Source organism: Pseudomonas sp. R4-34-07, from assembly GCF_003852375.1.
In the GTDB taxonomy this organism is placed as follows: Bacteria; Pseudomonadota; Gammaproteobacteria; order Pseudomonadales; family Pseudomonadaceae; genus Aquipseudomonas.
Genome location: NZ_CP027760.1, coordinates 3718625 through 3949310, shown reverse-complemented (window position 1 = coordinate 3949310; position 230686 = coordinate 3718625). Strand labels below are relative to the sequence as shown.

The window sequence follows — 230686 nt, the reverse complement described above, 5'->3', positions numbered from 1 at the left end:
GGCGCTCGGCTTCCTGGCGGCCATCGTGGTCTTCCTCGATCAGCACGCTGACCAGGTCGACATAGGTGGTCAGGCCGTCCATGTTCTTCGCCACTTCGCTGGGCCCGGCGGCGACGACATGGCTATTGCGCAGGGTCAGCCAGGCCGCGTTGCTGGCGCGGGGGCCGTCTTCGAGCCACAGCGGGCCGCTCTGGTAGTGCGTGCTGTCCAGGCGCAGGCGCAACTGGTCGCCGTCACGCTGGAGGGCTTGCGCCGGCAGCCCCTTGCCCGCCAGTTTCACCTGCGGCGTTGCTTCACCCAGCCCGCGCGCACTCAGGCACCAATCCTGCTCCCGGCTTTGCAGCAGGTCGCCGCAGCGTTTCAGGTTTTCCAGTCGCAGCGGCTCCTGGGCCATGGCCGCCGTGCTGGCGACCAGGGTGAGCAGCATCGCGAGGGCAGCATTATTCAGAGGCATCAGTGGGTTCCTTGCCGGGGCCTGATACTGCGACTCCACCCATCCGCCGTTCGTTCAGCGCGACCACGTTGAACTCCCTCGCCACAGCCTCACTCCTAACTGGACGAGGCAGTGCACATGGACGGATGTGACAATGACCCAGCCACACTCAAACACCCCTGGCACGCTGTTCGAGACCGACCTGCCCGCGCGCCTGGACCGCTTGCCCTGGGGCCGTTTCCACACCTTGCTGGTGTTCGCCCTCGGGATCACCTGGTTGCTCGACGGCCTGGAAGTGACCTTGGCCGGCTCGGTGTCCGGCGCGCTGAAAAGCAGCACCGGCCTGAACTTCAGCAACCTCGACATTGGCCTTGCCGGTGGCGTCTACATCGCCGGTGCCGTGCTGGGTGCGCTGCTGTTCGGCTGGCTCACCGACCGTCTGGGGCGACGCAAACTGTTCTTCATCACCCTGTGGCTCTACGTGGGCGCCACCGCAGCCACGGCGTTCTCCTTCAACCTGGAAACCTTCCTGCTGTTCCGCTTCCTGACCGGCATGGGCATCGGCGGCGAATACACCGCAATCAACTCGACCATCCAGGAATTCACCCCGGCGCGCTATCGCGGCTGGGTCGACCTGACCATCAACGGCACCTTCTGGCTGGGCGCAGCCCTGGGGGCCGGTGGCGCCATCGTGTTGCTCGACCCGCAGGTCGTAGGTGGCGACCTCGGCTGGCGCCTGTGCTTCGGCATCGGTGCCGCGCTGGGCCTGATCATCCTGGTGATGCGCCTGTGGCTGCCGGAAAGCCCGCGCTGGTTGTTGATCCATGGCCAACACGACGAAGCGCGGCGCATCGTCGACGGCATCGAAGCGCGCCTGCGCGAACAAGGCCACGCACTGGCGCCGGTGAGCGGCCCAGCGTTGCGGCTGCACGCGCGCGACCACACACCGCTGGCGGAGATTTTCCACACCCTGTTCGTCAGCTTTCGCCGTCGCGCCCTGGTCGGCATGACGCTGCTCACCGCCCAGGCCTTCTTCTACAACGCGATCTTCTTCACCTACGCGCTGGTGCTCACCGACTTCTACGACGTGCCCGCCGAGCGCGTCGGCTGGTACGTCTTGCCGCTCGCCCTCGGCAACTTCTGCGGGCCGTTGCTGCTGGGGCGGTTGTTTGACGTGGTCGGCCGGCGCGTGATGATCAGCTTCACCTACGCCACCTCCGGCGTGTTGCTGGCGCTCAGTGGCTATGCGTTCCAGCAAGGCTGGTTCGACGTGACCCAGCAAGCCGTGGCCTGGATGGTGATCTTCTTCTTCGCCTCGGCAGCGGCGAGTTCGGCGTACCTGACCGTGGCCGAGACCTTTCCGTTGGAAATACGCGCGCTGGCGATTGCGGTGTTCTATGCGTTCGGCACCGGGCTGGGCGGGATCATCGGGCCGACCTTGTTTGGGCAGTTGATACAGACGCAACAGCGCGGGAGTTTGTTTGTGGGGTATTTGATCGGGGCAGCGTTGATGTGTGCGGCTGCCCTGGTGCAGGCAGTTTGGGGTGTGGCGGCCGAGCGCAAGGCGTTGGAGCAGGTGGCGCGACCGTTGTCGCAGGCGGCTGATTGAAGGCAGGCAGGTGGGCGCGCCCAGGCCGTTGGTGCTCGAGGTTCAACGACGGTTGTTTACGTCCCCAGCGGGCCTAAAGATCGAGCCGTTCACGTCGATAACCTCCATGAACCCGCCGATCATGGACCGATTGAAATGACACTCTCCGTCAGCGCTGCCCCTATAGCCCCTGCCAATATCCGACTTGCGCCTTCCGAGCAGAAACTGACGCCCCAGGCACTGCCGGAGGCGGCCAAGCAACCTTTGGCAGATGCCGGGCCGGCTGCGGTCTATCATCCCAGCGAAGCCGCCCAAACCGCGAGCGAGCCACCGCAGGTGACCGACGTGTGGGTCGGGCGCTCCGAATCGCCGGAGTTTCCTCGCTTCGTCGACCGCTTCCATAGTGCCCAGGCGGTGCTCAAAGGCGCCTTCACCGCGTTCGCATCCAACCTAAAGAGCACCGCCCCCGACCTGGCCAGAACCGATTATGGTTTTACCGTCGAAGCCGATGGCCGCCTGAAAGTCATCGACAAGGCCGGTCAACTGAGCGACGCGAATATCAAGCGGCTCACCGAACTGCTCAATGGCTCCGTTGATTTGAAAGCGGCCGCCGTGACCTTCCGCAACGCCGCCATCGACATGACAGACGCCGGCTCGCCCTGGTCCGGCAGCGGCATGGGCTACTACAGCCTGACCAACGAAAATTTCGCCAAGACCATTGATCTGGCGCCGTTGTTCAGAACCTATGACCCCTCGGATGTGAAGGGTGGCAGGGAACGGTTTTTTATCATTCAACTGACCTACAAAGGTGAGCGGGCCACGGCGGAGACGGAACGGGCGATGTATGCGCGGCGCGCGGCGCAGGCGTAGTAACGGCGCAATGGGTTGTGTGAGGCTGAGCGAGAGGGGCAGGTATTTAGCCACTTTCGGCGCAAAGTAGCCCCTTTCCTTGCCAGCTGGTCTACCATGCCCATCCCGGCAGTGATCTATGCGCTACCGTTCATTTTTTAAAGGTACCGCCATGTCCATCGACCAAATCTCCCTGCCCAAAGGCGTCGGCCCCGTTGCTGCCAAACTCCTCGACGCCATCACCGGCGCTTCCACCCACGAAGAACTCAACCGCGCCGGCGGCAAAGCCGAGGGTTTTGTGTTGGGCCTGGAATCCAGCAAGGCTATCAAGAGCCAAATCGCCGAGTCGTTATATGTGGCTTACGATGATGCGGCGAGCAATCGGGCCAGTGAGTTGAAGGGCTGAAGGTAAGTCGGTCCTGATGAACCCGGCCCGATTGGACCCATGCTCATGCCCGCCTCCCAAACCCGCCCCTCACCCGCGCCATTCCTCAAACCAGGCGAGACCGTGGTGCTCTTCGACGGCGTGTGCAAACTGTGCAATGGCTGGGCTCGGTTCCTGATTCGCCATGATCGTCAACGGCGCGTGCGATTGGCGGCTGTACAGTCGCCAGAGGGCCAGGCGCTGCTCGCCTGGGCAGGGCTGCCGTTGGATCAGTTCGATACCATGGCGGTAATTCGTGACCGGCATTACTGGGTGCGCTCAGATGCGGTTTTCGAAATCATTGCCCAACTGCCTGCCGGCTGGCGCCCACTGGGGCTGTTGCGTGGCATCCCACGTCCAATTCGGGATTGGGCCTACGATCGCATTGCTTTAAACCGCTATCGACTCTTCGGAAAATATGACACCTGCCTGTTGCCCGACCCCGATCATGAACAACGTTTTTTGAAGGAGGGCGCCTGCTAAACCTACGATTTTGGTTGCCGCCGCAGGTTCTGCGGCGGACTTTTCAAGCTGAACCCAAGGTGCGTTAGTTAACGACTTCGCAGGGTCTGGTGGACGAAATGTAAGCCGCGCAGGTTTGAGGCACGCGGGCGCGCAATGCCTGTCTCGCATTATTCTTGGCGGCTGTGCAGGCAGCATGATCGGTGCCAGGCGCGGTTCCCGTCGCGCTGGCCCCTCGGTTTGCAGGTGGGCATGGCATTGGAGCATTCGCTGCAACTGTTGCGGTGCCGATACTCTGACCGCGCGCCGCCGCTTCAGCTTTTGGTGTGTCGGCTGCGTAAGTACTGGTGGAGATTATTCCGGCCAACACCAATCCAGTTGCCATGATATTGAGTGACTTCAACATGTTCGATCCCTCGATTAGTTAAGCGATGGGTACTGTTTACTGTCCCTATGAGCTGCTGTTTTGCCTGATAGAGACTAGATCGCATAAAGCCACTCTGTGATATTTATTATTGGTTCATCTTTCGCTTTCCCACCGGAGCCCGCAATGCCCTCCACCAAACGCGACAGCGCAGGTATCGGACGTCGTCTGGTTGCCGCCCTGACCGAAGCCTGTGAAACCGCCAAGGCTGAAATCTCTGGCTTTGAATGGCTGACCCACGAAGTGAACTACGCCGCTTTCCCCCAAAGCCTGCGAGTGATCTGGGTTTTTGATACCCGATCAAACAAGGAGCAAGCCCTGGCCAAGGGAGAAGACCAGCGAATGCGTGAACTGACAGGCACCGCGCTGAGCGATGCCGGTGTGGATCTGCCGTTACTGCACCGCTGCGTAGGATTCGATTCCGAGGAGGAATGCCGTCTCGAACATGGTGGGAATTGGCGTCTGAGGCTGGCCAAGCGGGGCAACTATTGATGAGTGTCCACATCCTCAGCCGGATAGAACTCGCCGTTCTTCCCCATTTTTTCCAGCCGTTGGCGCGCGATCGACTCAACGCTGGCGACTTCACCTTGATCGTCAGCGTTGACCAACTGCAAGCACAGGCGCCGGACATTTTGATCGTGGGTGCCTTCGCTGAGCATTTCATGGGTGAAGACTTGCTCACCACGCCATAGACATAGCGGTCTATGCGCCCCGCCGAGCCATATTTCATTGATCGATCGAAGGTCAGTGGTAGCCAGTTGATCCAGGGTGATTGTCTTGTCCATTGCGCTGTACCTTAACGATGGGTAGAGACGGGTAGACTTACTGTCGTAGTGGGTCGTTCCCAGTTTCGGGAGTGCAACTGCACCAGTGGTGGTGAGCCATGCGCCGGAGCAAGGGTGGGGCGATCAGCGGTTGCGGCATAGTTCGTGGGGGTGTGCGGACTATGGAGTGACTGACAGCTAACGGCCAACACCGGCCCTTCAGCAGTCATCATGATTTCGGAGTGAGCGGGCCCATTGCGCACACCCAGCGCATCAAGCGCTTGTTTCATATAGCTGACTAAAGCCTCCTGCACCTCGCCCTCATAGGCCAGAAGTTCTTCGCAATCATAAATATTTGAGGCGCCGGCAATCACTTTGCGGCGATCGATCCACATATCAGAAATATAATGCTGCGCGTCGATTGAAACACTATTAATGACGTACTGCGTACCCTTCAAAAGGGTCTGTGCCAGCACATGGTTATTGTGCCCACCAAAGCGGTTGGCTTTGTTATAGATGGAGTGAAAAGCACTTTCCAGTTCGGTTCGGTCATTGCAGAAAAATACACTGTCATTACCTGCACTGGCTAAGGGCTTCAGAACAATTGGCCAGCAGTGGCCTGAGGCCCATTCAGTCAACGTGTGTAAATTGTCTGTGCGCAGAAAATAAGGTGTGGCTAACCCCGCCTCTTTAAGCGCGCAGGCCATTGCGTATTTATCTCGCCGAACACGCGACGTCTCCGTGGAGTTTCCCTCCACGCCGAGTTCGGCGGCTAGCAGATCCGCAAGTTCAATACCCGTTTCGGCGCCGGCCAAAACACAAATAGGCTTGATGCCGTTCAACCATCGATTCATTTCGACTAGGCATTCGGCCAAACCGTTAAATACCACGTTGGCGATAAAGTCGCCGGGCCTGAAATCGTTGATATAAAAATCAATGATGGGCGAGGCACTTTGGACGTGCAGGACCGCTACACCCTCTGAATGAAACTTAGCGGCCAGTTTCGCGCCAGTGGAATACGCATCGACGATTACTGCGATGTTGTGAGTCATGGTCACATTCCAATCTATTTAGAGAGCCGCCGCAGTGCGTCAGCGTCAAGCGTTGTCCAAGCCACATAATTCGTGAGCCACTAAATCTTCGTGAGTCTCACGAGCCCGTATTAACTTGGCATCGATTCCCTCAACCAGGACTTCGGGTGGGCGCCCACGGGAGTTGTATTGACTGGCCATACTCATGCCATACGCACCACATGAAAAAATCGCCAATACACTGCCATTGTCAAACGCCGGTAATGCTCGACCTAATGCAAAGTGATCGCCGGTCTCACAAATAGGCCCAACAATATCGGTCTCCTCCAGGTGAGTGACGTCGGACTGCTGAGCGCTCTGGGTTAACGCAGTCCAATGGCCAGAAAAATTGTCAAAATGGGTTGGCCAAATAACATGGTTGGCACCATACAGGGTGGGCCGCAGCAGTACGTTCATGCCCGCATCGACAATAGCGATCTTTCGATCCCAGCCTTGTTTAATGTATTCGACGGTGGTCAGCAAAATACCGGCATTTGCGCTGATCGAACGACCCGGTTCAATGATGAAGCGGATACCGCGCTGTTTCAGCCCTTGCAGACGCTGACAAATAAGTGCTCCCGTTTCAGTTAATGAGCCAACGGGATTGCTTTCGGTCCCATACTGCGCTGGAAAACCTCCGCCAATGTTGACAAATTCGATCGCGCAATCAGCCGCCTTAAGTCGGTTAATCATGTCCTCGATCTTATCGATGGCAGACAAATAGGTCTGAGCCGATGGAATCGGCGATCCAAGGTGAATATGGATCCCAACGACATCGACGCTTGAGTAACGCTTCGGCTCGAAAAGTTCATAGGCGTGTTCCATCGGTATGCCAAATTTTGTCTGGCGGCCGCCTGTTGAGGTTTTCTCAGGGGTGCCAGCATCCGCCACATCCGGATTGATACGAATGGCCACTTTTATACGCTTACCGGCCGTCGTGGCGACCTCATCCAAACGCAGCAGCTCGCCTTCAGACTCCACATTAAAAAGGAAGACGCCAGCTTCAACCGCGTAGCGAATTTCTTCACGCGACTTGCCGACCCCGGCAAACACAATCTTGTCCGCAGTCACTCCCGCCATCAGTGCCCGGTAGAGCTCACCGCCACTGACCACATCCAGCCCTGATCCTTGATCGACCAAGAGCTTAAGGATGCTGAGATTACTGCAGCTTTTAACTGAGAAACAAATCAACGGCGAGAGGGCGGAAAAAGCATCTTTCAGCACGGTGTAGTGATTTTTCAGGGTGTGTGCTGAATAGACATACACGGGGCTTCCATGCTGTTCGACTATCTGACGAACATCGAGGTGCTCCACATGTAAATGACCGTCGACAAAATTAAAATGGTCCATCTTGCTTCCTCCAATTGATGAGCTTAACTGCGTGCACTGACACGCTCGCGGGATAAGCAGTCATCCGTTGATTCCAATAACAACCGACCCGTGCTGTACAAATAGTTGACAATCTTTTCAGCGCAAGCAATTGCGGTTTGAGTGTCAGTATTGATGATGAGCTCGGGATGTACCGGTGGTTCATACGGAGAATCAATGCCGGTAAACTCGGCGACCTGTTTCTCCCTGGCCTTTTTATAGAGCCCTTTTGGATCGCGTGCCTCGCACACATCAAAAGAGGCATTGATAAAGATTTCCACGTAATCACTGTCGCCAATCAGCGCTCTTACCAGGGCACGATCATGTCGAAAAGGAGAAATAAACGCGGTCAATACAATTAAGCCCGCGTCAGCCAGCAACTTGCTGACTTCACTCACCCGTCGAATGTTTTCACTTCGCCCTTGGTGGGTGAAATCCAGGTCACGGCATAGCCCATGACGTACGTTATCCCCGTCCAACACGTAAGTCAGGTAACCTTTCTGAAATAACAGCGATTCTACAAGACCGGCCACGGTGCTCTTTCCAGCCCCACTCAAGCCCGTAAACCAAAGCACACAAGGTTTTTGTTTCAATCTAGCGCTGCGCATAGATTGTTCCACGGGAAATAATTGCCAGGTCAGGTCACAGGACACATCAGTTATATGCATTTCGTTCGTTACCTTAGGTCGCCAAGGTGCTTGTTTAGTACAGCCTCCCTTTCACGCTTCAAATACTCATAATGCGGCATATTTTCTAAGTAGAATTCATGCAGTACCGGGTGGTTGTCGACACGCGTGCTGTATTGCTTTTTGATCGGCGCAATGCCTGTGCTGTTTGCTGCATCCAAGTGCCAATGCTGGGTTCGCTCCCACACATCCAAGTGTCCGCTCTGCCACTGGAGAGCAGAGGGCAGGTGCTGCAAGTCAGCATCCCTGCAAAAGTTCGAAATTGCACACTCAGGGCTCAGGATCATGTCGTCCGCATCAACGAACAAGGGCGAATGTATCGACTCCGCCTTCACGGCATCATAGAGTTCAGCCAAGTGTTGGTAGCCCACCTCGCTGCAGGTAAGGTCTGGGTTAATATAGTAGTGTGAGTTAATAACCTTTTCCGGATTGCGCAACATGAACACATGTAGCGCTTCGCGCATATAAGACGTTCCCGTCAGTCGATGACGATAGTCAAACTCACAGGTGTCCTTGATGAACACAGCACGTTGCGCGCGCAATGCCTGTACATAATTGAAAAGCTCCGTTGAGTTTTTCAACGTCTGAGTTGAATGATCCGTCTGCGGATGGCTGTATATACCACGCGCCGACAGATCGCACAGAGGCTCATGCAAGATAGTGAAGTCACCACGCGCGGCGATCACACGTACAAATGCGGTGGAAAGCGAGCGTGGAGGGGCCCACAAAACAATTAGTCTGTGCTGCATAGTTAACCTTTATTTCAACAATACGTGCAGGATGCCAGGACAGTCAGCCCCTCATGGCTTAAACGGATTCAGTGATCCACTTTTGCCCGCCATGAGCGAAACGGAATTGCTGTGCGGTGAAGCGCGACTTGGAGTATTCGCGTACGCGGTCAACCATGTAGTTGCCTTTATAAGCGATCACATCGACGGTGCCATTCGCCTGTTCAGTCAATACGGCTACGTTGGCCAATGCGGCCTGCGTGGCGGGGTCATACAAACGACCTGCATACGATTGACGTGCGATAAAGGGTGACAAAAACCGCAGGACCTCCCATGAGTCCTTGTCGACCGTTGCTTGCAGTAGATGTTTCGCTGCGATGCCGAGCATGTCCAGCCCCGGAGATTCGTATAAGCCACGGCCTTTAGTGCCGTTCATTCGGTTTTCCAACACGTTCTTCAAGACCACCCCATTGCGGCCCGCGATCCTGTTGGCTTCAGCGAGTGCTTGGTAGTAACTCACTGACTGACCATTAATCTCAACAGGAATACCTTGCTTAAAGGTGATACTGCAAGTCTCTGGCACGTCGGGCGCATCCATGACCCTGACGCCCATGATCGGGCTGATCATGTCGGGTGAATTTGAGAGCACCTCAACTTCGCGATTCTCATGCGACACACCGCCGACGTTGGCATCAACGGAATGATGGGCTTTCGTACGCATCATGGCTTCGTCGGCGTCGGCAACAAAGTCGCCCATGTCTACGCGGGTTCGAAAACGATCTGACGTGGTTGGGTCTTCCCAGGGAGAAAATGGCGTGATCTCTGGCGCAAACATTTTCAGATAGTAATTGAAGCGGAATTCATCGTTGCCGCCATGAACAGCGCCATGGGCCAATATACTGCACTGACGGTCGCGCAATGCATTAACCAGGCCTTTAACAGTTACGGCTCTGGCTATGCCAGTCGTGTTCCAGTAGCCACCGTCGTACTGCGCCTGGGCACGTACAGCGTGGAGAAAGCTGAGCGCAATGTCTTCCTTCAAATCAATGACATTAACGGCCTGCATCAGTTCGATGTTGTCTGCACAAAACTCGTGTGCTTCATCGCCCGGTTGACCAATGTCGACAATGAACTGTTCGACGTCAACGTGCTCCTCTTTCAAACGCTGCGCGATGAATAAGCTAACCAGGCCACCGGAGGCACAGATGCCAACTTTCTTACCTTTCAAATCCGAGAATTTCACGCGGTAGTCCTTTAGAGAGTTGTTGTTATTAACAGTTTCGCTTCGCGCCTGTTACTGCGACCACGCGGTCGGTTCACGGTCCCATCGGTGCTGTCGTAGTAGCGTCATTAACGCAGGCTCTATCTTGCCCTTGTCAGAACACGCCAAGTTCGCTTCGACATGTGGAATAGAGCGCATGCCAGGAATAGTCGTTGCGACGTTATCGTTGGAAAGAATGAACCTCAGCGCGACGTCCGATAGCTGAGTATCGGGGGGAAGAGCCCGTCTCAAAGACTCGACCCGCGCCACCGTCGCTGCCAGGTTTTCTGGCACGAAATAGCTGCTTCTCCAATCACCGGCAGGCCACGTGGAATCGATCGTTAAATTCCCCGTCAGAGAGCCTTCGTCGAAGGGCACCCTGGAGATGACGGCAATGTCCAGTTCGCGGCATAACGGAAGTAATTCATCGTCAGGCGCTTGATCAAAGACGTTATAAATCACCTGTACCGCGTCGATCATTCCTGTTTTCAGTGTGTCGAGTACGTTGGTGGGTTCCCAGCGATTGACACTGATGCCTATGCCGCGAATCAGGCGTTGCCGTTTGAGGTCATCCACCACGCGTAGCCAGGATTCATCATGAGCCCACGCATCTTCCCAGACATGAAATTGCAGTAAATCCAGGGACGCCAAGCCTAGTGACTGCAAGCTTTTCTCGACATATTCTTCAATATGGTCGGGCGGGAAAATTTGGTCTAAACGGTCACCCCGGTGAGAGGGCCACTCGCGGTTCTTGGGGGGAACTTTAGTGGCTACATATAAGGTTTTGCCTGGGTGGTTTCGTAATGCTTCCCCAAGCATTTTTTCGCTGTGGCCACGACCATAAATCCACGCCGTATCGAAAAAGTTGCAGCCTAGTTGAATCGAATGTTCCAACGCCGCCATGCCGCTGACATCGGATGAGCCGGTCCAACCCCCTTCACCTCCCGCGACCCCCCACATTCCATATCCAACTTCAGAAACATTCCATTCCAGTCGTCCAAATCGCCGGTATTTCATCGCCCGCTCGCTATAGAGTTATTTTATTCAGGACGCGATAAGCGCACTCATGTAGCGATCACCCTGATCACTAAAGTCTCGAGTACCTGGAAAGTATGCTCAGCAAAAAAACAAAGTAAAAATATCAATTTAGTGGCTGGCTATTCATTTCTGATATGGTATGGCTTGTTCGATTCATCGCAGGGTTGGCTCATGAATTTCAGTTTTCGCCATGTGGAAGTATTTTGGGCGGTAATGACGACAGGCAGCGCGACGGCTGCCGCTGAACTTCTGCATACCTCGCAGCCTACCATCAGCCGAGAGCTCAGCCGGTTCGAAGCGCTGACTCAGTTGACGTTGTTCAAGCGCGCGGGTGCAAAGTTGATTCCGACTGAGCATGGGCTGATGTTGTTCGATGAAGTTCAACGCAGCTATGTGGGGTTAGCCCGTGTGAAAAATGCCGTCGAGGCCATCAGGCATTTTCGGCAAGGGCAAATTTCGTTGACGTGCATACCGGCTTTCTCGAATGCCTTGTTGCCGCAGGTCTGCCAGGATTTCTGCAGTAAATTTCCTGGCGTCAGCATCAATATCACGCCCCAGGAATCGCCCGCCCTCGAGGAGTCGCTGACTGCTCAGCGTTATCACCTGGGGTTGACTGAAACCCTGGAAACGCCCCCGGGCACCTACATCGAAACACTCTTGAACCTCGACGTGGTGTGCGTTTTACCGTCTGATCACGAATTAAATGCGAAAACGGTCCTCACGCCACAAGACTTCGAGGGGCAAAATTTTGTTTACCTTGCGGCGGATGATCCCTACAGAAGAAAAACGGACGCTATCTTCCACCAGTCAGGCATTGAAAGACGGCTGGTGGTAGAGACACATAACGCGAGCGCCGTGTGTGCGACTGTTAACCTGGGGGTGGGCGTTGCCATTGTGAATCCGATCACAGCCCTCGACTATGTCGGGCGAGGTTTGCAGATTCGTCGCTTTTCACATTCAATTTCTTACTGTGTAAGTGTCGTACGGCCGTTGCACCGACCCGAATCGTCTACCGTGGAACATTTTGTTGATTCCCTTCGGAATAATTGTCAGCAGATAAGTGCTCGGTTAGAGGGGTTAGACAAAATCAAGTTGTAAGCCGGCGAGCAAACATGTGAGCCTCGGCCAGCCACACCCACGCCTCAATCACATCGAGTAGCCGATTATGGTGCATGATCAACCGTCTGGCTCGCTCATTCCAGGCATGGGGCCCCCCGGTGTCAGGATAGTTGTCGCCTCTCCGATTTTTCCTGAAAAACATATCGGGTGCGGGAAGAGGCTGTTCGTGCCGTAATATTCACTTGAACGCAAAGCCGCATTACTCAAGATGATGCTTCCCCCCGACAACGAGGACAACTGACCGCCTTGCCGGAGCGGCTGTGAACTGGATCTACGGAGTTTCTCACCAAGTCTACGCAGAGCCGCCAACCCCCCCTGCATCGTCGATGTCCATGCCGCACCGCAGTGAGAAAAACATTGAGGAAAGAAAACTGCTGATTCCAGCGTCACAGGGCGTTTTCAACCAGTGGCTGGAAGACGCTTTGTTCCGTATCGGGCGCAAGCTTTCCTAAAGAATTGAGCTTGGCCAGCAGGCGGGAGGGGGATAAGCAACAATGAACCCTTCGACCCCTTCGTGTCTCAGCTTGGCAGTTCTTCTAGCTTGAAGATTCGGTTGTCAGCCTTGAGCGCTGCAAAGGCTTCGCAATATGCATAGGGCTCGCTAAATGAAGTGCTGGGCGCATGAATGTTGAAGACCTCAACCTGGGGAGGGTGGTCGCTTCGCCGTACCACTTACCGATCATCAGGGCAACTCTAGCAGTTCCGCCGCCGTTCACGGATTCAGGAACTTGCTGACAGCGTCGGCGAACAGTTCTGGCTGATCCAGCATGATGAAGTGAAAACTACCGTCGATACGCCTGAAGCTGATATTTGGGGTCGAGACGTAGGCGTTACGGAACATGGCATCAACGTGGGACGCCTCTATGCCGTAAAGCGGGTCATAGGCATAGACGACCTCGACAGGCACCTTGATGCGTCCAAGCTCAGGGCGCAGGTCAGTGACCATCAGTTCATACATGGCATTGGCCATAGTCTCTCGGTCCGAGTTTATCCCCGCTGCGACCAAGGCTGGCCTGACCGCTTCAGTTTTGGCGAGACGGGCGATGGAGGCATGCTGCAGGGCTTGCGCCTGTTCAGGGGTTGCGGTCAACATTGCGTCGCGCATCGCAGCCGCCTGCGGGGTCGCCGTTTCACGGGTCGCGAAGGGATCGAACAGCAATGTATAAAAGGGCATCGCATCGACAATCATCAGGCGTCCCACTTGATCGGGATGACGAGCACCCAGCATCAGTGCCACCTCACCACCCAACGAATGACCGATGATGATCGGCGCTTCGAGGCGCTGGCTGCGTATGTATTCAGCGATTGCCTCGACCGTCGGCGCGACTACTTTCCCTTCTGGGTCGGACACGGCAGGCGAGCCGGCAAAGCCAGCTACTTGTACAAGGTGGAGCCGATGGCTCTGTCGTAGTCTGGAGGCCAAATCAGCCCATACGTCGCGAGACGAGGCAAATCCTGGAATCAGGATGATATCTGTCCCCGAGCCTTGTACCCGCACCGAGATAACACCCTGGTTGACAGTTTCCAGCGGCAGGGGCGCAGGCTGGGCTGGCGATGCAGACAACAGCGCCAACGTGGCGCCGATCCCGGCAAGAATCATTTCTGCACGCATGGCGTTCTCCTTTTCGCGCAATGCGAGATGACTTTTACAGTTTCACGGGTGCCAATTACACCAGCGTCCCCCCAGAAAAAACAAGATGGCTGCGTTAGACGGCCGGAAAAGGACTGAGCCGAGTTCATTGGGACAGTTTGGCAATCACCTTGATCTCGAAATCAAAACCGGACAACCAGGTCACGCCAATAGCGGTCGCCGTCGGATAGGGCGCTTCGCCCCAGTACTCGGCCACCACTTCCCAGATAGTTTCGAATGTCGACTCGGGGTCGACCATGAAGATGGTCGTGTCGACCACATCCTCGAAACTACTGCCGGCCTCGGTCAGGATTGCGTTGAGGTTGGCGAAGGCCAGGCGAACCTGTGTCGCGAGGTCCGGCTCGGCCGAGCCATCCTTGCGGCTGCCGACTTGACCGGATACGAACAGAAAACCGTTGGAGCGAATCGCCGGTGAGTAGCGGTGGAGCTCGTACAGTGCATGGCGGTCAGGCGGGAAAACCACATCACGTTTGCTGGTCATTGCATCTCTCCTTCGGGGCCGACGTGGCCCGCTGTTTACGATGGAATCAGTGTAGAAAGACGGGCGACCTGAATAAACGCGCAACGCTGGTCATGACTGTTTGTAGAATCCAAACTATCCAGACCCCAGTGAGGCATGAAATGGACCGTTTCGATGCAATGCAGGCCTTTGCCCGAGTGGTGGAAACCGGCAGCTTCACCAAGGCGGCAGCCACCCTGCACATGAGCAAGACCACCGTGACGCAGCTCGTTCAGCAACTGGAAGCGAGGCTGCGTGTGCGCTTGCTCAACCGCACCACACGCAAGGTCAACGTCACCGCCGATGGCGCGGTCTACTACGAGCGCGTCATCCGGCTACTGGTCGATATGGACGACGCCGAGACCAGCCTGTCCAGCGCATCGATGACACCACGTGGGCGCCTGCGGGTGGATGTGCCCAGCCCGTTTGCGCGAATGCTGCTGATACCCGCGTTGCCGGGGTTCTTTGCACGCTATCCGGAAATCCAGCTGACCCTGGGCGTGAGCGATCGGATTGTCGACATCATTGGCGAAAACGTCGACTGCGTGGTGCGCGGCGGCGAAATCATCGATCAGTCGCTGATGGCAAGGCATGTGGGCGATCTGCACATCGGCATTTATGCCGCGCCCGCCTATCTGCAACGCTTCGGTACGCCAGCGCACCCCCGTGAGCTGGAGGAGGGCAGGCACAGTACCGTTGGCTTCCTCTGGTTTCGGACAGGCAAATCCTTGCCCTACGCGATGCAACGTGGTGAGGAACGCATCGAGATCCAGGGGCGCCCGCAACTGACGGTCGACGACGGCAATGCGTACCTGGCCGCCGGCCTGGCGGGTCTGGGCATGCTTTGGCTACCGCAGTACATGGCCAAACCGCACCTGGCCAGCGGCGAATTGCTGCCGCTGTTCGAGGACTGGCACATGGCGCCGATGCCGATGTACCTGGCATTCCCGCCGAATCGCCATGTCAGCACCAAGGTGCGGGTGTTTATCGACTGGGTGATAGAGTTGATGGCCGAGCATGCGCCGGTGGTTAGGTGAAAACAGGTGGGCTAGGCACCCACGGCTTCGACAGGCGTTTGCCCACGCGCAAAGCGCGTCGCCGAGGTCTGCAGCAACAGCACGACCGACAGGGTCACCAGCAGGAACGGCAGCAGCCAGGCGTTCTCGATGATCGCCAACTGCAGACTGAGGATCAGCAGCAGCATCGGCGTGGCCAGGGCATTTGCCTTGCTCACGTACAAACCGACGGCCGCTTCGCTGTAGCGGCAGGCAATCGCGACACGAATATGCACACGAGCACCGCCAAAGGCCATGCCCAGAATTAGCAGGCTCAGCGCTTTGAGAAACAGCGAGTCCGGCATCAGCCACCACATCGTGGTGGAAATCACCGCCAGTGCAGTCAGCGCCGACAGGTAAACCAGCAGGTTACGGCCGGTGTTGGCGATGATGACCAACACACCGATCAGCGCCATGCCCAAACCGAACACGGCATCCAGGATACCCAGTTCAAACAGCGTCCATCCGTGATTCGATACGTACACGGGCAGCATGAAATTGAACGCGCCTAGAATCGGCCAGATCAGTACCATCGGCACAAACAAGGTCATCGGCAGCCTGGCGGGAGCCGCTACTTCGAGCTTCTCGCGTACATCCATAGGCAGGCCATTGCGTGTGTAGCAAATACCCGCAACCAGCAAAAAACCGCTGCTCAGTACCAGGGAAAAACCGATGCCGGTCAGAATCGGCATCAAACCCGCTGCCAACAACGGGCCGATCATCAGGGCCGCCTGGCTGGTGGCCGTGGTGGCGCCACTGATCCGCCGTACTTTGGTTTCATCCATGCCTCGTTGCAGCTGGGTAAACCACATGTCCAGGCTGGCCTCGAGGGACATGATCATCAGCCATACGAACAGGTTGGTGATCAGCAAGCCGAGGGTAAAGTTTCGCGAGAGCCCGGAGATCAGCGCCAGGCCCGTCAGGCACAGTATGAACAGGCTGCTCATCTGGCGTCCGGTCATGTGGTGCGACAGGCGCTTGATCATCATCGGGGTAATGAACGCCGGTATGAACGAGCAGAAAATCGCCAGGGCCAACGGCAGGTAGTCGCCATCGTTCTGTTTCAGAATGGTCCAGGTCAACGAGACCAGCAGTGCGCCGGAAAACAGGCGGTAGACCGTCGAGCAGAACAGGAAAATGGTCAGCTCTTTTGCGGTGCTTGGGTGTTCACTCATGTCATCGATCCTTGCCCTTGAGTACGCGCGATTCATTGAATTTGAACGGCCGACGTCAGCCCCGCAGCCGCGTTGAGCGGTGCAGAAGGCTGGCGTGGATCCGGGCTGGCTGGGTGTCAGGCGAACGTGCGCATGACCTTGAGGGTTTTCTCGATATCTTCAGGGGTGTTGATGATCCCGGCAGAGAAACGCACCGTCGAATGGCGATACGGTGTGGCGCTGGCGATGATCTTCTGCGCTTTCAACTTCGCCACGACATCCTTGGGCGTCCAGCCTTTGACATCGCAGCATACGATGCCAGCGGAAAACTCGGCGGAGCGGGGCGTGTGCAGGTGCACATTGGGCAGCTTCGCCAGGCCTTCTTTGAGTTGACCGTTGAGTTCGGCGACGCGGTCGGCGATGCGCTTGCGCCCGATTTTCTTGACGAACTCGAACGCCTCGATCACGCCCCACTGGTTTTCAAACGCCAGGAATCCGCCAGGGCTGACCCAGGCGGCCTGCGTTTCACCTTGCGGATCGCGTTGCTGGCGCCAGGCATTGCCCGGCTCGGCGGCCATGATGGTAGGGATGGTGGGAGTGATCTGCGCCCATTGACCTTCACGTGCCCAGACCAGCCCCGTGCCGTGCGGGCCAAGAATCCACTTGTGCGTGCCGGCGCTGAAAAAGTCGCAGCCCAGGCTGGCCACCTGCGCTTCGGAACAACCGAAACCGTGCACACCGTCGATCACATAGATGATCTTATCGGCTTCAGCGCGATCACGATTGAGTCGGGTTACAAGGGCACCAATGTCCTTGAGCGGCAAGCGCACGCCAGTGCCCGAGTGCACCCAAGTCATGGCCAGAATGCGCGTCGAGGGTTTGATGGCCGCTTCTATGCGCGCGACGATCGCGTCGACACTGACATCCTCTGGCCCTTCGTACAGGTCGATGCGACGGATGCTCCCACCCCATTTGACCACCGCCAGGCGCATGGCCTCGTCGTGGGTATACCACTCGTGATGGGTGGTCAGGATTTCCTGATCGGGACGCAACTTCAGACCGTTATAAATCATTGCCAGGCCCTGCGTGGTGCTGGTGGTCAGCGCGATGTCCTCGGCCCGGCCACCGGTGTACTCCGCCGCTGCAGCGCAAACCTTGCGCCACACCATGTCTTCGGGTTTGGCGAACATGTTGTCTTCAAGGTAGGTGTAAGGGTTTTCGTCGAAGGCATGGCGGTGGCGCGCCATCGCATCGCGTACCGGCTTTGGGTTGGAAGCCAGAAAGAAATTGGAAATGTGCACAAATTCCGGCGCCAGCTTGAACTGCGCCCGCACCGACGCCCAATCGGCGGGGTCAAGTGGTGTTACGGTTTCATCCTTGGCGGGCGCTTGGCCCACCTGTGCCTTTACTACACCTGCAAACATGCTGCCTCCAATCAGGGTCGCTCCTACACTGGCGCCCATGAAATCACGTCTTCCCAGACTCATACGGTTCTCTTTCAATTCAAATTGAAGTACGCGCAGGACGCGCGAAAATAGCACTGAAAATACGCTGACCATAGAGGCCCACGGCCAGCCCGAGTACGATCAGCACCACCGCCAATACTTTGCTCACCGACACACTTTCGTTGAACACCACTACCGAGCCGAGCATGCCGAAGATCGGCACCAGCAGAGACAGTGGCGCCACGGTGGAGACCGGATAGGTCTTGAGCAGCGAGTTCCAAATCCAGTAAGCGAACAGCGTGTTGGGGTAGACCTGGAACAAGATCGACAACAGGGTAGTCGTGTTCACCTGACTGACAAACGCCGTGTAGCCGGCGCTGCCGTTCACCGCGTAATCGAGGGCGAACAGCGGAATCGGCGCAAACGCGCTGGACCACACCAGAAAGCCGAAGACATCCTTGGTCCTGGCCTTCTTGTTGATGATGTTCGCAACGCTCCAGGACGCCGCGCCCACCAGCACCAGCAACACGCCGGTCAGGCTCACCGAACCGTCACTGATCTTGATGATGCACAACAGCCCCGCGAGTGCGATCAACATGCCCAGCACCTGGAAGCGGGTCAGTGCTTCCTTGAACACCCAACTGCCGAGCAGGATGGTGAAGAACGCGCTGAACTGCAGCACCAGCGACGCGATGCCCGCCGACAGCCCAGCCTTGATACCCAGATTGACCACGCCCCACAGACCAATGCCGAACACCAGGCCATAGCCGATGATGTAGCGCCACGGCACGTCGGGTTTACGGATAAAGAATATCGCCGGTAACGCACAGAGACTGAAGCGGATACCCGCCAGGATGAACGGATCGACAGTGGCCAGTCCCAGTTTGATCACCGAGAAATTCACGCCCCAGATTGCCGTTATCAATACAGCCAACACTACGTGCAGTGGTTTCATGGATTATTTGCCTTGAGGAAGAGGGTCGGTGTCACGCTACAGAGGTCAGGTTGTGCGCCAGGCGCACACGTGAAAACAACGATTGCATCCATGCCCGGGTCTGCTCGGGTTCAGCGCTTTTGACGATGCCGGCCAATGGCGCTTCGAACGCCGAATAGGTCACGTGCTCGGGCAACAGTGCGCCCACTGAAAGTTCGTTCCATTGCACCACCTGCGCACTCGCGCGCAGCTCTTCGGCGCCGTCCAGGCCCTGGTAGATCCGCTCCGGATGGGTGTGCCCCGGGAACACAAACCAGCCGAAACCCAGGTCGTCCTGCTGGCGACTGAAGGCCGAAAGGTCCAGTTCGCCGTCTACGTGAATGCGTAACTCCAGCGACGGCAAGTGGATGCCCGTGGCAAGCTCATAGGTCGCGACCACATCCGCGCCACCGACCCGGTTGCCGACTTCGAGAAACACCGGCTCGTCGTCCGCCATGATCGCTTCGAGATGAAACGCGCCATTGTGAATCTGCACCGCTTGCAGCGCCGCGCTGACCCACTCATGCATCGACGCCGTGGTTTCGATGTGCCACGAACCGAGCGGTTGGCCGCGCTCCATGTAATCCAGGCAGGTGCCCACGTATTCGCTGGACAGCAGGGTGATGACCCGACCGTTCAATACCAGGCCGTCGAAATGGCGGATCGCGCCGCTGATGTACTCTTCGACCTGAAACTCATCAACGCGCAGCGCAAGACTACTGATCTTGTGCCTGATCTCATCGAAGGCGTGAGCCGGTTTCTGATGAATGCTGACGTCCATGCTCGACGCGCCGCTGTGCGGTTTCAGCACGGTTGCGCCAGTCCACGGCACATGGCCTTGCAGCAACAGATAGCGCTCCAGCGACATGAAGCGCGGTACACGCAGATGCCGGGCCTGAACCGCGGCTTTCATCTCCAGCTTGTTGCGCGCCAGGGTCACCGACTGCAACGACGCACCTTCGATATTCAGCACTTCGCGCAGACGCGCTGCGTCGAGTAATTCGTACTCGGACATCGAAATGACGCGATCAAAGGTTTGTGGGCTTTCGGCCAGCCACGCCAGCGTTTCATCGAAGGCGCTGTTTAGACCGGCTCGCACCACGCTTTGGCAGCGTAGGTCGGCGGGGAGCGTATCGATTGCCGATTGTTTGCCAATGTACGTGACATCGTGCAAGTCATGGTCAATCCCGCGGTGGTACTCGATACGCGGATACGGGACACGGTGAAGAATGAGGATTTTCATGCCGGGGATCTCAAAGCGTATTAGAGAGAAGTCAGGACGCGACCTTGAACAATTGCGCAGCGTCCAGGTGACGGTTCAGTACCGTAAGCCACTGTTCACGCAGCACCGTCACCAGATCGCAGATGTCGATGCGCGCGTCATGCAACGCGACGCATGCATGGGCCACGAAGTCGCTGTTGTCTCTGGGGGTTGCATGGATCAGCCGTGACTGGCCGATGATCCAGGCGCATTCGAGCAGCGCGATATCGTCCTTGGCCACGTCGAGGGTCTGCGCGGCCAACGTCAGCGTGTCATCAACCAGGATGCGGATGTCGCCCAATTCGACGACGTCGAGCGTCATGTCCTCGGGTACACCGAACATCACCGTGGAGGCGCTGCAGGTTGCCGGTGGCAGCTCCTGCGGCACCGACGCGCAAAACACCGAATCGACCCATGCCGCATACAGATCGACGCCGTGTACGGCGTGCGCCAGCGTCCAGATTTTCATGCCGCCGGGACGACGGTTAGGCTCGATCACGGCCGTTTGGTAACCGGTATCGCTAAGTTTGATCTCGTTGTGAAACGGACCGATTCGCTGGCCGACCAGACGATTCACCTGCTCGCCGGTTTGACGAATCGCCTGACGCTCTGGCTCGCTGAGGCGGGCGGGCAGGATCTGCGCTACTTCCACGGGATAACGTCCGGTGGCGCTGACTTTTTCCGTGATAAACCACAGATCGCCCAAGCCGTCATAAGAGTATTCGCGGGTGAAGGTGATGAACGCTTCTGCCAACACACCGCCCTCCAGGTAGGGCGCCACTTCGTCGAAGGCCTGCTCGCAGTCGCCCCCTGGTGCGATCACCACCACCCCGCGATTGTTGCCCTCGCACGCCGGTTTGATGACGAAGCCGCGTTCCTGGCGCAGGGCGAAATTGCGCACATCGTTGATGCATCCGATCTGTTGGAAGTCCGGCAGCGTGACCCCCAGCGGCTCAAGCAACGGACGGTCGCGTTGCTCGGCGATGCGGTAGGCCAGTTTGTCAAAGGCGCCCAGCGCCAGCTCGGCGTCGTCCACCGGCAGGCCGAGTTGTTCGAGCAGGGCCGCACCGCTGGCGACTGCGTTGTCGGAAAACACCATTGCGGCACTGATTCTGCCCGCGTCCTCGCCCAGCTGACGCAGCGCCTGGCGGACGAAATCCGGGTCCAGCGGGTCGGCATCGATGACCCGGTCACTGATCTGCAGGTCATGATTCTGAGGATTGTCCCGAACCAGCCAGGTTTCGGCGCCCCATTGCTGGCGCGCATAGTTGCGCATGTGCAGAACATCGCCGATTCGACTCAGGTTGTAGTCCACTATTAACAATACAGGCGCACGCAGCGGCATGTTCGTCATCCTCAAATGCATGGAATTGTTCATGGACAGCAGTGCTGTTCCAGGCGCTTGCTCAGCGGGATTTCAAGGGGTTTCAACGTTGTACTGGATGTCCAGCGCCGTGGCGGAAAGACGCGCCAGACGCTCAAGTTCCGTTGCCTGACGGTCTCGGTCGAACGTCCACAGCAACTGGCCCAAAAACACTTCACGGGCATGCGCGGGAATCACATCGCCTGCTTTGAGCAGGATGTGTTTCACCACTGGCGCCAGGGGCAGGTCATTGAGGGTGACCGAACTCAGCGTTCCCGGTTTGGCGAAATAAACCCGGAAAAAAGTCGCTGTGGTCTGTGCGCTGCTGCCGTCCGCCTGCCAGCCAAATTGGGTCAGGCGTTGCACGAGCGCTTCGCGGGGCAGGGCGTCGTCCTGACTGGCCAGAAGCAGATCCAGCCACAGTGAGAGCATGCTGTGGCCGCCGGTGACTGCCTCGACGCTGTGGGAAATCAAGCTGCCGCCAACGCGCGGATTGATCTCGATCAGGTCCCAGCGTTGACCGGTGAAACGCGCTTCAACGTGGTAGCAACCCCACTTGAGATCCATGCAGCCCAACACGTTCTTCAGCCACTGCAAGCCCGCCGCAATCTGCGCCTGGTCAACGCTTGCCGGCGGCGTGGTGCAGCTGTCTTCCAGCACCGTGTCAGCGGTCTCGGTCACTTCGTATTTTTCATGGACGGCCACGACATGCGCCTGACCATTGACCAACAGCATCTCGAAACTGAATTCCTGGCCGGCAATGTAATCCTCGGCCATGAACTGCAAACCGTCGTTGAAGGCCGAGGCATACACCGTGTCCTCGACCGAAGCCTTGCGCAGTTCCTCAAGCGCTTCCCAGGTGGTGTCCTTGCGCATCGGAAACGCCGCATACGAAGCGATTCCGTGGATCGGTTTGATGAAGTAGCGCTGGTTCCGCGCTTGCAGGGTCTCCAGCACCGGTGCAGTCAATGCATAGGCATTGGCTTGCGATAATCCTGCCTCGGCCAGTTGGTTGCGCACCTCAAGCTTGTTGCGCAATGCCAGTGCCTGTCGGGCATCGATGTCATACGTTCCGAGCGCGGCGTTGGCTGCGGCCATCAGGTGTCGATAACCTTCCCACACACTGATGCAGCAGGTGACGTGCTCGCCGGACTTGCGCAGCGCATGGAGTGCGCTGTCCACATCTTCCAGTCTCAACTGGTGGGCGTCTGCGGTGTAGAGCCGGTCCGCCCAGCCCTGGATCTGTTCCAGGCGGGCCGGCACGTGTTCCGGAAGCGGCAATGAACTCAGTACGAAACACCGGAGCTGGCGGCGATGCAGCTCCTCCTTCAAGTCCTCCAGGAAAGAAAAGCCGCAGTGGCTCAGGATCAGAACGCCGGGTCGATTTGAATTCATTGCCTGCTCCATGGCTTAAGCTGCCTTGTGTTGCGGCTTGGCCAGGGTGTCGAGGTACAGCTCGCTGAAGTACATGGCGAGAATTTTCTGATGCTCGGCCAGGTAGCGTTTCAGGGCTTCGATGTCCTGCTCACCTTTGATCAGGAAGCGCAGTGCGGCCCAGACTTCACCCGGGTGGTCGTCGTTGATATCGGTGTGAGAGTGGGAAACCTGACCGATGATGTTTTTCTCGCCAACCGACGCCTTGAGGGCCTCGAGCTTGCGGGGTTCGAGCTTCACGTTCACGTACTCGACCAAGTAGGAATAGGCAACGACGCCCAGTGGGCCTTCGTGGTCCAGCAGGTAGGAGAAGAAGCCCGCCAGCAACTTGGTGGACAGGTACGGTTCGGTGGCCAGGAACTCTTCGCGACTTACGCCGACACGTTCCAGATCCTGAATGAACAGGTCGTCATGGAGCATTTCTTCCTGTTCATAGTGGGCCCAGATCTGTGCAGCTTCCGGACTGACCTTGGCCACATCGACCAGAGCTTTTGCTTCAGCCACGCGCAGCAGACGGATGCGCCATGCGGTTTCGACCAAGTGACGTTTGTAATACGCGCTGTTGACGTCTTTACCTTCCAGGTGAGCGGCTTGAGGCACGGTTGCGTACCATTGCTCGACTTGTGTATCGATAATCCGGTCAATTTCCCCACGCAGATTCAATGACGCGGCAGCATTGAGAAAAGGAGTGCGATCACCATAGCCAACATTCTTTACACGGTTAAGCATAATCAAGCCTCTGTATTGGGTTTGTTTTTAACGCGTTAATTAATGAACCGACTTCAACTGCAACTATCAGCCAATGACTTCAATGGCTAATTCACCTCTTATCAAGCATTGGCACGCCAGACGGTATTCTTCGCCGGTGTAGCCCAATACTTCGATAAACGCTTCTTCATCGCCGTCCCGAGGGTTTAACGCCTCAAGACCCGATTTGACTTTGATCAGGCAGGCGCCGCAGGCCCCGACGCGGCAGCCCAGCGGGATCACATTCTTGCCGCCGGCTTCCCACTCGATATCGGTAATAGGCGAGTTGACCGGTAATTGAAACTCAAGTTGATGCGACGCAATAGTGAGTGTGTGCAACGCCATACTGACCTCGGTTGATATTAAAGTGTGTGTGGCAGGCCCACCGTTTCACGCCATCCGTTAACTGGCGAACGCGAAAAGTTTGTTGATGTAGGAACGTTATTTGGAAGTCAGTTCCAGGTAGATCCAGTACAGCAGGGCAACTGCGCTGATAGCGGCACCCAATAGACAAACGGCGACCCAGCCAAAGTGTGCATATGTATAAGTAGCGGCTATTGCACCCAGACCACTGCCCACCGAGTAGAAACACATGTAGGCGCCCACCAGTCGGCTTTGTGCATCGGGACGTGCGGCAAAGATCAGGCTCTGATTGGTGACATGGACGGCTTGCACGGCGAAATCCAGTAACACCACGCCCACCACCATGGCGAACAATGAGTGTTCAACGAACGCGGTAGGCAGCCAGGACACGGTCAACAGCGCCAATGCGACGCCCGTGGTGCGATTGCCGAGCCCTTGGTCGGCGAGCCGTCCGGCCCGGGCCGCTGCCAGCGCACCGGCCACGCCGGCAAGTCCGAACAAACCAATCTGGGTGTGTGACAGCGACAATGGTGGCGCGCTGAGCGGCAGTACCATCGACGTCCACAACACGCTGAATGCGGCGAAGATCAGCAGGGCGAAGGTGCCCCGGACACGCAATGTACGTTCGGTCAGGTACAACTGGAACACCGATCGCAGCAATTGCCAGTAGCCGCCTTTCGCCGGTGGCGCGGTGGAGGCGGGCATGGTGCGCATCAGCACCAGTGCCATGCCGATCATCAGGGCGGCCGAGACAAAATAAACGCCGCGCCAGCCGGCCAGGTCAGCCACTGCACCGGAGACGAAGCGGGCCAGCAGAATGCCCAGCACCACGCCACTGGTCACAGTGCCGACCGCTTCGCCACGCTGCTCGGGACTCGCCAGCGAAGCGGCGTAGGCGACCACTACTTGCACCACGACCGCCATCAGGCCCACCAGCACCATCGCGCCGAGCAACATGCCCCGATCCTGCGACAGACCCACTGCGCACAGGGCCAGAGCCGACAGCAGCATTTGTGTAAGGATAAGTTTCTTGCGATTGAGCAAATCACCCAGCGGAACGATGAACAACAATCCGACGGCATAACCGGCTTGTGTCGCGGTGACTACGACACCAATCGTGCCCGGCGAAACCGACAGGCTGGCGGCCATCGATTCCAGCAAAGGCTGGGCGAAGTAGACGTTTGCGACAGCCATGGCGCAGGTGATTGCAAAAAGAAAAGTCTGAGAGCGACTGAGCCTGGAGGTGTCCCGGGTTTGGGGGGCTTGCATGTGCCCACCGCTGGTTTTTTCGGCTTCGATGTCCATCTTTACCGGGGCATGAGACTTGAAAGGCATCACTCCATCCTTGGAATATGTGGTTTTGAAAGGAAACTGGTTCGTTGATTTTTATCTGATGAGGTTGTTAAATGCAACCAAATTTGTAAAACATTTTCGTCTGAGGTTAGAACCTTTCTCACTTCCTACTGACTCGCCTCCAGGAGACCCATGGCCAGACAGCAATTACTGGCGCAGAGCGAATGCCCGGTCGCCCGCACGCTCGAAGCAATCGGAGATCGCTGGGTATTAATGATCATCCGCGACGCGTTTGACGACGTTCGGCGCTTCAGTGAATTTCAGAAACGTCTTGGGCTCGCCAAGAACATCCTCACGGTCAAGCTTAAAATGCTCGTCGAGTTGGGCGTATTCACCATCCAGCCGGCATCCGACGGCAGTGCCTACAAAGAATATGTACTGACTGAGATGGGGCGCGCCGTGTTTCCCATCGTCATCAGCATGCGCCAGTGGGGGGAGCGCTACTTGTTCAAAAAAGGGGAGAGCTACTCGGTGCTGCTCGACAATGAATTGTCGGAGCCGGTAGAAACCATCGCCGTACGTTCCAGGGCGGGCAAGGTGTTGACCCCGGCCGATTGTCATCGGCGGGTCGTCAAGCACTGGGGTTGAGGCGAGTCGGAACGACTGGTCGACAAGGCATCGCGATGCTCTGCATCTATGGCGACCGCGACGGCAGCCCTCAGGCCGAGGGTGCAAACGCCTTGATGCTCAGCTCGTGCAGACGCAGGCCCGCGCACGGTCTATGGGGGGTAGGCGCTGCAGTCAACGGATATTTTGTGGTGGTCTGATCCCACTTCACAGGGTCTGCAACGACTCGGCGAATAATCGGGTTTTTGCGTTGCGTCTGATCAGCCAGCGCGTTTGGTCAGCGGCTTAGGGGGCTCCGGTGTTTGTGAGTGTACGGCGCCCATCATACGGGGAGTCATCGCTGGTGCGGCTGATCTGCGGTAGAGTCGAGGCGCTTGGAGCTGATCACCCAGGAATTCCCATGACCTTGACCGTCGACACCTTGCTCAAACTCGCCATGGCCAACCCCGTCAACGCTGAAATCACCGCGCGTTTGCCGTCGCTCGGGGTGGAGCAGTGCATGCTCACGGCGGGCTGTCTGTTCCAGGCGGTGTGGAATCATCAGGCGAATCGGCCGGTTGATGCGGGGGTGAAGGACTATGACGTTTTCTACTTCGACCCGGACGTGTCCTACGAGGCTGAGGATGCGGTGATCCGCAGGGCCGAGTCGTTGTTCCGGGACCTGGGGGTTAATGTGGAGGTGAAGAACCAGGCGCGGGTTCATCTCTGGTATGGGCAGCGCTTTGGCCGGCCGTACCCTCAGTTGCACTCGGCCAGGCAAGGGGTGGACCGTTACCTGGTGGCGGGAACGTGCATTGCCTTGGACATTGCCACGGGCGAGGTGCATGCGCCGTATGGCTTGGCGGATGTGGAACAGGGCGTGCTGCGCATTAATCCGGTGCATGCCGAGCCCGAGCTGTTTTTGCGCAAGGCCAGGAGTTATCAGGAACGCTGGCCTTGGCTCAGGATTGTGCCGCCGGGGTCAGCCGAATAAAGCGCCGAGCAGACTGCACCCGATCACTACCAGCCACGGCGGCAATTTCATCAGCATCAGTGCCGCCAAGGCGAGCACTGCCAGGGCCAGGTCGTAAACGCTGAAAATCGCGCTGGTCCATACGGGCCGGTACAACGCCGCCAGTAACAAACCCACCACCGCTGCGTTCACACCGGCCAGCGCGGCCTGGGTGCGCGGGCTGTGGCGCAGGCTGGCCCAGAAGGGCAGCGCGCCGAAGATCAGCAAAAATGACGGCGCGAAGATCGCCAGCAGGCCGATCAGGCCGCCCAGCCAGCCGGTAGGGGCGTGGGTCATCGAGGCGCCCAGAAAGGCCGCGAAGGTGAACAACGGGCCGGGCACGGCTTGGGCGGCGCCGTAGCCGGCGAGGAAAACGTCGTTGCTCACCCATTGGCTGGGAACTACCTGGGCTTGCAGCAACGGCAGTACCACGTGGCCGCCGCCAAACACCAGTGAGCCGGTGCGGTAGAAGGCATCCACCAGGGCCAGCGTGGGATCGCTCGCCCAGTCGGCAAGCAGCGGCAGGCCCACCAGCAACAGCAGGAACAGCGCCAGCCACAGCGTTGCGGCACAGCGGCTGATGGCAATGGGCAATGCGTCGGGCTCGGCACGGGGCGCGGGCTTGAACAGCAGCAGGCCGACCACCCCAGCCACGATGATCACTGCCACCGGGCTCCAGGCAGACGGTTGCAGCAGTACCCAACCGGCGGCGCCCAGCATCAATATTATCCGCGCCCAGCCCCGGCACAGGGTGCGCGCCATGCCCCACACGGCTTGGGCCACCACCGCCACGGCGACGACCTTGAGGCCATGCAGTGCGCCGGCGGGCAGGGCGCTGCCATAGTGAGAAAGGCTCAGGGCAAACAGAATCAGCGCGATGGCCGACGGCAAGGTGAACCCGGCCCAGGCCGCCGCGGCACCCGCGTAACCTGCGCGTGACAGGCCCAACGCGATGCCGACCTGACTGCTGGCCGGGCCGGGCAGGAACTGGCACAGGGCGACCAGTTCGGCATAGCTGTGTTCACTGAGCCAGCGTCTGCGGGTGACGAATTCCTCGCGGAAATAGCCCAGATGCGCAATCGGCCCGCCGAAGGAGGTCAGGCCCAGGCGCAGGAAGATCAGGAACACTGACCCAAGGCTGCTGCGGTGATCGGCAAGGGGTGCGGGCAAGGTGAGGCTCTCGGGTGGCGTGTGAAGAACCCGGCAAATCGACGTGGGCTGGTGGGGCACTTTACCGATTTTTCATGACGCGCAGAAGAGACGGCCTGCCTGTCATTTTTGCCGTGCACATTGAATTTATCGGCGCGGATTTGAGTCATTTAAAGCTGAGTCACTTAAAGCATAGCCTTGCCTTCCACTCCTTTAACCTCAAGGACCGACCATGACCTTCTTCATCTTCCTGCTCGCTTGCGCTGCCGCCGCCAGTACCGGTGTGATTTTCAAACCCGGCGCCTGGTACGAGTCCCTGGTCAAGCCCAGCTTCACTCCGCCCAACTGGTTGTTCCCGGTGGCGTGGACGATTATCTACCTGCTGCTGGCCTGGGCCGGTTACCGCTTGAGCCTGATCCCGGGCAGCGAGATGGTGTTGGCGCTGTGGGCCGCGCAGATTGCGTTGAATACGCTGTGGACGCCAGTGTTCTTCGGCGCGCATCGCTTGCTCGCCGGGATGGTGATCATTGTGCTGCTGTGGCTGACCGTGGCGGCGATGGTGGTGCTGGCAGTGCGTCTGGACCTGATTACCGGCCTGATCCTGTTTCCGTACCTGGCCTGGCTGTGCGTAGCGGCGGCGTTGAACTTCTCGATCCTGCGGAATAACCGTTGATGGCTTACCAACACTGGCCCGCCAGCGAGACCGAACTGGCCCAGATGCGCCGCTTCAATCGCACGCTTGCGTGGTTGCCGCGCTTCAAGATCCGCAACCGCGTCACGCCGCGTGTGATCCAGGCACTGCTGCGCACCCGGCAAAGGTTCCAGAAACCGCCTGTGGTGGAAATCCGGCTCATCGGCGCCGTGCCCGTGCGTATCCTGCGGCCCGCCGGTGCGCCCAAAGGCGTGGTGCTGGATATCCACGGCGGCGGCTGGGTGATCGGCAATGCGCAGATGAATGACGACCTCAACCTCGGCATGGTGCGCGCGTGCGACGTGGCGGTGGTGTCGGTGGACTATCGGCTGGCGGTTAACACGCCGGTGGAAGGGTTGCTGGAGGACTGCCTGGCCGCTGCGCGCTGGCTGTTGGCGGACTGCGCGGAGTTTGCCGGCCTGCCGGTGTTTTTTGTCGGCGAATCGGCCGGCGGGCATCTGGCGGCGGCGACGTTGCTGGCGTTGAAGCAATGGCCGCTGCTGCTGCAACGTGTCCATGGCGCGGTGTTGTACTACGGGGTGTATGACTTGACCGGCACGCCGAGTGTGCGCAACGCCGGGCCGCAAACGCTGTTGCTCGATGGGCCGGGAATGGTCACGGCGCTGCGCTTGCTCACGCCGGGGATCAGCGACGACGAGCGTCGACAGCCGCCCTTGTCACCCTTGTACGGCGACTTCGCCGGCATGCCGCCAGCGTTGATGTTCGTGGGCGAACTGGACCCGCTCAAGGACGACACGCTGCTGATCGCCGAGCGCTGGAGCCAGGTGGAGGCGCATCTGTTGCCGGAGTCGGCCCATGGGTTCATTCATTTTCCCGTGGCGATGGCGGACAGGGTGTTGGTGTACAGCCGTGGCTGGATAACGGCGCGTCTGCACACCCCGCAACTCTCGACGCCATGCGACGCCGTCGACCCTGGTACTGAATGAGTTCAATGGGAGGTTTTTATTCGGCGGTGGTCACAGTGACAGATACATGCCTTTGCAATCGCCTAAATCTGTTGGTGGTCCAAACCCGTGATTATGCATTCCTTCTTGTCGGGCGGTGGCGAACTGGCCTCCCTGATCCAGTCAAAAGATTGGTCGGCAACCCCGCTGGGGCCGATCGAATCCTGGCCCCAGAGCCTGCGCACCACCGTCAGCCTGTGCCTGGCGTCCAATTTCCCGATCAATATCATCTGGGGCCCCGAGAACACCCAGATCTATAACGACGGCTACAAGGTGCTGTGCGGCGAGTCGCATCCACGCGCTTTGGGCGAGGGTTACCACGTGACCTGGGCCAGTGCGTGGCCGGCCATTGGCGGGCCCTTCACCGAGGCGCTGGAGGGGCAAACCAGTTTTCTGGAAAACCAGCGCATGTTCCTCACGCGCAATGGTTACCTGGAAGAGACTTTCTTCACCTTTTCCATTTCGCCCATTCGTGATGAAACCGGCGGCATCGGCGGGCTGTTTCACCCGGTGACGGAAACCACGGTGACCATCCTCGCCGAGCGGCGCACCCGTGCGTTGCGCGATCTGACCGGGCAGTTGGCGGTTGCCGATGACTTGCCCAAACTGATCGCGTTGACGGTGCAGACGCTGGCGGGGTTCAACTTCGATATTCCGTTCCTGCTGTTTTATGAGTGGGACGCCCAAGGCAAGGGTTTCCGCCTGGCACAACACAGCGGTATCGCCGCCAACACCGCCGCATCACCGGCCTGGATCGACGCGGCCGACACCACGCCCTGGCCGTTGGGCGCCGCGTGCGAGCAAAAGCGCACGCTGCAGGTGGACAACATCGAGGCGCTGTTTGCCGGCGTGGCCTGCGGGCCCTACCCGGAGCCGTCCCAGACCGCCTTTGTGTTGCCGCTGGTGGTACCGGACGACGCACAGACCCCGTTGATTCTGGTGGCCGGCGCGTCACCCCGCTTGCCGATGAACGACATTTACCGAGGGCTCTACGAACTGCTGGGAGCAGCGCTCTCGGCGGCACTGGCCACCGTGCGTGCGCGCGAGTATGAGCGCCAGCGTGCCGACGCCCTGGCGGCTATCGACCAGGCCAAGACCACCTTTTTCACCAACATCAGCCATGAATTTCGCACGCCCCTGACCTTGATGCTCGGGCCGCTGGAAGAGTCGCTGGCCCTGGGCGATACGCTGCCCGAGGATGAGCGTGAGCGGGTCAGGCTGGCTTACCGTAACGGCCAGCGCTTGCTCAAACTGGTCAACTCGCTGCTGGAGTTTTCCCGCATCGAGGCCGGCCGCGCCCAGGCGACCTATGCGCCGGTGGACTTGCCGGCACTCACCGCTGACCTGGCCTCCAACTTCCGATCGGCCTGCGAGCGCGCCGGCCTGGCGTTGCTCATCGACACCACGCCCTTGCCCGAGGCGGCCTACGTCGACCGCGACATGTGGGAAAAGGTGGTGCTGAACCTGATCTCCAACGCCTTCAAATTCACCCTGGCCGGGCACATCCGCGTCAGCGTTGCGCCCACCGCCGATGGCAGCGCTGCGCAGGTGTGCGTGAGTGACACCGGCACCGGCATCGCGGCCCATGAACTGCCGCGTTTGTTCGAGCGCTTCCACCAGATCGAAAACCCTGCGGGGCGCTCGTTTGAAGGCTCGGGTATCGGCCTTGCGCTGGTGGATGAACTGGTCAGGCTGCAAGGCGGCACGCTGGACGTGACCAGTGAGGTGGGGGTCGGCACGACGTTCAGCATCAGGCTGCCCCTGGGCAATCGGCATGTCCCCAAGCCGCTGCACACCGAGGCGTTGCAGTACGGTTCTACCACCAATGTGAGTGCCTACGTGGAGGAGGCGCTTGGCTGGTTGCCGGATGCATCAGCGCTGGTTGACGTGGCCCAGACAAACCCTGAGCCTGAGGCCGAGTCTTTCCAGGGCCACGTGTTGCTGGCGGACGATAACGCCGATATGCGCGCTTACGTCGCGCGCCTGCTGTACGCCGCCGGCCTGGACGTAGAGACCGTGACCGATGGGCAGGCCGCGCTGCAGGCGGCCCGCGAAAACCCGCCGCAACTGATCTTGACCGACGTGATGATGCCGGTGCTCGATGGCTTTGGCCTGTTGCGCGCCGTGCGTGAAGACCCGCGCTTGCAGGCGACGCCGGTGATTCTGCTGTCGGCCCGTGCGGGTGAAGAAGCCCGCGCCGAGGGCCTGGCCGCCGGTGCCGATGATTACCTGATCAAACCGTTTTCGGCGCGTGAGCTGGTCTCCCGCGTCACCTCCCATCTGGAGCGCGCCCGCAACCGCCGCGTGGCGACATTACGCGAAAGCGAAGCGCGGCTGCGCCTGGCGATCGACGCCGGGCAGATCGGTGAGTGGGAACTGGATATCGTCACCGACAGCACGGTGCGCGCCGAGCGGCATGACCAGATTTTCGGTTACCACGAGCGGGTGCCGCACTGGGGCATGCAGACCTTCCTGGAACATGTGCTGCCCGCAGACCGCGACGCGGTCGAGGCGACGTTCACGCGCGCGGTGGCCCAGGGCAGCAGCTGGGATTTCCAGTGCCGCATCCGCCGCGTAGATGACCAGCAGGTGCGCTGGATCATGGTGCGCAGCATGCCGCAACTCGATGCCCACGGGCGCACCCTGAAAATGTTCGGTTTGGTGCAGGACATCACCGACCAGAAACGGGTCGAGCTGGGCATGCAGGCGCTCAATGAAACCCTCGAACAACGCATCACCGAGGCCATGGAAGAGCGCAGCAAGGCCGAAGAGCAACTGCGCCAGGCGCAAAAACTCGAAGCCCTGGGCCAACTCACCGGCGGCGTGGCCCATGACTTCAATAACCTGTTGACGGTGATTCGCTCTTCGCTCGACCTGCTGGAGCGTCCGGAACTGCCCGAAGCGCGGCGCAGCCGTTACCTGGCGGCGATTTCCGACACGGTCAACCGAGCGGCGCGTCTCACCGGGCAGTTACTCGCGTTCGCCCGTCGCCAGGCCTTGAAGCCGCAGGCGTTCGACGTCAGCCACAGCGTGACCTCGCTGGTGGAAATGATCGAATCGCTGTGTGGTGCCCATATCCGCGTCATCACTGAGCTTGCGCCCTACGATTGTTTCGTCTATGCCGACTCCAGCCAGTTCGATTCGGCGCTGGTCAACGTGGTGGTCAATGCCCGTGATGCGATGAAGGGCGTGGGTACCCTGACCGTCGCGGTAGCTTCGGTCGACACTCTCCCGGCCCTGCGCGGCCAGCCTGCGGTGCCGGGGGCGTTTGTGGCGATAACGGTGAGCGACACCGGCGGCGGCATACGCCCTGAGCATCTGGAGCGCATATTCGAGCCGTTTTTCACCACCAAGAACGTCGGGCAGGGCACCGGGCTTGGCCTTAGCCAAGTGTTCGGCTTTGCCAAACAGTCGGGCGGCGAAGTGCGGGTCAGCACCGAATTCGGTCGAGGTTCCACGTTTACGTTGTACCTGCCCAAAGTCATTGCGCGGCCGCGGGAACCCGAGGTGGAGCTTGAGGCGGCGCCGATGACCGAGGGCCGTGGCACCCACGTGCTGGTAGTGGAAGACAACGTCGAAGTGGGCACCTTTGCCACCCAGGCCCTGGAGGAACTGGGCTTTCAGGCGACCTGGGCGATGAATGCCGAGCAGGCCCTCAAATTGTTGTCCGATGAGGCCGACGCGTTCGACGTGGTGTTTTCCGATGTGATGATGCCCGGCATGAACGGGCTTGAGCTGGCCAAGGAAATCCAACGGCTGTGGCCCGCCTTGCCCATCGTGCTCACCAGTGGCTACAGCCATGTGCTGGCGCAACAAGGCACCCACGGTTTCGACCTGCTGCACAAGCCGTATTCCATTCATCAACTGTTGCTGATCCTGCGCAGGGCCTGTTCGACACCAGCGGGCTCAGGCTGAGCGCAAGCGTAGAATCTGCGCGCCGTCGAACGGGTCGGTCAGGTAATGCGCCTGCACACCGAAGGTGGCCCGCAGCCGTTGGGGAGTCAGTACCTCCAGCGGTTTACCCAGCGCCACCAGCCGGCCCCGATCGAGCACGGCCAAGCGATCACAGGTCAGCGCCTGGTTGAGGTCGTGCAGTGCAATCAAGGTCGTGACCGGAAGCGCCTGCACGCCTTTGAGAATCGTCAGTTGGTGCTGGATGTCCAAGTGGTTGGTCGGCTCGTCCAGCAGCAGAATCTGCGGGCGCTGCGCCAGTGCGCGGGCGATATGCACGCGTTGGCGTTCGCCGCCGGAGAGGCTGCGCCAGGCGCGATGGCTCAGGTGTATGGCGTCCACGTCGTGCAAGGCCTGGCGCACGATGGCGGCATCCTCGCCCGACCACGGGCTCAGCGCCGACAGCCACGGCGTGCGGCCCAGGGCGACCGCATCGAACACGCGGATGGCGTCGTCGGTATCGGCCTGTTGTTCCACCACGGCCACGTGCTGCGCGATGGCGCGGCGCGACAAATCGCCTAAACGCTTGTCGCCCAGGCGCACCTCACCGCTGGCCGGCGTACGCAACCCCGCGAGCAACTTGAGCAAGGTCGATTTGCCCGACCCGTTCGGCCCGACGATACCCAGGGTTTCACCCGCCGCAACCTCAAGGTGGACGTCGCACAGCAACTCGGCCTCGCGCACCTTGAAGCCGAGCCCACTGCAGCTCAACACACTCATCGCGCATTCCTCCGACCGATCAGGATCAGCGCAAACACCGGCGCGCCGACCAGTGCGGTGACCACCCCCACCGGAATCACCTGGCCTTTGATCAGGGTGCGCGACAGCACATCGGCGGCGATCAGGAACAACGCGCCGCCCAGGGCGCTGGCGGGCAGCAGACGGGAGTGCCCGGTGCCGAGTATCAAGCGCGCTGCATGGGGGATCACCAGCCCGACAAAACCGATGGAGCCGACAATTGACACCATCACCGCCGTCACCACCGCCGCGCAGCCCACCAGCACGAATTGCACGCGCCGCACCGGAATGCCGAGGGCGGCCGCCGAATCCGTGCCGAAGGTAAACGCATCCAGTGCGCGACGGTGCCACAGGCACACCACCAACCCCACGACCGCCACCGGCACCGCCAGCCACACCGACGGCCAACGCACGCCGCTGAGGTTGCCGAGCAGCCAGAACATGATGCCCCGCGCCTGTTCGGAGCTGGCGGATTTGGTGATCAGGAACGCGGTGAGCGCATTGAATAGCTGGGAGCCTGCGATACCGGCGAGGATGATCTGCCCGGTGCCGCTGGACGAGCCACTGGCCCGCGCCAGCAGAATCACCAGGGCGAACGCGGCCATGGCGCCGACGAATGCGCCCGCCGACAGCGAAATCAAACCGCCGCCCACCCCGATCAACGCGATCAGCACCGCACCGGTCGAAGCGCCGGCGCTGATGCCCAACAGGTACGGATCGGCCAACGGGTTGCGCAGCAACGATTGCAGGATCACCCCGCACGTCGCCAGGCCCGCACCGCAGGCGCCGGCCACCAGGGCACGGGTCAGGCGGTAGTTCCACACCACGCCTTCATCGATGGGGTCGAGTGCGTAGCCGGCCGCCCAGAGTTTGTTGGCGAGCACCTGGAGCACTACCTGCGGCGAGATGGCGGTTTCGCCGATGGCCACGCCGGCGAGCAGGGCGATCAGCAGCAGCGTGAGGGCGAGCAGGGTCCGTATCATTGCGCCAGGTCGTAGCCGTCGATGGCCGCAGCCAGTTGGTCGAGGCCGTCGAATGTGCGCATGCTGGCCTGCAGCGCCAGGGCGTCGAGGATGATGATGCGGTTGTGTTTCACCGCGTCCATGTTACGGGTCACGGGGTCGCTGCGCAGGAAGGCCAGCTTCTTTTCATGGTCGTCGGCGGGATAGCGGCGTCGGTCCATGCGTGCGATCACCAGGAAGGTGGGGTTGGCCTTGGCGAGGGTTTCCCAGCCGACGGCGGGCCATTCTTCATCGGACTGCACCACGTTGCGCAGGCCGAGGGTGTGCAGCATGAATTCGGGTACACCTTTATGGCCGGCCACGTAGGGGTCGCTGGCCATTTCGGCGCTGGAGAACCACACCAGCGCGCTGGCTTGCTTCAAGCCTTTGCGCTGCACAGTGGCAATGGACGTGGCCAGGCGCGCCTTGAGTTCATCGGTCAGTTGCTGGCCGCGCGGCTGTACGTCGAAGATCTCGGCCAATTGGCTGAGGCTCTTGTAGATCGTCTCGATGCGAAACGGCTGCAGTCGCGTGCCATCGGCGCCCACCCGGTTGTCTTTGTCTTCGCAGTCGGAGGGCAGCAAGTAGGTCGGGATGTTCAGTTCCTGAAACTGCTCGCGGGTGCCCACCACGCCTTGGGGCCCGACCACCCATTCCAGCTCGGCGGCCACCAGTTGCGGGCGCTTGGCGACCACTGCTTCGAAGCTCGGTTCGTTATTGGCCAGGCGCTCGATGCGCGCGTCCTGCGCCTGGTACTGCGCCAATACGGTGTTGAACCACAGCGAGGTGCCGACCACTTTATCGGCCACGCCCAACGCATACAGCATCTCGGTGGCGGCCTGGCCGATGGTCACGCTGCGCGCTGGCGCCTGCTGGAACGTGACGGGGCTGCCGCAGTTTTCCAGGGTCAGCGGGTAGTGGGTAGGCGCGGCGTGGGCCAGGGCACAGCAACCCAGGCCGATGATCAGGGCCGTAACGCGTGGCAGCATGGGGCAATCTCCGTTTGAACCGTTGGTGAAGCAGGGCAGGTACGGTACGGAAATACACCCACGAGCGCTGCCGGCCGGGCAGGGCAAGGATGGCCTTCCCGGACACCCCGCCGGTTAGTGAGTCACTGGGCCGGCAGGTCTCCTGACTGATGCGTCATCGCCCGGCTCCGGCCTTCCCGGACAACGTCCAGTGGCAGTGGGGAGCAGGCTCGGCACCTACAGTTGCGGGGGCAGTTTCGATTGACGTCGCGGGCGGCGTTTCGAATTCCCTATTAGTCCCGTGGGGGAACCGGCGGCGCTATGGTAGTTGATTCGGCCCACGAGAGGGAGGTGGAAGTGACGCCGGTTACAGGCGAATGTCCCCAGGCCCCCGGATCAGCGCTTCGATCCGCGTTCCCGTGGCGCGCTCTTCGTTGCTGAAACCGTCGTAGTCGGCCAGGTTGCCGAAGCGGATGCCGGTCAATTGCTCGATCTGGATCACACTGCGCTGGTAGGTTTTGAGCGGGCCGAATACCAGGTCCAGTTGGCCCAGCTCGCGGCTCTGGTCGATCATATAGGCGCTGGCGGAAGGCTTGCCGTCGTCACTAAGGTAGGCCACGACTTTCCAGAACGCCTTGGGGATTTTCACGCCCCGGTACAGACGGTCGTCATCGGCGAACACCGGGCCGGTAAATACGCTGGCGCGGGCTTTCCAGCGCTGGGTGTTGTCGAGAATGTAGTCCTCCAGTTCCAGCCAGGTCTTCTGGTTGAAGCCGCTCATCTGCGGCGAGCAGTTGGTGAAATGGAAGGTATCGCCGTTGGCGGTGTTTGCGTCGTCGCCCCAGTTGGGGTCCTGGCGCCGCACCAGGTGGCCACGGTCAAGGCCGTTGCCGGCGTAGAGGTCTTCGCCCACCTGGGCGTCGATGGGCAGGCGGCCGTCGTAGGCCCAGGTGTCGTTGCTGCGCACGATATCGACGTGCTTGGCGCCGTCGATGTTGACGCCGACATACAGCGCCAACCGTCGGGAACGCGACATGCTGATGGAAAAGTGCATGTAGTCCAGGCGCCCGGGCTGGGCGTCGCTTGCCTGGGCCGGGTCCAGCGTGGGCCAGGGCACCGCGAAGCTGCCGAGAAAATCCTCGGCGTAGCCGCGCCGGTCTTGCAGGTCCTTGGCTGCGCTGACGCGTGGCGCGGCGGCCCTGGCTTCCAGCAGGGAGGGTGTGGGTGTGATCAAGGGGCGAAGGTCTGCAAGCCTTGGGCGGTAGGCCAGGTCGATTTTGACGTTACGTGCGGGCATGGAAGGCTTCCTGATGAGGATCGGATAAACACGACTGCAACATGATTTCATGACAATTTGGCCCAGGCGGCAGACTCCGGTCTATCCTGAAGTCGTTAACCGGCCGTTCACCACACGCCAAAAAGGAGCCAGCTTATGTGTGTTCGCCAATCGCGTAACCCGATTTTCTGCCTGATCCCGCCGTACATGCTCGACCAGATTGCACGCCACGGCGATAAAGCCCAACGCGAGGTGGCGCTGCGCACGCGCGCCAAGGACAACACGTTCCGCTCGTTGCGCATGGTCGCCGTACCCGCCAGAGGCCCCGCCCGCATGGCGCTGGTGGCGGGTGCCGAGAAACAGCGCTCGATCTACAGCGCCGACAACACCGACAGCCTGCCGGGCAAGTTGATCCGCAGCGAAGGGCAACCCGCCAGCGGTGATGCGGCGGTGGACGAGGCCTACGATGGCCTGGGCGCGACCTTCGACTTTTTCGAGCAGGTCTTCGACCGCAATTCCATCGACGATGCCGGCATGGCGCTGGATGCCACCGTGCACTTCGGCCAGGACTACAACAATGCGTTCTGGAATTCGACCCAGATGGTCTTTGGCGATGGCGACCAGCAGCTGTTCAACCGCTTCACCGTGGCACTCGACGTGATCGGCCATGAATTGGCCCACGGGGTCACCGAAGATGAAGCCAAACTGATGTACTTCAACCAGTCCGGTGCGTTGAACGAGTCGCTGTCGGACGTGTTCGGTTCATTGATCAAGCAATACGCGCTGCAACAGACGGCCGAAGACGCCGATTGGCTGATCGGCAAGGGGCTGTTCACCAAAAAAATCAAAGGCACCGCCCTGCGCTCGATGAAGGCGCCCGGCACCGCGTTTGACGACAAATTGCTGGGCAAGGACCCGCAGCCGGGGCACATGGATGATTTTGTGCACACCTACGACGACAACGGCGGCGTGCATATCAACTCCGGCATCCCCAACCACGCGTTTTATCAGGTTGCCACCCGCATCGGCGGCTTTGCCTGGGAGCGTGCCGGGCGCATCTGGTACGACGCGTTGCGCGACGCGCGGTTGCGACCCAACTCGGGGTTTCTGCGTTTTGCACGTATCACTTACGATGTGGCCGGGCGCCTCTATGGCGCGAACAAGGATGAGCAGAAGGCCGTCAAGGAAGGTTGGAAAGCAGTGGGCATTAACGTCTGACAATCCGCCAGGGCGGAGAGGAACAGCCATGCGCATCTCGATCAAGGAAAACGGCGGCCCGGCGTTTTTTCCGGGCCTGGCCCAGCCGCGCAGTGTCGAGCTGGACAAGTTACCCGAGCAGGACCAGCGGGAGTTGCGGCAATTGATCGAGAAATCGGAGTTTTTCCAGTTGCCGCAAAGCACCCAACCCTCCTCCGACGACCCGGGGCAGGTGCATTACACGCTCACCGTAAGTGAAGGTGAGCGTGAACACACGGTGTGCGTATTGGCGCCGGTGAAGTCGCAGGCGCTGGACGGGTTGGTGCAGTGCGTGCGACGGCATATTCGCTGTTGAAGCTGGCGCCCTGTAGGAGCGAGCTTGCTCGCGAAAAACGTCAACGATAACGCGCAAAACCTGGGGCTACGCGTGTTCTGAGGTTCTTCGCGAGCAAGCTCGCTCCTACAGTAAGCGGTACGCTTTGTCTGGCTTATTTACGGTCGAACCACACCGTCTGCGCATTACAGAATTCGCGCACGCCAAAGTGCGACAGTTCGCGCCCGAACCCGCTTTTCTTCACGCCACCAAAGGCCACCCGAGGGTCGGAGACGCTGAACGCGTTGATGAAGATCCCACCGGTTTCCAGTTGGTTGGCGATGTCCCGTGCCTTCGCCGGGTCGCGGGTGAAGATACTCGCGGTCAGGCCGAATTCGCTGTCGTTGGCCAGTGCCACTGCATGGTCGGCGTCGCGTGCGGTGATGATCGACGCGACGGGGCCGAACAGTTCCTGTTTGAACGAGGTCATCTGGTCGGTGACGTCAGCCAGTACGGTGGGCTCGTAATAGTTGCCGGCGCCGGCCACTTTGTTGCCGCCCAGCAACAGGGTCGCGCCTTCTTCCACGGTGGCCTGGACCTGGCCGTGCAGTTCATCGCGCAAATCGAAGCGCGCCATGGGGCCGATGTAGGTGGCCGGCGAGGTCGGGTCGCCCATCACCAGGTTGCGGCTGGCTTCGAGGAACTTGGCGGTAAAGGCGTCGACTACGCCGTCTTCGATGATCAGGCGCTTGGCGGCGGCGCAGACTTGGCCGCTGTTCTGGAAACGGCCGATCAGCGCGGCCTGTACGGCAGCGTCGAGGTCGGCGTCGTTGAGCACGATGAACGGGTCGGAGCCGCCCAGTTCCAGCACGCATTTCTTCAATGCCGCACCGGCCTGGGAGCCGATGGCGATACCGGCGCGTACGCTGCCGGTGAGGGTCACGGCGGCAATGCGTGGGTCGGCGATGGCGCTGGACACCCCCTCGGTCGTGACGTTGATGACCTCGAACAGGCCTTCAGCGAAGCCGGCCTTTTGGAACGCCTGCTGGATCAGGTAGGCGCTGCCCATCACGTTCGGCGCATGCTTGAGCACGTAGGTGTTTCCGGCCAGCATGGTCGGGATGGCGCCGCGCAGCACTTGCCACACCGGGAAGTTCCACGGCATCACGGCAAGGATCGGGCCCAGCGGGCGGTATTCGATGTGGGCGGTACCGTTGTCGACCAGGGTTGGCTCCGGGGCGAGCATGGCGGGGCCGTGCTGCGCATACCACTCGCTGAGCTGGGCGCACTTCTCGATTTCGGCTCGGGCCTGGGCGATGGGTTTGCCCATTTCCAGGGTGATCATCTGCGCCATGGCTTCGGCCTGGTCACGCAGGGCGCTGGCCAGGGCCAGCAGCAATTCAGCGCGCTGGCCGACGGATTGGCGGCGCCAGGTGCGGAACGCAGCGGTGGAACGGTTAAGCGCGGCGTCCAACTGCAATTGGCTTTCGTACGCGTAGCTGGCAACGGTTTCGCCGTTGGCCGGGTTGATCGACAAGGCGTGGGTCTGGTGAGAAATAGCGTTCATGGCACCGTCCTGCTGGGATGATTGGAATGGAGCCCAGCGTACGGGGCTGTATCTTTTCTGGAAACTGAATAATATTAAGCAATACGTTCACGATTGGAGAATGATTTGGATCTGGTGCAGTTGGAAATCTTCAAGGCCGTTGCCGAGCAAGGCAGCATCAGCGCCGCCGCGCAGTTGATCCATCGGGTACCGTCAAACCTGACCACCCGCATCAAGCAACTGGAGCAGGATCTGGGCGTCGAGTTGTTCATCCGCGAGAAAAGCCGCCTGCGCCTGTCACCGGCCGGGTGGAATTTCCTCGGCTATGCGCGACGTATTCTCGACCTGGTACAAGAAGCCCGCGCAACGGTGGCGGGGGAGGAACCCCAGGGCGCGTTTGCCCTTGGCTCGCTGGAAAGTACGGCGGCGGTGCGTATTCCCGCGTTGCTGGCGGCGTATAACCAGAAACACACCAAGGTCGAGCTGGACCTGAGCACAGGACCTTCGGGCACGATGATCGAAGGCGTGCTGTCCGGGCGGCTGACGGCGGCTTTTGTCGATGGCCCGGTGCTGCACTCCACCCTGGAGGGCGTTGCGGTATTCGAGGAAGAAATGGTGGTGATCGCACCGCTGCACCATGCACCCATCACCCGGGGGCGCGAGGTGAATGGCGAGAATATCTACACCTTCCGCTCGAACTGCTCCTACCGGCATCACTTCGAGCGTTGGTTCTCACAGGATGGCGCGATGCCGGGCAAGATCTTCGAGATCGAGTCTTACCACGGCATGCTGGCGTGCGTCAGTGCCGGGGCAGGGCTGGCGTTGATGCCGCGCAGCATGCTGGAAAGCATGCCGGGGTTTGCGGCGGTGAGCGTGTGGCCACTGGCCGACAGCTACCGCGTGCTGAACACCTGGTTGATCTGGCGCAGGGGTACGGTGTCGCAGAGTTTGAACAGCTTCGTAAAACTGCTGGAGGAACGCGGGTTAGTAGCAGCCTGAATCCAATGTGGGAGGGGGGCAGGCCCTAATCTTGTAGGAGCGAGCTTGCTCGCGAAAAACGTCAACGATAACGTGTAATTCCTGGATAAACGCGGTGGCTGTGAGTTTTTCGCGAGCAAGCTCGCTCCTACAACATCGGGAGCAAGTCGAGTCGTCGCACCGCCCCTCCCACAGTTTGACCTTCATCAGCCGCCGAACTGAAAGGTGCCCATGGCCAGCTTGGCCATGATCGCAGTGGCGCCCAATTGCACCAGCCACAACGCCAGGCCACCGAGGAATACGCCCAGCGCCACTTGCAGCACCAGGCTTTTCTGGCGCTTGGCTTGGGGCGCGCGTGGGGTGAAGTGGTCCAGTTCGTCGCGGTCGGCGCGCAGGTCCAGGTCGTCGTTTCTCATAGGGTTCTCGCAGCAAAAGGGCAGTTGGTGTCCAGTCTAGTGGGTTCGCCAGCAAAAAGGGGGAAGCCATTGGCTTCCCCCTTCGTATAACGCTGGCAGGTTTACAGCACCTGAACGATCGCGTTGGTCACAGCACCAATGTTGGACTGGTTCAACGCCGCCACACAGATACGCCCGGTATCCAGGGCATAGATGCCGAACTCGCTGCGCAAGCGGGTGACTTGCTCGACGCTCAGGCCGGAGTAGGAAAACATCCCGCGTTGGCGGCCAACGAAGCTGAAGTCGTGGCCGGGAGCCGCCTTGGCCAGTTCGGCCACCATCTGCTCGCGCATGCCGCGGATGCGCAGGCGCATTTCGGCAAGTTCGGCTTCCCACTGGGCGCGCAGCTCAGGGTTGTTCAGTACCGCTGCAACGATCGCCGCGCCGTGGGTCGGCGGGTTGGAATAGTTGGTACGGATCACACGCTTGACCTGGGACAGGATGCGCGCGCTTTCTTCCTTGGATTCGCTGACGATGGACAAGGCGCCCACGCGTTCGCCGTACAGGGAGAACGACTTGGAAAACGAGCTGGACACAAAGAAGGTCAGGCCCGATTCGGCGAACAGGCGCACGGCGGCGGCGTCTTCGTGGATGCCGTCGCCAAAGCCCTGGTAGGCCATGTCGAGGAACGGCACCAGGTTCCGCGCCTTGATCACGTCCAGCACGTTCTGCCAGTCGGCCGGGCTCAGGTCGACGCCGGTCGGGTTGTGGCAGCAGGCATGCAGCACCACGATGGACTGCGGCGGCAGAGCGTTGAGGTCGTCGAGCAGGCCGGCACGGTTGACGTCGTGGGTGGCGGCGTCGTAATAGCGGTAGTTCTGCACCGGGAAACCGGCGGTTTCGAACAGCGCGCGGTGGTTTTCCCAGCTCGGGTCGCTGATGGCGACGACGGCGTCGGGCAGCAGCTGCTTGAGGAAGTCAGCGCCGATTTTCAGCGCGCCGGTCCCGCCGACGGCCTGCACGGTAACCACGCGGCCAGCGTTGAGCAGGGGCGACTCAGCGCCGAACAGCAGGGTTTGCACGGCCTTGTCGTAGGCGGCGATCCCGTCGATCGGCAAGTAGCCACGGGCAGCGTGTTGCGCCACACGAATGGCTTCCGCTTCGGCAACGGCACGCAAGAGTGGAATCTTCCCCTCCTCGTCGCAGTAAACGCCCACGCCAAGGTTGACCTTGGTGGTTCGTGTATCAGCGTTGAATGCTTCGTTGAGGCCCAGGATTGGATCGCGTGGTGCCATTTCGACAGCGGAGAACAGGCTCATTTTTGCGGCAGCTCTATGGGGGAAGGGAGGGACGTGTCGCGCTCCAGCCGGATGCACTAGAGCGGTGCACAAACGGGGAGCTAGTATAGAGGCCATCACTGCTGAGGGCGACAGCCGAAATGGCTTTTCGGCCAAGTTTTTCGGTTTATTTGCCGACCGTTAGTCTTATTGCAATATGGATCCCGGACGAAGGTAGGGCGATTGCCTTGAAACCCGTCACATTCGTCACCACTACTACGGCTATCATGGTTTTTTCCTGCAGCCTGCGATGACTATTCGCGGGTTGCTGAGCTATTTCGTCCCTGGCGGTGTTGAGTCTGGGGTGACCACACGAGGTACGTTATGTCGGATTTCCAGCTCGTCACCCGTTTTGAACCCGCCGGCGATCAGCCGGAAGCCATTCGCCAGATGGTCGAAGGTATCGAGGCCGGCCTGGCGCATCAGACGTTGCTCGGGGTGACCGGTTCAGGCAAGACCTTCAGCATCGCCAATGTGATCGCGCAGGTGCAGCGCCCGACCCTGGTGCTGGCACCGAACAAGACCCTCGCCGCACAGTTGTATGGTGAGTTCAAGGCGTTCTTCCCGAACAACGCGGTCGAATATTTCGTTTCCTACTACGACTACTATCAGCCGGAAGCATATGTGCCGTCCTCCGATACGTTTATCGAGAAGGATGCGTCGATCAACGACCATATCGAGCAGATGCGGCTGTCGGCGACCAAGGCCCTGCTGGAACGCAAGGACGCGATCATCGTCACCACGGTGTCGTGCATTTACGGCCTGGGCAGCCCGGAAACCTATTTGAAAATGGTGCTGCACGTCGACCGCGGCGACAAACTCGACCAGCGCGAACTGCTACGGCGCCTGACGAGCCTGCAGTACACCCGCAACGACATGGACTTTGCCCGCGCCACATTCCGTGTGCGCGGCGATGTGATCGATATCTACCCGGCAGAATCCGACCTGGAAGCGATCCGTATCGAGCTGTTCGACGATGAAGTTGAAAGCCTGTCGGCCTTCGACCCGTTGACCGGCGAGGTGATCCGCAAACTGCCGCGCTTCACCTTCTACCCGAAAAGCCACTACGTGACCCCGCGCGAAACCCTGATGGGCGCCATCGAGGGCATCAAGGTCGAGTTGGCCGAGCGCCTGGAATACCTGCGCGCCAACAACAAGCTGGTGGAGGCCCAGCGCCTGGAGCAGCGCACCCGCTTCGACCTGGAGATGATCCTGGAGCTGGGCTACTGCAACGGCATCGAAAACTACTCGCGCTACCTGTCGGGCCGCGAGTCCGGTGCGCCGCCGCCGACCCTCTATGATTACCTGCCGCCGGACGCCTTGCTGGTGATCGACGAGTCCCACGTCAGCGTGCCGCAAGTGGGCGCGATGTATAAGGGCGACCGTTCGCGCAAGGAAACCCTGGTGGAATACGGCTTCCGTCTGCCGTCGGCGCTGGACAACCGGCCGATGCGCTTTGATGAATGGGAGGCCATCAGCCCGCAGACCATCTTTGTGTCCGCCACGCCCGGCAACTATGAGGCTGAACACGCCGGCCGGGTGATCGAGCAGTTGGTGCGCCCGACTGGCCTGGTGGACCCGCAAATCGAAATCCGCCCGGCGCTGACCCAGGTTGACGACCTGCTGTCGGAAATCAACAAGCGCGTGGCCCTGGAAGAGCGCGTGCTGGTCACCACGTTGACCAAACGCATGTCCGAAGACTTGACCGATTACCTGGCCGACCACGGCGTGCGCGTGCGCTACCTGCACTCGGACATCGACACCGTGGAGCGTGTGGAAATCATTCGGGACCTGCGCCTGGGTACCTTTGATGTGCTGGTGGGCATCAACCTGCTGCGCGAAGGCCTGGACATGCCGGAGGTGTCGCTGGTGGCGATCCTGGACGCGGACAAGGAAGGCTTCCTGCGCTCCGAGCGCTCGCTGATCCAGACCATCGGCCGTGCGGCGCGTAACCTCAATGGCCGGGCGATCCTGTATGCGGACCGCATCACCGGGTCGATGGAGCGGGCGATTGGCGAGACCGATCGCCGTCGCGAGAAGCAGATCGCGTTCAACCTGGAGCATGGCATCACGCCCAAAGGCGTGTTCAAGGATGTCGCCGACATCATGGAAGGCGCCACCGTGCCCGGCTCGCGCAGCAAGAAGCGCAAGGGCATGGCCAAGGCCGCCGAAGAGAGCGCCAAGTACGAGAACGAACTGCGCTCGCCGAGTGAGATCACCAAGCGGATTCGCCAGTTGGAAGAGAAGATGTACCAGTTGGCGCGGGATCTTGAGTTCGAGGCAGCGGCGCAGACCCGGGATGAGATTGGCAAGTTGCGCGAGCGCTTGCTCACCGTATAAAACCACCCACTGTAGGAGCGAGCTTGCTCGCGAAAATCGTCAACGATAACGCGGGGTCTTCTGGCTAAACGTGGTGTCCTTGCGTTCTTCGCGAGCAAGCTCGCTCCTACAATAAGGCGCTTTGGGCTGTTACCATTCGCCCCTTGTTTCAATTTTCAGTTATATCGCCCATTCGAGACCTGCCATGACCACCGTCCGCACGCGCATTGCGCCATCGCCTACTGGGGATCCCCACGTCGGCACTGCTTACATCGCCTTGTTCAACTACTGCTTTGCCAAGCAGCACGGCGGTGAATTCATCCTGCGGATCGAAGACACCGATCAACTGCGCTCCACCCGCGAGTCGGAGCAGCAGATTTTCGATGCGCTGCGCTGGCTGGGTATCACTTGGGCCGAAGGCCCGGACGTCGGCGGCCCTCACGGCCCGTATCGCCAGAGCGAGCGCAGCGACATCTATAAAAAGTACACCCAGCAGCTGGTGGACATGGGCCATGCGTTCCCCTGCTTCTGCACCGCCGAAGAACTCGACCAGATGCGCGCCGAGCAACAGGCCCGTGGCGAGACGCCGCGCTACGACGGCCGTGCATTGCTGCTATCGAAAGAAGAAGTGGCCGCGCGCCTGGCCGCCGGCGAGCCCCATGTGATCCGCATGAAAGTGCCGAGCGAAGGCGTATGCGTGGTGCCGGACATGCTGCGCGGTGACGTCGAAATCCCATGGGACCGCATGGACATGCAGGTGCTGATGAAGACCGACGGCCTGCCGACGTACTTCCTCGCCAACGTGGTAGACGATCACCTGATGGGCATCACCCATGTGCTGCGCGGCGAAGAATGGCTGCCGTCGGCGCCGAAGCTGATCCTGCTTTACGAATACTTCGGCTGGGAACAGCCGCAGTTGTGCTACATGCCGCTGCTGCGTAACCCCGACAAGAGCAAGCTGTCCAAGCGCAAGAACCCGACGTCGGTGACCTTCTACGAGCGCATGGGCTTCATGCCCGAGGCGATGCTCAACTATCTGGGGCGCATGGGCTGGTCCATGCCGGATGAGCGCGAGAAGTTCTCGCTGCAGGAAATGGTCGATAATTTCGACCTGTCCCGCGTCTCCCTGGGCGGGCCGATTTTCGATATCGAGAAGCTGTCGTGGCTCAACGGCCAGTGGCTGCGTGACCTGCCGGTGGAAGAGTTTGCCAGCCGCTTGCAGCAATGGGCGCTCAACCCCGAGTACATGATGAAGATCGCGCCGCTGGTGCAGGGCAGGGTGGAGACGTTCAGCCAGGTTGCGCCGTTGGCCAGCTTCTTCTTCGCCGGTGGCGTGAACCCGGACGTCAAGCTGTTCGAATCGAAAAAGCTTTCGGGTGACCAGGTACGCCAGCTGATGCAGTTGATCCTGTGGAAGCTCGAAAGCCTGCGCCAATGGGAGAAGGATGCGATCACGGCGACGATCCAGGCGGTGGTCGAGTCCCTGGAACTGAAATTGCGCGATGCCATGCCGCTGATGTTTGCCGCGATTACCGGGCAGGCCAGTTCGGTGTCGGTGCTCGACGCGATGGAAATCCTCGGTCCGGACCTCACGCGTTTCCGTCTGCGCCAAGCCCTTGATTTGCTTGGTGGTGTTTCAAAGAAAGAAAACAAAGAGTGGGAAAAACTGCTGGGCGCTATCGCTTAAGCAGGTGGCTGTAAGCACGAAACCCCGGTTTTCCGGGGTTTCGTCGGTAAGTGATTGTTATCCCGGCAAAAAATTTTGAAAATTGTTGAAAATAAATTTGACACGTTTCGAAACCGCCATTAAGATTCGCCCCGTCCTCACCGATGAGGGGCTATAGCTCAGCTGGGAGAGCGCTTGCATGGCATGCAAGAGGTCAACGGTTCGATCCCGTTTAGCTCCACCAATTTACAGGTTCAAGGTCTGGCCACACCGTCCTTGAATCGATCGGCACTCAGCGCCGATCAGTTGTACAGAAGGTTTTGTCCCCTTCGTCTAGTGGCCTAGGACACCGCCCTTTCACGGCGGTAACAGGGGTTCGAGTCCCCTAGGGGACGCCAGTTTCAACAAGCAGTTCGAAAGGTCTGCTGCGCCGCCAGGCGAAAAATCGGGGCTATAGCTCAGCTGGGAGAGCGCTTGCATGGCATGCAAGAGGTCAACGGTTCGATCCCGTTTAGCTCCACCAATTTACAGGTTCAAGGTTGCGGCCACACCGTCCTTGAATCGATCGGTCCAAGCACCGATCACTGTACAGAAGGTTTGTGTCCCCTTCGTCTAGTGGCCTAGGACACCGCCCTTTCACGGCGGTAACAGGGGTTCGAGTCCCCTAGGGGACGCCACGATTACCCGCTTTGCGGGATTTTTAAGGGTCATTCAATTATTGAATGGCCCTTTTGTTTGTCTGGCGTTTGGCCAACTCTCTCCTTACTTCCTTTTTGCGTTCTGACCAGTGGTCACGCTTCTCGCTTGCGCAATATTATTATGGTAATAATATTCAACCCATGACAGACGGAGGCTTTGATGAGCGACAAGAAAGCGCAAACTCGCGAACGCATATTGCAGGCTGCCAGCGCGGCATTGGTCCAGCGTGGCCCGGCTGAGCCGAGCGTCGGCGAAGTCATGGGGGCGGCGGGGCTGACGGTCGGTGGTTTTTATGCGCACTTTGAAAGCAAGGACGCGCTGATGCTGGAGGCGTTCACTCAGCTATTGGCCAAGCGTCGCGCGGCGATCGAAGACATCGACTCAACACTCACCGGCGAAGAGCGCCGAAGCCTGGTGGCGGCGTTTTACTTGTCGCGCAAACACCGCGACTCCACCGCCCAGGCGTGCCCGCTGCCGGCGACAGTCGGCGAGATGGGCCGTTTGCCGGACGAATTCCGCCAGGCCTTGAGCGAACACTGCGAGCTGATGGCAGCTCAACTGGCGGCCAGCCCGGAAGACACCGACAAGGCGCTGGCCGACATGGCGTTGATGATCGGCGGCCTGACACTGGCGCGGGCCCTCGGCCCCGGCGAGCTGTCCGATCGTGTGTTGCGCGCCGCCAAGTCGGCGGTACGCTGAAGAGGGTTCACCGCATGGGCGACTTGACCTGGGTTCGTGGCTTCAACGGCACTGTCGGCCGACTTGCTCCGCAAATGGCGGCCAACAGGATGCGTCGCACCTTCATGACGCCCCGTGAGCTGCCGCCGCGCGCGTGGGAGCTGCCGCTGCTGGCGCAATCTGAGCGCATCACCTTGCGTTTCGGCCTGTCGGCGCTACGTTGGGGGCAGGGGCCGGCGGTGTTGCTGATGCACGGTTGGGAAGGGCGGCCTACCCAGTTCGCCAGCCTGATTACGGCATTGGTAGAGAACGGCTATTCGGTGATTGCGCTGGACGGCCCGGCCCATGGACATTCGCCGGGGCGCGAAGCAAACGTGCTGTTGTTCGCCCGGGCCATGCTCGAGGCGGCGGCTGAGCTGCCTGCGCTGCATGCGGTGGTCGGCCACTCGATGGGCGGCGCCAGCGCGATGCTGGCGGTGCAACTGGGGCTGCGCACGCAGGCGTTGGTGAGTATCGCTGCACCATCGCGGTTCCTCGATGCGCTGCGCGGTTTCACGCGAATGGTGGGTTTGCCGCCGCGCGCGCGTTCGGCGTTTATCCACGCGGTGGAGCTGTCTTTCGGTATGCCGCTCAAGCACCTGGATGTCGCCCATTACCACATGAACCTTCCTGGCCTGATCGTGCATGCCGAAGACGATACGTTCGTCCCGGTCAAAGCCTCTCAAGCCATTCACGAGGCCTGGTTCGACAGCCGCCTGCTGCGCCTGGAGCAGGGCGGGCATCAGAAGGTCCTGGCCGACCCGCGCGTGATCGAAGGCGTACTTGCCCTATTGGCAAGCTGCCATTTACAGGCGCGCCAAACCGCCTGATACACTGCGCCCGCCGACATCAATCGACTGGAGCAAGGCATGGGCTGGGATTTGGCAACGCCGTTTATCATCGATCTGCAGGTCGCCCCTGAGGACATCGACGGCCTGGGGCACGCCAATAACGCGGTGTACGTGTCCTGGCTGGAGCGTTGCGCCTGGCGCCATTCCCAGCGCCTGGGGCTGGACCTTACCGAGTATCGGCGCCTTGACCGTGCCATGGCCGTGGTGCGTCATGAGATCGACTACCTGGCGGCCGGCTACGAAGGCGATGAACTGCAACTGGCCACGTGGATCGTCGATTGGGACCAGCGTCTGAAGATGACGCGGCGTTTCCAGCTGATACGCCCGCGTGACGGCGCCACCTTGCTGCGCGCGCAAACCACCTTTGTGTGCATCGAGCTGTCCAGCGGCAGGCCCAAGCGCATGCCCGTCGAGTTTATCGAGGGCTATGGGTCTGCGCTGACAGGGGGTTAACGGTTGTTGCGGGAAACCCAGTAAACTGCGCCACGATTTTTGTTGAGTGTTTTCCATGCAAATTGCTTTGGCGCCCATGGAGGGGTTGGTCGACAACATCCTGCGGGACGTGCTGACCCGCGTGGGCGGTATAGACTGGTGCGTGACCGAATTCATCCGCGTCAACGACCGCTTGCTCACCTCTGCCTATTTCCACAAGCTCGCCCCGGAACTGCTGCACGGCGCCCAGACTGCGGCGGGCGTGCCGCTGCGCGTGCAGTTGCTGGGGTCTGACCCGGTATGCCTGGCGGAAAACGCCGCACTGGCCTGCGAGTTGGGGTCGCAGGTGATCGACCTCAATTTCGGCTGCCCGGCCAAGACCGTCAACAAGTCCCGAGGCGGTGCAGTGCTGCTCAAGGAGCCGGAGCTGCTCAACCGGATCGTCGAGCATGTGCGCCGTGCGGTGCCGGCCCATATCCCAGTCACTGCTAAAATGCGCCTGGGCTTCGACAGCCCGGATGGCGCGCTGGTCTGCGCCACGGCGCTGGCCGAAGGCGGCGCCGCGCATATCGTGGTGCATGCACGTACCAAGACCGATGGCTACAAGCCGCCGGCCCATTGGGAGTGGATCCCGCGGGTGCAGGAAGTGGTCAAGGTGCCGGTGTTTGCCAATGGTGACATCTGGAGCGTCGAAGATTGGCAGCGTTGCCGCGAAGTCAGCGGCGCCGAAGACATCATGTTGGGCCGTGGCCTGGTGGCGCGCCCTGACCTGGCGCGGCAGATCGCGGCGGCGCGCACAGGGCAGGAGGTGGTGGAAATGACCTGGGCCGAAATGCAGCCCATGCTCCAGGAGTTCTGGACCCAATCGGTGGCGCAATTGACTGAGCGCCAGGCGCCCGGCCGCTTGAAGCAATGGCTGGCGATGCTGACGCGCAATTACCCCGAGGCGGTGCAGCTGTTTACGGCGATGCGCCGCGAGACCGACCTGGAGCAGGTCAGTCGCCTGTTGGGGATGCCTCATCCACTGGCTGCCTGACGCCAGTCAACGACCACTGCTTATATCCATCTAAAGAAGGCGCCACTGCAGGCGCCTTTTTTTGTCGGCGAATTAACACAAACCACCGACGGGTAGATGCGCGAAATGTTATCGATGAGTGACTTGCCTACCGAGTATTAGCGCGTGTGACCACACTTGAACCTCAAATAAGCCATGAATCAAGGCTTGGCTGAAATTGTCCATGAGGCAAAGTCTGATAATGCGCTTTGGTTTCCTTATATGAACTGCGAATTTCGGAACTCGATAGCCTAACTCCCCACGAATGGGGGGACTGCGAAACAGCGCTGTGGTTATTCAGTCTTAAAACTATCACTCCCTCTGGCCATTAACCGGTCAGGTTGTATGGAATAAAGGAACTCGCGAATGTCTATGTCGATTCACACTCCGCCTTTGGTAAGGGGCGATACATCTGGCCTTGATCAGCCAGCAGTTTCGAACAATAAGCTTATTGTAAAGCCGAGCGCTCAGACCCCTGGGGCAACGGTGCTTCAGACGTCATTGCGTCTTGACGATACTCAAGGTTTGCGCAATACGGCGCTGACCCCCGAGACTGCTTTGCGGCAACTGTTCGATATGCTGGAAGGCATCTTCAGGACCATGCGCGACATATTTTCAGGCAAGACCACGATTAAGCCCGATCCGGACAAACAACCGGTTGCGCCGGACACCCGCAAGGAACTCGTCAAGCCAGACGCAGGCAAGTTGCCGGTGCTGCCGGATGCCTCCAAGGAGTTGGTCAAGCCGGACGCAGGCAAGTTGCCGGTGCTGCCGGATGCCTCCAAGGAGTTGGTCAAGCCGGACGCAGGCAAGTTGCCGGTGCTGCCGGATGCCCCCAAGGAGTTGATCAAGCCGGACGCAGGCAAGTTGCCGGTGCTGCCGGATGCCAGCAAGGAGTTGATCAAGCCGGACGCAGGCAAGTTGCCGGTGTTGCCGGATGCCCGCAAGGAGCTGGTCAAGCCGGACGCAGGCACGCTGCCGGTGGTGCCGGATGGCCGCAAGGAGCTGGTAAAACCGGACGCCGCCACGGTGCGAGTGCTGCCGCAACCTGCTGATGTTTCGGTCATCGTGCCCGACGGAAATAAGCCGCGCCCCTCGCCATTTCCGCCAACGGTGCCCAAGCCCGAGATAAGCGTGAACAATGACCCCAAGACAAACGTTCAGGTGAATGTGGTCCTTAATCATTGCCACTGCCCGGATGGAAAGGTGTCGCCGGACCGACTGCCGACACCGAGGGTTTCCACGGATACGCGGCCTCAGCCACCCATACTGCCAGACGCCCAGCCCCAGCCAGCGGTGCTTCCGGGCAATATCCCGAGGCCGAACGTGCCGATGGATATCAGGCCTCAACCCCAGGTGTTGCCGGATACAAAACCGACGCCTTTGCCCGACACTCCCGCCCCGGATCTGACCAGTCCAGGTCCTGTCGACGCTGGCAGGCATGGACGCTTTAATCATCGGCTAAGTTCCAGGTTCTAACGATAGCTGTCGCGTTTCAATCTTTTATAAGTGCAGGCATCTTTTCGAAAGTTCGTTTCGAGGAGATGCCTGTGTGGAGAACTCTATGTCAATTTTTCCAATTAATAATATTGCGCGGGTCATTGATGTAAGGCCGTCCCTGTCAATCGATGCACTCACTGCAAGTAATGAAACTGCGATCAGGCCCAATGTCGGTCGCGAGTCGGTCGGGACAATGCCTGTCATGGCCTATGTTGATAAATCGCAAAGTTTGCCAGGTGCCGGGAACGACTCGCCATCGATCAGTGCAATCGTGGCTATATTTGCTTCACTCTTTTCTCAGCTGCTCGCTCTCGTAGTTGATAAAAAAGACAAGCATGTTCCTGACACTAATCCTTTACCCCCGCCTATTGTTCCGCAAGTAACGCCCCAACCGGTATTACCCAGGCCTGATGCCGCAGTGAACATTCCGGGTTTGTCGACCAAGCGCGGCGGTGCGAAGCCGGACAATATCTGGAGTGGCTTTCGCCAGGGCCCGGATGGCAATTGCGTGACGGTGTCGGCGATCAAGGCTGCAATGTATCGATTCGGTCAAAGCCCCACGGATATTTTCAAGGAGGTGGCCAAGACGAGCGACGGTTATCAGGTGTTCATGCGTGATGGCTTTCGGCTCACGTTGACCGACGGCGAGCTGGCGGAGGGCGCCCGGGGCGCCAAGTTCAGCGGGCCCGACACCGGCATGCTGAAGGATGCGCAGTTCCTGTTCGCCGTCAGCGCCAAGCGTGCGCAGATGGAAAACAACGACCGTACGGCCGGTCGCAGTTTTCAGGCCGCGATCCGCAGTCTGAACGATGGAGAGGATGAGAGCGGTCCGGGAGAAGGCTTTCTACGCCTTGGGTTGAAAGGCCACATGAAAAGAGTGTCGGTACGTGAGCTCGCCCAAGGGCAGATAGGCATGTGCAACCGGACCGGGCATTCGGTGGCCGTCATCAATGGCCGCGAGGAGTTATGGGGGAAACAGGGACGAGTCCCGACGCATGGTCATGCCGTCGCACTGATGTGACCGTGATGCACCTGGGCAGGGATAACCCAGGCTGCATTTGTTTCAATGCTGCGTTTCAAACAACATCTATTTCAGCAACTGCCTGAACCCCTCTATTGGCAATGGCCGACTATGCAAATACCCCTGGTACAAATGGCAGCCGAGCTTTTGCAGGAACGCCAGTTGCTCCGTAGTTTCCACGCCTTCGGCAATCACCTCCAGATTCAAGCTGCGGGCCATGGCGACAATGGCGCGGATGATTTCAGCGTCATTGGGATCGTGCGTTGCGTCGCGCACGAACGACTGGTCGATTTTCAACGCATCCACCGGCAGGCGCTTGAGGTAGGTCAGGGATGAGTAGCCCGTACCAAAGTCATCCATCGCAAAGCTTACGCCGAGTTTTTTCAGGCGGCGCATTTTCAACACCGTATCGTCCAGGTTCTGGATCACGATGCCTTCAGTGATTTCAAGCTTCAGCAAGCTGTAGGGCAGGTGGTGCTGCGTGAGGCTGCGTTCGACCCGTTCCACAAAGTCGTTCTGGCGAAACTGCCGGGGGCTGATATTCACGCACAGGCTGAAATTCAGCGGGTCCACCAGGCCGTCGGCAATCAACTGCGCAAATGCGCTGCACGCTTCGTCGAGGATCCAGGTGCCCACTTCCAGGATCAAGCCGCTGTCCTCCAGCACCTTGATAAATTCGGCCGGCGACTGCGCACCCAGTTGGGGATGCTGCCAGCGCACCAGGGCCTCGGCGCCGACAATCTTGTTGCCACGCGCATCCACCTGGGGCTGGTAATGCACACTGAACTCCCCGCGGGACAAGGCCAGGCGCAGGTCGGTTTCCATGCGCAGGCGCTCGCTGGCGGTTTTCTGCATGCTGTTGTGGAACATCTGAATGGTGTTGCGCCCGGAATCCTTGGCGCGGTAAAGGGCGATGTCGGCGCGCTTGAGCAAATCGGCGGGCGTGGTGCCATGGTCGGGGATCAACGCCACGCCGATGCTTGGCGTTACTTGCAGGCGGTGGCCGTCGAGGAACATCGGCTCGGAGAGCAATTCGCGCAGGGTATCGGCCAGTTCCTGCACCTGGCCGCTGACTTGCGTGCGTGAACCCTCCAAGCCGCTGAGCAGCACCACGAACTCATCACCGCCTAGGCGCGCCACGGTATCTTCCATGCGCACACTGGCTTCCAGGCGTGCGGTGACGATTTTCAGTACGGTGTCGCCCACCGGGTGACCGAGGGAGTCATTGATATGCTTGAAGTGGTCGAGGTCGAGAAACAGCAAGGCGCCACGCAGGTTGTGGCGCTTGAGCAGGGCGATCTGCTGGCTCAGGCGGTCCATCAGCAGCGCGCGGTTGGGCAGGTTGGTCAGTGGGTCGTGATAGGCCAGGTGGCGGATCTGGGCCTGGGCGTTTTTCAGCAGGCTCACGTCACGCGCGGTCAGTAGCAGGCACGGCGTTTCATTCAAGGTAATCGGTTCGACCGACACCTCCACCGCCAGCACGTCGCCCAGTTTGTTGTGCCATAGCATTTCCAGATGATGGATGCGTCCCTTGATCTGCAGCTCGGCCAACAGCGCGGTACGCTGGTTTTCATCGGCCCAGATGCCAATCTGGTACAGGGTGAGGCCGATGGCTTCTTCGGCGCGATAGCCGGTCAGGCGGCAAAACCCGTCATTGACCTCCACATATCGACCGGTGTCGCGCTCGGTGATCGATATGGCGTCGGGGCTGGAATGGAAGGCCTTGGCGAACTTCTCCTCACTGGCCTTGAGCGCCGCCTCCGAGCGTTGCTGCTGGGTGATGTCGCGCAGGGTGGTGACGATACACGGCTGCTCATTGACCTTGACCAGGCGGCTGGAAATCACACAGGTCAGGCTCTGGCCGTTCTTGGCATGCACCACGATGGCCACATTGCTCAATGACTGTTCGCGAATCACCCGCTCGATGCGTTGCAGGCGCTTGCTCGACTCATCCCACAAGCCGATCTGCTCGGCGCTTTTGTCGAACACTTCGGCGGCGGTCCAGCCAAAGGTCTGGGTGAACGCCGGGTTGATCTCGATAAACGCGCCGCTATCCAGGCAGGTTACGCAGATTGGATCGGGGCTGGCCTGGAACAGGCTGGCGAATTTCTCCTCGGAAGCGCTCAGGCGTTGTTCGCGCTCCACCTGATCGGTGATATCGAGCAAGGTCCCGGCCATGCGCAGGGGCTTGCCGGATTCATCGCGATACAGGCGTGCGCGGCTTTCCAGATAGCGCGAGCTGCCGTCCTCGACCGGCACGCGATAGGTCAGCTGGTAATTGTCGCCCGGACCTTCACGCAGGTTGCGGTAGGCATGGCGCATGCCCTCGCGGTCCTCATCGGACATGCCTTCAAAAAATGCATCGAAGGATTCGTGGAAGGGTTCGCACGGCAGGCCGTGGAGTTGGGCGGCGCGGGCCGAGCCGTAGAGCATACCGGTGGGAATGTGCCAGTCCCAGGTGCCCAGCTGTGCCGAGTCCAGCGCCAGATCCAGGCGTTCCTGGCTGTCTTTCAGCGCTTGCTCGGCGTTTTTGCGCTCGGTGGTGTCGAGGAAGGTGCTGATCAGATAGGCCTCGCCCTCCAGTTCGACCTTTTGCGCGCTGAGCGTGCCATCGTGGATCTGCCCGTTGCTGGCGCAGAACTGCACTTCCATGGTGATGGATTCACCTTTGCGCTGGGTGGCCTTGACCAGGTGCGCGCGCTGCTCCGGATGACGCCACAGGCCCAACTCCAGGGTGGTGCGGCCGATGGCGTGAGCCACCGGCCAGCCGAACAGCATTTCGAAATGCTGGTTGGCTTCGCTGATCAGGCCGTCGGCCTGACGCGTCAGCAGCACCATGTTCGGGCACAGGTGGAAGAGCGTGGCGAAGCGCTTTTCAGAGTGGCTGAGCGCCTGTTCCCGCTCGCGCTGGTGAGTGATCTCGCGGATCACCCCGATCATCCGGCGCCTGCCGTTTTTGTCCGGCACCAGGCTGCCATTGATTTCCAGCCAGTGCAGGCTGCCATCGGGCCACTGGATGCGGTGATGCATGGCCTGTTCGACCGGTTCGCCGGCCAGCACCGCGTGAAACGCCCGTACCACGCGGGCACGGTCTTCCGGTGCCAGCAGGTCGAGGTAATTGAGGTCGTTGGGCAGCGGCTGGCGCGGATCGTAGCCAAACAATGCCTGAGTGCCTCGAGACCAGCTGATGTTCCCCGTTTCGATTTCCCAGCACCATGCGCCCAGCCGCGCGGCATTGAGCGCCGACAGCAGTTGCGGGGCGCTGTCCCAGCGTTGTTCCGCCTCTTGAGGGTCCAGGGCGTAGATGCGGGGCAGCGGTGGCACGGAATCAACGGGGTTAGGCATTATTCAAAGGGCCTTGGCTCGATGGAAGACAGCGCGGTTTACCTGAAACCCGAGGCTGCACAATGTCATGCCGGTATCCCTGGCAGATCGACCTGTGCATCCAATAGGCTCATGAAAGCCCGCGCAGCGTTCGACAGCGTCCTTTCGGTGTGCACGATATAGCCTAGCTGGCGACTGAGCTGTATGCCCGGCAAAGCGATACTTGCCACCTGGGCGTCGAGCATGGTGCGTGGCAACACGCTCCAGGCCAGGCCGATGGACACCATCATTTTGATCGTCTCCAGGTAGTTGGTGCTCATGGCGATGTTCGGCGTCAGCCCCTGGGCCTCGAATAGACGGCTGACAATATGGTGGGTAAAGGTGTTCCCTCCGGGAAACACCGCAGGGTGCCCGGCGATATCGGCCAGGCTGACGGAGCCGTTGCTGATCAGGCTGTGTTCGGGGGCCACTACGAAATCCAGCGGGTCGTCCCACACCGGCATTGCGCGTACCAGATTGTGCGGCTCGGGCGCCAGGGTGATCACCGCCACTTCGGCGCGACCGTGGAGGATTTCTTCGTAGGCCACTTCCGAATCGAGGAATTGAATATCCAGCGCCACGTTCGGGTACTGCCGAGTGAAGGTACGCAGGACCGGCGGCAGGCGATGCAGGCCGATATGGTGGCTGGTCGCCAGGGTGAGGCGCCCGCTGACTTCTCCGGTGAGGTTGGTCAGGGCGCGGCGGGTGTCATCCAGCACATTCAGGATTTGATAGGCACGCGGCAGCAAGGCCCGCCCGGCTTCGGTCAAGCCCACTTCGCGGCCCAGGCGATCGAACAGGCGCACCTTCAATTGTTGCTCCAGGCCGGCGATGCGTTTGCTGATGGCCGGTTGGGTCAGGTGCAGGCGCTCACCGGCGCCGGAGAAGCTGCCGGTCTCGGCAATAGCGATAAAGGCGTTGAGGTTGGCCAGGTCCATGGTGGTATTCCAGTTGGTAATCCAAAGCATGAAAAATATGAATTTGAGTTATTTAATGTAGCGCCCTACCATCAGCCTCACAAGCCAAAGGGTTATAGAAAAGCCCGGCGCAAAGAAACACCGCTGATGAGGACCGACTGATGGCCGGCAAAACGCTTTACGACAAGCTTTGGGATTCCCATGAAGTGAAACGGCGCGATGATGGGTCGTCGCTGATCTACATCGACCGTCACATCATCCATGAGGTGACCTCGCCCCAAGCGTTCGAAGGCCTGCGGCTGGCCGGGCGCAAGCCATGGCGCGTCGACTCCATCATCGCCACGCCGGACCACAACGTGCCGACCACCCCGGAGCGCAAGGGCGGGATCGACGCCATTGTCGATACTGTGTCGCGCTTGCAGGTGCAGACCCTCGACGACTATTGCGACGAATATGGCATCACCGAATTCAAGATGAATGACGTGCGTCAAGGTATCGTCCACGTGATCGGCCCGGAGCAGGGCGCGACCTTGCCGGGCATGACGGTGGTGTGTGGTGACTCGCACACGTCGACCCACGGTGCCTTTGGTGCCCTGGCCCACGGCATCGGCACCTCCGAGGTGGAGCATGTGTTCGCCACCCAGTGCCTGGTCGCCAAGAAAATGAAGAACATGCTGGTGCGCGTCGAAGGCCAGTTGCCATTCGGCGTGACCGCCAAGGACATCGTGCTGGCGGTGATCGGCAAGATCGGCACCGCCGGCGGTAACGGGCATGCCATCGAGTTCGCCGGCAGCGCCATTCGTGACCTGTCCATCGAAGGCCGCATGACCATTTGCAACATGTCCATCGAAGCCGGTGCCCGCGTGGGCATGGTAGCGGCGGACGAAAAGACCATTGAATACGTCAAGGGTCGCCCATTCGCACCGAAAGGCGCCGATTGGGACGCAGCGGTGCACGCCTGGAAAGACCTGATGTCCGACGCCGATGCGGTGTTCGACACCGTGGTCGAGCTCGACGCGACCCAGATCAAACCGCAAGTCAGCTGGGGCACATCGCCGGAAATGGTGCTGGCCGTCGACCAGAACGTGCCGGACCCGGCCCAGGAAACCGACCTGGTCAAGCGCGGCTCCATCGAGCGCGCCCTCAAGTACATGGGCCTGAAGGCCAACCAGGCGATTACCGATATCCAGCTGGATCGCGTGTTCATCGGCTCCTGCACCAACTCACGGATCGAAGACCTGCGCGCCGCCGCCGTGATCGCCAAGGGCCGCAAAGTGGCCTCGACCATCAAGCAAGCCATCGTGGTTCCCGGCTCGGGGCTGGTCAAAGCCCAGGCTGAAGCCGAGGGCCTGGACAAGATCTTCCTCGAAGCCGGCTTCGAATGGCGTGAGCCGGGCTGCTCCATGTGCCTGGCGATGAACCCGGACCGGTTGGAATCCGGCGAGCATTGCGCATCGACCTCCAACCGTAACTTCGAAGGGCGTCAGGGCGCCGGTGGCCGTACTCACCTGGTCAGCCCGGCCATGGCTGCCGCCGCTGCCGTCAACGGTCGTTTCATCGACGTTCGCGAATTGATCTAAAGGAAAACCCGATGAGAGCTTTTACCCAGCATACCGGTCTGGTAGCGCCGTTGGACCGTGCCAATGTGGACACCGACCAGATCATCCCCAAGCAGTTCTTGAAGTCGATCAAGCGCACCGGGTTTGGCCCCAACCTGTTCGACGAATGGCGCTACCTGGACGTGGGCTACGCGTACCAGGACAACTCCAAGCGCCCGCTGAACAAGGATTTCGTGCTCAACGCCGAGCGTTACCAGGGCGCCAGCGTGTTGCTGGCCCGGGAAAACTTCGGTTGCGGCTCCAGCCGTGAACACGCGCCGTGGGCCCTGGAAGAATATGGTTTTCGCAGCATCATCGCGCCGAGCTACGCCGACATCTTCTTCAACAACAGCTTCAAGAACGGCTTGCTGCCGATCATCTTGAGCGACGCCGAAGTGGATGAGTTGTTCCAGCAAGTGGAAGCCAATGTGGGCTACCAGTTGACCGTGGACCTGGCCGCGCAGACCGTGAGCCGTCCGGACGGCAAGGTGTACCACTTCGAGGTGGATGCCTTTCGCAAGCACTGCCTGATCAATGGCCTGGACGATATCGGCCTGACTTTGCAGGACGGCGACGCGATTGCAGCGTTTGAGACCAGGCACCGGGCGAGCCAGCCCTGGTTGTTTCGCGATTGATGCAGGCAGGACCGCCGCCATCGGGAGCAAGCCCCCTCCCACACTTTGAATTGTGAATACCTTCAAATGTGGGAGGGGGCTTGCCCCCGATGAGGCCAGTGTCAACACCACAAAACCCAAGGAAAGCCCCCATGACCAGCACCGCCCACACCCAAGTTGTGCAAAAACAATTCGGCGAGCAAGCCTCGGCCTACCTGAGCAGTGCCGTGCACGCCCAAGGCACCGAATTCGCGCTGCTCCAGGCCGAACTGGCCGGGCAGGGCGCGGCGCGACTGCTGGACTTGGGCTGCGGTGCCGGGCATGTGAGTTTCCAGGTTGCCCCGCTGGTCAAGGAAGTGGTGGCCTACGACCTGTCCCAGCAGATGCTTGATGTGGTCGCCGCCGCTGCGCAAGATCGCGGTTTGACCAATATCAGCACGGTTAACGGCGCGGCTGAATGCCTGCCGTTTGCCGATGGCGAATTCGACTTCGTGTTCAGCCGCTACTCCGCCCACCATTGGAGCGACCTCGGCCTGGCCCTGCGCGAAGTGCGTCGGGTGCTCAAACCCGGTGGCGTGGCGGCGTTCGTGGATGTGTTGTCACCGGGTAGCCCGTTGCTGGACACTTACCTGCAAACCGTCGAAGTGCTGCGCGACACCAGCCATGTGCGCGATTATTCTGCCGCCGAGTGGATGCGCCAGCTCAGCGAAGCCGGTTTGCATGTACGCAACAGCAGCCGCCAACGCCTGCGCCTGGAATACACCTCGTGGGTCGAGCGCATGCGCACCCCGCCGGCCTTGCGCGCGGCGATCCTGGAGTTGCAACAGGCGATGGGCCAGGAAGTGCGCGATTATTACGAAATTCAAGCCGACGGCACCTTCAGCACCGACGTGCTGGTGGTGTGGGCCGAACGCTGATTGATTTTTCCCGACCTGCCCATGGGCAGGTCGCTCGATGAAATGAGGAACCCATGAGCAAGCAGATTCTGATTCTCCCTGGCGACGGTATCGGTCCGGAAATCATGGCCGAAGCGGTCAAGGTCCTGGAACTCGCCAACAGCAAGTACAGCCTGGGCTTCGAGCTGAGCCACGACGTGATCGGCGGCGCGGCCATCGATAAGCACGGCGTGCCCCTGGCCGACGAGACCCTGGAGCGCGCCCGCGCCGCCGACGCCGTGCTGCTGGGCGCCGTGGGTGGGCCGAAGTGGGACAAGATCGAGCGTGATATCCGCCCTGAGCGCGGCCTGTTGAAAATCCGCGCGCAACTGGGCCTGTTCGGCAACCTGCGTCCGGCGATTCTTTACCCGCAGTTGGCCGAGGCGTCGAGCCTCAAGCCGGAAGTGGTTGCCGGCCTGGACATCCTGATCGTGCGTGAGCTGACCGGTGGTATCTATTTCGGCTCGCCACGGGGGGTGCGCGAGCTTGCGAACGGCGAGCGCCAGGCCTACGACACCCTGCCGTACAGCGAGAGCGAAATTCGCCGTATCGCCCGCGTCGGTTTCGACATGGCCCGCGTGCGCGGCAAGAAGGTCTGCTCGGTGGACAAGGCCAACGTATTGGCCTCCAGCCAACTGTGGCGCGAAATCGTCGAAGAAGTCGCCATGGACTACCCGGACGTCGAACTGAGCCACATGTACGTCGACAACGCCGCCATGCAACTGGTGCGTGCGCCGAAGCAGTTCGACGTGATCGTCACCGACAACCTGTTCGGCGACATCCTCTCCGACCAGGCCTCGATGCTCACCGGTTCCATCGGCATGCTGCCGTCGGCGTCCCTGGATACCAACAACAAGGGCATGTACGAGCCTTGCCACGGCTCGGCGCCGGACATTGCCGGCCAAGGTATCGCCAACCCGCTGGCGACCATTTTGTCGGTGTCGATGATGCTGCGTTACAGCTTCAACCTGGTTGACGCGGCCGACGCGATCGAGAAGGCCGTGAGCCTGGTGCTCGACCAGGGTTTGCGCACCGGCGACATCTGGTCGCAGGGTTGCACCAAGGTCGGCACGCAAGAAATGGGCGACGCTGTAGTCGCCGCGCTGCGGAATCTGTAATCTCTCGGGCCCGCTTGCAGTTATCGCTGCAAGGCGGCCCACTTTTTAACAAGGTGTAGTTGCGATGAAACGTGTAGGTCTGATCGGTTGGCGCGGTATGGTCGGTTCCGTGCTCATGCAGCGGATGCTGGAAGAGCAGGATTTCGATCTTATCGAGCCGGTGTTTTTCACCACTTCGAACGTAGGTGGCCAAGGGCCGTCCGTGGGCAAGGACATTGCCCCGCTCAAAGACGCCTATAGCATTGAAGAGCTGAAGACCCTCGATGTGATCCTGACGTGCCAGGGCGGCGACTACACCAGCGAAGTCTTCCCCAAGCTGCGCGAAGCCGGCTGGCAGGGCTACTGGATCGACGCCGCGTCGAGCCTGCGCATGCAGGACGATGCAGTGATCATCCTCGACCCGGTCAACCGCAAGGTCATCGACCAGCAACTGGATGCCGGCACTCGGAACTACGTCGGCGGCAATTGCACCGTCAGCCTGATGCTGATGGGCCTGGGTGGCTTGTTCGAAGCCGGCCTGGTCGAGTGGATGAGCGCCATGACCTACCAGGCGGCCTCCGGCGCCGGTGCACAGAACATGCGTGAGCTGATCAAGCAGATGGGCGCAACCCACGCAGCGGTGGCTGATCAATTGGGCGACCCCGCCAGTGCGATCCTCGATATCGACCGCCGCGTGGCCGAAGCCATGCGCAGCGACGCCTATCCGACCGAAAACTTCGGCGTGCCGTTGGCCGGTAGCCTGATCCCGTGGATCGACAAGGAACTGCCAAACGGCCAGAGCCGCGAAGAGTGGAAGGCCCAGGCCGAGACCAACAAGATCCTCGGGCGCTTCAAGAACCCGATCCCGGTGGACGGCATCTGCGTACGCATTGGCGCCATGCGCTGCCATAGCCAGGCGTTGACCATCAAACTGAACAAAGACGTGCCGATTGCCGATATCGAAGGGCTGATCAGCCAGCACAACCCTTGGGTCAAGCTGGTGCCGAACAACCGTGAGATCAGCATGCAGGAGCTGAGCCCAACCAAGGTCACCGGCACCCTGAATGTGCCGGTAGGCCGCCTGCGCAAGCTGAACATGGGCAGCCAGTTCCTCGGCGCGTTCACCGTGGGCGACCAGCTGTTGTGGGGCGCGGCTGAGCCGCTGCGTCGCATGCTGCGGATTCTGCTGGAGCGTTGATCGCTTGATGCAATAAGAGAAACCCGCAGCCTGGTGACAGGCGCGGGTTTTTTGTTGGGCTTTCGGACTTGCCCTAATGCCAGTCAGTTAAGCGTACACCACCGTCTGTAGGAGCGAGCTTGCTCGCGAAAAACTCACAGGCACCGCGTTTATTCAGGAAGCACGCGTTATCGTTGACGTTTTTCGCGAGCAAGCTCGCTCCTACAAAAGCCTTAACTGACTTGCATTAGGGCTTGCCCCCGATAGGGCCCTCAGCCACACCCCAAACCCCCAGGCTAATTGCCTCACCCCCAACCACCCGGTAAAGTGCCGCTCCCCCCGCAATGCCCGAGGCAGCCCCATGACCCAGACCTTTGAAATCGCCGTGATCGGCGCCACCGGTACCGTTGGCGAAACCCTGGTGCAGATTCTCGAAGAGCTGGACTTCCCGGTAGGCACCCTGTATTTGCTGGCCGGCAACAACTCCGCCGGTGCATCGGTACCGTTCCGGGGCAAGAACGTGCGGGTCAAGGAAGTCGATGAATTCGACTTCAGCAAGGCGCAGTTGGCCTTTTTCGCGGCCGGCCCGGCGGTGACCCTGAGCTTCGCCCCACGTGCCATCGCTGCCGGTTGCTCGGTGATCGACCTGTCTGGCGCATTGCCAGCCGAACAGGCGCCGTCCGTGGTGCCGGAAGCCAACGCCCATGTGCTCAAGGGCTTGAAAAAACCCTTTCAAATCGCCAGCCCGAGCCCGTCCGCCACCAACCTGGCGGTGCTGCTGGCGCCGTTGCGCGGTTTGTTGGATATCCAGCGCGTGAGCGTCACCGCTAACCTGGCCGTGTCGGCCCTGGGCCGCGAGGCCGTCAGCGAGTTGGCCCGCCAGACGGCCGAGCTGTTGAATGTACGCCCGTTGGAGCCGACCTTCTTTGATCGGCAAGTAGCCTTCAACCTGTTGGCACAAGTCGGCACGCCAGACGCCCAAGGTCATACAGCCCTGGAGAAACGTCTCGTACATGAACTGCGGGCCGTGCTGGAAACTCCGTTGCTGAAGATTTCCGCAACCTGCGTTCAAGCCCCGGTGTTTTTTGGCGATAGCCTGACTGTGTCGCTGCAGTTGGGGGCGCCGGCCGATTTGGTTGAGGTGAACCGTGTACTCGATGCGGCGCCGGGTATCGAGCTGGTCGAGGCGGGCGACTACCCAACGGCAGTAGGCGATGCGGTGGGTCAGGACGTTGTTTATGTAGGGCGAGTGCGCGCAGGTGTGGACGACCCGGCGGAACTAAATGTGTGGCTGACGTCAGATAACGTACGCAAAGGCGCTGCGCTCAATGCCGTGCAGCTGGCGCGGTTGTTGATAAAAGACCTTGCGTAAAAGATACTTGGCGCCAATTTGTAGATTGATTCTCACCAAGCGCTATGCTTGGCCAAAAGCGGAACACAAGCGCGTCGGTGACCTATCGGCTCGCCATGCCTTATGGCAGCGGTTACCAACCTTCTCGAAAGCCGGGGAGTGTTCAGACAAAGGATGAGGCTATGGTTCAAGTTCGCAAACTGGTGTTAGCAATAGCGGCCGCCTCGGCGCTGTCCTCCGGTATGGCGCAGGCGCTGCAACTCGGGGAGATGACCCTCAAGTCGAAGTTGAACCAGCCGCTGTCGGTGGAAATCGAGTTGCTCGACGTCGGCGGCCTTACGGCGTCCGAGATCACCCCGAGCCTGGCCTCGTCCCAGGCGTTCGTCGATGCCGGTGTCGATCGCCAGGCCTTTCTCGACGACCTCACCTTTACCCCGGTGGTCAATCCCAACGGCCGCAGCGTGGTGCGTGTCACCTCCAGCAAACCGTTGCCTGATTCCTATGTGCGCTTCCTGTTGCAGGTGCAGTGGCCGAACGGCCGACTCATGCGTGACTACAGCGTGCTGCTCGATCCCGCCAAATTCGACCAATCCACACCGGCTGCCAGTGCGCCAGCGCCGCGCTTGAGTGCGCCGGCCGGTACCGCAACCGCTGTCAGCAAGCCAGCGCAACATACCACCACTGCTCGCGATACTTTGTGGGAAATTGCCGAGAAAAACCGCAATGGTGGCTCTGTGCAGCAGACGATGCTGGCCATTCAGGCGCTCAACCCGGATGCGTTTATTAACGGCAACATCAACCGCCTGAAAACCGGCCAGGTCCTGCGCCTGCCGGACACCGTGCAAAGCACCGCGCTGGGGCAACCGCAAGCGATCGCCGAAGTGACGGCGCAGAACGCTGCCTGGCGTCAGGGCCGCCGCACCGCCGCCCAGCAAGTGGCGGGTAAGGCCCAGCTGGATGCTACCAAGCGCACCGAGACTGGCAATGCACCGTCGAGCACCAGCGCCAAGGACAACTTGAGCCTGGTGTCGGCCGAGTCCGCCAAAAAAGGTGCAGCAGGCAAGGCCGGTGATAGCCGCGCGTTGAGCGACAAGCTGGCGATGACCCAAGAGCAACTGGACACCACCCGTCGCGACAATGAAGAGCTCAAAAGCCGCGCGGCAGATCTGCAAAGCCAGTTGGACAAGCTGCAAAAGCTGATTCAACTGAAGAATGATCAGTTGGCCCGTCTGCAGGCCGAGAAGGGTGATGCGGCTGTGCCCGCAGCGGCGGCAGCGCCTGCGCAGTTGGCCGGTGAACCGGCGCCAGCCCCGGCAGCCCCGGCAGCCCCGGTAGCGACCCCTGCTCCCGAGCCGACCAAACCGGTTGCCGCGCCTGCAACCACCGAAGGCAAATTCAATGAGCTGCTGACCAACCCTGTGGTGCTCGGTGTGCTCGGTGGCGCGGCCGTGATTCTGGCGTTGTTGCTTCTGCTGTTGTGGGTGCGTCATCGCAACGCCCGTCTTGAAGAAGAAAAGCACCTGCGCATGGCGCGCGCGCTGGCTGAAGAGCCGGAGTTCACGTCGAACATCGATCGCGACCTGCCACCCGACAGTTTCGGAGGCCTTGAAGTGCCGCCGCCGAGCGTCACGCGGGCACCCGCGCCTGCACCCGTTCCGGTGGTTGAGCCTGCTGTACCCTCCGTCGCCTCCGTGCTGGCACCGCTGGCGGCTGCCGTCGCCCCAACTTCCAGCGACGCGCTCTCCCAAGCCCAGTCCCATATCGACCGGGGCCACCTGAACCAGGCGGCGGATGTGCTTGAGCAAGCGATCAAGCAGGAGCCCAAGCGCAGTGACCTGCGTTTGAAGTTGATGGAGGTCTACGGCCTGCAGAATGACAAGAACGGTTTTGTCAGCCAGGAGCGTCAGTTGGTGGCCACGGGTGAAAACCACGCCCAAGTCGAGCAGCTCAAAGGCCGCTTCCCGGCCATGGCGGTGTTGGCGGCAGGCGTGAGTGCCGCGGTGGCCGCTGCCGCCCTGGACGCCCAGTACGTCAAGGACCTGCTGGAAGACAAGCCGGCTGCGCCGCAGCCAGAGCCTCTGGATACCGATTTCGACCTGAGCCTGGACGACCTGGAGGCGGCATCGCCGGCAGAGGTCAAGGGCGATCAGTCATTCGAGGCGCTTCTTGAGCAGCAGACGGCCGCCAGCGCAGATGACCTGTCGGACTTCGACCTGGATCTGCAATTGGATGCACCGGCGTCCGCGCAGTCCGATGACGACTTCCTGTCCGGTCTCGAAGAACAGATGAAGGACGTACCGGCCGCCGAGCCGCCGACCTTGACCCCGGCAGCGCTGGATGACTTCGATTTGCCGGAAGATTTCGACCTCTCCTTGGCGGACGAGCCCGAATCGACGGTCAAGCCCGATGCCTTCGCTTCGGAGCTGGACGACGTCAATGCTGAATTGGACCGTCTGTCCCAGAGCCTGGAGCATCCCTCCATCGAGCCGTCCTTCACGGCTGAAGATGCGGCGCTCGGTGACGACGAGCCCGAGTTCGACTTCCTGTCGGGCTCCGATGAAGTCGCCACCAAGCTGGACCTGGCCCAGGCTTATATCGACATGGGCGACGCCGATGGCGCCAAGGACATCCTTTCCGAAGTGCTGACCGAGGGCAACGAGACCCAGCGCGGCGAGGCCAAGGAAATGCTCGGCCGAATCTGAAGGCTGATACGCGCCCAACGGGGAGAGGGCTTACTCCCTGCCACCGTTGGCGCCGCGCCCCCCCCCAACAAAAGCGCCCGTCGCGCAGCCGGCGCCTTTATAATCCCCGTCTTCGCGCAACTCATCAGGCTCTCAGTTCTTGGCAAATATAGATAACGCGGCCGCCGAAATGGCGGCCGCAGGCTTTCACCGCATCGCCCTCGGCGTAGAATACAAAGGCTCGCGCTATCGCGGCTGGCAGCGCCAGGCCTCCGGTGTGCTGACGGTGCAGGAAACCCTGGAAAACGCTCTGTCGAAAGTCGCTGACTCGCCGGTATCGCTGATGTGTGCCGGGCGTACCGACGCCGGCGTGCACGCCTGTGGCCAGGTGGTGCATTTCGACACCCAGGCCGAACGCTCGATGAAGGCGTGGGTGATGGGCGCCAATATCAATCTGCCCCATGACGTCAGCGTCACCTGGGCCAAGGTGATGCCGGCGCATTTTCATGCGCGCTTCAAGGCCATCGCCCGACGCTACCGCTACGTGATCTACAACGATCAGATCCGCCCGGCGCACCTGAACCAGGAAATCACCTGGAACCACCGCCCGCTGGATGCCGAACGCATGGCCGAGGCTGCGCAGCATCTGGTGGGTGTGCATGATTTCAGCGCGTTCCGTGCCGGCCAATGCCAGGCCAAGTCGCCGATCAAGGAAGTCCACCATCTGCGCGTGACCCGGCATGGCAAGATGATTGTGCTGGATATCCGTGCCGGGGCGTTCCTGCACCATATGGTGCGCAACATTGCGGGCGTATTGATGACCATCGGCACCGGCGAGCGCCCGGTGGAATGGGCCAGGGAAGTGCTGCAAAGCCGCATCCGTCGTACCGGTGGGGTTACGGCGCATCCGTTCGGCCTGTATCTGGTGGAGGTGGAGTACCGCGACGAGTTCGAGCTGCCGCAGCGTTTTATCGGGCCACACTTCCTCACAGGTTTCAGTGAACTTGGCGGCTGACGCCTGGAAAAGCTTTTGTTACCATCCGGGACTTTCTCGGTTCAATCCCTGAGGTTTCTACGATATGTCAGCCGTTCGCAGCAAGATTTGCGGGATTACCCGCATCGAAGACGCGTTGGCGGCGGTCGAGGCGGGGGCGGATGCCATTGGCCTGGTGTTTTATGCCAAGAGCCCGCGGGCGGTGAATGTGTTGCAGGCGCGGGCCATCATCGCCGCGCTGCCACCGTTCGTGACCACCGTGGGTTTGTTCGTTAACGTCAGCCGTTGTGAACTCAATGAAACCCTGGATGCCGTGCCGCTGGACATGCTGCAGTTTCATGGCGATGAAAACCCGGACGAGTGCGAAAGTTATCAGCGCCCCTATATCAAGGCGTTGCGCGTCAAGGCCGGCGATGACATCGCCGCCGCCTGTGCCGCCTATGCGGGCGCGCGCGGGATTCTGCTGGATACCTACGTCGAAGGTGTTCCCGGCGGTACGGGAGAAGCCTTCGACTGGTCGCTGATCCCGGAGGGCTTGAGCAAGCCGGTCATCCTCGCAGGTGGGCTCAACCCGATGAATGTCGGCGCGGCCATCGAGCAGGTCCGGCCGTATGCGGTGGATGTCAGCGGCGGGGTGGAGCAGGGCAAGGGCATCAAGGATCACCACAAGATTCGCGCATTCCTGCGGGCCGTGCGCAACAGCAGCGGTGCGATGTGACGGCTGGCAGTCTGCCGCCGTCCATAACTACCACTGTGTAAAACAGCACCGGCGCCGCCTGCGGGAGGCCCGGAAACGAAGTGGCAACCCTGCGCTGGCAGGTTGTCTGGAAGGCTGAGGATGCAGGCGGGAAATGGCTGGTCGAACCTCTGACCCCGTCCCGCCGGCCTCATCGCCACATATGAATTTAGCTCAAGGGCATACGCGGGGCTGTGTTCAAGCCACCGGTACTGGAGAAAGAAAGCATGAGCAACTGGTTAGTAGACAAACTGATCCCTTCGATCATGCGTTCCGAGGTGAAGAAAAGCTCGGTTCCTGAAGGTCTGTGGCACAAGTGCCCATCCTGCGACGCGGTGCTGTACCGCCCGGAGCTGGAAAAGACCTTGGACGTTTGCCCCAAGTGCAACCACCACATGCGTATTGGCGCACGCGCCCGTATCGACATCTTCCTCGACGCCGACGGCCGCAACGAGCTGGGCGCTGACCTGGAGCCGGTCGACCGCCTCAAGTTCCGCGACAGCAAGAAGTACAAGGACCGTCTGGTCGGTGCGCAGAAGCAGACCGGCGAGAAAGACGCGCTGATCTCCGTCAGCGGCAAGCTGCTGGGGATGCCGGTGGTGGTTTCGGCGTTCGAGTTCTCCTTCATGGGCGGCTCCATGGGTGCCATCGTCGGCGAGCGTTTCGTGCGCGCCGCCAACTATGCCCTGGAAAACCGCTGCCCGATGATCTGCTTCGCCGCCTCCGGTGGCGCGCGTATGCAGGAAGCGCTGATTTCCCTGATGCAAATGGCCAAGACCTCGGCGGTATTGGCGCGTCTGCGCGAAGAAGGCATTCCGTTCATCTCGGTACTGACCGACCCGGTCTACGGCGGTGTTTCCGCCAGCCTGGCGATGCTTGGCGATGTGATCGTCGGTGAGCCAAAAGCCCTGATCGGCTTTGCCGGCCCACGCGTCATCGAGCAGACCGTGCGTGAAAAACTGCCGGAAGGTTTCCAGCGCAGCGAGTTCCTGCTGGAACACGGTGCCATCGACCTGATCATCCCGCGCGGTGAGCTGCGCCCACGCCTGGGTAACCTGCTGGCGCAAATGATGGGCCTGCCGACGCCTGTCTACGTCGCGCCCAAGGTCGAGCCGATCGTCGTGCCACCGGTGCCAGCAAACCTATGACCCAACGTACCCTCGGCGAATGGCTCGCCTACCTTGAGCAGTTGCATCCGTCCGCCATCGACATGGGCCTGGAGCGCTCGCAACAGGTAGCGGCCCGCCTTGGGTTGGGGCGGCCGGCACCGCGTGTGATCACGGTCACCGGCACCAACGGCAAAGGCTCCACCTGTGCCTTTGTCGCGGCGCTGCTGCAGGCCCAAGGGCTGAACGTCGGCGTGTACAGTTCGCCGCACCTGCTGCGCTACAACGAGCGCGTGCAGCTCAATGGCGTCGAAGCCACTGACGAGCAGCTCTGCGAAGCCTTCGCCGCCCTCGATGCAGGGCGTGGCGAGATTTCCCTGACCTATTTCGAAATGGGCACCCTGGCGGCGTTGTGGCTGTTCGAGCGTGCGCAACTCGATGTCGTCGTCTTGGAAGTGGGGCTTGGCGGGCGTCTGGACACGGTCAACGTGGTGGATGCGGACATGGCGCTGGTCACCAGCATCGGCGTCGACCATGTCGATTACCTGGGTGACACCCGCGAATCCGTGGCATACGAAAAGGCCGGGATCTTTCGCCAGGGCAAGCCTGCATTGTGCGGCGATCTTGACCCTCCGCAACCCTTGCTGGACAAGGTGCGTGAGCTCGACTGCCCGTTCTTCCTGCGCGGGCGCGACTTCAATCTGGAGATCGGCGATCAGCATTGGCAATGGTCCGGGCGCGATGCGCGGGGCCAGCCGGTAGCGTTGCGCGGTTTGCCGCTGCTGAACCTGCCGATGGAGAATGCCGCGCTGGCGCTGCAAGCCTATCTGTTACTGGATCTGCCGTGGAATGCCGGGCAAATAGCCGCAACCCTGCTGGCAACGCGCATAGTCGGGCGCCTGGATCGACGTGCCGTGGAGTGGCAGGGCAAGCGCCTGAACCTGCTGCTGGATGTGGGCCATAACCCTCACGCCGCTGAGTATCTGGCGCAGCGCTTGGCGCGCACGCCGCTGTCCGGCCGCCGCCTGGCGGTGTTTGGCCTGCTGGCCGACAAGGATCTCGACGGCGTGCTTGCGCCGTTGCTGAGCGGGGTTCAGTCCTGGGCCGTTGCGCCGCTGGATACGCCACGTAGCCGTCCGGCAGTTGAGCTGGAAACGGCCTTGCAGAACCTTGGTGCGTCGGTGACGTCGTATGCAAGCATCACCGCGGCCCTCGAGGCGCAGTGTGCGGTAGCGACGGCCGAGGACGAGATTCTGTTGTTCGGATCATTTTATTGTGTTGCCGAGGCGCTCGAATGGCTGGCCCGGCGCTCCACGGAGGAAGCTGCACATGGCATTACTGGATAGCGCATACAAGCAGCGAATGGTCGGAGCCCTGGTGTTGGTGGCATTGGCGGTGATTTTCTTGCCGATGCTGTTTTCCCGTCAGGACGAACAGCGCCAGGTGGTCGTCGAGGCTCCGGCTGCGCCCCAGGCACCGGTGGTGCCTCAGGTCCAGGTCGAGCCGGTGGTGGTGCCTGAGCCGCAGGCGCTGCCTGAAGAAGAGCCGGTGCCGAGCGATGAAGAGGTCGCCGCGCAACAGGCGCCGTCCATGCCGGTGCAGCCAAGCGTGCCGGTGGTCAAGCCGGCACCCGCTCCGGCTGTTGCCGCCAAGCCCGCGACGCCAGCGCCTGCGCCCAAACCGGTAGCGCCACAGCCTGCCGCGCCGGGCAAGCCTGACGTGGGGCAGAGCCGTATCGACCCGAATGGTCTGCCGATCAGCTGGTCGATTCAAGTGGCCAGCCTGGGCAACCGCGAAGGCGCCGACGCCTTGCAGAAAAAGCTGCGCGCCCAGGGTTACAACGCCTACATCCGTAGCGCCGACGGCAAGAACCGCGTGTTTATCGGGCCGCTGATCGAGCGCGCCGAAGCCGACCGCCTGCGGGATCTACTGGACCGTCAGCAGAACCTCAAGGGTTTCGTCACTCGCTTTCAGCCTGAGCGCGGCTGATTTCGAGACTTGAATGCAGTCAAGTGTGGGAGGGGGCTTGCTCCCGATAGCGGTGGGTCAGTCAGTACATCTGGCACTGAACCACCGCCATCGGGGGCAAGCCCCCTCCCACATTGGTTTTCAGCGGTCTTGAAATACTGTTCGCGCCGCCCAATCTATTGATTTGCAAGGCACCCGCAATCACCGCTTACCGATAGCCCGGCGCTCTGCTAAAATGCGCCGCCTTATCCGTACGTAGGCTGCACTGTGCCATTTACCTGGGTTGATTGGGCGATCGTTGCAATCGTCGCCATCTCCGCTTTGATCAGTCTGAGCCGCGGCTTCGTAAAAGAAGCACTGTCGTTGCTGACCTGGATCATCGCAGGAGTCGTAGCCTGGATGTTCGGTGGTTCACTGTCGGTCTACCTGGCCGGGTACATAGAGACACCCTCGGCTCGCGTCATCGCGGGCTGCGCCATCATGTTCATCGCCACGCTGCTGGTGGGGGCAATGGTCAATTATCTTATTGGCGAGTTGATACGTGTCACCGGCCTGTCCGGGACCGATCGATTTCTCGGCATGGCCTTCGGCGCCGCGCGTGGCGCGTTGCTGGTGGTCGTGGCGGTCGGGCTGTTGAGCCTGGGGCCGGTACAGCAGGATTCGTGGTGGCAGGAGTCGGTGCTCGTGCCAAAATTTCTATTGGTTGCAGACTGGTCCAAGAACCTCATATTGGGGTGGAGCAGTCAGTGGCTGGCCAGCGGAATCAGCGTACCCGCTGATCTTCCGTTCAAGGAACATCTCTTGCCGGCCAAAACGCCTCAGTAAGAGTGTTCAGTCAAGATCCATTAAGTAGGGGTTGCGTCGCATGTGTGGCATCGTCGGTATCGTCGGTAAGTCGAACGTCAATCAGGCGCTGTATGACGCGCTAACCGTCCTCCAGCACCGCGGCCAGGACGCTGCCGGTATTGTGACCAGCCACGACGGCCGGTTATTCCTGCGCAAGGACAATGGCCTGGTGCGCGACGTGTTCCATCAGCGTCACATGCAGCGCCTGGTCGGTCACATGGGCATTGGCCATGTGCGTTACCCAACCGCTGGTAGCTCGACGTCGGCCGAAGCTCAGCCGTTCTACGTCAACTCGCCTTACGGCATTACCCTGGCGCACAACGGTAACCTGACCAACGTTGAACAGCTGGCCAAGGAGATTTACGAATCTGACCTGCGCCACGTCAACACCAGCTCCGACTCGGAAGTGCTGCTCAACGTGTTCGCTCACGAGCTGGCCCAGCGCGGCAAGCTGCAGCCGACCGAAGAAGACGTGTTTGCCGCCGTGATCGACGTGCATAACCGTTGCGTGGGCGGCTATGCCGTGGTGGCGATGATCACCGGTTATGGCATCGTCGGTTTCCGCGATCCGCACGGCATCCGCCCGATCGTGTTCGGCCAGCGTCATACCGACGAAGGCGTCGAGTACATGATCGCCTCCGAAAGCGTGTCCCTGGATGTGCTGGGCTTCACTCTGATTCGCGACCTGGCACCGGGCGAAGCGGTGTACATCACCGAAGACGGCAAGCTGCACACCCGCCAGTGCGCCGTCGCGCCGAAACTCACCCCCTGCATCTTCGAACACGTCTACCTGGCGCGTCCGGATTCGATCATCGACGGCGTTTCGGTGTACAAGGCGCGCCTGCGCATGGGTGAGAAGCTGGCCGAGAAGATCCTGCGCGAGCGCCCCGAGCACGACATCGACGTGGTCATCCCGATCCCGGACACCAGCCGTACCGCCGCGCTGGAGCTGGCCAACCACCTGGGCGTCAAGTTCCGCGAAGGCTTCGTCAAGAACCGCTACATTGGCCGTACCTTCATCATGCCCGGCCAGGCAGCGCGCAAGAAGTCGGTGCGCCAGAAGCTCAACGCCATCGAGCTGGAGTTTCGTGGCAAGAACGTGATGCTGGTGGATGACTCCATCGTGCGCGGCACCACGTGCAAGCAGATCATCCAGATGGCCCGTGAAGCCGGTGCGAAGAACGTGTACTTCTGTTCCGCCGCGCCTGCCGTGCGCTACCCGAACGTGTACGGTATCGACATGCCGAGCGCCCATGAACTGATCGCCCACAATCGTTCGACCCAGGACGTGGCCGACCTGATCGGCGCCGACTGGTTGATCTACCAGGACCTGCCTGACCTGATCGAAGCGGTCGGCGGCGGCAAGATCAAGATCGACCAGTTCGACTGCGCCGTGTTCGACGGCAAGTACGTGACCGGCGACGTCGATGAGGCCTACCTGAACAAGATCGAGCAGGCGCGCAACGACTCGTCGAAGATCAAGACCCAGGCGGTCAGCGCGATCATCGATCTGTACAACAACTGAGTGAACACCGGCCCTGAGGGGCCGGTTTTGTATCTTAAATAAAGAATTCGAGTAAGGAGTCGCAGCATGAGTCAGGAATGGGATGCCGGTCGTTTGGACAGCGACCTCGATGGCGTAGCTTTCGATACCCTGGCTGTGCGCGCCGGCCAGCACCGTACCCCGGAAGGGGAGCACGGTGATCCGATGTTCTTCACCTCCAGTTATGTGTTCCGCACGGCGGCCGACGCTGCTGCGCGTTTTGCCGGTGAAGTGCCGGGCAACGTCTACTCGCGCTATACCAACCCGACCGTGCGTGCGTTCGAAGAGCGTATCGCCGCCCTGGAGGGTGCTGAGCAAGCGGTGGCCACGGCGACCGGCATGGCGGCGATCCTGGCGGTGGTGATGAGCCTGTGCAGCGCTGGCGACCACGTGCTGGTATCGCGCAGCGTGTTCGGTTCGACCATCAGCCTGTTCGAGAAGTATTTCAAGCGCTTCGGTATCGAAGTGGACTACGTGCCCCTGGCGGATCTGTCTGGCTGGGAGGCGGCGATCAAGGCCAATACCAAGCTGCTGTTCGTTGAGTCACCGTCCAACCCGCTGGCTGAACTGGTGGATATCGCCGCGCTGGCCGAAGTAGCGCACGCCAAGGGCGCGATGCTGGTTGTCGACAACTGCTTCTGCACCCCGGCGCTGCAACAGCCGTTGAAGTTGGGCGCGGACATCGTGGTGCATTCGGCCACCAAGTTCATCGACGGCCAGGGCCGTTGCATGGGCGGTGTGGTGGCCGGTCGCAGCGAGCAGATGAAGGAAGTGGTGGGCTTCCTGCGCACCGCCGGGCCGACCCTGAGCCCGTTCAACGCGTGGATTTTCCTCAAAGGCCTGGAAACCCTCAGCCTGCGCATGAAGGCCCATTGCGCCAACGCTCAGGCGCTGGCCGAGTGGCTGGAGCAGCAGGACGGAATCGAGAAAGTGCATTACGCCGGCCTCAAGAGCCACCCGCAGCACGCATTGGCGCAGCGCCAGCAGCGCGGGTTCGGCGCGGTAGTGAGTTTCGAAGTGAAGGGTGGCAAAGAGGGCGCCTGGCGCTTTATCGATGCCACGCGCCTGATCTCGATCACCGCCAACCTGGGTGACAGCAAAACCACCATCACGCACCCGAGCACCACCTCCCATGGGCGCCTGGCGCCGCAGGAGCGCGAAGCTGCAGGCATCCGTGACAGTCTGATTCGCATCGCAGTCGGGCTGGAAGACGTGGCTGACTTGCAGGCCGACCTGGCTCGCGGGTTGGCGGCCTTGTGATCGAGTGGTCCATGGAGGCCGCAGCGGCCAGTAACGGACGCGTGGCGCTAGTGACCGGCGCAGCGCGGGGCATTGGCCTGGGGATCGCGGCGTGGCTGATCAGCGAAGGCTGGCAGGTGGTGTTGACCGACCTGGATCGCGAGCGCGGTTCCAAGGTGTCCAAGGTGCTGGGCGAGAATGCCTGGTTTATCAGCATGGACGTGGCCGACGAGAAGCAGGTGGCTCAAGGTGTGGCTGAGGTATTGGGGCAGTTTGGGCGCCTGGATGCGTTGGTGTGCAATGCGGCGGTGGCCGATCCGCGCAATATCACCCTGGAAAGCCTCGACCTGGCGTACTGGAACCGCGTACTGGCGGTGAACCTCAGTGGGCCGATGCTGCTGGCCAAGCACTGCGCGCCGTACCTGCGGGCCCACGGTGGCGCTATCGTCAACCTGGCCTCGACACGGGCCCGCCAGTCGGAGCCGGACACCGAAGCGTACGCGGCAAGCAAGGGTGGCCTGCTGGCGCTGACTCACGCGCTGGCGATGAGCCTGGGCCCGGAAGTGCGGGTCAATGCGGTCAGCCCTGGCTGGATCGATGCGCGTGATCCTGCTGCGCGGCGTGCCGAGCCGCTCACCGATGCCGATCACGCTCAGCATCCGGCGGGCCGGGTAGGCACGGTGGAGGACGTAGCAGCCATGGTGGCATGGTTACTGTCGCGCCAGGCCGGGTTTGTCACCGGGCAAGAGTTCGTGGTGGACGGTGGCATGAGCAAGAAGATGATTTACAGCGAGTAGGGCGGTCTTGAAGCATTTTTGTCTTTTTCAGAAAAACTTCAAGCGGGCTATTGACTTAGGTCCGCTACCTGCGTAAATTTCGCGGCCTCAACGAAGCAAAGGGTGATTAGCTCAGCTGGGAGAGCATCTGCCTTACAAGCAGAGGGTCGGCGGTTCGATCCCGTCATCACCCACCACTTCTTGAGAGTTTTGCCCTTGTGGCAAGACGCAACGTTAAAGGTTGCACCGACGCGCAGCGGTAGTTCAGTCGGTTAGAATACCGGCCTGTCACGCCGGGGGTCGCGGGTTCGAGTCCCGTCCGCTGCGCCATATTTTCCAGGTCCGATGTGTCGGGCTTGAGATTGAACAGCCAAGGCTGACCAATCAGATGTTTAAAGGTGATTGAGGGGTTTAGCCTCAGTTAGCCAAGCGATACGCAGCGGTAGTTCAGTCGGTTAGAATACCGGCCTGTCACGCCGGGGGTCGCGGGTTCGAGTCCCGTCCGCTGCGCCATATCTGCCTCAAGGCCCACTGAACGCCTTGAAGCACAAGGAAAGCCATTGGCTGACTTTGATCCGATAGCAAAGACCCTGGTCGAAAGACCGGGGTTTTTTGTGCCTGCGATTTGGCTTTCCAGGCAAGGAGCCGGCGAACCGGCTCCCCGTTATGCGTCAAAAGCCCAGCTTGTCCCGCAGCCCGTAATACCACGCGCCCATTGCGGCAAATGGCGTGCGCAGGAGCTGGCCGCCCGGGAACGGGTAGTGGGGCAGGTCGGCAAACGCGTCAAAGCGTTCAGCCTGGCCTCTCAGGGCTTCGGCCAGTACCTTGCCCGCCAGGTGTGTGTAGGTCACGCCGTGGCCGCTACAGCCCTGAGAGTAATAGATGTTGTCGCCGAGGCGGCCAACCTGAGGCAAGCGCGACAGGGTCAGCAGGAAATTGCCGGTCCAGGCGTAGTCGATCTTTACGTCTTTGAGCTGTGGGAACGCCTTGAGCATTTTTGGCCGGATGATCGCTTCGATATTTGCCGGGTCCCGCGCGCCATACACCACGCCACCGCCGAAGATCAGGCGCTTGTCGCTGGTGAGGCGGTAATAATCGAGCAGGTAGTTACAGTCTTCGACACAGTAGTCCTGCGGCAGCAACGTCCTGGCCAATTCATCGCCCAAGGGTGCGGTGGTGATGACCTGGGTGCCGCACGGCATTGATTTCGCCGCCAGCTCCGGCACCAGATTGCCCAGGTAGGCATTCCCCGCGACGATGATGAACTTGGCCCTGACTTTACCTTCGGCGGTATGCACCGCCGGATTGGCGCCGCGTTCGATGCGCACCGCTGCCGATTGCTCATAGATCGTGCCGCCCAGGGATTCAACGGCTGCCGCCTCGCCCAAGGCCAGGTTGAGCGGGTGGATATGCCCGCCGCTCATGTCCAGCAGGCCGCCTACATAGTTGTCACAAGCCACTACTTCGCGGATACGGCGCTCGTCCAGCAGCTCCAGCTGCGTATGGCCGTAGCGCTCCCACAGGCGCTTCTGCGATTCCAGGTGGCCCATGTGCTTGTTGTTGAGGGCGGCGAACACACCGCCGTCCTTCAAGTCGCACTGGATCTGATACTTGGCCACGCGTTCACGAATGACCCTGCCGCCCTCGAATGCCATCTCGCCGAGCAACTGCGCCTGCTTGGGCCCGACGCTGCGTTCGATGACATCGATGTCGCGGCTGTAGCTATTGACGATTTGCCCGCCATTACGGCCGGACGCACCAAAACCTACCTTGGCGGCTTCCAGCACCGTCACGCGAAAGCCGTTCTCGAGCAGAAACAGCGCGCTGGACAGGCCGGTATAACCGGCACCGATCACACAGACATCAGTTTCGATCTCACCTTGCAGCACCGGGCGCGGCGGAACCGCGTTCGCGGAGGCGGCGTAATAGGACTGGGGGTAGGGGGTGTTCGCCATCCTGGAACCTCTGTTTTATATTTTTTACGAGTGCGGCGATCCTACCTGAGTTGAAAATTGCCTGCCAGCCACCCGTAAATCGCGGGCGCGTCGCCCGCGAATAAAAAATTCGCATATTCATAGGCTTAGCTGCAAAAAAGATGTTGACACCCCTACGGAATTCCGTAGAATGCCGCCTCACAGCAGGCACGTAGCTCAGTTGGTTAGAGCACCACCTTGACATGGTGGGGGTCGTTGGTTCGAGTCCAATCGCGCCTACCAAACAAAATCCGCTCTGCTGGGCGGTCTAGAAGGGCTCACCGAAAGGTGAGCCCTTTTTTGTTGCCCAGAATTCGGGCAATGCCTTGTCGAAGTGACACCTCGTGGCGCACTTGAGGCCTACGCGTCTCGATCAACAGAAAAGCGTAGCCACCGACAGCAGGCAAATGATCTGGACCGCCATCTGGCAGCGTATCTCGCCAATCGTTGTCGCCATACTGCTCATTTGACCGGCATACATAGCTGGAGCCCTCATTGTCGGCAATCGCACCGTGGATGATCCGCAGGACCATCATGGCTGAGTATAGGGCCAATCCCGAATCCCTCCAGTTGCCGGGGCCTGCGCTGCCAATGTCCACAAAATTTATTGGTCTGCAGCAACAGTTTTTCTTGTTGGACACCTCCCACCTCAAGGCAGCAAAGTTGCCGCCACTGCTCGACCTTCCGGGTCAACAATAAAAAAACCGAGCCGACTGCACGCCACTTTCATGCTGTGAGCCCTTTGCTCACATCCTGCTGTAATGGCGCCGCAGCGCGCACTAAAGGACCTCTCCGCCATGCAAACTGTTGTGAACTTATGGCCGTTGATCGGCGTACTTGTCATCGTGGTCGGCTTTGTATTGCGCTTCAATCCGTTGCTGGTGGTGACCGCCGCCGCTATCGCTACCGGGTTCGCCGCCCATTTCCCGCTGGAAAAAATTCTCGCAACCATGGGTGATGGCTTCCTTCAAACCCGTGCGTTGCAATTGATCCTGTTATTACCGTTGGCGGTGATCGGCCTGTTGGAGCGTCATGGCCTGCGCCTGCATGCGCAGAACTGGATCGCCCGCTTCGAGCGCGCGACGGTTGGGCGTTTGCTGATCATCTATCTGTTCGTGCGTGAATCTACCGCAGCCATGGGGCTGACCAGCCTGGGCGGGCATCCGCAGATGGTACGGCCATTGCTGGCGCCGATGGCCGAAGGTGCGGCGGAGAAACGCTATGGCAAGCTGCCGGACAAGCTGCGTCACAAGGTTTTGGCCATGTGCGCCGCCACCGACAACGTGGGGCTGTTTTTTGGTGAGGACATCTTCGTCGCCTTTGGTGCGATCGCCTTGATGCACACCTTCCTGCTCGGCTCGGGGATTGATGTAGATCCGCTGCATATCGCGGTGTGGGGCATCCCCACGGCGATCTGTGCCTTTATCATCCACGCCATTCGCCTGCATCGGTTCGATCGCAGGTTGACTCGTGAGATGACCGCCGCCGCCCCGTCGGTGGAGGCCGCGCAATGATTATTTCCATTCAATACCTGTACTGGCTGGCGGGGGTGCTGTTGCTGATCACTGCCGGCATGATCTTGTTGGATCGCACCCACCCCAAGCGTTGGTCCAGCGCGCTGTTCTGGCTGCTGTTTGCCATTCCGTTCCTGGTGGGGGAGCGCCTGCCCTCGGTGGTCATCGGTGTCGGCGTTGTGGTGATGGCGTTGATTGCTGGCCTGGGCGGCGTTGGCCGTGGCCAGCACGCCGAATTGCACGTCAAGGCTTCCCGTGCCAGTGCCGGTCGCTTGGGTCACAAGCTGTTTATCCCCGCGCTGGCGATTCCGCTGACCACGGTGATTGGCTCGGTATTGCTCAAACACTCCGAAATTGGGGGCGTGCCGCTGCTTGATCCGAAGAACACCACCTTCGTCTCGCTCGGCATCGGCTGCCTGATCGCCCTGGGACTGGCCTGCTGGTTGACCCGCGATACGCCGGTGCAAGCCTTGCGCGAATCGCGTCGCCTGACCGAAGCCCTTGGCTGGGCCATGGTGCTGCCACAGATGCTGGCAATGCTCGGGCTGTTGTTCAATGAAGCCGGGGTGGGCACGGCGGTCGCCCACGTCACCACCACGTACATCAACCTGGACTTCAAGTTGGTGGCGGTCATGGTGTATGTGCTGGGCATGGCCTTGTTTACCGTGATCATGGGCAACGGCTTTGCAGCCTTTCCGGTGATGACCGGTGGCGTCGGCGTGCCGGTGCTGGTGGGGATCTACGGCGGCAACCCGGCGGTAATGGCGGCGATCGGCATGTTCTCCGGCTACTGCGGTACGCTGATGACGCCGATGGCGGCCAACTTCAATATCGTGCCGGCCGCGCTGCTTGAGCTGCCGGACAAGAACGCGGTGATCAAGGCCCAATTGCCCACCGCCTTGATGATGCTGGTGGTCAATATTGTGCTGCTTTATCTGTTGATGTGAGGCCAGGATGAACACCTTATTGCTGACAGGCTTCGAGCCTTTCGATCATGACGACGTCAATCCATCCTGGGAAGCGGTGCGCCAGCTGGAGGGCGTGCAACTGAGCGATGACGTGCGGATCGTCGCGCGCCAATTGCCCTGTGCCTTTGCCACTGCTGCCGACACCTTGATGGCGTTGATCGACGAATTACATCCGGTGATGGTCATCGCCACAGGCTTGGGCCCTGGGCGCCTTGACATTTCGATCGAGCGGGTCGCGATCAACGTCAATGATGCACGCATCCCGGATAACCTGGGCGCCCAGCCGATTGATACGGCGGTGGTAGAGGGTGGCCCGGCCGCTTACTTCTCGACATTGCCGATCAAGGGCATGGTCAGGGCGGTGCGAGAAGCGGGTATTGCTGCCTCGGTTTCGCAGACGGCGGGCACGTTCGTGTGTAATCAGGTGTTTTATCGATTGCAGCATGCGCTGGCGGGTTCAGCGGTGCGCAGTGGGTTTATCCATGTGCCGGGCTTGCCTGAGTCGGGTGAGCCGTCGATGGCGCTGCCGATGTTGGTGGAAGGCTTGCGCCTGGCGGTCGCGGCGGCCTGGCAGACTCAGGTGGATATTGTGGAAACAGGTGGGCGGGTAAGCTGATTCAGTACGCGGTGGGCTAAACCTCGACTACAGTTGATCAGGTATCCCCCTGGAAAAACTACATCATGATCAAGTGCCCGAAGTGTGTGTCCGTAGTGTTGTCGCTCGCATTGTTTGCAGGCAGCAGTATCGCCTTGGCTGATCCCGGCAATGGCAAAGGCCAGGGCAATAACAAAGGGAATAACCAGGCGGGGCAGGGCCACGGCAAGCCTGGTGGCAAAGGTTCGGTGGGTAATCACGGCCCCAGCGTTGATCGGGGCAGTGTGCTGAGCCTGGTGGGCGGTAACCGCGATTACTGGAGCCCTGGGCCTGCGTTGCCTCCGGGTATTCAGAAAAATCTGGCGCGCGGCAAACCGCTGCCTCCCGGTATCGCCAAGAAACTCGATGGTCGCCTGGCGGGGCGCCTGCCTCACTACGACGGGTATGAATGGCAGCAAGCCGGCACTGACTTGATTCTGGTAGCCATCGCCACCGGTATCATCTACGAAGTGCTCAACGGGGCTTTTGACTGACCCGGCGGCGCCTCACGCTTCCCGGGCGGGGAAAAACAACTCGAAACGCGTGACGCCGTCTTCACTGCTGACGCCATACCGCCCGTTGTGCAATTGCATGATGGTTGCCACAATCGACAGCCCCAGTCCATTGGACTGGGAGGATCGCTCGCGGGATTCATCCACCCGGTAAAACCGTTCGAACAACCGCGGTAGATGCTCGGCGGGAATGGTTTCACCGTGGTTACTGACCCTCAGGTTGACGCCCTCGTCATGTGCAATGGCCTGGATGCTCAGCGCCGAGCCCGGCGAACCATACTTGATGGCGTTGGCGCACAGGTTGGCCAGGGCACGCCGCAGGAGCATCGGCTCCGCCCAGATCACACCTTCGCCCTCGACCACGATGTGCATGCCTGCGTCAGCGGCCAACCCTTCGAAATAATCCGCGATGCGTTCCACTTCATCTGCAGCGTCCAGTGCCTGGCGTTGGCGCAACGCGCTGGCGGGGTCGGTGCGCGCCAGAAACAGCATGTTGTCGAGCATCCGCGCTAGGCGCTCGAGTTCTTCGACATTGGAGGCCAACAGCTGCTGGTAGCTTTCGATACTGCGCTGCTGTTGCAGGGCAACCTGGGTTTCGCCGAGCAGATTATTGATCGGCGTGCGCAGTTCATGCGCCATATCGGTGGACACCTGGCCCAATTGCACAAAGCCTTTGGACAAGCGCTCAAGCATGGTGTTGAACGACTCGATCATCGGCAGCAATTCTTTGGGTGCGCCCTGGCCGTCGAGGCGCTCGGCCAGGTTGCCGACGCCGATCCCTCGCGCGTGCCGGGCGAGGCGGCGCAAGGGCAGCAAGCCGCGATGCACCAGCAGGTAACCGGCCAACGCCAGGACGATCGCAGCGATGCTCGCCAGGATATAAACGCTCAACCGATAGCTGGCGAGTACGGCGGTGCGCTCGGTCATCAGGCGGCCGCTGGTGACTTGCAGGCTGCCCAGGTCACCCGAGTCGATGGTCGCGGCCACGGTTGAAAAAGGAATGCCGTTAAGCCCCGGCAAATGCTGCACATCGCTCAGCGCCAGTACGTGATCCTTGGGCACCGGTTTGACCGAAGGCAACTCGATATTCGCCGGGTTCACCAACAGCAACGGTTGTTGGCCGGGGGCGCCGATGCTCAATACGGATTCGCGGTTGCCCAGCATGTTCTGGAACAACTCGGGCTTTGTCTGGATCAGGCCCAGGGTATTGCTGTCGTTGAGCAGGTTGCGCAGTTGATCCACCCGGGATATCAGCGCGGTGTCGTCGCGGCGCACCAACTCGCGCTCCAGCTCACGGTAAAGTGCTACGCCCAAGGTGGCCAGCAAGGCAAAAGCGAGCAAGGCGAAGATCAGCGCCAGGCGCAGGGTCAGCGAGTAGTGGCGAGCGCGGCTCATGGCTGGGTATCGAAGCGGTAGCCGATGCCCCGCACGCTGTGGATCAACTTGAGCTGGAACGGGTCATCGATTTTCAAGCGCAGGCGCCGCACGGCCACGTCGACCACATTGGTGTCACTGTCAAAATTCATGTCCCATACCCGCGAGGCAATCAGCGAGCGTGACAGCACCTGGTCCTGATGAGTGGCGAACAGATGCAGCAGGGCGAACTCTTTATTGGTCAGGGTAATGCGCGTGCCGGCGCGGGTGACGCGGCGCTTGAGCACGTCGATTTGCAGGTCGGCGATGTGCAGGTGTTCTTCTTCTCGCGTCGGGCCGCGTCGGGTCAGGGTGCGCAGGCGTGCGACCAGCTCGGCGAAGGAGAAGGGCTTGATCAGGTAGTCGTCGGCGCCCAGCTCCAGGCCTTTGATGCGGTCGGCGATGTCATCGCGGGCGGTGAGAAACAGTACCGGCGTGTCGGCTTCCTTGCGCAAGCGGCGCAGTACTTCCCAGCCATCCATCTTCGGCATCATCACGTCGAGCACTATCACGTCGAACGGGGTTTCCAGGGCCTGGTGCAATCCGTCCACGCCATCGCGGGCCAGGCTCACGCTGTAGCCCAGCTCCTGCAGGCCATTGAGCAGGTAATTGCCGGCCTTGGGTTCGTCTTCGACTACGAGGATGTTCATGGGAAAAGCCCTGGTTCGATGGGTTGCGCAAGTTTAGCCTGATCAATTGTCACTGGCGCAACCGGTGCCCTGCACGCGGTAGTCCAGCACATGCTCACGATCCTGGTGGTCCAGGTAGCGCAGTTGTGCCGGGACGATACCGCATTGGCCGTAGGAGTCGGTACTGGACAAAACCTTGGCGACATCCAGGTGGACGAAGAAGCCGGTCTGATCATGGATCACGGGCGCGGTTGAAGCGGTGTCGGCAGCGAATACCGAGCCGGTGGCGAGCAAGGCAGCAAAGGCGAGGGCAAAGCGTTTCATGGCGAGATCTCTGTTTAAAGTGGCTGCCGGGGTTGGCAGTGAATTCACAGTAACCAGGCGACCCGAACAGCTAACCAACAGGATGATGACAAGTTCGTCATTCAAGGTTTAACGCTGGCGCCTCGCAGCGTTTACAAGTGCCGAGGTGAACCGTAGATTGCGTGGGGTCGATCATTGCTTGAACCCATGGAGAAGCCGCGTAGTGTCCAGTCGAAATCCAGCCGTATTCAGTCAGCGTTACCGTGCCTTCCTGTTCGATATGGACGGCACCCTGCTCAATTCCATCGCCGCTGCCGAGCGTGTATGGAGCCGCTGGGCTGAACGCCATGGGCTAGATGTGCAGGCTTTCCTGACGACCATCCATGGCGCCCGCGCGATTGATACGATCATGCGCCAGGCGTTGCCGGGTGTGGACCCCGAGGCGGAGGCGGCGTGGATTACCGAAGCTGAATTGAACGACGTCGAGGGTGTCGTGGCGCTTGCCGGCGCGGTCGCGTTCCTGAACCGCTTGCCGGCTGATCAGTGGGCACTGGTCACGTCTGCGCCCAAGGCACTGGCGTTGCGCCGAATGCAAGCGGCGGGTATTTCCATGCCGGCGGTAATGGTGACGGCCGAAGATGTCGCCAGCGGCAAGCCGGATCCTGCGTGTTACGTGCTTGGCGCCCAGCGCCTGGGCGTGCCGGTGCAAGAGTGCCTAGTGTTCGAGGATGCGACAGTAGGCATTCGAGCAGCAGAAGCGGCGGGAGCGGACGTGATGGTCGTGACCTCGACGCACCTGGCGCCCATGGCGACTGAACATGCCTGTATCGAGGGATATGAGGGGTTGCAAGTCGTGCGAGAAGCGGATGGCCTGCTGACGCTGCGAGAAAAGATAGACAGTCAGCGTGCGGTTTTTTGATGGGCGCGATGCGCCTCGCGCTGGCATAGCTTACGCAAAATAGTCTTCTGAATCGGCTTGAGACAGAACGCAAACAGGTAGGCACACAAGAGTAAGGCGAGGTCCAGCCAGGAATGATCTGCGGCGTCGACGGCCGCCTCGGCTTCCAATCGCAGGCCATACCCGAGCGCCAGAAAGACCAGCCCTATCAGCAAGGTGATCGTCCAGGACAGGGTAACCATGGGCTGTGTAACGGTTGGCCTCATCGACGTGCTCCTGAAATGCACTCGGACCGCAGGATGACGTGGGATTTGGCTGCAAATGATGCAACAAGTTCCGGGGAGCATGGCAGTTTCATCTTGCAGCGCAGGCCGATGTACGAGGCGCACAGCTCGGGTAGAAAAAGAACGGGTCAATCAGGGTTTTCGCCAGCCGTTACGGTGAAGCAAAAGGCTGGCTACTGGAGGTGCTTCAAGGCGTCTGGTTTTTGTCCGGCGCAGTGAGGCCGGCCTGGATGCGCTGATAAATTTCCTCGCGGTGCACGGCGACATCCTTGGGGGCGTTGATGCCGATTCGTACTTGCTGGCCGCTAACGCCCAGGATGGTGATCGTAATGTCATCACCGATGTTTATGCTTTCACCAACTTTGCGGGTGAGTATAAGCATGGACTTCTCCTTGATTACTTTTAAGGACACATGTTCAGACAGGGCAGGTGTCGGATGTGCGTAGCTTACTGCGAAGCGCTTCCCTGTGACTGCCTCTTTTAGGACGCATAGAGGCGACATTAATTCCCATGGCGGCATCATACAGGTCGCGATACATCATTCGCATTGTTTAAGCCAATGTTTATGACGGCCAGAATAGACAGTGAATGGTAAAGTCGCCTCTTTATCTTCAAAGGAGCAGGGCAGTGCGTAAAGTAGCGATGGCAATTGCGGTGTTGGCGTTGGCCGGATGCGGCGAAGGTAAACCTGTCGATGCGCCCAAGGCCAAGCCTGTCGTGACCCAAAGCCAGCCACAAACCGGTGCGATTGCCGCTCAAGAATGGGATGTATGGGTGGGCCCGCCGGATCACAAGCTGCAGGCGATCACGGACCTGACCGCCTGGTTGCTGGAGCATGGTTTCAATTTTTATATCGTCAAGGTCGACGGCAAGGATCAGGTCCTGCTGGGCCCGTTTGCGAGCAAGGCCGAGGCTGAGGCCAAGCAGACCCTGCTCAACGAAAAGATGGCGCGGGCCAAGAAAAACGACACCGTGTCAGAGGTCATCGAACACAAGGTCACCCAGTAACAAGCCGGGTGGGCGGGTTTTGCGCCCACTTTCAGCCACAGGCCTTCAGGTTCACCGGGCCGACGAACTCATTGCCACGGCCCATCACACAGCCCACCGTCTGGTTGCGCTGGCGCTCCCAGGCTTGCACCGGGTAGGTCTTGTTCCAGGCTTCATACAGCTGGCGATCCTGTTTCGACAGGCGCAGGCCGTATTGCTTGCTCATATAAAAATAGGTGCGCGCGATCATTCCGCGGATGGACGGACGCGGCATGACCTTCTTGGCCTTGAAGTCCACTTGCGTCAGGCATGAGCCGTATTGCCCGCTTTGCACCGGCAGCCAGCCGAAGCTGAAGTTGTTGCGGTCGCCATTCACCTCGCCGATGCTCGGCACCAGGTTATGCAGGTCCGCTTCGGCGCGCTTGAACACGTCGTCATGGCGCGTGCAGTTTTTACGCCCGCCATTTTGCCAGCACTGACGTTGATGGCCGATCTGCCAGGCGGGCACGATGTGTTCCCACTCGATGCGTGCGGCGCGGTTGGCGTTCTTGCGCGGGATGTAGCCACAGGCTTTCAGGTCTATACGGTTACCGGTGTATTTGCAGCCGCAGTAGAACTCGGTGGACTGCGGAGCGTAGAGTTTCCAGGCGATTTTTTTGGCTTCACTGAAAGTGCGGGGGGCTTGGGCGTTGGCGGTGACAGCAAACAACAGGCAGCACACAGCAAAAAAACGGACACTCATTCAATCAATCTTCCTTCGGCACAACCCAGAAAATCTGCACGCCGCCGTCATCCCTGTAGGCGAGGGTGACGTTGTCGTTTTCCGCAATCTCTTCAAGCAAGCGCGCCCATTCGTCTTCGGGCTCATCCGGCAGGCGGAAGATCAGCGCCGCCTTGGCCTTCTGCGCGTTGGTCGAATTGATGATTTTTTGGACGCGAATAGCCAGGCGCTGGTAGGCATCTGGCGGTGCGGGTGCTGCGGAGGAGGGCTTTGCCACGGAGTATTCCTTAGTAAGCTGTACGCACATACAGTATTTAACTGTAGGTAATTTCGCAACTGCTTAAATTCAAAGAACTCCGTCTGACAGCGAATTTGGAAATTTGCTGTGATTTTTTGCGAGGAACTGTAGGAGCGAACTCGCTCCTACAGATAAAGCCTGGAATCAATACTCCCAGAACATCCGTTGCAGCTCTTTGCTGTCCTGGGTCTTGGTCAGGGCGACCATCGCGAGAATGCGTGCTTTCTGCGGGTTCAGGTCAAGGGCGGCGACCCAGTCGTATTTGTCGTCTGGTTGCTCGGCGTTACGCAGCACCATGCCGCCGGCGTTGACGTGGGAAGAGCGAATGATCTGCACGCCTTGCTTGCGCAATTCCACCAGCGCGGGAACGACCTTGGACGAGACCGAACCATTGCCGGTGCCGGCATGGATGATCGCCTTGGCGCCCGCTTGGGCCAGAGCCTTGTAGGCAGTGTCGCTCACGTTGCCGTAGCCGTAGGCAATTTCGACGTCGGGCAGGCTCTTGATGGTCTTGATGTCGAATTCCGAATCCATGGTGTGACGCTTGGCCGGCAGGCGGAACCAGTAGGATTTGCCTTCAACGACCATGCCCAGCGGGCCCCATGGGCTCTTGAAAGCCTCGGTCTTGATATTGATCATCTTGCTCACGTCGCGACCCGACTGGATCTCGTCGTTCATGGTCACCAGCACGCCTTTGCCCCGTGCGTCCTTGCTGCCCGCGACGGCAACGGCGTTGTACAGGTTGAGCATGCCGTCTGCCGACATGGCGGTACCAGGGCGCATGGAGCCGACCACCACGATAGGCTTGTCGGTTTTTTCAACCAGGTTGAGGAAGTAGGCAGTTTCTTCAAGGGTGTCGGTACCGTGGGTGATCACGATGCCATCCACATCCTTGTCGTCAGCCAATTCGGCGACGCGGCGACCCAGTTGCAGCAGGTTGTCGTTGTTGATGCTTTCCGAAGCAATTTGCATCACTTGTTCGCCGCGTACATTGGCGATCTGGCTAAGCTCAGGAACACCCGCGATCAATTGTTCGATGCCGACTTTGGCGGCCTGGTAAGTGGCGCTGTTGGCCGCACTGGCGCCAGCCCCGGCGATGGTGCCGCCAGTGGCGAGGATCACCACGTTGGAAAGCTTGGTCTTGGTGTCGACTTCTTTTGCCTGAGCGGCAACCGGGAACAGCAGCAGGAGGGCCAGCGCCCCAGGAACAAAGGTCTTCAATGCAGATTTCATTATTTTTCTCTCTGGTTTTTGATGAGTGCGGTAGCAGGTTCATCCAGAACACCCGGGCGACTCTGAACGCCTCGAGGTGCTGAGAAAGAGCAGGATTTGTACCAAGCCAATCATGCTCGGAGCGATAAAATAAGCTATTGATTTAAAACGATTTAAATGGGATTTTCAGTCTGGGCTGACGCGACGCCGTCCGGCTTTCCGAACGGAAGGCGCTTCGCTGTTCGGTTGTCCGAAAGCCAGCTCGGGTTGGCGCAGGTTATGTATGAGATCGTCGTTGCGCCTGTCGTTTCAACCAACGGGAAAAGGGCAGGGTGGGTTCAGGATGAAAGGTGAACGACTGCCGTTGACAAATCTCGACAAGGTTCTCATAGTTCTGCCAACGCAAACGTTTGCGAGATGTTTCTTCGGCGCGAGCGTTGCTCACAATAATCATAAGATCGGAGTACACCCATGAAGCTGCCATTTGCAGGACGTCTTCTCGCTGTCGCTGTGCTTGCCGCCGCATCCGCTGCCCTGCCTCTCTCTTCTGCTTTCGCTGATGACGCCGCCGCCAAACCCAAGGTTGGCCTGGTGATGAAGTCCCTTGCCAACGAATTTTTCGTGACCATGCAGGAGGGCGCCAAGGATTACCAGAAATCCCACGCCGCCGACTTCGACATGATCACCAACGGCATCAAGAACGAAACCGACACCAGCGCGCAGATCGATATCGTCAACCAGATGATTCTGGCCAAGGTCAACGCCATTGTCATTGCACCCGCCGACTCCAAAGCGCTGGTCACCGTGCTGAAGAAAGCCTCGGATGCCGGCATCAAGGTGGTCAACATCGACAACCGTCTGGACCCGGACGTGCTGAAAAGCAAAAAACTCGATATTCCCTTCGTCGGCCCGGACAACCGCAAAGGCTCCAAGCTGGTGGGTGACTACCTGGCCAAGCAACTGGCCGCAGGCGACAAGGTCGGTATCATCGAAGGCGTACCGACCACCACCAACGCCCAGCAGCGCACCGCAGGCTTCAAGGATGCGATGGATGCTGCAGGCATGAAGATCGTCTCCACCCAATCCGGTAACTGGGAAATCGACCAAGGCCAGAAAGTCGCATCGGCGATGCTGAGCGAATACCCGGACCTCAAGGCACTGCTGGCCGGTAACGACAACATGGCCCTGGGCGCAGTCTCCGCCGTACGTGCGGCAGGCAAGGCCGGTAAAGTGCTGGTAGTGGGCTATGACAACATCGAAGCCATCAAGCCGATGCTGCAGGACGGTCGCGTACTGGCGACCGCCGACCAGGCCGCTGCCCAGCAAGCTGTGTTCGGCATCCAGAACGCGCTCAAGCTGGTCAAGGGCGAGAAGGTCGACGCCACCGACGGCGTGATCGAAACCCCGGTCGAACTCGTCCTCAAGAAGTAATCCCGGCAGTAGCCAACAGCGCCCGCTCGTCCTGAGCGGGCGCCTGGAGATTTTCCTATGTCATCTTCCGCCCCGAACGCTGTCCTCTCGGTCAGCGGTATCGGTAAGACCTATGCCCAACCGGTTCTGTCCGACATCACGCTCACGCTCAATCGCGGTGAAGTGCTGGCGCTGACCGGTGAAAACGGCGCTGGCAAAAGCACCTTGTCGAAGATCATCGGCGGGTTGGTCACGCCAACCACCGGGAACATGCAGTTCAATGGCCAGGCCTATCAACCCGGCAGCCGCACCCAGGCCGAAGCGCTGGGTGTGCGCATGGTCATGCAGGAACTCAACCTGCTGCCAACGCTGACGGTGGCTGAAAACCTGTTCCTGCATAACCTGCCCAGCCGTGGTGGCTGGATCAGCCGCAAACAGCTGCGCAAAGCCGCGACCGAAGCCATGGCCCAGGTCGGCCTGGACGCCATCGACCCGGACACGCTGGTCGGCAGCCTGGGCATTGGCCATCAACAAATGGTCGAGATTGCCCGCAACCTGATCGGCGACTGCCACGTACTGATTCTCGACGAACCTACGGCGATGCTCACTGCCCGTGAAGTCGAGATGCTGTTCGAACAAATCACCCGCCTGCAGGCCCGAGGCGTGGCGATTATTTATATTTCGCACCGGCTGGAAGAGTTGGCCCGTGTGGCCCAGCGAATTGCGGTATTGCGCGATGGCAAGCTGGTGTGTATCGAGCCAATGGCCAATTACAACAGCGAACAATTGGTGACGCTGATGGTGGGGCGCGAGTTGGGCGAGCATATCGACCTGGGCCCGCGCACCATCGGCGGACCGGCCCTGACGGTCACAGGCCTGACGCGCTCGGACAAGGTCCGTGACGTGTCGTTCCAGGTGCGCGCGGGTGAAATCTACGGTATTTCCGGCCTGATCGGCGCCGGTCGTACCGAGTTGCTGCGCCTGATTTTCGGCGCCGACCCGGCCGACAGCGGCACCGTGGCGCTGGGGCCGCAGGCCAATGTAGTGAGCATTCGCTCCCCAGTCGATGCGGTCGGTCATGGCATTGCCCTGATCACCGAAGACCGCAAGGGTGAAGGCCTGCTGCTGACCCAGTCGATCAGCGCCAACATCGCCCTGGGCAACATGCCGGAAATCTCCGCTGGGGGGCTGGTGAACAGCCGCGATGAAACCGCCCTGGCCAAGCGCCAGATCGACGCCATGCGTATCCGCAGTTCCAGCCCGGCGCAGTTGGTTTCCGAACTGTCGGGCGGTAACCAGCAGAAGGTGGTGATTGGCCGCTGGCTGGAGCGTGATTGTTCGGTGATGCTGTTCGATGAGCCCACCCGAGGTATCGACGTGGGTGCCAAGTTCGACATTTACGCCTTGCTCGGCGAGTTGACGCGCCAGGGCAAAGCGCTGGTCGTGGTCTCCAGTGACCTGCGCGAGCTGATGCTGATCTGTGACCGCATCGGCGTATTGTCCGCCGGGCGCCTGATCGAGACTTTCGAACGCGACAGCTGGACCCAGGACGAATTGCTCGCCGCCGCCTTTGCCGGCTATCAGAAACGTGATGCGCTGCTCAACGATGCAGCGCCTAGGAATACCCCATGAAAACAACCACTTCCCCCGGTAAGACTGGCGGCAACTTCTACGGCCTGGGCACCTACCTGGGGCTGGCAGGTGCGTTGCTGGCAATGATTGCGCTGTTCTCGGTGCTCAGCGATCACTTCCTGTCCTACGACACATTCAGCACCCTGGCCAACCAGATTCCAGACCTGATGGTACTGGCGGTGGGCATGACCTTCATCCTGATCATCGGTGGCATCGACCTGTCGGTGGGCTCGGTACTGGCGTTGGCGGCGTCGGCGGTCAGCGTGGCGATTCTGAGCTGGGGCTGGAGCGTATTGCCGGCCGCCGTGCTGGGCATGGGCTGCGCCGCATTGGCCGGCACACTCACCGGTTCCATCACCGTGGCCTGGCGGATCCCTTCCTTTATCGTGTCCCTCGGCGTGCTGGAGATGGCCCGGGGCGTGGCGTACCAGATGACCGGCTCGCGCACCGCTTATATCGGTGACTCGTTTGCCTGGCTGTCCAACCCGATTGCGTTCGGGATCTCGCCGTCGTTCATCATTGCGTTGCTGGTGATCATCGCCGCCCAGTTGGTGCTGACCCGCACCGTGTTTGGTCGCTACCTGATCGGTATCGGCACCAACGAAGAGGCGGTGCGCCTGGCCGGCATCAACCCCAAACCCTACAAGATCCTGGTGTTCAGCCTGATGGGCCTGCTGGCCGGTGTGGCCGCGCTGTTCCAGATCTCGCGCCTGGAAGCGGCGGATCCGAATGCCGGCTCGGGCCTGGAACTGCAAGTGATCGCTGCTGTGGTGATCGGCGGTACCAGCCTGATGGGCGGGCGCGGTTCGGTCATCAGCACCTTTTTTGGTGTGCTGATTATTTCGGTATTGGCTGCGGGCCTGGCACAGATCGGCGCGACAGAACCGACCAAACGCATCATTACCGGTGCGGTGATCGTGATCGCCGTGGTCCTTGATACTTACCGCAGCCAGCGCGCCAGTCGGCGGGGCTGAACCATGGCAACGATCAAGGATGTGGCAGCGCTGGCGGGGATTTCCTACACCACGGTGTCCCATGTGGTGAACAAGACGCGCCCGGTCAGCGAGCCGGTGCGCATCAAGGTCGAGGCGGCGATCAAGCAGTTGGACTACGTGCCGAGTGCGGTCGCGCGCTCACTCAAGGCCAAGACCACTGCGACAATCGGGCTGCTGGTGCCCAACAGCCTCAACCCGTATTTCGCCGAACTGGCCCGGGGCATTGAGGACTACTGCGAGCGCAACGGCTACTGCGTGATCCTCTGCAACTCCGACGACAACGCCGAAAAGCAGCGCAGCTATTTGCGCGTGCTGCTGGAGAAGCGCGTCGACGGCTTGATCGTGACCTCGGTGGGCGGCGATGACAGTGGCCTCGCCGCTGGCTTGAGTGCGGTGCGCACGCCCATGGTGATAGTCGACCGGGCACTGGACGGTATCGACGTCGACCTGGTGCGCATCGATCATGAAGAAGGGGCTTATCTGGCGACCCGGCACTTGCTTGAATTGGGCCATCGCGACATCGCCTGCATCGCCGGCCCGGCCCATACTCGCGTGGCGCAAATGCGTCTGGCAGGGTATCGGCGTGCGCTGCGCGAAGCTGGGGTTGAAATAGCGGCTGAGCGCATCCGGGAAAGTGATTTTACCAGCACCGGTGGTTATGCCGCCGCTGTGCAATTGCTTGCGCAGCAACCCCCCAGTGCGATATTTGCCTGTAACGACATGATCGGTTTCGGCGTGCTGCGCGCTGCGGCAGAGCAGAATATCCGCGTGCCGGGCGAGCTGTCGGTGATTGGTTTCGATGACATTCAAATGGGCCGGTATGTTTATCCGGCGCTGACCACGGTCGGGCAGTCGATCCTGCAACTGGGCGAGACAGCGGCTGAATTATTATTGCGACGTATAGCGACACCCCAACGCCCGATCGATCAACGCATCGTGACGCCGAGTATTGTCTTGCGTGAGTCGACGGCGCCGTTGGCCGGTGTGTTCGCCCAATACCGCTGAACTGAATTGATGAGTACTGATGTATGCCAGCAAAAGTAGTGGTAGTAGGCAGCTTGAACATGGACCTGGTCACCCGCGCCAGTCGCTTGCCGCGTGCCGGTGAAACACTGATCGGCCAGACATTTTCTACCGTACCCGGTGGCAAGGGCGCCAACCAGGCCGTAGCCTTGGCGCGCCTGGGGGCGGATGTGGCAATGATCGGTTGCGTCGGTACCGATGCCTACGGCGGCCAACTGCGTGATGCGCTGGTGATCGAAGGCATCGATTGTCAGGCCGTCAGCACCGTGGAAGGCTCCAGTGGTGTCGCGCTGATCGTGGTGGATGACAGCAGCCAGAACGCGATTGTGATTGTGGCGGGCAGTAACGGTCAGTTGACGCCGGACTCGATGACGGCCTGCGATGCGGTGTTGCAGGCCGCCGACGTGATCATCTGCCAGCTTGAAGTACCGATGGAAACCGTCGGGCATACGCTCAAGCGCGGCCGCGAGCTGGGCAAGACGGTGATCCTCAATCCGGCGCCCGCCAGTGGGCCCTTGCCGGCTGCGTGGTATGCCTCGATTGACTACCTGATCCCCAACGAAAGTGAAGCCAGCGCCTTGAGCGGCGTGACGGTCGATTCGCTCGACAGCGCCAAGCTTGCCGCTACCGCGTTGATCAAGGCTGGCGCCGCCAAAGTCATCATCACCCTGGGCGCCCAGGGTGCACTGTTTGCCGATGGCAACAGCTTCGAACACTTGGTCGCGCCCAAGGTCACGGCGGTGGACACCACGGCTGCCGGCGATACCTTTGTAGGTGGCTTTGCTGCGGCATTGGCCGCAGGCAAGAGCGAAGCCGAGGCAATCCGGTTTGGCCAGGTTGCGGCAGCGTTGTCGGTGACCCGTGCCGGCGCCCAACCTTCTATTCCTACCCTGCACGACGTACAAGGTTTTGTGCCCTCATGAAAAAGACCCCTCTGCTCAATATCGCCCTGTCGCGCGTGATCGCGTCACTGGGGCACGGCGACATCCTGGTCATCGGTGATGCCGGCCTGCCGGTGCCACCTGGCGTCGAGGTGATCGACCTGGCGCTGACCCAGGGCATCCCGGATTTCATCAGCACCCTGCGCGTTGTGCTCAGCGAAATGCAGGTGGAAAGCCACGTGCTGGCTGAAGAAATCCTGCTCAAGCAGCCGCCGGCGCTGACCGAGCTCAATGCGCTGACCGAACAGGCTGCGCTGGGCGAACGACGCCTGCTCAGCCATGACGCGTTCAAGCAACTGAGTGGCAAGGCGCGCGCCGTGGTGCGCACCGGCGAATGTCAACCGTACTGCAATATCGCGCTGGTCTCCGGCGTAACCTTCTAGAGTCCCCCTACGACAAGGAGTGTTTTATGCAACGTGGTCTTCCATCCCTGAAAAACCTGTTTCGGAGTGTTCTGCTTTTGTCCGCACTCACAGCTGCAAGCGCCCAGGCGGCAGAAAAAATCGACCTGATCATCGATACCGACCCAGGTGCCGATGACGTGGTTGCCTTGCTGTTCGCCATGGCGTCGCCGGAAGAGCTGAGCATCCGCGCGCTGACGACCGTGGCCGGCAATGTGCGCCTGGACAAAACCTCGCGCAATGCGCGCCTGGCGCGCGAGTGGGCAGGGCGCGAGGACATCCCGGTATACGCGGGGGCTCCGGCACCGCTGCTGCGCAAGCCGATCTATGCCGAGAATATCCATGGCAAGGAAGGGATTTCCGGTGTCACCGTGCACGAGCCGAAACAAGGCCTGGCTGACGGCAACGCCGTGGATTACCTGATCAAGACCCTGACGGCCGCCAAGCCCCACAGCATCACTATTGCCATGCTCGGCCCGCAGACCAACCTGGCCCTGGCATTGACCCAGGCACCAGAAATCACCCAGGGCATCAAGGAAGTGGTAGTGATGGGCGGTGCGCACTTCAATGGCGGCAATATCACGCCGGTGGCCGAGTTCAACCTGTTCGCCGACCCGGTGGCCGCCGAGATCGTGCTTAAAAGCGGCGTGAAGTTGACCTATCTGCCGTTGGACGTGACCCATAAGGTGCTGACCAGCGAGGCTCGCCTGAAGAAAATTGCCGACCTGAACAACAACGCAAGCAAGGTTGTGAGCAATATTCTTAACGAGTACGTCAAAGGCGATATGGAACACTACGGCATTCCTGGCGGGCCGGTGCATGACGCCACGGTGGTCGCCTACCTGCTCAAGCCGTCGCTGTTCAGCGGTCGCCAGGTCAATGTGGTTGTCGACAGCCGGGAAGGCCCGACCTTCGGCCAGACCATTGTCGATTGGTACGATGGGCTGAAGCAGGACAAGAATGCGTTCTGGGTCGAAAACGGCGACGCCCAGGGCTTCTTCGATCTGTTGACCGAGCGCCTGGCGCGTTTGAAGTAAACCCCTTACCGGTCGGCGTTCGCCGGCCGGTTCTTATGCGCGCTCGGGTGCGCCCATGTGGTCGGCCGGGTATTTCTCGAATACCTGGCTGATGAATGCTTGCGCGCCCTTGGTGCCGAGTTCCTTGACCAGCAGGTCGATACCGATGATCGCCAATTCCTCCGGACTCCCGGGGCTGTAGGAGCTTTGCCCTTGGGGCCATTTGGCTTTGATATCGGCTTGGAGCGTTACGGTGGTCATGGGAAATCTCGCGGGCTGTAGGTACTGGGCAATGCGCTGGCGTGTGGCTGCAGCGGGCGCAGTTAACCATTTTGCGCGCAAGTTGGCACTGCTACTTAGGCATGAGGAAGGGGGTGTGCGACACTGTCCGCCTGTTTATTGGCCGGGAAACACTGCGTGCAGATCGATTTGAATAACCCCGAGAGTCTTACGCTGGTCGCTGTGCGCCAACTGCTGGCCAGCGCCAGTGACGATGAGCACACCCAGCTGCGGGTCAGCAAGGCGGGTATTGCCTACATTTCTTCAGGCGTGGTCGGGGGCGCTGATATAGGTGGTTTGCTGTTTCGCCTGGAGACCTGGGCAAAGGGTTCCGGTTATGTGGGTAACGTGGCCGCGAACGACGAAGTCTGGGTGATGCAGATTTTCAACGCGCTCAAGCAGAATTGGCCAACGCCGTCATCTGACTACATCGATATCTACTGAACATATTCATATCTAGTCACGATTGACGGGGCGCTTGCCGGGCGTGACTCAGGCAGACTTGCGCGTCAGACGTTAACGTCTTGAAACCAATCTGCTCACTCGCTGTCGCACGATCTCTGTCCATTTTTAATCATAGGAGGCTTCATGCCTTGGAAGCTCGCATCATTCGGTACTTTGTTGGCAGCGCTCGCGTTGGCGGGTTGCAGCACCCCGGGTGCCTCTGAGCCAGGCAAAGATGCCACCGTGACCGATGCTGGTCATAGCCGCTGTGAGTCGAAGGCTGCCGAGTTCACGATCGGCCAGAAAGCCTCGCCTCAACTGCTGGAGCAGGCGCGTACGCGTGCCGGTGCGCAGAACGCACGCATCCTCAAACCCAACGACATGATCACGCTGGAGTATCGCTCCGACCGCCTGAACCTGAACACCGACGATAACCTGGTGATCACGCGGGTCAATTGCGGCTGATAGCCTCTGGCTTTTGCAGCATCCATAAAAAACCCCGTCACATGGACGGGGTTTTTTTAGCTCAGCGGAGAATTACTCGCCGCGAACTTGTGCAGCTTGCATACCCTTTTGGCCTTTCTCAGCCACGAAGGAAACGGTTTGGCCTTCTTTCAGGCTTTTGAAACCGTCGCTTTCGATAGCTTTGAAGTGTACGAACAGGTCGTCACCGCCACCTTGAGGAGTGATGAAGCCGAAGCCTTTTTCATCGTTGAACCATTTAACGGTGCCGGTTTGGCGATTAGACATGGTGTATCTCCAAGAAACATATATTTTCAGTAGTGCTGTGCTGCTCAGGCCAACTGGGCACACAGGGCTATCATAGTCGAAATGTTCGGCTTGGGAGCCCCCCCAAGGCATTGTTTGCTAATCAATCGCGTTGCGTTGAGTGCCTTTTTTGGCTGAAAGCCCCGTTCTACGGGGCTTTGGAGCGAAATATCAGCTGTTAAAAAAAGCCGTAAAAGCTGCGTAATTTGTGAGAAACAGCCGTTTTCAGGCTGTTTTTCCGGCAAAAAAGGCGCTCGCTCAGTGAGCGTTCTTACTTTTTCTTGACCACTTTGCAGGACGAAATAGCCGCGACCGCTTTGTTTTTAAGCTCTGGGCTGGCGTTCTGGTTGGTCATCAATTCTTTGATTTCTGCAGTGCTCAATTCGGCGTTGATCTTGTCGGCGCCACATTCACAATGATCTTTGGCAGTTTTGACGTCCACGTTCTGGCTGGCCGCAGCGCTGCAGTCTTTGACGAAGGCGTCACGGGCGCCTTCCGGCCAGTTCGATGGTGCTGCGGCTTGCGCGCCAAGCGAAAGGAATGCCAGGGAAGCGGCGAGGGCGAGTGTCGAGGTAAAACGCATCATGGGATGCTCCTTTGGGTCGAGGACGAACGGCGATTCTCGGGGTGTTTGAGGCGTGGCGTACAGCTCAAGTTCACTTTTGCGGCCATAAGGCATGGAATTTACTTCTACCGCAGGTCGTGTCGGCGCGATGACCGTTCATCTGTGCTAGCATCCTGGGCTTGGCTTTTTCCAGGTGCGCTCTGTGCCGCCTTGCCAGCTCTTTTTTGTTCACTCCAGTCACTCTGGTTCGATTATCGGTTGGCCGAAAGGCTCCTGCCGCTGTAAGGCAGGCGTTCAGTATTGAGCGGCCTGGTGTTGGATCTTGTACTGGCTCATCCCAACCCACGTGACCTTTGGTAGGGGTCACCACTAGGAGAGGAGGCGCCATGCCAACTATTACTCTACCCGACGGCAGTCAACGTTCGTTCGATCATCCGGTTTCCGTAGCCGAAGTCGCCGCATCCATTGGTGCCGGCCTGGCCAAGGCCACCGTGGCCGGCAAGGTCGATGGCAAGCTGGTTGACGCCAGCGACCTGATCACCGCCGATGCCAGCCTGCAGATCATCACGCCCAAGGATCAAGAGGGGCTGGAGATCATTCGCCACTCTTGCGCGCACCTGATTGGCCACGCGGTCAAGCAGCTGTACCCCACCGCGAAAATGGTGATCGGCCCGGTCATCGACGAAGGCTTCTATTACGACATCGCTTATGAGCGTCCTTTTACACCGGACGACCTGGCGGCGATCGAGCAGCGCATGCACGCGCTGATCGAAAAAGATTACGACGTCATCAAGAAAGTCACCCCGCGTGCCGAAGTGATTGATGTGTTCACTGCCCGTGGCGAAGACTACAAGCTGCGCCTGGTGGAAGACATGCCGGACGAGCAGGCCATGGGCCTGTACTACCACGAAGAATACGTCGACATGTGCCGTGGCCCGCACGTGCCGAACACGCGCTTTCTCAAGTCGTTCAAGCTGACCAAATTGTCCGGCGCCTACTGGCGCGGCGACGCGAAGAACGAGCAGTTGCAGCGGATCTACGGTACCGCCTGGGCTGACAAGAAGCAGCTGGCTGCCTATATCCAGCGTATCGAAGAGGCCGAGAAGCGCGACCATCGCAAGATCGGCAAGCGCCTGAACCTGTTCCATCTCCAGGAAGAAGCGCCGGGCATGGTGTTCTGGCACCCGAACGGCTGGACCCTGTACCAGGTGCTCGAGCAGTACATGCGCAAGGTTCAGCGTGAAAACGGTTACCTCGAGATCAAGACCCCGCAGGTGGTTGATCGCAGCTTGTGGGAGAAATCCGGGCACTGGGCCAACTACGCCGACAATATGTTCACCACCCAGTCGGAAAACCGCGACTACGCCATCAAGCCGATGAACTGCCCGTGCCACGTGCAGGTGTTCAATCAGGGCCTGAAGAGCTACCGCGAGTTGCCGATGCGCCTGGCCGAATTCGGTGCCTGCCACCGTAACGAGCCATCGGGTGCGTTGCACGGCATCATGCGTGTGCGCGGCTTCACCCAGGATGACGCCCATATCTTCTGCACCGAAGAGCAGATGCAGGCTGAATCCGCCGCGTTCATCAAGTTGACCATGGACGTTTACCGCGATTTCGGTTTCACCGAGGTCGAGATGAAGCTGTCCACTCGTCCGGAAAAGCGCGTCGGCTCCGACGAGCTCTGGGATCGCGCCGAAGCTGCACTGGCCGCCGCACTCGACAGCGCGGGCCTTGCGTACGACCTGCAGCCGGGGGAGGGCGCGTTCTACGGTCCGAAGATCGAGTTCTCGCTGAAAGATTGCCTTGGCCGTGTCTGGCAGTGTGGTACCCTGCAGCTCGATTTTAACCTGCCGATCCGTCTGGGAGCCGAATACGTCTCCGAAGACAACAGCCGTAAACACCCGGTTATGCTGCACCGGGCGATCCTCGGCTCCTTCGAACGGTTCGTCGGGATCCTGATCGAGCACTACGAGGGTGCATTCCCAGCGTGGCTGGCTCCGACTCAGGCAGTGATCATGAATATCACTGATAAACAGGCAGATTTTGCCGCTGAGGTTGAAAAAACACTCAACGAAAGCGGATTTCGTGCCAAGTCCGACTTGAGAAATGAAAAGATCGGCTTTAAAATCCGCGAGCATACTTTGCTCAAGGTTCCCTATCTTTTGGTTATCGGAGATCGGGAAGTCGAGATGCAGACTGTCGCTGTGCGTACTCGTGAAGGTGCTGACCTGGGCTCGATGCCCGTCGCCCAGTTCGCTGAGTTCCTCGCGCAAGCGGTTTCCCGGCGTGGTCGCCCAGATTCGGAGTAATTATTATTAAGCGTGAAATGAGACAAGATAAACGAGCTGCACCGAAAGCCCCGATCAACGAGAATATCTCGGCACGCGAGGTTCGGTTAATTGGCGCTGATGGCGAGCAGATTGGCATCGTCTCGATTGATGAAGCGCTTCGTATTGCAGAAGAGTCCAAGCTGGACCTGGTGGAAATTTCCGCCGATGCAATCCCACCCGTTTGCCGGGTGATGGACTACGGCAAGTCGATCTTCGAGAAGAAGAAACAGGTTGCCGCAGCGAAGAAGAACCAGAAGCAGATTCAAGTAAAAGAAATCAAGTTTCGTCCAGGGACGGAGGAAGGGGATTACCAGGTAAAACTGCGCAACCTGGTACGTTTCCTGAGTGATGGGGACAGGGCCAAGGTATCCTTGCGATTCCGCGGCCGTGAGATGGCCCACCAGGAGCTGGGGATGGAACTCCTCAAGCGGGTTGAAGCTGACCTGCTCGAGTACGGTTCGGTCGAACAGCATCCTAAGATGGAAGGACGCCAGCTGATCATGGTCATCGCCCCGAAAAAGAAGAAGTAATCAACAGGGCACGGCAGGCCTTCTGATTATGTTTATCAACTGAATGCGGAGTATCCGAACATGCCAAAGATGAAGACTAAAAGTGGTGCTGCTAAGCGGTTTCTGAAAACTGCTAACGGTATCAAGCACAAGCACGCTTTCAAGAGCCACATTCTGACCAAAATGTCGACCAAGCGTAAGCGTCAACTGCGCGGTAGCAGCTTGCTGCATCCGTCTGACGTGGCAAAAGTCGAGCGCATGCTGCGCCTTCGTTAATTTTGGATCAAGAATAGAGGAAGTAACTCATGGCTCGTGTAAAGCGTGGCGTCATTGCCCGTAAACGTCACAAAAAAATTCTGAAACTTGCTAAAGGCTACTACGGCGCGCGTTCACGCGTATTCCGTGTTGCCAAACAAGCGGTAATCAAGGCAGGCCAATACGCCTACCGTGACCGTCGTCAGAAAAAACGTCAGTTCCGCGCCCTGTGGATCGCTCGTATCAATGCTGGTGCACGTGTTAACGGTCTGTCCTACAGCCGTTTCATCGCTGGCCTGAAAAAAGCGTCCATCGAAATCGACCGTAAGGTTCTGGCTGAACTGGCCGTGAACGAAAAAGCGGTGTTTGCTGCGATTGTCGAGAAAGCTAAAGCCTCCTTGGCTTAAGTACCCCCGACAGTCACCCTGGGTTACTCCTGTAGCCCAAGGTGGTAAACGTCATAAATAGGGGAAGAGCCTTCAAGCTCTTCCCCTATTTTGTATCTGGAGTCTGTACATGGAAAACCTGGACGCGCTCGTCGCTCAAGCTCTTGAGGCTGTGCAAAGCGCTGAAGATATCAATGCCCTGGAGCAAATCCGGGTTCACTACCTTGGTAAAAAGGGTGAATTGACTCAGGTGATGAAGACCCTGGGGAATTTGCCGGCTGAAGAGCGCCCGCAGGTCGGTGCGCTGATCAACGTTGCCAAGGAGCGCGTCACCGAGGTTCTCAATGCGCGCAAGGCGTCGCTCGAGGAGGCCGATCTTGCGGCCAAGCTCGCCGCCGAATCCATTGACGTGACCTTGCCTGGCCGTGGCCAGGCCTCGGGCGGTTTGCACCCGATCACCCGGACTCTGGAACGTATCGAACAGTTCTTCACCCACATTGGCTACGGCATTGCCGAAGGCCCTGAGGTCGAAGACGATTATCACAACTTCGAGGCGCTCAACATCCCAGGCCATCACCCGGCCCGGTCGATGCACGACACCTTTTATTTCAACGCGAACATGTTGTTGCGCACCCATACCTCGCCGGTACAGGTCCGCACCATGGAAGCGAACAAGCCGCCGATCCGCATCGTCTGCCCAGGCCGTGTGTACCGGAGCGACTCTGATATTACCCATTCGCCGATGTTCCACCAGGTCGAAGGCCTGCTGGTTGATCGCGATATCAATTTCGCCGACCTCAAAGGCACCATCGAAGAGTTCCTTCGGGTGTTCTTCGAGAAAGAGCTGGCGGTGCGTTTCCGTCCGTCCTTCTTCCCGTTCACCGAGCCGTCCGCTGAAGTCGATATGGAATGCGTGATGTGCAGCGGTAAAGGCTGTCGCGTGTGCAAGCAGACCGGCTGGCTGGAAGTGATGGGCTGCGGCATGGTCCACCCTAACGTGCTGCGCATGTCCGGGATCGACCCGGAAAAGTTTTCGGGCTTTGCCTTCGGCATGGGCGTTGAGCGTCTGGCCATGCTGCGTTACGGCGTGAACGACTTGCGTCTGTTCTTCGACAACGACTTGCGGTTCCTCGCGCAATTTCGCTAGTCGTAACGAATCTTTAGGAGAGCAGGATGAAATTCAGTGAACAATGGCTGCGTGGCTGGGTAAGCCCGCAGGTAGATCGCGACGCGCTGGTTGCGCGTCTGTCGATGGCCGGTCTTGAGGTCGATAGCGTTACCCCGGCCGCCGGTGTATTCAGCGGCGTGGTGGTGGGCGAGGTGCTGAGCACCGAGCAGCACCCGGATGCCGACAAATTGCGGGTGTGCCAGGTCAGCAATGGCGCCGAAACCTTCCAGGTCGTGTGCGGAGCGCCCAATGTGCGCCCGGGCCTGAAGATTCCGTTCGCCATGATCGGTGCCGAACTGCCGGGCGACTTCAAGATCAAGAAGGCCAAGCTGCGCGGCGTCGAGTCCAACGGCATGCTGTGCTCCCAGGCCGAGCTGCAGGTAGGCGAGGGTAACGACGGCTTGATGGAACTGCCGGGCGACGCGCCAGTGGGCCAGGACATCCGTGTTTACCTGGAGCTGGAAGACGCCAGCATCGAGGTCGACCTGACCCCGAACCGTGGCGATTGCCTGTCCCTGGCCGGTCTGGCCCGTGAAGTGGGCGCGCTTTACAACGTGCCTGTTACCCGCCCGGTGGTTGCCAGCGTGCCTGCCGTGCACGACGACGTGCGCTCGATTGAAGTGCTGGCGCCAAACGCCTGCCCACGTTACCTGGGCCGTGTGGTCCGTAACGTCGACCTGTCCAGGCCGACTCCGCTGTGGATGGTCGAGCGCCTGCGCCGCGCTGACGTGCGCAGCATCGATGCGGCCGTCGATATCACCAATTATGTGATGCTGGAGCTGGGCCAGCCGCTGCACGCGTTTGACCTCGCCGAAATCAATGGCGGCATCCGCGTGCGCATGGCAGAGGAAGGCGAGAAGCTGGTACTGCTCGACGGCCAGGAAGTCAGCCTGCGCGCCGACACATTGGTCATCGCCGACCACTCCCGTGCCTTGGCGATTGCCGGCGTAATGGGTGGCGAGCACAGCGGCGTATCGGCGACCACTCGCGACGTTTTCCTTGAAAGCGCGTTCTTCGACCAGATCGCCATCGCCGGCAAGGCCCGCTCATACGGCCTGCACACCGATGCGTCGCACCGCTATGAGCGTGGCGTGGACTGGAAACTGGCCCGTGAAGCCATGGAGCGCGCCACTGGCCTGCTGCTGGAAATCACCGGTGGCGAAGCCGGCCCGATCACCGAGACTGTCAGCGAACAGTACCTGCCGTCCGTTGCGCCAATCACGCTGCGCGCCAAAAGCGTTGAGCAAATGCTCGGCCTGGTGATCGAGCCAGCCGAAATTGAGCAACTGCTATCGGCCCTCGGCCTCGCCATTTCTGCGGGTGGGGAAGGGCAGTGGCACGTTGAAGTGCCAAGCCATCGCTTCGATATCAGCCTGGAAGTCGACCTGATCGAGGAACTGGCCCGCCTGTACGGCTACAACCGCCTGCCGGTTCGTTACCCGCAAGCGCGTCTGGCCCCGCAGCCGAAAGCTGAAGCCCGTGCACATCTGCCGGAACTGCGTCGCCTGCTGGTTGCCCGTGGTTATCAGGAAGCGGTGACTTACAGCTTCATCGATCCAAAGCAGTTCGAGCTGTTCAATCCAGGTGTCGAGCCGCTGTTGCTGGCCAACCCCATTTCCAACGATATGGCGGCCATGCGTTCGTCACTGTGGCCAGGGTTGATCAAGGCGTTGTCCCACAACCTGAACCGTCAGCAAGATCGCGTGCGCATGTTCGAAAGCGGCCTGCGCTTTGTCGGTCAGCTCGATGGCTTGAAGCAAGAGCCGATGCTGGCGGGTGTGGTCTGCGGTAGCCGCCTGCCGGAAGGTTGGGCACAAGGCCGCGATGCCGTGGACTTCTTTGACGTCAAGGCTGACGTGGAAGCGGTACTGGGCTTTGCCGGTGCGCTGGACGCCTTCACGTTCCTGCCAGGCAAACACCCTGCACTGCACCCAGGCCAGACGGCGCGTATCGAGCGCGAAGGTCGTTTGGTCGGCTTCGTCGGTGCCATTCACCCGGAACTGTCGAAAACCCTAGGGCTGGACCGACCAGTCTTCGTTTTCGAGCTGGTGCTGGCTGAAGTGGCTTCGGGCAAAATGCCTAAATTCAGCGAGCTTTCACGCTTCCCTGAAGTGCGCCGCGACCTGGCCCTGATTGCCGATCGTGAAGTCGCCGCCACTGCCGTTCTGGATGTAATCCGTGAAAATGCAGGGGAATGGCTGACAGACCTCAGGCTATTTGACGTCTATCAGGGTAAAGGCATTGATCCGCATAGAAAAAGCCTTGCGGTTGGCTTGACCTGGCAGCATCCATCGCGCACTCTTAATGACGATGAGGTGAATACCACGACACAAAATATCCTCACCTCGCTCGAACAAAGGTTGAACGCCACGTTAAGGAAGTGACGTATGGGGGCTTTGACGAAAGCTGAGATGGCGGAACGTCTGTACGAAGAGTTGGGTCTGAACAAGCGCGAGGCCAAGGAATTGGTCGAGCTGTTTTTTGAAGAGATCAGGCACGCTCTGGAAGACAACGAACAGGTCAAATTGTCCGGTTTCGGCAATTTTGACCTGCGGGACAAACGCCAGCGGCCTGGCCGCAATCCAAAAACGGGAGAAGAAATCCCGATCACGGCTCGCCGTGTGGTCACCTTTCGTCCAGGGCAGAAGTTGAAGGCCCGAGTTGAGGCTTATGCTGGAACCAAGTCATAACGACGAACTACCCGTCATCCCGGGCAAACGCTACTTCACCATCGGTGAAGTCAGCGAGCTGTGTGCGGTAAAACCGCACGTGCTGCGCTACTGGGAGCAGGAGTTTCCTCAACTCAACCCCGTCAAACGCACTGGGAACCGTCGGTATTATCAGCGCCAGGATGTGCTGATGATCCGACAGATCCGCGCGTTGTTGTACGACCAGGGGTTCACCATCAGCGGCGCACGCCAGCGCATGTCCGGTGATGAAGCCAAAGACGACACCACCCAATACAAGCAAATGATCCGCCAGATGATCTCCGAACTCGAAGATGTGCTGGTGGTGCTGAAGAAGTGATTCAAGCTTTAAAAATACTTCCACATTTCAAAAGCTTGCGGTATATTCCGGTTCGCTTCGTTAAGAAGCAAACCCAGTAACACGCCTAGTCGGGGCGTAGCGCAGTCCGGTAGCGCACTAGCATGGGGTGCTAGGGGTCGAGTGTTCGAATCACTCCGTCCCGACCATATATTTCAAAGGGTCGCGAGATTTTATCTCGCGACCCTTTTTTATTTTTATTGGTTTTCACCCCTGCAAAACCGCTAGCTCTAGGTGGAATCTTAGCTGGCGCATAGATTCTGGGAAGGCATGAGACAGGGGGCAGGAAGTACCACTCGATGTTTACCCAAGGCCCTACCGTTATCTGTAAATCGATCAGCCGCGCAAAGGACAGGTGGCCGACGCACTGAATAGCACCTCGGATACCTTGCACCTGGACTAGGTCTGGGTTCAATTTGGCGATAATCTGATGAATCAGGTTACTGACTTCAAACAATGGCCATTCAGTGATCAGATACTTCACGAATACGTGACGTATCTGGTTTTGTTAGCCACTAGAATGCCATTGATGAATGAGAACTATAGGTAGCTAAATGGATCTAGCCGCCCATCCTCGCCCAGAATTCTTCGGCAGATTGACTGAGTGGCGCTATTGGACGGGTCAGATGAATGTCCAAGGGGATATCCCAGCTTTCGTCGAGTGCTCTGACTAAGCGGCCATCCAGTATTTCTTGCTCGGTGAGGCTTTTGGGCAGCCATGCAACTCCTTTGCTTTCCAGTGCCATGGACATCAGAACTGCCGCGAGGTGGCTGCTGAAAAGTGGTTTGAGGTGAAGGTAATCTTCCTTGCCACGCAGTCGGTGAGCGACTATGCGCCCCAATCCTGACTCCTGGCTGTAAGCCAGATATGGCAATGCCGCTGGGGAGGTGCCGAAGTTGGCAGAAGCACTCGCCAAAGGAACGAGAACATCCTCTCCAACTTTCTTACCCATGAACTGGTCAGGAGCCAGTAAGGGGGGAACGTCGGGATGGCGGTGGCAGAGCAGAAACTGAACCTGTCCATGTATTAGCATTTGCTCACAGACAGCCATACTATCCGAGTGCAATTGCACAGCCTCGATTGGGGCGCCGTTTTCTGCACTTCGAAGCCACCTTGGAAAAAATGTAAACGACAAGGAGTGGGTTGCAGCGAATTGCAGCGATTTAGCGGCCATTCCCGCCACTTCTTGAGCTTCGTTGCGCATCCTGTACAAGCGCCTGGCGGCCTCCTGAGCACTTGGCAGAATTTGCCTCCCTGCTTCGGTCAAGGTCGCACCTTGAGGCGTGCGAACGAACAGCTGTACCCCCATCCAATTCTCTAATGAGCGCACTCTGCGACTGAATGCTGGCTGCGTAACATGCCGTGCTTCAGCCGCCCTAACAAAGCTGCCGTATTCCGCAAGCGCTGAAAAATCCTCAAGCCAAACGAGTTCCAAGGGCAATGCCTCCTGTGCATAGGGCGCGGCATTAATAGCATTGGGCGGGTGTCATCGCAAAGCATAACGTGTGGCCACAAACAACAAGAGGAACCCGTTATGCGTATCGTAGACATCCGCGAAAAAACTGTTTCTATTGCCTCCCCAATTGCCAACGCCTATATCGATTTCTCCAAAATGACCTGCTCGGTCGTCGCTGTTGTCACGGATGTAATTCGCGATGGTAAACCTGTCATCGGCTACGGTTTCAACTCCAACGGTCGCTATGGTCAAGGCGCTTTGATGCGTGATCGCTTCCTGGCGCGTATCACCGAAGCTGATCCAGACACACTCGTCGATCATGAAAACAACAACCTGGATCCGTTTGCCATCTGGAAAGCCCTGATGACCAACGAAAAGCCTGGAGGTCACGGTGAGCGCTCAGTAGCAGTTGGCACTATCGACATGGCTGTATGGGATGCCGTCGCCAAGATCGAAGGCAAACCTCTCTATCGCCTGCTGGCTGATCGTTACCGTAACGGCGTGGCCGATGACAAGGTCTGGGTCTATGCAGCAGGTGGCTATTATTACCCTGGCAAAGACCAGACCAAGCTCAAAGCAGAAATGCAGAGCTACCTGGATCGTGGCTACGACGTTGTTAAAATGAAGATCGGTGCAGTGCCACTGGACGAAGATATCCGCCGCATCGAAGCGGTACTCGAAGTGGTAGGGGACGGTCGTCGACTGGCGGTCGATGCCAACGGGCGTTTCGATCTTCAGACCGGTATTGCTTACGCGCAAGCCATCAAGAAGTACAACCTCTTCTGGTACGAGGAAATCGGCGACCCGCTCGATTACGCACTTCAGGCTGAGCTTGCCAATCACTATGAGCTGCCTATGGCGACCGGGGAAAACCTGTTCTCCCACCAGGATGCTCGTAACCTTCTGCGCCACGGCGGCATGCGCCCTGATCGCGACTTTCTTCAGTTCGACTGCGCGCTGTCCTATGGGCTCGTGGAGTACATGCGCACCCTGAAAGTGATGGAAGAAATGGGCTGGTCTTCCCGCCGCGTAGTTCCGCACGGTGGCCACCAGATGTCCCTGAACATCGCAGCCGGTCTGCACCTGGGTGGCAACGAATCTTACCCCGACGTGTTCCAGCCTTTCGGCGGCTTTGCCGACGGAATCAAGGTGGAAAATGGTTATGTCGGCCTGCCGGATATTCCAGGTGTTGGTTTCGAAGCCAAGTCCGCCTTGTACGCAGTCATGCGCGAGTTAGGCGAAGGCTGATCAACCCCGATCTGCGGTTCCTTTTAAAGGGGCCGCAGACTCAGGCGTCATCTACTGACGCCAAACCACATGCCCATCACAAAAATAAAATGAGGTGCTACCGTGGAAATGTCCAAGTCCCGCTGGTACAGCCAGCTGTATGTGCAGGTGCTGATCGGTATCGTCATCGGCGCTGCAATTGGTCACTTTGAACCGCAATTCGGAGCCAGGCTTCAACCTTTTGCGGATGGCTTTATCAAACTCATCAAAATGCTGTTGGCGCCGATTATTTTCGGTACTGTCGTGGTGGGTATCGCCAAGATGGGCAGCATCAAGGAGGTCGGGCGGATCGGCGTCAAGGCGCTGCTCTACTTTGAAATCCTTTCAACCATTGCGCTGGTCATCGGCCTTATTGTGGTCAATGTCGTAAAGCCAGGCGCCGGGATGAATATCAACGCTACCACGCTTGATGCCAGCGCTATCGCCAAGTACAGCCAAGCCGCCAGTGAACAGGGCGGCACTATCGATTTCTTTCTCAACATCATCCCGAGCACCTTCATTGGCGCATTCTCCAATGGCGTCATGCTTCAGGTCATTCTGATTTCGGTATTGATGGGCGTTGCCCTCGTTCAAATGGGCGAAACCAGCAAACCGCTGATCAATACCATCGACTTGTTTCTGCAAGGGCTGTTCAAGATCGTGGCAATGGTGATGCGCCTGGCTCCCCTTGGTGCCGGCGCCGGGATGGCTTTCACTATAGGCAAGTACGGCATTGGTACCTTGCTGTCACTCGGCCAGTTGCTGGTCGCGCTCTACATCACCACCTTGATTTTTATCGTGGTCGTACTGGGAGCGGTTGCCAGATGGTCGGGCATGCCGCTGATGCAATTTCTGCGTTATTTCAAAGATGAAATTCTCATCACGCTTGGCACCTGCTCAACCGAGGCTGTGCTTCCGCGAATGATGGTGAAACTTGAAAAGCTCGGCTGCAAGAAGTCAGTGGTGGGCATGGTGCTACCCACTGGATATGCCTTCAATGCAGATGGCACCTGCATTTACCTCACCATGGCGGCGATTTTTATCGCACAGGCAACCAATACGCCCCTGACGTTTATGGATCAGATGATTCTGCTGGGTGTCTTCCTGCTGACCTCAAAAGGCTCCGCTGGCGTAGCGGGTGCCGGGTTCATAACCCTTGCGGCAACGCTAACAACCATCCACTCCATTCCGTTGGTAGGCCTTGTCCTGCTTTTGGGCATCGACCGATTCCTCAACGAAGCGCGAGCCGTGACTAACCTGATCGGCAACGGTATCGGCACCCTCGCCATTGCCAAATGGGACAACTCCTTTGACGTCGAAGCCTGCGAGCGGGAGATTGCCGCTATGAAACACGAAAAGACGGCCAGGAAGGCATTGCTGGCGCAGAAATAGCCTGCAAAGAGAGCCGGTCAGCTCGCCTTAGAAACGGATATGACCGGTAGTGCCTTGCAGGTTTCGTTCAACTCGAATGAGAAAAATAAATTACTTGTAAGAACTTGATGGAGCCAAAAATGATTGAGCGATCACATCATGAACTGCGCGAGGCGTTTGGTGATTTACTCCAGGGAACCATCTGCAAATTTGCTGCTTCCGTGTTCGATCCTATCTCGGTTCGTATGGCATACGACCTTGGCTTTGAAGTTGCCATTCAAGGTGGCTCCGTCGCCTCGCTTCAAGTGCTCGGAGCTCCGGACATTTCTCTGATCACGCTTGATGAATATGTCGAGCAGGTTTCCAGAGTCGGTCGGGCCAGCCAGATCCCAATCATTGGGGATGCTGATCATGGGTTTGGTAACGCACTCAATGTAATGCGAACAGTGACCGAGCTGCAGAAAGCCGGTGTTGCTGCCCTGACGCTGGAAGACACCCACCTACCGGCCAGATACGACGAGCAGTCGCACGTACTTATCGAAATGGAAGAAGCCGCAAGCAAGATTTACGCTGCGCGGTTTGCCCGTTCAGATGATGCCCTCAGCATCATCGCCCGTACGAATGCGGCCGTTACCACTTTGGAAAACTGCATTGCACGCACCACGGCCTATCAAAAGGCTGGGGCTGACGCGATTTGCCTTGTCGGAGTAAAGGACTTCCAACATTTGGAGGCACTCACCTCGCATCTTTGCGTGCCGATCATGCTGATCAATTATGGAAACCCGGCACTGAGCGATGTTGAGAAACTGAGCGCAGCCAATGTGAGGATCGTGGTCAATGGGCATGCTCCATTTTTGGCCGCAATCAAAGCGAGTTACGAGGCGCTGCGCGAACAAAGCGGCACAGAGGGAAGCGAGCTTTCGCTTCCTGATCTGCTTTCTAAATACACACTCTCGGACAATTACCGTGAGTGGGCGAAAACCTATTTGAAGTCAGGACACGACTTCGGCTAAAAACCTCTTGATGCATTGATACAACTGGACTCGACCGCATCCGTTCAACGGAGGGCTGGCGCGAGCTCGGGCCGAAGAAAAGCTGAACGTCGTGTCCGGGATTAGTTGACCACTACAAGTGGATTGATTTGAACTGCTGATTCCACTAGGTGCCGAAACAGCTACCACCCAGAGGATATAGCGATGACTGAAGAAAAGAAGAAAGAGCCCGAGCAGGAAACCCCAGCGCACTCCACTGAGCAAGAGCGTGAGCGCTTGAAGGACTTCAACAGAGACGGCATTCCGCCTGCGCTTGCTGATCTGTTCGCCACTTGACGCAATAGGCAGGACGTTCTAGCTGGATGGCCTCGACGCCAGGTTCATGACCATCTCGTTGCTCCGCTGAAAGTGACCTGCCTGGTCAGCAGCGTTTTTGCCTCATAGACCTCCTTGTTCCGGGGGAACCTTGTTGGCCGATAACCAAAGATTTTCGATGCTCAGCAACGGCGGCTGGTTGTCTGAGGGCAATGCTCCCTGTGCCAGTTGGGTCGGATCGTCGGCGCTGAACGCGCGCAGGGTCAGCTCGACCCGGGCGTTGCCCTGGACAGTGACTTTTTCGGCCAGGCGCCAGCGATCGATGGCCTGGCTGAACGTGCTGATGAAGGCGGGCGGGGTGTTCAGCGAAGTGCTCACCGGCAACATCAGCGCGGCCGGCAGCACGGTGCGCGCGACGACTCCCTGCCCGGCGATGTCGTAGCTGTAGCGCCCCTCCATGCCCACCTGGACCGTGGTGCCGTTGCTGCCTGAACCCAGGGCGGCAAAAAACACATTCAAGTAATCCTCCAGACTCGCCTTCGCCACTGGCAGGCTGTCCAGGGAAAAGCTGTCCTGGATGATGTGGGGGCTGATGCTGTCGACAAAACGCACGACCGGTGTGGAGAAGCGGAACAGCGGGTTGGTGTGCAAGGTGCCGATCTGCGCGGCGGGGAACAGGATGCGGTTGCGCTCCACCGACAGCGAAGCCCACGCGTCCTGATGATCGAACACGTTGAGGGCCGGCAGGCTGGTGCGGCGCTCGTTGACCAGCAGCGCTTGCGCATAATCGAGCCATTTTGCCGGCACCACATTCTTGAGGCGATAACGGTAGGCGACCGCCCCGGGGATGTCCGGATCGATGACACTCACCGCCTCGTACTGCGTCGGATCTATTTCCACCCGTGGCGCCGGCAGGCTGACCTCGCCCCATTGCGCCAGGGTAGCGCTGATTCGGCCGGTACCTGGATCGTAGCTGGCCGCCACATCGTTGATGGTCATGTCCAGCAGCAGGGTCTCGGCTACCTCTTGACCGTCGACCATCACCCCGGCGAGCACTTGGCTGAAGGCGCATGTCAGGGCCTGGGGAGGCACAAACGCGGTTTTACTGCGGATCGGACTGGCCCAGGCATGGTAGGCATCGGTGACCTCCTTGACGATGTACACGAAGGCCGCCACCGCATGCTGGGCCGCAGCGATTTGCAGCTCGGTCGGCTGGCTGACATTGATCCCGGTGAGGTTTTGCTGCATGGCCACTTCGATGCTCGGGTAAACAGTGACGAACTGGGCCAATGCCGCGACCAGGCTTTTACCGGTGCTGCGCAACGCGCCGTTGGTTGTCGGGGTGTTCAGGGCTATGGCGACGTTGAGGCTGTCCTGGGCGGCACCCCGGACCAGGGAGTCAAAGGCATAAGTCCACTTGCTCAGGTCCGAAGCACTTTGCGCCGGCTGTGCCCAGGCTGTCGCGGTCTGGCTCTGGACCGTCGGTGGTTCAGGCAAGGCTCGCAGCAGCACCGGCAGGTTCATGGTCTGCCCCCCGGCCAAGGGGATCAGCAATGGCCCGCAGATCAATGAAATCCAGTTCGATTGGGCGTAGCCGCTGATCCCCGGGACGCTGCGCATGTCGTGTTCCAGGTGACTGACCTGCAACGCCAGTTCCAGTGGTACATAGCTCCTTGCTGCCTCGTTGCGCGAATTGAACACAAACGCAAGGGCGCTTTCGCCAACCGAAGCCTGCAAGCGAATGCGCCCGCTGCCGAAGGCGTAGTTGTCGTTCCCTGTGCCGGGCGTTGACTGACTGGAACCCGAAACGGTCGGCTGGCCGTACAGCGACAACGTTTGGTCGGTGGCGCTGCCTTGCACGCAGAAGCCGACGATAGCGGTGGTGCTGTAGGCCGAGTACAGCTGGTTGAGCAAGCTCTGGCGCAGTTTTTCAGCCGCGGCGGCCAGGGTTGCCCCGTCTTGCGGACCTGCCGATAGCACCGGTTCCAGGGTGGACGCGATATCGTCAGCCAGCACCTGTTTGGCGCTGAGGATTTTGCCGAGATAACCGTCCTTGAGCGGGTCCTTGCTGCCCAGCAGGGTGTCGAGCAGGAACACCGAGGGGGCATAGGTCGGTGACAGGAAGCCGTCGATGGCCTTGAGGGCGGTTTCGAACCAGAGGTTCTGATCGACGCCCGTGAGGTTGAGTGTCGCCAGGTCATCGCCAGGGAACGGCTGGTCCGGCCGGTAGGTGGGGTAGATCTGCACGCTGTCGGAGGTCAGGCTGTTAGCGATCGGCCGGGCTGCGAAGTAGCCTGGGACCGGATCGATGCGGTAGCGAATACCTGCCGCGCCGTCCTGCTCGGCGAAACGGACGGCCCACAGCGTCTGGCTGCGTCCGTCCGGCGTGCTGCCGGGGTCTGCGGTGCCGCTGCCGACCCGTGTCAGCCAGGCGCCGGGGCGCAGGAACAGCGCCTCGAAGGCTGCAGCGAACACGCTATATCCACTGGTGCTGGCGGTCACTGGATCGGGGACCGGCAGCAGCGTAGTGGTCACCGCCACGCCGCCTGCCAGACCGGCGACATCCGGCGCCACCAGGGTCGAGGCCCGCCGCAGGCTGAGGGTCAGGCTCAGGGGCAGGATCGAGCCGGACGCGAGGTTATCGATATCCACTGCCAGGCACAGGCGCACGGTAGCGGGTGGTGCTGCAGTGGCGCCCTGGATCAATTGCCCGAGGTACAGAATCACTCCGTTGATGTAGTCCAGCAACGGCTGCGACTGGCTGACGTCAAGCTGGCTCAGCGGCTGGGCGAACAGGCTGTTGACCAGTTCCACGCTGACCGCGCGGCCGTTGCACCAGGGCAGGTTCAAGTCCTGGTAGGACTGATTCAGTTGGTAGTAGATCAGGCTGAACATCTCCAGATCCTTACCGGCCTGGACCTTGATGTCGCCGCCGCCGGCCGGGTCGTAGCTGGAGGTGTCGAGGCTCAGGTGGATAACCAGTTGCACGCCGCCGGCAGCGGCTTCATAGGTGTAGAAGGCGCGGGTGTTGGGCCAGGCCGACAGGGCGATCAGGCGATCGTTGTAGCGCAACGGCAGCGGAGGATGGTTGAGGCTGCCACTGTAGCCGGCCGGTGGCTGCTGGAAGGGCGTCACGGTGATATTGCCAAAGATGTCCAGCCAGGAGAGGTTCACCTGGGCGAAGCTGCCCACACCTCGATAGGGGTTGTCGGCGGCGGACGGCAGGCCTGGGGCCACCGGCTGCGGGGCGGCATTGCTGGTGGCGCGCCGGGCCAGGCCAAGGGTTTGCTGATAGAAGTACTGGCTGTCCTCGGCCAGGGCGTTGAGGGCCTCGCGCCGGCTCTGCGGGTTGCGCATGGCTCGACGATGGATTTGCGCCTCGAGCTCATCCGCTCCAACGTCCGGCCGCTGTGGCCCGAAGGGCAGGGCCAGGTCACTGGCGCTGAACCAGGGCGAGCCGTCGATGCCTGCACTCAGCACCGAGTAAAGGTTGTACAGGTAGGCACTGGCATAACCGTCCGGGTCCACACTCGGGGAATCCACCGGTGGCGGGTTGTCACGCAGGACACTGAAAGCGGCATTGCCTTGATTGAACACCGCTTGCAAATCGAAGGTCCGGGTATCCAGCGTCAATGCACTGCCGCTCACCAGCAGCCCGACTACCCGCTCGGCGCCGACCGCCAGTGCATCGAGATCGAGCCCGTAGTAGTCGGCCAGGGACCGCAGGCTGTTGCCCGGTGCAAGGCTGCCGTCAACGACATAGACCAGTGCCGGGATGAACAGCGCCACGGTGCTGGCGGCGCTGACGCCGGGGTTGAGGGCCGCGATCTGCGCGGTGCTGACCGGTTGCCGTACCCCCACCGAGTAGTAGCGGGCCAGATTGTCGAGGATTGCCGCGGGCACGCCATTGCCTGCGCTGGAATCGGCCGGTGTCACCAAGTGAATGATGCCGTCTATCGGTACTTGTGCGTTCGTGGTCAGTGTCGCGCCCGGATTGAGTTCGGCAATGCGTCCGGAGCCGATACCGTAGAACGTCGCCAGGCTTTCCAGGCTGTCACTGGCGCGGGTCGGCTGGCTGACACCGGCGGTGCTGGCCGAGCGCAGGGCCATGTGGCTGCCTTGCTGGATCACCGTATCGGTGGTGACAAAGGCATTGATGAAGTTGCACAGGCGGCCTAGCAGGGCACCCCGTGGATAGGTCATTACCAGGGTCAGGGTCGCCGTGCCACTGTCGTCGAAAATCCCATCGGGCAACCCGCTGGCGGCGATCACGTCGTAATAGCTCAAGTAGTAGCCGCCCGAACGGACGGTAGACAGTTCCCAGAGCAGTTTTACCACTTCCTGGGGGGGATTGAGGATGCCACGCGGCCCCGCGTCGTCGGCCGTGCGCGGGGTCATCAAGTCGGGTGGCGGGTTGGTTTCGGTCGACAGGTTGGTCTGCGTCAGGAACGCGAGGAAGTCGCTCTGTGCCTGACTCAGCAGGTTGCTGGCCTTGGCATTGCCCTGGGGCATCAGCAGGAACTGGCCGCTGATGATTGACGTACCCAGCTCGCTCACCGCGCTCAACAGGCGCTCCAGTAATTGCGCATCGGTAGCCGAAGGGCCGAGCAGTTGGTAGGTATACGCCAGGCTGCTGCCATCGCTGGCAATGACGCCGGGCTGGGCCTGGGGCAGCCGCTTGATGGTGAAGTCCACCCGCGTCGCGTAGCTGTAGGAGGCTATTTCGCGGCGGGTGGTTTCGAGGGTCGCGGGGTCGGTTGAAACTTCCCACGGAGTGAAGGCCGGCAAGTAGGGCAGTTGCTGCGAGAGATCAGGCAGCTGCGGGGCGAGACAGCCCACCCGCTGGTTGCTCAGTCTGACCAGGCCATCCGGCAGGGACCAGAGTATCGGTTGCACGCTGGGCGCCTCTTCGGTTGAGGCTCGCAGGTTCGGCTGGCAGAGGTCACGCAACTGCTGCAGGTCAGCGGTCGACCACAGGGAGATGCTTTTAACCGCATAGTCTTTCGGGCTGCGGGCAACGGTCGGCAGCAGGCTGATGCTCGGTGCTGGCTGGAACTTGCCTCGTTGCGCGTAGGCCAGCACCACGCAAAGGTTGCTGTAGGCCTCATTCAGGTTCATTGAGCCGCTGCTGCCGCCGGCGATCGTTACGAACGACAAGTCGACACCATGGCTGCTGGCGTCCCGGCTCAGGCTGATGGGGAAGTCAGTCCCGGGCATCTGGTCGGTTGGCGTGGGGAACTGCTGGCCGGTCAGTTGATAGAGACCATAGGCGCTCTGGTTGTTTGGGTAGAGAAATTGCGCGCCCAGGCTCAGGCCGCCCATGCCCGCCGGGTTTGACGGCAGGCGCAGGCCATAGGCCAAAAAGCGCGAAAGCATGCCGGCCAATTGGGCCAGTTGATCGGTGCCCACCACCACGGCCCACAGGTCCTGGGTAAAGAGGCTATCGAGGGCTGTCAGGGTGATCTGTTGCGTGGCAAATAGCGGCCCGACACTGACGTTGCCGGACAGCGGATCGCTGAACAGGGCCATGGCACTCACGCCGAAGCGTGCGCCGCTGCTGTTCAGGCTGTCGCCGGTGGCGGTCTGGTACGCCAGGCTCGGCAGCAGCAACGGTTGGCCCGGCAACAGCAGGTCGGCCATGATGTACAGCGCGCTGTCCCGGGCCAGTGCGGGCAGGTCGATTCCCAGGGCCCTGGCCAGGCTGTTGAACGTTTCTCCGGGGCCCGTGGTGTATTGGTGAATGTCGTTGCCCACCATCAGGCTGATGAGTTGACCGGCGGCAATCACCGTCGAGTTGCCGTTGGCCAGGATCAAACCCGCCGCAGTGGTCGTCCAACGGGCTGGCACGGCGCTGTCGGACCAGGCCCGTGCGACGGTTGCCAGGGTGTCGCTGCTTTGCAGGGTACAGGCGGGCAGAGGGATGTTCAGAGTCAACCCATCGGTCAAGGCGACTTCGGCATTGGGCCGGACAATATCGTCGAGGGTCAGGCTGTTGCCACGCGCTTCATTGGTCCATTGCAGGATCTGCTCGATGGAGTTGCCGTTGGCCGTGGCATAGGCGTAGTCGTCAAAGGCATTGAGGGCGACCTGCAACAGTTGCCGGCCGATAACCATGAAGGCATCGGTAAAAATCACGGCCGCCATCGATTCGTTGGCATCGTCTGCAGCGCGCAGCGACGGTGCGCTGCGCTCATCCTTGGCCGTGACAACGGCCGCCAGTTCCTTGAATAACTGCGCGACGTTGCTGCGATAGGTGCTGTTGGTGCCCACGTACTGGAGAAAGTCCAGGGTCGCGCTACCGGCGTTCGCCAGGGGGACGTTCAGGGACAGGCCGTCGAAGACCGGGAACAGCACCGAGCCGGCCTCCAGCACCTGCTTGATCTGCGCCTGGTTGGCAGCGTCGGGCAAGGTGATGCTGACGTCGAAGGACGACAGGAACGTCAACAACTCGCTGATGCCGAACGGCGGGTTGGCCAGGTCGGCAAGGCGTTCGATATCCACCTCCAGCAGGGCCTTGTCCACCAATGTGCCGAGGATGTCGGCCAGGGTGTCCTGCTCGCTTCTGGCTGAGCCCAGGGTGCCGATCAGCCACGGCAGGTAATCGGCGCACAAGCGTTCGAAACTACTGGAGCCAACCGCCTGCCGTGTCTGTTGAGTCGGGGACGGTGCGTCCATGGTCAACAGGAACACGAAAGCACCTTGCTGGCCGCTGTAGCTGTTCACGCCTTCGTTGCACATCACGGTGAATTGCGGCGTCGCGTACAGGTTCAATGCCGGCTTGGTTGCACTGCGCGGCACCGACATTGCCTTGGGTGTGACGGCCCGTCGCTGGCCGGCGAGCTGCAGATGCCGAGCCTGGCGAGCCAGCAGCGCGGTCGGCTCGGCCCAGGGGGCCGGGCCGCTGTTGAGGGCATTGATCTCAAAGCGTGCCGAGACGTCGGCATGGAATGAAAAGCTGATGCTGAAACTGAACAATCCCAGGTCGATCTTGACCTTGACGCTGACTTCCACTGTGGCTCGGGCGGCGATAGGAATTGGCATGTAGCTCTCATACGTCAGCGAGAGCGACAGGGTGATGCGCACGTTGACCGCCGCCGAAATAATCGCGAAGTCGATGCTGCCGTAGAGCAGGCCGATGACCCCGACTGTGCCCTGGATCTTGAAGTAGTAGTCGTCCTGCACACTGCCGTTGGCCGTGACCAGCGCGGTGGACGGGCGATAGGCGTGAAAGGCGGCGATAGTGCCCTCCAGGATGCCGAATACCGTCAGCGCGAAGCCGGCCTTGAGCGGCCCCTTGACGAAGTTGTAGCCCAGGCCCAGTTGCAGGCCCAGGCCGAAGACAATCACCGGGTCGAAAGTGCCCTGGGTGGTCTTCGGTACCTGGGTCGCGGTGACCGACGAGAGCTTGCCCAGGTAGAAACCACCGGCACCCAGCACTGGCACGCCGTACACGATCGCGCTAATCGAGAACGAGCGGCTGAAGTCGAGATTGTAGGGGAAGCCGATGTCGATGAAAAAATCGCCATTGGTATAGATCTTCACTCCGATCTCCGGCAGCACGATCGATACCGCACCGAAATTCAGGTTGCGGATGCTGTCGGGAAAGGTCCATTCGATCTGGTAGACGCCCACATCGTCGGTGATTTTCTTGTAGAGGATGTCGAGCACCAGATTACCCAGCGCCTTGGCCTTCTCTCCGGCAAGGGCCAGGCGCAGGCCGTAGAGGTTGGGGTCGTTGAATACCAGCATCAGGTCGACGGTCCAGTCCTTGCCGGTCTTGAGCAGCAACAGTTGCCCGGCGATCAGCCAGTCGCTGTTGCGGTTGTAGTACGGCGTGCCCTTGGTACCGCTGTCGCCAGGGTTCAGCGGGTTGCTGGAACCGGTCGTTGAAGGCACCGCTTTCAAGGCGTCGATCACCGCTTTGGTATTAGCGAAGCTGTCGTAGCCACTGATGGCCACGCGTTGGCCAAGTACCAGCAACGGTAGGCTGAAATAGTCCGTACCTTGGCCCGGAACCGAAGGCAGCTTGTCCACGGGCTGGCCTTTCTGGGGATCCAGCAGGTTGCTCCAGTCCTGTTGTTCCTCGGGATTGTTGCCTTTGAACACAGAGGAGCCGTCGATGCCCAGGGTGATTTTGTCGACGCCGTCGACCTTCTTGCGCTCGAACACCAGGCCGTCGATGCTCATGAAGCCCAGGTCGATCTTGCTCGCCAGGGTGTATTTGGCGGCGATGGTCGGCGTGCTGCCGTTGCTGGTTTCCAGGCTGATGACCAGCGACAGGCCGTCGAGGGAGACCTGGTTGAGCACGTCCCAGGGTGAGTCGAGCGTGAAGTAGGGGTCGCCCAGGGACTGCATGAGTTTCTGGATCAGACGCCCCAGGCTCCAGTTTTTCAGGGTGAAGGTCAGGGTTTTCTTGTCGACCTGATAAATCGCCGTCAAGCCTTCCCAGGACAGGCTCAATTGGGCATTGCTGCCCTGATTGTCGGGTGCAAAGCTATAGCCCAGCAGCACGCTGTCGTTGAGGAAACTGAAATCCCACAGCGTAGTGGCGCTGCCACTGTACTGCTGCTGGGCGGGTTTGCTGGCGTCGTAGCTCAGGCTCAGGGTGGCCAGGGTGTCGACGCTGAAGGCCTGGCCCAGGTTGAAGGTCCAGCGCAGGCTACCGGCGACGGTGTAGCGGTCGATCGGCGTCGCACCGGTGGCAAGAGTGGCGTCCACCTCAAGCGTGTCGACCAGCAGGGTGCCGGGCAGGAAATCGGGGAATGTGAAGGCGCCACCGAAGCTGAGGAATTGGCTGACCAGCTGTTGCACATCCACCGGTTGCGCCAGCCGTGCGGCGACGGTCCAGGTGGCTGGGGACTCGGTGCCGTCATAGTCGATGCTGGCGTTGGCGAAATACGGCCCGATGCCGACCAGTCCGCCGATGCCTGCCTGGTAAGTGGTGACCGGCGCGGTATTGGCGACACCGCTGGCACTGGTGGGGGTGGTGGCCTTGATATAGAGCTGACCGTCGGTGACCGAGAGTATCGGCAGGCCGTCGAGCGTGAACAGGTTCAGGTCCAGTTCGAAGCCGGCGTTGAAGGCATAGCTCTTGGCGCCCACGTCAAGGCTCAGGCCTACGTCGGACAGCGAGGCATCGACGAAGCTTTTGGGAATGCGGATCAAACCCAGGGTGAGCGCGGCAATCAGGTCGTTGAGATTGGCGGTACCGTCAAAACGTGCAAGCAGCTGGAGGTCGGAATTGAATTGGACGAAGAACAGGCCGTTTTCTCCGGTGGTCTTGCCCTTGAACACCTCGGGTAACAACAGGAACTGGGTCTGGAACAGAAAACTATAGGCACTGCCCTGGGGAAGATAGTTGATGCCCCACACCAACTCGAAATCGGTGACGCCGAAAACCAACTGGTTGGTCGGGTCCTGCAAGGGGACCCAAGGGTGCTCGGCATTGATCACCGTCGGGTCTGCGCCCAAGGTCACGCTGGCGCTGCTCAGGGCCAGGCTGGGGCTGGTGGTGCCGCTGAGGCTGAGGCTACGCAGGCCGATCCCGGAGAGAAACTGCTGCAAGACTGGTGGCGTTCCCGTGAAGAAACTGCCTTTGTTGTCCAGCAGTCCGATGACCGTGGCCGGGGTCAACAGGGCGCTGCCGTCGTCGCTGTGACCGAGGTAGAAATTGAACGCGTTGCCATTGTTGATCTGGGCCAGGGCGCGCATCTGGTAGTCGATGGATTGACCGCGCTGGTCCGTCAGGCTCAGGTCGAGGCCCAGGTACAGGCTGACCTGCTGGTCGTAGAAGGCTTGCGCCGGGTCGTCGCCGTCCTGCAGTTCCGGTGGGCCGATGATCAACCCGAAAACCGGCGCATCGACACTCAGGTACAACAGTTTCAGGCCACTGTCCGTGCCGAGGAAAGGCGCCTGCAGGGTCGTGGTCGGCATGAAGATATCGATCCCGTCGACCTTGGCGAAATCCATGCTGCCGCTGAAGGGCAGGGCCAGGGTTGGAAAGCCCAGGCCCTGCACCACCGCGACCGCATTGCTGAGCTGGGCGGGCGGCGTCAGGTTGGCGGCAAAACCCTGGCAGGGACCCAGGTTGTCATTGAAGGTGAACACCGCGTTGCTGATCGCTGCCCACTTGAAGGGAATCCCGGTGGCAAAACTCGACAGGTCGGACCAGGTCCAACTGGCCGGCGTGGTGACGATCTCCAGGCTCAGGGCCTGCGCGCCGTCGATGCCGCTCAGGCCGAAGGTCAGCACCAGCCCCTGCTGCACGTCCTGCTGCAGAAACCGCGCACTGACGCCCGTGGCCTTGAACGTCTGGCTGGTCGGGTTCAGCGGTTGCACGCTTTGCGCTGTCAGGCTGATCGACAACCCGGCGACAGACGATTGGAAGGCCGCGTTGAGATCGCTGTCCAGGTTGTCGGAAACGCTGACGCCGGCATCCGCCAGGCCTGCGATCAGGTAGTCACGGGTGAGGAGGATCGGGGCGCCGGCATCGCGAGTCAGTGCCGCGGCGAGGTTGCTCAGTGGGTTGTTGGCCATCTGTCTTCTCCTTGAATCAGACCGTCACGAACAGGGCCAGGTGATCGCTGGTGGAGCGGATGTGCCCCATGTTTCGCCAGCCACGGAAACGTTGCCGGTCGCCAGCGGCGAATGCCGGCGCCGGTGATGGCGGCCAGCCGAGCGGAGGCGCCTGGAAATCGCTGGCGATGGCCACCATGCCCACGGGCGCACCGCCAGGCGCGGGGTTGACCACATTCAGCGGCGTGCCGACCACGGTGTTGGCGATGGTGAAGTTCCCGGCCGCGCCGCCACGCACCAGGATGTTGTCGATCGAATACAGGTTGCTGCTGCTCGACGAGCCGATGTAGCGGTAACCCGGATAAGGCACGGCTCCCACGTTGGTCGACCAGAAGATCGTCGATTTCTTGCTCTTGAGGTGGGTGGCGAAATAGCCCATGTAGGCATCCAGGGCCGGAGGCGGGGCCGCAGCCGGTGGCTGCAGTTGCAGGGCGTACCCCAGGCCCGTGAGCGGGGCGTAGCGCAGTGGATCATTGCCGGTCTGGCTCAGCAGGTTGACATTGAAATCACCGGTGATGACCCGGGTTTCCAACGCGCCCAGGGCGGCGCTGATGTCACGCACGTTGGCCAGACCGTTGAGGTAGGCATTGGCCGCCACGTACTGCGGCGGCGAATGGATGGCAAACAGCGTGAGGTTGCGCTGCACCACCACGGGCGGGCCGTCGACGGTTTCACAGAACGTCACCATATAGGGTTCGCGCAGGCCGCCATAGTTGAGGGGCGCGCCGAGGTTATCGACGAAATCGACCCGCGCCGCGCACCGGCTTTCGGACAGGTTGCCGGGGTTCAGGGCGGCAGGGGGAATAGCGCGACCGGCGACGGTAAAACAAGCGTTGGTCTGCAGCGGCGGGTAATTGCCGGCGGCGGGCGCAGGCAAGACGGTGGGGTTGAAGCTGATGCCATTGCCCGCTGGTGACCAGGCGTTGGGGCCGGTGAACAAGCGTCTGCCGGCCGCCACGCCGGGGCCCGCCGGGATCACCGGTTTGTAGAACACCGCGACGCCCTCGGCTCGCCCGGCCTGGCCGACCACCAGGGGCGGCACCAGGTTCCAGGCAAGGCCGGTCAGGTTGCGGATGCGCAACAACAGCTCCACGCAACCTTGCCAGCCGCCGGTTGGCGAAATCAGTGAGCCTGGGCCGTGGCTCGGGCCGCTGGCGGTCTCTACCACCACGAAGATGTCCGGGTTGAAGGCGGTGATATGGGCCAGGATCAGCGCCAGTCGGTCGGCAGCGTTCAGGTCGGGAATAAACGCCCCGGCGCGGTTCCGCTTGGTGCTCAAGGGGCGGATCTTGTTATAGCCGAAGCTCTCGATGTTCCAGTACAGGACGCGCGTCATGAGGCGATCTCCGAGGGCCCGGTCAGTGCCGGATGCGTGGACGTATCCGGCGCCAGGGCCAGCAGGCGCTCGGTGTCGCTGTCCGGATCTTTGACGTAGGCGGCATACCAGCCCAGGCTGCCGGAGGACTGAGGGTCGCCAAACAGGAAAAACTGCAGGGTCGCCCCCGGGGGCAACTTGGCGATGCCGAGGATCTTGATGCCGATATCGGTCAGTTGCAGGTTGAAGAATTTCGCTTGCGGATCGGGCTGCCCCGGGATGGTCTGGTAGAGCAGTTTGATCGGTCCGGTGGACACCTTGATGATTCCCTGCAGGGAAAACACGCTGGCGGATGGCGCGGCACCCGGCAGGCTCAAGCCAACGAAGAGCATGGGGTTGGCGTCGGTGCTCTGGCTGTCGGGCGACCAGGCAACCAACAGGTCGGACTCGAAACCAGCGCCCGAGACCAAGGCGCCGGGCGATCCCATGGTGACTTTGTAGACAATGCCCGACCAGGCTCCGGACATAGGCTTGAGCGACAGGTTCTCCGGCAGGACCGGGAGAAAACCGTAATCCGCGGGTTTCTTCTGTTCCGGCGCCTGGATGAATTGCTTGAGCTGCAGGGTCAAACCCTTGTAGAGGCTTTTGCCGCGAACCTGGCTGGTGACCGGATCGAATCCCAGGTTGCCGGGATCGAAGCTGAAGCTCACGGCGTTGGGTGTGGCGCTGGGAAAACTCATGCCGATCTGCAGGTTGGTATAAGCCAGGCCCTCGTTGCGCGCACTGCCGTCTTCGCTGCCAAAGGACAACAGGTCGAATGGCCCGGAGGAGGTCTCGAGCAGGGCGAAGTCCAGCTTGCCCCACATCAGGAAACGACTGGCGGTGGTGACGCCGCTGTCCGGGCTGCCCAGGGTGTTGAACTGGATGCGATTGACGGATGCGGCCGGCAGCACGTTGCTGTCCAGGTTGAACAGGTAGCTCTGGCTTTGTTCGAAAACATAGGTGGTGGTGTCGTTTTGTTGCAGGGCGCTGCCGTCGAGGACCATGGCATTTACGGCACTCGGATCTTCGGCGCGTCGCGTGGCCTGGATCGCTGAACCGAACAGGCGGTCCAGGCTCAGTTGGATACGACTGTTGAAGGTCACCAGCCTGGACTGACGAAACAGTGCCTGGAGCTGGAGGACGCTGAAGGCATAACCTTCGGTCGTGGCCAGGGCGATGGGCATGTCGGCGTCCGCGCCGTTGGCCCGGGCCTGTTCATAAGCCGGGTTCTGATAGTCGATCAGTCCAAAGAGATTGGAAATGCCCTGGATATCCAAGGTGTCGTCCTGATGGCTGATGCGACTGACGCTGGCGCCGAAGTGGTGGGCGAGAAAGCGGCTGTAATCGATGCCGGCGGCGATCCCGGCCAATTGCTCGGGGAGGCTGTCCAAGGGCAGGTCGGCATTGAGCACCATAAAGCCTTTCCATTCGGGGTCGTTGACCTGGGCGACGAAGTCCGCATAGAGGCTGTCCGGTGTGGCGGCGGCCTTGAGCTCGGCGGCGCTGATGAAGTCCTGCAGCCACTGGGACAAACCGGTGTACGCCAGGGTCTCAAGCCCCGGCACCAGATCTGCGGTTTTCGAGAACGTCTCGGGCAGGGTCCAGCGGTTGGGATTGTCGATGCGCTCTTTCAGGCTGCCACTGCAATATTTCATGATCAGCACGTTGCGGTAGCTGGTGGTTTGCACGCCGGCACCGATATTGGCGATGAAGTGCCAGTCGGCGATCTCCATGTGGTTGCTGAACGTTGCGCCCTGGGTGAAAAACGGTTGCGGGTTGACGCCGACGAGAAATAACTGATTGGTTTGCAGCGCCTCGTGCAGCCCCTCGGTGGGCTGCTCGAAGGCAAAATCCAGCATGCTCTCGGCAGATTTCGAGCGTGCCAGCAGCACTTTGCGGTAGCCGATACCGTCCGGATCCAGGTCCACCAGCAAGCCTTGCGGTGTGGTCGCCCGATCGGGTTTTTCGGCCGCGCCAGCCGGGGCCCGTTGCAGCCGTTTGAGCCGTGCGGCCCGCCTGCCCGGCAGGGTGGCGGCGCTGATCAGGCTCTTGCGCGAGGCGGCAAGAATCTCGCTCTCGAACTGGGTCAGATTGACGCCCGTCGTATTGGTCATGCCGGCATACGGCACCAGGGGGAAGGCGAAGCCTGGGGTTTGCGGGAGCGGTGTGCGTGGCGCGGCGGGGGCCAGCATCACGGTGTCGCCAGCGGCTGCGGCCTGGCCATAAAGCGGGCTGCCGTCGGGCTGTGCGCTGTAGGCCGGGATGGAGGCGCCGGCAATCAGGCTGCTCCAGGAGGTCCGGTAGTCGCCGGTCAGCAGGGCGGTGACCGCGCCGCTGGTGGGGGACACCAGGCTGCTGGTCGGGAATGGGAAGATGGGTGCATACGCCGATTGAGCGGCGAGCAGGCGTATGCGGTCATTTTCAGTGGGACTGGCCGCAGGATTGTAGTTGGAAAAGCTCAGCCATTCGGTACCGAAGATGCCGCACAACAGCGATTGCCCGACGGCGGCGGGAAGGGTCGGCACACTCAAGCCATAGTCACCGCTCAGGGTGAGGCTGTAGCTCGCGCCGTCATCACAGAACACCAGGCTGGCCGCGTGGGGCAGGGGCCAGCCATTGGCATCGAGGCCATTGAGCGGGACCAGATTGATGGGGTTGCCGGCAGTGCTGCGCCATTGACTGGGCAGCGAAGTGCTGCCGGCAGCGGCGAAGGCCAGGCCGGTTCGGATCAACCCGGCGGCCAGTTGCGTCGCACTGATGTGCTGGTTCAGCCGGTCCAGCGGGTCGAGGACACCGCCCATGTTCAACGTGGCCGGCATGCCGATCGGGTTGAACACCGGGTAGTTGAGTAGGGTGTTGCCGTTCCCGGTGTTGACCACATAGGCAAAGCCGGTCTGGAAATACCGCAGCGCAGCCACAGGGTTGTAGGTCAAGGCATACACCAGGCTTGCGGCCTGGCTACCGTCCAGCGGTACATAGGCCAACGGCTGCTGCGGGGGAGTCAGTTGCAGGCCGCTGTCTGCCTGCAGTTTGTCGTTGAAGCCCATGCTGATCCCGGTACTGGACTTCAGGCGCAACGCGTTGAGGTCGGCATCGTATTTGACGAAGGTGCCGAAGTTGATGAAGAAGGTCAGGCGATCGCCGAGCTTTATGTTGAGGTTGTTCTGCACTTGGCAGGACGTCCCCAGGCTGATGCGCAACCCATAGTCGTTGAAGCGTTTGGGCGCCGGCAGGTTGCTGCCCGGCAACCAGAGCAGCGCCCTGCCGACGAAGTTGCGCTGCTCGACGGCAAACAGAAAGGCATAGAGGGCGGTGACAAACGCCGACGGGTCGCTGCTTAGGCTGACCGGCTCGCTGGGGGCAAACAGGTAATGGCCGGCCTGCTTATCGAACGCATCGGCAGGGCTCAGGCTGGCCGGCAAATCGGCTGGTAGGGTGCCTTGGGGCATCACGTAGCCGCGCCAGCCATAACCACTGTCATCGGGCAGGGCATAGGCCGCGCTGTTGGCAATTTGCTGATAGTCGGATGGGGTGGTGGCGCGGCTGGTCATGTCTATCCCCTGCAATTGTCGGCACGGCCACGAATCCACGACCAGTCGGCGATGCTGCCGGCGTAGTGGTTGGGCAGGTTATGGCCGGACTGGAAAGTGCCATCGAGGCTGAGCTGCCCCCGCTGTTCCTGGGTGGCGGGACGAAACGACAAGGCCCCACCCTGGATATGCACCGGCCCGACGCTGGATTTGCGCAGGGTCACGGGGGTGGCGGTGGCCATGACGGTGTAGCGGTCGATCAGGTTCGTGGCGTAGTAGAAACTCACTTGGGCCGTCAACGCGTTGCTGCTGTCGGGTTTGTAGGGATCAAGCAGTTCCACGGTCACTTGCAGGTCCGGCAACAAGGGTTGGCGGTAGTGGGCAATCACGCTGGTGGTTGGGCTCTGCCAGCGGATAAGGTCGCCGCGATAGGCTTGCGCGCTGTCCTTGTTGTCCTCGTGCGTGCCTTCGATATTGAAGTCGGCGAGCACATGCGAAGTGTTCGGAGGGGCACAGAAAAATGCGCCCAGGCTGCCACGTATGCGTTGCCCATCGCTGGCCAGGTCAAAGGTGGCAGTGGGTGTGTCGGCCGTCATGCTCAACCCGGTCAGGCCAGCGCCGCCCATGGACAGTTCGGCGTTCACCCGGGCCTCGCGACTGTCGACGACCAGAACGAACAGCACCGGACCCACCTGACGGCTGACGTTCATGCCGGGCAGCAGTATCGGCCCTGGCAGGCAGGGTGCCGGGGTCGCCGAAGAGGCGGAAGGAGCGGGAACGAGGTCGGCGCAGCCCGAGGTCAGGGAGGCGTACTCGACGCTGGAAAAAGTGTGGCTGAACCCATCAGGCAAAGCCGTCGGCGTATGTCTGCCGGTCGCCATTACCCACAGGATGCTTGCCAGAATCGCGCCCAGTGTTAACCAGCAAACCCGGGTATAAAGCATCCGATGCTTTGTCACGCGAGGGTACCGTCCATGTCCCGTACTGCGTTAATGAAACCGGCGTACGTGCGCGTCCGCCGGCTTCAGGGATGGGGTCTGGCTAAAGAACCCGTATGGATCAGGAAAGGCTGAATGTACCGATGTTGGTGCTGGTGAAAGGCGTCTCGGAACCGCTGTCGACGATGACGCCAGTGAACAGGATGCTGAACCCCGCGCCGACGTTTTGCAGCGTCACCTTGGCGCCCGCGCGCAGGATCACCGGTCCGGCAGGGGCGTCGGCGGCGAGAATTTGCGTTGAGGCAGTGTTATTGACTTGGGTAGCCCACAGCAGGTTGTTCTGGTAGTTGAACGTGACCTTGGTGGTTTCGTTGGGATCGCCGTTATACGTGGTCACGGAGTTGCAGTTGATGGTGAGGGGCGTGGTGACGGTATTTACCGAAGTGAAGGCGTTCATTTTGAATATCCTTTTCCAGTGTTGGTCATGATCCAGGGAGCTGAATCGAGTGAGAGTCTAGGCGTGCTTCTTCGCCTGTAAAGGCAGGGCGTTAACAGCATTTGGTGCGTTTTTTCGCCAGTTTTGCGACGAGCGCGTGGCTTGCTTAACGTCCAACTGACTGTAATCAGATGGCTTTTTGCAATGGGGTAGGGGGTGTGGCTAAATGCCTCTAATAGCGTTTTATAAGCATCGTTAGGCCGAAATAGTCGTTCGATCAGCTTCCTGGCACGCCCATGGGAAAAAGCGACATTGACTATGGAAGAGGGGGGAGAAATCCCTTCCCGGCGACACACCTTCGCGCGTAGTGCCGCAGTAAAACGCTTGCCTGTTTTTCCTTGCCGGTTATTTAAGAGAAAGTGTGTGAATAATTAAGGCGTATGGCTATGTGCAACTAGTGGCAATTGGCTGCCAACGCTCTAAATCAGTGCATTCAGCAATGTTTTGTATTTATATTTCCCTCGTACAGGAACTAGCGCTATAACTTCCAGTCGATACCCCCGGCTAACTCCCGGCAGGGCTATGGCGAACTAATGGCATTGTTCGGTAGTTCCAAATAGCCATACTTCTCGCCCTATCAGATATCACTTCATTATGTCGTCAGCCCCCATCAATGCCTGCCAGATGCCTGTCCCGCACACCGAGCAGGTGTGCGCATGGTTGATGGCGCATGCAGGACTGAAGACCGTCGACCTGGACCGCGCCAGACGCTTATTCACCGAGGGTAGCGACCTGCTCGGCCTGCTCACGCGCCTGGGGTTGGTCAGCGAAATCGAACTGGCCCGCGCCTGGGCCGCCTTGCTCGATGCGCCGCTTGTGCAAGCCGATGCGGCGCCGCCGTTGCTCGACCCGATCCCCGCACTGACCGAGCGCTTCATGCGCCACTACCAGCTGGTGCCCATCGGTTGGGCCGATGGCGGGTTGCGCGTACTCGCGGCCAACCCGGCCCAGCTGTATCCATTCCAGGCCTTGGCCTATGCCTGCCAGGTGCCGATCTGGCTGGCCATCGGCCCGCGCACGGAAGTCGACAGCCTGATCGAGCGCTACTACGGCCAGGGCCGATCCGCCATGGGCACGCTGGTGGAGAACCTGGGCGAGCAGGGCGGTGCGCTGGAAGATATCGAGCACCTCAAGGACATGGCCTCCGAAGCGCCAGTGATCCGCCTGGTCAACCTGATCCTGCAGCGCGCCGTGGAGCAGCGCGCCTCGGATATTCACATCGAACCCTTCGAACACCAGCTCAAGGTGCGCTACCGCATCGACGGCGTGCTGCACGACGCCGAGGCGCCGCCGGCCAGCTCCTCGGCGGCGGTGATTTCCCGGGTGAAGATCATGGCGCGCCTGGACATTGCCGAGCGCCGCCTGCCCCAGGACGGCCGCATCATGCTGCGCATCCAGGGCAAGGAATTGGATTTGCGCGTGTCCACGGTGCCCACTGCTTTCGGCGAATCGGTGGTGATGCGCTTGCTCGACCGGCAGACCGTGCAGTTCGATTTTCCCAGCCTGGGTTTCGATGGTCAGCGCCTGGCCACCTTTCTTGAACTGCTCGAACGGCCCCACGGCATTCTGCTGGTGACCGGGCCGACCGGATCCGGCAAGACCACCACGCTCTACACCGCGTTGTCGCGCCTCAACACCCCTGAGCGCAAGATCATCAGCGTCGAAGACCCGGTCGAATACCAGCTCGAAGGCATCAACCAGATCCAGGTAAAACCGGCCATCGGCCTGGACTTTGCTGGTGTGCTGCGCTCCATCGTGCGTCAGGACCCGGACGTGATCATGATCGGCGAAATCCGTGACCTGGAAACCTGCCGCATCGCCATCCAGTCCGCGCTCACCGGCCATCTGGTGCTGTCGACCCTGCACACCAACAGCGCCGCCGCCAGCATCACGCGGCTGCTGGACATGGGCGTCGAAAGTTACCTGATCGCCTCGACCGTCAGCGGCATCCTTGCCCAGCGCCTGGTGCGCCGCCTGGACCCGGCCACCCGCGTGGCGTTCGAAGCGCCAGCCGCGTTGATCGAAGAGCACGGCCTGGACCGTCTGACCGACCAGCGCCCGATCCTGCTCTACCACGGCGATTACCATGGCCGCAGCGCCCTCACCGAGTTGCTGGTGATGAACGATGAGGTGCGCGACCTGTTGATGCGCCACGCCGACGCCGCCACCCTCGAGCAGGCCGCCCGCCGCGCAGGCTTGCGCACCTTGTATGAAGAGGGCTTGCGCCAGGCGCTGGCCGGCGTCACGAGCCTGGAAGAAGTGCTGCGCGTCACCCGTGGGGAACCCGCGTGACGCTGTTCAAGTTTCGCGCGCTCGACAGCCAGGGTGTCGCCCACAACGGCACCTTGCAAGCCAAGAACCAAGCCGCTGCCGTCGCCGCGTTGCACAAGCGCGGCCTGCTGCTGTTGCAGATCGAGACAGCGGGCCGGCCGCTATTGAGCCCTGCGCGCGGAGCATTGAAAGGCGCGGGCCTGGTCAGCTTCACGCAACAACTGGCGACCTTGCTCGGCGCCGGCCAGCCCCTTGAACGCTGCCTCGGCCTGCTGCTCAAGCAGCCCGGCTCGCCCCAGGTGCGCGGTTTGATCGAACGCATCCGCGATGAGGTCAAGGCCGGCCAACCGTTATCGGCCGCGCTGGAACAGGAGGGCGGCAGCTTCTCGCCGCTGTACCTGAGCATGGTGCGCGCCGGTGAGGCGGGCGGCGCGCTGGAGCGCACCCTGCGCCAGCTCAGCGACTACCTGGAGCGCAGCCAGCGCCTGCGTGGCGAGGTGATCAACGCGCTGATCTACCCGGCGTTCCTGGTGGTGGGCGTGTTGGGTTCGCTGGCGCTGTTGCTGGCGTACGTGGTGCCGCAATTCGTGCCGATTTTCCAGGACCTGGGCGTGCCGATCCCGCTGATCACCGAAGTGATCCTGGGGCTCGGCGAGTTTCTCGGCGCCTATGGGCTGCTGGTGCTGGCCGGGTTGATTGCCCTGCTGTGGGCGGTGGTCATCGGCCTGCGCGACCCGCGCCGCCGCGAGCGCTGTGATCGCCGCGTGCTCGGCCTGCGCGTGCTCGGCCCGCTGCTGCAACGGGTCGAAGCGGCACGGCTGACGCGCACCCTGGGCACCTTGCTCAGCAATGGCGTGGCGCTGCTGCCGGCGCTGGTGATTGCCCGGCAGGTCTGCAGCAACCGTGCGCTGCAGGCGCAGGTGGCGATGGCCGCCGAATTGGTGAAAGCCGGTGGCAGCCTCGGCCAGGCGTTTGGCGGCCAACCCTTGCTGCCCGAACTGGCGCTGCAAATGATCGAGGTCGGTGAACAGGCCGGTGAACTGGACAGCATGCTGCTCAAGGTCGCCGATATTTTCGACGTCGAGGCCAAGCGCGGCATCGACCGATTGCTCGCCGCACTGGTGCCCACCCTGACCGTGGTCATGGCGGTGCTGGTGGCGGTGATCATGCTCGCGATCATGCTGCCGCTGATGAGCCTCACCAGCCATATATGAACTTCAAGGAGCTATAACGATGAATGCCCGACGCCGCCAAAGCGGTTTTACCCTGCTGGAAATGCTTGCCGTGATCGTGCTGCTGGGCATTGTCGCGACCATCGTGGTACGCCAGGTCGGCGGCAATGTGGACAAGGGCAAGTACGGCGCGGGCAAGGCGCAACTTGCCGGTTTGAGCATGAAGATCGACAGCTACGCGCTGGATGTCGGCTCGCCGCCCACCAGCCTGCAACAACTGGTGGACAAGCCCGCGACGGCCTCCGGTTGGGCCGGGCCCTACGCCAAGCCGTCGGAATTGAAAGACCCGTTCGGCCACGCGTTCGGCTACCGCTTTCCCGGTGAGCATGGCGCTTTTGACTTGATCTTCTACGGCCAGGACGGCCAACCCGGCGGCGAGGGCTACAGTGCCGACCTGGGCAATTGGGAATAAGCGGCCCATGGCCCAGCGTGGATTTACCCTGCTGGAAATGCTGGTGGTGATCCTGCTGATCAGCCTTGCTGCCGGCTTGCTCAGCGTCGGGTTGCGCCAGGGCCTGCAAGCGGCCAAGGAGCGTCGGGTGGTCGGGCAGATGGTCGAGGCGCTGCGCGCTACACGCGCCGGGGCGATTATCAGCGGCCAGGCGGCGCGTACCGAATTCGATCTGCCCAACCGTGCGTTCAGCGCGCCTGGCCGGCCACCGCTGCACTGGCCGCAAGCGCTGCAGCTGAGCATGCACACCGCCGAGCAGGCCGGCTCGGCGGTTGAGTTCTACCCTGACGGCAGTTCCACCGGCGGCAACCTGTTGTTGGCCAGCGGCACCCGGCGCTGGCGTATTGATATCGGCTGGCTGACCGGCAGCGTGCAGTCCAAGGCGTTGCCATGAAGCGCCAGGCTGGTTTCACCCTGCTCGAAATGCTCGCCGCCCTGACCCTGCTGGCGGTGTGCAGCAGCGTGTTGCTGGTCGCCTTCGGCCAGAGCGCGCGTTCCTTGGCGCAGGTGGCGCGCAGTGATCGGCTGGCCCATGCGGCGCTCACGGTGCTCGATCAGGAAACCGCCGGCCGCCTCGACAGCGGTGTGCGCCAGGGCGAACTGGATGGCATCCATTGGCAACTGACCGTCAGCCGCCAACAGCCGCAGCTGTATCGCCTCGAGCTGACCGTCAGCGAAGGCCCGCACCAGGCGCACTTCAGTACCTTGAAGGCGCGCCTGTGAAGCGCCGCGAGCAGGGCTTCACTTTGCTGGAAATCCTCGTGGTACTCAGCTTGCTCGCAGTGCTGCTGGTGCTGGTCGGCGGTGCCTTGCTGGGCGCCAATCGTGCGGTGACCAAGGCCCAGCGCTACACCGTCAGCCTGGACGAAATGCGTGCCGCCCAGCAGTTCTTGCGTACCGCCATCAGCGAGGCGCTGCCCCTGGATGTGATGGAAGACGACAGCCAGGCCGAGGGCTTTTTCAGCGGCACGGCCGAGCGCCTGCAGTTTGTGTCGACCTTACCCGGTGTGCTCGGCGGCGGCATCCAGCGCTTTACCCTGCAGCGGGTCGACCAGGCCTTGCAGGTGCAGTTCGCACAGTTGGAATCCCACATCAACCCGGCCCGCGTTGAACCGCAGGTGCTGCTCAACCACGTCGAGCAGGTGCAGTTTAGCTACCGCGGCCTGTCGCCCCTGGGCCAGCCGACCGGGTGGGTCGCTGACTGGCCCTGGCCGAGGCGCTTGCCGTATGCGGTGCGCATCGTGGCCAACGTCAACGGGCCGGTGCCGTGGGTCACCCAAGTGATTGCGCTGCGCCTGAACCTGTCCAGTGGGAGCCTGGAAGAATGAAGCGCCAGCGCGGTGCGGCGTTGCTGCTGGTGCTCTGGGTGCTGGCATTGCTCAGCGTGTTGCTCGGCGGCCTGGCCGGTTGGGTGCAGTTGCAAAGTCGCCAGGCACTGTGGCTCAAACAGCATACCCAGACGCAATTGGCGGCCCAGGCCGGTATCGCCATGGTGATGGCGCAGCCGCACTGGGTGGCCGATGGGCGCGCTATGGCGCTGGGCTTTGACGATGCGCGGCTGCAGGTCAGCCTGCGCAGCGAGCGCGGCAAGTTGTACCTGATCAACGCCTCGGCCGATGACCTCACGCGCCTGGCCCTGGCCTGCGGCGCCACGCCGGTCCAGGCGCAGCAATGGGTCAAGGCGCTCGAGGCCCGGCGTACACAGGGCCTGGCGCCGTTTCGGGTGCTCGAAGAAGTGCGCCAGCTGCCAGGCATGACCCAGGCGCTCTACAGCCAATTGCTGCCCGAAATCACCTTGTGGAGCGACCTGGATCGACCCGATCCGGCGTTCGCCAGCCCCTTGATGCGCAAGGCGCTCAACCTGCCAAGCCGCAATGCCGAGGGCGCCGACCCCGGCCAAGTGGTGGAAATCGACTGCCGCGCCGAGCGCCCCGGCGGTTACCAGGCGCGCGTGCGCATTACCGTTTCACTGAGCCCAGCGGAGGACAGCGCACAGCCCTATCGGGTGCTGCGGTGGCAAGAATGAATCGACTCGAACCTATCGCCCGTCATTGGCGCGGCAGCCTGGCCCAACAGGCCTGGCGCCTGTGGCTCACGGAGTTGCGCGGCTGTGTGCCGGGCTGGCTGGCACTCAAGGAGCCGCCGGAGCGCATCCATCACTGGCCGCTGAGCGCGCCGCTCGACCTGGGCCAAGCGCGCCAAGTGCTGATGCTCGGCCCTGACGACGTGCTGCGGCAAACTGTGCACCTGCCCCTGGCCGCGGCGCGCAACCTGGCCAATGTGGTGGGGTATGAACTGGACCGCTACACACCGTTCGATGCCGAGCAGTTGTACTTCGTCGTGCGCCAGGAACAGCGCACGTCCACGCACCTTGAGGTGACGCTGGTAGCAATCCTGCGTGAGCGCCTGGACCAGATTCTCGCCGACTGCGCCACCCTGGGCCTGCGGCCTCATCGGGTGGATGTGGCAGATCTGGGCATCGATCTGTTGCCCGCCAGCCTGCGCCCGCGTCAACGCGCACAGGGCTCAGGCTTGCAACGCAGCCTGCCGTGGCTGTGCGGCGCCTTGCTGATCGCGGCGATGCTGTTGTGGCTCAACGACCGCCAGCGCGTCCTCGATGCCATGCAGCACAGCGTCCAGCAACAAAAAGCCCAGGTGGCCCAGGTGCATGCCCTGCGCCAGCAACTGCTCAACACTCAGGGCGCGGCGCAGTACCTCACGCGCCGCAAACTGGCGCAGCCGCCCTTGGCCGGGCTGCTGAATGACTTGACCCGCTGCCTGCCGGCCGACACCTGGTTCGAGCAATTGGACGTCAAGGACGGTGAGATTTCCATCGCCGGTCAAAGCGCCAAGGCCAGCGGCCTGATTACCCGGATCAAAGGCTGCCACCGTTTGGAAAACGCCCAGTTCGAAGGGGTGATTCAACCCGATGCGCGCACCGGCAAGGATCAGTTTGCCCTGCGTGCCCACTTGCGCCAGGAGGCTGCCGATGCGCCGACCCCTCACACCCCGTGAACGCCGCGGGGCCGCCTTGCTGGTGCTGGCCGTCGTGCTGGGCGCGGCCTACTGGCTGTTGATCGACAGTTGGTTCGCCGGGCCGCTGCGCAGCATGGGCGCCCACGCCGAACAGTTGCGCGAACAGCAGCAGCGCTATGCCAGCCTGTTGCGCCAGGGCGATGCGCTTCGCCAGCAGCTTGAGCAGGCCCGCCAGGACCCGGCCAGCAGCGCCAGCCTGTTGCCGGGGGATGACCCCGACGTGGTCGCCGCCGACCTGATGCAGCGCCTCGCCGACCTCATCGCCAGCCAGGCCAGCCGTGGCGGCGGTTGCAGCCTGACCCAGCGCAAACCCATCACTGCCGGGCAGGACGCCGGCGAGCCGTATCGCCAGGTCAAGGTCAGCCTGACCCTTGAGTGCGCCATCGAACCGTTGACCGCGATTCTGCATGCGCTGGAGTATCAGCCGCCGTATCTGTTCGTCGATGAGCTGCGCATCCGTCGCAGTCGCGAAGCGCCCTCCCGTGGCGGCGCGGGCAAGTTGGTGGTCAACCTGCTGGTGCGCGGCTACCTGCAACCGGCGCGGGTGGCACCATGAACGGCACACTGCGCCCCTTGGAGTGGGGCTTGCTCGGCCTGGCCGGGTTACTGGGACTGTTGATGGCGGTGATCCTCAGCAGCATCGGCGATGAACCGCAGTGGTTGCCCGAGGAACCTGCGCCGGCGCAGCCCGCCTTCAACCTGCAGGCGCCGCCGACGGTGGCCCTGGCTGACCTCGCCGGTACCTGGCAAGCGCCGCTGTTCAGCCCGGATCGCAGCCCTGACCGTGTGGCGGGCAAGGCGCGGGTCACCAGCCTGTCGAACCTGAGCCTCAGCGGCATCATGATCACCGGCAACCTGCAAATGGCCATGCTTAAACAAGCCGACGGCCCACCCCTGACGGTGCGCCTGGGCCAGAGCCTGCCCAACGGCTGGCGCCTGGAACACCTCACCCCGCAATCGGCGCGCTTCGCCCTGGACGGACGCACCCAGACCCTGAGCCTGTACGGCAAGCGGTTGCCCTCGATTTCTCCTTCTCGCGAGCCCCTCCCTTGATTGATATGCGCACCCCGTTGTTTTGCCTGGCCACCACCGTCGCCCTCGGCGGCTGCGGCGCGTTGCCCGACCGCCTCGACCCGGATAAAGAACTGCTCCACGAAGCCCTGCAGGGCACCGGCTCGCAACGCCCGCCCAGCGAAGCGCCGGCGCTGTCAAACCCACCGCCCGAGGCGCAGTCACCCGCGCCGCGCCAGTTGATTCGCGGCAACCAGCAGTTTCTGCGCGCGCCTGCATCAACGCCTGCGGTGAAGGAGGCGGGCGGCGACATCGTGTTCAACTTTCAGGACCAGCCCATCGAAGCGGTGATCAACAGCGTAATGGGCGACCTGCTGCATGAAAACTACAGCATCGTCCAGGGCGTAAAGGGCAACGTCAGCTTCTCCACCTCCAGGCCGGTGGATAAGCAGCAGGCGCTGTCGATCCTCGAAACCCTGTTGTCCTGGACCGATAACGCCATGATCCGCCAGGGCAACCGCTATGTAATCCTGCCGGCCAATCAGGCAGTGGCCGGCAAGCTGGTGCCGCAGATGCGCGTCGCGCAGCCCGCCAGCGGCCTCTCGGCACGCCTGTTTTCGCTGCGCTATATCTCCGCCACCGAGATGCAGAAACTGCTCAAGCCCTTCGCCCGGGAGAACGCCTTCCTGCTGGTGGACCCGGCGCGCAATGTGCTGAGCCTGGCCGGCACCCCGGAAGAACTGGCCAACTACCAGGACACCATCGACACCTTCGATGTGGACTGGCTCAAGGGCATGTCGGTGGGTGTGTTCGGGCTGCAGCGCGCCTCGGTGGCCGAGCTGATGCCCGAGCTGCAAGCCATGTTCGGCGCCGACAGCGGCACGCCCCTGGCGGGCATGCTGCGGTTCTTGCCGGTGGAGCGCACCAACTCGGTGGTGGCGATTTCTTCCCAGCCCCAGTACCTCAGCGAAGTGGGTGACTGGATTCGCACCATCGACGAGGGCGGCGGCAATGAACCGCAGATGTACGTGTACGACGTGCGCAACATGAAGGCCGCGGACCTGGCCAGGTACCTGCGGCAGATCTACGGCAACGGCGCGATCAAGGACGACACCCCGGCCAAGGTCGCGCCGGGGTTGCGCACCACCACGCTGTCCTCGTCCACCAGCGCAGGGCTGCAGGCCAACACCCCCGCGCCCGCCGCCGAAGAACCCACGCAGGAGAGCAGCGAGGAGACCCCGGCGCCGCCGATCAGCGACCTCGAAACCGGCACCCGTATCACCGCGCAAAAAAGCAGCAACCAACTGCTGGTGCGCACGCGTCCGGCGCAATGGAAAGAAATCGAAGCGGCGATCAAGCGCCTCGACAACCCACCGCTCCAAGTGCAGATCGAGACACGCATTCTCGAAGTCAAACTGACCGGCGAACTCGACCTTGGCGTGCAGTGGTACCTCGGCCGCCTGGCCGGCAATTCCACCAGCACCACGGTGGCCAACGCTTCCGGAAGCCAAGGTGCGTTGGGCGGTGGCGGGGCCGGGCTGGGGGCGGCGGATTCGTTGTTCTATTCCTTCGTCAGCTCCAACCTGCAAGTGGCCTTGCACGCCCTGGAAACCAATGGCCGCACCCAGGTGCTGTCGGCGCCGTCGCTGGTGGTGATGAACAACCAGCCGGCGCAGATCCAGGTGGGGGACAACATTCCCATCAGCCAGACCACCGTCAACACAGGTGACGCCGATACCACCTTGAGCAGCGTCGAATACGTGCAGACCGGTGTGATCCTCGACGTGGTGCCGCGCATCAATCCGGGCGGCCTGGTGTACATGGATATCCAGCAGCAGGTCAGCGATGCACAGAACCCCGGTAGCAGCAGTGAAACGCCGGTCAATCCACGGATTTCCACGCGCTCGGTGTCGACCCAGGTCGCCGTGCAGAGCGGGCAGACGGTGTTGTTGGGTGGGCTGATCAAGCAGGACAACGCCGAGAGCGTCAGCGCCGTGCCGTACCTTGGCAAGATTCCCGGCCTGCGCTGGTTGTTTGGCAACACCAGCAAATCCAAGGACCGCACGGAGTTGATCGTGCTGATTACCCCACGGGTGATTACCAGCAGCAGCCAGGCACGGCAGGTGACGGATGATTATCGCCAGCAGATGCAGCTGTTGCGGCCTGCTCGGTAAACTTAGCTGCACACCGTTTGATCGTTTTGATCGTTCCCACGCTCTGCGTGGTAACGCCTCCTGGGACGCTCCGCGTCCAGCTTCCGGCCGATGCTGCTGCGTACAGGTGACGCAGAGCGTCACGGGCTGCATTCCCACGCGGGAGCGTGGGAACGATCTTCGAACGCCGTACCAATGTGCCTGAGACATTATTTATATGAATAAAGATATTTATAAATAATGAAATTAACAAATATTAGCTTATGCCCAAATAGCATTATATTTTTAAAATCCATTCCGTTATGTTTGGTCTCAACAGCCTACCCCAGACCCCGGATGGTACCCAGCGTGATTCAGATTCTGCGCACCTGACCGGGTAATCCCCGGCAGCGGAATCGTTGGAACGGAGTTCAACGTATGTTGCCCCTTCAAGCCCCTCGCTCGCCCCACACCTAATTCAAACCGCACCCACACCTTGAACACCGGCCATGCCGCGTCTGGCGCGTGCCTGCCCGACCCTGCGATTTGAAAAACCGGGATCAGCGATGAAGCATGTTCTACCCCCCACCGCAGCCTTGACCTTGTCCCTGCTGGCCGCCGCAGCCCAGGCCCAGGCCGACAGCACCCTGTCCACCGTGGTCGTCACCGGTAACCGTGGCGCCGAGCAACGCACGGTCACCAGCAGCCCGGTGCCTATCGATGTGGTCAGCGCCAAACAACTGCAAAGCACCGGTAAACCCGGTTTGATGGAAGCGCTCAGTGCGCTGATTCCATCGCTGACACTCCCGGAAAAAACCGGCTGGGACGCCAGCGGCATTGCCCGCGCGCCCAACTTGCGTGGCTTGAGCGCCGCCGAGGTGCTGGTACTGGTCAATGGCAAGCGGCGTCATACCAGCGCGACCCTGAACATCAACGGCATCAACACCGGCGCGGCACCGGCTGACCTGGACCTGATCCCCATCAGCGCTATCGACCATGTGGAAGTGCTGCGCGACGGCGCCGCCGCCCAGTACGGTTCCGACGCCATCGCCGGGGTGATCAATGTGATCCTCAAGGCCGACACCAGCGGCACCTCGGTGACCAACGCCGGCCTTGGCTATGACGGCAAGAAGCAGACCGTGCAACAAAGCCTCAACAAAGGCTTTGAAATCGGCGACGGCGGCATCGTGCAACTGGCCCTGGATGCGCGTAGCCAGAATGACGACAACAAGGCCAGCGCCAACGGCTACAGCTATGAACAAGCCTACGGCCTGGCCGGCAAGTCCACCTACGGCGGCTACGGCACGCCCAAGACCAACCTGCTGACCCTGGGCTACAACGCCGAACTGCCGATCGACGACAGCCTGAGCCTGTACTCCTTCACCACTTACTCACGGCGCAAGGCCGAGCAGGGCCAGAACTTTCGCCTGCCGACCATCACCAACACGATTACCACCGGGCCCAACGGTTATCCGGCCGGCTACACGCCCACCTGGTACATCGACGAAGACGATTTCCAGGCCGCCTTCGGTGGCAAAGGCACCGTGGGCGAGTGGGACTGGGACCTGTCCACCACCTACGGGCGCAACGAAGCGGAGCAGGGCACCACCCATAACCAGAACCCGTCCCTGGGCGAGGCCACGCCGAACAGCTTCACCTCCGGCACCTGGATTTCCACCGAGCTGACCACCAACCTGGACTTCAAGCGCGGCTTCGATATCGGCCTGCAAAAGCCGTTGGACCTGTCCTATGGCCTCGAGCACCGACGCGACACCTATGAGGTGCAGGCCGGTGACTACGCGTCCTATGCCAACGGCGGCTACTGCGTGGCACCGGGCAATTGCGCGTCGTCCGGGGCCCAGGTCACCAACGGCATTTCCCCGGACGAAGAAAGCACCGCCTCGCGCAACAGCGTCGCCGGTTACGTGGATGCGGGCTTCAACCCGCTGCCGGAGTGGTACGTGGGCACCGCCGTGCGCTATGAGCATTACAACCAGGGCGTGGGCGCTACTCGCAGCGGCAAACTGACCACGCGTTATGACTTCACGCCGCAATTCGCCGTACGCGCCACCGTGAGCAATGGCTTCCGTGCGCCGTCCCTGGCCAACAGCCTGTTCAGCGCGCGCTCGACCACCTATGGCGTGGTCGACGGGGTGTACCAGTCGATCAACTACGGCGTACTGCCGGTCGGTTCGGCGGCGGCCAAGGCGTTGGGCGCCGAGGACCTCAAGCCCGAACGCTCCACCAACTTCAGCCTCGGTTTCACCCTCACCCCCACCGACCGCCTGAGCTTCACCGCCGATGCCTACGTGATCAACCTGCGCGACCGCATCACCCTCACGGGCACCTTGCTCGGGCCGGAAGTTACCCAGGTGTTGCAGAACAACGGCGTCAACTCCACCTCCGGCGGCCAGTACTTCATCAACGGTGCCGACACCCGGACCAAGGGCCTGGACCTGGTCAGCAGCTACAACCACGACCTGGGCGCGTTCGGTGCCGTGAAGTGGACGGCCGCATTCAACTGGAACCAGACCAAAATCCTCAATTACAAAGAGTCGACCACTATCCTCGGTACGTCCTACGAGCTGATGGACCGCGAGGCGCGCAACCTGATCACCGACGTGCAACCCAACACCAAGCTGATCCTCGGCGGTGACTGGAGCATCGGGCGCGTGAACCTCAACCTGGCCCTGACGCGCTACGGCGCCTACAAGGAAGTCAACGCCTCGGCCAATCGCGACCTGGACCGCGTCTACAGCGCCAAATGGATCACCGACCTCGACCTTGGCTACAACCTCACCAAAGACCTCAACCTGGCCATCGGCGCCAAGAACCTCTTCGACATTTACCCCAAGAAACAAGGCGTGCCGAGCAGCACCATGCTCGCCAGCTACGGCACCTATTCGCCCTATGGTTTTACCGGCGGGTACTACTACACCCGGCTGACTTATGCCTTCTGAGGCCTGCGAGGAATAGAACATGCCCATTGTCGCCAAACCTTACGACCTGATCGATGAGGTCAACCATTACCCGATCCGCACGCGCCGCGCCTCGACGCCGATCAAGGCCCTGCAGGTGGTGCCGGCCCGGCATCCATGGCGCTGGGCCGGGTCGATCTTTGCCGCGCTGGTGCTGCTCGCCATCGTGCACTCCCTGGCCACCAACCCGCGTTGGGAGTGGGGCGTGTTCGGCCAGTGGTTTTTCTCGCCGTCGGTGCTGCGCGGCCTGGGGCAGACCCTCTTGCTGACGCTGCTGAGCACGCTGTTCAGCGTCATTCTCGGCACCGCGCTGGCCCTGGCGCGGTTGTCGGGCTCGCCGCTGCTGGCGGCGTTGGCCTGGGGTTATATCTGGTTCTTCCGCTCGATGCCGGCGCTGCTGGTGCTGATCATTCTCTACAACTTTGCCTACCTGTACGACCACATCGTGATCGGTGTGCCGTTCACCGAGCAGGTGTTCGCGCAGTGGTCCACCGTGGATGTGCTCAGCCAGTTCACCGTGGCGGTGCTGGGCTTGAGCCTGATGCAGGCGGCGTACGCGGCGGAGATCATCCGCGGCGGTTTGATCGGGGTGGATGCCGGCCAGCATGAAGCGGCGGCGGCATTGGGGCTGCCGGCCTCGCGGCGGATTTTCCGGATCATCTTGCCCCAGGCCTTGCGCTCGATTCTGCCGTCGGGTTTCAACGAGATCATCGGCCTGGTCAAGGGCACGTCCATTGTCTACGTGCTGGCCCTGCCGGAGCTGTTCTACACCGTGCAGGTCATCTACAACCGCACCCAGGCGGTGATCCCGCTGCTGATCGTGGCCACGGTGTGGTACCTGATCATCACCACGGTGCTGACCAGCGCCCAATATTACGTCGAGCGCCATTTCGCCCGTGGCACCGCGCGCGTGCTGCCGCCGACACCGCTGCAACGCCTGCGCTTTTGGCTCAAGGAGAAATCCCATGGCTGAAGCACGCGCAGGGCGCATCCAGATCCAGGGCGTGGGCAAGCGGTTCGGCAACCAGCAGGTGCTCGATAACATCGACCTGACGATCGATCCGGGCAAAGTCACGGTGATCCTCGGGCCGTCCGGCTCGGGCAAATCCACCTTGCTGCGCACCATCAATCACCTGGAAAAGATCGACAGCGGGCATATCACCATCGACGGCGAGTACGTCGGCTATCGGCGCAAGGGTGACCTGCTCTACGAGCTCAAGGAGCGCGAAATTCTCAAGCGGCGCATCGACGTGGGCTTCGTGTTCCAGAACTTCAACCTGTTCCCGCACCTCACCGCCTGGGAAAACGTTGCCGAAGCGCCGTTGGCCCACAAGCGCTGGAGCAAGGCCGAAGCCCAGGGCAAAGCCGCCGAACTGCTGGCCAAGGTCGGCCTGGCGGACAAGCTCGAGGCCTACCCGCGCCAGCTCTCCGGCGGCCAGCAACAGCGCGTCGCCATTGCCCGTGCCCTGGCGCTGGACCCCAAGGTGCTGCTGTTCGACGAACCCACCTCGGCCCTCGACCCGGAGCTGGTGGGCGAAGTGCTCGACGTGATCAAGGGCCTGACCCGATTGGGCGTGACCCTGGTGATCGTCACCCACGAAATCGGCTTTGCCCGCGAGGTGGCCGACCATGTGGTGTTTCTCTGCGACGGCCAGTTGATCGAAGAAGGCCCGCCCGAACAGATCTTGCGCCAACCCCGACATCCCCGCACCCAGGCCTTTCTCGGCAAGGTGCTTTAGTTCAAGGAGTGACTGCCCATGTTTAACCATCCCCTGCGCGTGGCCGTGCTGGCGCTTGCCGTCGGCACCGCACAACACGCGTTCGCTGTGCAGCAGGTCGACCTCAGCCCCGACCGCCCGCGCATTCACGCGCCACGTAACGAGGCGGCCATCGCGCAAATCCCGCCGGGCTTCAAGTTCGCCCAGCCGGGCAAGTTCACCGTGGCCGTGTCCGGTGTGGCCGGGCCACCACTGGCGCTGCTGGCCAGCGACGACAAGACCACCATCGGCAGTGAAGCCGACACCGCGCAGTTGGTCGCCGACAGCCTCGGCCTGCAACTGAACGTTGTGCAGACCAGTTGGGAGGACTGGCCCCTGGGCGTCAGTTCGGGCAAGTACGACGCGGTGATCAGCAACGTCACCGTGACCGAGGCGCGCAAGAAGCGCTTTGACTTCGCCACCTATCGACAGGATGTGCTCGGGTTTTACGTCAAGAGCACCAGCCCGATCAGCGAGATCAAACAGGCCGCCGACATTGCCGGGCTGAAGATCATCGTCGGCTCCGGGACCAATCAGGAAAAAGTCTTGCTGGCGTGGAACGAGGCCAATGAAAAGGCCGGCCTCAAGCCTGCACTGTTGCAGTACTTCGACGACCAGGCCGCCGCGCAGCTGGCGGTGCAGTCGGGGCGCAGCGATGCGTTGTTCGGGCCCAACTCGGTGTACGCCTATTCGGCGGCGATCACCGGCGGCATCAAGCGCGTCGGTACCGTCAACGGCGGCTGGCCGTTGCAGGCGGATATCGCCGTGACCACGCGCAAGGACAACGGCCTGGTCAAGCCGATCCACACCGCCCTGGAAGGTGCGATTGCCGGAGGGCAATACGCGCAGGTGCTGCAGCGCTGGGGGCTGGATGTGGAGCGCGTCGATGCATCGTTGATCAACCCACCGGGCCTGCCGGATTAGGAGTCGCGAACATGACACTGACACGACGTGAAGCGCTGTCCAGCATTGCTGCAGTCGGCGGCGAAAAGGCGGTCAAGGATGCGCTGGCCGCATTGGGCCTGGGGCCGTCTTCACACCGGCGCCCGCAACCGCTGAAACTCAAGGACGGCCTGGGGCAGGGCACCCGCGTGCTGGTGCTGGGCGCCGGGATTGCCGGGCTGGTCACCGCGCTGGAACTGAGCCGGGCCGGGTTCGCCGTGCAGGTGCTGGAGGCGCGCGACCGCGTGGGTGGGCGCACTTGGACCCTGCGCAACGGCGACCGCGTGGACTACAAGGATGGCCGCTCGCAAACCGTGGCGTTCGATCCGGGCCAGTATTTCAACGCCGGCCCTGCGCGTATTCCCAGCCAGCATCGCACGATCCTCGACTATTGCAGCGAATTGGGCGTGCCCCTGGAAGTGCTGGTCAACAGCAGCCATGGCGCCCAGGTGCGGCCCGACCTGCAGCAACCGGCGTTCACCGTCGGCCAGGCGGTCAACGATGCACGCGGGCATCTGTCCGGCTTGCTCGCCAAGGCGGTGCAGCGTGATGCGCTTGACGATGTCTTGACCCTTGATGAACGCACGCGACTGCTCGCGTTCCTGCAGGTGTATGGCGACCTTTCCCAAGCGCTGGCGTACGAGGGCAGCTTGCGTTCCGGCCACCTGGAATCGCCTGCGCACCCCGGTGCACTGCCAGCCACCGCGCGGCCGCTCGACCTTGAGCGCCTGCTGCATCCAGAGCTGTGGGGCGCGCTGCTGCACACCGAATTCCCGGAGTTTTCGGCAACCATGTTCCAGCCGGTGGGCGGCATGGACCGGATCACCGAGGCGTTCTACCAGCGCGTGCGCGAGCAGGTGCAGTTGGGCGCGCAGGTTCGGCAGATTCGCCAGTTGGACGACGGCGTCGCGGTGACCTATCACGACCAGCACAGCGGCCGTGAACAGGTGGTGCGCGCTGATTACCTGGTCTCTACCTTGCCGCTGCCGTTGCTGGCCAAACTCGACACCGACTTCTGCGACCCGATCAAGGCGGCCTTGCTCAGCACCCGCAGCGACCAGGCAACCAAAGTGGCGTGGCAATCGCCGCGCTTCTGGGAAACCGATTACCGCACTTATGGCGGCCTGTCGTGGGTCGAACACCCGGCGCGCTTGCTGTGGTACCCGAGCAACGACCTCAATACCCGCGAAGGCGTGCTGGTGGCCGGTTACGTCACCGGGGAGGGCGCCGACATGTTTGGCGCGCAGTCGTTCGACGCGCAATACGCCGCTTCCCGGCACGCCGTGGAGTTGCTGCACCCCGGTTATTCCAGGCACCTGCGCCATCCGTTGGCGGTGTCCTGGGAGCAGATCCCCTACAGCGAAGGCCCGTGGCTGCAACGCGAACACTTCCCGGCCGATGCCAGCGCGCTGCTCGAACAGGCCCACGGCCGCGTGTACTTCGCCGGCGACGGCCTGGTGCAAAGCGGCGTGGGGATCTGGCAGGAATCAGCGGCCAATTCGGCGCGGCATGTGGTTGCGCAACTGGCCGAGCGCGTGACGCAACAGCGCCAGATCACGGCATTGGCGGCGTCATGAGACTGCGCTGTCGTGGCGAGGGAGCTTGCTCCCGCTGGACTGCGTAGCGGTCCCAATCGTGTTGAGCTGGGAGCTAGGTGACCGCCATCCCGGCCCAGCGGGAGCAAGCTCCCTCGCCACAAAGGGTATGGGGCAGCCTTCGAGATTTGTGTAAACCTTCAATCAAGGAGCAACACCATGAGCGACAGTATCCAACGCACCAGCGTCGGCGATTTCCCCATCTCGCAAACCGTGACCGTACCGGCCTCGGCCAGCCTGATCTTCGTCAGCGGCACCTTGCCGGACCTGGCCGACCCGAACGTCCCCGGGGTTTACGGCAACACCGAAGTGCAGACGGTCTCGGTGTTCAACAAACTGCGCAAAATCCTTCAGCAACAGGACCTGGACCTGGGCGATATCGTGCAGTTGCGGGTGTTTCTGGTCGGCGCCGCTGAAACCGACGGCAAGCTGGATTTCGCCGGGCTGCAGCGCGGTTACACGCAGTTCTTCGGCACCCCCGAACAACCGAACAAACCGGCGCGCACCGCGCTGCAGGTGGTGGCGCTGCCCCTGCCCGGGGCGTTGGTGGAAGTGGAGGCGGTGGCGGCCAGGGCCGGGTGATGTCAGTCACTGCGCGGCGTCGAGGCGTTCCTGGGTAGCCCGGTCGATCAGCGCACGCAGCGCCTCGAACAAGGGCTCGGCATCCGTATGTTTCTTGCCGTATGCCAGGTTGAAAGCGTAATCGAAATCCGGCGGGTTGAGGCCCTGGGTGTGCTGCAGCAGGGTCTCCAGCTTGTCCATCGCCTTGACGGCTTTGGCTTCCGGCGACAGCGCGTTCTCGTAATCATCCCACAGCGTCAGGATCTGGCTTTTCAGGGGCCCATCCAGGGCTTGGGTCAACTGCAGCAGGTCGCGCCGCTCCTGCTCGCCCTTGTTGGGAAACGCCGCCTGGCTGACTGCTGGAATGTCGCCGTTAATGGCTTCGCCCAAGTCATGGATCACGCACATCTTGAGGACTTTAAGCAGGTCCAGGCCGGGCAGTTGATCGGCGAACACCATCGCCATCAGGCACAGGCGCCAACTGTGTTCAGCGGTACTTTCCGTGCGTCCCGAAGCGGTGTGGGCGCTTCTGAGCACGTCCTTGAGTTTCTCGGCTTCGCGCAGAAGGTCGAGGCGGCCTTTGATTTTCTCGAAGTCCATGACGCTGCCTCCATCAGGTTGATGATGCAGGTAAGCCTAGGTGCGCAGGCGCGGTGCGTCCACGCATAAAAAATGCGCGAGGCCAGTCAGAGCGTCTCGACCAGACGCGCGGCGCTGCCATCGCTGAGGATCAGGCGTGTCCAGCGACACAGGCTCGGGCGGATCGGCACGAGGCTGGAGTCGTTGCTGCCGGTGCTGAATTGAAGCGCCGGCGGCGCCTGGTTCTCGCGCCAGCCGGTGTGATCCAACGCCGCTTCGACCTGGCGGATTTCCGCTGTCGCATAACGCCACAGCGATTGGCCCATCAAGTCGACCAACGGGCGGCTGAACTGGGCGGCGCGGGAGGGCGAACAGGCCAGGAGGCGGTGCGTCAGGTCGCACACCAGGTGTACGGCGCGCGAGCTGTCTCTGACCAGCCCAGCCAGGGCCTGATCAGCTGCGGTGTCAAGCCGAGCGGACAGCAACCGTTCCAGCTGTTGGTGCGCGGCAGCGTCCATGGCTTGCAGGCCATTCTCCCAACGGGACAACGTCGATTGGTTTACGTTGAACATCTGTGCGGCATGGGTTTGCTTGACGCGGTGTAACAGGCGCCATCGGCGCAGCGCAATGCCCGGAATGGCGGGCTGGGGCAGCAGGGCGGGCATTTCGCGTTTCCTCGTCAATGACAGGCCGGTGGGCTACAACTGCAACGCCTGCTGTTTGAGCCTGCGCTTTTGCTCGAATGGCAACGTTTCATTATCCCCATACGGCGCGCTGTACCAGTTGCCATATGTCGGATTGGGCAGCAGAAACCAGCGCTGCCCCAGCCAGCTCACATATGGCGCCACCGCCTTGCGTTGGGCCGCCAGCGTGTTGTGCTCGGCCTGCACGAAATCTCCCAGCGAGTCGCCGGCCATCAACAGCACGCGCGCGTGGCTGGCGACCCATTGGCGCCGGCAGGTCTTGCCGTAGCCGGCGCTTTCGCAATGGCCGATGGGGGTGCTGGCTGCCAGGATCTGTTCGTCGCGCTCGATCGGGAAACCACGCAAACGCAGGTTTCTGGCCGTGGCCGCGACCTGGCTGTGTTCGCGGTTGGTGAGGTAATAGACCTCGATGCCTTTTTGCCGAGCCGCCTGCAGGAACGCCACCGAACCAGGCAGCGCCTGGGCCTTGGCTTGATCGACCCAGGTGTTCCAGCGGTCATAGGAATAGACCTGGTTATGGATAATGTCACGGGCATTGAGCGGCACGTTGTCCAGCAGGGTTTCGTCGATATCGACCACCACGGCCGGGGGCAACCCTTTCAAATCCCGGGCAGGCAAGGGCAGGGCGTCCCAGGTGGGATCGGCCAGGGCTGTATCGAGTTGGCGGGTAGCGTTGGCGAACAGCTGGCGGTAGATCAACTCGTGCTCGATGGAGGTCTGGGTCCAGAGCACGGCGTCGAGCTGGTCGTTGGCCGGTGGGGTTTGCTGGCAGCCGGTGAGGGCAATGGATAAAAGGCAGGCGCTGGCGAAAATCAGGTTACGCATTGAAAGGCTCTCAGCGGTGGGTAGGCTCAATCATAAGCGCTACCCATCGGCCTTGCGATCAATCCAATGGGTCTTGATGCCCTTGGCCCACGCCACCGTATAGAAACAACTGAGCAGCACGATGCCCCATTGCTCGGCATTGATCGACGACCAGAACCAGAATGGCTGGCCGGCCATGCCGAACAGGCAGGCGTAGCGGCGTACATGCAGGCGTTTGCTTTGGCTGAACCAGATAGCGACGACGCCGAGGGCGGCGATCATGATTTGCGCGATCAAAGCGATCTCCTTGATCAAGGTGAGAGGGCACAGGCCCCTCCCACCTGTTGAACGGCTGTGTGTCGCCGAAGGGTTATTTGTCCTTGCGCGCATCCATGGTTTTTTGATGCTCGGCAAGGAACGGCTGCTCCGCCGGATCGAAGCGATCGATCCCTGCGGTAAACCGATGCCAGTACGGATACAACGGCTGGCGACGCGTCACGGCCTCGATGCGTGAGGATTGCTCCTCGGTCAGCTTCAGCTCGGTGGCGGCAAGGTTGTCGCGCAGATGCGCCTCGGTACGGGCACCGACGATCAGCGAGGTGATCCCCGGGCGATCCTTGAGCCATGCCAGGCAAGTGCGCGCCACCGAGACCCCGTGTTCATCGCCCACGGCAGCCAGGGTTTCGATGATGTCCAGCGCGCGTTCCTGGTCGTGCACGTAGGGTTCCGGCCAGTCGCTGCCCTGGCGGGTGTTGGCCGGTGGCTTATGCCCGCGCCGGGTCGAGCCGGTCAGCAGGCCTTCACCCATCGGCCCCCACACCAGCGTGCCGACCTGCTGGTCCAGTGCCAGCGGCAGCAGCTCGTACTCGGCCTCGCGGGATTCGGGGGTGTAGTAGATCTGCTGGGTGATCGGCTTGAGCATGCCATGCAACTCGGCCTTGCCCAGGGTTTTCATCATTTGCCAGGCGGTGAAGTTGCTGGTGCCGAAGTAGCGGATCTTGCCCGAACCGACCAACAGGCGCAGCGCCTCGAGCGTCTCTTCGATGGGCGTCAGGCCGTCCCAGTTGTGCAGTTGGTACAAGTCGATATGGTCGGTGCCCAGGCGCTTCAAGCTGGCTTCACAGGCGCGAATCAAGTGATAGCGCGATGAGCCGGAATTGTTCGGGTTCTGGTCCACCGGGCTGCGGCCCTTGGTTGCCAGCAAGATGTCGTTGCGCTTGTCGCCCAGGGCTTTACCGACCACTTCCTCGGCCAGGCCATGGGAGTACAGGTCGGCGGTGTCGATCATGTTCACCCCGGCATCAAACGCGATATCGAACATACGCCTGGCCTGGGGCACGTCCACCGCACCGCATTTCTCGAACTCGGCGCGACCGCCAAACGGCACGGTGCCCAGGATGATTTCCGAGACCAGCAGGCCGGAATGACCCAGTTGTCGGTATTGCATGTTGCCTCCTACTTTGCGTTGCACGTGAAGGTGTGAACGATGAGGGTGGCGATAGTTTGAATTTTTTCGTGAAAACTTCGCGCCACAGGTTGTTGGTGAGGCAATCAGGAATCCCACCGCCTCCCCGGCATGAGGACTGGCGCGGTTCGACTCGTGATTGATTTTTTGTGGCAGCGTCAGTGTTGGGCACGGTAGGGGTAGTGCTGTTGACGTACCAGCGGCGGTTCTCGGGCAGTCATCGGACTTTGCAGGAGCGGTTTGAGGAGTGCGCTTGTAAGTTAAAAGTACTGTAGGAAAGTTCCTTGGTTTGTGTACTAATAATTAACATAAGATGTAGTTTCTGGGTGTTCTGATAGGAGGTTCTAATCCGAAAATATTATTCGAAATTAAATCTCATTCTAGGAAAACTGAAGTATTTTGCAACAAAATAACGCCGCAGAATATCAATTCTTGTTCTATACATTAAATGCGTTAAACGACGTATGTTTTGAATTAATTTAATTTATAAATGAGCGAGGTGAATCATGCAGAACGTACAATTTGAAGAGCTTGAAGAGCGCGTATCGGCTATATCTGAGGAGAAAGCTATGTATTCTGAAGGCGAAGAGATCGAACTGGAAGATTAATTAAGTTACGTTTCTCGGTAAGGGGTTGCTTACTGCAGCCCCTTTCTTTATGCCAAAAATAATTGCGAGTCCTCGTATGAATACCAACACCAAGCCTCTTATCAAGCGATCACATCACATCATACTGGCTGAGGACGGTGACATTTGCATCGGAGAGATTCCGGGAGTATCCAAGATCATTGTTGCACCGCCAGAGTGGGTGAAAGATGTGCTAGGGAAGTTGGATGGAACCCGCACAGTTCCGCGGATTGCCAAAGAGTTAGGGCATCAGGGTATTGAGGTCTCTGAACAGGACCTCACCGGCTTTATCGCATCACTTCATGAGATGAATCTGCTAGAAGATAACGCTTTTTTTTCAAATGCGTTGACGAGTGAAGAGGTCGAGCGATATGACCGTCAAATGCTTCAATTTTCGCTGATCGACAAGGGACATGTACATTCGCAAATTTATCAGGAGCGTCTAAAGTCCAGCAATGTCGTTATGTTTGGAATGGGAGGTTGGGGGACTTGGTGTTCTCTACTTCTTGCAATGGCCGGCGTAGGAAAACTGCGCTTGGTTGATGGTGATGATGTCGAGTTATCTAACATAAATCGTCAAATTTTATACACTACTTCAGATGTTGGAAAAGAGAAGGTGTCAGCGGCCAAAGAAAGAATTTATGAGTACAATCCTAATGTAATAGTGGAAGCCTTTTGTGAATTTGCTGCTCCAGACTCTTCACAAATTAGCAAGCTATTAGACGGCGTTGATCTGATCGTACTTGCTTGGGCAAGCTTGGGCTATTATCGAAAGCACACACCAGAAGAAGTGATCCACACTATGGCCAAAGAGCGTGGCATTCCAGTAATGGAGTTAGGAGGAGACCCGCTTGAAGTATCCGTTGGGCCGTTATACCTAAATGATGGGTCACACAAATCTTTCGAAGATGTAAAACAATCCGCACGGCAAACTTATTACAGCAGTAAATCTAATATAGAGAAATTCCAGCGAGCTCGGCTCAAGCATAATTTTTTGGATGGGGATCGGACAGTTAATGCGTGGCAAAGCGCTCCCTCCTTGTCAGCAATGGCTGGATTAGCATGCGATCAAATCGTCAAGCATATTACTGGTTACGACCAGCCAACGGTAATAGGCAAGAGGATTTATCTATCAATGCAAACCCTGGATAAGCGAGAAGAGACCGTCTTCGAACATGAATAAGAAATCACAGTGCTTTAGAGAGCGAGGTTATTGCTCAATCGATCTATGTTCACGCATTCCAGACCTTGTGCATGGCTGTAAAGATGCGTGCGCAAGCATCGAAGAACAAGATTGGACGTATATAATCCGCAATTCTACTGAAGAAGTTGATTTGCCATACAGCGTGCCACACTCGCGTTTAAAACATGCTAAAGCCGACGCACTTAAAATATATCATGAGGGAGGTTTTGCTTTTAGCTTTCGCCGACTAGCCGAAATCGAGGGTGCGCCAATTCATCCCGCCATGAAACTCTTCGATGATTACCTTATGAGGGACGATTTTATAGAATTATTATCGAAGCTATCAGAACGAACAATTGGAGCAATGGAGGCTCGCTACATAAGTCGTTTCGACCAAGGTGATTTTTTAACAACTCATTGCGACCCAGGTTCAAATCTCGGAATAGCACTGAACATAACACCTCAATGGAATCCAAATTTTGGCGGGCTTACCTTTATTTTAAATAAAACCCATTCATCGGTTAATGATACATTGACGCCAACTTGCGGCCAGCTATTTGTGTTCGATACTTCGCAGCGAAAAGTTCCGCATTTTGTATCCATGGTAACAGCTAATCCGGATCAACACAGGATCGCTATCATTGTTCGTTATGGTTAATTAAATCATGTCGCCATTTCAAAAAAGTTTGCTTCTTGTAGCTGGCATGGCCCTAATTTGGGGGGCTGGCTTGCCAGTTTCCAAAGTAGGTGTTCAAGCTATAGGCGCTTGGCCATTTCGATTGGCATGCGCTTCTATCAGCGTTCTTTTCCTCTACGCAATATTTTGGAGTCCCGTAAATAGAATTGGCATAAGTTTAGATCCTGTGCTCTATTTTAAATTTTTCATCATCGCCGTTCCTAATGTTTTTCTCGTCCCAGTTTTGAACAATATAGCCTTGGAGCGCTTAAGTATTTCCGACTCTACATCTCTAATTTACACAATGCCTTGCTTTACATCTTTTTTTGCGATGATCCTGAATAGGAAGCTAGATATTTTTTCTATTGCCTCGCTAGTTTTTTGCTTGTCAGGGGTTGGGCTAATAATAGGTAGTTTTGAGTTTTCTTCGAGCCACTTTATCATTCTGTCAAGCGCAATAGCTTGGTCAATCGGTTCTATCATCTCACAAAGGTTAGAGGCCAATGTGGAATTCCGGGTAAAAGTGTTCTGGCAGATAACATTCGGTTGCCTTTGCGTTTTCTTGGTATCTCCGCTATTTATAAGTTGGCCTACCGAAATCATAAAATTTTCCGGGAACTTGTCATTACCAGTTGTTGCTTCAGTTTTATTTATGGGGGTTGTGGGAGGGGCGATCGTTTTTTATATTTGGTTTTATTTGATCGAACTTCAGAATGCAGAATATGCGAGCTACGCAACGTTGTTCTCTCCGATAATTTCTATAATACTAGCTATAGCTTACTTCGGTGAGACGCCATCAACTAGTACAATGATCGGTTTTTCATTAATTCTAATCAGTGCATTGATCGTAAATATTGTTCGACCTGCGTTAATTTCAAAAACCAATCAGGCGGCTACATGACATTGGGGCTATTGATCTAATCAATCAGCACTTCTATAAGGATCACCCGTTACGCCATGCGGTAAAGCTAGCTGAATGGGATCAATCACTTAATGTGAAATTGCACCTATAGCTGCACGAATCCAGCCTCTAGCAACCCTCAATGCTTTGCGCCTAGATAATCTTGTCGAGCTAATGGAATCATGCGATTTGAACGCTGCACTTAGATGTGCGGAAACCCATGAGCAGTCGAGTCGTTTTTCGACGCAATGTTTTACGTTGAAAGCGACCAGCCGATCGGCGTGACCCAGGATGTATTCAGTCAGCTTGGCACGGTGTATCTGGTTCATACCGACCCAGTGGTGATCAAGGCGGATTACCGCAGGATTCGCGCACTCGAATTCCAGGGAGCTTATCTGACTGCCGGCTAGCAGCGTCAGCGCGGAATCGCGTTATTGTTTCATTAACTGAAATGCTGGATTGTACAATCTGGTAATTCCGCTGGCGGTTGGTACATAAGAAGATTGCACCCATCGACACAATATCCGGTCGACAACGCCCTGGAGTCCGTCATGCCCGCAATCAAACTGTATGGTTTCCCCCTGTCCGGCCACTCCCATCGGGCCGAGCTGATGCTGTCCCTGCTGGGCCTGCCGATGGAATTTATCCTGGTGGACCTCAAGCAAGGCGCGCATAAATCACCCGAATTCATCGCCACCCTTAACCGCTTCGGCCAGGTGCCTGTGATCGACGATGGCGGGACGATACTGGCGGACTCCAATGCCATCCTGGTCTACCTGGCTGCCACCTATGGCAACGGCCAGTGGTTGCCCGCTGATCCGGTCGGGCAGGCACGGGTGCAGCGTTGGCTCTCGGCGGCGGCCGGTCAGTTGCATGCCGGGCCTGCCACTGCGCGGTTGGCCACGGTGTTTGGCGCCGACGTGGATGCGGACGTCGCCATCAACCGCGCCCATGCACTGCTGAATGTGATGGAGCAGCAACTGGGTGAGAGCCGCTTCCTGGCTGGCGATTCGCCGAGCATTGCCGATATCGCGTTCTACACCTACACGGCCCATGCGCCGGAAGGCAATGTGTCGCTGGCCGACTATCCTCAGGTGCGCGCCTGGCTGGCCTGCATTGAAGCACTGCCGGGTTTCGTCGGCATGCCGCGCACGGCGGCGGGTCTGCAATCAGAGTAACCAGCAAGGGGCGTCGATGGACCGTTTTCATGAAATGCAGGTGTTCCTCGCGGTGGCCGACGAGGGCGGTTTTGCCGCCGCCGCACGGCGTCTGAACACCTCGCCGCCCAGCGTGACCCGGGCGATTGCCGCCATGGAGCAACGCATCGGCACCCAGCTGCTGGCGCGCACCACCCGCAGCCTTCACTTGACCGAAGCCGGGCAGCGTTACCTGGAAGACTGTCGGCGCATCCTCGCCGAGCTGGGTGAGGCCGAGGAAGCGGCGGCGGGCAGTTATTCGATCCCCTGCGGGCAACTGAACGTGACCGCCCCGGTGCTGTTCGGCGAGCTGTTCGTGGCGCCGACGCTGGGCGATTATCTCGACCGCTTTCCCCAGGTGAACATCAATGCGCTGCTGGTCGACCGTGTGGTCAATATGAGCGACGAAGGCGTCGACGTGGCCGTGCGCATCGGTCATCTGCACGAGCCGGGGCAGCAGGCGATCAAGGTCGGCGAAGTGCGCCGGGTGGTGTGCGCATCGCCCGCTTACCTCGACCGGCATGGGCGACCCCAACGGCCTGAACACTTGCGTGAAGCGAAGATCGTGGCCTCATCCGCCAGCCAACGCCTGGATGAATGGGCGTTTGTCGACGCCGGCCAGGCGCTGACGGTAGCTATCGAGCCGCGCCTGGTGGTCACCGCGAACAACGCCGCGATCAACCTGGCGCGCCTGGGCTGGGGCATGACGCGAGTGCTGTCCTATCAGGTGGCGGCGGCGGTGGCGGCGGGTGAGCTGGAGCTTGTGCTGCAGGATTTCGAGCCGGTAGCGCTGCCGGTGCAGGTGGTATTCCAGAACAACGGGCGAGTGCCGGCCAAGGTCCACACCTTCGTCGATTTCCTTGCCGATCGGCTGGGGCATGACGTGGCCCTGAAACCGCTGATAAAGCCGCGCGACTGATGGAACGTTATCGCGATATGCAGTTGTTCGCGGCGCTGGCCGGGCAACCGAGCCTGGCGGCGGCGGCGCGCGTGGCGCAGGTCTCCGGCCCGACCCTGGTGCGGGCGATTGCACGTCTGGAAGCGCGTTTGCGCGTAACGTTGTTGCAGCGCAGTACCCGTGGGGTCAGCCTGACCGACGCAGGCGACGCCTATATGGCCGACTGTGTGCGGCTGCTGGCGGCGGTGGAGGCGGCTGAAGCCTCGGCCAAAGGTTTGCACAGCCAGGCCCAGGGCAATCTGCGGGTATTCTTGCCGTTGCTGTTCAGCCGCTATGTGATGGCGCCGGTACTGGCCGCGTATATGGACCGTTACCCGCAGGTGCGTGTGGTCGCCCACTACCACGACTACTACCCGAACCTGCACGAAGAAGGGCTGGACGTGGCGGTGCTGGTCGGCGAGTTGCCCAGCTCGTCATTGATCGCACGGCCGGTGGGGCATGTGCGGCATATCCTCTGCGCCAGCCCTGGCTACCTGGCCGCCCACGGAGAACCGCAGCATCCCGCCGCCCTCAAGCAGCATCATTTGATCGCCAATGCCGACCCGGTGCAGTGGGACTTCGCGCACTATCAGCTCAAGGCCCGTGCACGGCTGCGCTGCGCCACGGTGCAGGGTTCCATCAACGCGGCCTTGACGGGGGCAGGGCTGCTGCGTTGCCTGAGCTACCCGGTGCACGAGCATTTGCTGAGCGGCCGGCTGCGTCGCGTATTGCCTGGCTTTGAGTTGCCGGCGGTACCGGTGCAGGTGGTGTATCGCGAAGGTCGCCATGCGTCCATGCGCGTGCGCAGTTTTGTCGATGACTGTGTGGCGGCCTTGCGCGAGCACCCGGCATTTCAGTTGGCGTAACAGTGGATTGCCTGGGGTGGTCATTCTCTCGGCGACAGGTCAGGCGCAGCATCCAGCTATCCAACGAGAGGTGAACGCCATGAACGCGATCGAAGCATCCCCCTGGCATAGCGGCGAAAGGCAACTGCAGGAAAGTGCCGGCGTGGCCGAACGCATGGCCGTGATCGGCCCCAAGGTGATACGCGATCACCTGCCGGAGCAGCATCGCGATTTCTTTCCCTTGCTGCCTTACCTGATGTTGGGCGTGGTGGATGAACACGGCATTCCATGGGCAACGATGCTCGAAGGCGCGCCAGGCTTCGCCCATTCGCCTGACCCGCAGCGGTTGCAGATTGACAGCCTGCCCGGCAAAAGCGACCCCGCCCGGGCGGGGCTGACGGCCGGCGCGTCCGTCGGCGTGCTCGGTATCGACTTGAACACCCGCCGTCGCAATCGCATGAACGGGCGCATCGGCGTGCCGGATCACGATGGCTTTGCGGTGGACGTGGTGCAGAGCTTCGGCAACTGCCCCAAATACATCCAACTGCGCCCCGTCGATACCATTGCGCGCAAACCTGGCAGCGTGGCCGAGCGCAGCGACCGCCTGGATGGCGCCGCACACACAATGATCCGCAATGCCGACACCTTCTTCGTCGCCAGTTATGTCGACCTGCACGGCGAGCGCTCGGTGGATGTTTCCCATCGCGGCGGCAGCACCGGTTTTGTGCGGGTCGATGGCAATGTGCTGACCATTCCGGATTTTGCCGGCAACCTGTTCTTCAACACCCTCGGCAACCTGCAAGTCAACCCGGTGGCGGGGTTGTTGTTCATCGATTTTGAATCGGGTGACGTACTGCAAGTGGCCGGGCGTACTTCGCTGATCCTCAGCGGGCCGCAAGTGGCCGAGTTCGAAGGGGCGCAGCGGTTATGGACGGTGACCGTGGAACAGGTGGTCCGCCGTCCGGCAGCATTGGCCTTGCGTTGGCAGTTCGTCGAATTTTCGCCCTATAGCCTGGCGATGGGAAGCTGGTAGCCAGGCGCGATCTGCCCGGCACAGGAGATCAAATGTGGGAGGGGGCTTGCCCTAATGCCAGTCAGTTAAGAAGTAGCAGGAGCGAGAACTAACTTGTGGCGAGGGAGCTTGCTCCCGCTGGGGCGCGAAGCGGCCCCAAACAATGGGACTGCTGCGCAGTCCAGCGGGAGCAAGCTCCCTCGCCACAGGTTCGGTGTCGCCTTAACTGACTGGCATTAGGGCTTGCCCCCGATAGCGGCGGTTCAGCTGGCTCATTTGTGGCTGATGCACCGCCATCAAATCGCTTGCGGCAGCTGGAATTACGCTGAGGATTGTTCGGATGAAAACGTCGCCGTTGAGGAATTTTCCGATGGAAATCAGCTGAAATAGAAGGACGTTGTTACCTGTTACGCCTCTGATATCAGGAACCTTTCCCACTGGCTTGCCACGCATGAGGACTTGTTGCATCAATGACCGACGGTGTCGGTTGGCAAGTAATGTTTCCTGAATCGCAGTGTGAGTTGTCTGGTGCGATTCCCATCCTTTTGCTAAATGAGGCTATACAAGATGGTCACGCTTAACACGTCTGACACTCGACAGGCTTATTGCGCCTATGCAACGTCTGCGCAAGTTGAAAATACACAGGGCCCTTCAACTTCCGATCGATTCAATCGTTTCGGACAAGTGCCAGCTCATCATGCGATTGGTCGAGCTGTCCAGTTGAGCAGTAATGATCGAGGAACCGCTGAACTGTTGAACTTACTCACGACGCTGGTAACAACACTTAAAACGTGGATGAACGAGGGAAGTTTGCCTCCCACCCCACAGCCACCCGTGACCGTAATACCCAAACCGGTTATTCCCAGGCCGCCGGTCGATATCGCGCCGATCCCCGATGCCGCGCAGCCCAGTAGAAGCCGATGGAAAGAACAACTGGCACCGTTCATGAATCGGTCAGATCTGGCCAGTAGCCGAAACGCTTTCGATACTGAACTTATTGAAATGTTTTCCGATAAAAACAGCGAGCCGTCGAACACGTTTTTGTCTGAAAAAGCCCCAGGGCAAAAAACCGACGATATCCGCAACGGGCTGCGCGCCACCTATGAGAACTTTCCCTACCAAGGCACCACGGGCAGAGAAGAACACGTGGCGGCGATCAAGGTGGCCATGGCCACCTTCGGGCAGAGTCCAACCGGGGTGTTCACGCAAGTCGTCAAGAGTGGGGATGGCTATAACGTCACGATGAAAGACGGCTTCAAGCTGCATATCACCGCTGAAGAGCTGCAACTGGCGGCCAAGGCGGCGAAATTCAGTGGCGGCGATGAAGGCATGGTCAAGGATGCGCAATTTCTGTTTGGGGTAATGAGCAAGCGTCAGCACCTGGAGCAGGCGCGCAACAATGCAACGGACCCGTTCTACAGCATTTATGGCAAGGACAGCGCTTACCACGCCCACCGCACTTATCCGGGGGTACTGGCGGCAGCGGGACAGGGCATCGGCGGCGGCGCGGCGTTGTCGTACCTGGGGCTGAAGGCGCATATGCAGGTCATTGACGCCGGTGCATTGGGCGCGCGCGTCGGGGTGCCAGTGGACAAAGGCGCAAGGAACAAGAATGGTGCGCTCTTTGATGGGGTCATGGAGGGGCAGTTATACAACCAGCCCGTTTCGCCGTCGTTGAAGGTTGTAACGCTTAGCGATCAAGTTGAGTAAACCACGTATTTATCTGCTTATTCTCATTGGAACAGTGGCCGTAGTGTTCAAGGCGCTGAGTGTTTATGCGCCTTTTTTAAGTCAGCTATGCGAGTGATTGTGGATGTTAGTGTCTAACGTTAAGTATGCTGTCCCTGGCTTCGCCGAGGCGAGTGGTACGGTAATTTATTCAGGTGCTGCAAATGAGGCTGCACCCGCCGGAGCAACCAAGCAGTTGAATAACCTGGTGGGAGAGTTGGAACGTTTATTGGCGCTTTTAGCGGCGCGGCTTAAACCGGAAGTCGACGTAAAACCCTCACCGTCCCCCCTTGATAATCTGAATGAACGGCGCGTCGATAAGCGTGATGTAAACCGTGACGAGTTTCTGAAAGGCACACCTGCGAATACGGGCGCCAAACCCAATGATATTTTCCAGAACTTCTATCAGTTGACCGAAGGCAATTGCGTGACGGTATCCGCAATCAAAGCCGCCATGATGAAGTTCGGTCACAACCCCCACGGTATTTACACGTCCATACACGCCATCGACGCCGGCTATCGTGTCGTCATGCGTGATGGGTTCAAGCTGGACATCACCCATGATGAGCTGAAACAGGCCCCGGCCGGCGCGAGCTTCGGCGCCGACCGACCCAATGATGTACTGGTCAATGCGCAGTTCTTATACGCCGTGAGCGCCAAGCGCGCGTATCTCGAAAATAATGACGGCGAGGCCAACGAGAGCTTCGCCGCCGCCATGCGCACGTTGAATGACGGTGAGTATCCGGGGCAGGCCCTGCGGCGCCTGGGCTTAAAGGACTTCGTTGCGCCCGCAACCCTCCAGGACTTCATGGACGGGGCTATCGGCACGATCGCCGACGCGTTTCACTCAATGGCGGTGGTGGACGGCTTTCTGGACAGTTATGGGTACAAACAGCAACTGAATAAGCGCGACTGGAACCGCCATTCAGTCATTGGCCTGAAACTGCTCTAGCGTGCGACCGCCAGGCTCGGTGGCTCGCCCCACGCGCCGCCCAGCGCGGTATACAGATTTCAGCGGGTGAACGACAGGGGATCGTTCCCACGCTCTGCGTGGTAACGCTTCCTGGGACGCTTCGCGTCCCGCCAACCGCTACTGGACACAGGTGACGCAGAGCGTCACGGGCTGCTTTCCCACGCGGAGCATGGGAACGATCGCCTTGGCGGGTGGGCTTGATAACCGCCGGGTATCCAACTGAGACTCCACGATCCAACTGTGGGGACTTGCCCCAATGCCACTATAGGAGCGAGCTTGCTCGCGAAAAACGGCCAGGCAACGCGTTCATTCTGAATAAACGCGGGGTCCCTGAGTTCTTCGCGAGCAAGCTCGCTCCTACAAAAAAGCCTTAACTGACTGGCATTGGGGCTTGCCCCCGATGGCGGCCTGACAGCCGACGAAAATATTGCATATCAGGCCGTTTTCGAAGGCTTCATGCACTCGATAGAGCGATCCACGGTTGTTTTGGCAATCTCCAGCAAATGCCACACCGCCAGGATCTTCGCCCGCTCAGGGCTGCTCAGCAACTCCCCGCAATCCAACGCCGTCGCCGAAGCGCTGTCGAGCAAGCTGGCGGTGTAGAGCAGCGCATCTTCGAAGCTCAAATCTTCATTGACGCTGTGGAATCCTTGGGTGGGCAGGTAATGGTCGATGGCCCGGTTGAACGCAGCGCGGTCTTTGGCGGGATCGAAGGGTGGATCGGGGAGGACTTTGTTCATGGTGTAGCTCCTTGTGAGTATTGGAGCCGACGCCTCTCGCGACTAAACGAAGGTGGCGGCTGTACGCAGGTTAGTCGACCGGCCACAAGGAAATCCGGCGCGCCCGAAGGCGCCCTGCGCACAGCCACCATAAAACTCCATGTGACCATGCGCCTTGTGACATACCGAGCGACTAAACCCGATCACTGATGAGCAGTGACAGGCCGCAGACTAGCCACCGATTCCAACCGGCACAAGGCGGCGGGGATTGTCTCGGAAACGTCCTGCAATTTAAAGAGATGTGGCTTGCTGGCCCTTTGAAAGTGTTTCAGCGGGTGAACGACAGGGGATCGTTCCCACGCTCTGCGTGGTAACGCCTCCTGGGACGCTCCGCGTCTCGCCAACCGCTACTGCCTACAGGTGACGCAGAGCGTCACGGGCTGCATTCCCGCGCGGAGCGTGGGAACGATCGCAGGCAGCCCTGACACCTCTCGGTCCCCTGTGGCGAGGGAGCTTGCTCCCGCTGGGGCGCGAAGCGGCCCGGTCTTTGTTAAACATGACGAAACGCCAGCTATTGTATTGTGTGACCCAACAGTCGCCGTGCTCGCTTATGCATTGCCCGCGTCTCAAGGCCCTGCGGGAATAAACGCCACACTCCCCCCCGACCGCTTCTGAAACAACCGCTCCCCATTATCCGGTTGCGTCTTGACCACCTGGTGATCAACCCCCAGAAACGCCAACGGCACGGGATCTTCCCTGGAGTACTGCGCGACGATAATCGTGTGCCTTGGATCAAAGCCCTGGCCGCTGGTTTTTTCCAGCCAGGCCATGAACGCGGCGCTATCGCCCTGGCGCGGGAAGTCCTGGGTTTCGTTCACGTAGTAGAACGGTTTGCCGCCGTTCTGCAGGTACATCGGCAGTTTGTTGTCGACTTCCACCAGTACCAGTTGCCATTGATTCCACGGCGCGCTTTTCAGCGCCTGGGCTTGGACGTCCTCGGCGAAGCGGGTCACGCCGCCGTTGCGCGTGGTCCAGGGGTAGATCACGCCCAGCACCAAGACCAGCAGGCCGGCGGCGATGCCGAAGCCTGTTTGCCAGCGCGGCCAACTGGCCGGGTGTTGGCGCAGGCGTTCGCTCAGCCACCAGGCGGCGAGTAATTGGGCGAAGGGCACCAGGGGCAGTACGTAGTAACTGCGTCGGCTGCCGCTGGCGGTGAAGAACACGAACAACAGGCCCAGGCTCCACAGCAGCCAGCGCACGTTGGGCGGCGTGCGGTGCCAGTGACGCAGGGCGAGCCACGCGCCGAGCATCCAGCACGGCGCCCACGGCAGGGTGTAGACCGGCAGGTAGATCAGGTAGGTGTAGATCGGGCCCATATGGTCGAAGGGGTCGAAGAAGCGCACCACGTTTTCGCGAAACACCAGTTCCAGGCCGCTCTCGCCGTAGGTGGGGGCGCCGTAGAGGTGTGACAGTCCGAAGGGAATGGCGTAGAACGCGCCGGCGATGAGCAGGGCCAGTACCAGTCGCAGGTTGAGGTGGCGTTTGTAGCGGTGTTCGCTGAGCAGGTGCGGCAACAGCGCGAGCCCCGGCAGCACAAACCCGATCAGGCCCTTGAACAGCGATGTGGCTGCCAGCAGCAGGAAGAATACGGTGTAACGCCCCAGCCGGGTGTCATCCGGCCCGCGCCAGTACCACCAGACCGCCGCCAGTACGCCGCACACGGTCAGCACATCGGCCGTGGCCACGCGGGCCCAGAACAGGAAGTAGAAAGTGGTGGCGAGCATCCAGCCGGCGATCAGCCCGGTGCCTTTGCGAAACAGCTGTTCGCCGATCAAGTACACCAGCCAGATGCTCAGCCAGGCCGCGATCACCGAGGACAGGCGCAGTGACCACGGGCCGAGGCCGCCCATCAAATTGGCGAAGCCGGTGATCAGCCAGTAGGAGGGCAGGGGTTTGTCGTAATAGGGCGTGCCCTTCAGGTACGGATCGAAGTAGTCACCGCTTTGCAGCATCTGCAGGGCGATGTTCGCCCAGCGGGTTTCCGGGCCCCACAGCTCGCGACTGCCCAGGCCCAGCAGCAGGAGCAAGGCCGAGACACCCAGCAATAAAGCCAGGGCGCCACGTTCGGTTTTCCACAAGCGCATTGGGCTGTTTCCTTTGAGGCGATCAAGGTTGTCGGGGGTAAATCGTCAGCACCAGGTCGCCCTTGCGGTAGCGCTTGCCACCGGGCGGCAGTTGGCCTTCCTCAAGGTGTTCGCTGGTGCTCATGACGCGCATCAGCACGCCGACCGACCCCTGGCGGCGGGCCTCGGCCAACCACGACTGAACGCTGTCCAGGGTGACCTTGCGCGCCTGCGAGTCCGGGTAGTCCAGGCCGTAGCGCAGTTCGCCCGCGGTGTTGTAGAACGCCACGTCCGGCCGGCGCAGGCGCCACGCCAGGGCAGACGCCGAGCCCAGTTCATTGCTCAGCAAAGCATGGGTGTGTTGCAGTTCATCCAGATGTTCAAGCACGAACTGGTCGGGCATTTCGTTCGCCGCGATGGTGTGCGGCATGCCCGCCGGCAGCAGCGCTACCAGCAGGCCGATACCCAGGGCCGGCGTCGCCCATAAGGTCAACGGGCGCATCGCTTGCAGCAGGTTGGCCAGGATCCAGCCGAGCAGCACGATAAAGGTCAGGGACAGGCTGAACATCTCGGCGTGGCTGTTGCTGTAGATCGGGCTGGCGATCTGCAGGTAAATCAGCGTGACCATGGCCGCCATGCCGAGGACGAAGTTGAGCGCGCCGTTGATGAAGATCGCGCGGGTCTTGTGTTGGTTGATCAGGTCGATCAAGGCATGGCCCATCAGCAGCGCCAAAGGTAACAGGCACGGCATGATGTAGGTCGGCAGCTTGCCGCTGCTCAGGCTGAAAAAAACCAGGGGCAGCAACAGCCACAGGGCGAGAAAGGCAATGGCGGGCTGGCGTTTGTCTTTCCAGGCCTTGAGCAGGGTAACGGGCAACAGGGCTGACCAGGGCAGGCACGCCACCACCATGATCGGCAGGAAAAACCAGAACGGCCGCGCATGCTGCGCAGTGTCCGAGGCGAAGCGGCGGATGTGTTCATGCCAGAAGAAGAAGCGCCAGTAATCCGGTTCCTGTCCATGGATCGCCAACACCCACGGCAAGCAGACCAGCACCGCGACCAGGATCGCCAAAGGCCCGTACCGCAGCAACTCGCCGACGCGTCGCTGCCACATCAGGTACGGCACGGCGATCAGCACCGGCAGCAGCCACGCCAGAAAGCCCTTGGTCATGAAGCCCACGCCGCAGGCCAGCCCCAGTAAGGCCCAGGCACCTAGGCGACCGCGTGGGGTGGCGCTGTCGAGCGCAAACCAAAGCGCGACCAGGCTCAGGTTGACCCAGAAGGTGAATTGCGGATCGAGGTTGGAATAGCCCGCTTGCCCGGCCACCAGGCCAAAGCTCATGTAGAGCAGCGCGCAGGCGAAGCTTTTACGCGGCTCGTTCCACAGACGGCGTGCAATCACGTAGGCCAACAGCACGCTCAGCGCCGTGGTCAGGACCGAGGCGATACGCACGCCGAACAGGTTCTCGCCAAACACCGCCTGGCCCAGGGCAATCAGCCAATAACCCGCGGCTGGTTTCTCGAAGTAACGCACCCCCATGAAGTGCGGCGCCACCCAGTTGCCGCTCATCAGCATTTCCTGGCTGACCTGGGCATAGCGGGTTTCATCCGGAATCCATAAACCGTGCAAACCCAACGGCAGCACGAAGAACATCACAAGGCCAAGCAATAGCACCGGCAAGGGCTGCAATCGGCTCATGACCGTGTCACGCCATGGCGTTCAGTCGTGCGTGCGAAGTTTGAACAGATAAAGACGTCAGGCATTAAGAGGGTCACTAATTCATTGGGAAGTTAGGGCGTCCTGAACTAACAGGCGCACTTAAAATGCCAGACGCAGGCTGTCGTCTTGCTGAACGCACTACTGGGCAATATGTAAAAAAGTGTATTTAAAGTTGCTTCAGCGCGGCGGCCCATTCCTGGATTTTCATCGTGCCGATTGCTTTGAGTGTGCCGTTGGGCAATACCTCTACGAAGAGTGCGCTGCCATACTCGGCGGCTTGCGCATGGGGGTAGCCGAGCGCGGCTTGGAAATCACTCATGCAGGCGCTATGGGTGATCAGCATCAGGTTGCGATCCGCCTGTTTATGGCCGAGGATTTCCTCGCCCATGGCATCGCCGCAGATGGCGAGGGGGCCAGGGGACAGCTCGGTCTTGCCGAACATGAACAACGATGTCTGCGCAGTACGCGTGGTGGGGCTGCTGAGCACGTCGGTGCGCTCCATGCCCAGTGTTTCAAAGGCTATGCCCAGGTCGGCCGCGCGTTGCGTGCCATCGACCGTCAGGCCGTCGGCGGGCCCGTAGCAGGGATTGTGCGAGCGGTCGCAGCGCTCTTCGTGGCGCACCAGCACGACCAGGTCGCCGTTGCGCCAACTGGCCAGCACCCCGGAGGTGACCAGGCGGTTGCCGATGCCCAGATCTTCCGGTGACCGTGGCCAGAATAAAAAACCGGTAAATAGCAATGCGAACACGATGATACTTGCTACAGGCACCCGGAATTTCTTCAGGCGCTTTAACCTGGCCCGTGGGGGTTTGGTCAGGGTGATGTCTGCCACGTTGTTCACCATGGACACGAATGAATGTTTTGTTGTTAAAAGACAGACGCAACTAATACGGCAGATGCCCTTAGTGGAGCAAAAGCCTGTCATAGGGCTGCTGTCTTTTAGCTGAACATATGGATATTAAGAAACACCGTTTTGGGCAACTTTGAAGTGTCCGGTTAATGAGGCGTGGGTGGGAATTTAAAGTGTCGGGGGTGGGCAAGCGGTGAAATCAATGTGAAAAAATTGCGTAGAAACGCGCGGCAGCCGTTATTCTCGTTTGCAGTCCTTAACCCGAGTGTTGGTGATGTTGCAGGTAGAAGGTGTTGTTAAACATTACGCCACCCCTCAAGGCCCGCTGGCCGTTCTGGCAGGCGTCGATCTGCACCTGGGGGCGCGCAGCAGCCTGGCGCTGATGGGCGAGTCGGGCAGTGGCAAAAGCACGTTGCTGCACCTGGTGGCCGGGCTCGACCGCGTGGATGGCGGCAGCATCCTGATCGGCGGCCAGCGCCTCGATCGCCTCAACGAAGGGCAACTGGCCCATTGGCGGCGCACCGAAATCGGCCTGGTGTTCCAGCAGTTCAATCTGATCGGCAGTTTGCGCGTCGAGGACAACCTGGCGTTCCAGGCGCGCCTGGCCGGGCGTTTCGATCCGCTGTGGCAGGCGCAGTTAGTCGAGCGTTTGGGGCTGGGCGACCTGCTCAAGCGTTACCCGGAGCAGCTCTCCGGCGGCCAGCAACAGCGGGTGGCGGTGGGGCGCGCACTGGCGTCGCGCCCCGGTCTGCTCTTGGCCGACGAGCCCACCGGCAACCTCGACGAAACCACCAGTGATGAAGTGCTGCAACTGCTGCTCGACCTGCTGCGCGACAGCCCCACCAGCCTGCTGATGGTCACTCACAGCCCGCGTCTCGCCGCTCGGCTGGATCAGCAAGTGGTGCTGCACCACGGCCGCGTCGTGCCGATGGACCCGCGCTGAGATGGCGGTGTTCCATTGGGCGCTGCGGGCGCTATTGAGCCATTGGCGGCGCCACCCCGTGCAGTTTTTCAGCGTGCTGACCGGCCTGTGGCTGGCCACCGCGTTATTGACCGGGGTGCAGGCCCTCAACAGCCAGGCGCGGGACGGCTATGCGCGCGCCAGCCAGTTGATCGGCGGCGCACCGCAAGCCAGCTTGAGCGCGCCGGACGGTGCCGGCTTCCCGCAGGCGTTGTTCGCCGAGCTGCGCCGTGCCGGATGGCCGGTGTCACCGGTGGTGCAGGGGCGGATAGTGCTCAAAGGGCATGAAGAACAGCGCCTGCAATTGATGGGCATCGAGCCGGTGTCGTTGCCCGGCAGCGGCAGCGTGGCGGGGCAACGCTTGAGCCAGGCACAGATGCTCGCGTTTTTCGAGGCGCCGGGGCGCACCTGGATTGCCGCGCAGACCTTGCAGGACCTTGGCTTGCGCCCAGGCGAACAACCACTGACGGCTAACGGGCAACGCCTGCCGCCGTTGCAGGTGCAGCCGGACATGGCCCCCGGCATGTTGCTCACCGACATCGGCTTTGCCCAGCCCTTGCTCGACATGCATGGACGGCTGTCGCGCCTGCTCCTGGACAACCGCTTCGCCGCCGCTCATCCCACGCCGCCCGCCGGGCTGCAACTCAAGCAGGGCGACGACAATAACCTCTCGCGCCTCACCGAAAGCTTTCACCTGAACCTCGACGCCTTGGGCTTTTTGTCCTTTGTGGTGGGGCTGTTCATCGTGCACGCGGCCATCGGCCTGGCCCTGGAGCAACGCCGAGGCCTGCTGCGCACCCTGCGCGCCTGCGGGGTCAGCGCACGCATGCTGATCCTGAGCCTGGGCGTTGAGCTGGGGTTCCTCGCGTTGCTCGGCGGCGTGCTCGGTGTGGCCAGCGGTTACCTGCTCGCCAGCCTGTTGCTGCCGGATGTCGCGGCCAGCCTGCGCGGCCTGTACGGTGCCGAAGTCGCCGGCCAACTGAGCTTGAGCCCGTGGTGGTGGCTGGCCGGCCTGGGCTTGAGCCTGCTCGGTGCGTTGCTCGCCGGGGCCAGCAGCCTGTGGCGTGCGGCACGCTTGCCGCTGCTGGCGCTGGCCAACTCCCAAGCCTGGCATGAGGCCCACGGGCGTTGGTTGCGGCGCCAGGGCTGGGTGGCGGCTGCGGCCCTGCTCATCGCCTTGCTGGCGCTGGTCTGGGGCAACAGCCTGGCCGCCGGGTTCGTACTGATGGCGGCCTTGCTGCTGGGCGCCGCACTCGGCTTGCCGGTACTGCTCAATGCGCTGTTGAAGGGCGTGCTGGGGCGCAGCCGTTCGGTGCTGGGCCAATGGTTCCTGGCCGATTGCCGCCAGCAATTGCCGGCCTTGAGCCTGGCACTGATGGCGCTGCTGTTGGCCCTGGCGGCGAATATCGGTGCAGGCTCCATGACCTCGGGTTTTCGCAGCACGTTCAACAATTGGCTGGAACAGCGCCTTACCGCCGAGCTGTACCTCAACCCGCAAAATCCGGCCCAGGCGCAGCACCTGCAGGCGTGGCTGGCGCAACAACCGCTGGTGCGTGCGGTGCTGCCCAGCTGGCAGGTCGCGGTGCAACTGCAAGGCTGGCCGGCGGAGGTGTTTGGCGTGGTCGACGACCCCACCTATCGCCAGCACTGGCCGTTGCTGGAGGCGGCGAGTACGCCCTGGGACCGCTTGCTGCAGGACGACAGCGTGATGCTCAGCGAGCAATTGGCGCGACGCTTGAACGTCCGACTGGGCGACACGGTACAAGTCCCCACGCCCCAGGGCCCATGGGCGCCGACAATCGTCGGGATCTACGCCGATTACGGCAACCCCAAGGGCCATCTGCTGGTCAACGCCAAGCACCTGTTGGCGCATTGGCCGACCCTGTCACCGGTGCGTTTCAACCTGCGCGTGGCGCCCCAGGACGTGCAGCCGCTGATACGTGAAGTGCAGCGTGAATTCGCCCTGGAAGACAGCCGCATCGTCGATCAACAACAACTCAAGGGCTGGTCCAGCCAGGTCTTCGAACGCACCTTCGCCGCCACCGCCGCGTTGAACAGCCTGACCCTGGGCGTGGCGGGTGTAGCGCTGTTCATCAGCCTGCTGACCCAGAGTCAGAGCCGCCTCGGCCAACTCGCGCCGCTGTGGGCCCTGGGGGTGACGCGCCGCCAACTGATGCTGCTCAACCTCGGCCAGACCTGGCTGCTGGCGGTACTCACCCTGGTGCTGGCGTTGCCGTTGGGGTTGTTGCTGGCGTGGTGCCTGGATGCGGTGATCAACGTACAAGCCTTTGGCTGGCGCCTGCCGTTGAAGGTGTTCCCGTGGCAGCTGGCGCAATTGATGGGGCTGGCGATGCTTGCCACCTTGCTCGCCTCGGCCTGGCCGTTGTGGCAGCTGTATCGCAGCCGCCCGGCGGATTTGTTGAGGTCCTTTGCCCATGAAGATTAAAGCGTTGGGGTGGGCGGTGTTGCTGCTGCTGAGCGCCTGCGACCAGGCGCCGGCGCCCCAGGAGAGCTTCGCCGGCCTGGGCAGCGATGCGGCAGACTTTGTCCAAGTAGTGCCCGGCAAAGTCTTCAGCTTCCCCGAGGACCACGGCCCCCATCCGGGCTTTCGCATTGAATGGTGGTACGTCACCGCCAACCTCAAGGACGCGCAGGGCAATGCCTTCGGCGTGCAATGGACGCTGTTTCGCAATGCCGTGAAAGCGGGGCCGCCGCAAGCGGGCTGGCGCGACCCAACCATCTGGCTCGGCCATGCCGCCGTCACCTCCGCCACCCGGCACTACGCCGCCGAGCGCTTCGCCCGGGGTGGCGTCGGCCAGGCCGGGGCGCAGGCGCAGCCCTTCAGCGCCTGGATCGACGACTGGACCTTCGCCACCCGCCCTGGCGCCGCCAACCCCTTGGCCGCCATGCAACTCAAGGCCCATGGCGCGCAGTTCGCCTACGACCTGCAGCTGACCTCCAGCCGCCCGCTGGTGCTGCAAGGCGACAACGGCTACAGCCGCAAGTCCGACCAGGGCCAGGCGTCCTACTACTACAGCCAGCCATTTTTCAGCGCCAACGGCAGCCTCAGCATCGACGGCCAGACCTACCAGGTCAGCGGCCCCGCCTGGCTCGACCGTGAATGGAGCAGCCAGCCACTGGCCGCGAACCAGACCGGTTGGGACTGGTTCTCCCTGCACCTGGACCGAGGCGAACACCTGATGCTGTTTCGCGTGCGGCAGAAGGACGGTGGCGGCTACCTCACCGGCACCTGGATCGATGCGCAAGGCCGTACCGAGACCTTGCATAACGCCGATATCCAACTGGCGCCGCTGACCACCACCCAGATCGAGGGGCGCAATATCCCCACGCGCTGGTCGCTGAAAATTCCCGGCAAACACCTGGATATCACTACCGAAGCCGTCAACCCGAAGGCGTGGATGAACCTGGGAATTCCCTATTGGGAAGGGCCGGTGAAGTTCGACGGTGGGGTGGGGTATTTGGAGATGACCGGGTACTAGGATTTTTCATCGGGCTTGCTCCGACATGACCGACAAAAAATTGAGAAAATACTGTACATATAAACAGTATCGTCCTACAGTCCATCCCAGGTGACCGGATGTCACCGCTCACCTGAGCTTCAATTTTTTAACTATGGATGGATAAAAAAATGAAATCGAAAAAAGCCCTTATGCTAAGTGCGGCCGTGATGGCCTCCTGCTTCGTCTCGGCCTTCTCCCTCGCTGATCAAGCGCCTCGGACACTCAGTGCCGAAGCGGTCAAGCAGGCCGCGAACAAAGCGCTCAAGTCCGGCGGCAAGCTGGACGCCTCGCAGGTCTCGCCGCAACTCAAAAAGAAACTGTCGGTGGCCAAGTCCGGCCAATCCAAGGCAGTGACCAAAGCCCTCAAGTCCGCGCCGTTCGACAGCGTGGTCGGTGCGCTGAAGAAACCGGCGCAAAGCGAGCTGAAAAACGCGGCGGTTGCAGCGTTTGAGCCGCTGTTCCCAACCCTGGATATCAACACGCTCTACACCGTCGATGGAGTGCAGGCCGGTAACGAATTTGCCTACCACTTCAACCTGCCGCAAAACGCGCGGGTGCAGGTGCAACTGGTCAACCAGAGCGCAGGCGCGGATATGGCGCTGACCCTGTTTCAGGACGACGGCCAGGGCAACCTGAGTGTGGTGGGGACTTCGGATGCCGCGGGCAATGCCGATGAATACCTCAACGGTGTACTGCCGGCCGGTGATTATTACTGGTACATGGTGGCCAATGTCGCCGATAACGCGCAGTTCAGTTTCGGCGTGGCGGTGGACAGCAACGTCGACGCGTTTGAGCCCAACGACAGCGCGCAAACCGCGTTCGTCTTGCCGGACTCGATGAACAAACTCAGCGGTAACCTCGACAATGCCGGCGACGTCGATTATTTCGACTTCAAGGCGGTCCGTGGCCAAAGCGTGAGCATGTACCTGGCGGGCGATGAGAACGGCAGCCGTGAGCAGTGGATCTTCGATCGCTTCGATGGTGCCAATTGGATCACCGTGCCGGCGGGTTCCACCTCGACCTACCCGAGCGTCGCGCCGGGCACTACGGTGAAGGTGCGTGTGCGGGCCAACCCGGCGGTGGCGCAGGACCCAAGCAAGTATTACCAGTTGAGCCTGGGTTCCACGCCGAGCCTGAAGACGTTTGATGTGAAGGGTGACAACATCGTGCGGGTGCCGGTCAGCGAGGCTCCGCTGGCCACCCAAACCGCGCGGCAGTTGAATTGGTCGACCCAGTGGTCTGACTCCACCGGCGCGCCGCTGCTGGGCGTCACCCCGGTGTTGCGTGTGGACAACCACTTCGTTGACCTGAACTTCCACTGGGTCGACTACCCGGCGACCACCAACAGCGCCGGTGCGTCCACGGCCACGGCCAATATCGGCACCTGCTTCGGTGATTACACCACGGTGATCAACGACAGCAGCACCGGTGTGCCGTACCGGTGGAGAACCACTTACAACGAGGGTGGCTGGCGCATCGAACTGGCCGAGTTCCCCGGCGTGGGTGTCGGCGGTGATAGCAAGCAATACGTCAGCCTGGGGCATATCTGCACCCAGACCATCATCCCTTGACAGCGTGATGTGAAACAGAAGGGGCAGCCTCCAGGGGCTGCCCCTTTTTTTGCTTCGTGTGTATAGATCGCTCCCACGCTCCCGCGTGGGAATGCAGCCCGTGACGCTCTGCGTCACCTGTGCGCGGTAGCCGAAACGTGCAGCGGTTGGCGCGACGCGGAGCGTCGCAGAAGGCATTCCCACGCAGAGCGTGGGAACGATCAGCTCCCTCCCACATTTGAATCAAGACTGATCAACGGCCCCTTGCGCGGGCCTCATTTACTTGCTAGCTTCTCGCAAAATGTTAACGATAACATTTGCTCTAAAAATAAAAACAAAACAGAGACCCACGCCATGAAAATGCTCCCGAAAACCCTGTGTTTACTGGCTGCCAGCATCACCCTGGGCAGCGTTTCCGCCGTTTTTGCCGAGGCTGCCAAACCGATCCGCATCGGCGCTTCGTTCCAGGAAATCAACAATCCTTATTTCGTCACCATGAAAAACGCCCTGGAAGAAGCCGGCGCGAGCATTGGTGCGACACTGATCATCACCGACGCCCGCCATGACGTGTCCAAGCAAGTCAGCGATGTCGAAGACATGCTGCAAAAAGGCATCGATATCCTGCTGATCAACCCGACCGACTCGGTGGGCGTGCAATCGGCGGTCAAGTCCGCCCATGCCGCCGGTGTGGTCGTGGTGGCGGTGGACGCCCAGGCCGATGGCCCGCTGGATTCCTTCGTCGGCTCGAAAAACTACGACGCCGGTTTCCAGGCCTGCGAATACCTGGCCAAGAACATCGGCGACAAAGGCAACATCGCCATCCTCGACGGCATCGCCGTGGTGCCGATCCTGGAACGTGTGCGCGGATGCAAGGAGGCGGTGGCCAAGCACCCGCAGATCAAGATTGTCAGCATCCAGAATGGCAAGCAGGAACGTGACCAGGCGCTGACCGTCACCGAAAACATGTTGCAGGCCCAGCCCACCCTCAAGGGCATTTTCAGCGTGAACGACAACGGCTCCCTTGGTGCGCTGTCGGCCATCGAAGCCAGCGGCCTGGATGTGAAACTGGTCAGCGTCGACGGCGCGCCGGAAGCGATCAAGGCGATCCAGAAACCCGGCAGCAAGTTCATCGCCACCTCGGCCCAATACCCCCGCGACCAGATCCGCCTCGCCCTGGGCATTGCCCTGGCCAGGAAGTGGGGCGCGCAAGTGCCCGCCACGCTGCCGGTGGACATCACCTTGATCGACCAGGCCAAGGCCAAGGACTTCAGCTGGTAAATCGCCCGCGCCCCACGCCAGCCGTGGGGCTCGGGTTGTCCTTCTGAATGCGAGGTCGGCGGTATGAGCAGTCTTCTGAAGCTGGAAAATATCTGTAAGCGTTACCCGGGGGTACAAGCCCTCACGGCCATCAACCTGCAAGTGGAGCGCGGCGAAATCCACGCGTTGCTCGGGGAAAATGGCGCGGGCAAATCCACCCTGATGAAAATCCTCGGCGGCGTCGAGCATCAAGATGAAGGGCAGATTCTGATCGACGGCCAGGCCCGGCAATTCGCGACCTACCGGGACGCGATTGCCGCCGGCATCGGCATCGTGTTCCAGGAGTTCAGCCTGATTCCCTACCTCACGGCCGTGGAAAACATCTTTCTCGGCCACGAGCTGAGCAACCGCTTCGGCCTGTTGCGCAAGCGCGACATGCGTGAGGTCTGCGAAGCGCTGTTCAAGCGCCTGGGTGTGTCGATCAACCTTGATTGCGCGGTCAAGCACCTGAGCGTGGCCGAGCAGCAGTTCGTCGAAATCGCCAAGGCCCTGGCCTTGGACGCGCGCTTGCTGGTGCTCGATGAACCCACCGCGACGCTGACCCCCAGCGAAGCCGAGTTGCTGTTCGAGATCATGCGTGAGCTCAAGCGCCAGGGCGTGGCGGTGATCTTTATCTCGCACCATCTGGAAGAAATTTTCCAGGTGTGCGACCGCATCAGCGTGCTGCGCGACGGCGCTAACGTGGGCGTCACCGATGTGGCCGACAGCGACATCGACCGCTTGGTCGAAATGATGGTCGGCCGCCGCCTGGCCTGCAGTTTCCCGCCCAAACCCACCACAGAACGCGGGCCTTTGCTGCTGGAGGTCAAGGACATTCAGCTGGTGCGCAACGGCCCGCACAACCGCTTCAACCTGCACCAGGGTGAGATTCTCGGCTTTGCCGGCCTCGTCGGTTCCGGCCGCACCGAGCTGGCCCTGGGCATGATGGGCGCGCTGCCCTCGGTGAGCAAAGACGTATGGCTGCGCGGCGCCAAGGTCAGCCTCGACGACCCGGCCCAGGCACTTGCCCATGGCATCGGCCTGCTGCCGGAGAGCCGCAAGAGCGAAGGGCTGATCACCGACTTCAGCATTCGCGAAAATATCTCGCTGAATAACCTGCCCAAATACCAGAACGCCACGGGCCTGATCGACAAGGCCAGGGAATGCGCCAGCGTCGAAGCCTTGATGCGCCAGCTATCGATCAAGGCGCCCAGCGCGGAAAGCCGAGTGTTCAACCTCAGCGGCGGCAACCAGCAGAAAGTCGTGATCGCCCGCTGGATCAACCACCACTGCGACGTGCTGGTGTTCGACGAACCCACCCGTGGCATCGATGTGGGGGCCAAGGCGCAGATCTATGCGCTGATGCGCAGCCTGACCGAACAGGGCTACGCGATCATCATGATTTCCTCCGAACTGCCGGAAGTCATCGGCATGTGCGACCGCGTCGCGGTGTTCCACAAGGGCGCGATCGTCAAGGTGCTGGAAGCGTCCGCCGTCAATCCTCAAGAGGTCATGCGCCATGCAACAGGGGGCTCCAGTGAATACGTCCATTAATCTTGCAGGCAGCGGCCGGTTGCGCCTGAACCTGGCGCGGCTGCTGCGCTCGCCGGCGTTTTATCCCTTCGTCGGGCTGGTGGTGGTGACCCTGGTGATGATCCTGGCCAGTGACACCTTTCTCACCGCCAGCAACCTGTCGAACATCGCCCGCCAGGTATCGATCAACGCGATTATCGCGGTGGGCATGACCTGCGTGATTCTCACCGGCGGCATCGATCTGTCGGTGGGGCCGGTGATGGCGTTGTCCGGCACGCTCACGGCCGGCTTGATGGTCGCGGGTGTGCCGCCGGGCCTGGCCATCGGCGCGGGGATGCTGGTGGGGGTGGCGTTCGGCATCGGCAACGGCCTGTTCGTGGCCTACCTGCATATGCCGCCGATCATCGTGACCCTGGCAACCATGGGCATCGCCCGTGGGTTCGGGCTGATGTACACCGACGGCTACCCGATTTCCGGGCTGCCGGAGTGGTTCGCCTTCTTCGGCCGCGCCAGCGTGTGGGGCATCCAGGTGCCGATCCTGATCATGCTGCTCACCTACCTGGCGGCTTATGTGCTGCTGCAGCACACGCGCATCGGTCGCTACATCTACGCCATCGGCGGCAATGAAGAGGCGGTGCGCTTGTCCGGGGTGCGGGCGGCGCGCTTCAAGTTGCTGGTGTACGGCATCAGCGGCCTCACCGCCGCGATTGCCGGGCTGGTGCTGACGTCGCGCTTGATGAGCGGCCAGCCGAATGCCGGCGTGTCGTTCGAGCTGGATGCGATTGCCGCCGTGGTACTGGGCGGGGCATCGATTGCCGGTGGGCGCGGGGTGATCGTCGGCACGCTGCTGGGCGCCATGCTGCTCGGCGTTTTGAACAACGGCCTGAACATGCTCGGCGTCTCGCCTTACGTGCAGAGCGTGATCAAGGGCGCAATCATTTTGCTGGCGATCTTTATCAGCCGTCAGCGCCATCGATAAACAACGATCAACACAGGACGAACACCATGGACAAGCACACAGAGATGCAAGCCGTCGTCTGCCACGGCCCGAAAGACTACCGCCTGGAGCGCATCGGCAAACCCCAGGCGCGCGCCAATGAACTGGTGATCCGTATCGCCGCGTGCGGTATCTGCGCCAGCGACTGCAAGTGCCATTCCGGCGCGGCGATGTTCTGGGGCGGCGACAACCCCTGGGTCAAGGCGCCGGTGGTGCCGGGCCACGAGTTTTTTGGCTATGTGGTGGAGGCGGGCGAGGGCGCCGAGGAACACTTCGAAGTGGCGGTGGGTGACAAGGTGATCGCCGAGCAAATCGTGCCGTGCGCCAAGTGCCGTTTCTGCAAGTCGGGCAAATACTGGATGTGCGAAGTGCACAACATCTTCGGCTTCCAGCGTGAAGTCGCCGAGGGCGGCATGGCGCAGTACATGCGCATTCCCAAGACCGCCATCGTGCACCGGATTCCCGAGTCGGTGTCCCTGGAAGACTCGGCGCTGGTCGAGCCGATGGCCTGCTCGATCCACACGGTCAACCGTGGCGATATCCAGCTCGATGACGTGGTGGTGATTGCCGGCGCCGGTACCCTGGGCCTGTGCATGGTGCAGGTGGCGGCGCTGAAGACGCCGAAGAAACTGGTGGTGATCGACATGGTCGACGAGCGCCTGGAGCTGGCGAAGAAGTTCGGTGCCGATGTGGTGATCAATCCGTCCCGCGACAACGCCCGCGAGATCATCAACGGCCTTACTGACAACTATGGCTGCGACGTGTACATCGAGACCACCGGCGTACCGGCCGGCGTCACCCAGGGCCTGGACCTGATCCGCAAGCTCGGGCGTTTCGTCGAGTTCAGCGTGTTCGGCGCCGAGACCAGCGTGGACTGGTCGATCATCGGCGACCGCAAGGAGCTGGACGTACGCGGCGCCCACCTCGGCCCGTATTGCTACCCGATCGCCATCGACCTGTTCGAGCGCGGCCTGGTCACGTCCCAGGGCATCGTGACCCATGACTTCCCGCTGGATGACTTTGCCGAAGCCTTTGAGCTGGCCAATTCCACGAAGTCGATCAAGGTCTTGTTGAAGCCGGTGCTCTGACCATGGACTACGTGATCGGGGTCGACATCGGAACCCAGAGCACCAAGGCGCTGCTGGTGGATGCCCATGGCACGCTCATCGCCCAGCACAGCCAGGGGTATCGCGTGGATACCCCGAAAGTGCGCTGGGCCGAACAATGGCCACAGGTCTGGTTGGCGGCGGTCGAGGCGTGCGTGGCGCAGTGCATGGTCAAGGCCGGTGTGGAGAAGGCGCAGGTAAAAGCGCTGTGCATCAGCAGCCTGTATGGCGGTTCGGGGATCGCGGTGGATGCGCAGATCACCCCGTTGCACCCGTGCCTGATCTGGATGGACCGGCGCGCTGGCGAGCAGGTGCAGTGGGTGCGCGAGCATATGGACCTGGAGCGGCTGTTGGCGATCACCGGGAATTCGGTGGACAGTTACTACGGCTTCACCAAGATGCTCTGGCTCAAGCAGTATCGGCCTGAGGTGTGGGCCAATACGCACTATTTGCTGCCGCCCAACAGCTACATCAACTGGTGCCTGACCGGCGCGCTGGCGGTGGACCACAGCAGCGCCGGCAATATCGGCGGTGTCTATGATGTGGCTGCGCGCAGCTGGTCGGGCGAGATGCTCGATGCGCTGGGCATCCCGCACTCGATGATGCCCGAGCGGTTGGTGTATTCCGGCGAAGTGGTGGGCGGTCTGCTTGGAGACTGGGCCGTTCGCCTGGGCTTGCAGGCAGGCACGCCGGTGCTCGCCGGTGGCGTGGATGCGGCCATGGCGACCCTGGCTGCAGGCGTGACCCAACCGGGCAACCATGTGGCAATGATCGGCACCAGCATGTGTTGGGGCTACCTCAACCAGCAGGTCGACGCGCACCACGGGTTGGTGAGCATGCCTCACGTCTATAACGGCCATCGCGACCTGTACATCTTCGGCGGCGCGATCACCGCCGGGGCGTCGGTCAGCTGGTTTCGCGAGCAGTTCTGCCAGGCCGAGGAGCAACAGGCCCAGGCCACCGGCCAGGACAGCCTGGCGCTGCTGGAACAGGGCGCGATGACGATCCCGGCGGGCAGCGAGGGCCTGCTGTTCCTGCCGTACCTGATGGGGGAGCGCAGCCCGGTATGGGATGACCGCGCCAGTGGCAGTTTTGTCGGGTTGAACCTGTATCACACGCGCCTGCACCTGTACCGCGCCGTGCTCGAAGGGGTGAGTTTTGCCCTGCGCCACAACATCGAAGCCGGCACCCAGGGCGCGCATTCCCTTGACCCGCGTTTGATCGTGGTGGGCGGTGCGAGCCATTCGGATCTGTGGATGCAGATCATCGCGGATGTGACGCGCTACCCGGTGTACACCCTTGTCCAGGAAGTCGAAGCAGCGCTCGGCGCTGCATTGTTGGCGGCGCATACGGTGGGGATGGTCAGTGATGGGCAGATGGACAAGGGCTGGGTGCAGTTGACGCTGCGCGCACAGCCCAAGCGCGAGAACGTCGCGATCTACGACCAGGCGTTTTCCGAATATCTGAAGCTCTACCCGGCCCTGAAACCGATCATGCACAACCTGCAAGCCACCTGAGCCAACATTGGCCAAAAATGTGGGAGGGGCTTGCCCTAATGCCAGTCAGTTAAGCGTACACCACCGTCTGTAGGAGCGAGCTTGCTCGCGAAAAACGTCAACGATAACGCGTGCTTCCTGAATAAACGCGGTGCTTGTGAGTTTTTCGCGAGCAAGCTCGCTCCTACAAAAAGCCTTAACTGAATGGCATAGGGCAAGCCCCCTCCCACAGGGGATCTTCATTATTTTGGGAATTCATTTATGCAGGCCAGCTTTGACTTCACCCGTCACCGCATCCTCGTCACCGGCGCCAGCAGTGGCATCGGTCGCGAGATCGCCCGGCAGCTCATCCTCAGCGGCGCTGAAGTATTCGCCCTGGGCCGCGATGCTCAAGCTTTGGCCGAATTAGGCTGCCATACCCTGAGCCTGGATATCGCTGACAGCGCGGCCCTCGATAAAGCATTGCAAGACTTGCCGCCCCTGCACGGCCTGGTCAACTGCGCCGGCATTTCACGCCTGGAGCCCGCCGTTTCCATCAGCGCTGCGGCCTTCGACCAGGTGATGAACGTCAACGCCCGCGCCGCTGCGCAGGTGGCCAGCCGTGTCGCGGCGAGGATGATCGAGGCGAGCATCGCCGGCAGTATCGTCAACGTGTCCAGCCAGGCCTCGCTGGTGGCCTTGGATGATCACCTCGGCTACTGCGCCTCCAAGGCCGCGCTGGATGCGATCACCCGCGTGCAGTGCGCTGAATGGGGCCGCTTCGGCATTCGCGTCAACAGTGTCAACCCCACTGTCACGCTCACGCCGATGGCGACCATGGCCTGGTCGGATCCGGCCAAGCGAGATCCGGCGCTGGCTGCGATTCCCCTCGGCCGTTTTGCGCAAACCGTGGAAGTGGCGTTGCCCGTGCTGTTCCTGCTCAGCGATGCCGCCAGTATGATCAGCGGCGTGAGCCTGCCCATCGATGGTGGCTATACCAGCCGCTAGCCGTTCTCCAGCTGCCCGGCGATAACCACCTTGTCCCGTGGTTTGTGCGGGTCTTGCAGGCGATCGAGCAGCAGGCGCACCGCGCTGCTGCCAGCCAGGGATGCGTCGTGGGCCACACAGGCGATGGGCACACCGAAAATGTCGGCGAAGGGCAGGCGGTCGATGCCGCAGATGGTCAGGCTGTCATGGGCGATGTTGTGCATGCGCAACGCGCGCAGGGCGCCGAGGGTGATCAACTGGTTGAAACCCATGATCGCGTCCGGCGCCGAGCGCGCGGCGAGGTAGTCGAGGGTGTGCAGGTAAGCCGGCATCAACGTGTAGTCCCCGGCCTGCACTTCGACCTGCACCTGGGGATGTTCGGCGAGCACTTCGCGCAGGCCCTTGAGGCGCTCCACGGTGATGCGCGAGTGCTCGGGGCCGGTCAGCACCAGCAGGCGCTCAAGGTTCGGGGTCTGGCGCAACAGATACTTTGCGGCCTGGATGCCGCTGTGGTAGTTGTCGAGCACCACGCGGCTGAATGGGCTGTCATGCAGCGTGCGGTCAAGCAGCACCACCGGTGTCTTGCCGTTGCCCAGGCGCTCGAGATAGTCGGGCTGGTAACTTGGCTCATCGGAGACCGGCGACAGGATGATCCCCGCCACGCGATACCCCAGCAGGGTATCGACGGCCTTGCTTTCCAGTTCTTCCAGCTCATCGGTGTCCACCAGCATGATGGTGTAGCCGTGTTTTTTCGCTTCGCGGGAAATCGCCTTGATCATCTCGCTGTAGAACGGGTTGTCTACGGATGCGGTGATCACACCGATGATCAGGCTCTCACTGCGCTTGAGCCCGCGCGCGAAGGCGTTGGGCACGTAGTCGAGCTCGCGCGCCACTTCCAGAATGCGCGCCAGGGTGGCGGGTTTGACCAGGTCGGGTTTGCTCAGCGCCCGGGACACGGTGATGGTGGTCATGCCCACCCGTTTGGCGATGTCGCTGATGGTGACGGACTTTTTCTTGTTCATCGGTAAGGCTGCGAGAGGAAACACCCGCAGGCTAGCATGGGCGCAGGGGCAGGGTGATTCAAATCAGCGGGTCCCAGCGTTGCGACCAGTCACCTTCGGCCTTGACCACCTCGCGCAGCAACGCCAACGCCTGCTGCAGCACCGCCGAGTCCCGTGCCCGCGAGTACACCAGATAGGTCGGAAAACTGAACTCCGGCGCCTTGGCCACGCGCTGCATCACGCCGCTGTCCAGGTAACTCTGCACCACCCGCGTGCGGAAATACCCGGCGCCGCCGTTCTCCAGGATGTACTGCAACGCCAGCGGCCCCAGGTTGAAACTCACCGCAGCACGCGCCCGGTCGGGCAGGGCGGCGTCGTGCTGCTGGCGAAAGCCTGGGCCCCAATCGATATACACGTAGGGCTCGGGCTTGCTCGCCAGTTGCACCAGGATCAGTTTTTCTTCCAGCACCTGCTCCACCTGCAAGCCCGGCCAGTACTGCGGCTGGAACACCAGCGCGGCGTCGAGCACCCCCAGTTCCAACTGGCGCAACAGGTACTCGCCTTCACGCACTTCAGTGCGCAGCGCGTGCCCCGGTATCCGCTCGCGCAGCGCCTTGGCCCAGCCGAGCATCAACGGGTTGCACAGGCTGACTTCGCCACCGATATGCAGCACATTGCGATAGCCATCGGGCAACGGCAGGTCACGGCGTGCCGCTTCCCAGGTTTGCAGCAACTGGTTGGCGTACACCACGAAGGCCTCGCCATCGGCGGTCAGCCTGGCCCCGGCGCGATTGCGCACGAACAGCGTACTGCCCAACTGATTCTCGAGGTTTTTCACCCGTGCGGTGATGGCGGTCTGGGTGACGTGCAATTTCTCCGCGGCCGCGGCCAGGCTGCCGCAGCGGGTGATTTCGAGGAAGGTGCGTGCCAGTTCGATGTCCATGAAGCCCCCCGGGAATGAATGGAGGGCATTGTAGTGGAATGCGGTCAAAACTGTGGGAGGGGGCTTGCTCCCGATGGCGGTGTGTCAGCCACACATGAGTTGACTGAACCACTGCTATCGGGAGCAAGCCCCTCCCACATTTGGATCTAGAGTGTTCCGGTGAGCGGGGCTTGCAGGTGTTGGGTGGGGAATGTCTTGGCGTACGCGTGGCACACCCTCAACACCTGCTCATCGGCAAACCGCGCACCCACCACATGCAGCCCCACCGGCAGCCCATTCGCCGCCAGCCCGCACGGCACCGACGCGGCCGGTTGCTGGGTGAGGTTGAAGGGGTAGGTGAACGGCGTCCACAGCGTCCATTCCTCCAGGCCCGAACCCGGCGGGACGGTGTGCCCGGCCTCGAACGCGGTGATCGGCATCATCGGTGACACCAGTACGTCGTAGTGCTCATGGAACGCCGCCATCCGCGCGACCAGCGCCGCACGTGCCTCCAGGGCCGCATTGAAATCATCCAGGCTCAAGCGTTCGCCTCGTTGCGCAATGCGCAGCAAACCGGGATCGAGCAGCTGCTTCTGCGCGTCGCTCATGCTGCGAGTCAACCGCGCAGCGCCGGCGGCCCACAAGGTGCTGAAGACTTCCAACGGGTCGCTGAAACCGGGGTCGATCTGTTCGACATGGGCGCCCAACTGCACCAGGCCATTGACCGCCGCGGCGACCACCCTGGCCACCTGCGGGTCCACATCCACGTAACCCAAGGTGGGGCTGTAGGCGACGCGCAATCCCTTCAGATCGTTACCTGGCGTCAGCCACGGCGTGGTTCTCGGCGCACCGATCAGCCCGTCCCGCGCGTCCGGCTGCGCCACGGCCTGCAGCATCAGCACGCTGTCTTCCACGGTGCGCGTCATCGGGCCCAAGTGCGACAGGATCGTCATCGAGCTCGCCGGCCATTGCGGCACATAACCGAAGGTCGGCTTGATGCCGAAGGTGCCGGTGAACGCACAGGGAATTCGGATCGAGCCGCCCGCGTCGCTGCCCTGGTGCAGCACGCCGAGGTTCAGCGCCGCTGCCGCTCCGGCGCCACCGGACGAACCGCCCGCCGTGGTGCGGGTGTCCCAGGGGTTGCGCGTGATGCCGTACAGCGGGTTGTCGGTGACGCCTTTCCAGCCGAACTCCGGGGTGGTGGTTTTGCCCAGCAGCACCGCGCCGGCCTTGCGCATGAAGGCGGTGAAGGGCGCATCGACGTTCCACGGCCCTTCGGCGGACGTGGTGCGCGAACCCTTGCGGGTGGGCATGCCCATCGTCAAGGTCAAATCCTTGATCGAGGCCGGCACGCCATCCAGCGCGCCGCAGGGCTGGCCTTTGAGCCAGCGTTGCTCGGCGGCGCGTGCCGCATTCAACGCACCTTCCGGGTCCACATGGCAGTAGGCATTCACCAGCGGGTTATAGCGCTCGATACGCAACAGCGCGTCCTCGGTGACCTCCACCGGCGATAAGGTCCTGTCGCGAAAATGCTGCAGCAGTTGCACCGCCGTCAGTTGGCCGATCTCGCTCATGGCTGGGCTCCCTGTGCGGCATTGACCATGGCGCGCAGCAGCACCGCGCAACCCGCCGCCAGGTCATCCGGCGCGGCGTTTTCGATTTCGTTGTGGCTGATGCCGCCTTCACACGGCACAAAGATCATCCCGGCCGGGCCCAGTTCGGCGACGAAGATCGCGTCATGCCCGGCGCCGCTGACGATATCCATATGGCTCAAGCCCAAGGCCTTCGCGCCCTCGCGCACGGCATTCACGCAGGTGGGGTTGAAGTCCAGGGGCGGGAAGTCGGCGGTGGGGGTCAGTTCGAACGTCAAGCCGTGCCGGGCGGCGCTGGCTTCGATCACGCCGCGCACTTCGTCGACCATGGCGTGCAGCTTGTCCGCATGCAGGTGGCGCAGGTCGAGGGTCATGTGCACCTGGCCGGGAATCACATTGCGTGAGCCGGGGTGCAGGCTCAGGCAACCGACGGTGCCGCAGGCGTGAGGCTGCTGCTGATGGGCGATGCGGTTGACCGCGCTGACCACCTCGGCGGCGCCCACCAGGGCGTCCTTGCGCAGGTGCATCGGCGTCGGCCCGGCATGGGCTTCGACGCCGGTAAGGGTCAGGTCGAACCATTTCTGGCCCAGGCAACCCATCACCACGCCGATGGTGGTGGCCTGGTCCTCCAGCACCGGGCCCTGTTCGATATGCGCCTCGAAATACGCGCCCACCGGATGGCCCAGCACAGGGCGGGAGCCGGCATAACCGATGCGCTGCAATTCCGCGCCCACCGACAGGCCATGTTCGTCCTGTTTGTCGAGGGTGTCCTGCAGGTCGAACTTACCGGCGAATACCCCGGAGCCCATCATGCACGGCGGGAAGCGCGAGCCTTCTTCGTTGGTCCACACCACCACTTCGATGGGCGCTTCGGTTTCGATCTGCAGGTCGTTCAGGGTGCGGATCACTTCCAGGCCGGCCATCACCCCGTAGCAGCCATCGAACTTGCCGCCGGTGGGCTGGGTGTCGATGTGGCTGCCGGTCATCACCGGGGGCAGGGCGGGATTGCGCCCGGCGCGGCGGGCAAAAATATTGCCGATGGCGTCCACAGTCACGCTGCAGCCGGCGGCCTCGCACCACTGCACGAACAGGTCACGGGCCTGGCGGTCCAGGTCGGTCAGGGCCAGGCGGCACACGCCGCCTTTGGCCGTGGCGCCAAGCCGGGCCAGGTCCATCAAGGATTGCCACAGGCGGTCGCGATCGATCAGCGGGGCGTTGCTGGTTAGCGGTTGCGCAAAGCTGTTCATGGGCATTCTCCGGTCAGGCACTCAGGGCCAGGTAGCGATTCTTGATGGTCGGGTCGGCGCGAAAATCTGCGGCGCTACCTTCGTACACCACGCGGCCCTGTTCGAGTACGTAATGGCGGTCGGCGAGCTTGTCGCAGACCATCAGGTTCTGTTCCACCAGCAGCACGGGCAGGCCGTCGTCCTTGACCTTGCGCAGGATCTTCACCAGTTCGTCGACGATCACCGGGGCCAGGCCTTCGGTGGGCTCATCGAGGATCAGCAGCTTGGGGTCGTTAAGCAGCGCGCGGGCGATGGCGAGCATCTGTTGCTCGCCGCCGGAGAGTGCATGGCCGGCGTTCTTGCGCCGTTCCTTGAGGCGCGGGAACATGCCGTACACATCCTCCAGCTGCCAGCGGCTGGTCTTGCGGGCGGCGATGCGCAGGTTTTCCTCGACGCTGAGCAGGCGGAAAATCCCACGGTTCTCCGGCACCAGCGCCAGGCCCTGGCGGGCGATTTGAAAAATCTTCTGGCCCACCAGCGCCTGCCCGTTGAAGTGAATCTGGCCCTGGCGCGGGCAGATGATGCCCAGGATGCTGCGCAAGGTCGTGGTCTTGCCGGCGCCGTTGCGCCCGAGCAGCGTCACCAGTTCGCCGGGGTTGACGGTCAATGACACGCCTTCGAGCACGTGGCTCTTGTCGTAGTAGGAATGGATATTCTCGACGATCAGCATCAGGCAGCCTCTCCCAGATAAGCACTGCGCACACGTTCATCGGCACGCACGAATTCGGGCGCACCTTCCACCAGGATCTGCCCGTGGCTCATCACCGTGATGCGTTGGCTGATGGACATGACGATGCTCATGTTGTGTTCGATCAGCAGCACCGTGTGGTCGCGGCCCAGATCGCTGATCAGTTGGGTCATGATCGGAATGTCATCGATGCCCATGCCCGAGGTGGGCTCGTCGAGCATCAACAGTTTGGGCTTGGAGCAGATCGACATGCCCACTTCCAGCACTCGCTGCTGGCCGTGGGACAACTCGCCGGCCAGGGTGTCGGCGCGAGCAGTGAGTTGCAGGCGCTCGAGCACCTGGTCGGCCATCTCCAGGTGTTCGCGCTTGCTGTCCACGCCGCGCCAGAAGTTCAGGGCGCGCGCGCCGTCACGGCCCTGGGCGGCCAGGCGCAGGTTTTCGCGCACGCTGAGGTTCTGGAACAGGCTGGTGAGCTGGAACGAGCGCGCCATGCCCAGGCCGACGCGGGCGTGGGCCGGTTTGCGCATCAGGTTCCTGCCGTCGAAGTGGATCGCGCCGGCAGTGGCCTGGCGCTCACCGGTGAGGCAGTGGAACAGGCTGGTCTTGCCCGCGCCGTTGGGGCCGATGATGGTGTGGATGGTGCCGGCCTCGACCTTGAGGTTGACGCCATTGACCGCATGGAACGCGCCGTAGGCCAGTTCCAGGTCGTGGGTTTGCAGCAGGATGCTCATAGCACGTCCTCCTTGGTGACGACGCCGGGCTTGCGACTGGCGCGTACTTTTTCGTACAGCGCGGCCAACCCGCCCCACAGACCGCCGCGCATGAAGATCACCACCAGGATCAGAATCACCCCCAGCAGCATCAGCCAGCGCGGCCACAGGTCCGACAGGAAATCCCCCAACAGCACGATGGAACCGGCGCCCAGCAACGAGCCGAACAGCGAGCCGGTGCCGCCGACGATGGTCATGATCAGGATGTTCTCGGACATCGCCAGGTCGATGTTCGACAGCGGCACAAAGTGCAGCAGCATCGCGTACAACGCCCCGGCGATACCGGTGACCGCGCCCGACAACACAAACACCAGGATCTTGAAGTGCCGCGTGTCGTAGCCGATGGCCGAGGCGCGGGTTTCGTTTTCGCGGATCGCCATCAAGGTGCTGCCGAACGGCGAGGCGATCACCCGGCGCGCGCCGATAAAGATCAGCAGGAACAGCACCGCGACAAAGCCGTAGAAGGCGCGGGCGTCGGCCAGCGACAGCAGCACCGTGTCACCGATACGAATCTCGGGGCGCGGCACGCTGAGCAGGCCGTTGTCGCCGCCGGTCCAGTCACTCAGGGTGTAGGCGACAAAGTAAGCCATCTGGCTGAACGCCAACGTGAGCATCACGAAGTAGATGCCAGTGCGACGGATCGCCAGGGCGCCCACCAGCAACGCCAGGAAGCCGCCGACGACGGCAGCACCCAGCAACGCCGTGAACAGGCCCCATTGCAGGTGGATCATCAGTAACGCCGCGCAATATGCACCGGCGCCAAAGAAAATACCTTGGCCGAACGACAACAGCCCGGTGTAGCCCAGCAACAGGTTGCAGGCCAGGGCGGCCATGGCAAAGATCAGTATTTCGCTGGCCAGGGTGGCCGAGGGTAAAACCAACGGCAGGCCGATCAGCACCGCCACGACCCACAGCAACATGGCGCGCGATTGCGTCTTGGCAAACGGCAGGGGATTTTTCTCGCTCATGTCAGGCTCTCCCGAACAGGCCGTAGGGGCGTACCAGAATCACCACGGCCATCGCGCCGTAGATCATCAGGCTCGCGCCCTGGGGCCAGAGTGTGGTCATCAGGCTTTGCACCACGCCCACCAGCAAACCGCCGACCAGCGCACCGCTGAACGAACCCATGCCGCCGATCACCACCACCACGAAGGCGATGCCGAGAATCTCCGGGCCCACGAACGGCTGCGCACCGCGCAACGGCGCGAACAGCACACCGGCCATGCCGGCCAGGCCAACACCAAGGGCGAAGGTCATGGAGAACAAACGGAAGATATTGGTGCCCAGCAGCGATACGGTTTCGGTGCTCTCGCTGCCGGCGCGTACCAGTGCACCGAAGCGCGTGCGTTCCAGCAGCAGCCACAGGGCCAGGCCCACCACCGCGGAAAACACGATGAGGAACAGGCGGTAGTAGGGGTAGACGAAATCGCCCACCACCAGCACGCCGCGCAACAGTTCCGGCACCGCGACACTCTTGCCCACCGGGCCCCAGATCATCACGCTGGCTTCCTGGATGATCAACGCGATGCCCAGTGTTACCAGGATCTGGAACATGTGCGGCAAGTGATAAATGCGCTGGATCAGCAGGCGCTCGATTACCCACGCCAGCGCAGCCACCACCAGCGGCGCGATCAGCAGCGCCAGCCAGAAGCTGCCGGTGAGGCTGACGGCGGTGTAGCAGATATAGGCGCCCAGCAGGAAGAACGCGCCGTGGGCGAAATTGACGAAGTTGAGCAGGCCGAAAATGATCGTCAGCCCGACCGCGATCAGGAAGTAGATCATTCCCAACCCGAGGCCGTTGAGTATCTGGAACAGGTAAAGATTAAGCATGCGCAAGCCCTCAGCAGGAAGCCGGTGCGATATTCAGGGAATCAGGCGAGCGTGCAGCCCGTGGCTTCCACCGGCGGGAAGGACTGGCCGGCGCTGAGCACCTTGGCCAGGTCGTCCTTGTCGGTCATATCGGCGGCGGCCTTGCCGATCAGCAGGTAGTAGTCCTTGATCACCTGATGGTCGCCGGCGCGGATCGACTCCTTGCCGGTCGGGCCCTCATAGCTCAGGTCCTGCAGGGCCTTGGCCACGGTCGGCCCGTCGAAGCTGCCGGTGGCGACGATGGTCTCGAGCATCACCTTGGTGCTGATGTAGTCGGCGGCCAGCGGGTAGGTGGGGTTGATGCCGTATTTGGCCTGGGTCAGCTTGACCAGCTCGCGGTTGAGCGGCGTATCGACCTGGTGCCAGTACTGCGCGCCGAGGTACACGCCTTCGAGAATGTCGCTGCCCAGTTCCTGGAACTGATCGAGGCCGGCGGACCATACCAGCAGCACCTTCATGCGTTCCTTGATGCCGAAATTCACCGCCTGGCGCAGGGTGTTGGATGACTGGCTGCCGAAATTCAGCAGCACCAGCACATCGGGTTTGGTGGAAATGGCATTGGTCAGGTAACCGGAGAATTCCTGCTCCTGCAAGGAGTGGTAGCTGTTGCCGACGTGTTCCAGGCCGTGTTCCTTGAGCACGTTTTTCGCGCCTTCGAGCAGGGCTTCACCGAACACGTATTGCGGGGTGATGGTGTACCAGCGCTTGGCGCCCGGCAGCAGCTTGATCAGCGGCAGCATGGTTTCGCGGATCGCGCCGTAGGTGGGCACCGACCAGCGAAACGTGGCCTTGTTGCAGTCCTTGCCGGTGACCTCGTCGGCGCCCACCGGGGTCATGAACACGCCGCCGACCTTGTCGACTTCCTTGGCCACTGCCAGGGCCGACGAGGACAGCGTGCAGCCCTGGAAGAACCGCGCGCCGTCCTGCTGAATCGCCTCCTGCACCTTGCGCACCGCCTTGCCGGCATTGCCTTCGGTGTCGATGACCTTGTAGTGCAACGGGCGGCCGAGCACTTGCGGGTGCTGCTCCACCGCCAGGCGCGAACCCATGTCGGCAAACTTGCCATAGCTGGCAAAGGCGCCAGACATGGACTTGAGGCCGTAAAAGGTAAAGGGCTCGGCGGCGAATGCCGCACGCACGCTCAGCGGGAGGCTGAGGGCGGAGGCGAAGGTGAGACTGGCTTTCAATAACGTACGACGCTGCATGGGGTGACTCCCTGGTTTAGTTATTGGCAGGAGCGGCAAGGGCGATACGGTGGAGCAAGGGCCTGTGGGCAGGCGTTTTTTATTGAGGTGACGCGGGTCTATCGGTTGGAATGCAAACCCAATGTGGGAGGGGGCTTGCTCCCGATGACTGAGTGTCAGTCACTGCATCGGGTGGCTGATCCACCGCTATCGGGAGCAAGCCCCCTCCCACATTGGATTTGTGGTGGTTCAGGAGTGATCGAACTCCAGCAGGAAGTGCGGGCTGACCTGGCCTTCCAGTGCAGTCATGTGGTGTTCGGCATCGCACATGTGTTCATGCATCAAGCTGCGCACCGCGCTTTCATCCCCGGCGCGAAAGGCGATCAGCAATTGCTTGTGGTAGTCGAGGTTGGCCGCATCGAACTGCTTGCGCTTGGGCTTGTAGGCTTTTTTCAGCACCACCAGGTCGCGCAGCAGGTCGTTGAGAAACTGCGCCATGAAACCGAGCAGCGGGTTGGGGCAGGCCTTGGCCAGCAGGTTGTGAAATTCCAGTTCCGCCAGACGCTGTTCGCGCTGGCCGGCTTCGCTGTCTTCGGGGGCGCTGCAAAAGTCCACGTTGTCTTGCAAGGCCTGGTAGTCGCTCTCGCTCAAGCGCCCGAGCACCGACAGCGCCAGCTCCACTTCGATGACCTTGCGCAGTTGGTACACCTGCTCGCCGTCCAGGTGCTGGAAGTGCAGGTAGTTGCGCAGCGCGCGGCTGGCGGGTTCGGTGCCGGCCTGGTTCAGGTAGGCGCCGCCACTGGGGCCGGTGCGCGTGCTCACCAGGCCTTCGACTTCCAGCGCCTTGAGCGCTTCGCGGGCCGAGCCCTTGGAGCACTGGAAGCTTTCCATCAGCTCGCGTTCGGTGGGCAAGCGGTCGCCGGGCTTCAAGGCGTCGGTGACGATGGAGCGCTTGACCGACTCGACGATCACATCGGACAGCTTCTGGCGTTTGCGGCGTAGCGGACGGCTCAGCATGGTTTCGATTTATCGTATTAATGCGGATAAATAGCACTTAATAACGATCGGGCCGCAGCGTCAACGCAGGGTGTCGTTTCTGGTATCAACAGGTCGTAAACGTCAGGGTCAGTCCCAGCCGCCACGGTCCAGGCAGCGTGTGTTCGCCGGTGGCTGTTTGCCGAAAACCAGAAAATCACCGAGCCAGCGGCTGACACAGCCGTCACCGCTGGCCTGGGCGGGTTCCTTGAGCAGCAGCAGCTCGACGCCGGAAGCCACAGGTTCGCCGCGCCCGGCGTTGACCAGCACCATGCGCGCGATGCGTTCGGGAAACAGCGTGGCATAGCGGTTGCCGAGCCTCGCCGCGTCGGCATTGCCGACGTAGTTGAGCTGGGCCTCGCCCAATTGCACACGGACATACTCCATATCCCGCGCCGCCTGTTCGACGGCGGTGGCCTGTTGCAGGTCGCGGGGGCTCAGTTCGATTACGTCGTAGCGGTCGACCAACGTGCGGTAAGCCTGGGTGGCATAAGACTCCCAGCGGCCAACGAGATGCAGGGCAAAGGTGGCGTTTTTAGCTGCACGCGGGTCGCCGGACTGGATAAATACCACGCCCTCACGGTTGAGCGGGTCGCGTGCGCCGACGCGTGTCACGCTCAGGCGCAGGCGGCCGCGGTCGGGTGCGGCATAGTCGCGGGGTACCGTCACCTGGCCGCATTGGGTGCGCGCGAGGACTTCGGGGTCGAGCCGTTCAAACGCCGGGAAGGGGCAATCCAGTAACCAGTCAATGGCGGTGGGCGTGATCAAGGGGTCGGCCAGGGCCAGGTGGGCGATCAGCCAGGCGCCGAGGCAAACCAGGCATTTTCCAACAACGCTGGGTTTCATTAAAAGGTCCTGGAAGAGCCGTGTGAAGGCGGCTTTTTTACCAAGGACCTTGGGTCTAATAATGTAAGGCGATTAAACGGTTTGTGTACGAAACTGGAGTTTCGTTTTTCAGTTGCCGCTACTCCAGCCACCGCCCAGCGCTTTATACAACGCGATGCTGGCCTGCAAGCGCGACAGTCGCAGTTGCACGTTCAAGTCTTGGGCCGCGTACAAGGTGCGTTGGGTTTCCAGCACCGTGAGCAAATCCTCGGCACCGGCCTGGTAACGGCTTTCTGCGATCTGGAACGCGGTCTGTGCCTGTTGCAGCTCCTCGGCTTGCCATTGGCGTTGCTGGTCCAGGCGGGTGATGCTGCTGAGGGCTTTTTCCACGTCGGCAAAGCCGTTGATGATCGCCCCTCGGTAGGTGTGCAGCAGCTCATCCTGGCGCGCACGGGCCTTGTCGCGTTCCGCGCTTAAACGACCGTTGTTGAAGATCGGGGCTACCAGGCCCGAGGTCAGGGTGTAGAACGGGCTGCGCAGGATGTCGTCGGCCCTGTACGCGCCCGAGCCCAGGGTCGCGCCCAGGGTAACGGCAGGCAGCATCGCCGCACGGGCCACGCGCACGTCGGCACTCGCCGCCGCCAGTTGTGCCTCGGCCTGGGCCAGGTCGGGGCGCCGGCTCAATAACTGGCTCGGCACGCCGGGCCCGATGCTTGGCCAGGTCAGTACCTGGAACGCCTCGTTGCCCAGCGCCAGTGCCTGCACGGGCTGGCCGAGCAACGCGGCAAGGGTGATCCGCGAATCTTCGGCCAACTGCTTGATCAGCGACAGTTGCCGTTGCTGGCTGGCCACCAGGCTTTTCTGTTGCGCCAGCTCCAGGGCTGTGGCGGAACCGGCGTCGTAGCGGGTTTGCACCAGCTTCAGCACATTGCGCGCATTCGCCAGGTTCAGCTCGGCGATCTGCAGGCGCTGGCGCGCGGCCAGGGTTTGCGCGTAGCGGTCGGCCACGTTGCTGAGCAGGGTCAGCTCGACGTTGGCCTGGTCGAACTGGCTGGCCTGCAGGCTCTGCAGTGCGCTGTCCCGTGCGGCGGCGCGGCCGCCCCAGAAATCGAGTTCGTAGCTGGCCGTGAGGTTGGCGTCATAGCTGCTGACGGTTCTGTTGCTCTCGGTGGCGTTCAGGTCCGAGTTGCCGCTGCCGCGCAGCAGCTTTTCTCGGGTGGCGGTGAGGTTGAACTTGACCTCGGGCAGCAGCGGCGCGCCGGCAATCACCGCCGTGGCCTGCGCCTGGCGCACGCGGGCCATGGCGGCGGCAACGTCGAAACTGTCACGGCGGGCCTGGTCGATCAGGCGGTTGAGCGAGGGGCTGCCAAATTGCGTCCACCAGCGCTGGTTGGCGGCTTGGCTGGCCGCGCGCTCGGCGTATTGCCAGGCGGCGGGCGGCGCGATGCCGCTGTCGACGGCGGGCGCATTACCCGCACACGCGTTGAGCAACAGGCACAGGCTGAGCAGCGCCAGCGGCGGTGCGATGGGTCGTTTATTCACTGGTCAACGCCTTAACCGGATCGAGCCGGGCAGCTTTACGGGCCGGCATAAAGCCGAATACGACACCGGTGACCAGCGCGCAGCCAAAGGCGCCGAGCACCGCCATCAGGGAAAACTGCACCGCCACCTCGGCCAGTACCAGCACGCCGCCCACCAGCAAGGCCAGGCCGATCCCGAGCAGCCCGCCGACCACCGAGAGCATCACCGCCTCGGTGAGAAACTGGCGCAGGATGTCGCGCTGACGGGCACCGGTGGCCATGCGGATGCCGATCTCGCGGGTACGTTCGCGCACGGTCATCAGCATGATGTTCATCACGCCGATGCCGCCCACCAACAGGGAAATCGCCGCAATCGAACCGAGCATCAACGACAGTGTGTTGGCCGTGCGCGCCTCGGCCTGGATCATCGCGGCGTTGTTGGTCAGGTGATAATCGTCCTTGCCCTGGTGCAGGCGCTTGAGCAACTGATCAATGGCCTGCTCGGCGGCGTTCACCCGCGTGGCGTCGGCTGCGGCAATCACCACGTACTCCGGGTTATAGCTGCCGAACAGGCGAATGCTGGCGGCGGAGTAGGGGATGGCAATGCGGTCATCACTGTCTTTGTTGCCCGAGCTGGAACCTTTTTCCTGGAGCACGCCCACCACCTGGAACGGCACGTTTTCGATCAGAATGTACTGGCCGATGGGGTTGACCCGGCCTTTGAACAGCTTGTCCCGCACCCTTGCGCCGATCACGGCGACGGTGGCGGCGTTGCGTTCGTCGGCTTCGGTGAAGTAGCTGCCCTCGACCACCGGCCAGTTGAAGATGCTCGGAAACTGGGTGTCGTTGCCGCCGACATAGGCGATGTAGTCGATGTTGCCGAAACGCACGCCTGCTTCGGCGCCGTTGACCGGCATGATCCGTTTCACCTGGGGCAGGGTGGCCAGGGCGGCCACATCCTGGGGGGTGATGATGCCCAGGGGCGTACGCGGGTTGGGTGACGAACCACTGACATACAGGATGTTCGAGCCGAACGCGCCCATCTGCGCCATGACCTGGCGCTTGCTGCCTTCCCCCACGGCCAGCATGACCACCACCGAGGCCACGCCAATAATGATTCCGAGCAAGGTCAGCGCGGTGCGAAAACGGTTGATCCACATCACGCGCCAGGCCGCTTGCAGTGCGTCGAGCAGTTCGGCCTTCCAGGCGCCGTTGTGTTCGGCGCCGTCGACCAGGCGCTGGCGCAGGTCCACGGCTTGCAGCGCAGTGCTGTCCGCTTCGGCAGGCACGCAGGCCTGGGCGCCGGCCGAGTCGCTGATGATCAGGCCGTCGCGAATCTCGATGATGCGGTTGGCCCGTGCGGCCACTTCGCGGTCATGGGTGATCAGGATGACCACATGGCCCTGGCTCGCCAGTTCGTCGAGCAGGCTCATCACTTCGGCGCCGCTGTGGCTGTCGAGGGCTCCGGTGGGTTCGTCGGCGAGGATGATATGCCCGCCGTTCATCAGCGCGCGCGCGATGGACACCCGCTGCTGCTGGCCGCCGGAGAGCTGGTGCGGACGGTTGCCGGTGCGGTCGGCCAGGCCCAGGCGGGTGAGCAGGGCGGTGGCGCGGGCGTGCCGTTCGCTGGCACTGATGCCGGCATAGATCGCCGGCATCTCGACGTTTTCCTGGGCCGATGCCGACGGGATCAAGTGGTAGCCCTGGAACACGAAACCGAAGGCTTCGCGGCGCAGCCAGGCCAGTTCGTCGCTGCCCAGGTGGGCAACGTTTTCACCGGCGAACAGGTAGTCACCCTCGCTTGGGCGGTCGAGGCAACCGAGGATATTCATCAATGTCGACTTGCCGGAGCCGGACGCGCCGACGATGGCGACGAACTCCCCGGCATGGATCGACAGATCGATGCCACGCAGCACGTCGACCTGTGGGCTGTCGCCGCCGCCGTAGGATTTGCGGATGTGCTTGAGTTCGATCAGGGGCGTGGTCAATTCAACCCCCGCTGCTGTCGGCCGGGCCGATCAACAGGTGATCGCCTTCGCTGAGGCCGTCGAGCACCTGGACGCGCAAGCGGTCGCTGACACCCAGGCGCACCGTGCGCTGCTCGATGCTGCCGTTCTTCGCCACCACCCGGGCGATTTGCGTATCCGCGTTGGGCGTGCCTTGCAGCGCGGCGACCGGTACGGTGAGGGCGTCCTTGACCTGGTTTGCGACGAAAAACACTTGGGTGGTCATTTCCGCCATCAGCGCGTTATCGGCGTTGTCCACGTCCAGCAGCACCGTGTACAGCACCACGCGGCCGCTGCCACTTTTGCTGGCGCTGCTCGGGCTGCCGCTGCCCTGGGTTTCGTTCAAGGGTTTGGGCGGGATCGGCAGGATCTGGCGCACGGTGCTGGTCCAACGCCGGCTGCCGCCGCTCAAGGTGGTGAAGTACGCGCTCATACCGGGTTTGACGTGGCCGATATCCGCCTCGGAGACTTCGGCCCACACGGTCATCGGCGACAACCTGGCGATGCGCAGAATCAGCGGGGTTTGTTGTTGCGCGTTGAGCGTCTGGCCGACCCGCGCATCCACCGCGACCACGGTACCGGCCATCGGCGCATAGATACGCGTGTAACCCAGTTCCGCTTCGTCGCTGCGCAGGCTGGCCCGCGCCTGGCGGATCTGGGCCTGGAACATCTCGACCCGCGCCTGGGTCGCGCTCAGTTCGGCCCTGGCGGTTTGTACATCCTCTTCGCGCGTGGCGTTGCCGGCGCTCAAGCGCTGCTGGCGCTGGTACTTCTGGCGCGCCAATGCATGCTGGGCCTGTTGCTCCTGCAACTGCGCCTCAAGGTTTTCGATGGCGTAGCGGCTGGCATCGAGCTTGGCCTTTTGCGTCGAGGGGTCGATCTCTACCAGCAATTGGCCCTCCTTGACCTGGTCGCCGGCTTCGACGTGGATCTTCTGGATCTGCCCGGAAGCCTGGGCGCCCACATCCACATAACGCCGCGGTTGCAGGGTGCCCAGGGCCGTCACGCTGTTTTCGATATCGCCACGGGTGACGGTGACGGTGGCCAGGGTGTCGCGACCCGGCGCCAGGCCTTGCCAGGTGGCAAACGCAACGATGGGAATCAGGCACGCCACCACAAGCAGGGCGCGTCGGGCAGGTCGAGGGCGTTTCATGCGTAGGTTCCAGCCAGGAAAGATCGGGGCGCAGTCGCGCAGAGCTGACAGTTAAACGAAGAAAATGCCGCAGGATTTAGGGGGTTACACGCGCGGTTACAGCTCGCGCGGCGAAAAAAATCGGCCGTTGATGCGAGACTTCTTTAAAAGTAGATGAGAATTACTATAAATTGCACCTACTCAAACTGCCATCATCGATGGGCCTGTTCCTACACGGACTGGCATCGTTAGCACCACGGCCATGGGGCCAGGAGTCATGTTGGAAAACTACTATCGTGAGCTGGTGTGTTTCCTCAACGCCAAGCTGGGCAACCGTCAGGTGGCCGAGGATGTGGTGCATGACGCGTATGTGCGGGTGCTGGAGCGTTCCAGTGACACCCCGATCGAACAGCCGCGCGCGTTCCTGTATCGCACCGCGTTGAACCTGGTGATCGACGGCCATCGGCGCAACGCCCTGCGCCAGGTCGAACCGCTGGAGGTGCTGGACAACGAAGAACGCTTCGCCCCGTGTTCACCCCACGCCAGCCACGACCAGGGCCAGCGCCTGGAGCTGCTCGAGCGCGCCCTGGCCGAGCTGCCGGCGGCCTGTCGCGACAGTTTCCTGCTGCGCAAACTCGACGGCCTGTCCCATCTGCAAATCGCCGAGCGCCTGAGCATTTCCCGCAGCCTGGTGGAAAAACACATCGTCAATGCCATGAAGCATTGCCGGTCACGCATGCGTGAGTGGGAAGCCCACTGAAGCGGCATTAGTTAAATTTTATTTCACTGTCCTCGTTTCCTATCAACACACGGCCTGTTGTGCAGGCCATGAAGGTATTCCCGCCCCAACCGCCAAGGGGCTTATCCAGAGGACACTGGAATGACACAGGCAATTGCTTCGCCCGCGGTTCACGACCTGATCGGTATCGGCTTCGGCCCTTCGAACCTGGCGCTGGCCATCGCCCTGCAGGAGCGCGAAAAGGCCCAGGGCAAACTGGATGTGCTGTTCCTCGACAAACAAGCCGACTACCGCTGGCACGGCAATACCCTGGTGACCCAGAGCGAACTGCAGATTTCCTTCCTCAAGGACCTCGTGACCCTGCGCAACCCCACCAGCCCGTATTCCTTCGTCAATTACCTGAAGGCCCACGACCGCCTGGTGGACTTTATCAACCTGGGCACGTTCTACCCGTGCCGCATGGAGTACAACGATTACCTGCGCTGGGTCGCCGGGCAATTCCAGGCCCAGGCCCGCTACGGCGAAGAAGTGCTGGCCATCGAGCCGATCCTGCACCAGCAGCAGGTGGAAGCGCTGCGCGTGATCTCCCGTGACGGCCAGGGCGAACAGCATGTGCGCACCACGCGCGCGGTGGTGGTCAGCGCCGGTGGCACGCCGCGTATTCCCGAAGCGTTCAAGGCGCTCAAGGGCGACAGCCGGGTGTTCCACCATTCCCAGTACCTGGAGCGCATGGCCAGCCAGCCCTGTGTCGACGGCAAGGCCATGCGCATTGCGGTGATCGGCGGCGGCCAGAGCGCGGCCGAAGCCTTTATCGACCTCAACGACAGCTTCCCCTCGGTGCAGGTCGACTTGATCCTGCGTGGCTCGGCGCTCAAACCCGCCGACGACAGCCCGTTCGTCAACGAAGTGTTCTCGCCGGCCTTTACCGACCTGGTGTTCCAGCAAGTCGGCGCTGAGCGTGAGCGGCTGGTTGCCGAGTACCAGAACACCAACTACTCGGTGGTGGACCTGGACCTGATCGAACGCATCTACGGCATTTTCTACCGGCAGAAAGTCTCCGGCATCGCGCGCCAGGCGTTCCGCACCATGACCGTCGTCGAAAAGGCCACCCCCGGCCCGCTTGGCATCGAACTGGTGCTGCGCAACAACGCCAGCGGCGAAACCAGCGTCGGCCACTACGACGCGGTGATCCTCGCCACCGGTTACGAGCGCCAGATGCACCGCGAACTGCTCGCGCCGCTGCATGCCTACATGGGCGACTTCGACGTGGCCCGCGACTACCGTATCGTCACCGATGAGCGCTGCAAGGCGGGTATCTATATCCAGGGATTCAGCCAGGCCAGCCATGGCTTGAGCGATACGTTGCTGTCGGTGCTGCCGATTCGCGCGGATGAGATTGCGGCGTCGTTGTATGCGCTGGACCATCACCGTGGCAAGGCGCGTTCGGTGCAGGACGTGCTGTTGGCTACTGCCAGCTGACCTGTCCCCCTGTAGGAGCGAGCTTGCTCGCGAAGAACGCAAGAGCGCCGCGTTAATCCAGACAAGGCGCGTTATCGTTGACGTTCTTCGCGAGCAAGGGCTAGCCGCCCGCCTCGCTCCTACAGACGGCACTTGTGACTGGGGGTGGCTGCTGGTACTGTACAAAAAACCAGTATTGGTAGTTCTCCATGCAGTTGATCGAAAAACTCAGCATCCTCGCCGACGCCGCCAAGTACGATGCGTCATGCGCCAGCAGTGGCGCACCCAAGCGCAGCTCCGAAGGCAAGGCGGGGCTGGGTTCCACCGATGGCATGGGCATTTGCCACAGCTATACGCCCGACGGCCGTTGCGTGTCGCTGCTCAAGGTATTGCTCACCAATTTCTGTCTCTACGACTGCCAGTATTGCGTCAACCGCCGTTCCAGCGATGTCCCCCGTGCGCGGTTCAGCCCGGAGGAGGTGGTCACCCTGACCCTGGACTTCTACAAGCGCAATTGCGTCAGCGGCCTGTTTCTCAGTTCCGGCATCATCCGTTCGGCCGACTACACCATGGAACAGTTGGTGCGGGTCGCCAGGCTGTTGCGCGAGGAGCACGACTTTCGCGGCTATATCCACCTCAAAACCATTCCCGAAGCCGACCCGGCGCTGATCGCCGAGGCCGGGCGTTATGCCGACCGCCTGAGTGTGAATATCGAACTGCCCACCGATGCCAGCCTGCAAACCCTGGCGCCGGAAAAGCAGATCGTCTCGATCAAGCAGGCCATGCAGACCATCTACACCGGTGAGCAGACCGTGCTCAACGAACCCCGCGCGCCGCGCTTCGCCCCGGCCGGGCAGAGCACGCAGATGATCGTCGGCGCCGACGACACCGACGACAGCACCATCCTGCACGGTGCCGAAGCCCTGTATGGCAATTACAAGCTGCGCCGCGTGTATTACTCGGCCTTCAGTCCCATCCCCAACAGCCCGAAAAGCGTGCCCCTGGCCGCGCCGCCACTGATGCGCGAGCATCGTTTGTACCAGGCCGATTTCTTGTTGCGCAGCTACGGTTTCAGCGCGAACGAGCTGTTCGAAGGCCCCGGCCACCTGGCCTTGGATATCGACCCCAAGCTGGCCTGGGCCCTGGAACATCGCGAGGTGTTCCCCCTGGACCTGAACCGCGCCGAACCGACCTTGATCGCGCGCATCCCCGGCATTGGCTTGCGCACCACCCAGCGCCTGGTCGACCTGCGCCGCGAACGCAAGATCCGCTTCGAAGACCTGGCGCGCATGCGCTGCGTGCTGGCCAAGGCCAAGCCGTTTTTCATCACCAGCGATTACCACCCCCAACAAGCGGACACCACCAGCGTTTTACTGCGCGAGCAGCTGCGTGATCGCCCGCAACCGCAACAGATGGGGTTGTGGGGATGATCAGCCTGGAATGTGACAACCTGTTCAGCACCTGGCGCGAACAGGCGCGCTGGCTGCTCAGCCATCAGGTCGACCCCAGCCAGGTGAGTTGGGGCGAGGCCGAGGTGGCGGATCTGTTTGCCACCGACGAGCCGATTCCGCCTGGGCCTGGCCCGTTCCAGGCGCGCATTCCCAAGGCGTTGCTGCACTTGCTGGAGTCGGCCGCCTGCTACCACGGCGACCAGCGCTGGAGTTTGCTGTACGAGGTGTTGTGGCGGGTCAGCCATGGCGATCGCACGGCGATGCTGGCCGGTGACAAGTTGGGCAGCGAGTTGCAGCGACGCATCAAGCAGGTCAGTCGTGAAGCCCACCACTTGCACGCGTTTGTACGGTTTATCGCATTGCCGCCGGGGGCAGGGCCGCAGCTGCCGGAGTACGTGGCCTGGCACGAACCGGCCCACGATATTCTGCACAGCGCCAGCCAGCATTTTGTCGGGCGCATGGGCCGGCATCGCTGGATGATCGCAACGCCCTTGGACGGGGTGTATTACGACGGCGAGCAATTGATTCACCAACGCCAGTGCCCCGAGGCTTGGCAGCAACTGGCGCAGAATGTCGAGGATCCGCACAGCGCCATGTGGTTGACCTACTACAGCCACATCTTCAACCCGGCGCGGTTGAACCCCAAGGTGATGGAAGGGCACTTGCCGAGCCGGTTCTGGAAGAACCTGCCGGAGGGCAAGTTGATTCCGGGGCTTATCAGCGAGGCGCGTACGGGCAAGCAGAAAGATGGGCAGGCCAAGCTGGTTGGCGCCAAGCCCGGCAAGCGAATTGCAAGCGGGCACGGTTAAAAAATGTGGGAGGGGCTTGCCCTGATGCCAGTCAGTCAAGGCGACACCGAACCTGTGGCGAGGGAGCTTGCTCCCGCTGGACTGCGCAGCAGTCCCATTGTTTGGGGCCGCTTCGCGCCCCAGCGGGAGCAAGCTCCCTCGCCACAAGTTAGTTCTCGCTCCTGCTACTTCTTAACTGACTGGCATTAGAGCTTGCCCCCGATGGCCATAGGTATCTACACGATTTTGTAGCACAGCCTACGGTAACCACGATGCGAAGCGAGCCGCTCTTGCTCTTGATCTTAGGCGCCCCGTTAAACCACGCTGGCCGCAATTCGACAGTGATTTGGAGGGTAAACCGGCAGGGATGCCGGTTTAGCCGCCCCGCGCCATTGATGGCGCGTGGCGGCGGCCTCCCAAATCACTGTCGGATTACGGGCACACCGAGCCGGGGCGAGGTGCCGAGTGGTGGGGCAATAGCCCTTTTGGTTACTTTTGGGGCTCTTTTCCAAAAGTGACCCGCCGTCAGGGCGGAACCCTAAGCCGCCGTTACCGCAGCAACGGATATGTACTCGCTCTGATCCAACATCCTGGTCGGCTGTCAGGCCGCCACGGGAGCAAGCTCCCTCGCCACAGGTTCGGTGTCGCCTTAACTGACTGGCCCCTCCCACATTGGTATTGTGGTGCTTGTTATAGCGCCGTCAGCCAGGAGCAAGCATGTCTACCGTCGTTCGTAATGCCCAAGCCTCAGATGCCGAGGGCGTCAGCCAGGTCATCCTCGCCGCCTTGCACGGCAGCAACGCACGAGATTACCCGGCGGACGTGATCGCCCGCGTGGCGAGCAATTTTACACCCGAGGCGGTTTTGGAACTGCTCAAGCGTCGTGTGGTGCTGGTGGCGGTAAAAGCCGATGTGATCGTCGCCACGGCGGCGCTGGACGCCAATGTGGTGCGCTCGGTATTCGTCAACCCAGCGCTGCAAGGGCAGGGCATTGGCCGGCTGCTGATGATCGAGATCGAACTGCGCGCCCGTGAAGCCGGGGTCAGCGTGTTGAGTGTGCCGTCTTCGCTGACCGCCGAGCCGTTCTATAGCAAGCTGGGTTTTCATACCGTGCGCGATGTCTACCACGGCAACGAGCGCACGCTGGTCATGGAAAAGGCGCTGCTGTCTCGGCACCCCATCGGCCCGTATCGCGACCGCCAGCACCGTGCGCAGGTGGTTGCCTTATGGCAGGAAGCGTTCGGCTATGACACCGCGCATAACCTGCCGACCCTGGCGATCGATAAGAAGCTGGCGGTCAATGACGGGCTGTTTTTTGTCGCCACCGATAAAAAAACCGTGATAGGCACGATCCTCGCCGGGTACGACGGCCATCGTGGCTGGCTGTATTCGGTGGCGGTGCACGCCGACTATCGTCGCCACGGCCTGGGATCATCGTTGGTGCGTCATGCGGAACAGGCGTTGACGGCGCTGGGTTGCATGAAGATCAACCTGCAGATCACCAGCGGCAATGATGCGGTGGCGGGGTTTTACGAGGCGTTGGGGTATGGGGTGGAACAGAGGATCAGCATGGGCAAGAAGATTGCCAGTAACATCCCCCAATCTTGAAAATACCGGGAATCAAAATGTGGGAGGGGGCTTGCTCCCGATAGCAATGTGTCAGTCACCGAAGATGTTGACTGATACACCGCCATCGGGAGCAAGCCCCCTCCCACATTGGGTTTTGCGTTGTTGCTATTAGACCTTGACGATCCAACCCGCTGGCGCTTCAACGTCACCGGTCTGCACGCCCGTCAGCTCTTTGTAGAGCTTCTGGGTAACCGGGCCCACTTCGGTCTCGCTGTGGAACACATGCAGTTTGCCGTTGTACTGGATGCCACCGATCGGCGAGATCACTGCAGCGGTACCGCAGGCGCCGGCTTCCTTGAATTGGTCCAGCTTGTCGATGAACACTTCGCCCTCGACCACGGTAAGGCCCAGGCGGCTCTGGGCCAGTTCGATCAGCGACAGGCGGGTGATGCCTGGCAGTACCGAAGGCGACTTCGGCGTGATGAACTGGTTGTCATGGGTGATGCCGAAAAAGTTGGCCGAGCCGACTTCTTCGATTTTCGAATGGGTCATCGGATCCAGGTAGATCGCGTCGGCGAAGCCGGATTTTTTCGCTTCCGAACCTGGCATCAGGCTGGCGGCATAGTTACCGCCGACTTTCGCGGCACCGGTGCCCTGTGGCGCGGCGCGGTCGAACGTGGAGATCTGGAAGTTGTGGGGCACCAGGCCGCCTTTGAAATAGGCGCCGACCGGGATGCAGAACACCGAGAAGATGAACTCCGGCGCGGTGCGCACACCGATGTTGTCACCGGTGCCGATCACGAACGGGCGCAGGTACAGCGCGCCGCCGCTGCCGTAAGGCGGGATGAAGCGCTCGTTGGCCTTGACCACTTGTTTGCAGGCATCGATGAACGCATCGGTCGTCACATGCGGCATCAGCAGGCGGGCACAGCTGCGCTGCATGCGCGCGGCGTTCTGGTCCGGACGGAACAGGTTGATTGAGCCGTCCTTGCAGCGGTAGGCCTTGAGGCCTTCAAAGCACTGTTGGCCGTAGTGCAGGGCGGTGGAGCCCTCGCTGATGTGCAGCACGTTGTCGTCGGTCAGGGTGCCGTCTTGCCATTCGCCGTTTTTCCAGACCTGGAGAAACCGCTTATCGGTCTTGATGTAGTCAAAACCCAGCGTGTCCCAATTGATGCTCTCGTTACCCATGACACCCTCTATCTTGGTCAAGTCGGATTTTTTTCTGGATGGCACAACAATACTTCATTCGCGGGCCCGTTCGCATCCCCTGTATCTGCAAGCTTGTTGTGGCGAGGGAGCTTGCTCCCGTTCGACTGCGCAGCAGTCGCCGGCTTTTGGGGGCGCTTCGCACCCCAGCGGGAGCAAGCTCCCTCGCCACAAGAGCTATAGATGCAACGCGTGGCCCAGGGCGCGCAGCGCCGCTTCCTGTACGGCTTCACCCAGCGTCGGATGGGCATGGATGGTGCCGGCCACATCTTCCAGGCGCGCGCCCATTTCCAGGCTCAGGCCAAACGCTGTGGACAGCTCGGACACGCCAGCGCCCACCGCCTGCCAGCCGACAATCAGGTGATTGTCACGCCGCGCCACCACCCGCACGAAACCGGTGTTCGACTCCAGGGTCATGGCCCGGCCGTTGGCGGCGAAGGGGAAGCTCGACACGATGCACTCCACACCGGCCGCCTTGGCTTCGTCAGGCGTCTTGCCGACCACCACCAGTTCCGGGTCGGTAAAGCATACGGCCGGGATCGCCGCCGGGTTGAATTCGCGGGATTTGCCACTGATCAGTTCGGCAACCATTTCGCCCTGGGCCATGGCGCGGTGCGCCAGCATCGGCTCGCCGCTCAGGTCGCCGATGGCCCAGACGTTGCGCATGCTGGTCTGGCAACGGCTGTCGATCTTGATCGCCGCGCCGTTCATCGCCAGGTTCAGCGCTTCAAGGTTCCAGCCCTGGGTGTTGGGTTTGCGACCTACGGCCACCAGCACCTGGTCGGTCTCCAGCGCCAGCGTGTCGCCATTGGGGTCGCGCACCTGCAGGCGGTTGTCGGTAAAGCCAGTAACGGCGTGCTTGAGGTACAGCTTGATGCCCAGTCGTTTGAGCGACTCGCCGACCGGTTGGGTCAGCTCGGCGTCGTAGGCCGGCAGGATGCGCTCCTGGGCCTCGACCACACTGACCTCGGCACCAAGCTTGCGGTAGGCAATCCCCAGCTCCAGGCCGATATAACCGCCGCCCACCACGATCAGCCGCTTCGGCACACGGGTCGGTGCCAGGGCTTCGGTGGACGAAATGACCGGCCCGCCCAGCGGCAGCATCGGCAGCTCGACGCTTTTCGAACCGGTGGCCAGCAGCAGGTGTTCGCACTGAATGCGCTGCTCGCCCACGTCGACCGTCTTGCCGTCCACCACCTTGGCCCAACCGTGAACCACCTGCACCTTGTGTTTTTTCAGCAGCGCGGCGACGCCGGTGGTCAGGCGGTCGACGATACCGTCTTTCCATTCCACGCTTTTGCGGATGTCCAGGGTGGGCACGTCCATTTCGATGCCCAGGGGCGAGCCCTGGCTGTGGTGAACGCTTTGCTGGAACTGTTCGGCCACGTGGATCAAGGCTTTGGACGGAATGCAGCCGATGTTCAGGCAGGTACCGCCCAGCGCCTGGCCTTCCACCAGAATGGTCGGGATGCCCAGCTGGCCGGCGCGAATCGCGGCCACATAACCGCCCGGGCCGCCGCCGATAATCAGCAGGGTGGTGTGTAATGTCTGAGTCATGCCCTTACTCCAGGAACAGGCTGGCGGGTTGTTCGAGCAGGCCCCGAATGGCCTGGATGAATTGCGCCGCGTCCATGCCATCGACCACGCGGTGATCGAACGAGCTGGAGAGGTTCATCATCTTGCGCACCACGATCTGGCCCTTGACCACCATGGGCCGCTCGACGATGCGGTTGACGCCGACGATGGCGACTTCCGGCAGGTTCAGTACCGGCGTGCTGACAATCCCGCCCAGCGCGCCGAGGCTGGTCAGGGTGATAGTCGAGCCCGACAGCTCGTCGCGGCTGGCCTTGCCAGTGCGCGCAGCCGTGGCCAAGCGTGCGATTTCTTCGGCATTGCCCCACAGGCTGCGGGCTTCGGCGTGGCGCACCACCGGCACCATCAGGCCAACGTCGCTCTGGGTGGCGACGCCCACATGCACCGCACCGAGGCGGGTGATGACCTGGGCTTCGTCGTCGTAGCGCGCGTTGATCTGGGGGAAATCGCGCAGTGCCACCACCATGGCGCGCACGATGAACGGCAACAGGGTCAGCTTGCCGCGGGTGGCGCCGTGTTTTTCATTGAGGTGCACGCGCAGCTCGTCCAGCGCCGTGACGTCGATTTCTTCCACATAGCTGAAATGCGCAGCGCGGCGGGTGGCGTCCTGCATGCGCTGGGCGATCTTGCGGCGCATGCCGATCACCGGAATCTGGTGCTCGTCGTTGCGTTCGGCGTAGGGGTTGGCCGCTGTCGCGGTGTTGCTCGTGCCTTGCTGAAGGTAGGCGTCGAGGTCTTCATGCAGGATCCGCCCGGCCGGGCCTGTGCCCTGTACCAGGCGCAACGCAATACCCGCATCCAGCGCACGCTTGCGCACGGCGGGAGAAGCCAGCGGGCGGTCAGCCGCATCGCGGGCCACGGGGGCTTGAGGTTTGGTGGCGACAGGCGCGGGCTTGGCTTCAACCGGTGCCGGTTTGCTCTCCACCACCGGCGCGGCTTTTTCTACCGGTGCGGCCACGGCTGGCGCTTCCTTGGCGTTACCCGCGCCTTCCACTTCAATGCTGATCAAAATACTGCCCACCGCCATGACTTCACCTGGCTCGCCGCCGAGGGAAATCACCTTGCCGTGGACCGGCGAGGGAATATCCACCATCGCCTTGTCGGTCATCACATCCGCCAGCACCTGGTCTTCGACGACCATGTCGCCGACCTTGACATGCCACTGCGACAGTTCAACTTCCGCGATGCCTTCGCCAATGTCCGGCATCTTGATTACGTGCGTGCCCATTCAGACCTCCATGACCCGTTTCAACGCCGCGCCCACTCGGGACGGGCCTGGGAAATACGCCCACTCCTGCGCGTGCGGGTAGGGGGTGTCCCAGCCGGTGACGCGCTCGATCGGCGCTTCCAGGTGGTGGAAGCAATGTTCCTGCACCAGCGCCACCAGCTCGGCGCCAAATCCGCAGGTGCGCGTGGCTTCGTGCACCACGACGCAACGGCCGGTCTTTTTCACCGAGTTGACGATGGTTTCCAGGTCCAGCGGCCACAGGCTGCGCAGGTCGATGACTTCGGCGTCGATGCCGGTTTCTTCGGCGGCGACTTGCGACACGTACACGGTGGTGCCGTAGGTCAGCACGGTCACGGCCGAACCCGGACGCACGATGGCGGCCACGTCCAGCGGCACGGTGTAGTAACCGTCCGGCACTTGCGCTTGCGGGTGTTTCGACCACGGCGTCACCGGGCGGTCGTGGTGGCCATCGAACGGGCCGTTATACAGGCGCTTGGGTTCAAGGAAGATCACCGGGTCATCGTTTTCGATGGAGGCGATCAGCAGGCCCTTGGCGTCGTAAGGGTTGGACGGCATCACCGTGCGCAGGCCGCAGACCTGGGTGAACACCGCTTCGATACTCTGGCTGTGGGTCTGGCCGCCGTAGATGCCGCCGCCGCACGGCATGCGCATGGTCAAGGGCGCGGTGAACTGGCCGGCCGAGCGATAACGCAGACGCGCAGCTTCGGAGATGATCTGGTCGGTGGCGGGGTAGACGTAGTCGGCGAACTGGATTTCCGCGACCGGGCGCAGGCCGTAGGCGCCCATGCCCACCGCCACGCCGATGATGCCGCTTTCGGAAATCGGCGCGTCGAATACCCGTGAGCTGCCGTACTTGGTCTGCAGGCCTTCGGTGCAACGGAACACGCCGCCGAAGTAACCGACGTCCTGGCCGAACACCACCACGTTGTCGTCACGTTCAAGCATCACATCCATGGCCGAGCGCAGGGCCTGGATCATGGTCATGGTGGTGGTGGTCATGGCGGTTTCCAGTTCGATGCTGTTGTTGTGATCGTTCATGTCAGACCCCCAGCTCTTGACGCTGGCGCTTCAAGTGCTCCGGCATCTCTTTATAAACGTCTTCGAACATGGTCGCGGCGCTTGGAATCTGGCCGCCGGCGAGGGTGCCGTACTGTTCGGCCTGTTTTTGCGCGGCAATGACTTCGGCTTCAAGTTCGGCGCTGACTGCCGCGTGCTCCTCTTCGGACCACTGGCCAATCCGGATCAGGTGCTGCTTGAGACGGGCAATCGGGTCGCCCAGGGGGAAGTGGCTCCAGTCATCGGCGGGGCGGTACTTGGACGGATCATCCGAGGTCGAGTGCGGGCCGGCACGGTAAGTGACCCACTCGATCAGGCTCGGCCCCAGGTTACGGCGCGCACGCTCGGCGGCCCAGGCAGACGCGGCGTACACCGCGATAAAGTCGTTGCCGTCGACCCGCAGGGAAGCGATGCCGCAACCCACGCCGCGTCCGGCGAAGGTAGTGGCTTCACCACCGGCGATGGCCTGAAAGGTCGAGATGGCCCATTGGTTATTCACCACGTTGAGGATCACCGGGGCGCGGTAGACGTGGGCGAAGGTGAGGGCGGTGTGGAAGTCCGATTCTGCGGTGGCGCCGTCGCCGATCCAGGCCGAGGCGATCTTGGTATCGCCCTTGATCGCCGAGGCCATGCCCCAGCCCACGCCCTGTACGAACTGGGTGGCGAGGTTGCCGGAAATGGTGAAGAAGCCGGCGTCCCTGACCGAGTACATGATCGGCAACTGGCGGCCCTTGAGCGGGTCGCGCTCGTTGGACAGCAGTTGGCAGATCAGGTCGACCAGCGGCACGTCGCGGGCCATCAGAATGCTTTGCTGGCGGTAGGTGGGGAAGCACATGTCGTCGATGTTCAAGGCCAGGGCCTGGGCGCTGCCAATGGCTTCTTCGCCTAGGCTCTGCATGTAGAACGACATTTTTTTCTGGCGCTGGGCGACCACCATGCGGTTGTCGAAGATGCGCGTCTTGAGCATCGCGCGCATGCCTTTGCGCATGATGTCGGCGCTGACACCCTCGGCCCACGGGCCCAAGGCCTGGCCCTGGTCGTCGAGCACGCGGATCAGGCCCTTGGCCAGGTCGGCGGTGTCGGCCGGCTCTACGTCGATGGCGGGTTTGCGCACCAGGCCGGCGTCGGTCAGGCGCAGGTAGGTGAAGTCGGTCTTGCAGCCTGGACGGCCCGAGGGTTCAGGGACGTGCAGGCGCAGCGGTTCGTACGGCTGGGTCATGGCTTCTACGCTCGATCTTGTGAATTTCTTGTAGTGGGCGCGCTAGCTGACAGTCAGTCTTCGGGTAGAAGAAATCTTGTCCTACAACAATCATAGGCGTGGCGTAGAAGAATATTTATCTGTGTTTCGTTGCGCTCAAGATCATTTGCGGATAAAAAATCTGCATAAACATAATAAACAGGTGATTTTGTCTCATGCGCAAACTGGACCGTACCGATATCGGCATTCTCAACGCCCTGCAGGAGAACGCGCGCATCACCAACGCCGACCTGGCCCGCTCGGTCAACCTGTCGCCCACGCCGTGCTTCAACCGGGTGAAGGCGATGGAGGAGTTGGGCCTGATTCGCGAGCAGGTCACGCTGCTGGACGCCGACCTGCTGGGATTGCATGTCAATGTGTTCATCCATGTGAGCCTGGAAAAGCAGAATGAACTGGCGTTGCAGCAGTTCGAAGGGGCGATCTCCGACCGGCCCGAAGTGATGGAGTGTTACCTGATGGCCGGCGACCCGGATTATCTGATCCGGGTGCTGGTGCCGACGATCCAGGCCCTGGAGCGCTTCATGATGGACTTTCTGACCAAGGTGCCGGGAGTAGCGAACATCCGTTCCAGCTTTGCCTTGAAACAAGTGCGCTACAAAACCGCACTGCCACTGCCAGCCAACGGCATCAGCCTAGGTACCTGACTCAACACGGAACAAAATGTGGGAGGGGGCTTGCTCCCGATGGCGGTGTGACAGTCAACTTATCTGTAGCTGACCCACCGCTATCGGGAGCAAGCCCCCTCCCACATTTGGTTCTGTGTTCCTAAAGTTGGTTGAGGGGAATCTTCAGATAGGTCACGCCGTTTTCTTCCGCCGGCGGCATATTCCCCGCCCGCACATTCACCTGGATCGCCGGCAACAACAGCGTCGGCATCCCCAGCCCGGCATCACGGGCGGTGCGCATCGCTACAAATGCCGCTTCATCCACCCCGTCATGCACATGGATATTCCCCGCCCGTTGTTCCGCCACCGTGCTCAGGCACTTGGCCTCACGGCCCTCGGGTGGGTAGTCGTGGCACACATACAATTTGGTATCCGAAGGGAAGGCCAGCAACTTGCGCATCGATGCGTACAACTGGCGCGCATCGCCGCCGGGGAAGTCGCAGCGCGCGGTGCCGACGTCGGGCATGAACAGGGTGTCGCCCACCAGGATCAAGCGACCGTCGATCAGGTAAGCCATATCTGCCGGGGTATGGCCGGGCACATGCAGCGCCTGGGCCTGCAGGCCGCCAATGTGAAAGATCTCATCCGGCGCAAACAAGTGGTCGAACTGCGAGCCATCCACGCGAAACTCCGGTTCCAGGTTGAACAGGTGCTTGAACACGCCCTGCACCTGGCTGATGGACTGGCCGATGGCAATCTTGCCGCCCAGGGCGCGTCGCAGGTAAGGCGCGGCGGACAGGTGGTCGGCATGGGCATGGGTTTCCAGCAGCCATTGCACGTTGAGGCCATGCGCTTGGACAAAGGCAATCACCTGGTCGGCCTGCGTGGTCTCGGTGCGCCCGGATGCCGGGTCGTAGTTGAGCACCGAGTCGACGATGGCGCAGGCACCACCGTCCGCTTCATAGACGACGTAGGTATAGGTCGACGATGCCTCGTCCAGAAAGGCTTGAATCAACGCTGGCATGGCGGCTGTCCCCGATGCGGAAAAAAGTGGTTACAATCAGTTTACGTTTACACATAATGTTTTGAGCTTAAGTGAGATAAAGGAGCCGAGGCAAATGGAATCTACGTTGAGTGAGGGCGAAGTCGCCCAGTTGCGTGCATCGGCGTCCAAAGCCTGTTCCTTGCTCAAGGCGCTGGCCAACGAAGACCGCTTGTTGATCCTCTGCCAGCTGACCCAAGGCGAGCGCAACGTCGGCGAGCTGGAAGCGCTGACCGGCGTACGTCAGCCTACGCTGTCACAACAGTTGGGCATCCTGCGGGACGAAGGGTTGGTTGCCACCCGTCGGGAAGGCAAATACATTTTCTACGGATTGGCCAGCCACGAAGTGATTCAAGTGATGAAGACCCTGTCCGGCCTGTACTGCGGCGCGGTCATAAAAAGCTGGGCGTGACGCCATCCGGCAGCGACCCTTGTGTGCACTGACTCAAAAAGGCAGTAGACAATGACCGAACAACACTGGGGACCTACCATCAGTGGCGATATCGTAGTCATCGGCGGCGGCTCGGCAGGCATCGGCCTGCTGGCCAGCCTGCTCAAGCGCGACCCGCACCTGAACATCACCCTGATCGAACCCAACGATTTCCATTGCTATCAGCCCGCCTGGACCCTGGTCGGCGGCGGCGCCTATAACCTGCAAAAGACCCGGCGCCCGCTGGCCGACGTACTGCCCAACGGCGTCACCTGGATCCAGGCCGCGGTCAGCCAGTTGCAGCCTGACGAGCAGAGCCTGGTGCTCGACAACGGCCAGCGCGTCAGCTGGCGCCACTTGATCGTCTGCCCCGGCCTGCGCCTGGCCTGGGAAAAGATCGAAGGCCTGCAAGATACCCTCGGCCGCCATGGCGTCACCTCCAACTACAGTTACGAGCACGCCGCCTACACCTGGCAACTGGTGCAGCAACTCAAGGGTGGCAAGGCGCTCTTCACCCAGCCGGCCATGCCGATCAAATGCGCCGGTGCCCCGCAGAAGGCCATGTACCTGTCCTGCGATCATTGGCTCAGGCAGGGCGTCCTGAAAAACATCGAGGTGGAATTCAACCTGGCCGGTGCCGCGCTGTTCGGCGTGCCGGCCTTCGTGCCGCCGTTGATGAAATACGTCGAGAAATACAACGCACGCCTGGCGTTCAATGCCAATCTGATCAAGGTCGATGGCCCGGCACGCAAGGCCTGGTTTGAAGTAAAGGACGCCGAAGGCAACGTCAGTGTTGTCGAAAAAGCCTTCGACCTGCTGCATGTGGTACCGCCGCAAGTCTCCCCGGATTTTATCCGCCAGAGCCCGCTGGCCGACGCCGGCGGCTGGTGCGAAGTGCATCCCCACAGCCTGCAACACCTGCGTTACCCGCATATCTTCGGCCTCGGCGATGTGTGCGGCACCACCAACGCCAAGACCGCTGCGGCGGTGCGCAAGCAAATCGTGGTGGTTGCCGAGAACCTGCTGGCCCTGCGCAAACAGGCGCCGCTGCCGCTCAAGTACGACGGTTATGGCTCCTGCCCGTTGACGGTGGAGAAGGGCAAGGTGGTGCTGGCCGAGTTCGGTTATGGCGGCAAGCTGCTGCCGACTTTTCCTCTCGACCCGACCCGGGCACGCCGCTCGATGTGGTTCCTCAAGGCCACGCTGCTGCCGTGGTTCTACTGGAACGGCATGCTCAAGGGCCGCGAGTGGCTGACCCGCCTGAGCAAGGTGGACTGAATGCTGCTGGCGAGTGTGTTGGGTGTATTGATGGGCCTGGTCATGGGCCTGACCGGTGCGGGCGGCGGCATCCTCGGGGTGCCGGCATTAGTGCTGGGGTTGGGACTGACCATGACCCAGGCCGCGCCGGTGTCATTGCTCGCGGTGGGCGCCGCGGCGGCGGTGGGCGCGATTGACGGCCTGCGCCACGGCCTGGTGCGTTACCGCGCGGCCTTATTGATCGCGTTGCTGGGCGCGCTGTTTTCGCCGCTGGGGGTGTTCGTCGCCCATCACCTGTCGGAGCCGGTGCTGATGGGCCTGTTCAGCGCATTGATGGTGCTGGTGGCCTGGCGCATGTTGCGGCGCGAAAAGGTCGAGGCCGGGCCGAGCGACCATGGCGCCGCCTCCTGGGGCCAGAAGAATTGCATGCTCAACCAGCAGACCGGCCGCCTGGCCTGGACCGCCAAGTGCAGCGCGACCCTGGCGGCGCTGGGTGCGGTGACGGGCGCCGTGTCGGGGCTGCTCGGTGTGGGCGGCGGCTTCCTGATCGTGCCGGCGTTCAAGCAACTCACCGATGTGCAGATGCGCGGGATTGTCGCCACCTCGTTGATGGTCGTCAGCCTGCTGTCGTTGATCGGCGTGGTCGGGGCCTTTCACGCCGGGGTGAGCATCGAGCCGGTGGGCTGGGCCTTTATCGGCGCGAGTATCGTCGGCATGTTGGCCGGGCGCCGCTTGTGCTCGGTGATGCCTGCGCGTGCGCTGCAGGTGGGCTTCGCCAGTCTGTGTGTGGTTGTGGCCGCAGGCATGCTGCTCAAGGCTTTTTAGGGACCCTCAGTTATGCGCTCAAAAGTGACAAAATGAACCCCGCTCAGGTTTACTGTTCTCTGAGTCATGGCTTCACCGGCCTTGCGCGTCGGTTCATCAAGGTCACCGAATGGATAAATACACCCCACACGCCTGGCAACCCCACGAGCGGCCGAGCCTGCCCGGCTCGCCGTCGACGCCGTTGCACCCCACTCACAAGCGCTGGCTGTTTGCGCTGGTCGGCGTACTGGTGGCAATCACCGGCGGGTTGGGCAACGCGCTGGTCATCGCCAATCTGCAATACCTGCAAGGCGCCCTGGGCGCGACCACGGCGGAAATGGCCTGGTTGCCCGCCGCCTATGTGATGACCAACGTGTGCATGAACCTGCTGCTGGTGAAGTTTCGCCAGCAGTTCGGCCTGCGCGCGTTTACCGAAGTGTTCCTGGTGCTGTATGCGCTGGTGACCTTCGGCCATTTGTTCGTCAACGATCTCAATTCGGCCATCGCCGTACGCGCGGCCCACGGCATGGTGGGGGCGGCGCTGAGTTCGTTGGGCTTGTACTACATGATCCAGGCGTTTCCAGCCAAGTGGCGCTTGAAAGCCCTGGTGTTGGGGCTGGGCACCGCGCAGTTGGCGTTGCCCCTGGCGCGGCTGTTCTCCGAGGATTTGCTGCAAATCGCCGAATGGCGTGGCTTGTACCTGTTCGAGCTGGGCCTGGCGTTGATCTGCCTGGGCTGTGTGTTCCTGCTCAAGCTGCCGCCCGGCGACCGCTTCAAGACCTTTGAAAAACTCGATTTCCTCACCTTCGCGATCCTGGCCACCGGCGTCGCCCTGCTCTGCGCGGTGTTGTCCCTGGGCCGCATCGACTGGTGGCTGGAAGCGCCGTGGATCGGCGTCGCCTCGGCCTGTTCGCTGGTGCTGATCATGGCCGGGCTGGCCATTGAGCATAACCGCGCCAACCCGCTGCTGATGACCCGCTGGCTGGGCAGCGGCACCATGATTCGCCTGGCATTGGCGGTGATCCTGATTCGCATGGTGCTGTCCGAACAATCCACCGGCGCGGTAGGTTTCATGCAGATGCTCAACATGAGTTACCAGCAGATGCATACGCTGTACGTGGTGATGCTGGCCGGGGCGATTGCCGGGCTGGTAGTCAGCGCCTTGACGATCAACCCGGCGCACTTGTTGATGCCGCTGGTGATTTCCCTGGCGCTGATGGCGACCGGGTCGGTGATGGACAGTTTTTCCAGCAACCTGACACGGCCGCAGAACCTGTATATCAGCCAGTTCCTGCTAGGCTTTGGCGGTACCTTCTTTCTCGGGCCGACCATGGTGCTGGGCACCAAGAACGTGTTGACCAACCCGCGCAACCTGGTGAGTTTTTCGGTGATGTTCGGGATTTGCCAGAACCTCGGCGGCCTGATCGGCGCGGCGTTGCTCGGCACCTTCCAGATCGTGCGCGAGAAATATCATTCAAGCCTGATCACCGAGCACCTGACCCTGCTTGACCCCCGTGTCGCGGCGCGGGTGCAAAGTGGTGGCTCGGCTTATGGCGGTATCGTCGCCGACCCGGAGTTGCGCAACCTCATGGGCATCCGCAGCCTGGCCACGGCGGCCACCCGTGAGGCGAACGTGATGGCTTACAACGATGTGTTCATGCTGATCGCGATCATCGCGATCCTGACCATGATCTGGATCTTTATCCGCAGCCTGTGGCTGATGAGCACCACCAAAGCAGCAACCCCTTCCGTTCAACCTGTCGGCGCCTCTTCATGACCGAACCCACGACCACCACTACCAATGCGATCGCCTCCACCCCCGAGGGCACCGCGCCGCCGGGCGCTGCGGTGACCGAACCGCGCTCGTTGCGGGTGCGCATCCTTTCGTCCCTGGGCTTTGCCGCGATTGCCATCGTCGGCGTGCTGATCGTGCTGTATGCCTGGCAACTGCCGCCGTTCAGCAGCGCGGTGGAAACCACTGAGAATGCCTTGGTGCGCGGGCAGGTGACGATTATCGGCCCACAGCTCAGCGGCTATGTATTCGAAGTGCCGGTGCAGGACTTTCAGTATGTGAAAGCGGGCGACCTGCTGGTGCGCCTCGACGACCGTATCTACAAGCAACGCCTGGACCAGGCCCTGGCGCAACTGGCGGTGCAGAAAGCGTCGTTGGCCAATGTGGTGCAGCAACGCAACAGCGCCGAAGCGACCATCAAATTGCGCCAGGCCGCGCTGGTCGACAGCCAGGCCCAGGCGCGCAAAAGCACCGCAGACTTGCGCCGCAACGAGGAATTGATCAGCGACGGCTCGGTGTCCAGGCGCGAACTGGACGTGACCCGTGCCGCCAATGCCCAGACTATCGCTGCCGTGGCCCAGGCCCAGGCCAGCCTGGAAATCGCCCGGCAGGACCTGCAAACGGTGATCGTCAATCGCGGCTCCCTGGAAGCGGCAGTGGCCAGCGCGGAGGCGGCGGTGGAATTGGCGCGGATCGATCTGTCCAACACCCGCATCACCGCGCCACGGGATGGGCAACTGGGGCAGATTGGCGTGCGCCTGGGGGCATACGTCAACTCCGGCGCGCAATTGATGGCGCTGGTGCCCAAGCAGTTGTGGGTGATCGCCAATATGAAAGAAACCCAGATGGACAATGTGCAGGTCGGCCAGCCGGTGACCTTCACCGTGGACGCGTTGAACCACCGCAAGTTTCACGGCACGGTGCAGCATATTTCCCCGGCGACCGGGTCGGAGTTCAGCCTGTTGCAGGCGGACAACGCCACCGGCAACTTCGTGAAAATCGCCCAGCGCGTGCCGGTGCGGATCACGGTCGACCCCGACCAGGCCGAGAGTGAGCGGTTGCGGCCGGGATTGTCGGTGGTGGTGAGTATCGACACGGCGGGGCGGCTTAAAAACAGCCCGCCCTGAAGGTACTCGGTCAATGTGGGAGGGGGCTTGCCCCCGATTGCGGTGTATCAGTCAGCAATTTTTTAACTGATCGACCGCTATCGGGGGCAAGCCCCCTCCCACATTTGGACTGTATTTCAGGTTGAAATTGAGTTGGGTTGACTGGCCTTGCTCCAGCAGTTTCAAGCCCGGCCTGCCCGGCAAGTGATGGGCATTGACCGGATGGCTTACCGGTTCGATGCAGAAAAACCCCAGCCCCGGCGGGCAGTACAGCAGGAAGTAATCGGCGCCGGTGGCCTGGCATTCGAGGGTATATCCAAGCTCCGGTTGTTCGATCAAGCAGTACCCATCCCACTCGCAGAATCCATTGTCCACCAGGCCTTCCGGCAGCGTTTGGGGTTGCCGGAAATCCCACTCCTGCGGCACCGGCGCCAACCCCGTCGGCAGCTTGGCCGCGTCACTCATCCACACCTGCGCCGCCTTGGCCTGCAACCGCGTACCCGGCCGACGCGGGAAGTACGGGTGCAAGCCTACGCCATGCCATGCGGCTGTTTCGGCCAGATGCGTGACCCGCAACTCGATCCTCAGCACCCCACCGCTCAAGCGGATGCGCTGCTCGGCGCGATAGGCGAACGGCGTGTCACAGAGCACTTGCAGCAGCACCTCATCCGCCGACTGGCTGACCACCTGCCACGCTTGCTGCCAGGCCGAACCGTGAATCGGCAGGGGATCGGTGAGGCTGTTCGGAGCCAGTGTGAGCCAGCCACTGGGAGTGTCGAACCCGCCTTCGGCAATCCGGTTGGACCAGGGAGCCAATGGGTAACAGCCCAATTTGCCCGGCAGGCCGGTGTTGATTGCCTGTTCATCGCTATGGCGCAACAGCGGCTGCCCGGTGGAGCGCACCGTCCAGTTGACGATGCTGCCTCCCACGGTCGAGTTCAAGGTGAGGTGGGTCAGGTTATCTTCAAGTTCTATCATCTTCACCCTTTTGATCGTTCCCACGCTCCGCGTGGAAACGCCGCCCTGGACGCTCTGCGTCCGCTACAGCACCACGCTCGGCAACCACAACGACAATGCCGGAATGTAGGTCACCGCTATCAGCACCAGGAACAGCACCGCATAAAACGGCAGCAGCGCCTTCACGGTCTTCTCGATGCTGACCTTGCCTACCGCCGCGCCTACGAACAGCACCGCGCCCACCGGCGGGGTGATCAGGCCGATCCCCAGGTTCACCAGCATGATCATGCCGAAGTGCACCGGGTCGACGCCGATGCCGAGGATCACCGGCAACAGGATCGGCGTGAGGATCAGGATCAGCGGCGCCATGTCCATCACCGTGCCGAGCAACAGCAGCATCACGTTGATGCACATCAGGATCACGTAGCGGTTGTCCGACAGGGTCAGGAACAGCGTGGTGATCTTCGCCGGGATCTGCATCAGGGTCATGATGTAGCCGAAGCTGGCGGCGAAGGCGATCAGGATCATCACGATGGAAATGGTGCGCACCGTGCGGTGCATCAGCTTGGGCAGCTCACTCCATTTGTAGTCGCGGTAGATGAACATGGTCACGAAGAACGCCCACAGCACTGCAATCGCGGCCGACTCGGTGGCGGTGAAGATACCCGACAGGATGCCGCCGAGGATGATCACCATGGCCATCAGGCCCCAGAGCGCGTCGGCGGCGATCTTCAGCGCCTGCTTCAAGAGGATGACTTCGCCTTTGGGGTAATCGCGCTTTCTCGCGAAGATCAGGCACAGCACCATCAGGCACGCGCTCATCAACAGGCCTGGCACCACACCGGCCATGAACAGCGAGGCGATCGAAACGGTGCCGCCTGCCGCCAGGGAGTAGAGCACCGAGTTATGACTGGGCGGCGTCAGCAGCGCCTGCACCGAGCCGCTGACCGTCACCGCAGTGGCAAACTCGCGCGGATAACCACGGCGTTCCATCTCCGGAATCAGCACCGAACCGACCGACGCGGTGTCGGCCACGGACGAGCCGGAGATCGCGCCGAAAAACGTCGAGGCCATGATGTTGACCAGCGACAGCCCGCCGCGCACGAAGCCCACCAGCACCCCGGCAAACGCCACCAGCCGCCGCGACATGCCGCCCTCGGCCATGATCGCGCCGGCCAGTACGAAGAACGGAATCGCCATCAGCGAAAACTTGTTGACCCCGCCCGCCACCTGAATCATCAGGGCCTGGAACGGAATGTCGATCCACCATGCGCCGATCAGCGCCGACAAGCCCAGGGCATAGGCCACCGGCATGCCGATCAGGATCAAGGCGATAAAGCTGCCCAACAGAATAAACGCGTCCATATCAGGCGGCCCCTTCGCTTTCTTCAACCAGGTCGAAGCGCACCACGCGCCGGTTGCTCTGGTCGCCCAGCAGCAGTTTTTCCACCACGAATATCAAGGTCAGCAAGCCGCCAATCGGAATCGGCATGTAGGTGATGCCGACCCGCAGCGTCGGGATGGCGCTCATGAATTGGTTCCAGGTGGACAGGCACAACTTGGTGCCCCAGATCGTCATGAACAGACAGATGGTGCCCATGAGCAGTTGCGAAACAATGCCGACGACGCGGCGTTGGGCGGTCGGCAGGCGGTCGGTGACCATGGCCACCGACATATGCGCACCGGCGCGGTAGCTGGCGGCCGCGCCGATAAAGGTAAACACCAGCATCAGCAGGATGGCGGTGGGCTCCGGCCAGCTTGAGCCGGTGCCGAGGATATAGCGGGCAAAAATGCCCCAGGGAATGATCAGTGCGACCCCGAGCACCGAAAGGCCGGCGACCCAGATGCAGGTCATGTAGATGCGGTCGTTGATGCGCAGCAGTAGATTCTTCATGGCGTTCACCGTAACCGGGCGCGGCCCCCTGCATGAGCAGCGGGCCGCGCCGGGCCTTGTCAGGAAGGAGGGCGTTATTGAACGGCGTCGATACGCTTGATGATGTCGGCGTAAGGCGCGCCGTACTTGGCGCGAACCTGTGCGGTGGCGTCATAGAAGGGTTTCTTGTCGACGGTGATGAACTCGACCCCGGCCTTCTTGAGTTTTTCCTCACTGCTGGCGGACTTGGCATCCCACAGCACCCGCTCGTCAGCCTGGGCGGCCTTGGCGGCTTTCTTGACCATGTCCTGCTGCGCGGGGCTGAGCTTGTTCCAGGTGATCTTCGACATCACGATGGGCTCGGGCAAAATCAAATGCTCGGTGAGGGTGTAGTACTTGGCGTTCTGGAAATGGTTGTGCTCGAGCAGCGTCGGCGGGTTGTTTTCCGCGCCGTCGATCACGCCGGTCTGCAATGCGCTGAAGATCTCGCCGGTGTCCATGGCGATGCCGTTGGCGCCCATCGCATTGAAGGCGTCGATGAACAGCGGGTTGCCCTGGACGCGAATTTTCATGCCCTTGAGGTCTTCGATCTTGCGTACCGGTTTTTTGGTGTAGAGATTGCGCGTGCCGCCGTCCATCCAGGCCAGGGCGACCAGGCCGAACTCGGAATCGGTGATCTTGGCCAGGATCTCGTCACCAATCTCGCCGTCGATGACCTTGCGCATGTGCGCCTGGTCACGGAACACGAAGGGCAGGTTGAACACGTTGACGTCCGGTACCACCGGGCCGACGATGCCGAGGCTGACGCGGGTCATCTGCACGGCACCGACCTGGGCCTGTTCGACCACTTCCTTTTCCGAGCCCAGCACGCCGCCCGGGAAGTACTTGAAGGTCAGTTCGCCGTTACTTTCCTTGGTCAGGGCTTTGCCCATGTTTTCTTCGGCGACAACGGTGGGGTAGCCGGCGGGGTGGATGTCGGCGAACTTGATTTCCAGCGCGTGAGCGGCGCTGCTGAGGGCGACGAGTGTGGCGGCGAGCAAGGTGCGTTTGAAGTCCATGAGGGGTCATTCCTGTCTTGTTATTGTTGTATTCAAGGCACAGCGATGCAGCTAGAGGATGAAGCTGGGTTCGGGCAATCCCTGCACGCCAGGGTTGAGGGCGAACACGCCGCCGGACAGCGATTGTTCACTCGCGTCGTCACGGATGGAGGTGACGTACAGGGTGTCCAGGCGACTGCCGCCAAAGGCGCACATGGTGGGTTTTTTTACCGGGACGGGCAGCGACTGGTCGAGGCGGCCGTCCGGGGTGAAGCGGTGGACCAACCCGGCGTCGTTGGCGCAGATCCAGTAGCAGCCGTCGGCGTCTACCGCTGCGCCATCGGGCCGACCGAGGTGGTGATGCATGTCGACGAACACGCGGCGGTTGGACGGCGTGCCGGTCTCGATGTCGTAGTCGAAGGCCCAGATCTGCTGCACCAACGGATGAGAATCGGAGGCATACATCGTGCGGCCATCGGGGCTGAACGCCAGGCCGTTGAGAGTGATGAAACCGTCCAGCTGTGCGTGGGGCGCCGCACCTGACGCGTAGCGATAAAGAATGCCCTCGGCGGCGTTCAAGCCCATGTCCAGCACCATGCTGCCAGCCCAGAAGCGGCCCTGGCGATCACAGCGGCCGTCGTTCAGGCGCATATCCGCGCGCGGGTGCTCGACGCCGGCCAGCGGCGTGGTCTTGAGGCTGCCATCGCTGTGCGGGGTCAGTTGGAAAAAACCGCTCTGCATGCCGGCGACCCAGTTGCCTTTATCGGTGCGAGCAATACAGGCGAGCACCTGCGGGGCCTGCCAGGCTGCCACCTGGCCTGTGGTCGCGTCCCAGCGCTGCAGGCGACCGTTGGGAATATCCACCCAGTACAGGGCGTTTTCCTCGGGCACCCACACCGGGCATTCACCCACGGCGTTGCGGGCGTCGACAATCAATTCTGCACTCATGGCCACTCATTCCCTTGGGTTGCTGTGAACTCAGTCACCGAACGGCCCTGCTGCGCAGAACGCGCCGCCCTGATAGAGCTTGGCCGGGTCGTTGTCAGCCACCGGCGGCTGGGCCTCGACCTGGGCGCGGAACACTTCGGAGCTGTCCTTGGGCGCAAAACCCAGGTGCGCGGCGTAGCGGTTGTCCCACCAGGTGTCCTGGTTATTCGACATGCCATAGACCACGGTATGGCCGACGTTCGGCGTGTACAGCGCGCGTTCGAGCAGTTGGGTCAGGTCGTCGAAGCTCAACCAGGTGTGCATCATCCGGCGGTTCTGCGGTTCCGGGAACGAGGAGCCGATACGGATGCTCACGGTCTCTATGCCGTAGCGGTCGAAGTAGAAACTCGCCATGTCTTCGCCATAGGACTTGGACAGGCCGTAGTAGCTGTCCGGGCGGCGCGGTGAGTGGGCGTCGAGCTTTTCGTCCTGTGGGTAGAAGCCGATCACATGGTTGGAGCTGGCGAAGATCACGCGCTTCACACCATGACGGCGCGCGGCTTCGTAGATGTGGAAAACGCCGCTGATATTGGCGCCGAGCACTTCTTCGAAAGGGCGCTCCACCGACACGCCGCCAAAGTGCAGGATCGCATCGACGCCTTCCACCAGATGGTGCACGGCTTGTTTGTCGGAAAGATCGCAGGTTTGTACTTCTTCATGGGCGGCGGCGGGGGCCATATCAGCGATGTCTGACAGGCGCAGCACCTGGGCGTAGGGGCGCATGCGCTCGCGCAACACTTTACCCAGGCCGCCGGCGGCGCCGGTGAGCAGGATGCGGTTGAAAGGAACGGGAGTAGTGGTGGTCATGGGTAGTCCAATTTTTTGTTGTAGGTTGTCGTATGACTAGGTCGAAGTATTGTTAGGGATCCCCAGGTTGTCAACGTTCTTGCAGGCGAGTGAGATTCAAATATGGGAGGGGGCTTGCTCCCGATGGCGGTGTGTCAGCAGTACATTTGGTGGCTGATACACCGCCATCGGGGGCAAGCCCCCTCCCACATGGGTTTTGCAGTGGTTTTGAGAACTTCGCCACCCTTTAAAGCAGTGAGATTGGATAGCTGACAAAGATCCGGTTCTCATCGAACTCGTTATTGCTGAAATCCCGACGCATGGTCGAGTTACGCCACCTGACGTTCAGGTCCTTCAGTGCGCCGCTCTGCACGGTGTAGGCGAGTTCCGATTCGCGGCCCCATTCCTTGCCGTCGGTGATTGCCCCGGTGTGCACGTTACTGCCGCTGATGTAGCGGTTCATCATGGTCAAGCCAGGAATGCCAAGCACCACGAAGTTGAAGTCATGGCGCAGTTGCCAGGATTTTTCCTTGGCGTTGTCATAGCTGGAGTTATAACTGTCGTTGGCCAGCGTGCCGCCGCTGGTGCCGTTGACGCGCATCCACACACTGTCGCCGGTGAGTTTCTGCAGGCCCACGTAGAAGGTGTTGCCGTTGTACTTGGCCGACAGCAGGGCGAACACGGTCTTGTTATCGAGGTCGCCGGCCAGGGCGCTGCCGTCTTCCTTGCCATTGAAGAAGCCGAGGTTGGCGCCCAGGGTCCAGTCACCTACCGGCTGGCTGTGGGTGAGGTTGAGGTACTGTTGCTGGTAGATATCGGTGAGTTCGGCGTACCACAGGCCGACCTGGGTGCGCTTGTCATTGAACGTGTATTCGCCGCCGCCGAAGTTGAACCGGTCGGAGGTGAATGCGGCTTTGCCGTTCATGAACATGTCTTCCATGCTCGCGTCGTTGCGCGGACTGTTGCCGCGAAACTGGCCGCCGTAGAGCGTCAGGCCGGCGATCTCGTTGGACGTTACCTGGCCGCCGCGGAAGGTCTGGGGCAGGGAGCGGCCATCATCGGAGCGCAGGATCGGCAGCACCGGCATCCATTCGCCGACCTTCAACTCTGTCTTCGATAACTTGGTTTTCAACGCCACGCCCAGGCGTCCGAAATTATCGGCGGGGCGCCCATCGTCATGCACCGGCAGCAATTGGGTGCCAGCGGTGCCTTTGCCGCCATCGAGCTTTTGCGAGTACAGGCCCAGGACATCGATGCCGAAACCCACGGTGCCACGGGTGTAGCCGGACCTGGCATCGAGAATGAAGTTCTGCGTCCACTCTTCGGCCTTGCCCTGGGGATTGGCGGGGTTGGTGAAGTTACGGTTGAAGTAGGCGTTGCGCAGGTTGAGCGTGGCCTTGGCATCTTCGACAAACCCATCGGCGTGGGCCGTGAGGGGTAAGGTACATGCGAGGCTGCCGAGGCTGATCAAACCGAGACGCGAGGACAAATGACGGGCGAATTGACTCACAGTGAGGCTCCCTTTTCTTTTGTTGTTTTTATTATTCGTCATACGTTGTCGTACAACGCTGGGCGCGATATTTACGGGGTTTTAAAGGAGTGTCAAGCAGAAGTTATAGGATGACTTGTTCAGCCTAGATAAATGTGGACACGGTCAAAATGTGGGAGGGGGCTTGCTCCCGATAGCGGTGGGTCAGCTATACATAAGTTGACTGTCACACCGCCATCGGGAGCAAGCCCCCTCCCACATTTGATGGGTGACCAATCATGAGAATGGCGGGGTTTCAGCCGGCCATGACCATTGGGGGCAGGGTGCCTAGCAGGGAAACCGCTGCCACTGCTGCAATACCCAATAGCCATTCCAACAGGACACTGGCCTTCAAGCTGCCCACCCGCTGTTCACACTGTCCCACGCGCAATCGGTTCAGCAAGGCCAGCACCAACATGCCTGCTACCAGCAGCACCTTGATCAGCAGAATCAAGGCAAATCCTTCAAACGGCGGGGTGGGCCACAGTTGCCCGGTGAGCACGCGCACGTTGACCAAACCGGTCACCAGCAGGCCGGCAACCAGGCCATAACCCACGCCACTGAAGCGCCGCAGGATCGGCTGCAGGGTCAGCGGCTGTGGCTGTCTGAGGATCAACACCAGCAGCAGCAAGCCGCCCAGCCAGGCACCGACGCACGCCAGGTGCACCACCTGGTTGAGGATCAACAGTCGCCCGCTGAGCCCATCGAGCATGGCGCCGTGGCCCACCGGAGCCAGGGTCGCCAGCACCAGCGCAATCAGCGGCAGGCGCAAGGCCGGCCACGGCTTGGTCAATACGATCACCAGCAACAGGTTGAGCAGCAGGTGCCAGACCCAGACCTGCCCGAAAAAGGTGCTGCTCAACACCAATATCACCGTGGCCGGTTGCAGCGCGGCGTCCCACCCGCCGGCCATGCTCCCAGTGATCAGCAACAGCCACGCGACCCCGGAGCCCAGCCCCAGCCAGGCCAGGCCTCGGGTCAAGCGCAGCAGGTGCCGGTCGAGTGCCGGTTGCGCAGCCGTACCGAGCAACAGAGGCCTGAACACACAGACCCCGAACAGCAGCAGCACCACGATGAAATGCACAAAACGGCACAGCACCAGCAGGGTCGCCATGGATTATTGGCCAACCTTGAAGCTGTAAGTGCCTCCGCTCTTGTGGGTGTCGACGGACACGGCGTGCCACTCGACCTTGTAAGTACCTGCCGCCAGCGGAGCGGCCGGGGTGACCACCAGGGTTTTTTTGTCGGTGTCCGGGGTTTCCAGGCCCTTGATCGCGATTTCCGTGCCGTCCTTGCTCAGGGACACCTTGGTGAACGTCGCTTCGACGCCTTCGCTGAAGGTCAGGCGCAGGTCTGTCGGTGCGGCAACATTGCTGTCTGCCGCTGGCGTGGCGCTTTTCAGGTGCGCGTGGGCAAAGGCTGCAGACGCGCCCAGCAAGGAGGCGAGCAGGGCGACGATGGTCAGGGACTTCTTGATCAACATTGTTCAATACCAATCAGAGGATAGAAGCGGGCAGTGTACGAAGTTTCGGTTCGGCGTGTCGCCCCGATCTAGAGCGGATGGTAGTCTCTAGGTCGTGTTGTTGTCAGGGAGCCCTTATGGGCAATCACAAGATCGGAATTCGGCGGATCAACGTCGAGAAAATCCTGCTGGCCGCAGAGAAAGTCTTCGCTGAAAAAGGCTATGGCAGCACCGCCATGGCCGACATCGCCAAAGAGGCACAACTGCCGCGCTCGAACCTGCATTACTACTTCACCACCAAGAGCGAGCTGTACAGCGCGGTGCTGTTCGACCTGCTGGACCTGTGGAAACAGGACGCCCTGAGCTTCGAGACCTTCGATGATCCACGGGTGGTGCTCAGCAGCTACATTCGCGCCAAGATGCAGCGCTCGCGCACACGGCCGTATGGCTCGAAAGTCTGGGCCAATGAAATCATCCACGGTGCGCCCACCCTGGGCGAGGCGCTGGATGAAAGCCTGTACGACTGGGCCAAGATGAAGGAAGCGAAAATTCGCCATTGGGTGCAAGACAAACGCATCCTGCCGGTAGAGCCGTCGAGCCTGCTGTACATGATCTGGGCATCGACCCAGCATTACGCCGACTTCGATCATCAGGTGAACATTTTGAATGATCACCAGCCGTTGTCGGATATGCAGTTTGAGCGGGCGATACAGACGGTGACCGGGGTGATATTGCGCGGGATTGGGCTGGAGCCCTGAATAGTATGGTGAGGTTTAGGGCCCCATCGGGAGCAAGCCCCCTCCCACATTTGGAATGCATTCCAATGTGGGAGGGGGCTTGCTCCCGATAGCGGTCTGAAGGACTTACACAGCCTCCCTGTAGGGATTCCTCGGATCCTGGGTCCAATTCAAAAACGGCTTGCCCGTTTCGACCGGCACCATCTCGATGCAATCGGCCACTGGACAGGTGATCTGGCACAGGTTGCAGCCCACGCACTCGTCATCGATCACCTCATATTTATGCGTACCATCCGCCTGCTTCAAGCTGGCGATGGCCTGGTGCGAGGTATCCTCACAGGCGATATGGCAACGCCCACAGCCGATGCACGCCGCCTGGTCGATCTTGGCGATCACCTGGTAGTTGATGTCCAGGTACTTCCAGTCCGTGGTGTTGCCCACCGCTCGCCCGGAAAATTCCTGCAAGCTGGTGTAACCCTGGCTGTCCATCCATCGCGACAAGCCATCCTTCATTTCTTCAACGATGCGGAACCCATGCAGCATCGCCGCCGTGCACACCTGCACGGCACCGCAGCCCAGGGCGACGAATTCAGCGGCGTCACGCCAGTTGCCGATGCCGCCGATACCGCAGATCGGCAAGCCCTGGGTCTGCGGGTCGCGGGCGATTTCGGCGACCATGTTCAGCGCAATCGGTTTGACCGCCGAGCCGCAGTAGCCGCCATGGGTACTCTGGGTGCCGACCATCGGCAGGGCGACCATGCGTTCCAGGTCGACGCTGGTGATGGAGTTGATGGTGTTGATCAACGACACCGCATCCGCGCCGCCGCGATAGGCCGCTCGCGCGGCCACGCGGATGTCGGTGATGTTGGGCGTGAGCTTGACGATCACCGGCAGCGAGCAGTACGTCTTGCACCAGCGCGTCACCTGCTCCACGTACTCAGGCACCTGGCCGACCGCCGCGCCCATGCCGCGTTCGGGCATGCCGTGGGGGCAGCCGAAATTCAGCTCGATACCGTCGCAGCCTGTGGCTTCCACCTGCGGCAGGATGTTTTTCCAGGATTCTTCAACACAGGGCACCATCAGCGACACAATCAATGCGCGGTCCGGCCAGTCCTTTTTCACCTGGGTGATTTCGCGCAGGTTGATCTCCAGGGAGCGGTCGGTGATCAGCTCGATATTATTGATGCCCAGCACTTCGCGATTCGCCCCGTAGTGCGCCGAATAGCGCGACGACACGTTGACCGCCGCCGGGTCTTCACCCAGGGTCTTCCACACCACGCCGCCCCAGCCGGCCTCGAACGCGCGCACCACGTTGTAGGCCTTGTCGGTGGGCGGTGCCGAGGCCAGCCAGAACGGGTTGGGCGCTTTGATGCCGGCGAACACAATCGACAGATCAGCCATTACGCGGCCTCCACGTTGAGCATGAGTTGAGCGTGCATGGCCTCGGCGGCCAGCTTGCCGTGTTGCACCGCCTGCACGGTGAGGTCCTGGCCGAGGCTGACGCAGTCGCCGCCGGCATACACCCCGGGAATGCTGGTGCGCAGTTGTTCGTCGACGAAGATGCGTTCGCCCACGCGATGCAGCTGCTGAGCCAGCGGGTCGTGCAGCGCGTCGTTGTCAAAACCCTGGCCGATGGCCTTGAAGATGGCGTCTGCGGCCAATTCGAAAGTTTCACAGGTGGGGTGCAGGCGACCGTTCTCCATGCGCGTACGAGCGAAGCGCATGCCGCGTACATGCCCTTGGTCATCGAGCAGCACCTGCTCCGGCTGGGCCCAGGTCAGCAGGCGAACCTGGTTGGCCTTGGCGATGTCTTGCTCATGGTGGGTCGCGCCCATGTCATCCAGGCCACGGCGGTACACCAGGTTCACATCGCGCGCACCGAGGCGCGCCATTTGCACGGCCATGTCGATGGCGGTGTTGCCGGCGCCGAGCACGATGCAGCGGTCGGCCAGCGGCAGTTGGGTGAGGTCATCGGCCTGGCGCAGTTCGCGGATGTAGTCGGTGGCGGCGAGCAGGCCGGGGGCGTCTTCGTCGGGCAGGCCGAGGCGTTTGCTGGCCGCCAGGCCGAGGCCGAGGAACACTGCGTCAAATTGCGCGTGCAACTCGCTCAGGGTGAGGTTGTCGCCCAGGCGCTGGCCATGACGGATCTCGATGCCGCCGATCTGCAGGAGGAAATCCAGTTCCTTCTGGGCGAAGTCGTCCACCAGTTTGTACTTGGCGATTCCGTATTCATTCAAGCCGCCGGCTTTTTCCCGGGCTTCGAAGACCACCACGTCATGGCCGTGCAGGGCCGCACGGTGGGAGCACGCCAGGCCCGCCGGCCCGGCGCCGACCACCGCGATGCGTTTGCCGGTGGGCGCGGAGCGTTGGAACGGGTGCTGGCTGAAATGCGCGTTGTCGATGGCATAGCGTTGCAACAGGCCGATCAGCACCGGGGCACATTCTTCGGCGTTGTTACGTACGCACGCTTGCTGGCAGAGGATTTCCGTGGGACAGACTCGAGCGCAACTGCCGCCGAGGATGTTGGCCGAGAGGATTTTCTGCGCTGCGCCCTGGACGTTGTCGGTGTGGATATTGCGGATGAACGAGGGGATGTCGATTTCGCTGGGGCACGCGTTCACGCACGGGGCGTCGTAGCAATACAGGCAGCGCGAAGCTTCAAGCTGGGCCTGGCGGGCATTGAGGGGCGGCGCCAGGTCGGTGAAATGGCTGGCGAGGGTGGGCCCGTCGTCATGGGGATGGGGGAGGTGGGTCAGGGTCTGGATCACGGTGGTGGCCTCACGGTTATTGAGGTGCTGCCTCTGATGGGCGATCGTTCCCATGCTCTGCGTGGGAATGCCTCACTGGACGCTCTGCGTCCGCTCTTGGAACGCGGAGCGTCCCTTGCTGCATTCCCACGCAGAGCGTGGGAATGATCATGTGCGCTGTATGTTCAGCGTTTCACCGCAGTGGGCCTGGAATGCTCCGCCCGCTTGCGCAACTGTTCGAACACCGCCGGATACGCCGGCCGCTGCACATAGCGCCCGGCCCCACGCTCGGCGCGCAGGTCGCCATCGGCCCAGACCAGCTTGCCCTGGCTGATGGTGTGGCTCGGCACGCCGCGTACGGTCTTGCCTTCGAAGATGTTGAAATCGACTTGTTGATGGTGGGTCTTGGCGGAAATGGTGCGCGTGCCCTCCGGGTCCCACAGCACCAGGTCGGCATCGGCGCCGACGCGAATCGCGCCTTTGCGCGGGTAGAGGTTGAAGATCTTTGCGGTGTTGGTGGAGGTCAGCGCGACGAATGCCTGCATCGACAGGCGCCCGGTGTTGACGCCCTCGTGCCACAACAGCGCCATACGGTCTTCGATACCGGCGGTGCCGTTGGGGATCTTGCTGAAGTCGTCACGCCCGGCGGCCTTTTGCTCGGCGCAGAAGCAGCAGTGGTCGGTAGCGGTGGTGTGCAGGTTGCCCGATTGCAGACCGTGCCACAGTGCCTCCTGGTGCCCGCGCGGGCGGAACGGTGGGCTCATCACGTAGCCGGCGGCGGTCTGCCAGTCGGGGTGTTGATAGACGCTGTCGTCCAGCAGCAAGTGGCCGGCGAGCACTTCCCCGTAGACCGCCTGGCCCTTGCCCCGGGCATAGGTGATTTCGTCCAGCGCCTCCTGGGTGGAAACGTGCACCAGGTATAACGGCGTGCCGATGGTCTCGGCGATGCGGATCGCACGGCTGGCCGCTTCGCCTTCCACCTGGGAAGGACGCGACAGCGGATGCGCTTCCGGCCCGGTGATGCCCTGGGCCATCAGCTTGCGTTGCAGGTGATAGACCAGCTCGCCGTTTTCCGCATGCACCGTGGGCACCGCGCCCAGTTCCAGGCAACGTTCGAAACTGGCGACCAGGGTGTCGTCGGCCGCCATGATCGCGTTCTTGTAGGCCATGAAATGCTTGAAGCTGTTGATGCCGTGATGGCTGACCAGCTCGGCCATTTCCTCGCGGACCTGTTCGCTCCACCAGGTGATCGCCACATGAAAGCCGTAGTCGGACGCCGATTTCTCGGCCCAGCCGCGCCACTGGTGGAACGCCTCCATCAACGACTGCTGCGGGTTGGGGATCACGAAGTCGATGATCGACGTGGTGCCACCGGCCAGCCCCGCCGCCGTGCCACTGAAAAAGTCTTCGCTGGCCACGGTGCCCATGAACGGTAGTTGCATATGGGTATGGGGATCGATGCCACCGGGCATCAAGTATTGGCCGCTGCCATCGAGTGTTTCAGTACCGGCGGGAATATCCAGGTCCGTGCCGATAGCGCGAATCAGACCGCCTGCGCATAACACATCGGCGCGGTAACTTTCATCATGGGTAACAACGGTAGCGCCACGGATCAACAGCGACATGTCGAGTTCCTCACAGGCTTGACCGGCTTGTGCCAGTTCTAAGTGTTGTAATACGGCTCGCCGATAACCGGTTGATTCCTGTCATCGGTGACAGGAATAGAAACTAGCCCGAGTTTTTCGATTGGGCAAGAATATTTTTATTAAGCTTATAACTGATATAACTATTTGATTTAAAACAATAAAAATTAAAATTCACCAAAATGAAGCACCCAAACACCATTTTGACGCACTTGACAGGTTGTCAATTTGAACAGCATTTCTTATTGCAAATCAGCCGGTTGAACGATGGCGCTTGACGGGGCCGGGAAATAAAAATAATTGTGTTGCACCAGATTGAGTCCTGAAGGTTCGGACAACTTCCTTGCTATTCACCCTGAGTTCCCAGGGCAAGTTCCGAAGACGCAATCGGTCAACCGGATAAAGCTGATAAACATCAGCCAGTTATAGATGCAGCGTGGGTCGGGAAGCAGTTGTCGGCACGGTTATTGAGTGCAGTGGCGGCTGGCCGGGCCCGAGATGTCATGTTGTCGACGAGGTACTCCGGCAACCTGCCCTAACCGTGCAGGTGAGCAAGAATAATTTTAAAAAAACCGTGGAGCGGCCATGCAACAGAACAGATCGCAAGTCATCGAACGTAACGGCCTGTACGAACTCGACGCCGGCCCCGACGTCCTCGACAGCCCTCGCTACAACCACGACATGGCACCGACCAAGGTGCACGAACGCACCTGGAACAAATGGCACATCACTGCGCTGTGGGTCGGCATGTCGATCTGTGTGCCGACCTACACCCTGGGCGGTGTGCTCACCGCGTATTTCGGGTTGTCGGTGGGCGAGGCGCTGATGGCGATTTTGCTGGCCAACATCGTGGTGCTCATCCCCCTCACGCTCAATGCGTTTCCCGGTACGAAATACGGCATCCCGTTTCCGGTGCTATTGCGCTCATCCTTCGGCATCCTCGGCTCCAACGTGCCATGCCTGATTCGGGCGCTGGTGGCGTGCGGCTGGTTTGGCATCCAGACGATGTTTGGCGGCCTGGCGATTCACTTGTTCCTGGGCTCGATTTTCGAGGGCTGGAAATCCCTTGGCGGCACCGGTGAGGTGATCGGTTTCATGATTTTCTGGTGCCTGAATTTGTGGGTGGTGCTGCGCGGCGCCGAGTCGATCAAGCGCCTGGAAACCCTGTCGGCGCCGCTGCTGGTCGCGGTGGGTATCGGCCTGCTGGTGTGGGCGATGCCGAATGTGTCCCTCAGTGAGCTGATGGCGATTCCACCCAAGCGCCCCGAAGGCGCGAGCCTCACCGGTTATTTCATGGCGGGCCTGACTGCCATGGTCGGGTTCTGGGCCACCTTGTCGCTGAATATCCCGGACTTCAGCCGCTACGCCAAAAGCCAGAAGGACCAGATCCTCGGGCAGATTTTCGGCCTGCCGCTGACCATGTTCCTGTTCGCCGCGCTGGGCGTGATCATGACGGCGGCTTCGGTGAAACTGGTGGGGGTCAGCGTGTCCGACCCGGTCACCCTGATTGGCCATATCCAGAGCCCGGTGTGGGTCGCCATCGCCATGGCGCTGATCATCATCGCCACCTTGTCCACCAACACGGCGGCGAACATTGTCTCGCCGACCAACGACTTCCAGAACATTGCGCCCAAGTTGATCAACCGCACCACGGCGGTGATTCTTACCGGGGTGGTGGGGCTGGCGTTGATGGCCCATGAGCTGCTGAAAAAACTCGGGCTGATCGTGTCCGATGTCAGCCTGGAGACGGTGTATTCCAACTGGCTGCTCGGCTACTCCAGCCTGTTGGGGCCGATCGCCGGGATCATGGTGGTGGACTACTTCATCACCCGCAGACAGCAGCTGGACCTGGCCGGTTTGTACCGCGACGACGTGTACCCGGCGTGGAACTGGAGCGGCTTCGTCGCCTTTGGCGTGCCGGTGGTGCTGACCTTGCTGTCCCTGGGCAGCGATGCATTCAGTTGGTTCTACAGCTACGGCTGGTTCACCGGTTCGGCATTGGGCGGGGTGTTGTATTACGGTCTGAATGCCCGGCGCGCAATCACCCCGATGCCCGTGTGTCAATCAACTCAACTGTAACTGAACCACCGCTATCGGGGGCAAGCCCCCTCCCACATTTGGCCACTTATTGACTGTTGGAATCGCGTCAATTCATAAGAGCTTACAGCCTGAGGAGATCCCCATGAACGCTGCCCTCGACGTTTTGCAATCGACCCATCAGCACATCAACCGCGACCGCTTGTGGCAGTCGTTGATGGACCTGGCCAAACTCGGCGCCACCCCAAAAGGTGGGGTGTGCCGGCTGGCCCTCACCGATCTCGACCGCAAGGCGCGCGACCTGTTCGTGCAGTGGTGCGAGCAGGCCGGTTGCACGGTGACCGTCGACGGCATCGGCAATATTTTCGCCCGGCGTCCTGGGCGCAATCCCGACCTGCCGCCGGTGATGACCGGCAGCCACATCGACACCCAGCCCACGGGCGGCAAGTTCGACGGTTGCTTCGGCGTGCTGGCCGGAGTGGAAGTCTTGCGTACCCTCAACGACCTCAAGCTTGAAACCGAGGCGCCGCTGGAGGTGGTGGTGTGGACCAACGAAGAAGGCTCGCGCTTTCCACCCTGCATGATGGGCTCCGGGGTGTTTGCCGAAAAATTCACCCTGGCCGAGACCTTGGCCAAGGTCG

At 61.1% G+C, this 230686-nt stretch carries 207 protein-coding genes, 9 tRNA genes, 1 pseudogene and 1 riboswitch (2 of these 218 cut by a window edge); of the genes and pseudogenes, 128 read left to right on the top strand and 89 right to left on the bottom strand.

Translation table 11 applies throughout. From position 1 onward, the window contains the following. Positions 1-454, bottom strand: the 5' portion of a protein-coding gene (locus tag C4J85_RS18180; protein ID WP_124410402.1) for a S8/S53 family peptidase. It extends 1313 nt beyond the left edge of the window; 454 of the gene's 1767 nt are visible here — the first part of the coding sequence; its start codon is at positions 452-454; its stop codon lies off the left edge, out of view. A gap of 133 nt (positions 455-587) precedes the next feature. On the opposite strand from C4J85_RS18180, the gene C4J85_RS18175 reads away from it, so the two are divergent. The 5 genes from C4J85_RS18175 (at position 588) to C4J85_RS18155 (ending at position 4672) form a co-directional block, all read left to right on the top strand. Continuing rightward, a complete protein-coding gene (locus C4J85_RS18175) occupies positions 588-2042 on the top strand; it encodes an MFS transporter (RefSeq protein ID WP_124410401.1) in 1455 nt (484 codons plus the stop codon). Between the two features lie 135 nt (positions 2043-2177). Continuing rightward, a complete protein-coding gene (locus C4J85_RS18170; protein ID WP_124410400.1) occupies positions 2178-2891 on the top strand; it encodes a hypothetical protein in 714 nt (237 codons plus the stop codon). Between the two features lie 151 nt (positions 2892-3042). Continuing rightward, complete coding sequence (locus C4J85_RS18165; protein ID WP_124410399.1) at positions 3043-3276, top strand: hypothetical protein; 234 nt, start codon at positions 3043-3045, stop codon at positions 3274-3276. 45 nt (positions 3277-3321) lie between these two features. Continuing rightward, positions 3322-3777 (top strand): thiol-disulfide oxidoreductase DCC family protein, encoded by a 456-nt coding sequence (locus C4J85_RS18160; RefSeq protein ID WP_124410398.1) that lies wholly within the window; start codon positions 3322-3324, stop codon positions 3775-3777. Between the two features lie 529 nt (positions 3778-4306). Beyond that, complete coding sequence (locus C4J85_RS18155; protein ID WP_124410397.1) at positions 4307-4672, top strand: hypothetical protein; 366 nt, start codon at positions 4307-4309, stop codon at positions 4670-4672. Here C4J85_RS18155 and C4J85_RS18150 read toward each other — a convergent pair. From C4J85_RS18150 to C4J85_RS18120, 7 genes are read right to left on the bottom strand one after another with little or no spacing between them, the layout of a single operon-like run. After that, positions 4666-4965 (bottom strand): hypothetical protein, encoded by a 300-nt coding sequence (locus C4J85_RS18150; RefSeq protein WP_124410396.1) that lies wholly within the window; start codon positions 4963-4965, stop codon positions 4666-4668. The genes C4J85_RS18155 and C4J85_RS18150 overlap by 7 nt on opposite strands. Before the next feature lie 11 nt (positions 4966-4976). Further along, a complete protein-coding gene (locus C4J85_RS18145) occupies positions 4977-5996 on the bottom strand; it encodes an ATP-grasp domain-containing protein (protein WP_124410395.1) in 1020 nt (339 codons plus the stop codon). A gap of 45 nt (positions 5997-6041) precedes the next feature. Further along, a complete protein-coding gene (lysA, locus tag C4J85_RS18140; protein WP_124367716.1) occupies positions 6042-7364 on the bottom strand; it encodes a diaminopimelate decarboxylase in 1323 nt (440 codons plus the stop codon). Positions 7365-7387: 23 nt separating this feature from the next. Continuing rightward, complete coding sequence (gene cysC / locus C4J85_RS18135; protein ID WP_124410394.1) at positions 7388-8050, bottom strand: adenylyl-sulfate kinase; 663 nt, start codon at positions 8048-8050, stop codon at positions 7388-7390. An 8-nt stretch (positions 8051-8058) separates the two neighbouring features. Further along, on the bottom strand, positions 8059-8817 hold the full coding sequence (locus C4J85_RS18130) for a hypothetical protein (protein WP_124367714.1): 759 nt from the start codon (positions 8815-8817) through the stop codon (positions 8059-8061). 58 nt (positions 8818-8875) lie between these two features. Beyond that, the gene (locus tag C4J85_RS18125) at positions 8876-10039 is read right to left on the bottom strand and encodes an argininosuccinate synthase domain-containing protein (RefSeq protein WP_124367713.1); all 1164 of its coding nucleotides are present in this window, start codon (positions 10037-10039) and stop codon (positions 8876-8878) included. 51 nt (positions 10040-10090) lie between these two features. Continuing rightward, a complete protein-coding gene (locus C4J85_RS18120; RefSeq protein ID WP_124410393.1) occupies positions 10091-11074 on the bottom strand; it encodes an aldo/keto reductase in 984 nt (327 codons plus the stop codon). A gap of 192 nt (positions 11075-11266) precedes the next feature. On the opposite strand from C4J85_RS18120, the gene C4J85_RS18115 reads away from it, so the two are divergent. Further along, positions 11267-12193 (top strand): LysR family transcriptional regulator, encoded by a 927-nt coding sequence (locus tag C4J85_RS18115; protein ID WP_124367711.1) that lies wholly within the window; start codon positions 11267-11269, stop codon positions 12191-12193. Here the strand turns inward: C4J85_RS18115 and C4J85_RS18110 are convergent. Continuing rightward, positions 12183-12302 (bottom strand): annotated as a pseudogene (locus C4J85_RS18110) (IS5/IS1182 family transposase); the annotation flags it as partial. The gene C4J85_RS18115 and the pseudogene C4J85_RS18110 sit on opposite strands and share 11 nt — an antisense overlap. Before the next feature lie 172 nt (positions 12303-12474). On the opposite strand from C4J85_RS18110, the gene C4J85_RS18105 reads away from it, so the two are divergent. After that, positions 12475-12666 carry a hypothetical protein gene (locus C4J85_RS18105; RefSeq protein WP_256657791.1) on the top strand — a complete coding sequence of 64 codons (192 nt, stop codon included), beginning with the start codon at positions 12475-12477 and terminating at the stop codon, positions 12664-12666. 260 nt (positions 12667-12926) lie between these two features. On the opposite strand, the gene C4J85_RS18100 is transcribed toward C4J85_RS18105, so the two are convergent. Together C4J85_RS18100 and C4J85_RS18095 are read right to left on the bottom strand one after the other, a co-directional pair. Then, positions 12927-13826, bottom strand: a complete 900-nt coding sequence (locus C4J85_RS18100; RefSeq protein ID WP_124410392.1) for an alpha/beta fold hydrolase — start codon at positions 13824-13826, stop codon at positions 12927-12929. A 124-nt stretch (positions 13827-13950) separates the two neighbouring features. Next, on the bottom strand, positions 13951-14346 hold the full coding sequence (locus C4J85_RS18095) for a RidA family protein (protein WP_124410391.1): 396 nt from the start codon (positions 14344-14346) through the stop codon (positions 13951-13953). A gap of 140 nt (positions 14347-14486) precedes the next feature. Here C4J85_RS18095 and C4J85_RS18090 point away from each other — a divergent pair, with 140 nt between their 5' ends. After that, a complete protein-coding gene (locus C4J85_RS18090; protein WP_124367708.1) occupies positions 14487-15401 on the top strand; it encodes a LysR family transcriptional regulator in 915 nt (304 codons plus the stop codon). Between the two features lie 11 nt (positions 15402-15412). Here C4J85_RS18090 and C4J85_RS18085 read toward each other — a convergent pair whose 3' ends face one another. The 9 genes from C4J85_RS18085 to C4J85_RS18045 form a co-directional block, all read right to left on the bottom strand. Further along, positions 15413-16594, bottom strand: a complete 1182-nt coding sequence (locus C4J85_RS18085) for a hypothetical protein (RefSeq protein ID WP_124410390.1) — start codon at positions 16592-16594, stop codon at positions 15413-15415. Between the two features lie 116 nt (positions 16595-16710). Next, positions 16711-17997 carry an aminotransferase class V-fold PLP-dependent enzyme gene (locus C4J85_RS18080; RefSeq protein WP_124367706.1) on the bottom strand — a complete coding sequence of 429 codons (1287 nt, stop codon included), beginning with the start codon at positions 17995-17997 and terminating at the stop codon, positions 16711-16713. A 79-nt stretch (positions 17998-18076) separates the two neighbouring features. Further along, entirely contained in the window at positions 18077-18973 is an 897-nt protein-coding gene (locus tag C4J85_RS18075) for an EamA family transporter (RefSeq protein ID WP_124367705.1), read from the bottom strand. 31 nt (positions 18974-19004) lie between these two features. After that, positions 19005-20234 carry an acetyl-CoA carboxylase biotin carboxylase subunit family protein gene (locus C4J85_RS18070; RefSeq protein ID WP_124410389.1) on the bottom strand — a complete coding sequence of 410 codons (1230 nt, stop codon included), beginning with the start codon at positions 20232-20234 and terminating at the stop codon, positions 19005-19007. Positions 20235-20265: 31 nt separating this feature from the next. Beyond that, positions 20266-21597: an acetyl-CoA carboxylase biotin carboxylase subunit family protein gene (locus tag C4J85_RS18065; RefSeq protein ID WP_124367703.1), complete on the bottom strand. Its 1332-nt coding sequence runs from the start codon at positions 21595-21597 to the stop codon at positions 20266-20268. Between the two features lie 72 nt (positions 21598-21669). After that, entirely contained in the window at positions 21670-23010 is a 1341-nt protein-coding gene (locus C4J85_RS18060) for an acetyl-CoA carboxylase biotin carboxylase subunit family protein (protein ID WP_124367702.1), read from the bottom strand. 15 nt (positions 23011-23025) lie between these two features. Further along, positions 23026-23778, bottom strand: coding sequence for a hypothetical protein (locus C4J85_RS18055; RefSeq protein ID WP_124367701.1), 753 nt, complete (start codon positions 23776-23778; stop codon positions 23026-23028). Between the two features lie 66 nt (positions 23779-23844). Further along, positions 23845-24141 (bottom strand): 2Fe-2S iron-sulfur cluster-binding protein, encoded by a 297-nt coding sequence (locus tag C4J85_RS18050; RefSeq protein WP_092397249.1) that lies wholly within the window; start codon positions 24139-24141, stop codon positions 23845-23847. Between the two features lie 96 nt (positions 24142-24237). Further along, positions 24238-25494, bottom strand: coding sequence for an MFS transporter (locus C4J85_RS18045; RefSeq protein ID WP_124410388.1), 1257 nt, complete (start codon positions 25492-25494; stop codon positions 24238-24240). A gap of 150 nt (positions 25495-25644) precedes the next feature. Between C4J85_RS18045 and C4J85_RS18040 the strand changes: the two genes are divergently transcribed. Further along, a complete protein-coding gene (locus C4J85_RS18040; RefSeq protein WP_124367699.1) occupies positions 25645-26100 on the top strand; it encodes a helix-turn-helix domain-containing protein in 456 nt (151 codons plus the stop codon). A gap of 379 nt (positions 26101-26479) precedes the next feature. Further along, positions 26480-27052 (top strand): nucleotidyltransferase family protein, encoded by a 573-nt coding sequence (locus C4J85_RS18035; RefSeq protein ID WP_124410387.1) that lies wholly within the window; start codon positions 26480-26482, stop codon positions 27050-27052. Here the strand turns inward: C4J85_RS18035 and chrA are convergent. Next, a complete protein-coding gene (gene chrA, locus C4J85_RS18030) occupies positions 27041-28240 on the bottom strand; it encodes a chromate efflux transporter (protein WP_124410386.1) in 1200 nt (399 codons plus the stop codon). The genes C4J85_RS18035 and chrA overlap by 12 nt on opposite strands. Before the next feature lie 211 nt (positions 28241-28451). Here chrA and C4J85_RS18025 point away from each other — a divergent pair, with 211 nt between their 5' ends. From C4J85_RS18025 to C4J85_RS18015, 3 genes are all read left to right on the top strand, one after another. Continuing rightward, positions 28452-28892 carry a TspO/MBR family protein gene (locus C4J85_RS18025; RefSeq protein WP_124363626.1) on the top strand — a complete coding sequence of 147 codons (441 nt, stop codon included), beginning with the start codon at positions 28452-28454 and terminating at the stop codon, positions 28890-28892. After that, complete coding sequence (locus C4J85_RS18020; RefSeq protein WP_124410385.1) at positions 28892-29857, top strand: alpha/beta hydrolase fold domain-containing protein; 966 nt, start codon at positions 28892-28894, stop codon at positions 29855-29857. Before C4J85_RS18025 ends, C4J85_RS18020 begins: the two co-directional genes overlap by 1 nt. 93 nt (positions 29858-29950) lie before the next feature. Beyond that, entirely contained in the window at positions 29951-33790 is a 3840-nt protein-coding gene (locus C4J85_RS18015; protein WP_256657925.1) for an ATP-binding protein, read from the top strand. On the opposite strand, the gene C4J85_RS18010 is transcribed toward C4J85_RS18015, so the two are convergent. The 4 genes from C4J85_RS18010 to C4J85_RS17995 form a co-directional block, all read right to left on the bottom strand. After that, positions 33782-34546, bottom strand: a complete 765-nt coding sequence (locus C4J85_RS18010) for an ABC transporter ATP-binding protein (protein ID WP_124410383.1) — start codon at positions 34544-34546, stop codon at positions 33782-33784. The genes C4J85_RS18015 and C4J85_RS18010 overlap by 9 nt on opposite strands. Next, positions 34543-35547 (bottom strand): iron ABC transporter permease, encoded by a 1005-nt coding sequence (locus tag C4J85_RS18005; RefSeq protein WP_124367693.1) that lies wholly within the window; start codon positions 35545-35547, stop codon positions 34543-34545. The genes C4J85_RS18010 and C4J85_RS18005 overlap by 4 nt, the downstream gene beginning before the upstream one ends. Further along, a complete protein-coding gene (locus C4J85_RS18000; protein WP_124410382.1) occupies positions 35544-36554 on the bottom strand; it encodes an ABC transporter substrate-binding protein in 1011 nt (336 codons plus the stop codon). Before C4J85_RS18000 ends, C4J85_RS18005 begins: the two co-directional genes overlap by 4 nt. Before the next feature lie 114 nt (positions 36555-36668). Further along, positions 36669-36863, bottom strand: a riboswitch (cobalamin riboswitch). 37 nt (positions 36864-36900) lie between these two features. Then, positions 36901-37830 carry a DNA/RNA non-specific endonuclease gene (locus C4J85_RS17995; RefSeq protein WP_124410381.1) on the bottom strand — a complete coding sequence of 310 codons (930 nt, stop codon included), beginning with the start codon at positions 37828-37830 and terminating at the stop codon, positions 36901-36903. A 135-nt stretch (positions 37831-37965) separates the two neighbouring features. Between C4J85_RS17995 and C4J85_RS17990 the strand changes: the two genes are divergently transcribed. Both C4J85_RS17990 and C4J85_RS17985 read left to right on the top strand, forming a co-directional pair. Continuing rightward, positions 37966-39027, top strand: coding sequence for a M4 family metallopeptidase (locus C4J85_RS17990; RefSeq protein WP_124410380.1), 1062 nt, complete (start codon positions 37966-37968; stop codon positions 39025-39027). A 28-nt stretch (positions 39028-39055) separates the two neighbouring features. Further along, positions 39056-39361: a protealysin inhibitor emfourin gene (locus tag C4J85_RS17985; protein ID WP_124367689.1), complete on the top strand. Its 306-nt coding sequence runs from the start codon at positions 39056-39058 to the stop codon at positions 39359-39361. Positions 39362-39494: 133 nt separating this feature from the next. On the opposite strand, the gene C4J85_RS17980 is transcribed toward C4J85_RS17985, so the two are convergent. Further along, entirely contained in the window at positions 39495-40886 is a 1392-nt protein-coding gene (locus C4J85_RS17980) for an aldehyde dehydrogenase family protein (protein ID WP_124410379.1), read from the bottom strand. 105 nt (positions 40887-40991) lie between these two features. Between C4J85_RS17980 and C4J85_RS17975 the strand changes: the two genes are divergently transcribed. After that, positions 40992-41864 (top strand): LysR family transcriptional regulator, encoded by an 873-nt coding sequence (locus tag C4J85_RS17975; RefSeq protein ID WP_124369000.1) that lies wholly within the window; start codon positions 40992-40994, stop codon positions 41862-41864. Between the two features lie 185 nt (positions 41865-42049). Here C4J85_RS17975 and C4J85_RS17970 read toward each other — a convergent pair whose 3' ends face one another. Beyond that, on the bottom strand, positions 42050-42259 hold the full coding sequence (locus C4J85_RS17970; RefSeq protein WP_124363615.1) for a hypothetical protein: 210 nt from the start codon (positions 42257-42259) through the stop codon (positions 42050-42052). 101 nt (positions 42260-42360) lie between these two features. Further along, positions 42361-43557, bottom strand: coding sequence for an amino acid aminotransferase (locus tag C4J85_RS17965; protein ID WP_124367687.1), 1197 nt, complete (start codon positions 43555-43557; stop codon positions 42361-42363). Between the two features lie 342 nt (positions 43558-43899). Between C4J85_RS17965 and uvrB the strand changes: the two genes are divergently transcribed. The 12 genes from uvrB to C4J85_RS27765 all read left to right on the top strand — a co-directional run bounded on the left by uvrB (position 43900) and on the right by C4J85_RS27765 (position 53834). Beyond that, positions 43900-45915, top strand: a complete 2016-nt coding sequence (gene uvrB / locus C4J85_RS17960; protein WP_124363613.1) for an excinuclease ABC subunit UvrB — start codon at positions 43900-43902, stop codon at positions 45913-45915. 184 nt (positions 45916-46099) lie between these two features. Next, positions 46100-47581, top strand: coding sequence for a glutamate--tRNA ligase (gene gltX / locus C4J85_RS17955; RefSeq protein WP_124410378.1), 1482 nt, complete (start codon positions 46100-46102; stop codon positions 47579-47581). A gap of 147 nt (positions 47582-47728) precedes the next feature. Further along, positions 47729-47804: transfer RNA gene (locus C4J85_RS17950), tRNA-Ala, on the top strand. A 78-nt stretch (positions 47805-47882) separates the two neighbouring features. After that, positions 47883-47958 (top strand) — tRNA-Glu (locus C4J85_RS17945). A gap of 49 nt (positions 47959-48007) precedes the next feature. Then, positions 48008-48083: transfer RNA gene (locus tag C4J85_RS17940), tRNA-Ala, on the top strand. A 78-nt stretch (positions 48084-48161) separates the two neighbouring features. Next, positions 48162-48237 (top strand) — tRNA-Glu (locus C4J85_RS17935). Positions 48238-48418: 181 nt separating this feature from the next. Next, positions 48419-48958: a TetR/AcrR family transcriptional regulator gene (locus C4J85_RS17930; RefSeq protein WP_124367685.1), complete on the top strand. Its 540-nt coding sequence runs from the start codon at positions 48419-48421 to the stop codon at positions 48956-48958. 14 nt (positions 48959-48972) lie between these two features. Continuing rightward, a complete protein-coding gene (locus tag C4J85_RS17925) occupies positions 48973-49806 on the top strand; it encodes an alpha/beta hydrolase (RefSeq protein ID WP_124367684.1) in 834 nt (277 codons plus the stop codon). Positions 49807-49845: 39 nt separating this feature from the next. Further along, complete coding sequence (locus C4J85_RS17920) at positions 49846-50280, top strand: thioesterase family protein (RefSeq protein ID WP_124410377.1); 435 nt, start codon at positions 49846-49848, stop codon at positions 50278-50280. Between the two features lie 55 nt (positions 50281-50335). Continuing rightward, positions 50336-51295, top strand: coding sequence for a tRNA-dihydrouridine synthase (locus tag C4J85_RS17915; RefSeq protein ID WP_124410376.1), 960 nt, complete (start codon positions 50336-50338; stop codon positions 51293-51295). Positions 51296-51679: 384 nt separating this feature from the next. After that, positions 51680-52792, top strand: a complete 1113-nt coding sequence (locus tag C4J85_RS17910) for a hypothetical protein (RefSeq protein WP_124410375.1) — start codon at positions 51680-51682, stop codon at positions 52790-52792. An 85-nt stretch (positions 52793-52877) separates the two neighbouring features. After that, on the top strand, positions 52878-53834 hold the full coding sequence (locus C4J85_RS27765) for a hypothetical protein (RefSeq protein WP_256657789.1): 957 nt from the start codon (positions 52878-52880) through the stop codon (positions 53832-53834). Between the two features lie 66 nt (positions 53835-53900). Here the strand turns inward: C4J85_RS27765 and C4J85_RS17900 are convergent, their stop codons facing one another. Further along, on the bottom strand, positions 53901-57179 hold the full coding sequence (locus C4J85_RS17900) for a PAS domain S-box protein (protein ID WP_124410374.1): 3279 nt from the start codon (positions 57177-57179) through the stop codon (positions 53901-53903). Positions 57180-57244: 65 nt separating this feature from the next. Next, entirely contained in the window at positions 57245-58135 is an 891-nt protein-coding gene (locus C4J85_RS17895) for a LysR family transcriptional regulator (RefSeq protein ID WP_124410373.1), read from the bottom strand. A 140-nt stretch (positions 58136-58275) separates the two neighbouring features. On the opposite strand from C4J85_RS17895, the gene leuC reads away from it, so the two are divergent. The 19 genes from leuC to C4J85_RS17800 all read left to right on the top strand — a co-directional run bounded on the left by leuC (position 58276) and on the right by C4J85_RS17800 (position 77288). Beyond that, the gene (leuC, locus tag C4J85_RS17890; RefSeq protein WP_124410372.1) at positions 58276-59694 is read left to right on the top strand and encodes a 3-isopropylmalate dehydratase large subunit; all 1419 of its coding nucleotides are present in this window, start codon (positions 58276-58278) and stop codon (positions 59692-59694) included. A gap of 11 nt (positions 59695-59705) precedes the next feature. Then, positions 59706-60347, top strand: a complete 642-nt coding sequence (gene leuD, locus C4J85_RS17885; protein WP_124410371.1) for a 3-isopropylmalate dehydratase small subunit — start codon at positions 59706-59708, stop codon at positions 60345-60347. 131 nt (positions 60348-60478) lie between these two features. Continuing rightward, a complete protein-coding gene (locus C4J85_RS17880; protein WP_124407705.1) occupies positions 60479-61243 on the top strand; it encodes a class I SAM-dependent methyltransferase in 765 nt (254 codons plus the stop codon). Positions 61244-61296: 53 nt separating this feature from the next. Beyond that, positions 61297-62379, top strand: a complete 1083-nt coding sequence (gene leuB, locus C4J85_RS17875; protein ID WP_124410370.1) for a 3-isopropylmalate dehydrogenase — start codon at positions 61297-61299, stop codon at positions 62377-62379. Between the two features lie 64 nt (positions 62380-62443). Next, positions 62444-63556 (top strand): aspartate-semialdehyde dehydrogenase, encoded by a 1113-nt coding sequence (gene asd, locus C4J85_RS17870; RefSeq protein WP_124410369.1) that lies wholly within the window; start codon positions 62444-62446, stop codon positions 63554-63556. 340 nt (positions 63557-63896) lie between these two features. Beyond that, positions 63897-64907 (top strand): aspartate-semialdehyde dehydrogenase, encoded by a 1011-nt coding sequence (locus C4J85_RS17865; RefSeq protein ID WP_124410368.1) that lies wholly within the window; start codon positions 63897-63899, stop codon positions 64905-64907. Positions 64908-65068: 161 nt separating this feature from the next. Further along, positions 65069-67588: a FimV/HubP family polar landmark protein gene (locus C4J85_RS17860; RefSeq protein WP_124410367.1), complete on the top strand. Its 2520-nt coding sequence runs from the start codon at positions 65069-65071 to the stop codon at positions 67586-67588. 169 nt (positions 67589-67757) lie between these two features. Then, positions 67758-68582, top strand: a complete 825-nt coding sequence (truA, locus tag C4J85_RS17855) for a tRNA pseudouridine(38-40) synthase TruA (protein ID WP_124411209.1) — start codon at positions 67758-67760, stop codon at positions 68580-68582. Between the two features lie 64 nt (positions 68583-68646). Beyond that, positions 68647-69279: a phosphoribosylanthranilate isomerase gene (locus tag C4J85_RS17850; RefSeq protein ID WP_124410366.1), complete on the top strand. Its 633-nt coding sequence runs from the start codon at positions 68647-68649 to the stop codon at positions 69277-69279. A 245-nt stretch (positions 69280-69524) separates the two neighbouring features. Continuing rightward, positions 69525-70445, top strand: a complete 921-nt coding sequence (gene accD, locus C4J85_RS17845; protein WP_005789754.1) for an acetyl-CoA carboxylase, carboxyltransferase subunit beta — start codon at positions 69525-69527, stop codon at positions 70443-70445. After that, positions 70442-71749: a bifunctional tetrahydrofolate synthase/dihydrofolate synthase gene (gene folC / locus C4J85_RS17840; protein ID WP_124410365.1), complete on the top strand. Its 1308-nt coding sequence runs from the start codon at positions 70442-70444 to the stop codon at positions 71747-71749. Before accD ends, folC begins: the two co-directional genes overlap by 4 nt. After that, positions 71733-72392, top strand: coding sequence for an SPOR domain-containing protein (locus C4J85_RS17835; RefSeq protein ID WP_124367669.1), 660 nt, complete (start codon positions 71733-71735; stop codon positions 72390-72392). Before folC ends, C4J85_RS17835 begins: the two co-directional genes overlap by 17 nt. A 246-nt stretch (positions 72393-72638) precedes the next feature. After that, positions 72639-73196 carry a CvpA family protein gene (locus C4J85_RS17830; RefSeq protein WP_003192538.1) on the top strand — a complete coding sequence of 186 codons (558 nt, stop codon included), beginning with the start codon at positions 72639-72641 and terminating at the stop codon, positions 73194-73196. 40 nt (positions 73197-73236) lie between these two features. After that, a complete protein-coding gene (gene purF / locus C4J85_RS17825; RefSeq protein WP_124363594.1) occupies positions 73237-74742 on the top strand; it encodes an amidophosphoribosyltransferase in 1506 nt (501 codons plus the stop codon). A 66-nt stretch (positions 74743-74808) separates the two neighbouring features. Further along, positions 74809-76020: an O-succinylhomoserine sulfhydrylase gene (locus C4J85_RS17820; protein ID WP_124363593.1), complete on the top strand. Its 1212-nt coding sequence runs from the start codon at positions 74809-74811 to the stop codon at positions 76018-76020. An 11-nt stretch (positions 76021-76031) separates the two neighbouring features. Continuing rightward, a complete protein-coding gene (locus C4J85_RS17815; RefSeq protein WP_124410364.1) occupies positions 76032-76796 on the top strand; it encodes an SDR family oxidoreductase in 765 nt (254 codons plus the stop codon). Positions 76797-76896: 100 nt separating this feature from the next. Further along, positions 76897-76972: transfer RNA gene (locus C4J85_RS17810), tRNA-Val, on the top strand. A gap of 56 nt (positions 76973-77028) precedes the next feature. Further along, positions 77029-77105 (top strand) — tRNA-Asp (locus tag C4J85_RS17805). A 106-nt stretch (positions 77106-77211) separates the two neighbouring features. Further along, positions 77212-77288: transfer RNA gene (locus tag C4J85_RS17800), tRNA-Asp, on the top strand. A gap of 158 nt (positions 77289-77446) precedes the next feature. Here the strand turns inward: C4J85_RS17800 and C4J85_RS17795 are convergent. Continuing rightward, positions 77447-78730, bottom strand: coding sequence for an FAD-binding oxidoreductase (locus C4J85_RS17795; RefSeq protein WP_124410363.1), 1284 nt, complete (start codon positions 78728-78730; stop codon positions 77447-77449). Positions 78731-78914: 184 nt separating this feature from the next. On the opposite strand from C4J85_RS17795, the gene C4J85_RS17790 reads away from it, so the two are divergent. The 5 genes from C4J85_RS17790 (at position 78915) to C4J85_RS17770 (ending at position 82358) form a co-directional block, all read left to right on the top strand. Continuing rightward, positions 78915-78991: transfer RNA gene (locus C4J85_RS17790), tRNA-Val, on the top strand. Between the two features lie 554 nt (positions 78992-79545). After that, complete coding sequence (locus tag C4J85_RS17785; RefSeq protein ID WP_124410362.1) at positions 79546-80262, top strand: DUF969 domain-containing protein; 717 nt, start codon at positions 79546-79548, stop codon at positions 80260-80262. Further along, a complete protein-coding gene (locus tag C4J85_RS17780) occupies positions 80259-81209 on the top strand; it encodes a DUF979 domain-containing protein (RefSeq protein ID WP_124410361.1) in 951 nt (316 codons plus the stop codon). Before C4J85_RS17785 ends, C4J85_RS17780 begins: the two co-directional genes overlap by 4 nt. Positions 81210-81216: 7 nt before the next feature. Next, on the top strand, positions 81217-81846 hold the full coding sequence (gene pcp / locus C4J85_RS17775; RefSeq protein WP_124410360.1) for a pyroglutamyl-peptidase I: 630 nt from the start codon (positions 81217-81219) through the stop codon (positions 81844-81846). 65 nt (positions 81847-81911) lie between these two features. Next, a complete protein-coding gene (locus C4J85_RS17770; protein WP_124410359.1) occupies positions 81912-82358 on the top strand; it encodes an anti-virulence regulator CigR family protein in 447 nt (148 codons plus the stop codon). Between the two features lie 12 nt (positions 82359-82370). On the opposite strand, the gene C4J85_RS17765 is transcribed toward C4J85_RS17770, so the two are convergent. The 3 genes from C4J85_RS17765 to C4J85_RS17755 are packed head-to-tail and all read right to left on the bottom strand — an operon-like array spanning position 82371 to position 84742. Next, positions 82371-83771: a heavy metal sensor histidine kinase gene (locus tag C4J85_RS17765; protein ID WP_124410358.1), complete on the bottom strand. Its 1401-nt coding sequence runs from the start codon at positions 83769-83771 to the stop codon at positions 82371-82373. Beyond that, positions 83768-84439 carry a heavy metal response regulator transcription factor gene (locus C4J85_RS17760; protein ID WP_124367657.1) on the bottom strand — a complete coding sequence of 224 codons (672 nt, stop codon included), beginning with the start codon at positions 84437-84439 and terminating at the stop codon, positions 83768-83770. The genes C4J85_RS17765 and C4J85_RS17760 overlap by 4 nt, the downstream gene beginning before the upstream one ends. Before the next feature lie 42 nt (positions 84440-84481). Further along, on the bottom strand, positions 84482-84742 hold the full coding sequence (locus tag C4J85_RS17755) for a DUF2790 domain-containing protein (RefSeq protein ID WP_124367656.1): 261 nt from the start codon (positions 84740-84742) through the stop codon (positions 84482-84484). Positions 84743-84944: 202 nt separating this feature from the next. Here C4J85_RS17755 and C4J85_RS17750 point away from each other — a divergent pair, with 202 nt between their 5' ends. Further along, positions 84945-85640: an HAD family hydrolase gene (locus C4J85_RS17750; protein WP_124410357.1), complete on the top strand. Its 696-nt coding sequence runs from the start codon at positions 84945-84947 to the stop codon at positions 85638-85640. Here the strand turns inward: C4J85_RS17750 and C4J85_RS17745 are convergent. Both C4J85_RS17745 and csrA read right to left on the bottom strand, forming a co-directional pair. Next, positions 85622-85885, bottom strand: coding sequence for a hypothetical protein (locus tag C4J85_RS17745; RefSeq protein WP_124404701.1), 264 nt, complete (start codon positions 85883-85885; stop codon positions 85622-85624). The two genes, C4J85_RS17750 and C4J85_RS17745, sit on opposite strands and share 19 nt — an antisense overlap. Before the next feature lie 205 nt (positions 85886-86090). Next, positions 86091-86285 (bottom strand): carbon storage regulator CsrA, encoded by a 195-nt coding sequence (csrA, locus tag C4J85_RS17740; protein ID WP_003192511.1) that lies wholly within the window; start codon positions 86283-86285, stop codon positions 86091-86093. 260 nt (positions 86286-86545) lie between these two features. Between csrA and C4J85_RS17735 the strand changes: the two genes are divergently transcribed. Beyond that, positions 86546-86911, top strand: a complete 366-nt coding sequence (locus tag C4J85_RS17735; RefSeq protein ID WP_124368997.1) for an SPOR domain-containing protein — start codon at positions 86546-86548, stop codon at positions 86909-86911. A 31-nt stretch (positions 86912-86942) separates the two neighbouring features. Here C4J85_RS17735 and C4J85_RS17730 read toward each other — a convergent pair whose 3' ends face one another. The 3 genes from C4J85_RS17730 to C4J85_RS17720 all read right to left on the bottom strand — a co-directional run bounded on the left by C4J85_RS17730 (position 86943) and on the right by C4J85_RS17720 (position 89142). After that, complete coding sequence (locus C4J85_RS17730; RefSeq protein WP_124371242.1) at positions 86943-87632, bottom strand: endonuclease; 690 nt, start codon at positions 87630-87632, stop codon at positions 86943-86945. A gap of 4 nt (positions 87633-87636) precedes the next feature. Beyond that, positions 87637-87888, bottom strand: coding sequence for a DUF1654 domain-containing protein (locus tag C4J85_RS17725; protein ID WP_124404699.1), 252 nt, complete (start codon positions 87886-87888; stop codon positions 87637-87639). 165 nt (positions 87889-88053) lie between these two features. After that, the gene (locus C4J85_RS17720) at positions 88054-89142 is read right to left on the bottom strand and encodes an asparaginase (protein ID WP_124367653.1); all 1089 of its coding nucleotides are present in this window, start codon (positions 89140-89142) and stop codon (positions 88054-88056) included. Between the two features lie 450 nt (positions 89143-89592). On the opposite strand from C4J85_RS17720, the gene C4J85_RS17715 reads away from it, so the two are divergent. Genes C4J85_RS17715 through C4J85_RS17685 form a run of 7 tightly spaced genes read left to right on the top strand, consistent with a single transcriptional unit; the run spans position 89593 to position 96560 of the window. Then, on the top strand, positions 89593-90552 hold the full coding sequence (locus tag C4J85_RS17715; RefSeq protein ID WP_124359095.1) for a sugar ABC transporter substrate-binding protein: 960 nt from the start codon (positions 89593-89595) through the stop codon (positions 90550-90552). A gap of 57 nt (positions 90553-90609) precedes the next feature. Continuing rightward, positions 90610-92163, top strand: a complete 1554-nt coding sequence (locus C4J85_RS17710) for a sugar ABC transporter ATP-binding protein (RefSeq protein ID WP_124410356.1) — start codon at positions 90610-90612, stop codon at positions 92161-92163. Further along, positions 92160-93137, top strand: a complete 978-nt coding sequence (locus C4J85_RS17705; protein WP_003174987.1) for an ABC transporter permease — start codon at positions 92160-92162, stop codon at positions 93135-93137. The genes C4J85_RS17710 and C4J85_RS17705 overlap by 4 nt, the downstream gene beginning before the upstream one ends. 3 nt (positions 93138-93140) lie before the next feature. After that, complete coding sequence (locus C4J85_RS17700; protein WP_124363577.1) at positions 93141-94163, top strand: LacI family DNA-binding transcriptional regulator; 1023 nt, start codon at positions 93141-93143, stop codon at positions 94161-94163. Positions 94164-94186: 23 nt separating this feature from the next. Further along, positions 94187-95104, top strand: a complete 918-nt coding sequence (rbsK, locus tag C4J85_RS17695; RefSeq protein ID WP_124367649.1) for a ribokinase — start codon at positions 94187-94189, stop codon at positions 95102-95104. Next, positions 95101-95505: a D-ribose pyranase gene (gene rbsD, locus C4J85_RS17690; protein ID WP_124410355.1), complete on the top strand. Its 405-nt coding sequence runs from the start codon at positions 95101-95103 to the stop codon at positions 95503-95505. The genes rbsK and rbsD overlap by 4 nt, the downstream gene beginning before the upstream one ends. A gap of 26 nt (positions 95506-95531) precedes the next feature. Then, complete coding sequence (locus C4J85_RS17685) at positions 95532-96560, top strand: nucleoside hydrolase (RefSeq protein WP_124367647.1); 1029 nt, start codon at positions 95532-95534, stop codon at positions 96558-96560. 33 nt (positions 96561-96593) lie between these two features. On the opposite strand, the gene C4J85_RS17680 is transcribed toward C4J85_RS17685, so the two are convergent. Continuing rightward, positions 96594-96800 carry a hypothetical protein gene (locus C4J85_RS17680; RefSeq protein ID WP_124367646.1) on the bottom strand — a complete coding sequence of 69 codons (207 nt, stop codon included), beginning with the start codon at positions 96798-96800 and terminating at the stop codon, positions 96594-96596. Between the two features lie 156 nt (positions 96801-96956). On the opposite strand from C4J85_RS17680, the gene C4J85_RS17675 reads away from it, so the two are divergent. Together C4J85_RS17675 and C4J85_RS17670 are read left to right on the top strand one after the other, a co-directional pair. Further along, positions 96957-97262: a hypothetical protein gene (locus C4J85_RS17675; RefSeq protein WP_124363572.1), complete on the top strand. Its 306-nt coding sequence runs from the start codon at positions 96957-96959 to the stop codon at positions 97260-97262. Positions 97263-97406: 144 nt separating this feature from the next. After that, a complete protein-coding gene (locus tag C4J85_RS17670; protein WP_124363571.1) occupies positions 97407-97727 on the top strand; it encodes an I78 family peptidase inhibitor in 321 nt (106 codons plus the stop codon). A gap of 72 nt (positions 97728-97799) precedes the next feature. Here the strand turns inward: C4J85_RS17670 and C4J85_RS17665 are convergent, their stop codons facing one another. Both C4J85_RS17665 and C4J85_RS17660 read right to left on the bottom strand, forming a co-directional pair. Continuing rightward, the gene (locus C4J85_RS17665) at positions 97800-98012 is read right to left on the bottom strand and encodes a cold-shock protein (protein WP_003234260.1); all 213 of its coding nucleotides are present in this window, start codon (positions 98010-98012) and stop codon (positions 97800-97802) included. A 289-nt stretch (positions 98013-98301) separates the two neighbouring features. After that, on the bottom strand, positions 98302-98616 hold the full coding sequence (locus C4J85_RS17660; RefSeq protein WP_124367644.1) for a hypothetical protein: 315 nt from the start codon (positions 98614-98616) through the stop codon (positions 98302-98304). Positions 98617-98981: 365 nt separating this feature from the next. Between C4J85_RS17660 and thrS the strand changes: the two genes are divergently transcribed. The 9 genes from thrS to C4J85_RS17615 all read left to right on the top strand — a co-directional run bounded on the left by thrS (position 98982) and on the right by C4J85_RS17615 (position 106437). Further along, positions 98982-100904: a threonine--tRNA ligase gene (gene thrS, locus C4J85_RS17655; protein WP_124367643.1), complete on the top strand. Its 1923-nt coding sequence runs from the start codon at positions 98982-98984 to the stop codon at positions 100902-100904. Continuing rightward, on the top strand, positions 100904-101455 hold the full coding sequence (infC, locus tag C4J85_RS17650) for a translation initiation factor IF-3 (protein ID WP_015884933.1): 552 nt from the start codon (positions 100904-100906) through the stop codon (positions 101453-101455). The genes thrS and infC overlap by 1 nt, the downstream gene beginning before the upstream one ends. Before the next feature lie 60 nt (positions 101456-101515). Beyond that, positions 101516-101710, top strand: a complete 195-nt coding sequence (gene rpmI / locus C4J85_RS17645; RefSeq protein ID WP_002553160.1) for a 50S ribosomal protein L35 — start codon at positions 101516-101518, stop codon at positions 101708-101710. 29 nt (positions 101711-101739) lie between these two features. Beyond that, positions 101740-102096 (top strand): 50S ribosomal protein L20, encoded by a 357-nt coding sequence (gene rplT / locus C4J85_RS17640; RefSeq protein ID WP_005789679.1) that lies wholly within the window; start codon positions 101740-101742, stop codon positions 102094-102096. Positions 102097-102205: 109 nt separating this feature from the next. Beyond that, positions 102206-103222 carry a phenylalanine--tRNA ligase subunit alpha gene (gene pheS, locus C4J85_RS17635; RefSeq protein ID WP_124410354.1) on the top strand — a complete coding sequence of 339 codons (1017 nt, stop codon included), beginning with the start codon at positions 102206-102208 and terminating at the stop codon, positions 103220-103222. Between the two features lie 26 nt (positions 103223-103248). Beyond that, positions 103249-105627: a phenylalanine--tRNA ligase subunit beta gene (gene pheT / locus C4J85_RS17630; protein WP_124367642.1), complete on the top strand. Its 2379-nt coding sequence runs from the start codon at positions 103249-103251 to the stop codon at positions 105625-105627. 3 nt (positions 105628-105630) lie between these two features. After that, positions 105631-105933, top strand: a complete 303-nt coding sequence (gene ihfA / locus C4J85_RS17625) for an integration host factor subunit alpha (RefSeq protein ID WP_002553164.1) — start codon at positions 105631-105633, stop codon at positions 105931-105933. Then, positions 105914-106270: a MerR family transcriptional regulator gene (locus C4J85_RS17620; RefSeq protein WP_003219935.1), complete on the top strand. Its 357-nt coding sequence runs from the start codon at positions 105914-105916 to the stop codon at positions 106268-106270. The genes ihfA and C4J85_RS17620 overlap by 20 nt, the downstream gene beginning before the upstream one ends. Before the next feature lie 90 nt (positions 106271-106360). After that, positions 106361-106437: transfer RNA gene (locus tag C4J85_RS17615), tRNA-Pro, on the top strand. Positions 106438-106848: 411 nt separating this feature from the next. Here C4J85_RS17615 and C4J85_RS17610 read toward each other — a convergent pair. Continuing rightward, positions 106849-107724, bottom strand: a complete 876-nt coding sequence (locus tag C4J85_RS17610; RefSeq protein WP_124410353.1) for a LysR family transcriptional regulator — start codon at positions 107722-107724, stop codon at positions 106849-106851. A gap of 99 nt (positions 107725-107823) precedes the next feature. Between C4J85_RS17610 and C4J85_RS17605 the strand changes: the two genes are divergently transcribed. The 4 genes from C4J85_RS17605 (at position 107824) to C4J85_RS27760 (ending at position 111710) form a co-directional block, all read left to right on the top strand. Continuing rightward, the gene (locus tag C4J85_RS17605) at positions 107824-108993 is read left to right on the top strand and encodes a mandelate racemase/muconate lactonizing enzyme family protein (RefSeq protein WP_124363494.1); all 1170 of its coding nucleotides are present in this window, start codon (positions 107824-107826) and stop codon (positions 108991-108993) included. 102 nt (positions 108994-109095) lie between these two features. Continuing rightward, entirely contained in the window at positions 109096-110403 is a 1308-nt protein-coding gene (gene dctA, locus C4J85_RS17600) for a C4-dicarboxylate transporter DctA (protein ID WP_124410352.1), read from the top strand. A gap of 119 nt (positions 110404-110522) precedes the next feature. Continuing rightward, positions 110523-111395, top strand: a complete 873-nt coding sequence (locus tag C4J85_RS17595; RefSeq protein ID WP_124410351.1) for an oxaloacetate decarboxylase — start codon at positions 110523-110525, stop codon at positions 111393-111395. Between the two features lie 183 nt (positions 111396-111578). After that, positions 111579-111710: a hypothetical protein gene (locus tag C4J85_RS27760; RefSeq protein WP_256657788.1), complete on the top strand. Its 132-nt coding sequence runs from the start codon at positions 111579-111581 to the stop codon at positions 111708-111710. Between the two features lie 102 nt (positions 111711-111812). On the opposite strand, the gene C4J85_RS17585 is transcribed toward C4J85_RS27760, so the two are convergent. The 5 genes from C4J85_RS17585 to C4J85_RS17565 all read right to left on the bottom strand — a co-directional run bounded on the left by C4J85_RS17585 (position 111813) and on the right by C4J85_RS17565 (position 128546). Beyond that, entirely contained in the window at positions 111813-122225 is a 10413-nt protein-coding gene (locus C4J85_RS17585; protein WP_124410349.1) for a peptidoglycan-binding protein, read from the bottom strand. 16 nt (positions 122226-122241) lie between these two features. Next, the gene (locus tag C4J85_RS17580; protein ID WP_124367584.1) at positions 122242-123600 is read right to left on the bottom strand and encodes a hypothetical protein; all 1359 of its coding nucleotides are present in this window, start codon (positions 123598-123600) and stop codon (positions 122242-122244) included. Beyond that, positions 123597-127172, bottom strand: coding sequence for a hypothetical protein (locus C4J85_RS17575; RefSeq protein WP_124410348.1), 3576 nt, complete (start codon positions 127170-127172; stop codon positions 123597-123599). The genes C4J85_RS17580 and C4J85_RS17575 overlap by 4 nt, the downstream gene beginning before the upstream one ends. 2 nt (positions 127173-127174) lie before the next feature. Beyond that, on the bottom strand, positions 127175-128110 hold the full coding sequence (locus tag C4J85_RS17570) for a hypothetical protein (protein ID WP_218567704.1): 936 nt from the start codon (positions 128108-128110) through the stop codon (positions 127175-127177). A gap of 100 nt (positions 128111-128210) precedes the next feature. Continuing rightward, positions 128211-128546 (bottom strand): hypothetical protein, encoded by a 336-nt coding sequence (locus C4J85_RS17565; protein WP_124367581.1) that lies wholly within the window; start codon positions 128544-128546, stop codon positions 128211-128213. A 663-nt stretch (positions 128547-129209) separates the two neighbouring features. On the opposite strand from C4J85_RS17565, the gene C4J85_RS17560 reads away from it, so the two are divergent. The 17 genes from C4J85_RS17560 (at position 129210) to C4J85_RS17480 (ending at position 146572) form a co-directional block, all read left to right on the top strand. Continuing rightward, positions 129210-130877: a GspE/PulE family protein gene (locus C4J85_RS17560; RefSeq protein WP_124411208.1), complete on the top strand. Its 1668-nt coding sequence runs from the start codon at positions 129210-129212 to the stop codon at positions 130875-130877. Beyond that, positions 130874-132070: a type II secretion system inner membrane protein GspF gene (gspF, locus tag C4J85_RS17555; RefSeq protein ID WP_124410346.1), complete on the top strand. Its 1197-nt coding sequence runs from the start codon at positions 130874-130876 to the stop codon at positions 132068-132070. Before C4J85_RS17560 ends, gspF begins: the two co-directional genes overlap by 4 nt. Before the next feature lie 19 nt (positions 132071-132089). Next, complete coding sequence (gene gspG, locus C4J85_RS17550; RefSeq protein ID WP_124363483.1) at positions 132090-132500, top strand: type II secretion system major pseudopilin GspG; 411 nt, start codon at positions 132090-132092, stop codon at positions 132498-132500. Between the two features lie 7 nt (positions 132501-132507). Continuing rightward, positions 132508-132933 (top strand): Tfp pilus assembly protein FimT/FimU, encoded by a 426-nt coding sequence (locus tag C4J85_RS17545; protein ID WP_124410345.1) that lies wholly within the window; start codon positions 132508-132510, stop codon positions 132931-132933. After that, the gene (locus C4J85_RS17540; protein ID WP_124410344.1) at positions 132930-133262 is read left to right on the top strand and encodes a type II secretion system protein; all 333 of its coding nucleotides are present in this window, start codon (positions 132930-132932) and stop codon (positions 133260-133262) included. Before C4J85_RS17545 ends, C4J85_RS17540 begins: the two co-directional genes overlap by 4 nt. After that, the gene (locus C4J85_RS17535) at positions 133259-133867 is read left to right on the top strand and encodes a prepilin-type N-terminal cleavage/methylation domain-containing protein (RefSeq protein ID WP_124410343.1); all 609 of its coding nucleotides are present in this window, start codon (positions 133259-133261) and stop codon (positions 133865-133867) included. Before C4J85_RS17540 ends, C4J85_RS17535 begins: the two co-directional genes overlap by 4 nt. Next, positions 133864-134565 carry a general secretion pathway protein GspK gene (locus C4J85_RS17530; protein ID WP_124410342.1) on the top strand — a complete coding sequence of 234 codons (702 nt, stop codon included), beginning with the start codon at positions 133864-133866 and terminating at the stop codon, positions 134563-134565. Before C4J85_RS17535 ends, C4J85_RS17530 begins: the two co-directional genes overlap by 4 nt. Beyond that, positions 134562-135554 (top strand): type II secretion system protein GspL, encoded by a 993-nt coding sequence (locus C4J85_RS17525; protein ID WP_124410341.1) that lies wholly within the window; start codon positions 134562-134564, stop codon positions 135552-135554. Before C4J85_RS17530 ends, C4J85_RS17525 begins: the two co-directional genes overlap by 4 nt. After that, positions 135529-136131, top strand: a complete 603-nt coding sequence (gene gspM, locus C4J85_RS17520; protein ID WP_124367575.1) for a type II secretion system protein GspM — start codon at positions 135529-135531, stop codon at positions 136129-136131. Before C4J85_RS17525 ends, gspM begins: the two co-directional genes overlap by 26 nt. Beyond that, the gene (locus C4J85_RS17515) at positions 136128-136628 is read left to right on the top strand and encodes a general secretion pathway protein GspN (protein ID WP_124410340.1); all 501 of its coding nucleotides are present in this window, start codon (positions 136128-136130) and stop codon (positions 136626-136628) included. Before gspM ends, C4J85_RS17515 begins: the two co-directional genes overlap by 4 nt. A gap of 5 nt (positions 136629-136633) precedes the next feature. Next, positions 136634-138760, top strand: coding sequence for a type II secretion system secretin GspD (gene gspD / locus C4J85_RS17510; RefSeq protein ID WP_124411207.1), 2127 nt, complete (start codon positions 136634-136636; stop codon positions 138758-138760). Between the two features lie 524 nt (positions 138761-139284). Then, on the top strand, positions 139285-141678 hold the full coding sequence (locus C4J85_RS17505; RefSeq protein ID WP_124410339.1) for a TonB-dependent siderophore receptor: 2394 nt from the start codon (positions 139285-139287) through the stop codon (positions 141676-141678). Positions 141679-141697: 19 nt separating this feature from the next. Continuing rightward, complete coding sequence (locus C4J85_RS17500; protein ID WP_124367572.1) at positions 141698-142669, top strand: amino acid ABC transporter permease; 972 nt, start codon at positions 141698-141700, stop codon at positions 142667-142669. Further along, positions 142662-143435, top strand: coding sequence for an amino acid ABC transporter ATP-binding protein (locus tag C4J85_RS17495; RefSeq protein ID WP_124410338.1), 774 nt, complete (start codon positions 142662-142664; stop codon positions 143433-143435). Before C4J85_RS17500 ends, C4J85_RS17495 begins: the two co-directional genes overlap by 8 nt. A gap of 18 nt (positions 143436-143453) precedes the next feature. Next, positions 143454-144377: an ABC transporter substrate-binding protein gene (locus tag C4J85_RS17490; RefSeq protein WP_124410337.1), complete on the top strand. Its 924-nt coding sequence runs from the start codon at positions 143454-143456 to the stop codon at positions 144375-144377. An 11-nt stretch (positions 144378-144388) separates the two neighbouring features. Next, positions 144389-145972, top strand: a complete 1584-nt coding sequence (locus tag C4J85_RS17485; protein ID WP_124410336.1) for an FAD-dependent oxidoreductase — start codon at positions 144389-144391, stop codon at positions 145970-145972. Between the two features lie 177 nt (positions 145973-146149). Beyond that, positions 146150-146572, top strand: coding sequence for a RidA family protein (locus C4J85_RS17480; protein ID WP_124363470.1), 423 nt, complete (start codon positions 146150-146152; stop codon positions 146570-146572). A 6-nt stretch (positions 146573-146578) separates the two neighbouring features. On the opposite strand, the gene C4J85_RS17475 is transcribed toward C4J85_RS17480, so the two are convergent. From C4J85_RS17475 to C4J85_RS17455, 5 genes are all read right to left on the bottom strand, one after another. Further along, on the bottom strand, positions 146579-147151 hold the full coding sequence (locus C4J85_RS17475) for an HD domain-containing protein (protein WP_124410335.1): 573 nt from the start codon (positions 147149-147151) through the stop codon (positions 146579-146581). Between the two features lie 86 nt (positions 147152-147237). Further along, positions 147238-147795 (bottom strand): helix-turn-helix transcriptional regulator, encoded by a 558-nt coding sequence (locus C4J85_RS17470; protein WP_124367566.1) that lies wholly within the window; start codon positions 147793-147795, stop codon positions 147238-147240. 33 nt (positions 147796-147828) lie between these two features. Then, positions 147829-148659: a 5'-nucleotidase, lipoprotein e(P4) family gene (locus C4J85_RS17465; protein WP_124407653.1), complete on the bottom strand. Its 831-nt coding sequence runs from the start codon at positions 148657-148659 to the stop codon at positions 147829-147831. Between the two features lie 39 nt (positions 148660-148698). Beyond that, positions 148699-148935: a hypothetical protein gene (locus tag C4J85_RS17460; RefSeq protein WP_124363466.1), complete on the bottom strand. Its 237-nt coding sequence runs from the start codon at positions 148933-148935 to the stop codon at positions 148699-148701. 73 nt (positions 148936-149008) lie between these two features. Then, positions 149009-150085: an aldo/keto reductase gene (locus tag C4J85_RS17455; RefSeq protein WP_124371208.1), complete on the bottom strand. Its 1077-nt coding sequence runs from the start codon at positions 150083-150085 to the stop codon at positions 149009-149011. Positions 150086-150609: 524 nt separating this feature from the next. Here C4J85_RS17455 and C4J85_RS17450 point away from each other — a divergent pair. From C4J85_RS17450 to C4J85_RS17400, 11 genes are all read left to right on the top strand, one after another. Next, positions 150610-150711, top strand: a complete 102-nt coding sequence (locus tag C4J85_RS17450) for a pantocin A family RiPP (protein ID WP_218565837.1) — start codon at positions 150610-150612, stop codon at positions 150709-150711. A 76-nt stretch (positions 150712-150787) separates the two neighbouring features. Continuing rightward, a complete protein-coding gene (locus C4J85_RS17445) occupies positions 150788-151912 on the top strand; it encodes a ThiF family adenylyltransferase (RefSeq protein ID WP_124410334.1) in 1125 nt (374 codons plus the stop codon). Beyond that, the gene (locus C4J85_RS17440) at positions 151905-152570 is read left to right on the top strand and encodes a 2OG-Fe(II) oxygenase family protein (protein WP_124410333.1); all 666 of its coding nucleotides are present in this window, start codon (positions 151905-151907) and stop codon (positions 152568-152570) included. The genes C4J85_RS17445 and C4J85_RS17440 overlap by 8 nt, the downstream gene beginning before the upstream one ends. Positions 152571-152577: 7 nt before the next feature. Then, positions 152578-153489 carry a DMT family transporter gene (locus tag C4J85_RS17435; protein WP_124410332.1) on the top strand — a complete coding sequence of 304 codons (912 nt, stop codon included), beginning with the start codon at positions 152578-152580 and terminating at the stop codon, positions 153487-153489. Between the two features lie 248 nt (positions 153490-153737). Next, positions 153738-153899 (top strand): hypothetical protein, encoded by a 162-nt coding sequence (locus C4J85_RS17430; RefSeq protein WP_177413569.1) that lies wholly within the window; start codon positions 153738-153740, stop codon positions 153897-153899. A 141-nt stretch (positions 153900-154040) separates the two neighbouring features. After that, positions 154041-154667, top strand: coding sequence for a glutathione S-transferase family protein (locus C4J85_RS17425; RefSeq protein ID WP_124410331.1), 627 nt, complete (start codon positions 154041-154043; stop codon positions 154665-154667). A gap of 16 nt (positions 154668-154683) precedes the next feature. After that, positions 154684-155604 (top strand): LysR family transcriptional regulator, encoded by a 921-nt coding sequence (locus tag C4J85_RS17420; RefSeq protein WP_124410330.1) that lies wholly within the window; start codon positions 154684-154686, stop codon positions 155602-155604. Further along, positions 155604-156488 (top strand): LysR family transcriptional regulator, encoded by an 885-nt coding sequence (locus C4J85_RS17415; RefSeq protein ID WP_124410329.1) that lies wholly within the window; start codon positions 155604-155606, stop codon positions 156486-156488. Before C4J85_RS17420 ends, C4J85_RS17415 begins: the two co-directional genes overlap by 1 nt. A gap of 79 nt (positions 156489-156567) precedes the next feature. Further along, complete coding sequence (locus C4J85_RS17410) at positions 156568-157500, top strand: pyridoxamine 5'-phosphate oxidase family protein (protein ID WP_124410328.1); 933 nt, start codon at positions 156568-156570, stop codon at positions 157498-157500. Positions 157501-158232: 732 nt separating this feature from the next. Next, a complete protein-coding gene (locus C4J85_RS17405) occupies positions 158233-159189 on the top strand; it encodes a type III secretion protein (protein WP_177413568.1) in 957 nt (318 codons plus the stop codon). A 109-nt stretch (positions 159190-159298) separates the two neighbouring features. Continuing rightward, positions 159299-160159, top strand: a complete 861-nt coding sequence (locus C4J85_RS17400; RefSeq protein WP_256657787.1) for a hypothetical protein — start codon at positions 159299-159301, stop codon at positions 160157-160159. A gap of 455 nt (positions 160160-160614) precedes the next feature. On the opposite strand, the gene C4J85_RS17395 is transcribed toward C4J85_RS17400, so the two are convergent. The 4 genes from C4J85_RS17395 to C4J85_RS17380 all read right to left on the bottom strand — a co-directional run bounded on the left by C4J85_RS17395 (position 160615) and on the right by C4J85_RS17380 (position 165586). Beyond that, on the bottom strand, positions 160615-160920 hold the full coding sequence (locus tag C4J85_RS17395; RefSeq protein WP_124371198.1) for a DUF6124 family protein: 306 nt from the start codon (positions 160918-160920) through the stop codon (positions 160615-160617). A gap of 605 nt (positions 160921-161525) precedes the next feature. After that, positions 161526-163043 carry a glycosyltransferase family 39 protein gene (locus tag C4J85_RS17390; protein ID WP_124410327.1) on the bottom strand — a complete coding sequence of 506 codons (1518 nt, stop codon included), beginning with the start codon at positions 163041-163043 and terminating at the stop codon, positions 161526-161528. 22 nt (positions 163044-163065) lie between these two features. Further along, positions 163066-164721 (bottom strand): lipid IV(A) 4-amino-4-deoxy-L-arabinosyltransferase, encoded by a 1656-nt coding sequence (gene arnT / locus C4J85_RS17385; RefSeq protein ID WP_124410326.1) that lies wholly within the window; start codon positions 164719-164721, stop codon positions 163066-163068. 187 nt (positions 164722-164908) lie between these two features. Continuing rightward, the gene (locus C4J85_RS17380; protein ID WP_177413584.1) at positions 164909-165586 is read right to left on the bottom strand and encodes a histidine phosphatase family protein; all 678 of its coding nucleotides are present in this window, start codon (positions 165584-165586) and stop codon (positions 164909-164911) included. A 280-nt stretch (positions 165587-165866) separates the two neighbouring features. On the opposite strand from C4J85_RS17380, the gene C4J85_RS17375 reads away from it, so the two are divergent. The 10 genes from C4J85_RS17375 (at position 165867) to C4J85_RS17330 (ending at position 179039) form a co-directional block, all read left to right on the top strand. Then, entirely contained in the window at positions 165867-166535 is a 669-nt protein-coding gene (locus C4J85_RS17375; protein WP_124367556.1) for an ABC transporter ATP-binding protein, read from the top strand. 1 nt (position 166536) lies between these two features. Continuing rightward, positions 166537-168999, top strand: a complete 2463-nt coding sequence (locus C4J85_RS17370; RefSeq protein WP_124410325.1) for an ABC transporter permease — start codon at positions 166537-166539, stop codon at positions 168997-168999. Then, positions 168989-170053 carry a lipocalin-like domain-containing protein gene (locus C4J85_RS17365; RefSeq protein WP_124410324.1) on the top strand — a complete coding sequence of 355 codons (1065 nt, stop codon included), beginning with the start codon at positions 168989-168991 and terminating at the stop codon, positions 170051-170053. The genes C4J85_RS17370 and C4J85_RS17365 overlap by 11 nt, the downstream gene beginning before the upstream one ends. 149 nt (positions 170054-170202) lie before the next feature. Further along, on the top strand, positions 170203-171645 hold the full coding sequence (locus C4J85_RS17360) for a hypothetical protein (RefSeq protein WP_124410323.1): 1443 nt from the start codon (positions 170203-170205) through the stop codon (positions 171643-171645). A gap of 333 nt (positions 171646-171978) precedes the next feature. Continuing rightward, complete coding sequence (locus C4J85_RS17355; protein ID WP_124410322.1) at positions 171979-172902, top strand: substrate-binding domain-containing protein; 924 nt, start codon at positions 171979-171981, stop codon at positions 172900-172902. Positions 172903-172965: 63 nt separating this feature from the next. After that, positions 172966-174474 (top strand): sugar ABC transporter ATP-binding protein, encoded by a 1509-nt coding sequence (locus C4J85_RS17350; protein WP_124410321.1) that lies wholly within the window; start codon positions 172966-172968, stop codon positions 174472-174474. Further along, positions 174440-175432 (top strand): ABC transporter permease, encoded by a 993-nt coding sequence (locus C4J85_RS17345; RefSeq protein WP_124363446.1) that lies wholly within the window; start codon positions 174440-174442, stop codon positions 175430-175432. The genes C4J85_RS17350 and C4J85_RS17345 overlap by 35 nt, the downstream gene beginning before the upstream one ends. Before the next feature lie 26 nt (positions 175433-175458). Then, positions 175459-176538: an alcohol dehydrogenase catalytic domain-containing protein gene (locus tag C4J85_RS17340; RefSeq protein WP_124410320.1), complete on the top strand. Its 1080-nt coding sequence runs from the start codon at positions 175459-175461 to the stop codon at positions 176536-176538. A gap of 2 nt (positions 176539-176540) precedes the next feature. Next, entirely contained in the window at positions 176541-178073 is a 1533-nt protein-coding gene (locus tag C4J85_RS17335; RefSeq protein ID WP_124410319.1) for an FGGY-family carbohydrate kinase, read from the top strand. Between the two features lie 240 nt (positions 178074-178313). After that, positions 178314-179039, top strand: a complete 726-nt coding sequence (locus C4J85_RS17330; protein ID WP_124367547.1) for an SDR family oxidoreductase — start codon at positions 178314-178316, stop codon at positions 179037-179039. Here C4J85_RS17330 and C4J85_RS17325 read toward each other — a convergent pair. The 14 genes from C4J85_RS17325 to C4J85_RS17260 form a co-directional block, all read right to left on the bottom strand. Next, positions 179036-180040 (bottom strand): LacI family DNA-binding transcriptional regulator, encoded by a 1005-nt coding sequence (locus C4J85_RS17325; protein WP_124410318.1) that lies wholly within the window; start codon positions 180038-180040, stop codon positions 179036-179038. The genes C4J85_RS17330 and C4J85_RS17325 overlap by 4 nt on opposite strands. A gap of 58 nt (positions 180041-180098) precedes the next feature. Beyond that, complete coding sequence (locus C4J85_RS17320) at positions 180099-180962, bottom strand: LysR family transcriptional regulator (RefSeq protein ID WP_124404647.1); 864 nt, start codon at positions 180960-180962, stop codon at positions 180099-180101. Between the two features lie 146 nt (positions 180963-181108). Then, positions 181109-182515: an amidase gene (locus C4J85_RS17315; protein WP_124410317.1), complete on the bottom strand. Its 1407-nt coding sequence runs from the start codon at positions 182513-182515 to the stop codon at positions 181109-181111. Beyond that, the gene (locus C4J85_RS17310) at positions 182512-183780 is read right to left on the bottom strand and encodes a Zn-dependent hydrolase (RefSeq protein WP_124410316.1); all 1269 of its coding nucleotides are present in this window, start codon (positions 183778-183780) and stop codon (positions 182512-182514) included. Before C4J85_RS17310 ends, C4J85_RS17315 begins: the two co-directional genes overlap by 4 nt. A 13-nt stretch (positions 183781-183793) precedes the next feature. Next, positions 183794-184489 carry an ABC transporter ATP-binding protein gene (locus C4J85_RS17305; protein ID WP_124367543.1) on the bottom strand — a complete coding sequence of 232 codons (696 nt, stop codon included), beginning with the start codon at positions 184487-184489 and terminating at the stop codon, positions 183794-183796. Beyond that, entirely contained in the window at positions 184489-185238 is a 750-nt protein-coding gene (locus C4J85_RS17300) for an ABC transporter ATP-binding protein (protein WP_124410315.1), read from the bottom strand. The genes C4J85_RS17305 and C4J85_RS17300 overlap by 1 nt, the downstream gene beginning before the upstream one ends. Beyond that, the gene (locus C4J85_RS17295) at positions 185235-186245 is read right to left on the bottom strand and encodes a branched-chain amino acid ABC transporter permease (protein ID WP_124410314.1); all 1011 of its coding nucleotides are present in this window, start codon (positions 186243-186245) and stop codon (positions 185235-185237) included. The genes C4J85_RS17300 and C4J85_RS17295 overlap by 4 nt, the downstream gene beginning before the upstream one ends. 1 nt (position 186246) lies before the next feature. Then, positions 186247-187107 carry a branched-chain amino acid ABC transporter permease gene (locus tag C4J85_RS17290; protein ID WP_124367540.1) on the bottom strand — a complete coding sequence of 287 codons (861 nt, stop codon included), beginning with the start codon at positions 187105-187107 and terminating at the stop codon, positions 186247-186249. A gap of 41 nt (positions 187108-187148) precedes the next feature. Then, positions 187149-188351 (bottom strand): ABC transporter substrate-binding protein, encoded by a 1203-nt coding sequence (locus C4J85_RS17285; RefSeq protein WP_124410313.1) that lies wholly within the window; start codon positions 188349-188351, stop codon positions 187149-187151. Positions 188352-188579: 228 nt separating this feature from the next. Next, entirely contained in the window at positions 188580-189347 is a 768-nt protein-coding gene (locus tag C4J85_RS17280) for a FadR/GntR family transcriptional regulator (protein WP_124367538.1), read from the bottom strand. Between the two features lie 108 nt (positions 189348-189455). Next, the gene (locus tag C4J85_RS17275; RefSeq protein WP_124410312.1) at positions 189456-190211 is read right to left on the bottom strand and encodes an alpha/beta fold hydrolase; all 756 of its coding nucleotides are present in this window, start codon (positions 190209-190211) and stop codon (positions 189456-189458) included. 108 nt (positions 190212-190319) lie between these two features. Further along, on the bottom strand, positions 190320-191732 hold the full coding sequence (locus tag C4J85_RS17270; RefSeq protein ID WP_124410311.1) for an efflux transporter outer membrane subunit: 1413 nt from the start codon (positions 191730-191732) through the stop codon (positions 190320-190322). Beyond that, positions 191725-193698, bottom strand: coding sequence for a MacB family efflux pump subunit (locus C4J85_RS17265; protein WP_124410310.1), 1974 nt, complete (start codon positions 193696-193698; stop codon positions 191725-191727). The genes C4J85_RS17270 and C4J85_RS17265 overlap by 8 nt, the downstream gene beginning before the upstream one ends. A 1-nt stretch (position 193699) precedes the next feature. Beyond that, the gene (locus tag C4J85_RS17260; protein WP_124367534.1) at positions 193700-194869 is read right to left on the bottom strand and encodes an efflux RND transporter periplasmic adaptor subunit; all 1170 of its coding nucleotides are present in this window, start codon (positions 194867-194869) and stop codon (positions 193700-193702) included. A 256-nt stretch (positions 194870-195125) separates the two neighbouring features. Here C4J85_RS17260 and C4J85_RS17255 point away from each other — a divergent pair, with 256 nt between their 5' ends. The 5 genes from C4J85_RS17255 to C4J85_RS17225 all read left to right on the top strand — a co-directional run bounded on the left by C4J85_RS17255 (position 195126) and on the right by C4J85_RS17225 (position 200892). Next, positions 195126-195608: a sigma-70 family RNA polymerase sigma factor gene (locus tag C4J85_RS17255; protein ID WP_124367533.1), complete on the top strand. Its 483-nt coding sequence runs from the start codon at positions 195126-195128 to the stop codon at positions 195606-195608. A gap of 120 nt (positions 195609-195728) precedes the next feature. Next, complete coding sequence (locus C4J85_RS17250; protein ID WP_124410309.1) at positions 195729-197066, top strand: lysine N(6)-hydroxylase/L-ornithine N(5)-oxygenase family protein; 1338 nt, start codon at positions 195729-195731, stop codon at positions 197064-197066. Positions 197067-197254: 188 nt separating this feature from the next. Then, positions 197255-198475 (top strand): putative DNA modification/repair radical SAM protein, encoded by a 1221-nt coding sequence (locus C4J85_RS17245; protein ID WP_124371175.1) that lies wholly within the window; start codon positions 197255-197257, stop codon positions 198473-198475. Continuing rightward, the gene (locus C4J85_RS17240; protein ID WP_124410308.1) at positions 198472-199305 is read left to right on the top strand and encodes a TIGR03915 family putative DNA repair protein; all 834 of its coding nucleotides are present in this window, start codon (positions 198472-198474) and stop codon (positions 199303-199305) included. Before C4J85_RS17245 ends, C4J85_RS17240 begins: the two co-directional genes overlap by 4 nt. A 696-nt stretch (positions 199306-200001) precedes the next feature. Continuing rightward, the gene (locus C4J85_RS17225) at positions 200002-200892 is read left to right on the top strand and encodes a GNAT family acetyltransferase (protein ID WP_124410307.1); all 891 of its coding nucleotides are present in this window, start codon (positions 200002-200004) and stop codon (positions 200890-200892) included. Between the two features lie 129 nt (positions 200893-201021). On the opposite strand, the gene C4J85_RS17220 is transcribed toward C4J85_RS17225, so the two are convergent. The 5 genes from C4J85_RS17220 to C4J85_RS17200 all read right to left on the bottom strand — a co-directional run bounded on the left by C4J85_RS17220 (position 201022) and on the right by C4J85_RS17200 (position 207176). Further along, positions 201022-202041, bottom strand: a complete 1020-nt coding sequence (locus tag C4J85_RS17220; RefSeq protein WP_124410306.1) for a branched-chain amino acid aminotransferase — start codon at positions 202039-202041, stop codon at positions 201022-201024. A 195-nt stretch (positions 202042-202236) separates the two neighbouring features. Continuing rightward, positions 202237-203616, bottom strand: a complete 1380-nt coding sequence (gene lpdA / locus C4J85_RS17215) for a dihydrolipoyl dehydrogenase (RefSeq protein ID WP_124410305.1) — start codon at positions 203614-203616, stop codon at positions 202237-202239. Between the two features lie 4 nt (positions 203617-203620). Beyond that, complete coding sequence (locus C4J85_RS17210; protein WP_124410304.1) at positions 203621-204880, bottom strand: dihydrolipoamide acetyltransferase family protein; 1260 nt, start codon at positions 204878-204880, stop codon at positions 203621-203623. Beyond that, complete coding sequence (locus C4J85_RS17205) at positions 204881-205939, bottom strand: alpha-ketoacid dehydrogenase subunit beta (protein ID WP_124363420.1); 1059 nt, start codon at positions 205937-205939, stop codon at positions 204881-204883. Position 205940: 1 nt separating this feature from the next. Continuing rightward, positions 205941-207176, bottom strand: a complete 1236-nt coding sequence (locus tag C4J85_RS17200; RefSeq protein WP_124367525.1) for a 3-methyl-2-oxobutanoate dehydrogenase (2-methylpropanoyl-transferring) subunit alpha — start codon at positions 207174-207176, stop codon at positions 205941-205943. Positions 207177-207370: 194 nt separating this feature from the next. On the opposite strand from C4J85_RS17200, the gene bkdR reads away from it, so the two are divergent. Further along, positions 207371-207859 carry a Bkd operon transcriptional regulator BkdR gene (gene bkdR, locus C4J85_RS17195; protein WP_122489983.1) on the top strand — a complete coding sequence of 163 codons (489 nt, stop codon included), beginning with the start codon at positions 207371-207373 and terminating at the stop codon, positions 207857-207859. A 121-nt stretch (positions 207860-207980) separates the two neighbouring features. Here the strand turns inward: bkdR and C4J85_RS17190 are convergent, their stop codons facing one another. Then, on the bottom strand, positions 207981-208844 hold the full coding sequence (locus C4J85_RS17190; protein WP_124410303.1) for an MBL fold metallo-hydrolase: 864 nt from the start codon (positions 208842-208844) through the stop codon (positions 207981-207983). A gap of 94 nt (positions 208845-208938) precedes the next feature. Between C4J85_RS17190 and C4J85_RS17185 the strand changes: the two genes are divergently transcribed. The 5 genes from C4J85_RS17185 (at position 208939) to C4J85_RS17165 (ending at position 214272) form a co-directional block, all read left to right on the top strand. Further along, positions 208939-209274, top strand: coding sequence for a helix-turn-helix transcriptional regulator (locus C4J85_RS17185; RefSeq protein ID WP_005789341.1), 336 nt, complete (start codon positions 208939-208941; stop codon positions 209272-209274). Positions 209275-209325: 51 nt separating this feature from the next. Beyond that, a complete protein-coding gene (locus tag C4J85_RS17180; protein ID WP_124410302.1) occupies positions 209326-210570 on the top strand; it encodes an FAD/NAD(P)-binding oxidoreductase in 1245 nt (414 codons plus the stop codon). After that, positions 210571-211374 (top strand): sulfite exporter TauE/SafE family protein, encoded by an 804-nt coding sequence (locus tag C4J85_RS17175; protein ID WP_124410301.1) that lies wholly within the window; start codon positions 210571-210573, stop codon positions 211372-211374. It abuts the gene before it with no gap. A 109-nt stretch (positions 211375-211483) separates the two neighbouring features. After that, on the top strand, positions 211484-213130 hold the full coding sequence (locus C4J85_RS17170; protein WP_124410300.1) for an MFS transporter: 1647 nt from the start codon (positions 211484-211486) through the stop codon (positions 213128-213130). Then, a complete protein-coding gene (locus C4J85_RS17165; RefSeq protein WP_124410299.1) occupies positions 213127-214272 on the top strand; it encodes an HlyD family secretion protein in 1146 nt (381 codons plus the stop codon). The genes C4J85_RS17170 and C4J85_RS17165 overlap by 4 nt, the downstream gene beginning before the upstream one ends. A gap of 51 nt (positions 214273-214323) precedes the next feature. Here C4J85_RS17165 and C4J85_RS17160 read toward each other — a convergent pair whose 3' ends face one another. The 9 genes from C4J85_RS17160 to copC form a co-directional block, all read right to left on the bottom strand. After that, positions 214324-215229, bottom strand: a complete 906-nt coding sequence (locus C4J85_RS17160) for an aldose 1-epimerase (RefSeq protein ID WP_124410298.1) — start codon at positions 215227-215229, stop codon at positions 214324-214326. Positions 215230-215292: 63 nt separating this feature from the next. Beyond that, a complete protein-coding gene (locus tag C4J85_RS17155; protein WP_124410297.1) occupies positions 215293-216573 on the bottom strand; it encodes a TRAP transporter large permease in 1281 nt (426 codons plus the stop codon). Position 216574: 1 nt separating this feature from the next. Continuing rightward, the gene (locus C4J85_RS17150; protein ID WP_124363411.1) at positions 216575-217102 is read right to left on the bottom strand and encodes a TRAP transporter small permease; all 528 of its coding nucleotides are present in this window, start codon (positions 217100-217102) and stop codon (positions 216575-216577) included. Positions 217103-217176: 74 nt separating this feature from the next. Next, positions 217177-218139 (bottom strand): TRAP transporter substrate-binding protein, encoded by a 963-nt coding sequence (locus C4J85_RS17145; protein ID WP_124404625.1) that lies wholly within the window; start codon positions 218137-218139, stop codon positions 217177-217179. 51 nt (positions 218140-218190) lie between these two features. Then, positions 218191-219066 (bottom strand): SMP-30/gluconolactonase/LRE family protein, encoded by an 876-nt coding sequence (locus C4J85_RS17140; RefSeq protein ID WP_124410296.1) that lies wholly within the window; start codon positions 219064-219066, stop codon positions 218191-218193. A 30-nt stretch (positions 219067-219096) separates the two neighbouring features. After that, positions 219097-219912: an NAD(P)-dependent oxidoreductase gene (locus C4J85_RS17135; RefSeq protein ID WP_124363408.1), complete on the bottom strand. Its 816-nt coding sequence runs from the start codon at positions 219910-219912 to the stop codon at positions 219097-219099. Positions 219913-220138: 226 nt separating this feature from the next. After that, on the bottom strand, positions 220139-221401 hold the full coding sequence (locus C4J85_RS17130; protein WP_124410295.1) for an OprD family porin: 1263 nt from the start codon (positions 221399-221401) through the stop codon (positions 220139-220141). 274 nt (positions 221402-221675) lie between these two features. Continuing rightward, positions 221676-222533, bottom strand: a complete 858-nt coding sequence (gene copD, locus C4J85_RS17125) for a copper homeostasis membrane protein CopD (protein ID WP_124410294.1) — start codon at positions 222531-222533, stop codon at positions 221676-221678. Between the two features lie 3 nt (positions 222534-222536). Next, complete coding sequence (gene copC / locus C4J85_RS17120) at positions 222537-222902, bottom strand: copper homeostasis periplasmic binding protein CopC (protein WP_124410293.1); 366 nt, start codon at positions 222900-222902, stop codon at positions 222537-222539. Positions 222903-223018: 116 nt separating this feature from the next. On the opposite strand from copC, the gene C4J85_RS17115 reads away from it, so the two are divergent. Further along, complete coding sequence (locus C4J85_RS17115) at positions 223019-223639, top strand: TetR/AcrR family transcriptional regulator (protein ID WP_124407616.1); 621 nt, start codon at positions 223019-223021, stop codon at positions 223637-223639. 105 nt (positions 223640-223744) lie between these two features. On the opposite strand, the gene preA is transcribed toward C4J85_RS17115, so the two are convergent. The 3 genes from preA to hydA form a co-directional block, all read right to left on the bottom strand. Beyond that, a complete protein-coding gene (gene preA / locus C4J85_RS17110; protein WP_124407615.1) occupies positions 223745-225019 on the bottom strand; it encodes an NAD-dependent dihydropyrimidine dehydrogenase subunit PreA in 1275 nt (424 codons plus the stop codon). Next, the gene (locus tag C4J85_RS17105) at positions 225019-226386 is read right to left on the bottom strand and encodes an NAD(P)-dependent oxidoreductase (protein ID WP_124410292.1); all 1368 of its coding nucleotides are present in this window, start codon (positions 226384-226386) and stop codon (positions 225019-225021) included. Before C4J85_RS17105 ends, preA begins: the two co-directional genes overlap by 1 nt. A gap of 164 nt (positions 226387-226550) precedes the next feature. Next, positions 226551-227990 carry a dihydropyrimidinase gene (gene hydA, locus C4J85_RS17100; protein ID WP_124407614.1) on the bottom strand — a complete coding sequence of 480 codons (1440 nt, stop codon included), beginning with the start codon at positions 227988-227990 and terminating at the stop codon, positions 226551-226553. Positions 227991-228593: 603 nt separating this feature from the next. Here hydA and C4J85_RS17095 point away from each other — a divergent pair. Then, on the top strand, positions 228594-230087 hold the full coding sequence (locus C4J85_RS17095) for an NCS1 family nucleobase:cation symporter-1 (protein ID WP_124410291.1): 1494 nt from the start codon (positions 228594-228596) through the stop codon (positions 230085-230087). A gap of 103 nt (positions 230088-230190) precedes the next feature. Continuing rightward, positions 230191-230686 carry the beginning of a Zn-dependent hydrolase gene (locus C4J85_RS17090; RefSeq protein WP_124410290.1) on the top strand. It continues 788 nt past the right edge of the window, so the window shows 496 of its 1284 coding nt (coding positions 1-496); the start codon lies at positions 230191-230193; its stop codon lies off the right edge, out of view.

What these genes read in the sequence shown, in the direction of transcription:
- C4J85_RS18175 (WP_124410401.1), top strand. Translation starts at nt 588, where the DNA reads ATGACCCAGCCACACTCAAACACCCCTGGCACGCTGTTCGAGACCGAC.
- C4J85_RS17680 (WP_124367646.1), bottom strand. Translation starts at nt 96,800, where the DNA reads ATGACCACCGTAACGCTCCAAGCCGATATCAAAGCCAAATGGCCCCAA.
- C4J85_RS17355 (WP_124410322.1), top strand. Translation starts at nt 171,979, where the DNA reads ATGAAAATGCTCCCGAAAACCCTGTGTTTACTGGCTGCCAGCATCACC.
- leuD (WP_124410371.1), top strand. Translation starts at nt 59,706, where the DNA reads ATGAGAGCTTTTACCCAGCATACCGGTCTGGTAGCGCCGTTGGACCGT.
- C4J85_RS17760 (WP_124367657.1), bottom strand. Translation starts at nt 84,439, where the DNA reads ATGAACATCCTCGTAGTCGAAGACGAACCCAAGGCCGGCAATTACCTG.
- C4J85_RS18040 (WP_124367699.1), top strand. Translation starts at nt 25,645, where the DNA reads ATGGCCAGACAGCAATTACTGGCGCAGAGCGAATGCCCGGTCGCCCGC.
- C4J85_RS17260 (WP_124367534.1), bottom strand. Translation starts at nt 194,869, where the DNA reads ATGAAACGCCCTCGACCTGCCCGACGCGCCCTGCTTGTGGTGGCGTGC.
- C4J85_RS17470 (WP_124367566.1), bottom strand. Translation starts at nt 147,795, where the DNA reads ATGCCCGCCCTGCTGCCCCAGCCCGCCATTCCGGGCATTGCGCTGCGC.
- C4J85_RS17670 (WP_124363571.1), top strand. Translation starts at nt 97,407, where the DNA reads ATGCCTTGGAAGCTCGCATCATTCGGTACTTTGTTGGCAGCGCTCGCG.
- C4J85_RS17910 (WP_124410375.1), top strand. Translation starts at nt 51,680, where the DNA reads ATGTCTATGTCGATTCACACTCCGCCTTTGGTAAGGGGCGATACATCT.
- C4J85_RS17390 (WP_124410327.1), bottom strand. Translation starts at nt 163,043, where the DNA reads ATGCGCTTGTGGAAAACCGAACGTGGCGCCCTGGCTTTATTGCTGGGT.
- C4J85_RS17595 (WP_124410351.1), top strand. Translation starts at nt 110,523, where the DNA reads ATGATTGAGCGATCACATCATGAACTGCGCGAGGCGTTTGGTGATTTA.
- C4J85_RS17580 (WP_124367584.1), bottom strand. Translation starts at nt 123,600, where the DNA reads ATGACGCGCGTCCTGTACTGGAACATCGAGAGCTTCGGCTATAACAAG.
- copD (WP_124410294.1), bottom strand. Translation starts at nt 222,533, where the DNA reads ATGGCGACCCTGCTGGTGCTGTGCCGTTTTGTGCATTTCATCGTGGTG.
- C4J85_RS17770 (WP_124410359.1), top strand. Translation starts at nt 81,912, where the DNA reads ATGATCAAGTGCCCGAAGTGTGTGTCCGTAGTGTTGTCGCTCGCATTG.
- C4J85_RS17490 (WP_124410337.1), top strand. Translation starts at nt 143,454, where the DNA reads ATGTTTAACCATCCCCTGCGCGTGGCCGTGCTGGCGCTTGCCGTCGGC.
- C4J85_RS17965 (WP_124367687.1), bottom strand. Translation starts at nt 43,557, where the DNA reads ATGAGCCTGTTCTCCGCTGTCGAAATGGCACCACGCGATCCAATCCTG.
- C4J85_RS17915 (WP_124410376.1), top strand. Translation starts at nt 50,336, where the DNA reads ATGCAAATTGCTTTGGCGCCCATGGAGGGGTTGGTCGACAACATCCTG.
- C4J85_RS17295 (WP_124410314.1), bottom strand. Translation starts at nt 186,245, where the DNA reads ATGAGCGAGAAAAATCCCCTGCCGTTTGCCAAGACGCAATCGCGCGCC.
- C4J85_RS27760 (WP_256657788.1), top strand. Translation starts at nt 111,579, where the DNA reads ATGACTGAAGAAAAGAAGAAAGAGCCCGAGCAGGAAACCCCAGCGCAC.
- C4J85_RS17395 (WP_124371198.1), bottom strand. Translation starts at nt 160,920, where the DNA reads ATGAACAAAGTCCTCCCCGATCCACCCTTCGATCCCGCCAAAGACCGC.
- C4J85_RS17985 (WP_124367689.1), top strand. Translation starts at nt 39,056, where the DNA reads ATGCGCATCTCGATCAAGGAAAACGGCGGCCCGGCGTTTTTTCCGGGC.
- gspD (WP_124411207.1), top strand. Translation starts at nt 136,634, where the DNA reads ATGCGCACCCCGTTGTTTTGCCTGGCCACCACCGTCGCCCTCGGCGGC.
- C4J85_RS18130 (WP_124367714.1), bottom strand. Translation starts at nt 8,817, where the DNA reads ATGCAGCACAGACTAATTGTTTTGTGGGCCCCTCCACGCTCGCTTTCC.
- C4J85_RS17585 (WP_124410349.1), bottom strand. Translation starts at nt 122,225, where the DNA reads ATGGCCAACAACCCACTGAGCAACCTCGCCGCGGCACTGACTCGCGAT.
- C4J85_RS17165 (WP_124410299.1), top strand. Translation starts at nt 213,127, where the DNA reads ATGACCGAACCCACGACCACCACTACCAATGCGATCGCCTCCACCCCC.
- C4J85_RS17930 (WP_124367685.1), top strand. Translation starts at nt 48,419, where the DNA reads ATGAGCGACAAGAAAGCGCAAACTCGCGAACGCATATTGCAGGCTGCC.
- C4J85_RS17435 (WP_124410332.1), top strand. Translation starts at nt 152,578, where the DNA reads ATGTCGCCATTTCAAAAAAGTTTGCTTCTTGTAGCTGGCATGGCCCTA.
- C4J85_RS17160 (WP_124410298.1), bottom strand. Translation starts at nt 215,229, where the DNA reads ATGATAGAACTTGAAGATAACCTGACCCACCTCACCTTGAACTCGACC.
- C4J85_RS17850 (WP_124410366.1), top strand. Translation starts at nt 68,647, where the DNA reads ATGTCAGCCGTTCGCAGCAAGATTTGCGGGATTACCCGCATCGAAGAC.
- arnT (WP_124410326.1), bottom strand. Translation starts at nt 164,721, where the DNA reads ATGAGCCGATTGCAGCCCTTGCCGGTGCTATTGCTTGGCCTTGTGATG.
- C4J85_RS17475 (WP_124410335.1), bottom strand. Translation starts at nt 147,151, where the DNA reads ATGGACTTCGAGAAAATCAAAGGCCGCCTCGACCTTCTGCGCGAAGCC.
- C4J85_RS17415 (WP_124410329.1), top strand. Translation starts at nt 155,604, where the DNA reads ATGGAACGTTATCGCGATATGCAGTTGTTCGCGGCGCTGGCCGGGCAA.
- C4J85_RS17205 (WP_124363420.1), bottom strand. Translation starts at nt 205,939, where the DNA reads ATGAACGATCACAACAACAGCATCGAACTGGAAACCGCCATGACCACC.
- rplT (WP_005789679.1), top strand. Translation starts at nt 101,740, where the DNA reads ATGGCTCGTGTAAAGCGTGGCGTCATTGCCCGTAAACGTCACAAAAAA.
- C4J85_RS17425 (WP_124410331.1), top strand. Translation starts at nt 154,041, where the DNA reads ATGCCCGCAATCAAACTGTATGGTTTCCCCCTGTCCGGCCACTCCCAT.
- truA (WP_124411209.1), top strand. Translation starts at nt 67,758, where the DNA reads ATGGCGGCCGCAGGCTTTCACCGCATCGCCCTCGGCGTAGAATACAAA.
- C4J85_RS18035 (WP_124410387.1), top strand. Translation starts at nt 26,480, where the DNA reads ATGACCTTGACCGTCGACACCTTGCTCAAACTCGCCATGGCCAACCCC.
- C4J85_RS17315 (WP_124410317.1), bottom strand. Translation starts at nt 182,515, where the DNA reads ATGAGCGAGATCGGCCAACTGACGGCGGTGCAACTGCTGCAGCATTTT.
- C4J85_RS18075 (WP_124367705.1), bottom strand. Translation starts at nt 18,973, where the DNA reads ATGAAACCACTGCACGTAGTGTTGGCTGTATTGATAACGGCAATCTGG.
- C4J85_RS18100 (WP_124410392.1), bottom strand. Translation starts at nt 13,826, where the DNA reads ATGCGTGCAGAAATGATTCTTGCCGGGATCGGCGCCACGTTGGCGCTG.
- C4J85_RS17370 (WP_124410325.1), top strand. Translation starts at nt 166,537, where the DNA reads ATGGCGGTGTTCCATTGGGCGCTGCGGGCGCTATTGAGCCATTGGCGG.
- C4J85_RS17495 (WP_124410338.1), top strand. Translation starts at nt 142,662, where the DNA reads ATGGCTGAAGCACGCGCAGGGCGCATCCAGATCCAGGGCGTGGGCAAG.
- bkdR (WP_122489983.1), top strand. Translation starts at nt 207,371, where the DNA reads ATGCGCAAACTGGACCGTACCGATATCGGCATTCTCAACGCCCTGCAG.
- ihfA (WP_002553164.1), top strand. Translation starts at nt 105,631, where the DNA reads ATGGGGGCTTTGACGAAAGCTGAGATGGCGGAACGTCTGTACGAAGAG.
- C4J85_RS17115 (WP_124407616.1), top strand. Translation starts at nt 223,019, where the DNA reads ATGGGCAATCACAAGATCGGAATTCGGCGGATCAACGTCGAGAAAATC.
- C4J85_RS17865 (WP_124410368.1), top strand. Translation starts at nt 63,897, where the DNA reads ATGACCCAGACCTTTGAAATCGCCGTGATCGGCGCCACCGGTACCGTT.
- C4J85_RS17345 (WP_124363446.1), top strand. Translation starts at nt 174,440, where the DNA reads ATGCAACAGGGGGCTCCAGTGAATACGTCCATTAATCTTGCAGGCAGC.
- C4J85_RS17375 (WP_124367556.1), top strand. Translation starts at nt 165,867, where the DNA reads ATGTTGCAGGTAGAAGGTGTTGTTAAACATTACGCCACCCCTCAAGGC.
- C4J85_RS17730 (WP_124371242.1), bottom strand. Translation starts at nt 87,632, where the DNA reads ATGAGTGTCCGTTTTTTTGCTGTGTGCTGCCTGTTGTTTGCTGTCACC.
- csrA (WP_003192511.1), bottom strand. Translation starts at nt 86,285, where the DNA reads ATGCTTATACTCACCCGCAAAGTTGGTGAAAGCATAAACATCGGTGAT.
- C4J85_RS17190 (WP_124410303.1), bottom strand. Translation starts at nt 208,844, where the DNA reads ATGCCAGCGTTGATTCAAGCCTTTCTGGACGAGGCATCGTCGACCTAT.
- preA (WP_124407615.1), bottom strand. Translation starts at nt 225,019, where the DNA reads ATGGCTGATCTGTCGATTGTGTTCGCCGGCATCAAAGCGCCCAACCCG.
- C4J85_RS18115 (WP_124367711.1), top strand. Translation starts at nt 11,267, where the DNA reads ATGAATTTCAGTTTTCGCCATGTGGAAGTATTTTGGGCGGTAATGACG.
- cysC (WP_124410394.1), bottom strand. Translation starts at nt 8,050, where the DNA reads ATGCATATAACTGATGTGTCCTGTGACCTGACCTGGCAATTATTTCCC.
- C4J85_RS17310 (WP_124410316.1), bottom strand. Translation starts at nt 183,780, where the DNA reads ATGAACAGCTTTGCGCAACCGCTAACCAGCAACGCCCCGCTGATCGAT.
- C4J85_RS17255 (WP_124367533.1), top strand. Translation starts at nt 195,126, where the DNA reads ATGTTGGAAAACTACTATCGTGAGCTGGTGTGTTTCCTCAACGCCAAG.
- C4J85_RS17410 (WP_124410328.1), top strand. Translation starts at nt 156,568, where the DNA reads ATGAACGCGATCGAAGCATCCCCCTGGCATAGCGGCGAAAGGCAACTG.
- C4J85_RS17365 (WP_124410324.1), top strand. Translation starts at nt 168,989, where the DNA reads ATGAAGATTAAAGCGTTGGGGTGGGCGGTGTTGCTGCTGCTGAGCGCC.
- C4J85_RS17525 (WP_124410341.1), top strand. Translation starts at nt 134,562, where the DNA reads ATGAATCGACTCGAACCTATCGCCCGTCATTGGCGCGGCAGCCTGGCC.
- copC (WP_124410293.1), bottom strand. Translation starts at nt 222,902, where the DNA reads ATGTTGATCAAGAAGTCCCTGACCATCGTCGCCCTGCTCGCCTCCTTG.
- C4J85_RS17180 (WP_124410302.1), top strand. Translation starts at nt 209,326, where the DNA reads ATGACCGAACAACACTGGGGACCTACCATCAGTGGCGATATCGTAGTC.
- C4J85_RS18080 (WP_124367706.1), bottom strand. Translation starts at nt 17,997, where the DNA reads ATGTTTGCAGGTGTAGTAAAGGCACAGGTGGGCCAAGCGCCCGCCAAG.
- C4J85_RS18065 (WP_124367703.1), bottom strand. Translation starts at nt 21,597, where the DNA reads ATGCCGCTGCGTGCGCCTGTATTGTTAATAGTGGACTACAACCTGAGT.
- C4J85_RS17895 (WP_124410373.1), bottom strand. Translation starts at nt 58,135, where the DNA reads ATGGACCTGGCCAACCTCAACGCCTTTATCGCTATTGCCGAGACCGGC.
- C4J85_RS17970 (WP_124363615.1), bottom strand. Translation starts at nt 42,259, where the DNA reads ATGAGAAACGACGACCTGGACCTGCGCGCCGACCGCGACGAACTGGAC.
- lpdA (WP_124410305.1), bottom strand. Translation starts at nt 203,616, where the DNA reads ATGACTCAGACATTACACACCACCCTGCTGATTATCGGCGGCGGCCCG.
- C4J85_RS17755 (WP_124367656.1), bottom strand. Translation starts at nt 84,742, where the DNA reads ATGAAACGCTTTGCCCTCGCCTTTGCTGCCTTGCTCGCCACCGGCTCG.
- C4J85_RS17820 (WP_124363593.1), top strand. Translation starts at nt 74,809, where the DNA reads ATGAGTCAGGAATGGGATGCCGGTCGTTTGGACAGCGACCTCGATGGC.
- C4J85_RS17545 (WP_124410345.1), top strand. Translation starts at nt 132,508, where the DNA reads ATGGCCCAGCGTGGATTTACCCTGCTGGAAATGCTGGTGGTGATCCTG.
- C4J85_RS17185 (WP_005789341.1), top strand. Translation starts at nt 208,939, where the DNA reads ATGGAATCTACGTTGAGTGAGGGCGAAGTCGCCCAGTTGCGTGCATCG.
- C4J85_RS18025 (WP_124363626.1), top strand. Translation starts at nt 28,452, where the DNA reads ATGACCTTCTTCATCTTCCTGCTCGCTTGCGCTGCCGCCGCCAGTACC.
- C4J85_RS17720 (WP_124367653.1), bottom strand. Translation starts at nt 89,142, where the DNA reads ATGAAATCTGCATTGAAGACCTTTGTTCCTGGGGCGCTGGCCCTCCTG.
- C4J85_RS18015 (WP_256657925.1), top strand. Translation starts at nt 29,951, where the DNA reads ATGCATTCCTTCTTGTCGGGCGGTGGCGAACTGGCCTCCCTGATCCAG.
- C4J85_RS17540 (WP_124410344.1), top strand. Translation starts at nt 132,930, where the DNA reads ATGAAGCGCCAGGCTGGTTTCACCCTGCTCGAAATGCTCGCCGCCCTG.
- C4J85_RS17140 (WP_124410296.1), bottom strand. Translation starts at nt 219,066, where the DNA reads ATGAGTGCAGAATTGATTGTCGACGCCCGCAACGCCGTGGGTGAATGC.
- C4J85_RS17380 (WP_177413584.1), bottom strand. Translation starts at nt 165,586, where the DNA reads ATGGTGAACAACGTGGCAGACATCACCCTGACCAAACCCCCACGGGCC.
- C4J85_RS17920 (WP_124410377.1), top strand. Translation starts at nt 49,846, where the DNA reads ATGGGCTGGGATTTGGCAACGCCGTTTATCATCGATCTGCAGGTCGCC.
- C4J85_RS17575 (WP_124410348.1), bottom strand. Translation starts at nt 127,172, where the DNA reads ATGACCAGCCGCGCCACCACCCCATCCGACTATCAGCAAATTGCCAAC.
- C4J85_RS17275 (WP_124410312.1), bottom strand. Translation starts at nt 190,211, where the DNA reads ATGAAACCCAGCGTTGTTGGAAAATGCCTGGTTTGCCTCGGCGCCTGG.
- C4J85_RS17735 (WP_124368997.1), top strand. Translation starts at nt 86,546, where the DNA reads ATGGCAATTGCGGTGTTGGCGTTGGCCGGATGCGGCGAAGGTAAACCT.
- C4J85_RS18045 (WP_124410388.1), bottom strand. Translation starts at nt 25,494, where the DNA reads ATGCCTTTCAAGTCTCATGCCCCGGTAAAGATGGACATCGAAGCCGAA.
- accD (WP_005789754.1), top strand. Translation starts at nt 69,525, where the DNA reads ATGAGCAACTGGTTAGTAGACAAACTGATCCCTTCGATCATGCGTTCC.
- C4J85_RS17440 (WP_124410333.1), top strand. Translation starts at nt 151,905, where the DNA reads ATGAATAAGAAATCACAGTGCTTTAGAGAGCGAGGTTATTGCTCAATC.
- uvrB (WP_124363613.1), top strand. Translation starts at nt 43,900, where the DNA reads ATGTCGGATTTCCAGCTCGTCACCCGTTTTGAACCCGCCGGCGATCAG.
- C4J85_RS17480 (WP_124363470.1), top strand. Translation starts at nt 146,150, where the DNA reads ATGAGCGACAGTATCCAACGCACCAGCGTCGGCGATTTCCCCATCTCG.
- C4J85_RS17605 (WP_124363494.1), top strand. Translation starts at nt 107,824, where the DNA reads ATGCGTATCGTAGACATCCGCGAAAAAACTGTTTCTATTGCCTCCCCA.
- C4J85_RS18090 (WP_124367708.1), top strand. Translation starts at nt 14,487, where the DNA reads ATGGACCGTTTCGATGCAATGCAGGCCTTTGCCCGAGTGGTGGAAACC.
- C4J85_RS18010 (WP_124410383.1), bottom strand. Translation starts at nt 34,546, where the DNA reads ATGAGTGTGTTGAGCTGCAGTGGGCTCGGCTTCAAGGTGCGCGAGGCC.
- C4J85_RS18160 (WP_124410398.1), top strand. Translation starts at nt 3,322, where the DNA reads ATGCCCGCCTCCCAAACCCGCCCCTCACCCGCGCCATTCCTCAAACCA.
- rpmI (WP_002553160.1), top strand. Translation starts at nt 101,516, where the DNA reads ATGCCAAAGATGAAGACTAAAAGTGGTGCTGCTAAGCGGTTTCTGAAA.
- C4J85_RS18165 (WP_124410399.1), top strand. Translation starts at nt 3,043, where the DNA reads ATGTCCATCGACCAAATCTCCCTGCCCAAAGGCGTCGGCCCCGTTGCT.
- C4J85_RS17925 (WP_124367684.1), top strand. Translation starts at nt 48,973, where the DNA reads ATGGGCGACTTGACCTGGGTTCGTGGCTTCAACGGCACTGTCGGCCGA.
- C4J85_RS17095 (WP_124410291.1), top strand. Translation starts at nt 228,594, where the DNA reads ATGCAACAGAACAGATCGCAAGTCATCGAACGTAACGGCCTGTACGAA.
- C4J85_RS17225 (WP_124410307.1), top strand. Translation starts at nt 200,002, where the DNA reads ATGTCTACCGTCGTTCGTAATGCCCAAGCCTCAGATGCCGAGGGCGTC.
- pheT (WP_124367642.1), top strand. Translation starts at nt 103,249, where the DNA reads ATGAAATTCAGTGAACAATGGCTGCGTGGCTGGGTAAGCCCGCAGGTA.
- C4J85_RS18055 (WP_124367701.1), bottom strand. Translation starts at nt 23,778, where the DNA reads ATGCTTAACCGTGTAAAGAATGTTGGCTATGGTGATCGCACTCCTTTT.
- C4J85_RS18155 (WP_124410397.1), top strand. Translation starts at nt 4,307, where the DNA reads ATGCCCTCCACCAAACGCGACAGCGCAGGTATCGGACGTCGTCTGGTT.
- C4J85_RS17660 (WP_124367644.1), bottom strand. Translation starts at nt 98,616, where the DNA reads ATGATGCGTTTTACCTCGACACTCGCCCTCGCCGCTTCCCTGGCATTC.
- rbsD (WP_124410355.1), top strand. Translation starts at nt 95,101, where the DNA reads ATGAAAAAGACCCCTCTGCTCAATATCGCCCTGTCGCGCGTGATCGCG.
- C4J85_RS17685 (WP_124367647.1), top strand. Translation starts at nt 95,532, where the DNA reads ATGCAACGTGGTCTTCCATCCCTGAAAAACCTGTTTCGGAGTGTTCTG.
- C4J85_RS17170 (WP_124410300.1), top strand. Translation starts at nt 211,484, where the DNA reads ATGGATAAATACACCCCACACGCCTGGCAACCCCACGAGCGGCCGAGC.
- asd (WP_124410369.1), top strand. Translation starts at nt 62,444, where the DNA reads ATGAAACGTGTAGGTCTGATCGGTTGGCGCGGTATGGTCGGTTCCGTG.
- C4J85_RS17455 (WP_124371208.1), bottom strand. Translation starts at nt 150,085, where the DNA reads ATGCAATACCGACAACTGGGTCATTCCGGCCTGCTGGTCTCGGAAATC.
- C4J85_RS17220 (WP_124410306.1), bottom strand. Translation starts at nt 202,041, where the DNA reads ATGGGTAACGAGAGCATCAATTGGGACACGCTGGGTTTTGACTACATC.
- hydA (WP_124407614.1), bottom strand. Translation starts at nt 227,990, where the DNA reads ATGTCGCTGTTGATCCGTGGCGCTACCGTTGTTACCCATGATGAAAGT.
- C4J85_RS18120 (WP_124410393.1), bottom strand. Translation starts at nt 11,074, where the DNA reads ATGAAATACCGGCGATTTGGACGACTGGAATGGAATGTTTCTGAAGTT.
- folC (WP_124410365.1), top strand. Translation starts at nt 70,442, where the DNA reads ATGACCCAACGTACCCTCGGCGAATGGCTCGCCTACCTTGAGCAGTTG.
- C4J85_RS17290 (WP_124367540.1), bottom strand. Translation starts at nt 187,107, where the DNA reads ATGCTTAATCTTTACCTGTTCCAGATACTCAACGGCCTCGGGTTGGGA.
- C4J85_RS17665 (WP_003234260.1), bottom strand. Translation starts at nt 98,012, where the DNA reads ATGTCTAATCGCCAAACCGGCACCGTTAAATGGTTCAACGATGAAAAA.
- C4J85_RS17745 (WP_124404701.1), bottom strand. Translation starts at nt 85,885, where the DNA reads ATGAGGCCAACCGTTACACAGCCCATGGTTACCCTGTCCTGGACGATC.
- C4J85_RS17285 (WP_124410313.1), bottom strand. Translation starts at nt 188,351, where the DNA reads ATGCAGCGTCGTACGTTATTGAAAGCCAGTCTCACCTTCGCCTCCGCC.
- C4J85_RS17620 (WP_003219935.1), top strand. Translation starts at nt 105,914, where the DNA reads ATGCTGGAACCAAGTCATAACGACGAACTACCCGTCATCCCGGGCAAA.
- C4J85_RS17360 (WP_124410323.1), top strand. Translation starts at nt 170,203, where the DNA reads ATGAAATCGAAAAAAGCCCTTATGCTAAGTGCGGCCGTGATGGCCTCC.
- C4J85_RS17240 (WP_124410308.1), top strand. Translation starts at nt 198,472, where the DNA reads ATGATCAGCCTGGAATGTGACAACCTGTTCAGCACCTGGCGCGAACAG.
- C4J85_RS17330 (WP_124367547.1), top strand. Translation starts at nt 178,314, where the DNA reads ATGCAGGCCAGCTTTGACTTCACCCGTCACCGCATCCTCGTCACCGGC.
- C4J85_RS17560 (WP_124411208.1), top strand. Translation starts at nt 129,210, where the DNA reads ATGCCTGTCCCGCACACCGAGCAGGTGTGCGCATGGTTGATGGCGCAT.
- C4J85_RS17280 (WP_124367538.1), bottom strand. Translation starts at nt 189,347, where the DNA reads ATGCTGAGCCGTCCGCTACGCCGCAAACGCCAGAAGCTGTCCGATGTG.
- C4J85_RS27765 (WP_256657789.1), top strand. Translation starts at nt 52,878, where the DNA reads ATGTCAATTTTTCCAATTAATAATATTGCGCGGGTCATTGATGTAAGG.
- C4J85_RS18085 (WP_124410390.1), bottom strand. Translation starts at nt 16,594, where the DNA reads ATGAGTGAACACCCAAGCACCGCAAAAGAGCTGACCATTTTCCTGTTC.
- C4J85_RS17340 (WP_124410320.1), top strand. Translation starts at nt 175,459, where the DNA reads ATGGACAAGCACACAGAGATGCAAGCCGTCGTCTGCCACGGCCCGAAA.
- C4J85_RS18150 (WP_124410396.1), bottom strand. Translation starts at nt 4,965, where the DNA reads ATGGACAAGACAATCACCCTGGATCAACTGGCTACCACTGACCTTCGA.
- C4J85_RS18000 (WP_124410382.1), bottom strand. Translation starts at nt 36,554, where the DNA reads ATGCTGCCACGCGTTACGGCCCTGATCATCGGCCTGGGTTGCTGTGCC.
- C4J85_RS17765 (WP_124410358.1), bottom strand. Translation starts at nt 83,771, where the DNA reads ATGAGCCGCGCTCGCCACTACTCGCTGACCCTGCGCCTGGCGCTGATC.
- C4J85_RS17200 (WP_124367525.1), bottom strand. Translation starts at nt 207,176, where the DNA reads ATGACCCAGCCGTACGAACCGCTGCGCCTGCACGTCCCTGAACCCTCG.
- C4J85_RS17175 (WP_124410301.1), top strand. Translation starts at nt 210,571, where the DNA reads ATGCTGCTGGCGAGTGTGTTGGGTGTATTGATGGGCCTGGTCATGGGC.
- C4J85_RS17430 (WP_177413569.1), top strand. Translation starts at nt 153,738, where the DNA reads ATGTTTTACGTTGAAAGCGACCAGCCGATCGGCGTGACCCAGGATGTA.
- C4J85_RS17565 (WP_124367581.1), bottom strand. Translation starts at nt 128,546, where the DNA reads ATGAACGCCTTCACTTCGGTAAATACCGTCACCACGCCCCTCACCATC.
- purF (WP_124363594.1), top strand. Translation starts at nt 73,237, where the DNA reads ATGTGTGGCATCGTCGGTATCGTCGGTAAGTCGAACGTCAATCAGGCG.
- C4J85_RS17335 (WP_124410319.1), top strand. Translation starts at nt 176,541, where the DNA reads ATGGACTACGTGATCGGGGTCGACATCGGAACCCAGAGCACCAAGGCG.
- C4J85_RS17785 (WP_124410362.1), top strand. Translation starts at nt 79,546, where the DNA reads ATGCAAACTGTTGTGAACTTATGGCCGTTGATCGGCGTACTTGTCATC.
- C4J85_RS17995 (WP_124410381.1), bottom strand. Translation starts at nt 37,830, where the DNA reads ATGCCCGCACGTAACGTCAAAATCGACCTGGCCTACCGCCCAAGGCTT.
- C4J85_RS17305 (WP_124367543.1), bottom strand. Translation starts at nt 184,489, where the DNA reads ATGCTGATCGTCGAGAATATCCATTCCTACTACGACAAGAGCCACGTG.
- C4J85_RS18060 (WP_124367702.1), bottom strand. Translation starts at nt 23,010, where the DNA reads ATGAATTCAAATCGACCCGGCGTTCTGATCCTGAGCCACTGCGGCTTT.
- C4J85_RS18070 (WP_124410389.1), bottom strand. Translation starts at nt 20,234, where the DNA reads ATGAAAATCCTCATTCTTCACCGTGTCCCGTATCCGCGTATCGAGTAC.
- C4J85_RS18145 (WP_124410395.1), bottom strand. Translation starts at nt 5,996, where the DNA reads ATGACTCACAACATCGCAGTAATCGTCGATGCGTATTCCACTGGCGCG.
- C4J85_RS17320 (WP_124404647.1), bottom strand. Translation starts at nt 180,962, where the DNA reads ATGGACATCGAACTGGCACGCACCTTCCTCGAAATCACCCGCTGCGGC.
- C4J85_RS17815 (WP_124410364.1), top strand. Translation starts at nt 76,032, where the DNA reads ATGGAGGCCGCAGCGGCCAGTAACGGACGCGTGGCGCTAGTGACCGGC.
- C4J85_RS17250 (WP_124410309.1), top strand. Translation starts at nt 195,729, where the DNA reads ATGACACAGGCAATTGCTTCGCCCGCGGTTCACGACCTGATCGGTATC.
- C4J85_RS17780 (WP_124410361.1), top strand. Translation starts at nt 80,259, where the DNA reads ATGATTATTTCCATTCAATACCTGTACTGGCTGGCGGGGGTGCTGTTG.
- C4J85_RS18005 (WP_124367693.1), bottom strand. Translation starts at nt 35,547, where the DNA reads ATGATACGGACCCTGCTCGCCCTCACGCTGCTGCTGATCGCCCTGCTC.
- C4J85_RS17150 (WP_124363411.1), bottom strand. Translation starts at nt 217,102, where the DNA reads ATGAAGAATCTACTGCTGCGCATCAACGACCGCATCTACATGACCTGC.
- C4J85_RS18095 (WP_124410391.1), bottom strand. Translation starts at nt 14,346, where the DNA reads ATGACCAGCAAACGTGATGTGGTTTTCCCGCCTGACCGCCATGCACTG.
- gspM (WP_124367575.1), top strand. Translation starts at nt 135,529, where the DNA reads ATGCGCCGACCCCTCACACCCCGTGAACGCCGCGGGGCCGCCTTGCTG.
- C4J85_RS17445 (WP_124410334.1), top strand. Translation starts at nt 150,788, where the DNA reads ATGAATACCAACACCAAGCCTCTTATCAAGCGATCACATCACATCATA.
- C4J85_RS17880 (WP_124407705.1), top strand. Translation starts at nt 60,479, where the DNA reads ATGACCAGCACCGCCCACACCCAAGTTGTGCAAAAACAATTCGGCGAG.
- thrS (WP_124367643.1), top strand. Translation starts at nt 98,982, where the DNA reads ATGCCAACTATTACTCTACCCGACGGCAGTCAACGTTCGTTCGATCAT.
- C4J85_RS17450 (WP_218565837.1), top strand. Translation starts at nt 150,610, where the DNA reads ATGCAGAACGTACAATTTGAAGAGCTTGAAGAGCGCGTATCGGCTATA.
- C4J85_RS17715 (WP_124359095.1), top strand. Translation starts at nt 89,593, where the DNA reads ATGAAGCTGCCATTTGCAGGACGTCTTCTCGCTGTCGCTGTGCTTGCC.
- C4J85_RS17300 (WP_124410315.1), bottom strand. Translation starts at nt 185,238, where the DNA reads ATGAGCATCCTGCTGCAAACCCACGACCTGGAACTGGCCTACGGCGCG.
- gspG (WP_124363483.1), top strand. Translation starts at nt 132,090, where the DNA reads ATGAATGCCCGACGCCGCCAAAGCGGTTTTACCCTGCTGGAAATGCTT.
- C4J85_RS18050 (WP_092397249.1), bottom strand. Translation starts at nt 24,141, where the DNA reads ATGGCGTTGCACACACTCACTATTGCGTCGCATCAACTTGAGTTTCAA.
- gltX (WP_124410378.1), top strand. Translation starts at nt 46,100, where the DNA reads ATGACCACCGTCCGCACGCGCATTGCGCCATCGCCTACTGGGGATCCC.
- rbsK (WP_124367649.1), top strand. Translation starts at nt 94,187, where the DNA reads ATGCCAGCAAAAGTAGTGGTAGTAGGCAGCTTGAACATGGACCTGGTC.
- leuB (WP_124410370.1), top strand. Translation starts at nt 61,297, where the DNA reads ATGAGCAAGCAGATTCTGATTCTCCCTGGCGACGGTATCGGTCCGGAA.
- C4J85_RS17795 (WP_124410363.1), bottom strand. Translation starts at nt 78,730, where the DNA reads ATGGCGAACACCCCCTACCCCCAGTCCTATTACGCCGCCTCCGCGAAC.
- C4J85_RS17420 (WP_124410330.1), top strand. Translation starts at nt 154,684, where the DNA reads ATGGACCGTTTTCATGAAATGCAGGTGTTCCTCGCGGTGGCCGACGAG.
- C4J85_RS18170 (WP_124410400.1), top strand. Translation starts at nt 2,178, where the DNA reads ATGACACTCTCCGTCAGCGCTGCCCCTATAGCCCCTGCCAATATCCGA.
- C4J85_RS17530 (WP_124410342.1), top strand. Translation starts at nt 133,864, where the DNA reads ATGAAGCGCCAGCGCGGTGCGGCGTTGCTGCTGGTGCTCTGGGTGCTG.
- leuC (WP_124410372.1), top strand. Translation starts at nt 58,276, where the DNA reads ATGGCCGGCAAAACGCTTTACGACAAGCTTTGGGATTCCCATGAAGTG.
- C4J85_RS17210 (WP_124410304.1), bottom strand. Translation starts at nt 204,880, where the DNA reads ATGGGCACGCACGTAATCAAGATGCCGGACATTGGCGAAGGCATCGCG.
- C4J85_RS17835 (WP_124367669.1), top strand. Translation starts at nt 71,733, where the DNA reads ATGGCATTACTGGATAGCGCATACAAGCAGCGAATGGTCGGAGCCCTG.
- C4J85_RS17500 (WP_124367572.1), top strand. Translation starts at nt 141,698, where the DNA reads ATGCCCATTGTCGCCAAACCTTACGACCTGATCGATGAGGTCAACCAT.
- C4J85_RS17155 (WP_124410297.1), bottom strand. Translation starts at nt 216,573, where the DNA reads ATGGACGCGTTTATTCTGTTGGGCAGCTTTATCGCCTTGATCCTGATC.
- C4J85_RS17900 (WP_124410374.1), bottom strand. Translation starts at nt 57,179, where the DNA reads ATGCCTAACCCCGTTGATTCCGTGCCACCGCTGCCCCGCATCTACGCC.
- pcp (WP_124410360.1), top strand. Translation starts at nt 81,217, where the DNA reads ATGAACACCTTATTGCTGACAGGCTTCGAGCCTTTCGATCATGACGAC.
- C4J85_RS17860 (WP_124410367.1), top strand. Translation starts at nt 65,069, where the DNA reads ATGGTTCAAGTTCGCAAACTGGTGTTAGCAATAGCGGCCGCCTCGGCG.
- C4J85_RS17350 (WP_124410321.1), top strand. Translation starts at nt 172,966, where the DNA reads ATGAGCAGTCTTCTGAAGCTGGAAAATATCTGTAAGCGTTACCCGGGG.
- C4J85_RS17465 (WP_124407653.1), bottom strand. Translation starts at nt 148,659, where the DNA reads ATGCGTAACCTGATTTTCGCCAGCGCCTGCCTTTTATCCATTGCCCTC.
- C4J85_RS17990 (WP_124410380.1), top strand. Translation starts at nt 37,966, where the DNA reads ATGTGTGTTCGCCAATCGCGTAACCCGATTTTCTGCCTGATCCCGCCG.
- C4J85_RS17325 (WP_124410318.1), bottom strand. Translation starts at nt 180,040, where the DNA reads ATGAACAAGAAAAAGTCCGTCACCATCAGCGACATCGCCAAACGGGTG.
- pheS (WP_124410354.1), top strand. Translation starts at nt 102,206, where the DNA reads ATGGAAAACCTGGACGCGCTCGTCGCTCAAGCTCTTGAGGCTGTGCAA.
- C4J85_RS17980 (WP_124410379.1), bottom strand. Translation starts at nt 40,886, where the DNA reads ATGAACGCTATTTCTCACCAGACCCACGCCTTGTCGATCAACCCGGCC.
- C4J85_RS17505 (WP_124410339.1), top strand. Translation starts at nt 139,285, where the DNA reads ATGAAGCATGTTCTACCCCCCACCGCAGCCTTGACCTTGTCCCTGCTG.
- C4J85_RS17145 (WP_124404625.1), bottom strand. Translation starts at nt 218,139, where the DNA reads ATGGACTTCAAACGCACCTTGCTCGCCGCCACACTCGTCGCCCTCAGC.
- C4J85_RS17485 (WP_124410336.1), top strand. Translation starts at nt 144,389, where the DNA reads ATGACACTGACACGACGTGAAGCGCTGTCCAGCATTGCTGCAGTCGGC.
- C4J85_RS17710 (WP_124410356.1), top strand. Translation starts at nt 90,610, where the DNA reads ATGTCATCTTCCGCCCCGAACGCTGTCCTCTCGGTCAGCGGTATCGGT.
- C4J85_RS17245 (WP_124371175.1), top strand. Translation starts at nt 197,255, where the DNA reads ATGCAGTTGATCGAAAAACTCAGCATCCTCGCCGACGCCGCCAAGTAC.
- C4J85_RS17705 (WP_003174987.1), top strand. Translation starts at nt 92,160, where the DNA reads ATGAAAACAACCACTTCCCCCGGTAAGACTGGCGGCAACTTCTACGGC.
- C4J85_RS17700 (WP_124363577.1), top strand. Translation starts at nt 93,141, where the DNA reads ATGGCAACGATCAAGGATGTGGCAGCGCTGGCGGGGATTTCCTACACC.
- C4J85_RS18020 (WP_124410385.1), top strand. Translation starts at nt 28,892, where the DNA reads ATGGCTTACCAACACTGGCCCGCCAGCGAGACCGAACTGGCCCAGATG.
- C4J85_RS17135 (WP_124363408.1), bottom strand. Translation starts at nt 219,912, where the DNA reads ATGACCACCACTACTCCCGTTCCTTTCAACCGCATCCTGCTCACCGGC.
- lysA (WP_124367716.1), bottom strand. Translation starts at nt 7,364, where the DNA reads ATGGACCATTTTAATTTTGTCGACGGTCATTTACATGTGGAGCACCTC.
- C4J85_RS17515 (WP_124410340.1), top strand. Translation starts at nt 136,128, where the DNA reads ATGAACGGCACACTGCGCCCCTTGGAGTGGGGCTTGCTCGGCCTGGCC.